The following is a 230,686-nucleotide window of genomic DNA, read 5'->3' as shown; positions in this document are numbered from 1 at the left end:
AACGTCCCGTTCCGGGACTCAGGGTCAGCCTACGTCGGTTAGGCTAGTTCGTTAATTGCAATGTCCAAAAAAAAAGAATTTAAGAAATTTTTGTTTAAAATTTTCGCTGAATGTTTTTATTCAAAGCTTGTGAAAAGAGAAAGACGAAGAATTAAGAAAAGAAAGAATTGAAGAATTTTATTTAGGCTTAGTTTCTTTTAACGTCTTTCTCATTATTATCTTTAATTGATTATTTTCTAACACAGTTCCGTTTTACTTTACTCTGTTTGGGATATTCACGCGAAAATTGATTTAAGAAATTAAGAAGAAGTAATTTTAAGAGAATAGATATAACTTCTTTACTTTCCTATTCGAATTCTTTACTATTCATTGGACACTGCAATTAACAGCGACTTAACGCTTCGCTTCGGCACAAGGCCTCGCTCGGTCTCCGACACATAGGCTTCTGGCACTCCCCTTGCCTACGCAAGTGTCGTGGCCAGTCCCTAACGTCCCGTTCGGGACTCAGGGTCAGCCTACGTCGTTAAGTCTAGTTCGTTATCTGCAATTGCTCATATCCAACTTTTAAATTTCAATCTTTGTTAAATATAAGTTGTAAATGATATGGAAATAAACAAATTATCCGATTTCTTAAAGAGAAAAGAAGGGATAGGAAATCATAACAGAATTTATAGGTTTCTTATTTCAATACTTGGGTCAACACCTTACATTGGAGGAGTGTTCGGAGCAATATCTGCTGCCTGGTCAGAGAGTGAACAAGCTAAATTAAATGCATTATATGAATCCATTTTAAGCATTACCGATGATAGATGCACTGAGTTGGAAAAAACGATAATTGCAATAAATGATAAACAATGGATTGTAGGTTTTATAAAGTTTAACCCTAATAATTTTGTGATTTTAGATTCCTCAAATATATCCTCAATTACCGAGCATGCAGATGAGACATTTACTATCAATTTCCAAAATGAAATAAAAAATCGATTCATATCACAATATTACGGAAATAAAGAAGTAAAATTAAATTGCATTATCGAATCCAATAGACAGATTAAAGTATCGTTAATTCCCCCTTTACCGGACATCATTACATTTACCTTTTTTAATCTAGACTGAATGAATTTTCAAAAATGGAAAAATTAATTACAAAAAAAAGTGATTTTGAAACTTTCGAACTAATAGTCAAAATACTTTTACATAATTTTAAAATAAAATTTACCGAGAAACTCGATGGACTTGATCAAAGCTATTATGATTTCATTTTAAATAATACTAAATATACTTTGCACAGAGAACATTATATTGGAATTTCTATAATTTCAGACAGTAAAAATAATGAATTCGAATTAATGATTAATGAAATTTTTAATCAAATTTCTATATAAGTAAAACTAAACCAATTTTAAATAAAACGCAACTGCAGATAACAGCGGGGAAACGCTGCGCTTCGGCACTTACGGCCTCGCTAGGGCTACGCCACATTCCCTTTCTGGCATTCGCCTTGCTTACGCAAGCTACATGCCAGTCCCTAACGTCCCGATGGGACTCAGGGTCAGGGAACGTCGTCTCCCCTAGTTCGTTATACGAAATGCCAAACAATATGAAAGAACAAGACAAAATTACAATTATCTCAAATCAACTAATTGCTTATAATGAAAAAAACATAGATAGATTTATTTCTTATTGGGATGAAAATGCAAAAGTATACATACATCCAGACAAGTTAATCGCAGATGGAATTAATGAGATAAGAAATAGACATATTAAAAGATTCAAAGAAAAAGATCTTTTTGCAAAATTGATTTCAAGACATGTAGTTGATGATAAAGTTGTAGATATTGAAATCGTATCACGCAATTTTCCAGAAGGTAAGGGTTTCGTTGATGTCCTTGCGATATATGAACTTAAAAACTTTAAAATTATGAATGCTTGGTTTATGATCGGAAAACCAAAAATTGAAAATCTCTAGCAATTACAAAATTAATCAAATTTGATTATTGTATATACTTCTAGTTAAATTCTACTCAAATTCTACAATTTAATAAATAAAAATAGATATGCATTCATTTAAAAAAGAGATTTTATTAGTATTCATTTTCCTCTCTATTATACAAACAATTTATTCAAAAGGGAAAAATCCTTTCTCACTGGATTATAAAAACGATCGAATAAATTATATTATCGATTGTGAAGAGAAAAAGCAATGTTATGAAAGTTGTAATAATATCCAAGACATATCGTTCCTTTTTCAATTTCTTGCAAAAACAAAAGATCCAAACTTAAATAATCAAGTTAGAAATAGTTGTATAAACGATTGTTCTCGTATTTTTTGTTACAAAAATTAAATCTTAATCATTTGGCACTTCGTATAACAGCACCTTACCGCGGCGCTTCGGCACAAGGCCTCGCTTGGCCTACGGCAAATTCCCTTCCTGGCATTCGCCTTGCGTTCGCAAGCTACATGCCAGTCCCTAACGTCCCGCTGGGACTCAGGGTCAGGGAACTTCGGTAAGGCTAGTTCGTTATACGAAATGGCATAATGTATGCCTCAGGACATGGGTAACACTTTTGTAGCAAGACATAGGTAACACTTTCAGGTTTCTAATCCCCTTAGATCACCTTTTTAGGAGGGCTTTAGGGATGCCTTGGAAGGAGTTTAATACCGTGGATTTAATATTTCAATTCGTTCTGGATTCGTTCCAGATAGGCGTCAATTTTACTCAGCTTTGTGCTCAGTATGGTATCTCCACTAAGTGTGGATATAAATGGAAAGAAAGGTTTCTCAGAGAAGGGAAAGATGGACTTCTCGATAAGAAGAAAACACCTAAGAACTCTCCAGCTAAGATCGCTGAAGAAACAATTCTAGAGATCATTAAAATCAAGAACAATAGAAAGTTCTGGGGTCCTAAGAAAATACTAGAACTCTACAAGACTCAATTCCATAATCGCAAGGCTCCTAACAGATCTACAATTGAACGCATTCTCAAGAAAGCGGGACTACAAGACACTAAGAGAAAAAGAAGACCAACGAACGCTGGGCAAAGAATCTCTATGCCGGAGAAAGCTACCAAACCTAACCATGTTTGGACTGTTGACTTCAAAGGTTGGTGGTACACTCCAGAAAGAGAGAAAGTGAATCCTCTCACAGTTCGTGATGATTTCTCCAAATACATTCTCTCTATAAAGACTCTTAAGAAAGGGGACATCGCTTCCGTTAAGGCTGAATTTACTAGGTTATTCTCCATCTACGGATTACCTGATGTCATTCGCTCCGACAATGGTCCCCCTTTTGCTTCTATGCTGTCGCTTTGGGGACTCACTAAACTTTCTGTTTGGTGGCTCTCTCTAGGAATCAAACTTGATCGCATTCAACCTGGAAAACCTTATCAGAATGGCGCTCATGAGCGTATGCATAGGGACATGGCTCGAGAATTACAACATGAGATCGTCGGAAACATCACTCTCTTCCAAAAGCTCTTCGATAACTGGAGAATCGATTTTAACAGAAATAGACCTCACGAAGCTCTAGGAATGATGACTCCTGAACAGATCTACGTGAAGTCTGACAAACCATTCGATACAAATGCTGATTTACTAATCTCATATCCTTATGGGTTCAAGCAAAGGCATGTGAACAACAGAGGTTACATCAATTACAATGGACATCTCATCATGATCGGGAATCCATTTAACGGTTTTAATGTGGGAATCAAAAAAGAAAACGAGTCCGTTTCCATTTGGTTCGGATCCAATAAGTTAGGTCTCATCGATCAAAATTTATTCTTGATCATTTCTGATCCTAACTCATACAAAGTTCATAAACCAAGAAAGTTATCTAAAAAGTGTTACCATTCTCCTGATACCTAACCGTTACCCATGTCTTGAAGTCATACCTAAAAATCACCTTAAATCAGCAAAAAATTAAGGAAATTGATCAAAGAAGGTAAATTCTTAAAGAAATTCAATTTCTCATTTATTGACTTTTTCTTCTGAATTTGGAAAATTAACATATGAAGGTAGAAACCAAAAAGGAATTGATTGAGGAATTAACCAAAATTAAACCAATTCTAAATAATGATTTTGGTGTACTGAAAATCGGCGTCTTTGGGTCTTTTGCTAAAGATACAGTTAATTCGAATAGCGATGTTGATTTACTCGTTGAAATGAAATCTCCTGACTTTGATTCTTTTGTAGGTTTAAAAATATTTTTAGAAAAGCTTTTTGAACGCAATGTTGATCTTGTTCGAAAAAGGAATCAAATTAAACCTTCCTTTCTTAATAGAATTCAAAAAGATATTATAAATGTCTGAAGAAATATACGAAAGGTTCGAATTTATTCTTGAATCGATCGTAATCATTGAAAATAGATTCTTAAAAATTAAATATACGGATGATCTAATTAGTTCCCAAGATGGAATTACTATACTTGATTCAATTGCTATGAGATTACAAGCAATCGGAGATAATATTAAATCCGTTACAAAATTAGATAATAAATTTCTAAATAATTATCCTGACACAGACTGGGAAAAAATTATGAAAATGAGAGACGTGATTTCTCATCATTATGAAGGTCTTGATCACGAAATAATTTATAATATCTGTAAAAACAAAATACCTGAATTAAAACTTACTGTTCAATTAATTCTTGAACAACTCAACGGCGCATAACAGCGACTTACCGCTTCGCTTCGGGACTAGCCCTCGCTCGGACTACGGCAAATTCCCTTTCTGGCATTCGCCTTGCGTCCGCAAACTACGTGCCAGTCCCTAACGTCCCGTTGGGACTCAGGGTCAACCTACGTCGTTAAGACTAATTCGTTATACGCCATAAAAAAATAAAATATGAATCAACTTAATATTTTTATATTTTTCACCTGTATCATCCTAATTCAATGTGTCCCAAATAACCAATCTGCAAGAGATAGATGCAAAGAAGGTACGCAAAACAAATCTGGTAAAGAAGCTGATTTAAACTTTATATGCTCTATAGCTACGATCAATTACAAAAGAGCAGAACAAAATAATGAGACCGCTCTGAAAGATGGAGCTTTATTTAGTTGTTTTCTCGCAATAGAAGATTTGAAAGATTGCGATAAAAAAGCAAATATCAAATTCGGAATTAGCAATTAAAATATACCAATTTAGAACTCTTCTTTTTAAGAAAAAATTAACAATTAGTTCATATTTTTATTAAAGTCTTGTGGTTTTTTTAAACCAGCAAAATCTAAAAAAACCTAGTTTTTTCTAAATGAAACAGAGTTTAATAGAACTTTTTTAAGAATAGAAATTATTGGTTGAATATGGATTATTTTTCCTAAACTGAAAATTCAGAGATTTTTAAATGAATTCGATTACTAGTAACTTACTTGTATTAGCCCACTATAACTATACTGGACTAATTATTATATTCTTCGGTGTACCCATTTCAATAGTTTAATTTTTGCATTTTTAAAATACGAAATCATAAAAATACTTTTTTTTGAAAGAGAAGGTTTAAAATGGAGATCACTCTTATCTTCAATCTTTGAGCTTTTACTTTCAATATACATAATAGATTTTATCACAAATTCAAATTTGAAATCATTATTAATTTTTATTTTCGCATTAATTTTAAATCTACTATTACAATCTCTCATTTTATTTTCAGAAAAATTTAATAGTTCATTGTTATTCAGAAACAAAATCGGACTTTCTATTATTTTTATATTTATTTGCCCAACTATGGTTTTCATAGTTTATAAATATGTCGTTATTTTTCCAATTTAGTCTTTTACACTTTTTACTTCGTATAACAGCACCTTACCGCTTCGCTTCGGGATAAGCCCTCCCTCGGCCTGCGGCAAATTCCCTTTCTGGCATTAGCCTTGCTTACGCAAGCGACATGCCAGTCCCTAACGTCCCGCAGGGACAGGGAACATTATCTCCCCTAAACCTATATGCGAAACTGAAATTAAATAATTGATAGGAAAGAAAAATGAAAAAAAGAATCTTATTGGCCTACTTTTTTGTAGCTTGTGCGAGTTTTCAAAATACTCAGGAAAATAAATTTACAACTGATTTTTTACATCTTTTGAAATCAAATAAGTTGATAATTCAAAATTTAAAACCTGTAAATTATCAACTTAATATGACTTTATATGATGGTCCCTTTAAATTTGATTATGCTCTAATAAATAAATCCAAAGGTACTGAAATAAGATATCATATTAATTCCTTTAAAGATAAAATTGATAAGTATGAAGAATTTTTAAAAAATAATCCTAGTGCATTTATTGTTAAACCAAATGATAATTCATATGCTCAAGATTTTATACTTATTCTTATGAATTTAGCTGGAGAAAATCCGAAAATTAAATCAAACCCTCTACCAGAGAAAATTCAATCAGATGTTTTTAATGCTAATTGGGGAAGCAATAGTTTATTTGAATTTGATCCTAAGCTCAATTTTTCTTATAAGTATTGCAACTTAATCGTTATCCATAAAAATGATACCGCTGATGCTTATATCTATTTTCTCGGAAATGACTTACGTTTGACTCTTGAAGAATCAAGTCAATTTTTTGAGAATTTGAAATTCATCAAATAGTTTCTTTTATAATTCAAGTTCGCCTAACAGTACTTTAACGTTTCGCTTCGGGACTTGCGCCCTTGTTTGGACTGTGACACATAGGTATCACTTTCAAGTCATTCATCCCTTTAGATCACCTTTCAGGAGGCTTCAGGGATGCCTTGGAAGGAGTTTAATACCGTGGATATAAGTGGAAAGGAAGGATTCAGAGGAAAAAAAATGGACCTCAACTTGAAAACTCCAGAACAAGTAAATATGATTGACATGAGTAGCTACAATTGGAGATGGACATCTCATCATGGTCAGAAAACCATTTAACGGGTTTAATGTGGCCATCAAAAATGCAAACAATTCAATTTCCATTGGATCAGGTTCCAATCCGTTAGCCTTCATCGATCAAAATTTATTCTTGATCATTTATGATCTTAGTTCATACAAATAACAGATACCAAAAACCTTAACTAATAAGTGTTACTCATCTCATAATGTCATAATTAATTGCAATGTATAAGGGAAATAAAATGAAAAAAATATCGATATTTTTAATCTTTTTTGTTGGTTGTAACTTCTATCAAAAACGAATGATTGCACCTGCAAAAACAAAGATACCATCTATTTTTAACGAACTTGCACCAGAAACGCAAAAGTTCTATATTCTACCAAATCAACATAATGAGATCACTACTAAAAATGGATCAATCTATCATTTCCCTAAGGACAGTATCGCGTTACCTTCAATCTATAAAGAAGGCGAATATGTTGAAGTAGAAATAAAGGAATACAATACTCCGATTCATTTTTTATCATCAGGATATTCTTTAGAATATATTGAAAAAAATTCACATTTACAATTAGATTCTGCAGGTATGTTTGAAATTCATGCCTATTATAAAAATGCGGAATTAAATCTTAACAAGAATATATATGTAAAATTTACCAATATTAACCCAGGAAAATCATACAATCTCTATAAAGTTATAGATAATGAATGGAAGTATGCTGGATCTAACCAAGAAAGATTCTCTGAATCCTTACCCAACGTCATTCAATATAGAAAATTTGACAATATTGATAAATTTACACTCTGGAATTTTGATCTTCCAGTGGATAATGCTTGTATTAAGATTAACTTAAAATCATTAAAATTTGATGAAAAAAATTCTATATTCTACTCTGTATTCAGCACTTCTAAATTAAGGATTAATTTTAAATGGAGTTACTCAAATTCCATATATGCCAATGTGCCTGTTGACGATACTGTAAACATCATCTTTTGGTTTGAAAACAAAATTGCTATGATTAAAGGCATAAAAACTCCTAAAGATCCATTAGGAAAAAATAATTATGCAAGTGATCAAAATTGTATGAATAATGGAGATTTTAACCTAACTTTCATACCGGAAGATATTTTTAAAGATGAAACTGCTAGGTTTCAATATTTGTATTCAAAATGATCACAATAAAGTAAAAAAAGCTTCCAAGGGAACTCTCACTTTATCTACAAAGTTTCGAAATCATAATTATGAAAATTAATAAACTAAAAACTCTCCTCTAAAGACGTTATCCAATAATTGGTAATGACAAAATATTGATGGAAACGAACCTTTTGAAAAGATAGAATCTCAATACATTTCCTGTCGTATCGAAATCTTATGGCTATAACAAATAATTTACCTATAATTGAATTTTCGACATCAAAATCATTCGAAATTTGGCTTCGCAAAAATCATAAAAGTTCTATTGGAATTTGGATCAAGATTTTCAAAAAAGAATCAGGAAAAAAAACAATTACATATGCAGAAGCACTTGATGTGGCATTATGTTACGGGTGGATCGATAGCCAAAAACAATCGTATGATGAACAATCATGGTTACAAAAATTTTCTCCAAGAACAACAAAGAGTATTTGGTCAAAAATCAATATAGGACATGTGGAAAGGCTAATCAATGAAGGAAAAATGAAACCAGTAGGTTTAGAAGCTGTCGAAAAAGCAAAAGCTGATGGTAGATGGGAAAAAGCATATGATTCTCCAAGCAAAATGTCTGTTCCTGAAGACTTTCTGAAAGAACTTCAAAAGAATAAAAAAGCAACTGAAGTTTACAAAAACCTCAATAAAACAAATTTATACTCAATTGCATTCAAACTACACACAGCAAAAAAAGCTGAGACAAGAGAAAAACGCATAAAGGAAATCATTATAAAACTGGAAAACGGCGAAAAACTACAATAAAATTCCCGACATTGCACTTACCAATCATTAGAAAACTTAATTTAAGAAGTCAATCCTAACATACCTATATATCCAGGTAAATTTTGAATTCGGTTCATCCACTCTCGAACAAATTTATATTCTAATAAACTGACATTACCTTGATGAGCGAGCGCAATATAAGGATAAATTGCTATATCAGCAATAGTAACCTTATTTGTAGCCAACCATTGAAATTCTGATAATCGTTTCTCTAAAACATTCAGAAGAATTGTTGTTACAGACTTGGCTTCTTCCAAATTTATGGGACGTCCTAATATAAAATGTGCACGTAATGCACTTGGACCTCGTGTTACTTCGTTTGCAGCTGTTGATAACCATCCTACAATTTCCGCTGCATCGACAGGATTCTCAGGGAACCAATCGTTTTCTCCATAAGCTTTCGCTAAGTATACTAATATAGCTTGGCTATCTCTTAAAACAATATCATTATCTTTGAATACTGGGACTTGGCCAAAAGGATTCATTTCCAAGAAGGAAGAAGATTTATGTTCTTTTTCGGGACCATTAACAATTCGACTAACATATTCTAAATTCAATAAAGACAACATCAATCTAACTTTGTAACAATTTCCAGACAACGCAAATTCATATAATTCCATCTTAATCTTGATATTAAAGAAAATAAGATACAATTGGCAATAATTTCTTCAATTTTATTGCTAGAATTTAACTAATTTCTATACATTGATTAAATTTAATTTATCAATGTATTATAATTTATTTTAACCCCATTTTTAACTTATTGGATGGAATTATCCTTCTCCTAATCAGGATGCAAATTGAATGATAATCCTTGATTCACATTTTAACTTGAGATTTTTACAATTCTATATTTAAATTAGAATGCAAGAAATGAAGTTTGCATCATGACAAAGAACAAATGAAGATATAATAGTATGATTGAAAATCAGTTCATATCATCAATTTTAATATCATCCGGCGCGGGTCTACCATTTCCAGTTTCCAGTAAATTTTTGAGACTCAAAAGAAACGTAGCCCACTTCATACTACAATGCGCAGTAAACTCAGATTCGTTTTTCCAATCATGATGCCGAAAGTAAAGGATTGTCTTCTCTTCGCCTTTTGTTGCTTTTCCTAAATTCAATTGGAAATCAATATGAGAACCAATCCAATCCATTGGTCCTGAAACACATTCCCAGATAACTTGTTTAGGAGAAATCTCCTGTACTTTCATCTCAATTGCATTCCCGTGACCAAACTCAAAAGTAATCACTTCACCTATAGCGGAAACTCCGTTTGCAAAAATTCCGCCTACATCTTTTGTCCACCAATTAGACAAACCTAACTTTGTGGTCAATGCACTCTTTACCTCATCAATGGAAGCTTTAACTCCGATTTTGTGATAAATTCCCATACAACACTCCTTATTTAAATAATTTTATTATATCTTTATTAAATCTAGTCACGGAACCAAATATCTAAGGCTTCCAGTACATTTGTCCAGCCATGATTATGGTTTTTAATTTCAATATCGCTGATTAATTTTTCATGAACCAAGGTTACTAAAGTTCTTGGCTGATTCGATGTTACATTTATATCATTTGTTTTTTTAGATATATCCTTTAATGTAACAGTAACTAGCGTTACTCTGTTATCTGTTGCATGAGAACACCAAGTAAATACCAATTTGTGTGGCTCTTCAATGGTTATATATTCACCTGTATGTGGGAATATTTTTCCATCTAAACTCATGTTAATTGAAAATTTTCCACCAGGTCTTGGATCGATAAAAACAGATTCAATGCCAATATTTTCTCCTGACAAAAACCAACGTGAAAGATGTTCTGCATTTAACCATGCTTGAAAAATTCGATTTAAATCTGCATTAATTTCTCTTTCGACTTTTATTACTTGGGGGTTCATGTTCTTTCTCCTCTAAGAATGCCTCTAACCTTGCTAATTTATTCGTCCAAAACTCTTGGTGATATAGTATCCAATGACTTGCTTCTGATAATGTTTGGTTTTCAAGTTCCAATCGATAACTTCGCCCGTCTTCTTGTGCACGAACTTTTCGAACCAACTTTGCTTCTGTCAAAACTTCGATGTGTTTTGCGACTCCAGCAAACGACATCGAAATTGGCTCAGCAAGTTCCGAAATACTCAAAGAACCCTTTCTAAGCCTTGCCAACATTTGTCTTCTTGTATGGTCAGCAAGCGCTGCAAATACCCTGTTCAACATCTGTTCTTTTTTCTTATATTCAACCATTTGGTATAACATCTAGTTTGATTTTTTTTAGTCAATTACTAAACCAAATAGTTGAATAAATATTTAATGTGATCTAGCGGGATAATCTTAAGAATAAACCAATTTACAGTTGAAAGAGAACATGGTATATCGGTTCTAGTGGAGTTTGTATGAACTGGGTATTACTGTTTCTTGCGGGTTTATTTGAAGTTCTGTTTGCTTTTTGCTTAGGAAAGGCAAAGGATTCCTTTGGTAATTTGGTTTATTATTGGTATTTAGGTTTTTTTGTTTCACTTTGTATCAGTATGGGTTTACTGATACAAGTTACCAAATCCTTACCAATAGGAACTAGTTACGCAGTTTGGACGGGGATAGGAGCAGTTGGAACCGTCATTGTTGGAATAATTTTCTTCAAAGAACCAATAGAATTTTGGAGGATTTTTTTCCTTGCCACTTTGGTGGTATCTATCATTGGACTTAAGTTTCTTTCTCACTAATCCTGAAATTTACCTACAACAAACAAATTCATTCACATGTTCCCTGATTATTTAGTTAACATACAAAAAGATCTTTTTGATCCATTAGAATTAAAAATTGAAAATCTCGTCATTGAAAAGGAGAGCAAAAATTACAATGCCTGTAGTTTTCTATGTAACAATCAGAAGGTGATTTTTCGGACAGCAAATAATACACCCAAAAAAAATGGACTTTTTGTTACTCTTTGGAAAAGAAGTAAAAATGGACCTATCGAGCCTTATCAATATAAAGACTCTTTTGATCTTACTATCATTGAGACGATTCATAAAGACAATATTGGATATTTTTTATTTAACAAAGAAATTTTAAATGAAAGAGGAATTCTTTTTGGCAAACTAAAAGGGAAACTAGGTTTCAGAGTTTACCCTCGATGGGACAAACCCAATAACAAACAGGGAATATTAACGCAAGAATGGCAATCACCTTTTTTCCTTGCATCAAATGATAAAACTATAGATGATCATTATCTTAAATTTTTATCTGACATTTTTATGAAATAATTTCAGAAAAACATAATTTGAGGCTTACAATTGATTCAGTGCATCATCACTTTTGGTGTTCTCCAAATAACAGAAAGATCACCTTAATCAACATTAGATTTTTTCTTTACCTATCCATTCCAATGGAAAGAAAGGTGGAATGAATCAAATTTTCCGCAAAACATTGTCTACTCGTCACTTTGATTTAGATTGGAATCGACATGTCACGAGTCGAACTTATGAACGGTTCGCTTACGATGCACGATGTGAAGTATTAAGAGAATATGGTTGCCCCATTGAACTAATGTTAAACACAAATATTAGTTATATTCCTGGATCCACAAATGTAAGATTCCTCAACCAACAATTTGTAAATTCAGAAATGACAGTTGAAACAGAAATTTATGGCATGGATGATGGAAATCTTTTATGGAAACAATCCATAGTAGGTTCCAATGGAAAAAAAGCATGTGAAATTGAATCCACATCAACCTTGGTGAAGGATGGAATTATCATCAAAATTCTGGACCTTCCCAAATTAAGTGTCACCCCCTATCAATTTACAATCCATCCCAAACCAATCAATCAAAACATTGTGGAACATGATTATTACATTCCTTACAGTGATATGAATTGTTTTTGGAATTTACCTTCTGATTCCATTTGGAAAATTTTTGAAGAAGGCCGTTTCCTATTTTTTAAAGAAATTGTAGATCTTAATTTAATCAAAGAAACTGACTCTACTACTTTTTTTATGGGCGGTGAAATACAGATCTACAAACCAATAGATCCCGGAACTCATGTGAAAATCTTAAGTTGGATCGAAAGTTTTGAAAAAATCCGGTTTTATTTCAGACAAGATATTTTAGACTCAAAAGGAAGCTTACTTGCAAGTATGAAAGACGAACAGTTGTTTGTCTCTCTTTCAAACTCAAGGCCAAGGCGAGCACCTGCTGCTTTTTTTGACAAAATAGAAAGATTTATTGAATGATTGGTATTTTTTGTTTAAGAAGAGTTTCTTCTTCGTTTGTCAACTCTCGGTAACTTCCAAGAGGAATTGTTGGATCTAACTTTAAATTTCCCATTCTCACTCGTTTTAGATACAAAACTTCTTTACTCAAACTTTGGAACATCCTTCTGATTTGACGATACTTCCCTTCTTTTAACCAAACAGTGACTATATGAGGTTTTGTTTCATCAGTTATCGCCAGCCGAGCAGGCAAAGTTTTGTATCCATCATCTAACACTATTCCAGTTTCAAAACTCAAGATGTCCTCTTTTGTCACTGGTTCTGAAATTTCTGCATAGTATTCTTTCTCAACAAAATGTTTAGGAGAAGTATAATAATGAGCCAAAGTTCCATCTGTTGTAAACAGTAACAGCCCTTCTGTCTCTTTATCCAATCTTCCGACAGGAAACAAATTCATGTTTTGATGCCTTTCACTTAGATAATCCATAACAGTCTTTTCTCGAGGGTCTTCCGTAGCAGTGATACAATCGGGAGCTTTATTCATCATAAAATAATAAAAATCTTTGCGAATCAAAGTTTCGTCATAAAAAACAACTACATCATTGATTGTGATTTTAAAACCGGGGTCCTTAACAACGATTCCATTTACTTTTACGTTCCCTTGGTAAATTTCCTTTTTTACATCGGACCTAGATCCTAATCCAAAATTTCCCAGAACTTTATCCAATCTTTCCTTTGGCATACGAGTAACATCGAAACAAGTGAATTAAAATTCGGAAAGTGGAATTCAATGTTTTCAATGTAATTTCTTAAAAAAAGCTATCGAAACATCCCTCCGAAAACAATCTAACCTGTATGTTGGGTACTTTTTTCCGCATTGTTCAATCATCCAAAATTGCGTTTCGACTCGCTTATCACAGTTCCCCTACCTTAACATTACTCATTACAATTTTGACAATCTTAAATGGATTGTTTCCTTCAAGTTTGGTCTGGATCGGAAAACTAATCATCGATTCCATCTTACCCTCGAAAATTGAATCTGGAAATTGGTATGACCTAGTTTATTCTGAAACTGCAACCTATGTTTACATTGAGGGAATCATTACTGTTATCTATTTTGGAGCTCAAAAATTATACTATCTTTGCACAACCCTACTAAGGATTAAACTGGGCCAAGAGGTCAATGAAAGGATCCTTTCAAAAGCAATCACACTAGAACTTTCACAATTTGAAAATTCTGAAACTTACGATCAGATGACACAAGCAAGATCAGAGGCATCTTCCAAACCTCTATCGATGGTAAATCGATTTTTTACAATCGCACAATCCTCAATCACAATTGTTAGCTTTTTTGGATTACTCGTAAAACTTTCTCCATTAGCTTCGATAATTTTGATCATAGCTGCTATACCCACTTTCATAGCTGAAACTAAGTTCTCAAATCATAATTTCAGACTCTTTCGATGGAAGGCAAAAGAAACTAGAGAACAAGTTTATCTAGAAACATTAATGGCAAGAGAAGATAACGCAAAAGAAATTTTACTCTTTAACTTAGGAAAAGAATTTTTAAATCGATACAAAAATAATTTCCAAAAAATCTATGCTGAAGATAAGAAACTAACGGTTAAAAAAAGTGTTGTCAGTTTTTTCTTAGGATTAATTAGCCAATTGGCATTTTATGGTTCTTACATTTGGATTGTCAGTCTCGCCTTACAAAAACAAATTACTCTAGGTGAAATGACAATGTATTTGGTCATATTTCGCCAAGGACAATCGACTTTTGCAAATGCATTGTCTGCTTTCGGTGGAATTTACGAAGATCATTTGTATATTGATAACCTTATGGAATTTTTAAACTTACCGATACCGAAAAAAATAGGCATCCATAAAAGTACAAATAACAAAACTGGCATCATATTTGACCAAGTATCATTTTTATATCCTGGATCAACCAATGATTCTCTAACAGATATTAGTTTCGAAATTCCAGCAGGTGAAAAATTAGCAATTGTTGGAGAAAATGGATCTGGGAAAACTACATTAATCAAATTGTTGACTCGTTTGTATTCACCTACCAAAGGAAATATTTATTTGGATGGAATCAATCTTGTAGATTGGGAAGAAGAATCATTAAGAGAACGATTTGGTGTTATCTTTCAAAATTTTGTTCAATACCAGTTTAAGGTTGGTGACAATATTGGGATGGGAGATGTAAAACAAATTCAAACAGAATCACAATGGATAAGTGCAGCAAAATTAGGGATGGCTCACGAATTTGTCACTCGTTTGGATTTGGGATACCAAACACGTTTAGGAAAATGGTTCCAAGATGGTAGAGAACTTTCTGGCGGGCAATGGCAAAAGATTGCTTTGTCGAGAGCATTTATGAGATCAAAAGCTGACATTTTAATATTGGATGAACCAACTTCTGCTATTGATGCGGAAGCGGAAATGAAAGTATTCGAACACTTTAGAGAACATACAATGGGGAAAACAGTCATTTTGATTTCTCATCGATTTTCAACGGTAAGAATGGCGGATAAAATTCTAGTTTTAGAACAAGGTAAAAAAACGGAATGGGGAGATCACGAAACCTTACTATCGAAAAAAGGAAAATATGAGAAACTATTTCGATTGCAACAGGCTGGATATCAATAAGATTACAGGTAACTCCGATATTCATTAAAGAACAGAATCTGATTTCAGGATGGCTTAAGGATGGATGACAAATATTCAAATTTGGGTATGAAAAAACTCAAAGAACTGATTGATTCATTTGGTGAAAGATCAAAAGAAATAGGTTCCGTTGCATCCTCCATCCAACAAGTTGCAAAACAAACCAACTTACTGGCATTAAATGCTTCGATTGAAGCAGCTAGAGCCGGTGAACACGGACGTGGTTTTGAAATAGTTGCAAACGAAGTCACAAAATTGTCTTTTCAAACTTCGGAAGCAACTAAAAAAATCTCTGAAATTTTATCTAGAATCAATTTAGAAAACTCAGAGGCCAATGCTGATGTCCAAGAAATGGAAAAACAATCCATCATCGAATATGCAGATCTTTGGACAAACAATATTGCAAAAGAATTAGAATCAAAATTCTATATCATGGCTACCTCATTGTATGGCTTAAAATTTTTAATCCAAAGTTTGGTGCATGCAAATATAGGTATGAAACGAGAACACCTACTACTCATCCTACAAGAATATTTAATTCAAAATGAACAACAGTTAGCTTATGCAATCTGTTGTGAGCCCAATGTCATTGACGAAAAGGATTCTGAATACCAAAACAAAGAAGGCCACGATGCCAAAGGTAGGTTTGTTCCCTATTGCCATCGACACGCTGGCCGAATTTCAATTGAGCCATTACAAGGTTATGATGTTCCAGGTGAAAATGAATGGTATGTCTTACCACGTGATTTAGGTGAAGACGTGATGATGGAACCTTATGACTATCCTATCGAAGGCAAAACTGTCAAGATGACTAGTTTGATGACCAATTTGTTTTTACATTCGAAATTTGCAGGGATTTTAGGAGCAGATTTTTCATTGGAACAACTCCAAAAAGAATTATCTCCCAAAAAGATATTTGGAATGGGAACCACCTCTCTTGTGACGTATGAGGGTAATTTTGCTTCACATCCCGAAATTGATCAATTGGGTTCCAAAGTGGAGGGACTCAATACCGAAGCATTACTTGCCATCCAAAGAGGAGAGTCCTACACACAAATGGACGCAAATCACTTAGTTCGAATTATAAAACCAGTGCGAATTGGCCAAAGTAAACGTTCCTGGAGTATACTTGTCGAATTCAATATTATTTCTGTTTTGAAAAAGTAATTCGTCTAATCTATAATGGATCCAACATTAGAAGAACATCTAGAATCTCAGATTGTCGCATTGTACAAGGAAAAAGAAGAACTGGAATTAGAATTAGGTTCTTCTGACATAGACACAATCATCCATGAATTCCAAAACCTACACAGGGAATTAACTTACCTTTACTCGTTTAAAGAAAATTACAGAAAAGTAGACACAAATCGAATTCAGATTGAATCAATTTCGTCAGCTTACATACCGAATCATCGATTCCATAAAAATTCAAACCAATAGAGACATGTATGGAATTACAATTTATTAAAGAAAAACTTTCGAATCAAAACTTTAAAACATCAGTCTCCGAAAACATAAATGAATGGATGATTGGATTTGAACAAACCGAAGAACATAAAAACAAAATTCATCTTTGGTTTGATTCTCTGATCCATCAATTTTTGGATATATTGAATGATGTTGAAATTAAAGAAGAATTGAGTGTTCTAATTTTCTCTAAATATGTGGAACTCAAATGTTATTGGAAACAACTCAACACTCAAATCCAATACCAAAATTTTAATACTGGAGAAGCTGATCCAAATCTAATCATTAAAGCATCTCTAACAACTTACATTCTTATCGCATTAGAACCACTCATCCATGATGAAGACCTAAACGAAATCCAAGAATTCTTAACCAAACCAATTCGTGAATTGATGATAGAGGAAACTTCCACTGATAATCGTCAAAATATTCATGAAGATTCTCTTTTGAATCTCTTGGAACAACAGTTACAGGCACTCTACTACGATAAAGAAAAATTATTCACTCAATTACAATGTAATAGTACGCTTGAAGTGATTTCACTTGTCCAAAATATGAGAGAGCAGGTAAAAAACCTTCATTCTGAAATGGAAAATTCATGCATTATGGATGGTACAATTCGGTTTACTGGCAATCGAAAGATTAGAATTCAAAAAATCTAATTCCAAAGAGAGTTGCTTACCCCAAAGTTCCTAAAATTCTGGTTTTATGGACATAGATTCTTTAATTCGTGAACTAAAAACACTTTTAGATTCACCAAAAAATCTTGTTACCATACCAGCAGAAAAACGTCTTGAGTTAATGATCCTATGTGGGAAAATTTCAAGACCGGATCGAAATGAAGTTCGAAAACGAAATCGAACTGTTCGTATTGAAAAAAAAGAAAGTTTAAAAACCCAAGAAAAACAAAAGACTGCATTGACAGGCATTAGGAGAGCAAGGGAGTCCGCAGTCTTTAAGGCACCACTACAAATTTCCAATTCAGCTGGATGGTCATGGGATAATGCCACCGAATTATCCCAACCTAAACCTTGTTATATCTGCAAAACTCCCTTTACAAAATTACATTTTTTTTACGACTCAATGTGTCCAAGTTGTGCGGAACTCAATTACTCCAAACGATACCAAACTGCCGATTTAAGAGGAACTGTTGCCGTCATTACTGGTTCGCGATTAAAAATTGGATACCAAGCCACTTTGTTATTATTACGATCAGGTGCTCGAGTCATCGCGACAACTAGATTTCCAAATGATTCAGCGATTCGTTTTTCAAAGGAATCTGATTTTCACTTATGGAAAGACCGATTACAAATCTTTGGTTTAGATTTACGACATACACCAAGTGTGGAAATTTTTTGTAAATTCTTAGAAAACCACCTAGAAAGATTGGATATCCTGATCAATAATGCAGCACAAACAGTAAGAAGACCACCAGGCTTTTATTCCCATTTACTAGAAACAGAAAAAATTTCAATTACCGACTTACCATCCGAGGCACAAAAACTATTAAGTTTTTACCAACACTGTAAAAATGAATTGGATTCTTACCGCTCCGACTCTGAAATGAAAGACACTGCAACTGCGTTAGCCGTTAGCTGGAATCATAAAACTCCAGGTGTTGGGATCCGTTCTTCTGCTGCACTTTCGCAAATCCCATATTCACATGACAATTCACATGAATTGGAATCCGTATTCCCTGAAGGCAAATTAGATGCTGATTTACAACAGGTAGACCTCAGAAAAACAAATAGTTGGCGATTGAAACTTGGAGAAATTAATACTTCTGAAATGTTAGAAGTACAACTTGTAAATGCGGTGGCGCCTTTTGTTCTTTGCAATCGACTGGTGGGTATTATGCGCAAGGATAATACTGGCAAAAAACACATCATCAATGTCTCAGCAATGGAAGGAAAATTCCATCGATTTAAAAAAGAAGACCGTCATCCACATACAAACATGGCGAAAGCTGCGTTGAATATGATGACTCATACCTCAGCAGAAGACTTTGCAAAAGATGGCATTTTTATGAATGCTGTTGATACTGGTTGGGTGACCGATGAAGATCCCATTGAACTTGCAAAACGAAAACAAGACCTTCATGATTTCCAACCTCCGCTAGATATTGTGGATGGGGCAGCAAGAGTCGTTGATCCATTGTTTGACGGAGTCAATTCAGGCAAACATTGGATTGGTAAGTTTTTAAAGGATTATTTCCCTATCGACTGGTGAAATCTAAATCTATTTACTTTGTAATTTTGCATACAATGTTGCAGGTGAGTAACCAAAATATGGTGGAATGACACCTTCTTCATCTTTTAATACTAATGCAATGATTGCATAGTGATGAACAGTGTGAGAAACCAAAAATAATAGTTCCCTCTCAATTGTGGATGTGACAATCGGAGTTGGAGCGTCTGGATTATAGTTTTGTGAAATTAATACTTGCCCAAGTGGCAAATACTTTGTTTCGAAAAAAGTGAATAATTCTTGTAAACGATTGATTGCAAGGATTCGGTCCACTTCAAGCGAAAGGTCACGTTTCCTTTTATCATAATCAATATGACCTATTTGAATTCCTTCTAGGAACATTTGGTAATGTTCTATCACATGGCGTATATGTTCACCGACACTCGATTCAGAATTATTTTGTTTTTGAAGATACAATCGATCAGAAAGGGAAGCAAGTAAAGTAATTCCTTGTTGTAAAAGAATTCCATTATCGTTTCCCCATGATGACATCACGACTAGTTTAGACTGCTTTTGATCAGGGTGGAAAGTGTAATTTCTTTCATCTCGTATTTTTTTCTATTTTTTCTTTGAAGTTTCAAATGGAATCGAAACAAAAATACCCCAGTTTCAAATCCAATGAACTATCGAACCAATCCTTTCCTTCTATTTTCGCAAGATTTTTGCGAATTCTTCATGTTAATCATATTGACTGACTAGTCAGTATCTTTGTTTATGGTATTTAAGACTAATATGGTTTATCTTCTTTTTGGAGTACTTCTCGTAATTTTTGGATCCTTACTGGGTGTCCCGGATGCCCCCTTCCCTCAAGGGGATGAAATCATGCACATTAGATCCATTCGAGAGAGCTTAGAGCTAGGAAGTTACCTTTTACCTTCTCTTTCTGGTTTACCGAATCCTTACAAACCACCACTGCTTTTTTGGATGGGAATGGCCTCAGATTCGTTCTTTGGAGTGGATTATCTTTCTGAACGATTGGTTGCTTTCGCTTTTGGAATTGGTACTATGGTGTTACTGTATCGTTTGGTATTTACCATCAGTAAATCCAGATCAGAAACTTTACTCACCACTCTACTCTTTGGTTTCTCATTTTTATCACTTAAATTTTTTGGACTTCTCATGATGGAAGGACCAATGGTATTCTTTTTACTTTTTTATTTTTATTCATTTTATTTTTACAAACAAACAAAACAAACTTCTTATTTAATCATTGGTAGTTTGGTTACTGGGATTGGTTATTTACTAAAAGGACCGATTATACATGTTTACGTCCTTTTTATACTTCTCAGTTATTTTTATGTAAAACTGATTCGTATTCGAAGTGGGAAAATCACTTTTCAGTGGAACTGGATATACAGAGAAAAATTCGTTCTTTTCTCTTTTGTTTTGACCTTTATTTTACCACTAATCTGGATATCTTTTTTGTATTTTCAAATTCCATCGGGTAAAGATTTACTCCGCTTTTTCTTTATCACTGAAAACATTGGAAAGTTTTATTCCTCAAACCAATCAGGATTACGAATTTGGCTGGGATGGCTTATTTACACAATACCATTTACCATTCCGCTGGTTATGTTAGTTTGGAATTTAATCCGTTCCCCTAAACAAATCAAACACCAAATTTATGTATCAACACTACTTGTTTTTTTCGTAATGGTTACTTGTTTACATCTACTTCCAAACAGAAAAGATCCATACTATGTAACTCCATTTATTAGCTTTTTATTCCTTCTACCGGCGATGCAAAAAATATCATGGCAAACACTTCTTCTGGCTAAGTTAAATCGATACAGTATACTCATTATATATTTTATCTTATTATTACTTTCTATTGTTTTACGATTACATAATTTGTTTATTTTTTCAATATTAGGTGTTCTTATCATCGTCAGTTCACTTTGTTTTTTCCAAAGTATTAAAACCCAATGGAGAGCTATACTCATCACACAAATCTTAGTGATCCCAATTCTTATCTTTTTCCTATTAAAACCACTTTCCGATCCAGATCTACGTGAGGTGGCAAAAGAAGTTGGTGAAAATTCTGTTTGTGTTGTGGCCGAGAATCCATGGACTGCCATGGATGTTCAAAACAAACTCATCAATACAAAGGTCAAATTTGCATTGCCACTTACAATAGAGGAAAATTGTTCCGAATCAAACTATCTGATCAGTTTCATTGATACTAATGTTCCGAATGAATTTCATCGAGTTAACTCTTGGTTCCAATGGAAACAACACCTACAAATGAATGTAAAATCATTTGTATCTTCTCTTTTTAAAATGGAAAAATATAAATTCCAAACGGAAATTAGTTTATGGAAAAAAGGAAATTTGGAATGAAAAAGTACGGAATCCTTCTACTACTCTTATTTTTTGTTTCAATTTGGGATTTTTCCAAAGATAACCTTCCCAAGTTCGGACAAAAAGTTTCAAAAATGGAAGCTCCTCAATGCAAATACATGTGTGAAAAGATTAACAACTGTTTGAGTGAAGATCAAAAAAAACAACAAGATCCAAAATTAGTTCAATTTGCCTGTGAAATTCTCTGTTCAAAACAATACCAATTGTTTAATGGATGTTCCAATTCAATCCTAACTTCCTGTCATGCAGGAGAAGTATGTATAAAAAACTTAACAAAGGGGCTTTTTTAAGAGTATAAAGTTGAATGACCAGTCATGAAAGATAAAACAAGTATAATACTCCCAACTTACAACGAAGCAGGTAATATCAAAAACTGTGTTGAAACCATAACGAAAGTCCTAGAAAAAGAAGGCCTTCCATTTGAAATCATTATAGTTGATGATAATTCACCTGATGGAACCTTTGAAGTTTCCAAAGTTTTAGCAAAATATGATTCACGAGTGAAACCATTTGTTAGGCTCACAGAAAAAGGTTTAAGTTCAGCAGTTACCTTTGGTTACAACCAAGCGGAAGGTGACAAATTTGTTGTTGTTGATGCGGATTTCCAACATGATTACTCCAAAATTCCAGATGTAATTCGACTTTTAAGAGACAATGATATCGTTGTTGCGACAAGAAGGAGTAAGGATGGTGGATATGGAAATTTTCCCATCTTACGGAAGTTAGCAAGTCTTTTTGCTACAAAAATTTCCGAATGGTTATTTCCTGTAAAAATATCAGATCCTATGAGTGGATTTTTTGGAATTCGCAAAACAGTCTACTTAGACACTAAAGATAAATTACACCCAAGAGGATACAAAATCCTATTTGAAATTTTGGGTATCGTAAAAACAGATAAAATCGCAGAAATTGGTTATACATTTGGACTTCGAACTTGGGGCCATTCCAAATTAGATTCAGGTGTGATCTTTTATTTCCTTTGGGATTTGATTTCGATCAAATGGTACCAGTGGAGGCAATCTCATCACCTTTTCCTAGGATCAAAAGGAAGGAATTCCCACATCCATCCCTAAACAAACTTTAGTGTTTGGATCAAAAATGGATGGGAAATGAAAAAAAATTAAAACTGTTTTTTTCGCTTGTACTCTAATGTATTTCAATTGGATTCCGTAGATCTTTCTGTGAGGGACAAAATGGTTTCAGAACTTACAAAAGAAAAAAGTTACCGAATCGAAGTGAGTAGTTTGGATTTGTATTCTGCACAAAGCCTAGAAGAGGAAATGACAAAACTCTTTCAAAATGATTTGAGTGTGATTTATGTTGATTTCTCCAATGTGGAAGAAGTTTCCTCTGCCGTTCTTGGTCTACTTTTATACAAAAAAATGATGTTCCAAAAAAAAGGTGTGAGACTCTTTCTGACAAATGTAAAACCTCAGATTCAAAAAATCTTAAAAATCTTAAACCTGAGTGGCCATTTACTTGTTTGATCTCTTTGCAAATCACAAATCAATGATGATACCAGAATGTTCTGGTAAGAGCATCTTTTTCCCGTCCCATTCCACTCCACCAAAAGCATAGATTTTTTTTCCTTTCAAATCTACACTCAAATCCTTTTGACTTTTACCAAAGTTGAGTAAAACACGAAGTCGTTTTTTCTTAAACCTTCTTTCAAAACTCAATATAGTTGGTTCGTCTGTATGGATGATTTCCAAACTACCAACTCTTAGGACATCTAAATCTTTTCGTAAATGAAACATTGTTTGGTAATGTTTCCACAATGAGTTTGGATCGTTTTTTTGTCCAAATACAGTTTCACTAGCTTGAACGGATTCTATTGGTAACCAAGGTTTACCATTTGTGAACCCAGCATTTTGGGAATCATCCCATAACATGGGAAGCCGGCAATTATCTCGATTGATGTAGATTCCCAAAAGTTTCGTTAAAAACAAAGGGACAAAACGATTCAATTTGGCGATTGGATCTTTCCCAAAAAAGTTGGAGAGTTTTCCTTCTTTTCTACCAATTTCTTCACCATAATAAACAATGGGAACTCCTCTTGCCATAAATTGGAAACAAACAAGAAGTTTTGCTTTGCGTATGTCACCACCTAATCGATCAATGTATCTCCTTTGATCATGATTACCTAATACATAAGTTGGAGTAAAAGGACTTGGGAAAACTTCTTCATTTTTTTGGAGTAGTTTACGAAAAAAATCCGCATCGTACGAAAAGTGAATTAACTCAAATTGAAATACCAAATTGAGACCATCAGTTTTTTCACCTAAAAATGATTTTAATACTTGGTCACTTCCACTCACTTCACCGATGAGGAATGGTTTTTGTTTGTATTTGGAAATGTGTTTCCTTACTTCCTTTGCAAACGAAAATGATTCCGGTAGATTTAGGTTATACTGTTTTTTTTGGAAGAACGCCTCATCATGGTTATCTGGTGTTGGAAAAAATCTGAGACTAAAAGGATTATCCCGAAAACTCTCATCTTTATAAATGGAATTGAAGATATCCAGACGAAACCCATCGACACCTTTTTTTAACCAAAAATCCAGAACGCCAAACATGGTTTTTTTGACTTTTGGATTCCTGTAATTTAAGTCTGGTTGGAAAGATAAAAAATTACTATAATAGTATTCATCTGTTCCTTTATCATAATTCCATCCTGATTTCCCAACCATCGAGATCCAGTTATTCGGTGGTTTTTTAGTCCCCTTTTTCCAAATGTAAAAATCTCGTTTGGGATTCGAAGTGGATGATTTTGATTCTAAAAACCATGGATGTTTATCAGAAGTATGGTTCATCACCATATCCAAAACCACTTTCATTTTACGTTTATGGATTTCGCGAATCAGTTGTTCACAATCGGCCATCGTCCCAAATCTGGGATCAATATTTGTATAATCTGCAATATCATAACCAAAATCTTCGCCAGGACTGACATAAAATGGGGAAAACCAAATGGTTTCCACTCCTAAGGATTGGATCTCGTCCAATCGTCTGAGGATTCCCTTTAAATCGCCAATTCCATCACCATTGGAATCCTGGAAGGACCAAGGGTAAATTTGATAAATTGAAGTTTGTTTCCACCATTCCATTTTGTTTTCCATGACTTTTCTAAAACTGCCTTGTTATTTCAGTTGCCTCTTACCTAAATACCAAATTTCTGTTCTTTATACAAGCAGGTAGCAATGGATAAAGAAAAAATCAAACTTTCCGGTTTTAACAATCTGACAAAAGTTTTGAGTTTTAACCTCTACGATTTTTGCATCACACTCGATGACGAGCAAAAAGGTAGATATGTAACATATATCCACGACAAGTACAATGCGAGTAAAATTACAGAAATCTCCAAAGAGATTGTCAAACGCATTGATGCCAATATCCTCTCTGTTTCCGCACAAGATTACGATCCTGTGGGTGCATCTGCTATGGTTCTTATGAGTGATGTAAAGGGTGGAGGAAATCCAATCCCATCGACACAGGTTAGTATGCATTTGGATAAATCGCATATCACTGTTCACACCTACCCTGATGCAGCTGATCCAGATGGGATCTGTTCTTTCCGAGTGGACATTGACATTTCGACTTGTGGAGAGATCATTCCACTTGACTCTATCAATTTCCTATTTGAAGCATTTGAATGTGATGTAGTTTATATTGACTATGTGGTAAGAGGTTATACTCGACTTGCAGATGGTAAAAAGATCTATAACGATCATCACTTCAATTCGATTTTAGATTTTATCAAACCAGAAATCAAAAGAAATTATACCTATCTTTCAGACATCAACATGCCTCAAGATAACACTTGGCAAACTAAAATGATGATCCGAGAACTTGGACCTGAAAATTATTTGTTAAACCCTGAGGACATCTCTCATCCTGATGTTCCAAACAAAATGAAACTCCTAAGAGAAGAAATGAAAGAAGTGTATCATATGATCCATTAATTGGATTTTTTTACTCTTTGCTAATTTCTTTTTGGATTTGGATCCAATCATTTTCTCCAAGTTTGGGAAGGGCATACACAACTTTCCGATTTGGTGGGATGAGAAAAAATTGAGTTCCATGTTCATCTTTTTGTTTGAGAACGGGGTGTTCCGGCAAATAAGCCCCGAGCCTTCTATAAAACTGAACTTCATCAATTGATTTTGGCCGTAGGGCTTTGATTGCCAAAGAAGTTTGATAATACGCTAAATAATTTTGAATGACTTCTTCCGTTTCTTTAGGATCAGTAACCAAAAAATAAAAAGAAAAGTTTGAGTTTGGGAATCGTAATTGAAATTGCCTGAGATTTTCCAAGGCCATTGGACATTTTTTTCCGCAGCCAACTAACCCAGGATAAATGACGATCCAATTTGATTTTGGTTCCGATTCAAATCGTACTTCACAGATCTCACAAGGAATCTTTCGATATGTACTGGAAAAAAAATGAAGTAAGGAACTAAGTCCGACAAAAAGAAAAATAACAAAGACCCAAAGAAGTCTTTGGATCCATTTTTTAAGTTCCATTTCCTGTTTCAATCATTGCGGAAAGTGTTTCGACTGAATCTTTTAAATTTTCAAAGATCACATTTCCTTTATCGATAAAAGAAATCATTTCCGAACTTGTATTCAAATTGGTTTGTGTTTTCAAATTTAAATCCATAATCGAATCTGAAATTTCAACCATACTGGATGATTGTTCTTTGCTAGAAAGTTGCATTTCCTGTGCAATTTGATCCAGAGTGGTTAATGCATTTTCTTGTTTTTCAAAAGCAGAGAGAGTTCCCGAAATTTTTTCTGTTAACTCACCCATTCCCACTTCCGATGCCAAAATGGATCTCACAAACCCTTGGACCGTTTGGTTGATTTGGTTTGATTGTTTAAAACTAACTTGAATGGCAGATTTAATTTTACCAGAGATCGTTGAAATATTCTTTGTTGCATCCGCTGTAGAATCGGCAAGTTTTGAAATTTCCGATGCTACAACTGCAAATCCTCTTCCCGCATCACCTGCTCTTGCAGCCTCAATAGAAGCATTTAACGAAAGTAAGTTGACCTTCTCAGCAATATCCGAAATCAAATCCAAAATTTCTTCCATTTTTTCAGAATCATCCACTGCCACTTCCATTGATTGGTACAACGTAGAAAATTCTGTTTCCGTTTTTTTGACACTCTCAGCAGATTCTTGTATTTTTGCTCTCATCACTTCCAATGATTTCACAAAACCTTCATTTAAATTGAATAAGTTTCGATTGAGTTCTTCTACTGTTTTTACTTCGTTGATTTGGCGATTGGATCCTTCCAATATCAATTGGCTAGAGGCAGTGGTTTCTTCTGTTGCTGCTGAAATTGCTTCGATGGAGGAAGATTGGTCTTGGAAAGAAGATTCAAACTTTCTGACAGCGGTTGTGATCAAATTTGAATTTTCGATGTAGGATTTTGTTCCTTGCGAAACTTCATCAATTGCTGCGGTAACTCCCGCCATCACCGTTTCTAAATTTGTTTGGGTTTCGATTTGTAACCTAAGGTCTAGAACAGAAAGGTAGGAAAAATAAATGAGAATTCCAGTTTCCATTACAACAAATAGTGCATGTGTGATTACAATTTCTAATCCAGTACCATAACTGTAAACAATCACTTTGGTATTCAAAAATACAACACCGAATTCTTGGAGGTAATTTCCAACTAAGTGGTGTATGGCGATTGTCAATGCGGCAACAAGTAATACACGCCAGTCCTCATAAACAAACAAAACAGCAAGGGCACTGAATACATGAAAATGCATTTCAATGCGACCAAATTGAGCTTGGATGAGCAGAGCACTGAATAACATAAGAGCTGCTCCATTCCATGCCCTTAAGAAAAAACTTCCACGTAAAAATCGATAAAACAAAAACGAAATAGTCGCAATGATGATAGCAGAGATTGTGACAACTAAAGTGGCACCGTAACCAAGAGAAAGTAAAAAAACAAGGGGAATATGAGCGAAAATTGCCCAGACAAAAAACGTATCAACTTTTTTTTGGCGTTCCATTAGAACCGCTGCCAATCTTAAATCCATAGGCTATGAGACGAATGAATGAGAAAAAATACCAGTCAATAAATGTATATAGACTCCTCTTTTTTGATTTTGGTTAATTAATTATATTCTACTTCAGTGAATGTACTGATAGGATCAATGGTTGTAATTGGTATGGATGGATCTTGTTATGAACCACAAACTGAGTCGTAGAATCTTTCAAATTCTTTCATTTTCTATCCATGACCTCCACTTTCTCTCTTGCCGTTCGGAAAATCTCCTGTAAACTTGTGTCTTAGCAGGTACATTTTGGAACCAATTTCAGATTTCGGTGAAACGGAAAGTCCTCTTTCAAACAATGTTTCAGAACCTTCATACTTTATCTCATTACCAAAGAATATAGCGAGTTATTCCCTCACTTCCCAAGCGATTTTAGAAGAGTTACGTGTGCGCCATAGACGACTCGAAATGCATGGAAGTGCAGAAATCACTCCTACCTTATTTCTCACTTTGGATTCTATTCCAGAACTTTTATCCAAACAAGTCCAATTAACCGAATCACACAAAACCAATGTAGCAATCAAAGAAGCGTTAAAAGAATTAGCAGGACTCACAGAACACAATAAAGAACCTGTCGTCTATTTTTATCCATTTATATTACTTGTGGACCAAAAATTAGTGTTTCGATTGAGTATGATCTCTCCACAATCCAAAGAAAAAACAGATGTAGTTCCCTTTCGCAGGTCTTGTTTTAAATATAGCATTGATTTGGTGGATATCTTACTAAAGAATCGATCCAATCGAGATCTCATCTTAGAAGAAGAAAATCCAGGAAGTACATTACTTCGAACTGACCAAAAAGGGAACGTGTACTTTTTCCCAACCAAACTAAGTTTTGAATCGGAGTTGGAAATGATCCTTCGTTCGAGTATGGAACCGTTTGGACCCTTACCAACGAAAGATTTTATTTTAGATGTTGTTACAAGAGGGAAAGAAACTGCCAAATTGGTTGAGATTGTACCGGGATACCATTTTGTATTACCAAATAGTTCGCATCACCCTGAATACGTAAAACATTTAGCAGTACAATTGGATGGGCTCAAACAATTTGCCTTTCCCTACTTAAAACGATTTGCAAAAGAAAACAAATATGAAGGTTACTTAGAAAAACTAATTGAACTCGAACCAAAACTTCCTAAAAAAACAGAAGAACTTTTGAATTCAGCACAAAACTACATCCAAGAATTAAGTTCCTTACTAGGAGATTTTCCATTTGATAAAATCACAAACGAAGAATCAATGCGTGTCAAAAATGGAATCCAAGACAGTATCATCATTTTAAACAAACTTTCTCGTTTTTTAACTGAACAAAAAAAAGAAGATGCTGAAGACGAATTATTTTCGCTCATCCAATTATTAAGTACAAAAATCGAAGAAAACACAAAAAATACACTTACTCTCACCAAACTAAACTTAGTCGCCGAAATCAAAACATTAAATTTAAAATCCGATTCAGAAAAAAAAAGGGCCATCGAAAAAATAGTAAAAACTTTATCTGATACGTATGGTTGTTTGGAAATGAAAGAAGAAGATTACCATGTCCTCTTTGCACTCGACCAAAAGTATCTAACCAAAGTAGAAGAAAACACTTTTCTCTTAGCAAAAACCAGTCCTGAATATCGAAACGAACTTCCCATCCTCGACCAAATCCGAATCATCTTAAAAAACAGATCAGATGTATCCATTGACAAAGCAGATATAGAAGATGTATCCAAAGAAGTAGATACAGAAGAAATTGCGGAAACTCCAAAAGAACCAAGGATTTCATTCTCTGCTTTGCAAGAAAAATTCCATGTCCCAATAGGTGTGTTTAGTTTTTTAACACTGGCCTCCATTGTCACAATCATTTCCCTACTCATTGGAAGTTTAGAATACATAGGTAGTGGATTTTTATTCAGTTTTTTCCTTGGACTGATATTGGGTTATTTGTATAGAAAAGATGGAAAACCAAAACCAAATCTAGAAAAACAAAAAACTGGTGTCCCTAAAGAAAATCGATCACTTACGATTGCTAAGGTGGCAGAAGCTTTTATCTATCCAAAAAAATTCAATAGTATCGCAGAAAAAGTATACGATACAAAACGATTGCGTAACCACATAGAAGAATGTGTGGAAGATATCAAATTGGAACTTTCACCAGCTGACCAAAAAAAAGACACTAACAAAATTGTCGCTGAAATCGAACATGCCATTTTACAAATCTCTGTGGTGATGAAAATTCCAGAAGCCATCCAATTAAAAAACCGGTCCAAGGAACTCATCCTTTCCAAAGCAGACTTTCGTACGATTTTATTTCGCACACAACTTGCAGAATACTATCGTAAAGAAGCCAGTTTGTATAAATCCGACCGCGACCAAATGGATTACATTCAGTTTATCATCCGCGAATTGGAATTTGGCTATAATAAATATTTAAAGTAAAAATTCTGGTCTTATGAAGTTGAATGTTTTTCCCATTTATTATTTGTTCCTAGCAGTTTTGTTTTCCTTTGGTTGTAAAAAGGAAGTGGTGGATGCAAACATTTGGTTTGAAGAACACAAAGAAGACCGAGTCCTCAATCTTTCCAATAAAGAAGTAGGAGTTTTACCAACTTCGATAGGAAACCTAAACAACGTAGAAGAACTCACCCTCCAATACGATTCACTCACTGCATTACCAAAAGAGATTGGAAACTTAAAACAACTGAAGATTCTCAATCTTTTTGGAAACCCACTCACAACTCTTCCGGAAGAACTGGGAAATTTGGAAAACTTGGAAGTATTACTACTTGGCAGAACCGAACTGAAAGAAATCCCCCCAGTCATTTCAAAATTAAAACATCTAAAAACCCTGGCACTAGACGAAACGAAAGTGCAACTAACAGAAGCGGACGTGGAAGTGATCGCAAACCTCCCTTCTTTGGAAATCCTTGACCTAAGCCTCATGAGAGAGTACAAAACTCTCCCTAAAAACTTGGCAAAACTTTCCTTTTTGAAACAACTCATCTTACAAAAAACTCTTTTGGAGAAATCTGATGTTGCACGACTGCGAGACGAGTTACCGAAAGTTCGCGTAAAACTATAAACAATTTGATTATTTTTTCCGTTTTCTCTTTGGCCTAGAGTTCAAACACTGGTCTTACTATGGCCAAACCAGAAACGGAAAATCCTTATTCTAAAACAGTTCTCCTTCCTGAGACCAATTTTCCCATGAAAGCCGACCTGGCAAAACGTGAGCCAGGCCAAATCCAAATTTGGAAAACAGAAAAAGTGTTCCAAAAGATGAGAGAAATTCGAAAAAACAAACCATCCTTTGTTTTGCATGACGGGCCTCCGTATGCGAATGGTAATTTCCATGTTGGCCACTCTCTCAATAAAATTTTAAAAGACATCATTATTAAATCAAAAACCCTTTCTGGTTTCCAAACGGATATGATCCCTGGTTGGGATTGCCATGGACTTCCCATCGAAGTACAGGTGTTAAAGAATCTTGGAAAAGAAGCAAGGAACACAAGCCCAAGTGATCTTCGAAAAAAATGCAGAGAGTATGCAGCCGAGTTTGTTGGCAAACAAGGAGAAGACTTAAATCGTTTCCTTTGTTTTTGGGATGAGGATCACAAATACCTCACCATGGCTCCTGAATTTGAAGCAAGGATTGTGGAAGTCTTTGGTTCTCTATTTGAAAAAGGTTACATCTACAAAGGAAAAAAACCTGTGTATTGGTGTATTGATTTGGCAACGGCCCATGCGGAAGCAGAGATCGAATACCAAAACCATGTCTCTCCTTCCATTTATGTTAAGTTTGCTGTGAAAGGTGAGACCGATACATATTGCCTGATCTGGACAACAACTCCTTGGACACTCCCAGCAAACCTTGCAATTTGTTTTAACGAAGAACTACCCTACTCTCTTTTCCAATCAGACAACCATGGCCGACTCATTCTTGCTGATGGATTAAAAGAAGCAGTGGAACAAAAAACAGGGATCACTCTTACCAAAATCAAATCCCTATCCAATGCCGACTTAAAACAGATTGTATTCCTCCATCCCTTTTTAGAACGAGAATCCATTCCCCTTTTTGGAAACCATGTCACACTCGATGCAGGAACTGGTTGTGTACACACAGCACCAGGACATGGAACAGACGATTATCGTGTGGGAACGGCTGCAGGACTTCCTACCCTTTCCCCAGTAGATGATTACGGCCGTTATACGGACGAGTTCGAAATGATGAAGGGTGTAAAAATTTGGGATGCAAATCCAAAGATTGTAGAACTACTCCGAGAAAAAAATGCCCTTGTCCATTTTTCTGAATTCACTCACTCCTACCCTCATAGTTGGAGGAGTAAAAAACCACTCATCTTCCGTGCCACACCACAATGGTTTTTTTCTATCGACCATAATGGTCTCCGTGAAGAATCACTGAAGGCCATTGACAAAGTGCAGTGGATTCCTGATTGGGGGATCACAAGGATTCGTTCCATGGTGGAATCAAGACCTGACTGGTGTTTGTCGAGACAAAGGAATTGGGGAGTACCAATCCCTTCCTTTACTTGTAAGTCTTGTGGACAGACCCATTTGGATGACAAAACCATCCAACACTTCATCCAAATTGTGAAACAAGAAGGAATCGAAGTTTGGTATGAAAAAGAAGCAAAAGACTTACTTCCACCAGGGACAAAATGTAACAAATGTGGATCAGATGATCTCAAACAAGACAAAGACATCCTAGATGTTTGGTTTGATTCTGGTGTTTCCAGCTTTGCTGTGTTTGGTGATTCCATTGGAAAAGAACCAGCTGATTTGTATTTGGAAGGTTCGGACCAACATAGAGGTTGGTTCCAATCTTCACTTTGGCCATCCATGGCCATCCGTAAAACTCCCCCTTATAAATCCGTTCTTACCCATGGGTATGTGTTGGATGAAAAAGGACATGCTATGTCCAAGTCTCTTGGCAACGTAATCAATCCAACAACCGATATCATCAACCAATACGGTGCTGATATTTTACGACTTTGGGTGAGCACACAAGACTTCAGGGATGATGTGAAAATCGGAAAAGACTCGATCAAAACTGTCTCAGAAGCCTATCGTAAAATCCGTAATACCTTCCGGTATTTACTGGGAAATACAAGTGCCTCAACACTCGAATGGAATCTGAAAAAAGATGACCTAGAAACCATTGACAGGTACTACCTTCACAAACTAGCAAAACTCAATGAAGAAGTGAAAAAACTATATGAAACCTACCAGTTCCACCAAGTGTACCACAAGGTGCTTGTGTTCTGTACGGTAGATTTATCACAAGATTACTTTGAAATCATTCGTGATCGTATGTATTGTGATGCGAAAGAATCCAAAACAAGACGTTCTTCTGAATACACACTCGCAGTGATTTTGGAAGTGCTCTCCAAACTTCTTGCACCTATCCTTTCCTTTACCACCGAAGAAGTTTGGTCTACCTTTGGGAAAAAAGATTCTGTTTTTTATACCGATTTTTCTGACCTAAGCGAATGGGTGGATGAATCCCTTGAAGCAGAATTCAAACCTGTGTTTGCAACAAAGGAAGATGTCCAAAAAGCCTTAGAGGAAGCAAGGAAACTCGGAAAACTGGGTAAGTCCCTTGAAGCAGAAGTTTTACTTTCTACTGGATCTTTAAAAGACTCAAAGTTTACCAAAGACGACCTGAGTTTATTCTTTGTGGTATCGGAAGTAACGTTTGACCAAAAAGAAATCAGTGAAGTATTTTCGGAATGGAAAGGAGAAACGGGAACCATCCAAATTCGAAAACCTCACCACGAAGAGTGTCCAAGATGTTGGCGCCATGTTTCAGAAAAAGAAGGAACTTTGTGCAAACGTTGTGAGGAAGTGGTTTCAAAACTTTCCCCTAAATAAAGTTAGGAGATTGATTTCAGAATACAGAAATTAAGCTCAGCAAAAAAAAAAAACCTGTCTACTCTCATGCGGATGGCAGGTTTTTTATTTGTTTTCCTTTTTTTGTTTCCACCTTCGTAGGAACCTACCCAAAATGATTTCGGATTCCGAAAGGCCAGTGTAAGTAGCAATTCCAAAATACAAAATAACCGCAGGAACCATCGAAAGAGATAAACTCAAACGACTGAGATTGGCATAACTCAGACCAAGTGTGTTGGTTCCCCAATTTTGTAAGTTTGGTTTGATCACCCATTCTGAAAACAAAAGCCAAAAGAAAAGTCCAAAGAGTGCAGGTACCATTTTCAAAATTCGTTTCCCAACAGTCACAAAAGGAATTCGTACTTGGTGTGCTTTTAAATAATACAATAATAGAGATGAGGTCACAATTGCACTTAAGGCTGATGCAAGGGCAATAGCAGAGTGTTTTAAAAAAAACATCAAACTAATACTCACAACCACACTTAAAACAAAAGAAATCAATTGGATACGAAGTGGAGTTTTTGTATCGGAAAATGCATAATAGGAAGAAACAAGTACTTTGTTGATGCTGTAAAATGGGATCGCAAGTGAATAAAACACGAGTGGGAAAAATGCGGTGAGTGTCGCAAGATGGTCCCAACGTCCCCCGTAATAGATAGAATCCAAAACCGTTTCTCCAAGAACCGCCAAACCAATGCTTGCTGGTAGTGTCAAAAAAAATGCAAACGATAATACATCCGCAATTTCTTTAGGAACATTTTCTTCCCTTCCTTCTCTTAAATCTTTGAGTAAAGAAGGAAGGATGGTAGTCGCAAGAGCAACTCCAATGATCCCTGTGGGGAGTTGGACGAGCCTCTGGGAATAATCCAAACTAACAACAGCACCAAGTCCTGGGTTTTGGTTTTGTATGTAGTTGGCAAGAAAGATATCCACAAGGAGTCCAATTTGGTAAAAACTCCCGCCAAGGGCCGCAGGTAACATGAGTTTAAAAATTTTTTTGATGGCTGGGTGTTTGAAATCCAAACGAAAGATGGGACCAAATCCATTTTTGTAAACAAACCATCCTTGCACAAGGAGTTGTAATACCCCACCACAAACAATCCCGTAGGCAAGGTAAAACACTCGGTCCTTAATTTCATGGTAAAAGGGAAACACAAACAGAAATACTGCCAAATAACTAAAGTTAAGGATGATCGGGGATAATGAGGGAACAAAATATTTGTGATGTGAGTTCGAAATCGACATAAAAATCGAAGATAAACTTGCTGTCATGATGAGAAAAAATAGAACTAACGAAAGTTCTACTACCAAATTCCCATATTCGGGTGTACCACCCACAAGAGTGGGCAAAAACTGAGCCGCAAATAGCCAAAAAAAGGCCACAAAAAGTGACAAACAAAGGAATAGAAAACTAAGGACAGTTCCTGCCATCACACGAGCTTCCATCACACCCATTTTTTCGTACTCGGAAAAAATAGGCATAAAGGATTGGCTTAAGGTTCCTTCTGCCAGGAGGTTTCGAAACATATTGGGAAGTCTGTAAGCAACACTAAAGGCAGATGCCACCATTCCTGTTCCAAAACTAACAGCCATAAAGTGGTCACGGATGAGCCCTAAAATTCTTGATAAGAATGTATAAAAAGATAAAGCAAGGGATCGTTTTGTACTCGATTCGTTCCCAGGGACTTTGTTTGTCATACGACCAGATTTTAGATTGGATTTAATTTTTCAAGAAAACGGATAGAACCGTTGGGACTCAACTGGAACTGCGTTTTACAACTTGGACATTCATGTTTACCAAATTTAAATAACCTTAGCCTTGTCCCACACACTTCACATTGGATGATCCTTTCGACAGTCTCCAATTGTTTGGTTTTCGATTGGATGTAATTTGGAATTTTATCCAATTGGGTCGACTCAACTACGGAAGTTCCTGATTTATAATGGGAAAATCGTCTTTCCAATTCGGAACTCAATGATTCTTTGATTTCCAATCGGAGTTGGTTTATTTTTTCTTCGAGTACAACTTCCATGGGAGAAGGAGTGGTTTTTGTTTCAGATGTTTCGTCTTTCAAAGATTCTAAAGTAGAAACAGGTTCTTTCTCTAGGTTCGATTTTCCGTCTTCTCTCGACTTACCTGAAAAATAAAATCGGATTTTGTTAGTTTCTGATTTTGTTTCCTCTCCCAGTTTTTTATGATCGAAAGTTTGTGAATGGGAAGTAGGTTCTTTTGTACTTGGTTCCATTCCAGAAACATCCATCTGCAATAAGAAGGATTCAGCCGCATTATGACTTCGAAAGATAGGAAATTTATCAAAAAGACCTACCAATTTTAATACATCTTCTACTTCCGATTTTAATCCATAAATCGCATACACTGCATTTGATTTCACAATCTGTTTGTGAATTTTGACAAGGGTACTAATTCCATTCGATGTGATGAATTCAAGTGATCCTAATTGGAATAAAAATTTTCGATACCCTTTGTTCAATTGTGATTCGAAGTAACGATAAAAATCATCAGCACTACTTCCGTCTAAACCACCTTTTAATTGAATGGAAAATACTTTGTCTTTTGATTCCATAATTTATCCTAAGAAAATTGCATCTCTAACTGTATTTGTTTCATTTGGCCGATCATTCATTTGGTCAATCACCGGTCCACCAGGCAGTACTTCAACATCGGGTGAAGGAATTGTTGCATTACCTTCTATAGATGGATTTTCTTCCTGCACTTCACTCACGGCTTGGATGGAACTTTCCACTGGTTCTAATGTTTTTTTCTGAACAAAAGGTAAGGTTTCCCCTGATTCTTTTTCAGTTAACTGGTCTTTTGTAAGGACTAAGGAATACACAACAAATGCCCCAGTTAGGAGTAAACTCACAACAAGTGCAATCAGTAAGTAGTTCAATACCATCCATTCCACAAGTTTCCATTGGTTTTGAAATAATAAACCTAAATTCCCACGTTCATACACAAGGATCACAAGTCCCGATACATCCAAAGTACCTGGTTTGTACAATGGTGTTGTCAAACGAACTGTATTTGATTTTGCTAATGGAAGGTAGTTTAAAACCCATTCAAAACCATCTCGAACTTTCGGATCTCGTTTGGAATTGAGAATCGGATTTTCACCGTTTTCTGGCTCAGACCATTCCCATTTTTTCATTCGAATGCCCTTACGAAAGAATGTAGATTTTGCTAACTCTTCATCAGGTTTTCGTTTTCGGAGTTCTTCCAAAGTATAAATTGTATCAGTGGAAACAAGCAATGTGGCATCAGGAGCATACAAACTAATCTTTAAAAAACGAAACTCTTCTGGATCATTTTTTGATTGTTCCACATAACGATGGAACATCTTTTCAATTTCCACATAACCATCGTTATTCAATCTTTGCTCTGCACTTTTTGCGAGTGCAAGGCTTAAGTCCCTTGCTCTGTGGTCAGAAATAAACTGTTCTTGGACAAGTGCATTTTGTAAGGACTCATAAAATGTCCAAACCACCCCACTCAGCGCAAGGGTTTCCGAGAGGATAAAAAAGAGTATAAAGGATAGAAAAAAACGTGAATATTTCATGGATCCCCCTTTTACTTTTCGGCCAAATCCATAAAAAGGACATAAGAAATTCGAGGTTATGGGAGAAGGGAGAGGAAGTGTTTTGAGAATCGGTACACAAATTCTTTTCGTTTTTCGGGATACCCTTCGGAAAGTCCCAAGGCAGATAAAGAAACCATGTCCTCAGACCTCGCCCCACATGGGTTGATGAGAGAAAAGGTAAAGAGGGAATTGATTCCATTTAAGGCAAAACCAAAACTTGTGAAATAAGATTTGGCATAAATCCCTTCTGAGATCAGTTTTTTCTTCGAATCCTTCGTATACAAACCTGGTGACTTTGGATTCTCTTCCACCTCCAAACCCCAAGTATCTTTTACAGCGACCACCAAACTTTCGTTCAAGTTTCTCAAAAAATCTCCTAAACTTAATCCCCTTTTTTTTAAATCAATGTGGAGGTAACCGACAATTTGCCCTGGTTCATGGGCGGTAAAATCCCCACCTCTTGGCAGACTGACAAAGTCCACACCAAGTTCCTTAAGTCTCACCTCCGGTACCAAAAGATTTTCCGCTTTCGCACCTATGCCCCCTGTCAAACATGGACTGTGTTCTAAAAAGAGCATGGATTCTCTTCGATTTTTCCTGGCATTTTCCTGGAAATCCAAGTATCGTTGGTACGGAACAATTGAAGGAAACAGATAGGAAGGTAGTCCTTTTTGATGGAGAAACTTTTGCATGCGATCCTTTGGATCCTCGAAAAATCACCGAATGGAAGAGCCCGCTTGGATTTGGCGAAGCTCCTTTACTATTCGGATGGTGTTCATTTCCAAAAACATGCGGAAATGATCACAAGAGGAGACTATATCCACTTAGAAGACTCACCTTACCCCGTCAAACTGAACGAAGCCCTTTTGTTTTTAAAAGAGAAAGGCCATATCGATGTAGTTCCGAAGATTGAAGGGAACGGTATCCAAGGATTTGCCCTACGTTTTCTCAAACCAATGGAAGGACTCATCCTTTCTAGGGAAGAAAAACGAGTGATGATGAAAGTTGTGGAAGCCTTCCGGGGACGAGTGGTAGACGAAAACCGCCATTATCCCAATTTATATGAAAATTATGTCGTTACCCCCCTATTTGATTCCATTCCGTTTTCAGTCGCAAGGATCAATACGAAAATCCACATCCTTGTACAAAAAAGCCTTTTGAATCTATCGGGCAAAATGTTTAGAGTTTTATTTGAGAGGTCAGAATGATCATCACTGTTTGCAAAGGCAAAATCCATAGAGCCGTCGTTACCGAGGCTGAACTCCACTACGAAGGTAGTCTCACTGTTGACCTAGACTTAATGGAAATGGCCGGTATGAAACCGTATGAACAAGTGAGCGTGGTGAACGTGAATAACGGTGCCAGATTCGAAACCTACCTCATCGTGGGAGAAAGGGGTTCGGGAACCATTTGTTTGAATGGAGCTGCAGCACGGCTTGGGATGAAAGGGGACAAGGTCATCATCATCACTTATGGCCAAGTGGAAGAAAAGGAGCTCCCAAGCGACTACAAACCGAAAGTTGTCTTCGTGGATGAGAACAATCGGCCGAAAAAAGCCTAATTTCCCTAATTTTTCTAGGGCATTTCTTCGATACTAACTGTATAAACCAAATTGGTAGTCGGAACATGAACAAAACAATATTCGCTCTTTCATTCACCCTCCTCACTTGTGCACTTTTTGCCCAAGAATCAGGGAACCAACAAGGGACACAAGTTTCCGCGGCGTCTTCCAAGGACAATAGGGACTTATATCCACTATCCATGTATGATGCAAGGATCCGTTTAAAGAACGTAAGTTTTGTTAGACGACATGCAGACACAGGGAAAGGCGAATTTTTAGATGTCCAAATAGAATTGGAATCAAGAGTTCCAGAAGACAATGAATATTCGATTTTTGTATTAGCTGGTTTTGAAGGGGACCGAGTGAACCAAGATGAAAGAAGACTTGTTCCTTACCCTGCTTGGCGTAAAGCAGACCCTGAAAAAGACGAACGAACATTATACTTCTCTAACATCATGCCAACTCCTTTCACTGCGAAAGAAATTTGGGGTGAAGAAACATATGCAAAGAAAAAAGCAGAAATGGAAAAACGCCATTTTGCTGGTTTTGAAGCAGAAATGCCAGAACCTACATTTACTGAAGTAGTTGATTATCTTTGTAAAAACAATGCGAAGGCACTCCCCTTCACTCTGTTTGGTGAAACTGGACCTTCAAAAGAAAAACAAGTGATTTATAACTACGTGGCCCAAACTGCTGATGAAAAAAAGCGTCAAGTACACGAAACGTTACCAAAACACACGTATACGATTTACAATAACAAATACAAGACAACGATTACAAGCCACCACTACACTCAGTACAGACCAAATTTCCTGAGTTTTAACAAAGTAGCAGTTCTCGTGTTTGATACAAAAAAACCAACAAACAGTTTGTTATTCCGTAAGTTCATTGATATCTCTGATTTAAAAATTACTTACTAAGCAAACATTGTATTCTGTTCCAAATCTCCAAGGCTAAACACGAGTCTTGGAGAGAAAGCCTACCCCACTTTTTATCCAATCATTCTTTTTCCCAAATATCCCACAAGAGACATCGTTTCGGTCGAGAAATTGATGGATCTGAATCTTAAAAAAACAGGATTAGTGGTCTGTGCCTTCTGGGCGGATTGGGGGGAATTGTTCCGATGCACGAACCCTCCACTCGTCCTCAGGGTGGTTTAGGTGCAACCATCCATTGGCAAAGTCCCAACGACCGTCCAAATCCAAAAAATCCCAGAAAATTGCCTGGTTCATGTATTTGTAGGTGTCGAGTAAATCGAGCAGGTCCCTTCGTTTGCGGGGGGTATTGTCCATTCTGTTCCAGTTTCGGCAAACTCTAGTCCAGGTCGACGTTTTTTATGGACAAAACCAGGTCTTTCTGCCGAAAATGAAACAGACATGGCAATCACGAAGGAAAAAAAAGCTGACTTCAATGACAAATTGGTAGATTTCAAAAACTACCTAGAAGAGTTAAAAAAAGAAGCCAATATTTTCAAAGTACAAGCCAAAAAAAGTAAGGACATGGAACCTTATTTTAATATCTCCCTTGCGATCAATTCCATCAAAACCATTAACACCTGTATTGTGATCAATGAACTTTCCACTGCCATCTTAGAGATCAATAATAACAACTACTTAGAGACTGCCAGAAAAGAAATTTATAACTGCATCTCCTACATTGAAAAAACAGTAGGGAATAATGTGGATGGTTCTTTATCCGAAAACAAAGAACAACTTTCGAAAATTGAAAGGTTCACACCAACCCAACGATTGAATCTCATCAAAGGTTTACTGCAAGCGATGAAAAAAACAGTAACAGCCTTCGGTACAAATTCGAAATGGAAATGGTCATGGCCTGATATCAATTTCCGTGTTGCCGCTTGTACGAAGAATTTATTTGATTTTATTGCGTATGAAAAAGAACAAGATTTAGAAAATCCTTATTATTATATCCGTAAGGAACATTTTAATCTCATCATCGAACTTGCCAACCAAGCGGCGCAGGACTATCGTTCCAAATTTGAAATGTCAACACAGGATTCCACAGATTTGAAACATTCTGTGGAAATGTTGGAGATGAACCGTAAAATATTCCAAATTACGGGCGAAACAGAGGATTTGGAAAAAACCAAAACACTCATTGAGTCCTTCCAACAAAAGATCGCCGACCTCGAATCCGACGATAAAAAGAAAAAAAAGAAACAATAATCGACGTTTTTCCCTAGAATATCCAGTCTAGTTTATAGAAAGGTTATACGTTTCAAAAGGAGATTTCGAAATATGGCACTTACAGAAATCAATGACGCCAATTTCAAAGCAGAGACTGCAAATGGCGTGGTTTTAGTAGATTGTTGGGCAGAATGGTGTGGACCATGCAGAATGGTGGCTCCTGTTCTTGACGAACTTTCGCAAGAAATGGCGGATATCAAAATTACAAAACTCAATGTTGATTTCAACCAAAAGACAGCGCAAGAGTTGGGAATCCAATCCATCCCTACCCTTCTACTCTATAAAGATGGAGTTTTAGTAGACAAAGCAATTGGTGCTTTACCAAAACCGCAAATTAAAAAATTTATAGAAAATCACAAGTAGGAAATAAATTATCCCCTAATGGTCAGTTCCGAACCGAATGGTTTTACAGCACTCCCTAGAGGGGGATATTTAGTCGATACATCAGAAGGGTACATCCAATTTGGATCCCCTCCTGAGACAATTAAGGACACCATGGGGCTCGAAAAAAAGACCCCTTTGGTGTTTGTCCTCCCCAACAAGTTCTTCCATGTGGAAAAAGGCATTTCCATTGCCGAACTTGAATTCCCCATTTACTTCAATTTTTTCTTTCGTGGTGGCAAAAAAACCTTCATCATCTGTTCTGCAGAACAAAAAGAACAGCTAACTATTGTTCTTGGGGAATCCCTGATGGGACCACAAGAAGTAAACTTATCTTCCGAATTCATCGATGGTGCTGAAAGTTTTGGTTTCCCTGACATCAAGGCAGAAATGGCTTACTTTCGTAGTTACAAAACGATGGAAGAGGTGGTAGAGTTTGTTTTATTTGATGACTCCCACAAAGCAAAGTTTGGTGGCATCACCATCGAACAACTACCTTCCAACGAATTCCTAGTTGTGGATGGAGAGAAAAAAATCAAAATCCCTGGCGAAGTGGACTTCCATGTCAAATATGATATTGGAAAACGATTGGAAGAACCATTCCAACCACCGCTCATCGGAATCACTTGCCTTGGACCATCACATGGATTTGACCCATCCGACAACACATCCGGTTTTATCATTTGGCTGAATGGACAAGGGATTATGGTGGATCCTCCTGTAAACTCAACTGAGTGGTTACGAGAATCGAATGTAAATCCTAAGTTCATCAACTCCATCATCCTCACCCACTGCCATGCAGACCATGATGCTGGAACCTTCCAAAAAATATTAGAAGAATCCAAAATCACCATTTATGCAACGGCAACCGTGATGGAATCTTTCCTCAAAAAATATTGCAGTCTAACAAAGATTCCACGAAAAGAAATCACAGATTTATTTGATTTTATCCCAGTTGTCATTGGTAGACCAACCATCATCAATGGTGGTGAATTTTATTTTCATTATGCACTGCATTCGATTCCGTCCGTTGGGTTCGAATTTTTTTTCCAAGACCAATCCTTTTATTATACTTCAGACCATTTAAATGATCCCGAAGCCTTCGAAGATATGTACAAAAAAGGTGTCTTACCAGAAACTAGATACCAGTTCCTCAAAGACTTTCCATGGGATCGTAAAATCATTTACCACGAAGCAGGAGTCCCTCCCCTTCACACCAAAATTAGTTATTTGGCATCCCTTCCAGAAGAAGTACAAAAACGAATCACGGTATATCACATTGCCGCAAAAGATATGCCAAAGGGAAACCACCTAACTCTTGCTAAGTTTGGTATTGAAAATACTTTGTATCCGGAAATCACTCCTCCTAAACACCAGGAAGCTTTCCAACTCCTTGAAATCTTATCACAAATTGATATTTTCTCTGGTTTCCCCATCGAAAAGGCAAAAGAGTTCTTACAAATTGTCAAAGAGGAACGATTCCGACGTGGGGAACAAATCATCAAAAAAGGAACCCATGGAGATCGCTTTTTTATCATTGCTTCTGGGAACGTCAGGTTCGAAGGGCTTTCCAGTGACCACTCGGCTGTCAAACGATACGGAACCTACGAATACTTTGGGGAAGCCTCTCTCATCTTAGATACCGTGCGCCAAGCAGATGTGTATGCTGAAACCGACGTGCTTGCCCTCACCATTGAAAAAACACGTTTTTTCCAATTCATCCGTGGATCCAAACTCCACGAAAACCTAATCAAATTGAATAGCATCCGAGAGACCAACACATGGAAAACCCTAACGGAATCCCAAACATTCCGAGGGCTCACCAGTTACCAGGTTACCCAACTCGAACTCATACTGAAACTGGAAACCGTGAAAAAGGAAGCAGTTCTCATTGAAGAAGGCCAAACCTTTCAAAATGCCTACATTGTTCGCTCAGGCACCGTTGTGGTCATGCAAAACCACAAAACGATCAGAGAACTCGGTGCTGGTGATTTTGTAGGAGAAATTTATTCACTCACCAAAGGCCTCCCGTCTCATTTCAGTTTCATCGCTTGGCCAGGGACGGAACTTTACGTTCTTTCCCAAGAAGACGCCATCCAGTACATCAAGAAAAATCCTGGTGTCTACATGAAGCTGAACACTGTTTATAATTGACCTCATTTCGCCATTTCTGTAACATTTCCATATCAAGGAGTCACAAATTTTATGGAGCGTATCCTCCCCTTTACTGAAGAACACCACCAATTCCGCGAGATGGCTCGGAAATTTTTTGAAACAGAAGTAAAACCTCACCACGAAACATGGGAAAAAAACCATATCGTACCCAAAGAAGTATGGAGAAAGGCCGGTGAAAACGGACTTCTCTGCCCCGATGTACCTACAGAATACGGTGGCTCTGGAGCTGACTTTCTGTACAACATCATCATCATCGAAGAATCTTCTCGTGTTGGAAACAGTGGATTTTTTATCTCTTTGCACAATGACGTGATCGCTCCGTACATTTCGACCTATGCAAGTGACGAACAAAAGAAACGTTGGTTGCCAAAATGTGCTTCAGGAGAATCCATCCTTGCAGTTGCGATGACGGAACCTGGTGCAGGATCTGATTTAAAATCCCTTCGTACGAGTGCAGTCGATAAGGGTGATCACTTTGTTGTTAATGGACAAAAAACCTTCATCTCGAACGGTCAATTAGCAGACCTCATCATCACTGCTGTGAAACATGATAACGGAACCATTTCCCTTGTTATGATTGAAGAAGGAATGAAAGGTTTTGAACGCGGTCGTAATTTAGACAAGATCGGACTCAAAGCCCAAGATACTTCTGAATTGTATTTTAATGATGTGATTGTTCCTAAAACAAACCTCATCGGCAAACAAGGACAAGGGTTTCGTTACCTCATGCAAAAACTTGCACAAGAACGTTTAGTTCTTGCAGTTGCAGCAGTGGAAGCAACAAGACTTGTGCAAACCATCACTCTGCAATACATCAAAGAAAGAAAAGCATTCGGTCAAAAGATTGGGTCTTTCCAAAACACAAAATTCAAAATGGCAGAAATGGCAACTGAGTTAGAAATGGCACAAGTATTCTGTGACAAAGTGGTCATGGAACACATGAAAGGTGAAAACACTACTGCTGAAGCTTCTATGTGCAAATGGTATGCAACAGAAATGCAAAAACGCCATACCGATGAATGTTTACAATTCTTTGGAGGATATGGTTATATGATGGAGTATCCAATTGCAAGAGCTTACCTAGATGCAAGGATCCAAACCATTTATGCAGGAACCACTGAAATTATGAAAGAAATCATTGGTAGAAGTTTAGGTCTTTAGTTCCAACAAAGATTTATCAGTTTCAAACTGAAACCAAGCGAATGTCTTTTAGAGAACCCGGTCAAATGACCGGGTTTTTTTGTTTTGTAAAACAGACAATCTCTACAAATTAATCTTTCAATTCTTCCGCACCTACTCCCACCGAATCTTTCCTTAAATCGGATGTGAGTCGCATCGAACAAAAATGAGGTCCACACATCGAACAGAAATGAGCTTTTTTCATTCCATCTTGTGGTAAGGATTCATCATGATACGACCTAGCAAGTTCTGGATCAAGAGAAAGGGCAAACTGGTCTTCCCAACGAAATTCAAAACGAGCCTTGCTAAGTAAATCATCCCTTTCTTTAGCACCAGGGTGGCCTTTGGCAAGATCTGCGGCATGGGCAGCAATTTTATAAGCAATTACCCCATCTTTTACATCTTGTTTATTCGGTAGACCCAAATGTTCTTTTGGAGTCACATAACAAAGCATAGCTGTTCCATACCAAGCAATCATCGCCGCACCGATGGCAGAAGTGATATGGTCATATCCAGGAGCAATGTCAGTCACGAGTGGTCCCAGCGTATAAAATGGTGCTTCCATACAAATCTCTTCCTGTAACCGGACGTTTTCCTGGATGAGGTGCATAGGAACATGGCCTGGTCCTTCCACCATCACTTGGATGTCATCTGCCCAAGCTCTTTTTGTCAGTTCTCCTAAGGTTTTTAATTCCGCAAATTGGGCTGCATCGTTTGCATCATTGATACATCCTGGACGCAAACCATCACCTAACGAATAAGAAACTCCGTATTTCTGCATCACTTTGGAAATGGCATCAAAATGTTCATACAGAAAGTTTTCCTTCTTATGGTGGTTACACCACTTCGCTAAGATGGAACCACCTCTGGATACAATTCCTGTGATACGTTTTTCAGTCAGTTTGACGTAATCGCGCAACACCCCAGCGTGAATGGTAAAATAATCAACACCTTGTTCTGCTTGTTCTTCCAGTGTTTCTAAAAATACATTGATGTTTAAATCTTCTACTTTTCCTTTTACCTTCTCTAAGGTTTGGTACAAAGGTACGGTTCCAATGGGAACAGGAGAATTGCGAATGATCCATTCTCTAGTTTCATGAATGTTTTTGCCTGTAGACAAATCCATCACAGTATCAGCTCCCCAATGTAAAGCCCAACGGAGTTTTTCCACTTCATCTTCAATCGAAGAAAGAATCGCAGAATTTCCTATATTAGCATTAATTTTCACTAAAAACTTTTTCCCGATGATCATGGGTTCGAGCTCTAAATGGCGTTTGTTTGATGGAATAATAGCTCTACCAATTTTTACTTCATTCATCACAAATTCTGGCGACATTCCTTCACGTTTCGCCACGTATAACATCTCTTCTGTGATGATATCTCGTTTTGCATAATAGAGTTGGGAAAAATTTTGATCTCCCCTAGATTCACGAGAACTGATCCAAGATTTGCGTAATTTGGGGATACCTTGTTTATAATCGTATGTTTCTTCATGAATACAAAACATACCTTCTGTGCGGTAACCTTTGTATTCGGTTCCATTCGATAAAGGAATGGTTGTTTCAGGGACTTTGATTTCTTCGATTTGGTTTGGATTCATGAGACTTCCTTGGCCGGAATCTCTGATGTTTGGTTTTTTGAAGAAGAAAAGGTGTGTAACTTTTGTTAATTGATGCTGGACCAATCACCAAACGAATTTGGCTCTTGCAAAATTACGTTCCGTTTCCCTTCGCAAGCATTACCAAGATCAGGTTCAAAAAGGGTATTTCTCAGCCGAATTTTTGGTAAACCAAAAACCTTAGGCACCCCTAACGGTTATCTCTTATCCTATAGGATTCAAATTTTTTGACAACAAAATATTCAATTGTTCTTTACGGTTTCGCAACATTCCCTTTTGTTTTATTTTTTCTTGGTAAATACTTCGCTTTCATTTGGTTGTATTTCACTTTGGACAGAATGTTTTTTTCCCATTCCTTGGGGAATTCTTCCCCAACAAAAAACCGAAACAATCGATAGACAAATGACATTTGTTTCCAGTACACAAGGTTTTTTGCATCTCTGTAAAGATTTTTAAATCTTTGGTTTGTTAAGAAACTTTTTTTAACAATTGGGTATTTTTCAAGTAATGTTTCGAATATAAATAATGTATGATCTCCTTCATAATGGTGTTCGATAATTTTTTCCATCACCATATTTGCTGAGCTGATATCTTTTGATAAAAATACCCAAAAAAAAGTAGAGTTATAATAATATTCACAAAACATTACATCATCTGCATTTTGTAATTCGGAGATCACTCGGTCATTCCCCGTATACATACTTTGATCAATGAGAAGGAACCGACTGATAAAATTATCTCCCATTTTTAACATGGTATATAAAATTTCAAAATGTTGTTTGGCTTCCTTGATTGCTTTTTCTTCAGAAATTTTTTCTGCTTTTGTCGATACAATCTGGTAAATTTTCACATATTCTAGTATAGGAAACATTTCATGAGACAAAGTAGATTGGATGGTTTCTAGATATTCAATTTGAGGGAGGTAGGATTTGTTTCTTAATTCATCAAATTTTGTTCCCACTACCTTTTCTTTCATTTCTAAGAAACCATTCTTTAAATCCGGCTTCAATTCAATGAGCTTAGGAATGATTTTTTCTTCAAAAAAAGAAGAGTATTCTAATTCTTTTTCTATAGCTTCAGTTGTATCATAATAAATCCAACCAAGAGTTGGTAAAAAAAAGTAAATTTCGGAATTGGCAAATCCACCTTCTAAATAGTTTACCAATTCATCAACAAACACATCCTTGGTGGAAAATGGTGTCTCGAATTCGCTTAACATTGTTTTAATAATGGATATGGGAGGAGAATTTAAATTTTCTACTGGAATTTGGTGGAAGTCACTTGTTTCCTTTTTACAATTATCAACTAAAAAATTCTGTATGTTCACAAAAGATCGGGCTGCAATCGCGTTATAAGCAAAAGCATACTTTTCTTCAATCCTATCACCCGAATAAGAAACAACTGCAAGTTCTACTTGGAGTGGTTCGAATAAGTTTGAAAAAGAAGGAATTTCATTTGCTGAAGGTTCTTCCTCTTTACGAACGAAATAAAAAATAGGCATAGCCAAATCGTTATCCAAAAGATTTTGAATGAGTGAGACCATACCTTTCCCATATACCTTCAGTTCATTTTCTTTAATGGTATCGGAATTGAGTTGGAAAGCAAAATAACTCTGATTGAGATCTGGAACACATAACTTACGTAAGGTAGACAATACCTTTGCCGCCTGGTCAGTTAACATCAGTTCACGTTTATGGGAGTCAAACAAACGATCTAAAAAAATGGGTGTGTATATTTTCAGTTGGTCTAAGCGAGAAACTCCCGAAAGCCGGAATAACGTCATAAATCCACCTACAAACTTGAATGGAACAAGCTTATTATCTTAAAGATGGATTCAATTTATATAGAATTATTCTAAATTACAATTGGAATTTTAGAATATAAGTAAAAACGAATTTTCGAATGCTACAAACCAAAGATCTAAATATGTGGGAAATCATTCGAGGGTATGAATTTGTCTTATCCGAACGTTGTTTTTTTTATGCTCAATTCAAAACACGATTTTGCCTAACCATCCGGTTGATGTACACTTGAAGGTCTTGTTTGCCTTTTGGTCCCATGGCAGTAAATTGGACACCGTAAACTCCTGATTCTTTAGATTTTTTGCCAATTTGTTTGATCACACCCTTTGCCAAAAAATCTGCCAAATCTCCAGGAAGTGCGACAAGGATTTCCACTGTTTCATTCATATCCCATTCATCAAAATGGTTAGGGGCCACAATTCCCACCCCACCCATACTAATGTCACTTGCATGTAAAACATCTAATAACGCCGTTCCCATCAAATGGATCTCAACGGGTTCGTTTTCTAGGGGTTTTACGCGGACATATTTCCGTTTTTCTTGGATAGGAGCCATATGTGAAATTTGGCACGGTTTTTCCTCCTTGTAAACTCGGAAATTCTCTGCTTCCCACTTGTTAAGAAAACGTAGACCGAACTCCGATATATGGTAAAATAGGACCCTCATGAGAAATCGTACACTCACAATCCTTCTAATTCTGGGAACAACCTTGTTTTCCCCTAACCGAATGGACGCAGGTGTTACCTGTTCTGGGGATGCCTGTACGATTTTACCAGCCTCCATCCAATCCCAAATCAACAATTTAGACCAAGCCCTAAAATTACAGTACACAGACAAAGTTCTAGCAACGATGTCGGAAGCAGCGGTTGTCTCTAACATCAATTCTTCCATGATGGGACCTGGGCTTGTGAACAGATTCCAAGTAGGACTTGGTGTATCCCTCGCGGGCCAACAAAAAGAAGACATCAACGTAGCGTACCAAAACTTAAGTTTTCAAAAATTACCAAATGTGGGTGCATCACTTGCACCTAACTTTGTTGTTGCGGTCAACTTAGGATGGCTGATGGGTGGTGGACCTTCTGATACAGAACCAGAACTCAAAACCTTTTTACATCGATTTAATTTGTATTTACATGGTTTTAAATTTAACTTTGCCCAAGGTGATGTACAAAAAGCTATCGAAGCACAAAACAAAAATGTAGATTTAGGGGGAGACATCACTTCCGGTGGATTTACCCTTCGTTACCATTTAATTGAAAACTATTCTGACGGAATTGGACTCTTTGAGTTTTCTGGAATCTCCATGGGACTTGGATTACATTACCAAAGGCAAGTCATTGATGTCACTTATAACGACAACAAAACACAATCACTGACGTTAGGTCCCGCTGTTGGTACTTGGGGAGGTTCCACTACCTTCAATTATTCGAGTACAGTCACAAGTGTACCCATAGATATCCGTACAGGATTTCGTTTGTTTTACTTTTTTACTCTATTTGCAGGAGGGGGAACTTCTATGAATTTTGGAAGTTCCACTCTAAACTTGTCACGTTCAGGACCTCTTGTCCTTGCTCTTGATTCCAATGCAATTTCAGCATCCTTGTCTCCAGAGATTGCAGCTCTTATCCCTACCTCTGCACTTGGCCAAACGAAGACAGGAACACTCACCATGAATATCAGCGGAAAGGCACAAACACCTAACACCACTAACTTTCTCATTGCAGGTGTGGAAATCAATGCACTCATCACCAAACTCACTGTCGAAGCTGTCGTCGCACAAAATGTCCAATCTGTTATGGTAGGGGCAAAATTTACCTTCTAAGAGACTCTTTGGCATTCTTTTTGCATCTTACTGATTGATTCCGTTTTAGAACCAGTGCAGGCATTTCCTGACACGGATTGTTTAAGTTCTAAGCAAAATGCAAAAGTTTTAGGAGAGTGTTATGGCACCTGTCATACAAGAAATCAAAAAACCGATCCTCCATATATCCTGTGTACCAAGAAAGGACACAACTCTCCTCAAAATCTCCCTTTCCCAAGATGATTTGGGGATCTTATACCGAGTGACTTCGGTTCTCTTCAACCACCGTTGGGATATTTTGGAAGCCGTAGCGGAGACAGCAAGTGATGGGCATGTGCAAGACTTGTTTGTGATCCGCAGTTGGGATGGTGCTGAGATGACAGAAAGCCTTCTCTCCCAAATTCGTTCTGATTTATATGCTCTTTTTTATGAAGGGAAATCGGTAGCGATGTACCTGCGCGAAAATGCAAAAGAAGAAATCCTTGTACGCAAAATTGGAGACTCAGAAGCATCACTCAAACTCTACAATCCTATTTCTTCTGATTTTACAGTCATGGATTTACGAATGAAAGACACTCCTGGGATTTTATTCCAAATCACAGAAGCATTGTATCATTTGGGAATTGATATCATTAGTTTTACAGCGAATAGTTTTGATGGAAAAATCCGAGATAGTTTTTTACTCCGCACTTCTCTCACAGGAGAGAAGTTAGATGAGAAACTTATGTTTCCCATGTTACGGGCAAAATTAGAATCTTTTCTTTAAGTAGTTCGTTCTTTTTGTTTCCCGAGTAAAATTGTAAATCCGCAGAGGAGAAGTAAGGAAACAAAAAAAGCAAAACTAGGTCCTTTCTGAAAGTATAACAGAGAGAATACAATGGGAGAAACAGCTCTTCCTAGGGATCCAAAACTCCTAAAGAGCCCAAGAGACCTTCCGAGATCTCCTTTTCCACTTTCTAACGAAGCAAACGAAGAAAGCCCTGGGTTCACTAGGGCACTTCCAAATGCTAAAAAGAAAAGGGAGACGAATAACCCCACAAATTCAGATCCAAAAAGTACTAAGAGTGCCATTCCCAATACCACTAAAACACCACCATATAGTGAGATTTTCTTTTCTGAAATTTTACCAGACAAACGTCTCACGACACCACCTTGCACAAGTATGATGATGATTCCAATGTATAAAAACGTAAATCCGATTTGTTTGGGGGAAAACTGAAATGTATCGGAAAGAAAAAAATTCACAACAAATTCAAAACCTGAAAAACTTAACACAAATAAAAGGTTGAGTAAGGAAATCCGAACCAAATTCCTAGATTCGATTTTTTTTAAGGATAAAAATGGATGGATTTCTTTTTCTTGAACCTTTTCTGGTTTGGAAGCAGGCAAAAACAAATACACGAGCACCATCGAAACAAGCGAAACTAAAATGGAAAAAAATGCAGAAGCAGGGAAAATCACAAACGTCCCTTCCTCATACATCGAATCTAAAAACGTCCATTGGGAACTAATACCACCAAGAAGTGGACCCATCACAAAACCAAGTCCGATCCCTGCTCCTAAAAAACCCATTCCTGCAGCTCTCGATTTTTCGTCCGTTTGGTCAGCCATTGCAGCTGATGCGACAGATAAATTTCCTCCCATCATCCCTGTAATGACTCGGCTCACAACAAACATCCAAAACTGGGAAGAAAACAACCATAACACATACCCAATTGTATTTCCAAACGTTGTGAAAAGTAATATAGTACGCCTTCCGGAATGGTCTGACAACCTACCCCAAACAGGTGCTGCCATAAATTGTAAAAAACTATAAATACTTCCTAAAATTCCACCAAACAGAACAAAGGTGTATTTGGTTTCACCACCAAATGATAAAAAATTTGCGAATGAATAAAATGTTCGAAAGAATACATCATCTCCCTTCGATAGAAAAAACTCTAAGGTCTTTGGGAACAGAGGAAACAAAAGGGAAAACCCCATCATATCGGTAAAAACAATTAAAAACAAAATGAATTGTATTTTTTTAGGAGACTGACTCATCAGGGCTACTCTCTGAGAACAAATAAAAAAAGCCACAGAAAACTCTGTGGCTTTTGGTGATTTTCATCAATTTCTTGAAACAATTATTTTGATTTTGCTTTGTCGATGAGAACCTTTAGTTCATCTAACGTTTGTTTCAATTTCTCTTTCACTTGAGGAGGAATTGCAGTGTCAATTTGTTGGTAAATTGATTGGTAGTTTGTTTGTAATTTAGCTACAATTTCATCATAACTTGCGTTAGTTTTTCCAAGTGCACCTTGAGCATCAGCAATGGTTTTGCTTAATAGGTCACGGATTTTTTGAGTTTCCGCTGATTTATCAAGTTCCCCTTTTGATTTTAACTCATTATAGACTTTCTCTAAATCCACAACTGCAGTTTTTAATTTTTCTTCACCAGAACGAAACAATGCGATTCCAGCGTTTACGACATCCATAACCAATTTTTCCATACAACATTCCTATCGAAGGGATACACCCTAGATTTTGGATTCCAAGTCTACGAAGGAAAAACAGGGATTACAATAAAAAAATTCCAACTCTTCCGATTTCTATGAGACATAGTCAAAATTGGACATTGACTTGGTTTTTGGTCCGATTAATGATTCAGTTGATGCCCAGTTTGATTCAGTTAATTCGAATCAACTGTTTTCAATGAGCTTTTTGATTTGGTCGCGGATTTTGGCCGCAGTTTCATAATCTTCAGTTTTCAGAGCATTTTCCAAAGTCTCTTCTAAAATCTGCAGGTTCGATTTGGGTAGGGCCTGGATTTTTTTCTCAGATGAAATGTTTTCCCCTTGGATTTCATCTTCTTTCATGATGATGCCAGTTTCATCTAACACAGATTTTGCGATAAAGATCGGTGCATTGGCACGTAAGGCAAGGGCAATTGAGTCAGAAGGCCTTGCATCCAAAGTGATGATTTCTTCATCTCGGCGCAGTTGGATTTTTGCATAAAACGTACTGTCAACAATCTCTTCGATTGTGATTCTCTGAACAGTGGCACCAAGAGATGTTAACATATACAACATCAAATCATGTGTCATAGGTCGTGGCGGTTTTGTGCCATCAATGACTGTGGTGATAGAATGGGTTTCGAGAGGTCCGATGAAAATCGGAACCACACGTTTGTCTTCCGAATCCTTCGGGCGTAGGAAAACGGCAAAACCAACATTGGTCAGGCTGATATCAGAAATTTTTACTTCATAAAACTCCATACAATATCGTTCCCTTTCCTGTTTTGTGGGCCCAGAAGGGCTCGAACCTTCGACCCGCAGATTATGAGTCTGCTGCTCTAACCAACTGAGCTATAGGCCCCACTGACTTCCAATCTTTCGAGGAAATAAGGAGAGACAAGCACAAAACAAGTGACTGGTCATTAAAGCGAAAGAAAGCGGTTGGATTCAAAAAAATCGGTGAGGTCCTTACGATCGGATTTCCATTGGATCCAAATCCAAAGATAGGGTTTCGCATCCATTCGCACCCAAACTTGGTTACGTAATGCATTTTGGTTTCGAACTTGGCCTGCTTCATACACTTGGAAAGTTTTGCCAAGGATGACTCTCTCATATTGTTTTGGCTCTATGGGTTGATGAAAAACGGACCCAACCCAAAGGTTTTTGTCCGTAATGGGTTCACTCCAAGGTAAAATCCTGACGACCATAAAAAATCCATCTCGTTTGGCAGGATACACTGTGAGTTTTTTTTGGCTCGTGGACTCGATTTTGACAACAACAGGTTCTGGAAATTGAAATGAAAACGATTCCCATAAAAAGTTTTGGTTTGGTTCCACAAGAGTCTGGGAAAGAATCGTATTAGATAAGGCCAATACAAAAAATAAAGGAATCGAAATACCTTTCATCACATGAAACAAACAACAAATGAAACCATCTGGCAAGTCAGAAATTCCGTTTTAGGGATCTATGTACATTTCCCTTATTGTTTCAAAAAATGTGATTATTGTGATTTTTATTCAGAAGGAATTGGCAAAGGACCAGCTAACGACGAATCAACGCTCTTTTCTTCTTATCAAAAAGAAGTTTTAGAACGAATTTCCCATTTTCCAAACCTAAAAAACAAAACGATTGATACTGTTTTTTTCGGAGGTGGGACTCCATCGAAGGCCACAACAAAACTTTGGGAAAACTTCCTCCACTTCCTTCGATCCGAATTTGAGTTTGCCCAAGAAACTGAAATTTCGATCGAAGTAAACCCAGAAGACCTAAGTCCAAACTTACTCGACGAGTATGCAAGGATTGGGATCAACCGCATGAATGTGGGTGTCCAAACACGGAATCCAATTGGTTTGGAATTTTTAGGAAGGCATTACGACAAAGAAAAATACGACTCTCTTCGTAGTACATTAACAAATTCCCCCATCAAACGTGTGGGAATTGATTTGATGTATGGAATTCCAGGTTTACAAGAGTCTGATTTTTTTTCCGACTTAACATATTTTTTAGAGGCGGGTTTACCCCATTTGAGTTTGTATTCGCTCACTTTGGAAAAAGGGACTCAGTATTCACGAGATGTAAAGGATCAGAAAAAAACAGAACCCGAAGAAAGCATCCAATCGGAAATTTTACTCACCTTACCCGAGTTAATGGGAAAAAATGGATACCAATGGTATGAAGTTTCCAATTATGCCAAACCAGGTTTTGAATCCAAACACAACCTTAAGTATTGGACCTATGAACCCTATCTTGGCATTGGACCTGGTGCCCATGGTTTCATCGAAGGTTCTCGGTATGGGAATCCAAGAAATGCGATGTCCTACCAAAAAAAACCGCCAAAAAATCAATACGAAGTGGCAACTCCCAACACAGAACTTGCACTTACCCTTTTTCGGTTGTTTTCGCCCTTTCAATATTTAGAGTTTATTCATACCTATTTAGATGTTCCCACACAAACCAAATACATCCAAACCATTCATAAATGGGAAAAACAAGGGCTCTGTTCCATCGCAAGTGGAGTTTTCCAATGGAAAAAGGAAGCATTACTTTTGTTAGATGATTTAATCATAGAAATTGCCGAATGAAAATTCTCTTTGGGTTTGCAAAATAATCCTAAAAAAAGATTGCCCATAGACCCCTCTCGAAAAATACTGTTCGTATCCCGGGCCTGTAGCTCAGTTGGTTAGAGCACTCGCTTGATAAGCGAGGGGTCACAAGTTCAAGTCTTGTCAGGCCCAAGAAAAGAAACGGGGCGTTAGCTCAGCTGGGAGAGCATCTGATTTGCATTCAGAAGGTCATCGGTTCGATCCCGATACGCTCCAAAAACCCGTTTTCTCTTCCCTTCTCTTTTAAAAATTTCTTGCTATCTCCCCTGATTCCGGTACACCAAGTGTGTCATGTCCGTAAAAGAAATCCTCAAAGACAAAGCCTCCTCCGTTCTTTCCATCGAAGAAGATAGAAATGTATTGGAAGCCACTCAGATGATGGTGGGTGCCAAAGTGGGATCACTCATTGTGACCTTCCAAGGAAAACTTGTTGGTATCTTTACTGAGAGAGACCTAATGCGTGTGGTTGCGAAAGACCATGCCAATTTAGATAAAATCAAATTAAAAGATGTGATGACCACTCAACTCACGGTTGCTGGTCCAGACGAAGATGTGGATGATATTTTAAATAATATGATCACAAAACGTTTCCGCCATATGCCTGTACTTGACGGGGACAAAATTATAGGACTCATTTCCATTGGAGATGCGGTCAAAACCAAACTGAATAAAACACAAGCCGAGATGCATATCCTCAGAGAGTATATGTATGGCCCACATTAAAACAGTCGGTTCTCCGTTAACAAATCAATTGTTTTCTCTAACACAATTTTAAGATTTTTCGTATCTTCTCTGTTATACGCGATTAATTTTTCAAGAGCTTCTTTGTTGTTTGTTTGTTGGTAGGAATACCAAAGGAGAGGTGCTTCCCTTCCATCCATCCCGGCGATGGCTTCGGGTCGCACAAGGCCTAATTGGATTTCTGATTTTTTTAATCCTCCTTTGATCCCAATGGAATGTAAGAGGTTCATCAGATCTAGTTGTGGATTTTTCACACGGAAGTGGAATTCTCTTTCTAAAAAGGGAATATCAAATCGCCTGCCATTATAAGTAACGATGATGTCTTCAGGAAAAATAGAATCAAATAAAAACTCTAAGTCTTTTCCTCGTTCAAAGGTGCGAATGGTTTCGTTTTGAAACAAACTCACAACTGTTGTCACAGAAGATTCCGATATCCCCGTGGTCTCAATGTCTAAAAAACAAAATCGTTCCGGAAAGTTTTGCCATAACCTCCAATACTCAAGGCTTGGAAGTTCATTAGTAAAAAATGTAAAATTAGCTTCTTGAAATTCCATTTCCAATTGTTCTAAACGTTCTTCTAAAATGGAAACTGAGGGTAAAAGTGGATCGTTTGTTGTTTTTTGGAATTGGATAAGAGAAGGCCAATCATACACACCAACACCAAACAATTGTTTTTCTTTTTTTTCTCCAATGCCTGGAAACAGTTGGAGGCTTTGTCTTAAATGAGATCCGTACATGATTTCCACCGTTTCAGTCCTTCTAAAAACACATCTTCCTTAGCACCAAATCCAATCCGAAGGAAACCTTCCATTTCAAAATTGGATCCAGGTAAAACAAATACACCTGTGCGATCAAACAGTTTGTCTGCATAGTCCTCAGATCTGATGCCATTTTGGATTTGTAACCACCCGACAAGACCACCTTCTGGTGGGGAAAAGGATTCCACCTTCGGCAAGTCCCACCAAACAGATGTAAAATGGCTTATATTATTTTTTACACGTGATTGAATCCTTGGGAGGAATGTTTCTTTTTCCTTTAGAAGTCCTAAAGCAATTCGTTCGGAAATCGGGTTTACTGTGTGTGTGAGATAATCCTTAAACGACCTTGCGCGTTTGATAAAGTCTTTGTCTGCGATGAGCCATCCTACCCTAAGCCCTGTTACACCAAAACATTTTGTAAAGGAACCAGTACCATAAAAACTCTGTTTGGGATCCACACCTGTTTTCCCCATTCCCCCACCTTTGGGTAAAAATCGGTAGTGTTCGTCGAATAATACGGTTTTCTTTTTTCTTTGTAAGATAGTAAGGAGTGAGTCCCACTCACTTGTGTCAAACGTCCTACCGGAAGGATTGTGAGGGTGGTTGATCAAATAGAGATCGGCTTCCATGCCCTCCCATGCAGAAGAGGAAAATGCGTTCGTATAAGGAATTGGGAGGATTTTAGCACCTAGCATTTTTGGGATTTCATACAAGGCTTGGAAAGCAGGCCAAACCAGTGCAAGCGAGTCACCTGGTTTCACCAAGAGTTGGAACGCAATGTACAAAGCCTCACCAGTTCCCGTTGTCACAAGCACCTCTTCTGGTGAAACACCTGGATACAAATTCGCGATTGCCTCACGGAGTTCGTATGAGCCTTGGTTTGGTGCATCATACATCGGAATTTGGGAAAGATCTTTCCAACTAAGTCCCGCCAAGGAAAGCATTTCCTCCATCGTATAGTGGGATAGACCACTTTCCCCTAAATTACAAAATGCGGTCAGACGGAATCGTTCCAGTCTATCTTCTATGAAAAATTCTCTTGGTTCCAAAATTGATTTCCAGACAACTTAGCTTCAAAAGATTAGTATGTAAGCTATGTTGAAACCAGAAGACAATATCCTATCTTGGACGAAATCACCTTTTTCTACAGAAATCCAATCCGAAGCCAAAAAGGCATACGAAGATTGGCAAAAAGGAATCACCTCGGAACTCGTCGATTCATATGCACACCCGCTCAGTTTTGGTACGGGAGGGATCCGAGGGAAAATCGGAAATGGAATTGGCAAAATGAACCTCTATACAGTGGGTCGTGCTGCTCTTGGTTTTCTTAGTTACTTACGAGACACAAAAGAAAAACCATCAATTGTCATCGCGTATGATTCCAGAAGGTTATCAAAAGAATTCGCGGAACTTTCAGCAGGCATTGGTGCTACCCTTGGAGTTACCGTTCATTTATTTCCGAAAGTAACACCTACCCCACTATTGTCTTATGCCATTCGTTATTACAAAGCAAGTGGTGGGATTGTCATCACTGCTTCTCATAACCCACCAGAATACAATGGATTCAAAGCCTATCTTTCCGATGGAGGTCAACTTGTCCCACCAGACGATGCCCTCATCATCAAACGAATCGGTGAGATTGAAGATTGGTCATCCATCCCTATGCTTTCCAAAACAGACAAAGTTTATAAAAAATATGTGAAGTCTGTAGGAACTGATTGTTTTAAAAGTTACCTAAAGGATTTAAAAAACGCAAAAATCCAATCCAAAGCTAAACCAAAAACTCGCAACAATTTTAAAATCGTATACTCTCCGTTACACGGGACTGGTGGAGAGTACATGAAAGAGATGTTATCCTATTTCGGATACAAATCTGTATTTTTAGTACCGGAACAAAAAAAACCAGATGGTGAGTTTCCAACTGTCAAATACCCAAACCCGGAAGAAAAGGAAGCTCTCGCCTTATGTGAGTTTCACGCCAAAAAGAAAAAAGCGGAAGTGTTCATTGCTACAGACCCAGACGCTGACAGATTGGGAGTGGGTGTTCGAAAGTCCGATGGGGAATATGAATATCTGAATGGAAACCAAATCGGATCAATTATGGCAGCCTACCTTTGTGAACAAAAAAAAGCAAAGGGCAAAGTATACCACTTAGTGAAAACCATCGTCACAACTGACTTACAAGAAGCCATTGCCAAAAAAAATGGAATCAAAATCAAAAATGTCCTCACTGGATTCAAATACATCGCAGAAGAAATGAAACAAATTGAAACAAAGAAAAACAATTTGTTTCTATTTGGTGGAGAAGAATCTTATGGATACCTTCCCGTACCATTTGTTCGCGACAAAGACTCCCTTTCGAGTGCACTTCTTTTTGTAGAAATCCTTGCAGAAAAAGGAGACCTACTCAGTTACCTGACAGAAATTTATTTGAAGTATGGACTTTACCGCGAAAGTTTGTATTCACTTACCTTGGAAGGGAGTTCTGGACAAACCAAAATCAAAGAATCCATTGAGGCCTTACGAAAAGAAAACCTCATTGGAAAAATGATTGGGGGAAGAAAGGTTGTGGGTGTCTTAGACTATGAAACACAAACTGCTTCCGGCAAAAGTAAATCCTCTGTATTCAAAGGGATGCCAAAATCGAATGTGATCCAAGTAGAACTGGAAGGAAATGCAAAACTTACCATCCGTCCTTCGGGAACAGAACCAAAGGTAAAAGTATATTCTTCTTTTGCTTCCCAGAAAAAACCGAAAAAAACTTCCGAGATCCCATCCCTATGGGAATCACTTGGATCTGAAATTTCCCTCGCTGAAACCGAATTTTTAAAACTAGCAGGCCTATTATGAGTTCCGAAACCAAAACCAAATTTGAAAGTATCAAAACACTTTCTGATAAATACCTTCTCAATACCTACAACAGATACCCAGTTGCCTTTCAATATGGTGTTGGAGAAATGCTCTTTGACCAAGATAACAAAGGTTATATCGACTTTTTAGCTGGAATTGCTGTATCCAATTTAGGTCATGGAGAAGCAGATCTTATTGAAGCCATCCGAAACCAAATGGATAAAATTTTCCATTCTTCTAACTTGTATTATTCAGAAGAACAGGCAAAACTTGCGGAAGTTATCATTGAAAATAGTATCCCTGGAAAAGTGTTTTTATGCAATTCAGGAACTGAGGCAAACGAAGCTGCTTTCAAACTCATGCGTCGCAATGGGGTAAACCAAAACATAGACAAACCAGTCATTTTAGCCCTACAATCTAGTTTTCATGGAAGAACTTTGTCTGCTATGTCCATGACGGGAAATGAATCGGTTCGAAATGGTTTTGGAGAACTCGCAGCTGACATTCATTTTGTGGAAGCCAATAACGAAGATTCTCTCATCCAAGCTTTTGAACAATACGGGGGATCCGTCGCTGGGATCATCATGGAACTCATCATCGGTGAAGGTGGTGTGATCCCACTTTCCCAGTCGTTTGTAAACCTGGCACGTAAACTAACAGAAGAAACCAATTCTCTTCTTGTGTTTGATGAAATCCAAACAGGCATGGGTCGAACAGGAAAGATGTTTTGTTTTGAACATTACGGAATGTATCCAGATGCCTTTACTCTCGCAAAAGCTCTCGGATCAGGATTTCCGATGGGTGCACTCGTTGTATCGAAAGAATATGAATCTGTTTTGGAAAAAGGGATGCACGGGTCTACTTTCGGTGGAAACCACCTAGCATGTGTTGCTGCCTATGAAACATTTAAGATCATCCTATCACGTAATTTGCTCGATCATGTCACAACGATTTCGGAACAAATGTTCCTTCGTTTAAAACAAATGATGGAATCTACGGGTAAAATCAAAGAAGTCCGTGGTCGTGGACTCCATATCGGTGTAGAACTCTTTACAGAATCAAGACCCGTTGTGGAAGAATGTTTAAAACGTGGTCTAGTGGTTAATAGCACTGCAGGAAAAGTCATTCGTATTATCCCTCCGCTCATCTTAAGCATCGAAAAAGCGACAGAAGGGTTGGATATTTTAGAATCAGTTTTAAAGGAAATGAAATGAAAAAAGTAGCAGTACTTGCCGGTGATGGAATCGGCCCAGAAGTTATGGAAGTGGCCCTACAAGTCGTAGGGAAAGCATTGGGAAACAAAGCAAGTGAATTTAGCTTTGAACACGCATTAGTTGGTGGGGCAGCGATTGATGCCACTGGATTTCCACTACCGGAAGAAACTTTAAAACTTTGTGAATCATCCAGTGCTATCTTTTTTGGATCAGTAGGTGGACCAAAATGGGAAGGCCTTCCTCCAGACAGACAACCAGAACGAGGTGCCCTACTTCCCCTTCGCAAACATTTTGATTTGTTCGCCAACCTTCGACCTGCGATCATATACCCAGAGCTAAAAAAAGCAAGTCCCATCCGAGGAGACATCATCGGTGATGGTCTCGACATACTCATCTTACGCGAGTTAACTTCTGGAATCTATTTTGGAAAACCAAAAGGCCGAGAAGGAAGTGGTGCTGAAGAATTTGCTTATGATACCATGCGGTATTCCAGAAGGGAAATTGAACGTATTGCTCGCACCGCATTCGAAGCAGCTAAAAAACGAAATAAAAAAGTAACAAGCATTGATAAAGCAAACGTTCTCACCACTTCCGTATTGTGGAGAGAAGTTGTAGTCGAACTTCATAAAAAAGAATACTCTGATTGTATTTTGGAACACCTCTATGTGGACAACGCAGCTATGCAGCTCATCGTAAAACCAAAACAATTTGATGTAATGTTATGTGAGAATATGTTTGGAGATATCCTTTCTGACGAAGCCTCTATCATCACAGGTTCAATTGGTATGTTACCTTCTGCTTCCTTATCCGAATCTGGGTTTGGACTCTATGAACCATCTGGTGGGTCTGCACCTGATATCGCAGGGAAAGGAATCGCTAATCCGATTGCTCAAATTCTTTCAGGGGCTCTGATGTTACGATATTCTTTCTCCATGGAAAAAGAGGCAGTGGCCATCGAAAATGCCATCCGCACAGTTCTCAAAAAAGGGCTCCGCACCCGAGACATCGCCGAGGAAGGAACAACAGTCCTTGGAACGAAAGAAATTGGTGTTGAAATCGAAAAGGCACTTGGATAAGGTACGTAGAACATCATGCAAGCTGGCATAGGACCGACAGGTAGACCATATCAGATTCTCATTGCTGAGAATTCCAAATTTCAATCGAAACAACTCCAACAGATTTTGGAATCGGAAGGTTTCAAAATCATCGGAATTGCGGAAACGGGAAAAGAACTTCTTAAACTGTATAAGGAAAATCGCCAACAAATTGACCTTGTCACCATTGAAATCTTTTTACCAGAAGTAGATGGTTATGCTGCATTTTGGGATATGAAAGAGATGGGAGTATTACCGAGGATTCTTTTTATCTCGGAAGAAAACACTCCTTCTGTCATCAAAGCACTTTTAGAAAACGGAGCGATGGACTATATTGTAAAACCCATCAAACGGGAAAAAATCTTAGAAAAAATCAAAGAAACTCTGATTAAGATTCCCAAAGTATAAAGTTCAAATTCCGACCCTCTTCTTTGGTCCTATGACTAAAGTAGAGAGGGCTTTGGAATACATCTGTATGTCGATTGACAATTCGGATGTTCTCACCAAAGCGCTGTTCCACTCTCTTTGTAATCGCAAGTCCCACATCCAAAAGAAACTTACCACCACCTCTGGGCATACAAACCTCATTTCCTAATTCAGCAAATAAAACAGCAACATCTTCTCCCACTTCATAATGGTTCCTTTGGATATAAGGCCCTAGTTCGAGAGATAACTCCTCAAATGAATAACCTTCACGGATAAGTTTTTCGATCATTTTCTCAGTAATTCCTAATTGTGTGCCTTTCCAACCTGAATGCAGGACCGATACAAACGGGCGTTGTGTGGAATAGAGGAATACGGGCACACAATCTGCAGTTCGCACCACAAGAACTTGGTTTTTTTGTAAGGAAAAAAGTCCATCCCCTTCTTTCACTTGGTTAACTGATATTTGATTTGTTTCAGAAGGAAACTTTTCAATGTGATCACCATGAACTTGTCCTAAACTATGGATCTGATACAATGGATTGGAATAGGTTTCTGAAAAAACCTCTCTTGTATATGTAAGCCAATCCTTCGCTGATTTTGGAAACTCTTGGTTTCCCTGGATCGGATCTAGAAGTTCCTTTTTCCCGAAAGTGCCATAGGTAATCTTTCCATACGGAAGGAATACAGATTGTTTCATTTTGAATCTTCTTCCCCAAAAAAGACTATTTGTTTCAAATCCAATCCTTCCGATAAAAAACGTTTCGTTAGGTCATCACAGTTCCAATCCTTCCTTTGGCAGAGTGGATTCATTTTGATTGGATCATAATTCCAAATGTAAAACTTAAGTTGCATAGAACGCCATCTATAAGTAATAAAGGGAAGATTTAATTCAGGTAGACGATGATCAAGTAAAAGATCGATTTTACGAAAATTCAAATCCTCATAAGAAAGTTTTGTTTCGTGACCAACCCTCCCCCTAACATCAATTTGTTTTTTCGCAAAAAATTTATCAGTAAGCCCTGACTCTGCTTCAAACGCAAAATTGGGTTTCAAATAATAAATGAAATGAGCCTGTGCTCCAAAAAATGCCACTCGAAAATTCTCTAAAGCACCATCATCATACCCACTCTGATCCATTAAAAGTTGTTCATAAAACATTCGTTCTTCCCCAATTCCATGCCAATCAGGCACACGTTTGCCATCGGATTTTAATGGGTCGGTATAAATCGCAGAAGAAAGGATAAAGAGCAAGGCAAACAAAATCGAATTTTTGGAATAGATTAGATAAAAACGATATTTTTGATTGGACTCAATTTGAGACTCGGTTGTCCAAAACTGGATCCTTTGGAAGGCCAAATATGAGAAAAATGGTAATATCGGAATCCAAAACCGATTCCCCATAAAATCACCACCAACATATAACACATAAAAGATATATAGTAAGAGTGTATAAATAAGGAATCGATTTTCTTTTTTTGTTCGAAAGATATGAAAGATTTGAATACCAGTGATTAAAATTAGAAACGGAAACAATGGATAGGATCTTAAGAAATACAAAAGATAATAGAACCCTTGTGAAAAGTAACTTCCTTTATTCCCTTTGGCATAAAAGGTATTCGGAAAAAAATCTTCGTAATAAAAAAAACGTAACCCACAAAAAAATAAAAACAAAACTCCAAAAACAATAGGTTCTTTAAACTGTTTTTTTCGTATCCAATCCAGTGATGCGAACACCAAAAACAAAGCCCCTTCAGGGCGAATGAGGGCTGCGAGAAAAAAAACGACAAACACTCGTTTGTTTTGTTTTTCCCAAAGTAACAATCCCCAACTTAAAAAAAAGGTAAATACAGAAGTTTCCAAACCCGAACTAGCGAATATGTATAAGTGGAATAAAAATGCCAAATGGACAATGAGGAGTGGGTAAATATTACCAAAGGAAATTTTATTTTCAGCACTAAAAAACAAACACAATATTAGAATATAAAAAAAGATTCCTGTGAATACAGACAACAGTTGTGGTTTAATACCTACAAAATAACCAAGCGATAAATAGAGAGTCCAAAGAAAATTCGTATATCCTTCTACTTTTTCCCCAAGATTAAATACCAACCCATTCCCTTCGAAGAAATTTCTAGCATATACAAAACTAATATAGGCATCATCACAAATCCATCTCCAGTGGTATGCTTGGTAAATCGCATACAAAAACATCAGGGCTGCTAATAGATAATAAGAAATAAAATTACGTTTTAAATCCAACATGGACTAATCCAATTCAAATGATTTGATAAATTCTTCAATGATTAGGATGTGGTCCATCTCAGGAGTAGGATTTTCTAATGAAGGTTCATAAAGATAGTCGTCAAATACATGAAAGTCAAAAATTTTTAATTCAAAATCAGGTAACGTGATGATGATGTTTTCTGCATGGATATCAAATATTAATTTTTCTTCTTCTGCCAAATACTTTGTGACTTCAATCACACGATTAAAATCCACTGCAATTTTTTTGAGTTTTGATTTTGAAATGACTCCAAACCTGTGAGAATCAAAATTTAATTTCCATTTTGGGAAAAGTTTATCCAAAATCGGATTTTGGTCTAATTTTTCATTTCGGATGGTAAACTCTTTTAAATGTTTCCCTGCAAGAAGCGGTTGTTGGTCACATGGTGTGAGAGTAACGTTTGGAATACCAAATGGATTTTTCCTCATTCGTAATCCCATAAAAAAACGAGTGGGTACGACTAAATCAGGAATCAGTGATTTTAATTTCCAATAGTGTAACCGTTCCAATCCTAAACGTTTGAACTTAAAATCGATTTCATCTTTTTTAGAATCTCGAAAAGTCTGTTTTTTTAAAAAATCCCTAAGTTCAATTTCCTCTGGTTTTAAAAATCTAGATAAATCCCTACCCACTTCTTTAAATAGGGAACCAAAAATCACATCGGAAGGTAATTTTGATTTTCCGATTTTGACAACTTGATTCCAGGGAAGTTTATAAACAAATTTATAAGAACCTCGTCCTATATAATCATCTAAGGACAGAGGCATAAAATTATCTAAAAATTCACGATTGTAACGATAGGTCATTCGAAAGACATGCGAGACAGGGAATAACTTCTCGTATAAATTTCGAATAAAACCAGATTTCCGGAGAACTTCATCCACTGGTAAGTCTTCCAGTGGAATGGGTTCTTCATTTTTATTTGGATCAACAAACAGCTCTTTGTCGAGGCCCTTCTCCAACAATTCCAAAAATTGCGGAATTTTCCCCCAACTAGGATATTGATTCCAGAGTTGTGAGATCCGATCACGGATCCCTTTGATTGGACCTTTTTTATCTGCCACTAACTAAGATTACTTCCAACGAACAATGGCTTCGTAATCTAAAAACTTTTCTTTTTTAGATAGGCTTTCAGTCAATTTTTTATCTTTTTCTTCATCATACCACCAGTAATCAGATGAAAAACTCTCATCTCCATATTTACCAAGTGGTAAACTAGGCATTCCATATTTTTGCCAATACAAAAGTCGCGTACTTGGCAAATGCCAAAGTAAAACATATGGATATTCTTTATAAACAATTCGATCAATTTGTTTGAGAATCTCGTTTCGTTTGGATACTGAAAATTCCGTTTTTTGTTTTTCAATCAGTTTGTCCACTTCTGGTAATTTTAGTCCAGGTAAATTGGGTTGCCCTTCTTCATCTGCATACTTTGATAACCATTGAGATTCAGGATCTTTAAAGATCCCGGAGCCCCAAGCAGCCCAAGTCATATCAAAATCATATTTATCAACTCGTTCACTCCAAGCAGCCAAATCCAATGTATCAATCGATGCTCGGATACCCACTTCTTTGGCTTTCTCCAGAAACACTGTAAAATATTTTTCAGTTTTTTTATCTCGATCAAGGATTGAAAACTGGAATGGTTTTCCATCTTTTTCCAAAATCCCTTCCGAATTAGGTTTCCAACCAGCTTCAGCTAATAACTTCCTCGCCTTTTCAATATTAAACTCTGTTGGAATGTTTGGATTTTTTTCACCACCTAGATAAAAATCTGGATAATAACTATTTGTTGGATCATATTCACCATATGCTAGCTTATCGATCATTAATTTTCGATCCACAAGTAAGTTCATCGCTTCTCTCACTCGTTTATCAGCAAATATAGATCTTCGTGAGTTCATTGCCCAACCTTGGAATCCAATTGGTTTTAAATTAAAAATCCTTTGTTTAGCGATCCAATTTTGATCAAAAGCTTCCCCTTTTGCTTCTTCAACCCATACAAATGCAGAATAAACAGGATAAATGTCGATATCACCTTTTTTGAATGCTTGTAACGCGACTGCTTCTTCATTATAAACTTTGTATACAATTTGATCAAAATTGTTTCGACCTTCGTTAAACGGATAAGCCCTTTGCCACCAATCTCCTCTTCTTTCTAATTTGATGTATCGGTTCTTTTTGACTTCAGTTATTTTATATGGACCAGAAACAATAGGAAATTCCATATTTTCTTTATTAAAATCTTTCCCTTCAAAATGATGTTTTGGTAAAATGAAGATGGACGATGCGATATCATTAAAATTATTCCAATGAACTTCTTTTGCCTCAAAAACAACTGTTAGGTCATCGACTTTAACTGGTTTTAAAAAACGTGAAAGAGAAATCCTAAAAACTGCAGTTCCATTTTTGGGATTCATGATTGTATCATAAGTAAAAATGACATCATCTGCTGTAACAGGTTTCCCATCAGACCAACGTGCATTGGGATCCAAATAAAAAGTGAATTTCTTTTTGTCTGAAGATATTTTCCATTCCTTTGCAAGGTGTGGGATGGTTTCCAATGTAAGTGGATGGTAAGCAGTGAGAGGTTCGTATAAACTTGTGAAAATTCTTGCAGTTGTCGTGAACTGGTCTAAATAATAGTTCAATGATTTTGGAAATTGGTGAGAGTAAATCCGTATCCTACCTCCCTTTTTAGCCTTTGGGTCTGCGACAGGATTTTTCAGTTGTAAGGCTTTGGGTATGGAATTTGGATCACCTTCCCAAGGAAGGTCAAGCACACGACTCAGGCTTTCTTTATTGTCCTCTTCTGAACAATTTTGAAAGAAAAGAATTGGTAAAAGACAGGTAAAACCTACCAAAACAAACTTGATTACTTGGGAACGAACCATATGGTATTGAACTAATTTATGAAACATCCCTTCCATCAAATCCATTTGTACGAGATAGGCTCAAGGCTTTTTTGTGGAAAAAAGGGGGAACAACTTCCTGTAATTTTCAATGAATTAGAAAAAAAAACTCCCTTTACTTGGGCAGATGAAATTTGGCTTATGGGAGTTTGGAAAAATAGTCCAAGCTCACAAAGAATCGCTCAAACAATGCCTGAACTAAAACCAGGTTACCATGCTGTCAGATCACAACTGGCAAACACTGATATTTACGGATCTCCCTATTCCATTTATGAATACAACTTGGACCCTCTGATCGGTGGAGAGAAAGACCTAACAGCAATATACGAATGGTTCCAATCCCAAAACAAAAAACTCATTCTCGATTTTGTACCCAACCATATGGCAATTGATTCGCCACTGGTTTCAGAATTTCCTAATTTATTTCTCAAATCATTCCTTATAGAAGAAGATCAAAATAGTTTTTTACACCCAAATGGAAATCGTTACAAACATGGCAAAGATCCATATTTTGATGGATGGACGGACACAATCCAATGGGATTTTTCAAACCCTGAAGTAGAAAACTGCCACATTCAAATCTTAAAAAGGATCGCCAAACATTGTGATGGTGTTAGATGCGATATGGCAATGTTACCTTTACCTGATGTATTTGAAAAAACTCATGGGAAACGATCCGTATACCACTGGGATAAGGTAATTCATTCCGTCAAAAGTGAATTCCCACATTTTCGATTTTATGCAGAAGTGTATTGGGGATTGGATGCTACATTACGTTCACTAGGTTTTGATGCTACATATGATAAATCACTTTATGACGATTTGGCGCATCATCGATTCGAGCAGGTAGCAGAACTTATTTCAAATGAAACTGGACAAATATCAAAACCAAACCTAATTCGTTTTCTGGAAAACCACGACGAAAATAGAGCCAAACATATATTTGGCGAACATTCCAAAACATACTTTAGTTTATTATCTTGTTTACCAGGCATACTACTTCTTTTTGATGGACAAGAAACTGGTTCTCTCAAAAAAATTCCTGTCCAATTGAAAAAAGTAGATGAAGAACCATTTGACAGAGACATTGAAGAATTTTACAAAAGAGCCTTCAGCACATTCTCCAAACGTTCCAATCTGATGGAATACCAAACTGTAAATTATTCGGAAATGAACCAATTGCCTGTTTTTATGAGGTTACTGATCTCAAACAATCAGACAGAACTTTTCCTTTGGAATTACAACCAAGTACCTTGTTCAGGATGGATTCCTTATGAGGAAAAAATACAGTATCAAGAAACAGTAATCAATATTGTTTCGAATCAGATTTACCCACAAGGCAAACCTCAAAAAGAAGGAATGTATTTCAAATTAGAACCTAATGAGATACAGTGGTTTACTTTTTAACCCTTTCGGCAAACACAACACCTTGGATCATTCTCAAATTTTCTAATATTTCTTTTAGTTGGTCTAAGTGATCAACTTCTAACATGAATTTGGCGGTAAGTGTACCATTTGGATGTGAAGAAGCACCTGCCTCCAATATATTAGTTTCCGTACTCGAAATAGACTCCACCATCGATAGATAAATTCCTTGTACGTCTTTGGCACGGACTTCTATTTGAATTGGGATTGGTTCCCCTGGTCCTTCCCAACGAACGGGAATAGTTTTCATCCACTCTAACTGTTTGGTTGCAGTTGTGCAGTCTTTTTTGTGAACGCTAACCCCTCTTCCACGTGTGATAAAACCAATGATTTCATCCCCTGGAATTGGTGTACAACAAGAGGCAACTCGAACTGGTACATCATTCCAACCAGCAACCGATATCCCAAACTCTTTTGATTCTTCTTGGTTTTGGTTCGGTTTTGTCGGTTTTTTAATCTTAACTTTTTTGATTTCTTTGATCGTATTTTCATCAAAGGTTGGATTGGAAGCTTCTAAAACAGAACCAATGGTTTCTTTTTGGGAATCTTCCTGGAGTTTTCGAAAATAGGCACGTAACTTTTGTCTGGCGCCAGAGGTTTTCACAATCCGAAGCCAAATTGGTGATGGTTTCGAATTTTTTTCTGTAATGATTTCTACTTGGTCACCCGACTTCAATTCCGTACGAAGTGTAACCATCCTACCATTCACTTTGCCACCACGCGCGTGTAGGCCTACATCAGTGTGTATACGAAATGCATAGTCCAAAACCGTTGCACCTTTTGGCATTTCGATGATTTCACCTTTTGGTGTGAAAACAAAAACCTCATCTTCATGAAGGTCATATTGGAGTTCTTCCATAAACTCTTTTGAGTCTAAACTTGGATCTTGCCAAGATTTCAATATCTCCAACCATTTCATGCGGAAGGCATTTTCCACACCATTTTGTAAGATAACCGAGGAACGAGAAAGGTTAGTCGATTCTTTGTATGCCCAATGAGCAGCCACTCCGTTTTCAGCTATGGCATTCATCTCTTTTGTACGAATTTGTACTTCCATAGGACGACCATCGGGTCCAAACACAGTTGTATGTAAAGATTGGTATAGGTTTGTTTTGGGAGTGGCAATATAATCTTTGAATCTTCCAGGAATTGGAGTCCATAATGTATGCACGATTCCAAGTACACCATAACAATCTTTGATTTCATTTGCAATGATTCGAACAGCACGAAGATCAAAAATTTCAGAAAAAGATTTTTCCTTGGTTACCATCTTACGATAAATTGAGTAAAAATGTTTGGCCCTTCCGTCTATCCTTGCATCAATATTGATTTCTGCTAATCGTTGTTTTAATATAATTTTAATTTTTTCAATGTATTCATCACGTTCCGATTTTTTAGCCGAAACTCTTTTCTTGATTTCTTGGTATTCTTCTGGATGCAAAGACTGAAAGGCTAAATCTTCCAATTCAAATTTTACCTTATAAACACCGAGCCGTCCCGCAATGGGAGCATACAAAGATAACACTTCTTTGGCGATACGTTTCTGTTTCTCTTCTGGTTGGAATTTTAACGTTCTGACATTATGTGTTTTATCTGCCAGTTTAATTAACATCACACGCACATCTTTTATCGTAGCAAGTAACATCTTTCGAATGTTTTCTGCTGCTTCAGTTTCTTTCGATTGTGATTTAATTTCGGAAATTTTTGTAACACCCTCTACAAGAGCGGCAATGTCCTCACCAAACTCTCTAGCCATATCTTCTTTGGTGTAACTTGTATCCTCTACAACATCATGTAATAATCCTGCAGCGATTGCCCTTTCATCTAGACCTAAGTCATCCAATACAGAAGCAACATTCATTGGATGGATGATATATGGTTCGCCAGAAAGCCTTTTTTGTCCTTCATGCATTTTATTGGCAATGTGATAAGCTTTTTCGATAAGTTGTGCTTTTTCGGAACCGAGTCTTTTTTGGACTGCATCGAATAACTCTTGTTTGTCCTTTATATCTTGATAAAGTCCCATTATTTGATATCCAAACTAATGTCCAAAAATTTCACAGTATGAGTTAAATATCCCATACTCACTCCAATTCCATCAAACTTAGATAAAAATTTTAATTTATCAGGTGTTATGCCACCTGAACATTCGATACGAATCTCTGGAGCTTTTTCTTTTAAGATATAAATTGCTTTTTCGGTATCTCCATCGGAAAAATTATCCAAAAGAAGGATATCTGGCCTGGAATCGATGGCATCTTCTAGTTGGGAGAGCCCATCAATTTCCAATTCAATTTTTTTCCCTGGATTTTTCTGCCTTACCATTTGAACGGCTGATTGAATCGAACCTGCTTTTGTTATGTGGTTATCTTTTAACATTGCCATGTCCGACAAATTGATTCTATGGTTAGCACCGCCACCTGTATACACTGCATATTTTGCTAATTTTCGATAACCAGGTAAAGTTTTTCTAGTATCTAGAATGAGGAGATTTGGAAACTGTTTGGAAACTCGATTGGCATTCGTAGCAATTCCCGAAAGGTATTGGATGAAATTGAGTAAAATTCGTTCCATTTTTAAAATACCAACGAGAGATCCTTTTAACTCACCAATGATTGTCCCTTTGGATAAAGGGGCACCATCTTCCAAAATTTGATTCCATGTTACCTTTGTTTTTGATTTTTGGATTAGGCAAGGAATCACAGAAAGTCCACATAACACACCTTCTTCTTTCGCAAGTAGGATAGCAGTACAAGATTCATCAACAGAAAACAAAGTATCCGTTGTAATGTCTCCCGCAGGCAAATCTTCTTCCAAAGCCAATTCCACCAAGCTTTCAAAGTCTTTTTCTGTGATTGATGTTATGGGAGTTGTATATCCTCTATTCATATTCATCCTATAATTTAGACAAAAAAAAAGCTGTCTTTACGACAGCTTTTTTCACATCACCTAAACAATGTTTATTGTTTAGGAGCTTTTCCGATTTTTCCCGTTTTTGGTGGGATATTGAGTTTTTGTTTTGGATAGATTAGATTTTTGTTACGAATGGATTTACGATTCGCTTCAAAAATACGTGGCCAAAGTTTTGCATCACTATAGATATCTTCACGATCTGCGATTCTCCAGAGGCAATCTGCAGGATTAGATTTTTCTACAGTGTATCGTTTCCAACCACCAGACAATTCTTCTACTTGAGAAGAAGATGCTTTTGTATCTTTTGTTTCAGTGGTTGTTGTCTCAGTTGTTTCTACTGTTTTGCGATCTTTCTTAGCAACGTTATTTTTTCCTTTGAGAGTTTCGATTTGGTCGATTGAAATTTCAGCCAAACGGATTGCTTCTTCGGATTGAGCAATAGAATCCTCAAACTTATCTTGTTCTAATAAGTTCCCAGATGCTTGTAAAGATTCATTGGAAGCTCCAAGGTTTTCTTGTGTGCTTGCATATGATTCTTTTGCATTTGATTTAAGATAGGTTTCAGCATTTAACTCACCAAATCGAACGTTTGCATCTTCAACCACTTCACGTGCTTGTGCATTGCGATTTTTTGCATGGTCTTTAATTGAATCTTGCAATAAGGATGCAGATGCCAATCGAGCAGCTTTGATTTTTTCGTCCGCTGATTTTAATTTACCTGCTTGAATGTCTTCTCTTGCAGAAGCCACTCTCGCTTTTTCTTCATCAATGGCAGGGTTTCCCGCTTTTGAATAAGAAGCTGCTTTGTCGAGTAATGCATCTACTTCGTCTGCAGATTTGACAAGTGCCCCACCTGATTTCTCAAGTGCAACTTTCCTTGCGTCTGAACTGATTTTTGACGCTTCTTGGAATTGGTTATGAGCATCTTCATATTCTTGTAAAGCAACAGTTCTTTTTAATTCTTTTGCAGTTTCGTCTTTATCTTCACGTAAGTAAGAAGCAAGGCTAGCATCAGCTTGTGCTAATTTGGTTTCACCTGCATCTCTTGCACTCACTGCCTTTTTATATTCTTCTGGAGTGTATTCAGAAGCGTAAGCTTCGTCTGCTGCGTCAATGGCAGCAACTGCTTCTTCTCTTGATTTTGCAGCTAACTTCGGTAATGTTTTTTCTAATGCATCATATGCTTTGGAAATTGCATAATCAGCACTCTTTTTGGAGTCCGATGCTTTTTCTTCAGCAGCAAATTCATTTGCAGAAACTAAACTTTTTTTCGCCTCAGTGTATTCTTCTGGTGCATATTCTTCTGCGGAAAGTCTTTCAGCTCTTTCTACTTGAGATTTTGCCAAAGCTAATTCTTTGAGAGGTAGTTCTTGGGAGCAGTTTACAAAACCTGCTGAGAACAATACCAAAGCGGAGAGAAAGACAGATGTCTTTTTCTTTCTTAACATAACAAACTCCTTAATGTTTGGTAGGGGGGTGAAAAAAAGAGAGAAGCGCATATACGCTTCCTCTTTTATTTGAAAGCTGTGACTGCTTCGTCTTCGCTATCGAAAATTTCAAAAAATGAAGTCAACTTTGTGAGTTCAAATACCTTACGGACAGAACCTGCCACGTTGATGATCTTTAATCCACCTTGGTATTTTTTCAGGTTGGACAAACTTGAAATTAAAGCTCCAATTCCGGAAGAGTCGATATAAGATACCTTCTCGAGATTGATGACGATGCAATACTTTTGTTCTTCGATCAATTTGGCAATTACATCCTTGATCTCAGGCGCGTTATAAAGGTCGATTTCCCCGTTAATATCGAGTACTACGATTTTATCTTTTTCCCTTCTGGTGATTTCCATGTGTGTCTAGAGACTCCTCAATGAAGCTACAATCAATGTAGAAATGACGGTACAATTGCATTCAAAAAAAATAGGTACGTCAACCTAATAATTTTAGCTACCAAACAAATTTTTCCAATGGTCATAAAATGGCCTAAAATTGCCTGTTTCTATGGACTTTCGCATCTTTTCCATGAAGCTTTGCATAAAAAATAAGTTATGGTAGGTGGATAAGGAAAACGCTGTTAATTCCTTTACTTTATGTAAATGACGAATGTAACCTAGACTATATGTTTTACATACTTTACATTCACATTCTGGATCAATGGGCATCTCACTCAATCGATGGGATTCATTTCGTAGGTTGATTTTGCCTCTAGATGTAAATACTTGGCCATTTCTTGCATTTCGTGTCGGCAAAACACAATCAAACATATCGATCCCGTTTTTGACTCCTTCTAGGATGTCCACAACAGTTCCAACACCCATCAGGTAATGTGGCCTCTGTTTGTCCAAATAGGGTGCCATACATTCCAAAATGCGAATGTATTCCGGCCTTGGTTCCCCAACACTGAGTCCCCCAATGGCGATCCCAGGGAAAGCTATGTTTTGAAGGGTTTCTAAGCTCCTAAGACGCAAAGATTCGTTCACCCCACCTTGCACAATTGGGAATACATTTTGCCCATTCGGATTCTCCATCCAATACTGATAGGATTCTTTGGCCCATCTATGTGTTCTTTCGAGGGCAAGTTCCAAACGTTTGGTATCACTTCCGTATGGGGCACAGTCGTCGAGTACCATCATGATATCAGAACCAATGGAGCGTTGCACATCAATGACAGAGGCAGGTGTAAATTTATGATAACTCCCATCAATATGGGATTGGAATCGAACACCGTCGTCTTCAAATTTAAAGAGACTCGCAAGACTAAAAACTTGGAACCCGCCAGAGTCAGTGAGTAATGCTTTTTTGTAAGACATGAAATATTTGAGACCTGCGAAGTGGTCCAAAACTTCTTTCCCTGGTTTTAAATACAGATGGTAAGTATTGGCAAGGATGAGTTCATAACCCAGCTCATTTATGTCTTCGGAAGTAAGTGACTTGATACTTCCCCGAGTACCAACCGGCATAAAAATCGGTGTTGGGATTTGAACCCCACCTAAAGTTAATGTACCAGTCCTTGCATAGGAGCCGGTATCATAGACTCCTTCTTTAAATATCGAAGTCACTACTTTTTGTTCTTATGTTCGCAGGTTGCAAAGTTCAAACAATTCCCGAAAATATTCAAACTATGCCCAGTGATGGTAAACCCATTTTCAGAAGCTGCTTTGTTTTGTAATTCTTCAATACGTTCGTCGATGAACTCAACGATTCGACCACATTGCATACAAATGATATGGTCATGGTGTTCGTGGCCAATGATGTGTTCGTAATATTTATAATCTTTGCCGAAGTCATGTTCTTCGAGAAGCCCAGCTTCTACCATAATCGCAAGGATTCGGTAGATGGTAGCCTTTGAAATTCGGTCTTTATTGTCTTTCAGTTCGTCGAGCAAACCTTCCGCTGTAAAGTGGTTATGAGAAGAAAAAATCTTTTGCGCAACTAACAAACGTTGGTTTGTAATTTTTAAACCTTTTTCTTTGAGATATTCTTCAAAGGCGAGCATCTCTTTTTTTGTGTCTTCATTGGAAATAGGATCGTTTTGCAAGGGTTAGATCTCCTAAATAAATAAATTAATTCAATACACCAGAGAGAGAATAATACCAAGCCCTTTCTGCTTCTTCCGCTATCCGAAGGGCCATCACACGTAACAATCGATTTTGAGCTTCCAATTCTGATTCTCTGTACCCAATTTGGGTAGAAAAATGCACTCTTCCCGGAATTTCACTTCGTTCCATGGGAATTTTGACTCCTGTTTCGGCTTCAATAATTTCCACTCGCGTGACCACAAATAATTCAGAGGTGATTTGTTGGTCAGCCAAATCCATGAGATCCCCCACTTTTTGGTAGTGGACAATTTCCGCATACAAGCGGTATTTCGCGAGAGTTTTTTCACGAGTTGTGATGAACCTACCTCTGCGATCAATCTCTTCCATGATCATTTGTGTGAGTCTCGTGTGCATCCCTGGTGAATAGGTATTGTTTCTTACATTTTGAATGTACAAAAGTCTTTTGGAATCAGGTACGGGAACTCCATCGATTTTTGGTGGTCTACCTGGTTCCTTAAATAGAAAAGAACAGCCAGAGACGGTAAGAAAGAGTAAAATGATGACACCTTGTTTCATGGGAATTTGTTCCCTGTCATACTAGGTCTCAAGTCTAGTTTGTCAAGGGAATCGAAACCATAGAGAATTTCCTTTTCCTTAAGGAAAGGCATGACAAAGTATGTGGTAGGTTTCTACTTTTCCCATGCGGCCTAGAGAGATTTTTACGTTTGGACTATCCTTAGTTTTTTTGGCACCCACCTTATTTGCGGAAACAAAAATTCCAGAAATCCCTCATTCAGAAGTTGGATTTCCGTTACCCTATTATTCTCCTGTTTCAGGAACTTTTGCGGAAATCAGAAACCATAACCTACATTTAGGTTCAGACTTTAAATCCTATGGCTTAAACGGCCACAATATCCTAGCCACTTTTGACGGTTATGTGGAAGAAATCAGTTATTCCAAAACAGGTTATGGACTTTCATTAAATTTATACAATCCTAAATACAAAATCAAATCAAAGTATGCCCACTTACACTCCTTTGGCGGAACCTTGTATGAATTAGAACTCTTAAGAAGAGCCTTACTCCTGATGGGAGACCCAACAGGATTCCAACTCAAACTTCCACCAGGAATGTTTGTTACCAAAAAGGGGAATGCCATTGGAAAAACAGGGGAAACAGGATCTGGCCCTCCTCACCTTCATTTAGAATTTAGGTCCGAAAAAGGAAATATCAATCCGCTCTACTTTGCTGAAATCCACCAAAAGGATGTCACTCCCCCCACTATCATATCTATGTTTTTAGAAGGAGACGGATTAGAAAAACCTCTCCTCCTCAATGCAAAAGAAATTGGGAAAGGGAAGTTTGAATTGTATACAGAACAAGGAGATAAATTCACTTCGATCCAACTAACAGGCAAAATTCGAATCCGATTAAGCGGTTATGACAAAATTCGATCTAGAAACAAAAACAATGTGTATGGAATGGATTTATTGGTGAACGGGAAATCCGTTTTCTCACGAAACTTTGATTTTTTGTCCTTTGAAGATAAATCACAAAAACACCAATTTTACGATATAAATCGATCTTCGTTGTCACCACCTGTTTATTTTTATCATATGTATGAACAACCAAAACTCTTCAAAGAGGAAGGTTATTCAATTAATCTTAGTTCGTTTCCGAAAAAAGATAAGGTCCAAGTCCAGGCCTCCTTACGGGATGCTACAGGAAATGTATCTTCTGTATTTTTTGACCTCATCCATGAAGAACAAACACCAGATCTCAGCACAAAACCAATTAGCAAAAAAACAGGAAACAAATACAAATCATTGGATGGTGTTATCTCCATTGATCTAACAAAAGCTGAAATTTCTGGTGAAGGAAGTTTACTCATTACAGAGATACTCGAAAAGGAAATTCCGTTTAAAATTCCCAAAGGACTTCCATTAAAAGGCAAAATTTACCAAGTTGATACCAAACGAATGAGTTGGAAAGGCGAAGGCCAAGGAGAGATGAATTTAGGATTTACTCCTTCTATCAAAGATTCTTTATATTTTTTTGATTCTTCCATCGGTAAATTCCAAGGCATACAACCAAAACGAAAACCCAACGGTTTTAGTTTCAAATTAACAAAAGTTGGTTTTCTTATGGTTCTATCAGACGAAACACCACCTAACGTTTTTCCTATGACATCAATTGCAAGATACATTGAACTACCAGAAGTACGAAACCACTGTCTGGAAGAAAAATACTATGGATTATCGGATTTGGGGAGCGGATTTCGAACCAATGTAGAACTACTGGTAGATGGGCAAAGTTTTCCGTATGAATACGATCCTGATAGGAGTGCCATCAGGGTTTTGATTCCCAAGAGTTTACAAAAAGAAAGGCCTTATCTTCTTTTGGAAGTTAAGGCATCTGATTTTGCCGGAAACAATTCCGAACCGTTTTTGGATCTAATTTCTACAAATGGTTGGAGGGAAGACCTTCAGGCTTCCTGTCCAGTCATTGAGTAACGAGCGATATCCAATACCTCGTATACAGTTTCTGTTGCACCGAAAACAAGAGTCGCTTCGTTGCCAGTGTGTTTACCTAGTAAAGACTTCGCAAGTGGTGATTGGTAAGAAATGATATTCTTTTCAGTATCAGCATCCCATGCACCTAAGATAGAGTAAGTGACAACTTCACCAGTTTGTTTGTTTTTCAAACGAACTGTGGTTCCAATTCCTACTTTTTCTGTTTTCACATCACTTAAATCTAAGATACGAGCACTTTTTAGTTCTGCTTCTAAACGTTTAATTGCTGCTTGGAGTTGTGCTTGTTTTTCCATCGCTGCTTTGTATTCTGCGTTCTCACGTAAGTCCCCTTTTTCTTGGGCCTCACCGATATCACGAGAGTTCTCAGCCATCTCAACATTTACAAGGTGTTCAAATTCAAGTTTTTTTCCATTAAATGCGCGTCTTGTTACAAGAACCACATCGTTCGGAAGGTTTGCTAACGGATCATCATCTGCATCTTCTTCTGAATCATACTCATCCCATACAATGTTTGGTTTGAGTTCATTAATGAGAGCATACAATTGGTCTTTTTCTAAATCAGTCACATAAGGAACTTCTTTGAATAGAGCAAACAATTTACGAACATACTCATCGTCTGCATTGGTTAAGATGTCACGAAGAAGGCTATTGTCTTTTCCGAACAAAATGTCCATTGCTTGGTTTTTGAGTTTGGTTCCCTTGTCCTCAATTTTGGCTAGAGGTTTTAAGATACGGAATACACGAAGAACTAAGTCTTCTTCACTTACCTTTAACCAATCAAATTTCCAAGTATGAGATAAAATCGATTTTGCTACCCAAAGGAAAACTTCAGGGTTCTCTTTTGATTTGTTAGAGACAGTTTCTACAAACAAATTGAGTTCAGCATACTTTTCATCAGCTACCAAGTTTTGGAATACAGATCTGTTAACCTTCACTGGAACTTCGAAAAGTAATCCAATGAGGATATTGATTGCTTCTGGGTGGTGCGCACGAATGAGATCTTTAAACCCTTTTTTGATATCTGTGTTTTCTAAGGACTTAGAAATTTTTAGAGCATCTTCTTTTGTTAAAGTTTGGATGAGGGTTTTTAATTCTGGTTCACGGATTTTATGAGAAAACTCTTCCGTTGGCCAAGCTTTTCCTGCTTCTTCCAAATAAAGGTAAGCAGAAATTTTGCGTATGATATCTCTTGCTGATTCTTCTTCCACATAATGGGAGATAAAAAATTCACCAGCTTCAGCAGCTTCATCAGAATCACGCACTGCTTCCATTGCGATTTCCAATTTTTTATTCACATCATTGCTAGCTTGGAATTTTTGCGTGAGAGTTTCGGAGTGAGTGATCGGTTTTTCATGGTAAACCACTTCATCCTTTTTCTTAGGATTCATTCCGATGTTGGCTTCTTTTTTGAGAACGGTTTTGACTTTTGCCCACCATTTTGACCACTCATCTGCTTTCAAAAAAGTTCCAATGAGTTCATTCTTCATATCAGAAATGAGCATTCGGTTTTCGTAAGAAGTGAGGAGTTGTTTGAGGAATTCAGCCAAGTTCTCTTGGAACATGGTAGTGATGCCTTTTTTATCTTCGTAGTGTTGTACCCAAATATGATCTTTCTTCAATGGTTTGAGAGAAGTGATCGCCATTTGGATCGAAAGTTTGTGGTCTTTCTTTTCTTCAAAATCAACAAAGATAGAATCTCCCGTTTGAGAGATGGATGTAATTTTACCAACACCCCAGTTTCTATGCATTACATAGTTACCAGTATCAAACACAATGTTACGTTCGAAATTAGTGATACAAAGTTTAACAGGCTTACGGTTGTTTCCAAGTTCACTCATCTTGAGGAAGTCTTCAAGCAACGAGTGAGCCGCATATTTTTGTTTGTAAGAACGAATGAGTTCGTTTCTTGCTTTTTGAGAAGCAGGTTCGTGTTCTAAAATTTTCTTTAAGAAGTAAATAACATGATCCCAATCTTCCATTGCCTTAAAAGGCTCAACAATTGGGTAAAGAAGACCAACTAACCGAGTTTTTTCTCTTTGGCCGAGCAGGATCCTTTCAATTTTGTCAAAAAAGGCTACGTCTTCATAATTGTTTTGAACGATGGTAGGCCAAATTTCTTCCATCGGAACGTATTCTTTGTTTTTTGCATACATCTCAACCGCAAGTTTGAGATAAGACATCGCTTTTTGTTTGTCTTCTTCCATAATGGAGAATCCATACTTCTTTGCGATCTCAGGATTTTTGCGGTCTTGTTTTGCTAATTTTTCTAAAACAACTTTGAGTTCTTTATTTTTTTTAAGTTTATCAAGCGCTTCTGCTTTCACTCGGAGAGCAAGCCTATGGTCTCCAAAACGTAAAATAGAATCAGTAATGTATTCAATGATAGTCCATTTTGCATGTGCTTTAAAAGAATCCAAAATGTTCTTCACCAAATTCGCATCACCCATGGAATCTTCCATGAAAGAAATGATCATTAACATGTATTTGGCGGAGATTGATTCAGGGTGTTCTTTGAAATGGTCTTCGATTTTTTGTTTAGCTTCTGCTAAACGATTTTCTGCCTTATATGCATCAATGACATCGTCAAAGATTTTGAATTTAGAAACGGGCACCGTTCCTGCATCAGCACGAACATAAATTTCCTCATTAAATAGAGGTGTTAGTTTGTCGTTATCGGCAATTTTGTTTGATTTGTCTTCGGTAATAGTCTCAGGCATGAAAAGAATCTCCCTCTTCGTATTTCCAATAAAGGGTGTTCATAGTTCCTATAAAGTTGTTACGGTAAATTTAGCGATGAATCCGCGAAAAGAACAGTCCTAGGGTTCATTTTCCAGGTCCGTTCGATTCTGTAAAGCCAAAAAACCCAGCCGATTGGCTGGGTTTTCCTGGTCCAAGTAGATTCCCTTGGAGTGAAAAGGGATCTATTTGTTTTGGGAAGAACCGTTACTTCCCCCACAATCACGCACTTTTGCGCCAGTGGAGATTGCTCCCGATTTTTGGAGCATTTGCTCCAACTTCACTTTGTTTTTACAATCCTCTTCATCAAAGTCTAGGTTTGCTCCATCAAAGTGAACTTCAAATGTATCTGCTAGGACACGAAGTTCATCAAAGAAAAGATACACGGTTTCAGGTCCTGTATTGTGTCTGGAACGAATTTTGAACTGTTTGAAGATCAAGTTTCTCGTTGCAGGAAAAGCATTTGCTTCTTGAGGGATTCCTGGAGGAATAATGATATGGAGTGGTCTCCATCCGACAAAGTCAAGGGATCCGAAAGGGAAAATATGGCTATTGCCATTATAATCCTCTAACCAACCTTCCAAGTCGTATTCATTTCCACGGCCAAGAACCCAAACAGAAATTGCTTTTACATTTCCAGGTGCTTCAATTCCATACACCTTTTCCAATTTCTTTTTGTTGTCTGCGTCAATATATGGACGAGCTCTTGTGATTTCGTATTCAGGTGCACGAGGGGGACGAACTGTTACGATGTTGTTTCCAGGAAAGGTAAATTGGAATTTGACTGCCAATACCTTTGCATTCCCAGCATCTACGTTCTTTACGTCACCTGGTTTTCCTGGCACTAATTTCACTTCTCTCATTACGAGTGGGGACTTCACAGAGTCATTGAGTACGGGTGAATACTTATTGTTTTCATCGTACTTCATGTCTCCCGATCCATCTTTGTTCACACCGTCTTTATCGGTGAAAACTTCCCAACCATATGGTGCGGAAGCGACTGGATTGTCCCAAGATTCAATGGTAATCGCTTTTAGTTCTAAAGCTCCAATATCGTTTCCAACAGGTGTTGCCACTCCATTGGATACTTTGTATTGTGCTTGTGCAAAACCGATGAGTGCAACCGAGCTCAGCGCTATTAAAGTTAGGATTTTGGTATTTTTGTGTTTCATTGTTCCCGTCTCCCCGCTTACCAATTGTCCTTAATTTCAGATCCAGGGTATTTTGCTTCGGATCTGTCTGTTCTCACTTGCAAGTCATCTACATAAAAGTAAAAGTCTCCTGCTACTTCGTGAACATCGGATGTCACAAAAAGTGAAACAAAATGAAGGTTTTTATCCAAAAGAGCAAATCTAGAACTTTGTGGGATGAAACCAGGAACAGTAGCTGTCAACTTTCTCCATCCAAAAAAATCCAAACGACCCAAACGGATATTATGTGTTACGTCTTTATAATCTCTGAATTTAGCAAATAAGGTATGTCTGTATTTTCTTCCAAGAACCCATACAGAAATTTGTCTTACTTTTCCTTTGATGATGTATTCATGCGGAGGGTAAAGTTCCACACGATCCAACCCTTTAGCAGCAAAATGAGTTTTGACTCCTAAAATATGGTTTTTTTCGAGTTTGTCACCGCCATCTTCTGGAACAGTTTTTTCATCGAATACATCTTTGATGAGCCCGCGTTGAACGAGTTTCAAAGTTCTTGTTTCTCCGAGTGGAGTGGTTGCTTTAACTCTCCAATCCTCAGCCTCTTCGAAATCATCTAAAACGATTTTTCTAAGAGGGCTATCCTCATCATTTGCAGTGTTAGCTGTATTTTGTCCGCCAGTATCTGCCTGTGCGTACAACATTCCTATTGAAAGGAAGAGGCCTAACAACAGTTTGGTCATTCCTAATTTCCCCATGAAACTCACTCCTAAAAGGCTCCTAACTCCGGGTCTTTCGTATTCTCATTATCGGCTATCCGGCTTTTAAATTGATGCAAGATTTCGATCATTCGATCGATTCCTTCCGCCGGAAGAAAGATCGAGGATTTTTTGCTATTCGACCATTCCGATACTTTCAGGTAAAATCCAGCCTGGTTTTTCTTCAAATCCACCAAGAAAGTCTTATTTTGTGTTACGATCTTCTCGGTTAGGATTTCGGGGTCCACCATGCATTCCTTCTCCCTGCCTACGGTAATAGTATCGGTTTGCGAAACCCATTCCTTAGCTGTAATAGGAAGAAACTGAGGAATGGAAAAGGTTTTTTCGAATGTGCGCAATAAAAAATACTAATTTAGTATCATTTTGTCTCTAAGACAAGGTTTTACGCAAATCGTTTGCGCAGTTCCCTTGCGTACGCCAAATCGTGCGTTAGTTTTCGCAGCCTTCGGATGTAGTAATGGGTCACTTCTTTGTAAAATTTAAGTTCCATTTCCTTATTTTTGGAAAACATATCATGTAAATCAGCGTAACGAAGTTCGTAGAGTTCGGAATTTTCTTTGGCTTCGACTTTGGCAGACCGTTTTTCATCATCAAAAAATGGTAATTCTCCAAAGTGGTCCCCTTCTCCGAGAGTGATGAGGTTCACATCGTCCCCATGGCTTGTAGAGGTAGAGATTTGTAAAGTTCCATACTTCACAATGTACATAGATTCAGCATCTTCGCCCATGTCGTACAACACATTTCTAGGAGGTAGGTGGACTTCCCGAATCTTTTCAGCGATATGTAATAGTTCATCTTGGTTTAACTTTTGGAAGAGATATATTTTTTTGAGACTCTCTACTTTAGTATTCATTCATTCTCCTAGGATCTTTCTGAACATGGGGGAAACTTCCTGTTTTTGCAAGAGAAAATTAAGTAGAAAGACCCATGATTTTTTCTGGACAAATGAAACGGAATAGTACTAATATTTCCAGTTCTCCTCGTCTACTAGGGGGAAACGCTAGGAAGAAAACAGAATCCTAGATCCAGATAAAGGGAAATTTATGACACCTAAAAAGAAGGTATTACTCGTTGAAGACCATGCTGTGACCCGGGTCGGCGTTAAACATGTCGTGAATGCTTCAAATGATTTTGAAGTGGTTGGCGAAGCGGAACATTCGTCGCAAATTGCGGGCCTACTTTCGGAAACAAAACCGGATTTTGTCTTACTCGACCTTCGTATCCCAGGGGAAAATGTTCTCAATATGGTGAAGGATTGGAAAAAAGATTTACCACAATTAAAAGTGGTCACTCTCACCATGCTCGATGAACAACCCATTGTCCACTCGGCCATTGAGGCTGGGGTAGATGGATACCTTTTAAAAAGTGATGATTTGAGTAGCCTTACCAAAAACCTAAATGAAATTGCATCTGGGAAAACGGTTTATTCCAAAAACCTTAAACTTAGTTTCAATCGCAAACCACAAGATGGAAAGGTGGCCAATAAAAAAGAAAAACAAATCCTAACCCTTCTTGGGCATGGAAAAACCTACCAAGAAATTGGGACGGAAATTGGCCTTTCCAAACGAACTGTGGAATACCATGTAGGGCGCCTCAAAGATCGTTTTAACGCAAAAACTGTTGCCGAACTGATTGGTCGTGCCAAAGAACAAATGTTAATCTAAACTTTCAAAGGTCGAGGAGTCGTTTGACAATCTCGACCAATTTGGCATCAGGAGATGTTTTGGTTAAAAAAGCATCTCCTCCTAGTGCAATTACTTCTGCTTCTAATTTAGTACCTGTATTTGGATCTGTATGGGAACTTGACACAAGTAAGGATCTAATTTCCTCCATCTCTGGATTCGAATACAAATCCCTTAAAAAATCGATCCCTGTTTTTTCAGGCATCGAAAAATCCACGATGATAAGGTCGGGTTTGAGTCGTGAGACCGAATACAAAGCATGATCAGGGTATTCTTCTTCCCAAATGATAATTGGCAGGTCTTTTAAAACCTTTCTGATTTGTTTTCTGTAACCTGGATTGTCATCCAAGATGAGGACAATTTTTTCAAAATTAGGAAGTAGGAGTTCGACTGAAGTTCCTTTCTCTTCTTCTGATTGGACCACCAAATGAGCACCATGGCGATCAGCCACCTCCCTACAAAATGCAAGACCAACCCCTGCTCCCATTTCATCGGCAGTCCCTTTGCGAACAAAAAGGAAACCTTCTTCTAACACATGTTCGGTCCAATACTTTGGCATTCCGATCCCAGTGTCTGTGACTTTTAAACTCCAATGTTTATTGGATTCGGTAAGGGAAACTTCTACCGTTCCTGATTCTTTTGTGAATTTCACTGCATTGGTGAGAAGGTTCCAAATCAAATGTTCGATGAGGTTCGGATCTCCTATCCCGATGGAGGAATCATCCATATGGGTGATGACAGTGATGTTTTTGGGTTTTGCCATTTCTTGGACACGTTCTATGAGTTGGTCTGTGATTTGGCGGAAGTCAAACAGTTGGTAATCTGGAAAAACGGCCGCATTTTGGAACCTTGAGTATTTGATGAGTTCTTCCACCATACTCAGAATATTTTTTAGACCAGTAGATGCTTCACCTAGTACCTGTTTTGCTCTTTCGGGAGAAAGGGAAGGTGGTGATTCGGTGAGTAAATTGACAACGGAAGAAATTCCAAATAGAGGAGAGCGAATGTCGTGAGAAACAATGGAGATAAATTTATCCTTTAATTCACCCGTTTTTTCTGCCTTGTCTTTTTCTTTTTTGAGTTCGAGAGTTTTCCATTCCACTTCTTTGCGTAAATTAAGAGTCAGGTATTCTGCTGTCTCCCAAGTATGTGCGTTTTGTTTGGATATCACAATGGCAAGGCACATACAAAAAATGGCAAATCCAAGATCAGTGACAAGAGGGAGGTCCCATCGTTTGAAAAACACGACTGAATCATATATCGTTGCAGTAAGAATCACCAAAGTACCAAACGTGATGTAAACTCCTATATAACGTGATTCTCGAACTAATATTGAACGAATTGCCGCAACCAACGCTAAAATCAATATGATAGTCATGTATACTTGGCTAAACACAAGGAGTTTTGTGTACACTGCGTACGGAGTCGTAAGAATGATTAGGATTTCCAAAAGAATGGGAACCAGTAAATACCGTTTGAATTTGTTGGGTATAAAATGTAATTGGATTTCGTAAAAGAAAAGTAAGCTAAACATTTGGATCCCACAAAATGCCAAATATTCCAGGCGAATTTGTAACATTTCCAAAAAGTCACTTCCAACAAACCAATCCCTGGATACACGCTCAAACAGAAGGATTCGAATCATCCAAGAGAAACAAAGTAGAGAAAACCAAAGTGTGGACTTATTTTTACTTCGATGGATGTATAAAAACAAATGACTTACAAATAGAATCAAAAAGACACCAAAGAAAAAAGATTTTTTCCTTTCTTTGAACCGAAGGTATAAGATTGTTTTACCCACTTCTCCAAGGATGGGAGAATAATAAGGACCACCACGGGAATACAAATAATTCGAGATTTGTAAATACAATACAGTAGAAGGTGTGGCTCGAAAGGATCTACCAGTTTCCAAATAATAACCTATCGATTCCTCTTTCGTTTTTGCAACTTTACCAGCAGAACCTAACAAAACAAGGCCACGTTCCTGGTTGTGATAGTACATTTTGTACGCAGACGAAGCTTCTCGTAAGTATACCATTAGGTTCATTGGCTCTTTTACTTGTAATTTGAGTCGGTATGTGACAACTCCATGAGCGGGAAGGTTTTGGTTCACCCAATAGCCTGGTACCGCTAAAGTTTTTGGAGTTTTTTGGTCGAGTGCTTTAAACTCGGCTTCTGTTTCTGGCATCTCACCTGGAAAGGCATGCCATTCCCCTGCCAAAGGGAACGGATCCAGTGCCTTTACATCTTCTTCACTGAGGTCCAAAACCCCATTTTGAATGGTTTTGGCAGAAGCAAGAGAAGGAATCCCGCGGTTACAATGGACGAAAGGAATTAAAAGAAAAATTACGAAAAGTAGATCAACTCGTTTGGTTGTGAGAATCCGTTCCACATCCAAAGAGTAAAAAGATTTTGGAAAAACTCAAATCATATTAGGATTACTACGAGAAATTTGTGGCAAAGAAGCAGATTCCCCACGGACATCGATCCCATTTTCCCGTTGTAGAAAACATTGACTTCGGTAGGAAACCAGTCGAACTAGTGGATTTTCGAGGGAACGAATGGCCAAACAATCTGATGCATTTACAAAAAAAATCGAGGAAGGATACCCAAGTGATGGATCCTTGTTCCTTGGTTGTGGGAAATATGATGGGGATACCCTCCCTCTGGCCAAAGTACAAATCCCACTTTCGACTTTAAACCGCCATGGTCTGATCGCTGGTGCAACGGGTACTGGGAAAACAAAAACCTTACAACTTCTGACTGAATCACTTTCGGATGTGGGTGTGCCAGTGGTGCTTATGGACATCAAAGGTGACCTTTCTGGTCTCGGAGCTGAAGGAGAAGAAAACGATAAAGTCAAAGAACGTACAAAACTCTTAGGTGTGGATTGGAAACCGAGTGCTTACCCTGTGGAATTTTTATCCATCTCCAAAGAACCAGGAGTGAGACTAAGAGCAACTGTTGCTGAATTTGGTCCCATTTTACTCTCTCGGATTTTAGAACTCAACGAAACACAAAGTAGTGTTGTCTCGTTAGTGTTTAAATACTGTGACGATTTGGGATTACCAATCCTTGACCTCAAAGATTTTAAAAAAGCCCTACAATACATAAACGACGAAGGGAAAGAAGAATTAGAAAAAGAATATGGAACTGTTTCTTCCCAAAGTGTTTCCATCATTTTACGCAAGTTAATGGATTTGGAAAGCCAAGGTGGAGATGATTTTTTTGGTGAACCGTCTTTCGATGTGGAAGACCTATTAAAAACAGAATCAAAAAAAGGAAAAATTTCGATTGTCCGCCTAACTGACATCCAAACAAAACCCCGACTTTTTTCGACGTTTATGTTATCCCTACTCACTGAAATTTATGCAAACTTTCCAGAAGAAGGAGATTTAGAGAAACCGAAACTAGTTTTATTTATTGATGAGGCACATTTAGTTTTTGATGAAGCTTCGAGTGATCTACTAAAACAACTCGAAACCATGGTACGCCTCATCCGTTCCAAAGGAGTTGGGATTATCTTTTGTACACAATCACCAACCGATTTGCCAAAAGAAATTTTAGGGCAACTTGGACTTAAAGTACAACATGCTCTCCGTGCATTCACAGCAAATGACCGCAAGGCGATCAAAACTGCCGCAGAAAATTATCCCGAAACAGACTTTTATGATACCAAAGAAGTGATCACAGAACTTGGAATTGGTGAAGCTTTTATCACAGCTCTTAGTAAAAAAGGATCGCCCACTCCCCTTGTCCATACGCTTCTTTCTCCTCCCAAATCTCGGATGGGGACTTTAACCCCAAAGGAACTCGAAAAATTGATTGGGGAATCCGATTTAGTCAAAAAATACGCAACCTCTCTCGACCGCGAAAGTGCCCACGAGATCCTCACGAAGAAAATGGAAACCATTGCTTCTGAAACAGAAACGGCGGAAGAAGAAACTGGAGCAAAAAAACCTAAGTCCAAACGTGCCCAGGAAAAGGAAGACCCAAGTTTTGTGGAAACCCTTTCTAAAAACCCTCTCGCCAGAGAAGTCGGAAGGACGGTCGCAAAAGAAGTCACAAGGGGTCTTCTCGGAATGCTCGGGGTCACTCCTAAACGGGGATCCAAACGGAAAAAAACAGGGTTATTTGGGTTCTAATCCTTTTTTAGCACTCTTCACTTGAAAGTGCTTGACCTCTTTCTCCTCTAAACATTCTATGGTACTGGAGTTTAGCACTCTTTTTTGAAAGGTGCTAAACTTAGTATTAATAAGTAGATTGCATACAAGGAGTCACTCATGGCATCAATCAAACCTTTAGGCGACCGAGTAGTCGTAGAGCCAAAGAATGAGTCGGAAGAAAAAATCGGATCCATCATCGTACCAGACACTGCCAAAGAAAAACCACAAGAAGGCAAAGTCATCGCTGTGGGACAAGGCCGTTATGAAGACGGTAAACTCGTTCCTTTAGAAGTAAAGGTAGGAGACACAGTTCTTTACGGAAAGTATTCCGGAACAGAAATCAAACAAGGCGGAAAGGAATTACTCATTATCCGTGAAAGCGACATCCTCGGTGTTGTGACAAACTAAATCTAAAAGGAAACAATCATGGCTAAAACAATAGAATTTGATGAATCAGCACGTAGAAAACTTCTTAGCGGAGTGAACAAACTTGCTAACGCAGTAAAGGTGACTCTTGGACCAAAAGGCCGTAACGTAGTCATCGACAAAAAATTTGGATCTCCTACCATCACAAAAGATGGTGTAACGGTTGCGAAAGAAATCGAATTAGAAGATGCAATCGAAAACATGGGCGCTCAAATGGTGAAGGAAGTTTCTACAAAAACTAACGACATCGCAGGTGACGGAACAACAACTGCAACCATCCTTGCACAAGCCATCATCAATGAAGGTTTGAAAAACGTAACTGCGGGCGCAAACCCAATGGCTCTGAAACATGGGATCGACAAAGCAGTTCTTGCTGCTGTTGAAGAAATCAAAAAACACGCAATTAAAATCAATAGCAAAGCAGAATACGCAAATGTTGCAACCATCTCTGCAAACAATGATCCAGAAATCGGTAACCTCATTGCACAAGCATTTGACAAAGTGGGAAAAGAAGGTGTGATCACTGTTGATGAAGCTAAATCAATAGAAACCACTCTTGATATCGTAGAAGGGATGCAATTTGATCGTGGATACGTGTCTCCATACATGGTGACAGATCCAGAAGCAATGATCGCTACTTTTAACGATCCATTCATCTTAATTTACGACAAAAAAATTGCTTCGATGAAAGACCTTCTCCCTGTGCTTGAAAAAATTGCACAAGCAGGAAGACCACTAGTTATCATCGCTGAAGAAGTAGAAGGTGAAGCTCTTGCAACAATCGTTGTCAACACACTTCGTAAAACCATCCAATGTGTGGCTGTAAAAGCTCCAGGGTTTGGTGATAGAAGAAAAGCAATGCTCGAAGACATCGCTATCCTCACTGGTGGACAAGTGATTTCTGAAGACCTCGGAATGAAACTAGAAAACGCTGATGTGAAGATGTTAGGCCGTGCGAAAAAAGTGGTAGTGGACAAAGAAAACACAACCATCATCGAAGGTGCTGGTGCTTCTAAAGACATCCAAGGCCGAGTGAACCAAATCAAAAAACAAATCGAAGACACAACATCTGATTACGATCGTGAAAAACTCCAAGAACGCCTTGCAAAACTTGCAGGTGGTGTTGCTGTGATCCACGTTGGTGCTGCGACTGAAGTAGAAATGAAAGAGAAAAAAGCTCGTGTAGAAGATGCTCTTTCTGCAACTCGCGCTGCTGTGGAAGAAGGAATTGTTCCTGGTGGTGGACTCACACTACTACGCGCACAAGACGCAGTAAAAGGATTAAAACTTTCTGGCGACGAACAAACTGGTGCGAATATCATCTTACGCGCATTAGAAGAGCCTATTCGTATGATCACTTCCAATGCAGGTCTTGAAGGATCTGTGATTGTGGAACAAGCTCGTGCGAAAAAAGGAAACGAAGGATTTAATGCACTTACTATGGTTTGGGAAGACCTCATCAAAGCTGGTGTTGTTGACCCTGCGAAAGTAGTTCGTTCTGCCCTTCAAAATGCAGCTTCGATTGGTGCGATGATCCTCACCACTGAAGTGACCATTACAGACAAACCTGAGCCGAAAGATGCTGCTGGTGCTGGAATGGGCGGCATGGGAGGAATGGGTGGTATGGGAGGAATGGGCGGCATGATGTAAATCATTTTCCCTATTCTCTTCTGAACAATCTGTTCATTTAAAAAGCCTAAGTGGGATTCTGCTTAGGCTTTTTTTGTATAAAATTTAAATCGAAGGAAATCGATTATATTACAATCCTTTGTACTTTCCTTGCATGATTTGTTGGATTTCTTCTGGTTGAGGAAATGACTTTTCCACATCTGAATTTAATGGAGTGGATAAACTTTTCGTTTCTCCCAAGGTAAGATCGGAACAAGGGCTACCTGGCATAGAAGGCATTTTCTTAATGGCACGAACCCAAGAACAAGCCATTTTTTGATAACCAGCGGAACTTGGATGGACACCATCAAATGAATAATCTGATGAAGACGTAAGTGCATCATACATATCAACAATCACAATTTGATTTGGAAAACCAATTATTGTTTTTGTCAATTGGTTCGAAATCCATTGGTTATATTGTTCAACGATTGGATTCAAAACGGAATAATCTTTACAAGAAGTGCATGTGGAAGCCGGTTTCATGTAACGTATGATTTGTGCCACGTAAATCGTTGTAGAGGGATTTTGTGTTATTAGGTTTTGCATAATGTTTATCAAGCCAACTTTTGCCCTGTCAACAGTCATACCTTGAATAAAATCGTTTGTTCCTGCATGTACTAAAGTGATGTCAGCTATACTCGGTAAGGAGGCAATTGGTGCTAGTTGATCTGTTCGAAACCCTGGATAACCATCATGTGACATGGAATTCGTACTCCATTGACTTGCATTTGATCCACCACATTGATAACCAACTGTTCCAAAAACAAACTGATTTGCAGGTTGTAAGGCAATCACTGTCATCCAATTGCGGTATCCACCTCCCCAAAGTTGTACAGCACAGGGAGAACATGAGTTTTGACCATTATTACCGTAGTTCATACAGATACCTGGAATCCCATAACACTGAACAAATCCGTAACCAAAGGTTATCGAATCACCAAACTGACGAATGATTGGATAATTGGTAGAAGATAGTTTAGAGGGTATAGGTTCAGCCAAAAGGTGGGTTTGCCGAGACAAACCAAATAGGATAAACCCGAATAATAAAAATATTGGGAAGAAGCGAAAAAAGCGGTTTTTCATTATTGCTCCATCAAGTACCTGCATACCATTAAAATAATCGCATACAAAGAATTAGTTTTTGGTATTGTTAGATGATAATTTCTCATTCAGCAAGTATAATTTTTCGATAGAAATAGAAAATCATCGTTCAAATCGTATCTCTTTTTCACCATTTAACAAACTATAATTGATTATTGAGGGGATAAAACTTTTTAATTTCGAAATTTTTCAAAATTTAAAATAATATTTTATATCAAAAGAAATATTAGTGGCCGTAGTGAATCGGTCAAAGGATATTTTCACAAAATCCTCGTTCATTGACGAAAGCAAAAACCTATGGTTCAACAAATGTTTATAATGTTTAAAAAAGCACAATTGGAAAAGGAAACAATGATTTGGATGATAGGGATAGTAACCATAAGCAAACAAATATTAAGTTTCTTTAGGACATCAAAATAGTATCCGTATAGGCGAACGTTAAGATCACAATTGAAATCAAAACATGGAATGGCCTCATCAACTGAATGACGTTCCAACGACTAGACCCATTAATCTTCTCAAAAAATACAAACAACTGATGGAAATTGAAAACAAAGTAAGGATAAAAATGAAGATTCGATTTAGATAGGATCGTTCCTTTCTAATTTTTCTTTCTCCAATTTCTTTTTTAGTGCCTTATTGTATTTGTTTTGTTTTTTCTTACGAAGTTTTTGAATAGAGGATTCGGACTTTGAAGGTTCCAATTCTCTCTCCATTTCCAAACAGAGTAAATCTCTCGCTTTATAACGATTGAGTCCTTGGGTGCGGTATACCGAACACTTTACCTGTTTCCTTGTAGGGATATGAAGTAACACAACAGCAGTTGCTACCTTATTGACGTTTTGCCCCCCTTTCCCACTTGCCTTCACAAACTGTTCTTTCAAATCAGATTCGCGAATCCCAAGTGTCTCCATTCGTTTTTTAAGCGAAACATTCTTTTCTGGGGAAACTGGGAAGGTAAGTGCCATGACAGTGTTACTCTTAGGTTGGAAATTGGAATGGTTTTCGGCCGATGCCTTAGAGATTTGTGAAAGATATCAGTTTAAGACAGTATCCTAAGAAATCAACCCTTCCTGTAAAGAAGGGTTTGGAATCTTTCGGCTGAATCGGAACCTAACGACTGTCTTATGTAGCCGTAGATTCTTCGATTTCTAAAATGCGTTTTCTCAGATCAGAAGCCGTTTCATAATTTTCAATTTGGATCGCATTGAATTTTTGGATGTAAAGGCCAACCAGTTCATCCCCTACCTTTCCTGGTACTGATAGTGCTTTTTTGAAATTATCAATATCGAGGGTTGGATGGTTTGTATGGAAGTAGTCCACAATTCGTTCCATCTTGAGCCTTGTTGCTTCCCTCGCAATTCCAGAAGTATTGCGAAATTCGATGGATAAATTGGCTAAGGTTTCCAATGGTTCACTTACTTGTTCCAGTTGGTCACTGAGATTTGTGGTTTGGGTTTTCTTTTCTTTAGCCTTACAGAATTCTACGTACCGCATCACCATGGAATTAAATTGTTCCATACGTTCTTGGATGTATTGGTTCGCCAAATCTTTGTTTTCTGGCATTTGGAAGTCTGGAAGTTGCACCACATCATACAAATGGATATTGTCCGCGAGGATTTTCATGAGTTCCTCTTTGGAGGGAAGTGCCACTGGTGGAAAGGTCACCACTGGGTAGTTGTCCCCTATTTTTAAGAAACTGACCACCACATTGGAGGCTATGATTTTCCCACCTGGTGCAATCGGATTCTCTCCGAATACATGGCAGTATGCGATTAAATTCCCGGTTGGATTTGGTTTGGAACCGCGTTCAAAATTCATAGTGTATCCTTTAGACTAAGAAATGTGCAGGAAGACACAAGTGATTTTTTAATCTTCCCAATTGGCAATTTGTTCTTCTAAATTCTTTGCAATCTTAAAATACGCCTGCTGTAAAGGAGAGTCTTTTGCGTCAAGTAAGGCAGGTTTCCCAGCTTCTCCCGAACTCATGACATCAAGTGTGAGAGGTACCGCACCAAGTTCCGGAACTCCCACTTGTTTGGAAAGTTTTTCCCCTCCCCCTTTGGAAAAGACATCCGTCACATGGCCACATTTAGGACATGCAAATCCAGACATGTTTTCCACAATCCCAAGGATTGGTACTTTTACTTGTTTGAACATTGCAGCAGCGCGGCCTGCATCTAACACTGCCACTTCTTGTGGTGTGGTGACAATGACAGCTCCATCCAGGTCAATGAGTTGGGCAAGGGATAACTGAACATCCCCAGTGCCAGGTGGTAAATCAATAAAGAGGTAATCTAACTCTCCCCAAACTACATCGTATAAGAACTGTTCAATGGCCTTTCCTAGCATTGGTCCACGCCAAACCACTGGTTGGTCTTCTGTGACAAGGAAGGAAAAGGAAATCAATTTGATTCCATGTTTTTCAATTGGGTAAATTTTATCTTCTTCGGATTTTAATGCCACTCGGCCATTGATTCCAAACATCTTTCCAAGGGATGGACCATAGATGTCTGCATCCATAATCCCCACCTTCTTACCGTTACGTGCTAAGGTGCTTGCTAAGTTTGCAGTGACTGTGGATTTCCCCACTCCCCCTTTTCCAGATCCAACAGCGATGACTTTTTTCACACCGAAGATTCTGTTTCCATCTTCCATCTTTAAGTTTTGATCAACTTCAAACTTGATCTTGACTTTACCAGCACCTTCAATTTTGGAAATTAACTGCCTTGTTTGTGCTTCGAGTCCAATTTGCAATCGGCGGTCAGCATTCGGAGTTTTGATGAGGATTTCAATTCCATCATCAGTGGGAGTGACTTTAGCCACCATTCCGAGACTCACAATGTCTTTTTTGAGTTCGGGGTGTTTCACTTGCATGAGTTGTCGTTGGATGGTTGTTAAATCAATTTTATCATTCGCCATGGTATGTCCTTTAGACGACTCCCTCTGTCTCTTCGTAAAGAATGGGATTTGTCTCTGTAAATTTATTATCTGAATAGATGAAACGACGGTAATGAGTTTGTTTTCCCAGTTCGATCAAATGGAATCCACACTCATGTTTGGAATCGGAAAGCCGTGTACTGGATGCTGAGTTCACAATGGTGAAGGGAGTTTCTTTCCCAGGAAGTTTCACCCAATTGGTATGAGTATGCCCATGTAAGTACAATTCGGGAGGATTGGTTTGTAATCCATCCACCACATCCTTTCGGTTGGACATTCGGTGGGAAGCAGATTCCACTTCTGTTTTGGGATTCCAAAGTGGGTGGTGTCCTACAAGTACATATGGTCCTTCAGAGAGTTTCACTGTTTGTTCGACCACTTCTTTAGCCACATATCCGTTTGCTGTGATCCTAGGAATGGCTAAATTGGAATCCCAACCTACAAATAATTTTCCTGCAATCCGTTTGGTGCGTAAATAATGATTGGGGCTAACTGACTCACCCATCCATTCTGCAAATGCCTTCTCAAATAAAGGATTTGGTCCCATGGCTCTTTTTTGGTAACGGTCATGGTTTCCTGGAATCAAGAACGTTTTGTCCGTTAAGATCGGTTTTAAGATGTCTTTTGCGTTTTGGAATTCACTTGGATGTGAAACGTTTGTTAGGTCACCAGAGATAACAAGTGCATCATATTCTAAACTTTTGATGGTGTCCACCATGGCTGCAATTAGAACTACCGGGTGTTTTGACCTTCTCCTCACATGGTAATTGAGGTATCCGACAATGGCTTTCCCACGAAGTGAAAACAATGAGAGTTTTTTCGGGAAATGTAAATCGGAGATATGAAGGATTTTCATTCGTTAATATCCATGATTCCAAGGATATCTCCTTTTTTCACCACCGATCCTTGTTCCATGATGATTTTTTTCAATGTACCAGAATAAGGGGATTCGACAGGAAATGCGGCTTTATCTGTCACAAGTTCGATCACTTCGTCCCCTTCCTTCACAGATTGGCCTTCTTTGCATAACCAACGGACGAGTTCGATTTTTTCAGTGTCACCTAAATCAGGAGTTTTAAGAAGGAATTCTTTCATATACAAACAAACCTGCTCCCTCGGTCGGAAAACTGGTTTACAAAACCTTGTTTTCCCGTTTTTTATACATAAAAGTTTAGCGAACCTCAATGGCAAACGAGAAAATCAAATACAAAGGCACAGAAATCCTTGAAAACTTAGACCACCTCATCCAAAAGGATTATTTCCATTTTGAATTAAAAGGTCTAACCAAATCGACACGTGATATAGTAAACGAAGTGGTCCAAGGAATTTTAAACCGCGTGGGTGCAAACCCTCTCACCTCTTTTCACCTCTTTAGTGGACTCATGGAAGCCCTGCTCAATGCGGTAAAAGCAAATACAAGATTTGTCATTTTCCAAGATGAACTCTTAAACAAATTGAAAGCCCAAGGCCAAACTCCGGAAGAAGAAGCAGAAGAGTTACTTGATATCATTTTAGAAACGGAACCACTCAGAGATGCAATGCAACGTTACATTGTGCCCGATAAAATCAAAAAAGTGGTTCAAAAAATTCTAACCCTTTCAGACAAAAAGAGAACGAAAAAACACAATCTTAACGAAGACGAAAAAGAATTCCTAACAATTGTTAGAGAAAAGGTCAAAAAGTATGATCTAAAGATTTCGATGAAAATTGAAATCCGTCCCAACTCAGTTTACATTCGGATTCGTAACGATTCACCGATTATGGGAATGGATTTAAATAGGATTCGGAAAAGTAGAGAACGTCATGCAGAACTTGCAAAACAAGGGAATAGTGCCGAATTTTTTCGCCCTGACTTTTTAGATGAAAAAGAAAGTGCCGGTTTTGGAATTGCAATGATTGATGAAGGTTTTTACAACTTGGGACTTGATCCTTTAGAGTGTTTTGATATCCAAACGAGTAAAAAAACCACAACTGTCTATTTGAATTACCCACTCGAAGCACTCCAAAAAATGGAGTTTTAATCCCTATCGAATCCATTCCTTGGATACAATTCGAAGAGAACTACCGAAACTCTGGTGGTCTTCTCTTCGAAGATTGTGTATCAGAACCTGGTTATACAATTTCTGATCATTACTTTGGTCCTATTGAAGAAATTCAACTCAAACTCGATCGAAACCAAAACCTAAAAGGACAAATCCATTCTCTATTCGATCGATTGGATTTAGAAAGAAAAAAAGGAAATTACCCTTGTGGGATCCTCAATTATGAACTAGGGTATCACTTCATAGAAGGATTGGATTTAGAATCTTCTCCCTTAAAAGAAGGAACTCCTCTCCTTCATATCACCATCTTCCAAAACAAAAAAAGATCTAAATATAAAAATCCGGATCCGAAGGTTGATACACCAGTATCCATTTCATATCCAAAACCAAAATGGTCTAAGGAAGAATATACAAACCAATGGAATAAAACTTTGGAGTATCTGAAACTTGGGGAAAGTTATGAATTAAATTTGTGTTTTCCCGTCGAACTTCAGATAAACGGTGATTTGTTTTCATTCTACCAAAACCTCAAAGCAAAACAAAAAACAAAATTTTCAGTATTCTATCCTTACGAAGGGAAAAACAAAACCATTGTTTCCCTCTCGCCTGAACTTTTTTTTGAAGTTCTAGGTGAAACGATTACCACCGAACCCATGAAAGGAACCATTGTTAGAGGGAATACAAAAGAAGATGATCAAAAGAATTTTTCGCACCTCCAAACTTCTGAAAAGGAAAGAGCCGAAAATGTAATGATCACAGATTTGTATCGAAATGATCTAGGAAGAATTGCCAAACAAGGGACTGTCGAAGTGGAAGAACTTTTTTCGATCCGAGGGCTCAGTACTGTTTGGCAAATGGTTTCCAAAGTAACGGCAAAATTGGACAAACCATTTTCTTGGAATACAGTCCTCTCTTCCTTGTTCCCATCAGGATCCGTGATTGGTGCTCCCAAACGGAATTCCTATGAACTTTTACGTTCTTTAGAGGTTGGGAACAGAGGAGTTTATACAGGTGTTTTTTTTACATCAGAGGAAACTAACCATGTTCCTTGGATCCGCGCTAGTGTTACAATTCGTACGTTGGAAACAGAATCGAATGGCGAAACTCATAATGCCATTTATGGAATTGGAAGTGGAGTCACAGTATTATCCTCACCCAAAGAAGAATATGAAGAATGCCTTTCTAAACTGAAGGTACTGACAAGTCCATTACCACCCAGTTTCCAAATCTTAGAGACTTTGAAACTCTCCCACGGAAAAATATTTTTAAAGGAACAACATGGGAATCGATTGGAAAGTACAGCAAAACGGTTTGGATTTTCATTTTCCAAAACAAAGTTGGAAGATACTTTCCATAAGATCGAGACAGAAGTAACAGGAAAGGTGAGGATTCGCCTCTTACTGAATGAAGAAGGTAACTTCCATTGGGAATCAACTCCACTTCCGAAACGTTCCATTCGACCTACGATACGATTGGGTTTTGCTAAATTACCCATCAATTCAGATGATGTATTTTTATACCACAAAACAACAAACCGCAGTGTGTACAACCAACTAACAGAAGTATGCAAAGAATTAGGTATTGATGATTGTATCCTTTATGACAAAGATGGAAGAGTATTGGAAACGACAATCCGTAACCTATTTTACAAAGAAAAGGGAAAGTGGTACACACCATCCTTGGAAACAGGCGGCCTTCCTGGAGTCTTTCGAGAAAAACTTCTCCAAAAAAATTGGGTGAAGGTAAAACCCACAACCAAAGATGACTTACTGAAAGCAGAGGCCATCCTCGTGGGGAATTCCGTCCGAGGATTCGAACGGGTAACGCTCGTTACAAAATAAATCGACTTAGGTCTTTGTCCTCTATGATTCCTTTGAGTTTGTTCGACACATATTCTTCATTGATCACCACATGTTTTTTGTCCTCTGGTAAATCGGGGGCTTCAAAACTTGTGTCTTCCAATAACTTTTCCATGATGGTATTCAGCCTTCTTGCCCCAATGTTTTCGTTTTTTTCATTCATTTGGAAGGCAAGTTTAGCAATTTCAGCAATTCCATCTTGAGTGTATTCAATCTTCACACCTTCTGTGGCAAGAAGGGCTTCGTATTGTTTGGTAAGAGAAGACTTAGGAGTGGTGAGAATTTTGATAAAATCTCCCTCTGTCAGTGTTTCCAATTCCACACGAATCGGAAATCTTCCTTGTAATTCAGGAATTAGGTCTGATGGTTTTGTCATGTGGAAGGCACCAGCGGCAATGAACAAAATATGATCCGTTTTAATGGGACCCAGTTTCGTATTCACAGTTGATCCTTCTACAATTGGTAACAAATCACGTTGTACCCCTTCTCTCGAAACATCCGCTCCTTGGCGCCCTTCTCTTCCTGCAATTTTATCAATCTCATCCAGAAAGATAATGCCCATCTCTTCTACTCGGCGCACTGCCTCGGATTGGATTTTATCTGAATCAATGAGTTTTTCAGCTTCCGATTCGAGTAAAATTTTCTGTGCATCCGAAACTTTCACCTTTCGTTTGCCTGATTTTTTTGGCATCAAATCACCAAGTAGGTTTTGGATTTGGTTGTCCATTTCTTCCATATTCCCAGCACCAAATACCTGCAACATGGGCATCCCTGATTGAGGGGATTGTTTCGGAATATCGATTTCGATTTCTTGTTCGTTTAGAATACCTTTCCTTAACTTGTCACGAAACTTTTCTCTGGATTCTTTATAACTTTCAAATCGTTCTTTTTCTTCAGGGTTTAATTCAGATTCTTTTTTATGGAAGATAGGAGGAAGGATCACATCTAAAATAATTTCTTCTGCTTTTTCAGCGGCTTTGTCTTTCACTCGTTCCCGAAATTCCGCTTTCACTAGGTTTAAAGCACCCATCGCCAAATCTCGTATCATAGATTCCACATCCCGACCCACGTATCCCACTTCCGTATATTTTGTGGCTTCCACTTTTAAAAAGGGAGCACCACATAACTTTGACAGACGACGAGCAATCTCTGTTTTTCCAACACCGGTTGGTCCAATCATGATGATGTTTTTGGGATAAATTTCCTCGCGTAAGGATTCTTCTAATTTACGCCTTCTGGAACGATTGCGAAGGGCCACTGCCACAGCTCGTTTTGCTTTTGTTTGGCCAATGATGTGTTCATCCAAACGTTCTACAATTTGGCGTGGGGTGAGATCCTCTGTTTTGTTTGGATCGTTTGCCACTTCTGCTACAATGGTTTTGAGTGTCATATTATAATTCCTCGATCACTAAATTGTGGTTTGTATAAATACAGATGTCAGCAGTAATCTTCATGGCTCTTGTGATGATTTCTTTTGGATCTAAGTCTGTGTTCTCTACAAGGGCTCTTGCTGCACTGAGGGCAAAATTACCACCAGATCCAATCGCAAGTACACCATCATCTGGTGAGATCACATCCCCTGTTCCTGAAATGAGAAAGGATTCATTGGCATCACAAACAATGAGGAGTGCCTCAAGTCTACGTAACATGCGGTCCATCCTCCATTCTCGTGCAAGTTCCACTGCAGCACGAGAAACAGATCCACCATGTTCAATTAATTTTTTTTCAAAGAGTTCAAAGAGTGTGAAGGCATCGGCAGCACTTCCAGCAAATCCAGCGATCACCTTACCATTGTAAAGGCGACGTACCTTTTTTGCTGTATGTTTCATGACGGTATTTCCCATCGAAACTTGGCCATCACCTCCGACTGCAATTTTTCCATTTTTACGAACAGAGAGGATGGTGGTTGCGTGAATTGTTTCCATACGGATAAAATTCCAAATGGGAAACCGTTGTCGAGAAAAATGGAGGTTACTTTCTTTTGATGAGGACCATCTGGTTTCCAACCTCAAAGGATTGGTCTAAAAAATAATAATCGGTAAGTTCGCGGATCATAAATAACCCAATGCCATGTTCTCTATAATCACTCACGTCGAAACTGCGTAAATCTTTGGGTTCTACTTTTTTTCCATAATCGCGGAGTTTGATTTCCACTCTGTCTTTATCAAATTGGATTTCGATAAAGATGGGTTTGTCTGTGCGACTGGAATAGGCGTGACGAATGATATTGGTGATGGCTTCCCCAATGACCAATTTTAAGTCCATGGAATCAAATAGGGAAAATCCATGTTCTAAACATAAATTGAAAAAATAATTACGAGTATGGGAAACAAAACGAGGATTGGAGGGAATTTGGATACGGACTACTTTTCCGTAGTCCGCATGTTTCGTGGGGTTCGACATTATCCTCTCGGATGGAATTTCTTATGAACTTCCTTCAGAGTTTTATTTGCCATATGTGTATAGATCTGTGTGGTAGAAATATCGATATGACCAAGTAACTCTTGCACTGACTTAAGGTCTGCGTGGTTTTCGAGTAGATGTGTTGCAAACGAGTGGCGCAGAGTGTGTGGAGTGACTTTTTTCTTAATTTTCGTTCGTTTGATGTAGTGGTTGAGAAGTCTCCATACCGACTTACGATTGATATACGAACCTTTTTTAGAAACAAATACAAAGTCACAGGTTCTTTTTTTCAAAATTTCAGTGCGACTTTCTGTGAGGTAACGTTTGAGGATTTCCAAAGACTTTTCACCAAAAGGAACGAGGCGTTGTCTTCCCCCTTTTCCTTCGACAGTGATGGTCATATTTTCCATATCAATATCAGACATTTTTAAATTACATGCTTCTGAAATCCGAAGACCAGAAGAGTAAAGTAATTCAAAGATACATTTGTCACGAAGTTCGTACAAATTGTCCTCTTTGATATTCTTAAACAGTTCCTCAATTTCCGCTTGTGTGAGGTAATCGGGGATGGTTCTTGCAACTTCAGGGGTTTCAATTTTTTCCGTTGGATTCGAATCGAGACGTTTTTCATCTCGTAAGTATTTGTAAAACTGACGGATTGCCACAACTTCTCTTGCGAGCGTTTTTGCAGAGATTTTACGTTCTCTTTCTTCTTCGAGAAAACGCATGATGTCGTTTGCTTTTACTTCTAAAAAGTTGATATGTTCTTTTTCCAAAAAGATGGCGAACTTGTTGAGATCGTATCCGTAGGAATAAATCGAATTATCGCTCAGTCCTTTTTCTACGGACAGGTATTCTTGGAATGTTTGTAAAAGCTGATTTTGAGAAACTGGCAATTTGGAACCCATCTTTACTCTCTTATGTTACTTAAAGAGTCGGACAAAAAGCTTAAAGAGACTTATTATTTTTTTTGCCACAAATGCCTATGTCAGGAAAAAAGGAGATGTGTCTTATCGAATCACTCCCTTTTTTTTACTCATCCTTTCTTTCCTGTTAGTCGTTAATTGCGGCCGAAAAGAACGAACTCTTTTCGAAGAAGGAAAAAAATGGGAATTGGTAGGAGAAAAAACAAAAGCCCTATATTATTACGAGCTTTCGCTCCGGGAAAATCCTGAGTATGATCCTGTCCTCAAACGAATGGGACTTCTCCTTGCTGACAGTGTGGAATCCATTGCCACAGCCATCTTTTATTTGGAAAAATACCACAAACAAAAAAAAGACGACACAGAAGTACAAAGAGAACTCTTCCGCCTCTATCTTACCACAGGGTATGAAAAAGAAGCACTGGAAATTTTAGAGGAAATTCGGTTCCAAGGAAAAAAAGAAACCTTGGAATTTTTTGAAGCTACCTATCTCTGTCTTACGAGAGGGGTCAAACAAAAGGACTACCTCCAGAGTTTAGAAAATAGCCCACTTTCGGGTGACCCGTACTATGCACCTTGGGTGCGGGCGTGTGAAACAAAATAGGCACAAATCGTTTAGACCGAGTCTAAAGAATAACGAACTAGATACAGATTAGGAGAGAATATGAACCACAAAGTTGTCATCATTGGATCAGGACCTGCAGGACACACAGCAGCCATTTACGCGGCGAGAGCCAATTTAAACCCAGTGATGTATGAAGGATTTATGGCAGGTGGTGTTGCCGCAGGTGGACAACTCACAACCACAACAGAAGTGGAAAATTTCCCTGGTTTTCCAGAAGGGATCGATGGAACCAAACTCACCCAACTTTTCCGCGAACAATCGGCAAAATATGGAACCACCATCCACACCCAAACCATCACCAAAGTCGATTTTTCCAAACGCCCTTTTACCATTTGGTCTGATGACGAAGAAATCAAAGCAGAATCCATTATCATTGCGACAGGTGCAACCGCCAAACGTATGTTTGTAAAAGGGGAAGATGTTTTTTGGCAACGTGGGATTTCCGCTTGTGCCGTTTGTGACGGAGCCCTTCCGATTTACCGAAACAAAGCTCTTGCGGTTGTTGGTGGTGGGGACTCCGCAGTGGAAGAAGCAAATCACCTAACCAAATTTGCCTCCAAAGTGTATCTTGTGGTTAGACGTGACCAACTCCGTGCATCCCAAATCATGCAAAAACGTGCCATGGAACACCCAAAAATTGAAATCCTTTGGAACCAAACGGTTGTAGAAGCAAAAGGTGGTGCTGGTGGTCTTACTTCTATCGTACTCGAAAGTACAAAAGATAAATCCCAAAAAGACTTAGAAGTGGGTGGACTCTTTTATGCCATCGGACACGTTCCCAATACTGAAATTTTCAAAGGCCAATTGAATTTAGATGAAACAGGCTATATCATCACAAAACCAGGAACCACACAAACAAATGTAGAGGGGGTGTTTGCTGCAGGTGATGTTCAGGACAAAGTGTACAGACAAGCAATTACCGCTGCAGGTAGTGGTTGTATGGCCGCACTTGAAGCAGAACGCTGGTTAGAAGGTCATTAGACTTTAACCGTTTAGTCCCTTTGGAAGAGAAAACGATTTGGTAATCAAACGCCAAATCGGTTTTTTTGTATATTTCTCCAAACATAAAGACAATTCCGTAAAGAATCACTCAATCGCATTTAAATTTATTCAAAAATTCTTTTCTTGCCAAAGCATTTGGCACATTACGATCATACTTAAAATGTTACTGAATATTCACAAATTATCGCTACGTAAAATATTTGCGTTATTTTTGATTTTGTTTCCTATCTTCGTGTTAAATGTGACTTGCAAATCTCATATTACAAAACCAAGTAATGAAAAATTTTTCGACGAAAATCTACATTTATTTGAAAAACTTACTGATGAAGAAATCAAAAGCATTACCAATAACGTAACAATTAGAACTTTTGATCCCAATTTTCATGGGAATCAAATCGAATTTAATGATTCAAATGGCAAAACCTATCTATGGTATCCTAATAATAAAAAACTAGTTATAGGAAACTATAAAATTAAAAACAACAGTGTACTTTGTTTTATGTATTTTGGAAATGTAAAAAATGAGGCAACAGGAGAAGTTGGAGGAGTTTGGAATTGTACACCTTTAGTATCATATTACATTCGAATTGTGGAAAAAACGAATTCTAATGTATTTCAAATGAATGAGAGTTTAAAAATACCTTTTGTTTTAAATCGATTTCCGGAAGAATCAATCTCCGATTTATTGGAAAAATATAAGTTAACCAAAGAAAATTGATTCGTTTTGAATCTGGAATCAATTAAGGTTTGGAATCATTTATTTTGTTTTTTTTACGCAAAACGAATTGGATCAGTCTGGATACAACACCGTTTCTCGATTTGGGAACACCACCGAATCTCCGCTTGGAGCCACATATTGTTTTTTTCCATTTTCCCATTCCACAATCGTGTAATTGGATCCACGGAATACTATTTGGTTTCCAGGAAATACATTCGCTTCCCATCCATCTCCAAACCAACGGTAATTCCCTTTTTTCCATAAGAAAAAATAAGTTCCCTTGGGTCCTAAAAAATCCCCTTCCCGTTTCCCAGTATAATCTTCCACATTTGCAGTGAAGATTTTGTATAGGTTAGGAAGTTCATCATATGATTTGATATCTTTTGCGGATTCTTTGAGAGTAAAACCTTTCTCTAAAAAGGATAAATATTCATTAGGAAATTGTGGGTTCATGACTGTATACCCAGAAAGTGAAAGTGATTTTGTATCTTTTAAAATCTGAAGTTTGTCTGATTCAAATCGTTTTGTACTCTCTTTCAAAATAGAATCCGCACTTACACCAGTTATCTTTTGTAAGGCGAGAGTGGATTCAAGCCCCAAACAAGTTTCTTTTTGGTAGGAAGTGATCGCTTCTTTTCCATACACATCATGGATGTGTTTCACTAAAATGGCGCCAAAAAGATAAGGAATGTTGTCTTTGTATTTGGCATCTAACAAAGATTTAAAGGATTTGGGAGCCTTATTTTCTCGGATTAATTTTTCTGTTTCCGCATAAACCCAAACACGTTTACGGTCACTCATTCGAGATTCAGTATAAGTTGCCAATCCTTCTTCAAACCAAGGGTCAAGGATTTCTTGGGAAGGTTGGATTCCAGTTTCCGCAATGGTTTTTAAACAAGATACTTGTTCAATGTTTCTAGTCAGTTTTTGGAGAACCATACTAAAATTAACCCGACGCAGTGAGTCGGCATCAAAATTTGCATTGCCCGATCGTTCAGGCATTTGTTCGCCACAACATAAAACAATGGCATCCCTACCCCCAAGTCCCATTTCTGTTTGGTTGGCACCAGGGAGATCAAATCCTACATACTCTTTTGCCGTTTGGTAGTCATCAAAGAGTAAAACAGGAATTTTCCCACGATTTTCAAAACCAAATTCATTTTTTAAAAAAGCAAAAAGAGATTTGGTTTTGACTTCTTCACCAAACACACGTAAATACTCGTTCCACTTGTCAGAACCATAAAAAACAAGATTTCCTACCTCTAACTTTGGTTTGCCGAATTTGGAATCATTGACAAGGAGGTAGTTTTGAAACTCGAGTGGTTTTTGGTAAATGGAATCATATTCTATTCGGTGGGAAATCCAATACTTTGTGATTTTGGTATTGTCTGGGTAATTCCATACCAATGTCGGCGAACATCCATTACATGATGTAGGTGCAGGTGCGAAAACAAATCCAGTCCCAGTTGGAAAATCTAATTTAAAAATCCCTGTAGGCCATTCTGTAAACACACTGCCATCAGCACGTTTCCATTGGTAATGGTTTTTGGCCCATTGGTAGACTTCTCCCCCATCTGGTCCCGAATAATACCCAGGGGCTGCGTCCAAAAAACCCAACTTCAGATCTTCCAGTTTTGGTTCTTGGAGTTTTTCCGATTGGAAAAAACTCGTTGGTGCGGTTTCTCCAAAATCAAAATACAATACATCTGCCCCACTCCCACGTTTTAAAGGAACAGGTTTTCTCTCAGCATCAGAATAAAGGAAAGAACCTAAGAGGAAAGAAATAAGAAAAACAAGATTACGTTTCATAGGGACAAATCTCAATTGCCCCAATTTTGGTCTAAAATGAGACCACTGTCAAGAGCATTCTAAACAGCGTTTTGGTTTCGATAAGCGATGGCGATTTGGCCTGTTCTTGAAATTTCTCGGATCCCAAATGGTTTTAAAACGGCGATGATATTGGTCACCTGACGTGAATTTCCTGAAAACTCAATGAGAAGGGAATCTTCTGTCATTTCTAAAATTTTCACATCAAATCCATTACAAATTGTAAGAGCTTCACTTCGATTACTTTCTGTTATCGAAAAAGAAACAAGAACCAGTTCCCTTTGTACAGAACTTGCATACGCCATATCTTGTACTCTAAGAACATCAGGGAGTTTTAATAATTGGTTTTTCACCTGACCAACAACAAAGTCATCCCCATTCAAAACAATTGTCATAGAGGACACTTCTGGGTTATCGGTTACACCTACTGCAATTGAATCAATGTTATACCCACGTCTTGTGAATAAACCTGAGACATGGCTCATGACACCTGGATGGTTATTGACTAATATACTGAGTGTATGTTTCATTTTTTCAATTTCCCCAAGTCTTTGAATTCGATGAGATCTTGTTGTGATTTACCAGCAGGGATCATAGGGAAAACTTTTTCTTCTGCAGGGATCATCACTTCAATGAGTGCCGAACCACTGTCTTTCAAAAAGAACTCTACCCCTTTATCGATCTCTGATTTTTTTTCAATCCTCATTGCTGGGATATCATAAGCTTCGGCAAGTTTTACAAAGTTAGGATTATAAGACCATTGTGATTCACTAAAACGTTCTTCATAAAAAAGTTCCTGCCATTGGCGAACCATACCAAGAAAGTTATTATTAAAAAGTAAAATCTTAACACCTAACTTGGATTGTGCGATAGTTGCAAGTTCTTGGATACACATTTGGAAGGATCCATCCCCTGTCACACAAATCACTGTTTTGTCTGGGTTACCAAATTTGGCACCGATCGCAGCAGGTAATCCAAATCCCATTGTACCGAGTCCACCAGAAGTTAGCCAAGTATTCGGTTTATCAAAGAGATAATACTGTGCTGCCCACATTTGGTGTTGGCCAACATCGGTAGAAACAATGGCCTCACCTTTTGTTTTTGTGTACACCCTGTTCAAAAAATCTTGGGGTTTGATACTCTCACCACTATTGTCAAAATCGAGTGGGTGATTTTGTTTGAGAGTTTGGATTCTGGAAATCCATTCCGCGCGGTCTCCACCTTTCACAAAAGGAAGGATCTCACGAATGGAATCTTTCAGATCACCATGTAAAATATGATCCACATTAATTCGTTTATTAAACTCAGCTGCATCAATGTCCACATGGGCTCTCACTGCAGTAGGTGCAAAGTCTTGGTATTTGGCAACACGGTCATCAAAACGAGCCCCCAAATTGAGGATATAATCACATTCTAACACGGCTTTGTTGGCATATGCCGTTCCATGCATGCCTAACATCCCAACAGAAAGAGGATGGGTTCCAGGAAATGCTCCCAATCCCATGAGTGTTGTTGTCACTGGTGCATTTGCTTTTTCTGCAAGAGCTTTGATTTCCGCAGAAGCAAAAGAGTTGATTGCACCACCACCTACATAGAGTAACGGGCGTTTGGCTTGGTTCAAAGCATCCGCAAATTCTTGTGGATCCCCTTTTACCTTTGGTCGTTCATAATGATGGGGAGCAATTTTTAAAGCGGAAGCTTTTCGCACGGAAGTTTTCTCTAATTGTACATCTTTTGGAAAATCGAGTAATACTGGGCCTGGTCGACCACCCATTGCGATTTTGATGGCTTCTTCAAAATGACGAGCAAGGTCATCGGCCTTTTTGATCAGTGCATTGTATTTTGTGATGGGGATTGTGATTCCAAAAATATCTGCTTCTTGGAAAGCATCGGTTCCAATGGCATCAGTGGATACCTGACCTGTGATGGCAAGAATCGGGATGGAATCCATTTTGGCATCAGTCAGACCAGTGATCAAGTTGGTTGCTCCAGGTCCAGAAGTTGCGATACAAACACCTAACTTTCCTGTGGAACGAGCATACCCTTCTGCCATATGGATGGCACCTTGTTCATGGCGCACAAGGATGTGTTTGATTTTTTTACTATGATAGAGTTCGTCGTAGAAAGGGAGAATGGCACCACCAGGGTATCCAAAGACAATTTCAACACCCGCTTCTTCCAATAATTCGACCATGAGCCGGCCGCCAGTAATTGCTTCGGTTGTAGATGTCATACGTATCCCCCCTCATTGTCATTTCTGCAAAAAAGAGCCTGGTGTCAATGTTCTCACGTTTTTGAGTCGATTTTTACTGTCTAAAAAGGAATGCTGAAAATTGGACAGAGAAAATGGAAAACGCCGAGATTGAAAAAACACAAGAAGATGAAAAATTCACAAAAATAAAAGCTCTTGCAAAAGAAGCTTATCGTTTTCTCGACCAAGGTCGCTTCAAAGAAGCAAAAGAACGATTAGACATATTACTTGATGAAGATCCTTCCAATACCTATGGGCTTGTTGGTCTTGGCGATTATTATGCCAAAACAAAACAACCAGAACAAGCCATCCAATACTATCGAAAATGTTTGAGTGGTGATACCACAAATAAGTTTTCCCTTATGGGACTTATGAATGCCTACCGAGATCTCAATAGTTTAAAAAGAATCATCGAAGTTGCGGAAGAATTTCACCACATAACAATCACAGATGCAAGTATTTTATCTAGAGTTGCTGATGCCCATAGAAAGTTAAAAAACTTCAAAGAATCAGAAGTGTATTATATGGAAGCTCTTCAAATTAATCCAAACGACCAATATGTGATTGTAGGACTTGGGCATTTGTATTTTGCCTGCCAACGTTATGCGGATGCGATTTTGTGGTGGGAAAAACTTCTCAGTAGCCAACCAAATAATATTAAAATCCTAACAGAAATTGGAAACAGTTACCGTAAGATCAAAGATTTTGATAAAGCAATTCTATATTATGAACGTGCCAAAAATCTAGATCCTAAAAACTTCTTTGCTCTTTATGGTCTTGCCGAGTCTTACCGCGGGAAAAAAGATTTTAAAACCGCAATCACTTATTGGGAAAAAATCCTTGAGTCTGACCCTGAAAACAAACTCATTATCAACCGTTATGCGGACTCTCTCAGAGGTCTTGGCAACTACGACAAAGCTCTCGAATGTTTTAACAAAATTCTCGCGAGTGGAGACGATTATTTTGCACTTCTCGGAAAAGCTGCCGCATTACGACTCATTGGTGATCTAGAAAAAGCGGAAGAAATTTATTTGGGACTGCTTACCAAATCTCCAAATGATCCAAGACCAGCCCTTGAACTTTCAGACCTTTGGGACATTATGGGAAAAAAATCCCAGGCTATCAAACTGCTAGAGGATTTAGCAAAGAAAAATCCATCCAACGAAGCAATTCGCGAACGGATTGAGTATTTAAAGGATTAAGAATACTATCTTTCACTTATTGGTATGAATTTGAGATACATCCATACCAATAAGGCAAACATTCCTGTTACTAAAAAAGTAACACCTGCTCCAAACGTAAACCAAATCCAACCAGCAATCAGACTTGCAAAAAAAGTAGCAAAACTCTGTAACCCAGTGAACATTCCAATGGCAGTCCCTACTTCCTCGGAAGGCACAAGGTTACTAATCCAAGCTTTTCCAATTCCTTCTGTTGCACTTGCAAAAAGACCATATAAAAAAAAGGCACATACAATCCAAACTACAGTTTGGAAGGTTCCCATGATCCAATACACAAGGATGAACATAAAAATTCCGAATAAAAACATTCGTTTGAGTCCGAAACGATCTGCCAATATCCCAAATGGATAGGCAAAAATGGAATACACTAAATTATAAAAAATATAAATCCCAATGACTGTCGTGTCAGTGAGCCCCACTTCTTTGGCTTTCAGGATCAAAAAAACATCGGAACTATTCCATAAAGCAAAAACAAGTAATCCAAAAACTAACTTTCGATAATTGGAGTTTGTCTGTTTCCAATACGAAAGATAGGAAAACAAACTAGTTGTTTTTCCCTTTTGTTTTGTTTGATTTTCCCTCTCTTTTAATAAAAAAGTAAGTCCTATCGAAATGAAACCTGGCACTATCGCCAAATAAAACAAATAGACATATTGATTGGGATAAATTGCCAAAAAGATTAAAGCGATGCTTGGACCAATCACCGCACCAAGTGTATCAAAGGAACGATGGAATCCAAAAATCTGTGCTTTTGAGGAAGATGTGGTCTCTTCTGATAATAAAGCATCCCGAGCTCCAGTGCGAACACCCTTTCCAATCCGATCCATTGTACGGGAAAAAAAGACAAGGTATGGCAATCGACTTATGGCTAACAAGGGTTTGGAGATGGCACTCAGTGCATAACCAAACCTCACAAAAGGAACTCGTTTTCCTTGGATATCAGAGAGATTCCCAAAATACCCTTTACTATAACCAGCGACAAACTCAGCGACCCCTTCCAAAAATCCAATGAAGAGGATCGAATACCCAATGGACTTTAGGTAAATGGGTAAAATTGGGTATAACATTTCGCTTGCGATATCTGTAAAAAGACTCACAAGCGAGAGTATCCAAACTGTTTTGGAAATTGTTTTCAAATTTTTAGAGACCTAACAGCTCATAAGAATGAATCCGTTTGGGAATCACTCTTATGAAACTAGATGGATCAGAATTGACCACTCTCCTTAAGGAGCAATGGTTTTGAGTAAACTTAAGTCCTCTTTTTTGAAGACTTTAATCGTTGTTTTGTCTCCTTCTTTTGGTTTTCCTGTTACGTAAATTTTATCGCCAAAAAATGTGAGTTCTGAATTTTCTTCGACTGGCTCTTCTGTCCGTTTTTCAAACGTTAGGTCTGACTTAAAACGTGATACATGGTATTTGTCTTTTACCTTTTCAATCACATAAATTTTGTCTTCACGATTGATCATAGGTGTTCGCCAAAAAATATCCGCTGACTCACTAGTCTTTTTTACACCTAATTTATCTGGATCAAGTAACACGAGTTTGTGTTTACGAGTTTCTACTTTTTCCCCGTCATAACCGAGTACGAGTACACCTTGGTTTGCAATTTCTTTAAACTCCTTAGAACATATATTATTGTAAGGACTTTTGAATAAAGCATCATCTTTTGCAGGATCGATGGCCCAAAGTTCATTGGAATAGTGACCATCTGTATCATATTTGATAAACTTCATAAAAAGGATTTTGTTGTTCACAACATTATCACTTTGTTCTTCTTTTTTCTTCAGTTCTTCTTTGGTTTGTGCGAGTTCTGTTTTTAATTCTTCAACTTTCGCTTCAACTTTTTGAACCGTGTCATCTTTTTTTGCGCCATCACTTGAAGTAGTGGTTCCTGTTCTTGCTTCTTCTTTTTTAGCAAGTTGTTCTTCTTTTTTGCTTAACTCTTCTTTTTTTGCTTCAACTGCTTGGGATTTCTCGTCAGTTTGTTTTTTCTCTTGTTCGATCTTTTTGACTTCTTCCGTTTTTTTATCAATCTCAGCTCTATTTTTTACAGGATCTTTTTTGAGTTCATTCAGACTTGCAACTGCTTCCGCTTCTTGTTTTTTAAGAGCTTCTTTTTTGTCTTGGAGATCCTTACCTTCTTTGGACACTTCGTCTTTTTTATCTTGCAAAACCTTTTTTTCGTCTTTGATTTTATCGGTTTGCAACTTGTCCATTTTTTTGGCTTCGTCTTCCATCTTTTGTTTGGTGGCAGGATCTTTTTCTTTGTCCTTCACCGTACGATTTACATCTTTTTCCAATTCATCAGTGGTAACATCTTTTCCACTGTCTTTTAAGATATTGCCTTCAATAGGAATGATGATTTGTGTTTTGCCTGGCCAATTTTTATAAACGGTATCAATCCCCAATTTATCAGGCGATGTAACTTCCATCACACCTGCAGTGTATTTTTTTCCAAAAAATTTGGAATCCTTTCTATGAGTTGCGTTGTAGTACAAGATGTACTGTGCTAAGGTCTCAGCATTTCCTACTTTGTATTGAAAAGACTTTTCAATGTAAGAAGCAAGGATCCTCGCAATGGAGTTGATATGATCAAAACTTTGGGATTCAGAGATAATGAGGATATCGGCTCCAAGTTTTCCATCAGCACCAGGCAAAACCCTTTGGATTTTCACCCCATCCACACTTGCCGAATTTTCTTTGGCCAAGGTTTCTGCGAGTTTTTTACCCGTTTCCGTATTTTCTTGGATGATGTCATCCGAAGCCTTACGTAGGGAACGGTTGATGAATTCAATTTTTTTGGAACCCTTGATTTCGGATTCACCGAGAGGGGCTTTGGATTGGGCTGTCAGTGAAAAACCGACAACAATTAGACAGATGATGATGGAACGAGAGATTCTCATTGTTTCCTCACGAAATTAGGTTTCAGATGCCCACAAGATTAACAACCTTTCCGATTCTGCAAAGCAAGTTTTCGAATAAAAATCTATTTACCAGGGGGTGGACATTCAAAATTCTGTGGGAGAATGCCTACGTTTACACACAGAATCTACAATTTTAATGCAGGTCCCGCCATGCTCCCTACCGAGGTCATGGAGGAGGCTCAGTCTGAATTCCTCAATTTTAGAGGAACTGGTATGTCTGTTATGGAAATGAGCCATAGAGAAAAACATTTCCAGAACATTTTAGATGAATCCATTGCTGATTTACGAGAACTCTTAAACCTACCGTCTCGTTATGCGGTCGTTTATTTTCCCGGCGGAGCGACATTACAATTTTCAGCGATTCCTTTTAATTATTTAGAATCAGGTGATTCCGCTGATTTTGCAGTAACTGGCGTTTGGGCAAAAAAAGCCTTCGAAGAAGCCAAAAAATTCTACCCAAATGTAAAATCCATCTTCAATGGCGCAGATTCCAAATACATGGAACTTCCAACCATCACGGATGCTTCTGTCAACGATGGTGCAAAGTATGTTTATATCACATCCAATAATACAATTTATGGAACAAGATACAAATCTTTCCCCAAATTGAAAAAAGCTCCCCTCATTGCTGACATGACAAGTGAGTTACTCAGTCGGAAACTTCCTATCGATGATTTTTCTGTCATCTTTGCAGGTGCTCAAAAAAACATAGGCCCTTCTGGACTCACTGTTGTGATTTATGATAAGGAAAAACTGGGAAAAGTTTCTCATGCAATTCCAAACCTTATGAATTTTGAATTGATGGAAAAAAATGGCTCTCTTTATAACACACCTCCTACCTATTCCATTTACATAGCAGGACTTGTTTACAAATACCTAAAACGGAAAGGTGGACTTTCAGTAATGGAAGAAATCAATGAAAGAAAAGCACAGAAATTGTATGATGCCATCGATGCTTCTTCTTTATTTTATGCTCCCGTACCAGAGGCTTTCCGTTCTGCGATGAATGTTGTATTTCGTAGCCATAATGACAGTTTAGATTCCAAATTTTTATCGCTTGCCGAAGAACAAGGATTTGCTGGCCTCAAAGGATACCGTGAAGTAGGTGGATTTAGAGCAAGTATCTACAATGCAATGCCTGAAGAAGGTGTGGATGCACTTGTATCCTTTATCAAAGAGTTTGAAAGGACAAATGGTTAAATTTGCATTAGGGGTATTTTTTTGCCTCACAACAGGTGTTCTCTATGCACATTCTGTTTGGATCCCTGAAGGAAATTTTGCTTGGGAAGAAGCGAAACAATGTTATGTGACTTTGCAAAAAGAAATTCCACCAAAAGCCATTAGCCCTGACATCCAAAATTTGGATCGAACCAAAATGGCTTTATTTGCAAGAGAATCTGCGGAACTAAGAGTCAATTCTTTGGATTGTATCAAAGATTCGATAACACTTCCCGAAAAAGATTCCAATTTGGGCGAACTGTTAACACCATCACTTCTCTCTGGACTCAAGTGGGAAGAGGCCTATTTCCAATTGGAATGGAGGATCCTTCTTTCTGACAACAGGGCCTACCCACTGACACCAAGTGAGATTCAGGTCGCCAAACAATGGCTAGAGTCTCACAACGAAATCAAACAAGAAATTTTCACACTGACAATTGAATATTTATCAGAAAAAAATCCAAGTTCCAAACGTGAAAGGTATTTGGACCTATTCACTGGTTATTATGGAAGTTTACTCAGAGAAAGAGATAAGTTTCTACTCTCACTTTCGATCGAAAGTTATACATCTTACACCGATGCCCTAAAACAAAGAAAGGAAAAATCCGAATGAAAGAAAAAATTGGAATCGCCTCTGATCATGGAGGATTTGCTCTCAAAGAATTCCTCAGGAAAAGTCTCGAGGAATCGTATGAAATGGTCGATTACGGTACTAAGAGCGAAGAGTCCGTCGACTACCCAACCATTATTGGAGATGCCTGCCGAAAGGTTCTTTCCAACGAAGTCCCAAGGCTCATCGCTCTTTGTGGTACTGGCATTGGAGCATCCATTGCAGCAAACCGCTTCAAAGGCATTCGAGCGGCCCTTTGCCATGATGAGTTTACGGCGGAAATGTCCAAACGCCATAACAATGCCAATGTACTCGTTTTAGGGGGAAGAGTTCTCGGAACAGACTTAGCTCTGAGAATTGTGAAAAAATGGATCGAAACAGATTTCGAAGGTGGCCGGCACCAAAAACGATTGGGTCTTATCGAAGAACAGTCCTAATTTCCCTTTGTTTCCTTTTTGCAGGGACCTCTCTATACTCATGGGAAGTCCCCAAAAAGGAGACCGTCAATCTAAGCCTTTGGAAAAAAATAGGTGTTGTCGAACACAAAGAACCCGGCAAAAAAAACACACTCAAACCAAAAGAAAACACTCCCAAATATGGTGAGTTGTTTTTTGATTTTGAAGGGGAACCAAACGAACCAAACCTTTCAGAATCGGGAACTTCTTTCCCTTCCAAGTCAATTTCTGTTGTTTCCTCTTCATACTTAGAAGATACCAAAACACAATTTTTTGGTAAAAAATCTGCATACTTTTCTGGTAGAAGGAACCAAATCCATCTTTCCGTTTCAGGGAACTCAGTGTTTGGAACCCACCCAGATCCATTTAGCATTTCCATTCCACTCCGTATGGGAGAACAAGGTGCAGGTTCTGTGATCTTGGACCGAACCGTTTATGTGAAAGGGAAAAAATACGGCATCTCACTTGAATTAAACGAAGGTAAACCAACTCTTTTTGTGAACAATCTTTTGCAAAAAACGGAAGGAAGGACAAGTAGTTTTGTTTTAGAATCTTCTGTGAAAATCAAACGTCAAACATGGGAAGTCATTTCTATTTACTTTGATACGCTGAACCATCGTTATGTTTTATACCAAAATGGAATTGAAACTGCGGAATATGAAAACAATTCACCAGATACCATTGGATTTGGTTTTCCTGAAAATGATTCAACACCATTGGTATTAGGAAAATCTTACTATGGAAATTTAGATGGATTTCATATCCACAAAGGGGAACCAGAAACTCGTTATACAAAATTTGAATCTGTAAAGTATGATGATGATACAAAAATTGGTTCGATGGAAGGAAACCTTACAATCTCCCCTATCTTAGAAACAAAGTTTAGTAATTCGATTTTACAACAAATCCAATGGAAAATTGACAAACCACAAGACACAATGATCGAATTGTACTTTCGTGGTTCGAATCAAAAATTCAATGAATCAAGTTCCCTTTCTTGGACAAGGATTCGTTCCTTAACTTCGGATTTACCAAAACATCGTTTTAAATTCTACCAATGGAAAATCTGGTTTCGACCAGATCCGATGGGAAAAACGGTTCCGAACGTTCAATCACTGAGTTTCGATTACACAGAACAATCTCCTCCAGACATTCCAACTCTATTTCGTTTGGACCCAAACAATACAAAAGAAGATCAAGTATGTTTTTTGTGGAACTCCAATCATGAAAAGGAAGTTCAAAATGGTGGTGGTTACATCATCCATTATGGCCTTTTACCCAATCGAATGGTTGGATCCATATTTGTGAAAAAGAACCAGGGGAATGAACTTCGAAAAATTGATGGGAACGATGAAACTAGTAGTTTTCGCAATAAACGATTTTGTGTCGATGAAGATACACTCATCTCAAATATTTATATCCCAGAAGGACAACTGGAATCACCTGAAGATCGAAGTCTGGCTGACCAAGTTGATTTTTCAAAAAAAGAAAAACGAGGGCATTTGTTCCAATCGGGTTTGACTTATTATTTCAGAATTTCAGCTTACAATCGTTACCTGAATGAATGGGATTCCAAAGACCAAAGAAGTGCTCTTTCCCCTCCTATTTCAATTAGTTTCCCGAAGGAAATTACGAATCTTAAGTAAGGGATGAGTTATCGTTTCATCCTTTCCATAATGATAAAAGACATCCATTCCTTCATTTAAGGCAGAGACTTGTTCCAAACCTAGTCCTTCCGAAAGAAGTAACTCCGATCGAATTTCATTCATGGAAATAGGGAAAATTTGATCGGTTAGGTCCTCTAAGTTCCTTAGGATCATCTTCTTTTTTTCAGCACTCACAATGCCAAGAGTGGTAAACACTAAATGAATAGAATATGCCGAAGTAAAAAAACGTGTATTGGAATCGATTGAAGTAAGTAGTAAGTTTTTTAAAGCTTCCTTTTTATCGGAATGGATCAATGGAACTAAAAAACTAGCAGATAAGTATACTTTCAAGACAATATCTCCGTGAGATTCTGCACAGCTTTTCGTCTCAGTAGTTCCGATTTTTGGATGATTTCATTTTTTAAAGCCAAACGAATGAGTTCTCCTTGCGAAATCCCCCTTCGAGTTGCTTCATTTTTAAGTAAAATTTGTTCTTCTTCTGAAAGTAAAATCTGAAAACGTTTATCAATTTTTGCCATTAATCTTCTTCTTCCAATTCCTTTTCGGCTTTTTCAAATTTTCGCCAATACAAACTTGCGTCCTTCCATTGACCAAGTGATTCATAAAGTGATGCAATATTATAATAAGATTCAGTTAATCGATAATCCAGTTTTACTGCTTTCAAAAAGAGTTTGATCGACTTTTCTTTGTTATCCGAGAACCATTCACTAAAAGCCCACAAATAATACCATCTTCCTAAATTTGGATCCCTTGGTCTTACTTTTTCCAAATGTAATACATTTTCTTGGAAAAGTTTTGAGGCTAAATTATAGTTTTTTTGAATGATTTTTGCTTTATTGATTCTATCCTCGGCTGGTTCATCTGGTTTTGGTACTGACAAATCATTCCGATACAATAAGGCCTTTGCATATAATAATTTGAAGTATAATTCGTTTTGGCTTAGTTCAAGGTAACGTTCTAAATAAGGTATGGAGCTGGTTTCTTCATCAACTTTATGCAAACCATAGATTTGTTTTTTTAAGGCAATGGTTTCTTCTTTTTTTTTACTTCCGCCTGCGGAGATAGAAGTAACGAACACTAAACAAACCGATACTAATTTAAAAATATAAATAGTAGTTTTGTCCATCTTCAGGAAATTTCATTGATTTGAGTTCGTGAGAAAACGGTAATTCTTGTAATTTTTGAACAACAGTTAAATATAAATCTTTTGCAGAAACAATCAACATCATATTTGGTGAGGTTTCAATCAATCGATCTTTACTTTCCAAATAAGTTTGGATCATCTCTACAAAATGTTTTTTGCTAAGTTCCCATTCAGGAGATGGATGGTACTCAGGCCAATGGATTCGAAGAACATTTGCTGCTCTTTTTCCACCAAAGGTTGCTTGCATAAAGGATCGAATCATCCATGACAAACTATCTTTTAAAAATTCAGGTTTTCGTTCTTCTTTATCAACGAGTACATGTAAAGCAGGGATTACCTGTTTTAATTTTTCTTGGATCATCCGTTTATGAGAATCCAAAAACTTTCCTCGTTCTTCCTTATTTAATAAAACGAGAAAAATTCCAGGGAATCCAAGTGTTTCCATATGAAAGGCTATGATGGTCTCTGTTTGTAATAAAATTTCCCATGAGAATTTCTTTGAAACAAAACGATCAAGTCTTACATTTTCATCAATCTCCAGGGAAGCAAAACCAGATTCATCAAATGGTAAGTAAGGATCATGGTGTAAAAAAATTAAATTGGATCGCGTATTATAATCAAGACCTGATGAAATTTGATTATGAAAAGAACCGAGTGAATCATTCAAAAACAAATAAGAAAACCGAGGAGAACCTAAACGGGAGATAAAGTTTTTGGTATATCCGACTATGCCATCATAGGAAATTTCATTTTCACGGTAGATTTTATCAAGAAGGCTATACTCAAATCGTTTTTCTTCAGGGATAGAGGTAAAGATATTATCAGGGATGGTGCTCTGTTTTGGTTGTTGTGTTTCCTCACGTTTTGTCACATTGGAAACCAATCGTTCTAATTCTGGATTAAAAATTGTTTCTCTTTTTCGTTGGACCGCATCTAAGATGGCAACACGTTTCCAAGTGGCAGGAGGTAAAATTTTAAAACTCGTTTTTTTCACAGGAATTTGATTCTTTATAATGGGTTCTATTTTTGTTTCAATTCCTTCTTGATTCAATTCAGTTTTTTTTATCAATTCCTTCTCTTCGTGAATCTCCGCATGATGAGGGAGGGATTCCCCTAACATCGGTGTAGTTGACCATCTTCGTTTTAGATTTGCCCAAAACACAAATAAAACCCAAGGACCAATAAAAACGAATCCAAAACTAAGCATGTACGCTGGATAGGAAGCATATCGATACACAGACAATCCAGAAACAATGCCTGGTTTTCCTTTTTCTTTATCTAAGTAATAGGTTTGGAATTTATGGTGTAAAAATCCTACCGATTCCTTTTTGGAATCTGTATGCCTTAGTTTTGAAAGCTGAGTTCCATTCCATAACCTAGGATTGAATATTACCTGTTCTTTACTTTTGTTATCAGATAATTTTATATCAACAAACGGAAAATAAAATTCATCTGTATCTTTTTCTTTTTTAGCATATAATAAATTAGGATTCAGAACAGTCACAAGAACAGTTTTCAAACTATCCTCATTGTTTTGAATGGGAATCATGTAAACTAAATCCATTTCGGATTCAATCAAAATGGATTTTGGATTTTCTTTCATCTTTTGTAATAATAGAAAAATTTCAGATCCAAATCGATTTTGAAGTGTTACATCAACTTGCTCCATTTTCCATTCATAAATTTCAGATATTACAGATTCACTAATCCCAAACCCATTCGTATGATTTAAGTAATTTGATCTAATATTTTTTTCAAGACCAATTAAAGTGTCTTCAAGTTGATTGAACCTGTGTTTGGTCCATGGTTTGTAATAACGATAGTCAGGAAATAATTCCCAACTTTTTTGGTAAAACACTAGGAGAACCAAATAAACAAGTATTGGTATCACTATCCTTTTTTTGAAATGAAAATGTTCGAAATGAACAACCATCCAAACAAAACGTATGTAAAATAAACCAGTAAACGTTACAAGAAAGAGGATAAAACAACCATAACGAATTTCTTCCACTTCCGAATCAGCTTGCCTTAACAAATAAATGGAAAACCGATCTTTTGTTTCCAGAAATAATTTCGAAAATTCACCATCGATTTGCCAAGTGATTTCTTGACCTTCTTTCCCTTGGAACAAACCTAATAATTCGTTACTTTCCCTGTCGCCAGAAAGAATCGATTCATCATTGGTATATAAGATTTTTTGGGTATTCGGTTGGAATACCCAATACAAATATCCATATTCTAAATTCGGATTTTGAACAGACCCATGCGAAAAATTAAACTTTGGGAATACAATGAAAAATTTTCCTGTTGTGACCCGATACACATAATCACCGTTAGATAAAATTTTAATCTTACCTTCCAGTAATCCAGATGGGTCCTGTCTCAATTCTTCCTGAAAAATTTCGTTGGTTTCATTTGTACTATGAATCAAACGTAATGAATCATCATATAATCGTACGTATTCTAAATGTAGGGATTTTTGAATTTGTTGTGTGACTTTACTCGCACGATAAGGTAATTCGGAGTCACGAACAAAAAACTCAATTGTATTCAAATACTCATTGGTTCGATTTTCATCATAACGCAAAAGAGCGGTGATCAAATTCGTTTTCCTTTGGATGGGACGAATCCATTCAAAATAACCGTAAAAAAGGAAGGTTACAAACAACGAAACGGAAATGAGACCAAAAAGAATAGACAGGTTTCCGAAATTTCGTTTCATCATTCTTATTATCGGGTTGTCACTAGGCAAAAACCAATCGGTCTAAGGAAAGGAATGATTTTTTATGTATTTTTGGATGGGGTTGGGATCGCAAACTATGATCCAAAAACCAATCCATTTAGCCGTTTTGCAAAAGGGTTTTTAGCACCCGTTGGTGGGATTTCCAAATTCGACCTAAATCTCCCTGTCAATGCCAATCATATCCATTATGTAAAAACGGATGCCCATATGGGTGTTCCTGGTCTCCCCCAATCAGCCACGGGCCAAACAGCACTCTGGACAGGAATTCCTGGACCCAAAGTTTTAGGTCGCCATGTCAGTGGATTTCCTACCATCACCTTACGAAAAATCATAGCAAAATACTCTCTTATCAAAGTTTTAAATGAACAGGGAATCCTGAGTGATTTTTTAAACTGTTTTTCGCCACCTTACTTAAAACATGTGGAAGAAAAACCTAAACTAGTTTCAGCTTCCACACTTGTCCAACTTGCCAGTGGTAGGCCTCTCAAAAATTTTGAGGACCTTCGTAGTGAAAGAGGACTCTATATGGACCTCACACATGAAATTATGGGAACACTTGGGATAGATATGTTAAAAGAAGGTGATCCCCTATTAGAAAAAAGAGATCCATACCTTCTTGGTACAAAATGTTTCCAAAGATTTTCAAACTACCAACTGACTTTGTATGAATATTTTTTAACAGATAAAGTGGGTCATGCAATGGATTGGGAAAAAGCAGAAAAAGTGATTTTTAATTTAGAGTCATTTTTTAAAGGACTTTTAACGAATCTAAACCCAGACGAAGATCTGTTAATTGTTTCCAGTGATCATGGAAACATGGAAGACTTAAGCCAAAAAAATCATACCGAAAACCCAGCGGCCACCATCCTGTATGGAAAGGATGCTGACCGCTTCGCAGAAAATATACATTCGTTAGCTGATATTGTTCCGGAAATTTATAAAACTTTCGGATTAGAGGAAGCTCTATTCAATACTCACACGAATGAGTTTCTAATGGAAACCAACTAAAATTCTAAATCATTTCCCGAATCAGGTTTCCCTGAATAAGAATTCGGTTTATTTGAATTAGAATCTGACGATACATCAGAATCTTCTAAATCATTGTGGTCAGTAAACTGATCTAGTGATTCTTTTTTCCATGCAATCGCCTTGTCGGTAATCTGGTTTTTAGGGTATTTGTCTACAATGGTTTGGAAAATACCGGCTGCTTTTTCAAACTTACCTTGTCTGAAGTAAATTGTTCCCTTTTTATAAAGTGAAGCTTGGTCTAAAGAATAATCACTATTATTCAATACCTTATTGATATATGTAAGTGATTCAGTTTGTTTTCCTATTGCATCATAAGCAAGTGCAATATAATACAAAGCTTCTTCTTCTTTTTTAGGAGAAGGATTTACAGTTAATGATTTTTGGAACAATTCAATTGATTTCGCATATTGTTTTTTAGTATAATTGTCTTTTGCTTCTTTGAATACTGAGTCTTTATACTCACCCACAACTTTTTCATCCGCGCCAGCAAGTCCATCTTGGGTTTCGATGTATTCATCAAATACATCAAATGATGCCCAATCTTTTCCTAATTTGCGTAAAGTACGCCCCCAACCAATTCTTGATTCCGTATGGTTAGGATCTTCTTGCAAAGATAAAACATAATTTTTACGAGCGGTTTCATACTGCCCAATTTTGTAATAATGGTCAGCAAGTGCCATGAAGGTTTTGGAGCGAAGTTTATTGTCGGAACTAGATTGTAAAACCGATTCCAAATGAGCCTTCCCTTCTGGTTCATTTCCTATCTTTAAAAGCAAATTTCCAAGCGAATAACTCAGTTTATCTCGATCTTCTTGTTTCCAGTTTGAATTTTTTTTGAGATCTTTATAGATGTCCAATGCTGGATAAAAATCCGAATTTTTTTCCAAAGCTCTTGCTTGGTTATATTTTATTTGAAATTCATATTTTTCCAAACCTTGTTTGCCAGCCAATTCAGAGAAGATAACAATCGCCTTCTCTTTGCTATGTGGATTGGTTTGTTTTAGATACTCTTCACCTTCTGCAATTTTTTCTAACACCAGTTGTGACTGGTCTTCTTTTGCAGAGATATTGGTTTGGTAATAGGCAGTGGAGAGTCCAGCTACAATAAATAACAAACCTGCTAAGGATACGATCACTCGACTCATAAATTACCTCTACCCACTTGATTTAGGGTTTGATTCGTCCAAAATTCAACTCTTGATGGAGAATAGGATTTGGTTTCCTTTTTCAAAAAACACTTTAAAGCCTTTTTTGTATCACCAGTTTTTAATGCACTAACACCTAAGAAAAACATTGCTTTTCCTCTTAAGTAAGAACTAGTTTCATATTTTAAATATTCTTCTAAACGATAAACGGCTGTTTCGAATTTCTTTTGGATCACCGTTTCTTTGATGATCCGATTTAATTCTGTTTGTCCTAAATCATATGTGACTGTTGCTTGTGTTTCTTGTTTAAAATCATTAGCAGGTTCAAAGTTTTCTTTAGGTGGAGCCAACTCAGTTGGAGTTACAGCATGTTCATTTTTATAAATTTCAGATTTTTCGGGTTCTTTTTTAGGTTTTGATTCCGCTACAATATCTGGTTCTTCTTTCGGAAGGTTATCCTTAGAAAAATCATATTTAAAATAGGAAACGTTTTCTTTTAGATTATAATCTTCTGGAACGGAACTTGATTTTGCGGTCACACCAAAATACAATTCATCAATTTCTTTTAACTCTTTGATGAAAAAATTAGTTTTAGGATGAACAACAGTCGCAACCTTAACAACTGTTCCTTGGTTAAAAGATGAGGCACCTTGGTTTAAGGGACGAATGGAAGCATACAAAGTATAAATTGTTGTTTCATCAGCAGCTTCTGGACTAAGCCAACTAATCACTGCTCCTTTGCCAACACGTTCATACCCTAATCCTCGCACATGTAGAGCTCCCGTTAAGTTAGGTGTCACTTCATTAGAAGCAACTTCAGGGTTTTCTTTTTTGGGAGTCTCTTCAACGATTACTTCTGCATTTGCTTTTTCAGATTGTTTGATATAAAAAACACGTAATGTCGATTTTTTATCTTCTAATGGAAGTGTTTCTTCACTCCCCACTTGTTTCACAGAAACACCATAATACAAGGTTTGGGACTTACTTAAGTCTTGGTCTAAAAAGGAAGTTGTAGGATGTGTGAGCTCAGTGAGTTTCTCTGCTCTTTGCATGAGTGGAAGACTTGTGAGAGGTGAGTTGGAACGATACACAGTGTAAATTGTCCTACCCGCAGTGGCACCTTGTGGTGGATTCCAATTCAAACGAATGAATCGTTTTTCGATATTAGCTGTGATTCCAGATACACCACCCACCATGGATTGTATATTGGTATCTTGTGGGAACGCAGGGAAATCTGGATTTTGCCCTACAACAGGTGTTCCATTTTCTTCCGCAATGGTTACAGGTATGATCGTATAGTTTTGATTGGCAAATAGTTTGACTTCACGTTTGCGAACATCGGAAACCATCACAATCGCATAATAGTATGTTCCTGGTTTTAAATTATAATCAAAGTATAAACGAGTTGCATTAGGACCAGAGGCTTTGTAACGACCAAGTGAATCGGCAATGTACAGTTTATCTGGGCTATCAATCATCACATTGGATCTAGCGACAATGATTTCGCCTTCTTGTTTGGGTGAATCCCAATCAATGCGAATGGATTTTTTATCTGGCAAAAGACTTGCATGAATTGCTTTTGCAATCGATGGGTAACGACTTTCCTCATATCCGGAGTCTGCCCAAACCGGGAATTGAGAAAGTAGCAGTACAACCGTCCAGAGGTGAATCGAGAACTTCATATTTAGATTTTCGGTGGTTATCTCCCTCGAATTGAATTTTTCGTTTGTACTTTCCACTCTTTTCTAGAAGATTTGTCATTATGTCTGAAACGGAGTACTACCGTTCCCAAACTTACCAAGAGTATTTGCTCTCAAGCCATAGACGAGAGGTTTGTCCTCCAGAGGATGTGTATGCATTTTTTAATTGGAAAGGCCTAACCAATTTGGTTGATTTTGGAAGTGGATTAGGGTTTTATTTTCAGGACTTCCGCAAATGGTTTCCCAATGTTTGGATTTGGGCTGCGGAATGCCAACAAGACATCATCGATCGTATCCTCCGTAGAAAACTCATGGAAGGGATTGAACAACTCACTCCGTTTTATATGGACCAATCTGACCACCCTCTCCTTCCCGAATGGGTTCCAGTTCCAGAAATTATTTTTGCCTCCCTTTCTTTATCCACCTTCCCAAACCCAGGTTTGGCGATGGATGGACTCATCCGTTCCATGAAAGCGGGTGGAAGGTTATTCATCGTGGATTGGTCAAAAACAGAGTCTGGATTTGGACCTAAAATCAATGAAAAAATCTCCATGGATAAGATGAAATTTTTAGCAGAAGAATACAAACTCGAAGTGACAAAATCAGGTAGGATCTCTGAACATTTTTATGGAATGGAAGTTCGTGCCAGTTCTCATTTTATTTATGGTTATTATGATTTAAAAGAAGAAGAAGATGAAGACACTGCTGTCTTTAAAATTTAATCCAATCGATGTTTAGGTAAACAATTCGAATCAATTTTAGATCCAATCAAAGAATCCATTACCTCAAGTTTCTATGTGGAGTTTGGAACAAAAGGAAATCATCACTAGTAAAAACCCCGTTATACAAGTGATTGCTGGTGCTGGCTCTGGCAAAACAGCCACTATGATTGGACTCTTAGAGGAACGGGAAAAAAACCAAACAATCCACCCGGACAAAACACTCATTGTCACATTTACCAAAAAAGCCACAAGAGAATTCAAAGAACGTTGTGAGAAAAAAGGCCTATCTCACTTGTATCATATTTCCACCTTTCATTCGTTTTGTTATCACTCCTTAAAACATTCTCATTTTCAAAAAAATTGGTCCAAATACAAACTCTTACCAGAATCAAAAAAATGGGAAATGACCAAAGAAATATTAGAACCAAATCGTGAACTGATAGGTGGAATTCCATTTTCCATACTCACAAAACAAAATGGGAAGTATTTACGAAACCTATCGATAGAGATTTATGAAAACTACATCACTTCCTTTCGAAACTGGAAACGAGAGAACAATTACTTTGAATTTGATGACTTAATCCAAGATTTTTTAGAATTTTTAAAATCGGAAGAATCTCAAACCCTCAAAAAAAATTGGAAATTCCTCATCATCGATGAATTCCAAGACACAGATGAACAACAATTGGAGATCATCAAACGGATGGAGTTTGAAACCATCACAGTTGTGGGTGATGATTGGCAGGCAATTTATGGATTCCGAGGAGCCACTCCCAAACCATTTTTAGAATTTTCGAATCATTTCCCAAATGTAATCCAATACAAACTACCAACTAACTACCGATCAACGGAAACAATCATTCAAAAAAGTTTATTACCCATCAGACAAAACAAAGACAAAATTCCAAAAAAAACGATTTCCTTTCGAAAGGAAAAAGGATTTTTCCATTTGGAAGTCAAAAAAGAAAACGATCCATTCTTAGAAACAATTTGGAAAAAATACCACTCGATTGATTCGGAGTCTGTTTTACTCACACGTAGTAATTTTCGCAAAGACGAATGGATCCAAGTGGGAGTGCCCAAAAAACAAGTGATGACAATCCATAGTGCAAAAGGTCTAGAATTTAAGACTGTGATTGTGGATTTATGCCAAGGTTGGAGTGAAGATCTAAATACAATCGACTTCGAAGAAGAAAGAAGGATTCTCTATGTTGCTTTGTCTCGGGCAAAAGACAATTTAATTGTTCTTATGAACCATACTTCCGATCCCAAAAGTCTTTGTGACAGGTTGAGTGAAGATTTTTCCCTTTGGAACAAGTGGCGAAATCGTACTTTACGGTGGATAAGACTCTGGTGAAGTGGTTTTACCTTGGGGGATTAGCTCAGTTGGTTAGAGCGCTACCTTGACATGGTAGAGGTCACTGGTTCGAACCCAGTATCTCCCAAGATCATTTTTATTTAGGTTCAATTAGACCTCCTTCCACTTGTTTAATTTTCTTACCACCAAACAAAGTTTCGACTTGCCTTTCCAATCCATTCCTTTCAAATTCGAGAACGATGAAACCAAAGTTCCTGGCTGAAGAATTTTTACTCGCTTTGTACTTTTTTGTATTTACCATACTCTCTGGTATTGTTCTCTTTTATGCTCCTTATGAAGCTGGTGTGAAAATCGCAGGCCTCACGGCTTTTTTCCATGTCAGTTTTGTTGCCATTTGTATTGTATTCCATTGGCACACTCCGTATCGAATTTGGAAATTTTTAGTACCACTTTCCATTTTTATGGTATTTCCAGATTGGTTTTTGTCGGCCGTTTTACAGATATTAGTTTTTCCTGAAGATGGATTTTTCAAAATAGGAACTGTCTCTGGTTATATGGCAGGTCTATGGGTCATACCTCTTTTTATTTGTGTTTATACAGGAATCAAATTAGAAGAAAGATCTGTCTCAATCATCGGTACAGGGATATGGGTGGGGCTTGTCAGTTTATTCATCTTTGGATTGTCTGAAGCGACGATGTGGATTTTTGGATCTTGGTATGCACAGAATGTAAAGATGTGGGGGCATGTTGCTTATTACGTACTGGTTCCCGAGATGATTTTAGGAATTACAACCTATCTTGCGTACCAAGGATTTTCTTATTCCGCTTACCTGTTCCAAATTGCCATTGGTTTTTTAGTGATGGTTCTTTATATCGGAAACTTATCCTTTTTCTACTTACTCATTGAAAAAATTCTTTAATCTAACCTTCAAATTTAGTTTTGTTTTTGGTATCCTTCTCCTTTTGGGAGAGGGATACTTTCGATTCCAACAAAAATCTCCAAACGAAGAACTCCGATATAAAAAAATACATTGCCTGAAAGATTGGTCGGAAATCCGTTTGTGTCCGAATGTAAAGGAAGGGTTCACTCGTCGAGATGGAAAACCATGGGACATCCAAACGAATGAGATGGGAGAAAGGATAACAAATTCGAACTTTCCAGAGACAAATCAAACAGAAGTTTGGTTACTTGGTGATTCAATGGCGATGGGTTATGGATTACCAACTGAAAAAACCATCGCGTTTTTGTTAGAAACTAAATACAAAATCAAAACACGTGTGGTTGCTGTGGATGCGATTGGCACGAATGGTATTTCGAATTTGTATTTGGATACTTTCAATCAAACTAATAACAAACCAAACTTCATCTATTGGGTTTGGAATCCTTCTGATTTTATCGATGACGTAAGGGAAAAAAAAGGAATTCAGAAATACCTATACCCCATCCACTTTTACCTCGTACGAAATTCATCACTCTATGACACATTCCTACCATCTCGTCAAATGAATGTGTATACAAATGGAATTCCGACTCTTTATCCAAAGACTCATCCCACCTATTCGTTTTTAAAAAAATTCATTCATAACAGAATCCAAAACAAAGAACAATGGAAGATTTTATTCTCTTGGGGAATGGCCCCGAATGGAACACCTGATACAAATGATCCGAATTATGATGTTGCAAAAAGATTCTTTGCATCGGAAGGAATGGCTACCATTGACCTACGCGCAGAGACTGAGGTTTTGTTTTCTCAAAAAAAACAAATCTACATCCCAAACGATGGTCACCCAGATGAAGATTTGGCAAAACTGTTTGCAGAGGCCATAGCCAATGACTACAAAAAGTCCCAATAGAAATGCTTGATTCTTAAGTCCCATTCTAAAGTTTAGAGGGATATGATCTTAAACTGGAAACGATGGGGAGCCATTGTCCTATTTTTCCCGTTCGCTTTATTGTCCTTGGAAGGGATCTTTCGCCTTGCCAACCCTCCTGCCTTACGTTATTACCGCGATGTCAAACTTTTGCATGCATACCACCCAGAATATGGTGTCACACTTGCCCCGAATGAAAGCAGATTTGTCCGCCATTATGCTGACCTTTGGCAAGGGCAATTCACAACGAATTCCCTAGGACTACGAGGTCTAGAGGAACCGATCGCAGAAAAACCCAAACTCGTTTGCCTAGGTGATAGTCTTGTGATGGGATTTGGAGTCTCTGACGAAGATACCTTTTGTTCGAAACTCAATGGATATGAAGAAAATGGAACCGAGTACCAAAGTTTAAATTTTGGAGTTGATGCTTACGGATCTCTTGGATCCTACAAACGCCTAAAAGATTTATCTAACAAAATCCCAAATATCAAAAAGGTTCTCTTTTTTATCTCTCCGAATGACTTTACAATGCCTGAGGAATTACGTGCACAAGGGATTTTACCTGACGATGAAAATGATGCCCTACATGAAAATGATCAAGAATGGAAAAATAAATTTCGCATTCAGTTTGAACTCACTCGTGTTTCTTATTTATTACAAGCATTGAAACTTGCTTATGAACAAACAAAAGTAAAATGGGCACAAACCAAATACATCATGAAAGTGGATTCCAATCAAATTATGGAATCCCCTCTTCAGTATTTAAAAGAAGCATTTATAATCCCTGTCAAAAAGGTAACATGTGATAATTCTGATACATTCATTTGCCCCACTCCCATTCCTAATTTACAAATCCAATGTTCAGATACTCCGATCAATACAAATGATCTAGAGCCACTTCCTGAAACCACTACGAGAGCCTATGACCAGATGATTCAGTTTTCGAAAGACAAAGGTTTCGAATTGATTCCAGTTTTATTACCAATGCAAATTGAAGAAGTTTATTGCCGTCAACTTGGCAAATTCAATCGATTAGGAAATTATGCTCTCAGAGCAAAACGGTATTTAGAATCCAAAAGGATCAGAACGTTGGAAATTTTACCATACACCGACAATATGTGCGGCCGTGAATTTACCATACATGGAAAAACAAAAAAAGCTGGCATCCAAGATTATTATATTCCTGGTGATGGCCACCTAACAAAACTCGGAAATCTTTGGGCATCCGAATCCATTCGGTCTGCCTTAAAGGAAAAAAAGTAAAATGCTCTTTAACTCAGTTCATTATTTAATCTTCGCACCAGTAGTAATATTCATTTATTTCCTGATTCCAAAACGATTCCAAGGTTTATGGTTATTCATTGTTAGTTTGTATTTTTATGCAATTTTCAGAATTCCATTTCTCATTTTACTCGTTTTCTCTTTTGTCATCACAAAACTTGCAGTCGATTACATGGAAGAAACCCAATCAAAAAATAAAAAGATTTTTTGGTTAAACGTAGCGGTTTGGAGTAATTTAAGTTTATTATTTGTATTTAAGTATTTAGATTTCTCAATCACGGTATGGAACCAAACCTTTTCCTTTACTCCCTGTGATCCTGAGTTTGTTCAAAAATCGGGAATTTTACTTCCCATGGGGATTAGTTTTTTCACCCTCCAAGCTGTTTCGTATGCGGTAGATGTTTACAAAGGTGTTGTAGAAAGAGCTAAATCCATTTTCCACTTTGGTCTCTTTTTGTCATTTTTCCCACAACTTGTGGCAGGTCCTATCTTACGCGCAAGTGATGTATTACACCAATTTTTAGATTCTAAGGACTTCACAAAAGACAATCTAAAACATGGATTAAAACAACTCTTTTGGGGAATCTTTAAGAAAACATTCATTGCAGACCCTGTATCTTATGTGATCGACCCTATCTATGCAAATCCAACGGAATACAATTGGATTGCGATGTGGATTGCAGCCTTTTTATTCGCAGTTCAAATTTACTGTGATTTTTCAGGTTACTCAGATATTGCAATTGGTACGGCAAGAATTCTTGGCTTTCATATTCCCAAAAACTTTGACCGACCTTTTTTATCGGGCACCCTGAGTGAACTTTGGAGGAGATGGCATATTTCGTTTAGTTCCTGGCTGAGAGATTATGTATATATTACGTTAGGTGGTAACCGTAGAGGTGAAATTTTAGCGTATGTCAATTTATTCATTACGACATTTGTTTCTGGAATTTGGCATGGTGCGGATTGGACTTTTGTATTTTGGGGTACTCTTCACTCCACAATGATGGTGGTTGAAAAATTTGTTTTTAAATTTGAAACTATGCGTAATGCCTGGAACAAAGTCCCTAGATACATCCAGCCTATTTACCCAGTGGGTATTTTTGTACTGTCCTGTTTTTTCTTTCGTGCGAAAGCAACTCCAGAAGTCCCCACAGGAATGGGTATCACCAATATTATGTTAGAACGAGCTTTTACTGGTGCTGTTGGTCAATTCCCTCAGATGAGTCTTAGCTTAGTTGTGTTAGTTGGCTTTTTATTCTTTGTGGATATTATGCAGGATAAGAAAGAAGATCGATTTGCATTTATCACAGATCATTTGTATTTTCTGGTTCCAACTTGTATATTGCTCTATGTGACATCGTTTATCATATACAGCGTAACAGTTTCTAGTCCATTTTTATACTTCCAATTCTAAAAAGAAAAACCGGCTTTCACCGGTTTTTCTTACACAAATTCAGTCTGTAATGATTATGTATCTGAATTAGAACTCCACTTTGGGAGCATTTTCTATCGTCTTTTGGTCTTCGACAGTGAATGTTGCTTTTGCTTCGTATCCAAATGCCTTTGCGGTTAAAACTGCCGGGAATTGACGGATGTAAACATTAAACTCTTTTGTAGCTTTGATGAATCTGTTTCTAGCAACAGTGATCCGATTTTCAGTACCTTCTAGTTGGGCCATCAGATCGGAAAAATGTTGGTCTGATTTTAGCTGTGGATAGTTTTCTTGGATCATAAGGAGTCTAGACAATGCAGAACCGAGTTGTCCTTGTGCTTGGTCGAATTGTTTTAAACTTTCAGGATTGTTGATGAGCTCAGGAGTCGCTTGGATGGATCCAATTTTTGCTCTTGCTTCTGCAATCCCTTTCATGATGTCTTTTTCTTGGTTTGCAAAACCCTTCACTGCTGAAACTAAATTGGGAACTAAATCAGCTCTTCTTTTGTATTGGTTGAGCACTTCTGCCCAAGAAGCCGAAACTTCTTCATCCAACTCTTGGATTCGATTGTAACCACAATTGGTGAATAAAGTTGTCATGAGGGAAAATAGAATGATGGTTCGAAACAGTTTTGTCATGGTCATTGTATACCTAACCTTTAGTCGGTCTGCAACACCAATTTGTCAAAAAAATTAATATCGGAACGGTTTTATTACCTTGTTCCAAACTGATTCTTTTTCTTCCAAATACCTTTCTAGGTCAGAATCTGAATGTTTTCCGTACAGATAGTCAAGCAAATAGGAATCACCAGCAAGAAGTTCAATTGCTGGTCTGTCTGATCGAAACTCATATACACCTTTTAAAAATTCAAATTGTTTTGGAAACAATTCATGCACTTGTTTTAAAAAATACAACGTGAAGTACAAAGAGTGAAACTGTTTGGGTTTTAAAACCATTAATTGGTAACCCTCACAAATGATTCCCGCGTATTTATGAAACGTAGGCAAAAAACGTAAATTACGTAATATAAACCTACCCTTTTGGTGAGATAACATTCGTTTATCCAATTCCAACTTTTCTTTGCCCAATAGATAAGGTGCGCCAAATGTTTCGAATGGTTTTGTTGTGCCTCTTCCTTCCGATAAGTTTGTCCCTTCTAATAAACACATGCCTGGATACACATAACAAGTATTTTGTGTTGGAATATTGGGGGATGGAGGAACCCATTCAAACGATGTAACCTTGTTTGGGTGGAAAACACCAACTGGAACTACTACAACATCAACATTCAAATGGAAAGTTTCATTATAATACGTTAATAATCCACCTGGTGTAAGACCATGCCGATGGAGGACTGATTTGACTCCTACAAACGATTGGTAAGTTTCCTGTAAGGGACTTCCTTCCACTTTTGTACCAATTGGATTGGGGGAATCGATTACTAAAAAAACTGGTGATTTACCAGTTTCTTTTTTTAATTTAGAAAGTTCTTCTAAGATATAATAGGCAGTCGTTAAAAATGTATAATAACGTGAACCAACATCTTTAATATCGATGATCACTACATCTAAATTTTTCAAACTCTCTTTCGGTGGGACTAAACTACTCTCTTCTTTACCATACAAATTTACAATTTGCATGTCTCCAAAAAGATAAGACAACTCATCTCCACTCACTTGGTCTTGTAACTCAGCAAACAAACCGTGTTCGGGTAAAAATATAGTTTTTAAATTGAATATCTCAGAATAGGTTTGGAAATGATACTTTCCGAGATAACCAAAGGCACTTTGGTTCGTTAAAATGCCCGCCTGACAACCACTTAGCTTTTGTATGTTTTTCAGAAACTTCATTTGTTTTTTTGAATTGTTTCTTTTTTCTCGAGTGCTGATTCCCAAATGGAAATTATTTTGGATTCATCTAGTCCAATATCTTCTAAAAATAAATTTCTAAATTCCGTAAGTTGTTTAATGAATTGATCAATTGAGTCGATGAGAAAGGATTGATTCTCTTTAAAAATAGAAACCCACATCTCCGCATTTGAGCCCGCAATCCTCGACATATCACGAAACCCCCCACCTGTAATTGGTTTTGGGATTGAATTCACTTGGTCCATCGTTGTTTGATTTTTACCCGCAACATTCACGAGGATTGTCGAAATCACATGTGGCAAATGGGAAACATATGCCAATGTTTCATCATGGACCTTGGCATCCATTTGTATGGTCCAGGAACCTATCAATTCCCAAAATTGTTTCACAAAATCAAAGCTTGTTTGGCTCGCCAATTTAGGTTTTGTTAAAATACAAAGTTTATCAACATACAAACTTGGCACTGCAGCTTCCGGACCAGTTTGTTCAGATCCACACATTGGATGTGTTGAAATATAATTATGTTCGTTATCACCAAAATGACTATTCACACGATCAACAATAGACTGTTTGGTGGATCCCAAATCGATATAAATCGTTTTTCCCGATTTTGGTAAACGGGGAATGAGTTTTAAAACAGATGCAACAGGTGTACTAAATACAACTAAATCAAAATGATCCCATTCAATCTTTGGATTTTCTTCTAAAGTGAAAACTTGATTTGCTAATTTGTTCGAAAGGATTGTTGTTTTACTTTTTTTAGAACGAACAACTGCACTAATTTCTACATTTGGATATTTTTCTCGAATGGCAAGCGATAAGGATCCACCCATAAGCCCCATTCCATAAATGAGGATACGATCGAGTTTCATGTCGGAAAAGATCCTGCAGTGGGATACGATCCAAGTAGTTTAAAAATTGTACATTGAGATTTTACTGTTTCGAGTAGAGACTTAATTTTTGGATCTTCTTTGTGTCCAAGGAAATCGATGAAAAAATGATACTCCCATAAATTTCGTTTGAGTGGCCTAGATTCAATTTTTGTTAAATTCACGGAAGCATCATGGAAGGTTTTGAGTATTTGAAACAAGGATCCTGTTTGGTTGGGAATGGAAAATACAATCGAAGTTTTATCTTCCTTTGTCACGGGTGACTCTGTTTTCCCAATCACTAAAAACCTTGTAGTATTTCCTGAATAATCTTCAATCCCTTCTGCAATCACGTTCAGTTTGTAAATTTCTCCAGCAATTTTGGATGCTATGGCAAGACCATCTTTTCGTTCTGATACTAATTTTGCTGCCATGGCAGTTGAAGATGTATCCACAACTTCCGCATTGGGTAAGTTAGCTGAAATCCAATTGCGACATTGTTCATTCCCAATTCGGATCCCATAAATTCGTTTCACTGCGGAAAGATCTGTTTCAAAACCTAATAATGAAAAAGAAATCCTTTGGTAAAGTTCCGAATACACAGTGAGATCTGTTTCAAGAAACATATCCAAAGTGGAACTTACTTGTCCTTCTGTTGAATTTTCAACTGGAACAACTCCATAATCTAATTTTTCTTCTTCCACCATTCGGAATACATCGGGAATCGAAGTCTGTGGAACCGCTTCAATGGAAGTGCCAAATTTGGAACGTAATGCAGAATGAGAAAAACTACCTTCAGGTCCTAAAAATCCAATCTTTAACGGGTGTTCTAAGGCAATCGTACCAGACATCATTTCCCGGTAAATGGCTCGTATCACAGAAGCAGGTAAAGGTCCTTTCGAAAGTTGTGTAACTTTTTCATAGACATCTTTTTCACGATCAGGTCGGTAGATTGGACCACCCGATTCTTTTTTCACACGGCCAATCTCTTGTGCAAACCCTGCTCGTTTTTGGATGAGATCAATGATTTGAGTGTCCAGTGAGTCAATACCAGAACGGAGTTTTTTTAATTCTTCTTCTGCATTACTCATTTTGATTCTCTTCTTTTAATTCTTCTGGTAACGAATCCAAATCAAAATCAGGATTCATTTCAGTTTCTTCTGTGACCAAAATAGATTCAGGTGTAAAATCTTCAAATTTGAGTTCCTTGACTTCCACTGGTGTTGGAAGGTCTGTCAATTTACTCAAACCAAAATGTAATAAAAATTCGTTTGTGGTTCCGTATAAAGTGGGTCTACCTGGAACTTCTTTTTGTCCGACAGCTTTCACCAATTTTTTGGACATGAGACTTGCCACCATGGCCCTTGAAGAAACTCCGCGTATTTCATCTAACTCAGTCAAGGTGATTGGTTGTTTGTATGCGATGATGGCAAGCGTGTCGAGAGTTCCCCGTGAGAGAGTTTCCCTTTTTTTATCTTTAAAAATATGAGATAAAATTTCGCTGTATTTTTGGTTTGTAATGAATTGGTAACCACCAGCAATTTCTCTGAGTAAAAAACCACCTTCTCTTTCTTGGTAATCAAGAATCAATTCATCTAACAGTTCTCTTGCTTCTGTTTTTTCAATTCCACAAGACTTAGCCAGTGCAGATAATTTGATTGGATCTGAAGATAAAAAGAGAAGTGCCTCAAGAAGGCCCTTTGTATAGTTTCTTTCTTCCAAATTGATCTAAACCTTGACTATTTTGATTTCTCCGAAAACTGCATGTTGGATCACTTTGCAAACTCGGATTTTAACAACTTCTAATACAGCAAGGAAGGCTGCGACGATTTCTTTTTTTTCTGGTTTGTCATTTTCAAACAAATCCATGAAGTGAATTTCGCCCGTTTTTTCTAGGAGATTTTGCAGGTATGCCATTTTGTCTTCGACCGAATATTGGGATACCCCTTCGTAAATTGGTATTTGTTCTTCGGCTTCATTGGAACTTTCTTGTTCCAAGATAGAATTGAAGGCAGAAATGAGATCAACAAGACTCACATCTAACCAATTTTCGGTTTCATCCAGAACTTGGTTTGTTTCCCGCGTGAACATACCTGCGGTCAATCTGTCCAGTTCTGCTAATCGTTGTCCCGCCATTTGGAATTTTTTGTGTTCCAAAAGTTTGTCCACAAGTTCCTTAGGAAGGGGTGGATCATAGTCTTCTTCTTCAAACCCAGGGTCTGGAAGAAGAGCCTTGGATTTTAAGTATACCAAATGTGATGCCATCACAGCAAACTCGGAAGTGAGCTCAATGGACAAGGATTGACTCGTTCTCAAAAATTGAATGAAATCAGATGTGATACGCGAAAGGGAGACTTCAAAGATATCCACCTTATAACTATCAATCAGAGACCATAAAACCGTCAAAGGTCCTTCAGTCAATCCACCGTCCTGGTTTTGCCACCGGACGATAAACTCCGGGGTTTGGGACATTTATAAACCTAATGCTTTTGCGGCAGCTTGTTGCAATCTTTCTGGTGGGAAAGGTTTCACAACAAAATCCTTTACACCCATTTTGATTGCCTTTGCTAAAAGGTCTTCTTGTCCAAGTGCCGTAACCATAATGATTTTAGCAGAAGCATCAAATTTGATAATCTCTTTTGTTGCTTCAATCCCATCTTTTTCCCGCATGGTAATGTCCATGGTGACTAAGTCCGGTTTGAGATTTTTATACTGCTCAACCGCAATGTTACCATTTTCTGCTTCACCAACGATTTCGTGACCTGCTCCAACTAACGCATCTTTAACGAGCGTTCTCATGAATTTTGCATCATCTACAACCAAAATTCTTGCCATGTTAATTCCCTCTCGACTTTAATAATTCAATCATTTTTGGTACTAATTCATCCACTGGGAGAACAAAATCAATTCCCCCAAGTTCTACAGCCACACGGTTCATTCCATACACAACAGAAGTTGCTTCATTCTGCGCCAAAGTAATACCACCTTTCGCGTGTATGTTGGAAATGGCATGTGAACCATCTTTACCCATACCTGTCATGATCATGGATAATAAATGATCGCCTCCATATGTTTCCACCAAACTATCAAACAATACTTCAATGGAAGGCCTATGTCCATTCACTTGTTCTGAATGGGTAAGCTCTATGAAACGATCTTTTCCTTTTGAAACTACCTTCATTTGGTAGTCACCAGGGGCAATGTAAGCGGTTCCGGCTTGCACCAAATCACCCTGTTCTGCTTCTTTCACATGTATTTTAGACAAAGAATTTAATCTGTCTGCAAAAGCTTTTGTAAATCCTGCTGGCATATGTTGCACAACAAAAATGGGCTTTGCAAAATCAGCTGGAATCCCTGCAAAAACGGTTTGTAACGCTTTTGGTCCCCCCGTGGAGGTTCCAATTCCGATAGCATCTACTTGGATCGGTTTTTGAAAACTTTTATTTAATTGCCGTTCGGTCCGTTCAGGACGGGAAATGGGTTCTGGACTGACGAGTTTGGAATCCGAAAATCCTTTGATTTTGAGCGATAAAACAGCTGCTATGTCCTCTGGCGAAAACTGATTCCCACTAGAAGGTTTTGGGATAAAATCAACTGCACCGAGTTCCAGTGCCTTAAAAGTAGCATCGGCACCATGTTGCGTAAGAACCGACAACATGATCACATGGCTCGGAAGTTTTTTCTTTTTGATTTCAGCGAGAGCCGTTAATCCATCCATGATGGGCATCTCGATGTCCAAAACGATAAAATCTGGTTTTAACTTTTCAGCAAGATCAATACAGTCCATCCCTGTTTTGCCAGTGGCAATCACAGAAACTTCCTCTTTTTTAGTGAGAGCATCACTTAAAATATTCCTCACAAGGAGTGAGTCATCAATGATCACAACGGTCGGTTTTTTGTTCATGATTTATGAATTAACTCAACTAACTCGTCAAAATCAGGTAAAAATACTAAAACACCGATTAGGTTACTACCTTGGTGGTTAAACTCTGTATGCATGGACAAAAATTTAGTTCTTTCTGGTTTTACAATGTCCACTACTTCCATAAAACTACCAGTGATCATTTCAGGAACAGAAGGTAAAATTTCTTTTTTCAATTTGTTGGATAGAGAATTCATAACACTCGAACAAACAATATTGGAAATTTCAGATAATACAGACATCATATCATCTGATAATTTATGATTGCTACCATCTGCATATTTTGCTTCTTCAGAACCAAGAAGTTCTCTCGCAATTTCAGAACCATTTTCTTCCGAAAACATCATGAGTAAATTTCCGTTCAAATCACCAGTCATTCGGATTTTCATTCCAAAAAATTGGTCCATCGAATAACGGAATTCTTTCGCCAAACCATCTCGATCAGTGAGTTTAATTTCCGGAATAAATAACTCGACTTCTTTCCCAACTAACTGAGACAACACAACACCAGCATTCATCATACCTGTGTTGACAATGTTTTCCAATTTTTTTATGTCTTTGGAAGACATGATTTCGTTAATGGCATCTGAATTTAAGGCAGAAACTTGGTTTAGACGTTCCTCTTTTTGTTCAACAAAACCTTTAATGATTTCGGCAGCCTGTTCTCTTTCCGTTAGTTTTACATTTTCTATTTTTGCAACATCAGCAAGCCTATGGATCTCATCTGTTTTATGATCCAATACAAGTGTTGAAGTAATGGATTCATTTGCCGAAGAATGATCTTCGCTGTGTCCATTCACAGTAGTTTCTTTTTTGATTACTTCTGTTGTAATTTTTTGGTTGGTAACAGGTTCTTCGGTAAACACTTCTTCTTTTGGAACAATGATGTGTTTTTCGATTTTATGTTTTTCTTTTTTGATGCGCGATTTGTCTTTTGCCCGTAACTCAATGAGTTTCGCATTATAACGATTTGTGGGGTGGTTTGATTTGAATATGTATTCAGAATCAGACATTTCTAGGGAACGAATTGTGGATGAACGTTTCATCATCTCACCAGATACGAGCTTATCAGTCCAATCTACTTTATCAGCAGCAATCTCAACAAGCCCTGGAATGTCTAAGACCAAAATAATGGTTCCATCTCCCATGATGGTGGCACCAGTTAATCCTTGTACGTCTTGGAAATTTTTCCCAAGTGACTTGATCACTGTTTCATGTTTTCCAATGAGATCATCGACCATAAAACCAAGTTTCCTTGTTTTGTAGTTCACAATCACAACAGGGACTTCCACCATTTCTTGTTTGTCGGCAAGACCCAAAATTCGATTGAGTCGGTAGATCGGAAGGACTTCCCCTCGTAGGTTGATGATCTCATGCCCTTCGAGTGTTGTGATTTGGTCGAGATTTACTTTGATGGTTTCAGATACTTCAGATAAAGGGAACGCATACACTTCTTCTTCCATGATCACAAGGATGGATGGAATGATCGCAAGTGCTTGTGGGAAAGATAAAGTAAAGGAAGATCCTTTTCCTTCTTCCGAATGGATGATGATTTTTCCCTTAAATTCTTCAATGAGTTTGTTCACCACATTCATTCCAACCCCACGGCCAGAGATATCGGAAATTTTATCTGCTGTTGAAAATCCTGGAGCAAAAATAAACTGAAATATATCAGACTCTGATAAGTTTTGGGAATCAGCTTCAGTGACTAACCCTCGTTCGATGGCCTTTTTTAAGATTTTATTTTTATTAAGACCCTTTCCATCATCCCGAATTTCCACAAGGATATTAGATCCACCTTGGTATGCATTCAGTTCGACAGTCCCTTCTTCCGATTTACCTGCCAGTTTTCTTTCTTCTGGCGATTCAATTCCATGATCAACTGAATTTCGGATAAGGTGGATGAGTGGTTCTCCAATCGCATCAATGACTTTTTTATCTAGTTCAGTATTTTCACCACGTAAAACCAAATTTACTTGTTTGCCAGTTTCAAGTGACAAATCACGAATCAGCCTAGTGAAACGATTGAACACAGATCCAATGGGAACCATTCGAATGTTCATGATTCCTGTTTGTAAGTCTTTGGAAATACGATTGATTTGGTCGATTTTACCCTTTAGTTCATTGAATAAAGAATCTTCCCCAAACTGTGCTACCAAATCATCATAGATTTTTTGGAATCCAGAGTTTGTGATCACAAGCTCACCCACATTGTTCATGAGTTGGTCAAGTTTATCTGAAGATACTTTGATGGTTCGCATCACAACCTTTGAATCGGTAACTGCCTTTTCAAAATTGGCAGAACCCTTCACAACCACCTTTTCTTCTACATCATTGGAAACTGGACTTGCTGGATTGTTTACGGTTGGTGTTACATCGACTCGTTTTTCCAGTGCTTCCATTTCCGTTTGAGGGATTTGGAGTTCCATTACCGAAAGGGTATCCACCATATCAATGTTACATTGTGTATAAAGTTCGTCTTTTGAATATTTAGTAACTGTAATAAAAGAAAGTGCGAAACTACCTTGACCATTATCCAACGCTTCTTCGGTTGGATTACAACGGATAACAACACCTGACTGTTTGACTGACTGTAAAATCAGTAGTAATCTTAGGTTTTGCATCGGCGTTTCATTTTTTAAACGCAGGTCAACTGTAAATGCAGTTTGGCCTTCTTCTTCTTTCAGTGCAGTTCTAATTTCAGAAATTTCGTCTTCTGTCAAATTCCCGATAGATGTTTGGTTTCCAACTTGTCCTTGTTTGGTTCCAGAAGTTGAGACTGCCGATTTATTGGAACTTCCACCACCAGAGACTGATACTTCATAATCCTGGAGTTTTTGGATCATGTCAGTGAATGGGGTCTCTACTTTGATACCGTTGGCAACACCTTCTATCACTTGTTTGATTAAATCAAAACATTCAAACAGTAAATTTACAAGTTTAACATTAATTTCCAAACTACCTTCTCTAATTTTTTGGAGAAGGTTTTCCATCGTGTGAGCGAGGTCGGATAAATTGTACAAACCAACAAAGGCTGACGAACTTTTTAAGGAATGAGCTGCACGAAAGATATCATTGATGATTTCGGGATTTTCGTGGTCTTTCTCTAGTTTTACCAAATTGGAATTGAGTTCTTCAATTTGGTCCTCGGACTCTTCCAGGAAAACTTCTGTGTATTCACCTAAAATTCCAGCCAATGTCGTATCCCCTATTCCTTACTTTGTGGTAGAAACAAAATTAACAATTTGTTCCAAATCCAAATTCAAAATCAAATGGTCTTCGTAACGTGATACAGATTCAACCATCTTACTATAGTTTAACGACAAGTCATCAGTTGTATAACTGATAAAATCCTTTTGGATTTTTACAACCTGTTTGACTTCATCCACTAAAACCCCAATTCGTTTTTCCTCTAACATAACCACTACGATACGCGAGATGGGATAAATGTCAGAATCAGTATTATGGAATCTTTTTTTCAAATCAACAATTGGAATGATTTCCCCTCTTAAGTTAATCACTCCTAAAATATAATCTTCTACATTTGGAATACGAGTGATGAGAACAGGTTTTAAAATTTCATGAACCAGTAGCAATCGGATCCCAAAAAATTCCTTTTCGATCGTAAAGGTAAGAAATTGTTCAAGGTCTCCTAAATCAGACTCTTGTTCCATTTTGGTTTTTTCCGCAAGGGATGTGAGGAGTTTTTCTTGGTCCATATGCTTCTTGGAATCGTGTCAGAATCCTACGTGGATTCAATCGAAAAAAGAATGAATCTGAAATTCCGTAATCATTTTTCCGACTTTAACATCGTGTTCTTCTACTTGGAATGGGACGGGAAAAAATTTAGAAAAACTAAACCCTATTGTTTTCTTTTGCACAGATTCTTTGTGTAAAATACGGTCATAATACCCACCACCTCGACCAAGGCGAAATCCATTTTCATGGTAACCAAGACCTGGAACCAGAATCAAATCCGCATCCTCTACGGAAATCTCCTCATCTCCTATCGGTTCAAAGATTCCATATGGACCTTTTTCAAAAGAGAACGGACGAAGGAAACATAATCCCTTGTCTTTCACCACTTTTGGAAAGTACCACTTCGCCGAATGCCTGGATTCAATAAAACTCGTGGGTCTTGGCAAAGGGCATGATTCGATGATGGGCAACACATCCACTTCCCATTGCAGGTCTGGAACATAAGTGATGATTTTGGAGTTTCCTTGTAATAAGGGAAATAGTCTTTTGAGAATCGCTGATTCTAACTCTTCTCGATCAGTAAGTTTTGGGATATTGGTTTTGAGGATCTTCCTTGCGTCTTGTTTGGAAATCGAATTCAAAAATGGTCCCCAATGATTCCCTCTTCCAACAAAGAGATAATTTTTTTCGTTCGTTCTTCCAATTCAGGATTTTCATTCACTTTGGCAGTGACATCCCTCATTTGGAACAACTCGTCGGCTAAATTGAGTGCACAAAGTACGGCAATTTTGGTTTTGGATGCATTGGGTAACACTTTTCCCAATTCCAATAGGCGTGTTTCCACGTAATCAGCAACTTCAGAAATATACCCTGAAGATGCTTCCCCTACGATTGTATACGTTTCACCAAAGATTTGTTTGGTGATTTTATGAGAGTTTTGGGCAGAGTCTGCCATATGGATTATTTAGGATCGTCTTCGATGATGAGAAAATCATCATCATCATCCGCATCAAATACGCTAATGGCTTCATCTTCATCATCGATGATGATATCGTCATCCTCATCAATCTCAACAGTTGGAACTTCGTCGTCAGTTTCCACAACGAGTTCTTCTTTTTCAAAGGATGCAGAGGCAGGAGTTTTTTCCAAAACATCTTCCCCATGGAATTCTGATTCATCTTCATCGAGTAAGATAATCTCATCATCGTCTTCTGTTGTGAGACTTGGTGTAATCGCAGCTGCCACTGGTTCCGCAGATGGAACAGGTGCATCCACAGATTGTGGTGCTTTAGGAGTGGAACTTCCAGTGGTTGGGAGGCCATCTAATCTTCCAAGGAGTTGGTGGACTTTGGATTCGAGTAAACCTTCTCTTTCTTTGAGTTGGTTTAATTCATCCGTCGCGTCTTGGAGTTGAGAACGAAGTGTTTTAAGTTCGCGCTCTTTTTCCTCCATTGCGAGCTTCATTTGGTCATTTTCCGCGCGGAGGGATTCGTTTTCCGTCTCTAGGCGTGCATTTTCTGTTCTTAGGTCCTGGATAAGCTCAAGGGCCTTAACAACTTTACTTTCTAGCTCTTCAATGGTTTCGATTTTTAACATGATAACAATCCGATGGAATAGAATAGACGAGCTATTCCATTCCTATCAAGCACTAATTTACTTAGCGACTTTGGTTTTTTCGACGATGGCGTTGAATACTTCTTTGTGGTTGTAAGCAAGATCAGCCAATGTCTTGCGATCTAAGTTGATGCCTTGTGTTTTGAGGGCGTGGATGAATTTTGAATAAGACATTCCATTTTCTCTAACAGCAGCATTAATTCGCGTAATCCAAAGTTTACGAAATTCGGACTTTTTCTTTCTACGGTCACGGTATGCCCATTGACCAGCTTTCATCACAGCTGATTTTGCTGTTCTGAATAGTTTAGAACGTCCACCTCTAAAACCTTTTGCTTTCGCAAGTAGTTTCTTTCTACGATTCTTATGAATGGTTCCGTTGACTGCGCGTGGCATCGTTTAACCTCCGTAAGGTAGAAGTTTTTCTACACGGTTATAATCGGTTTCATGGATGAGATGCATTCCACGGCTTTGGTGTTTCATCTTAGGAGATTTTTTCTCTAAGATATGTCTTCGGAACGCACAACCACGTTTGATTTTACCAGATTTGGTAAACTTAAAACGTTTGGCTGCTGCCCTATTTGTTTTTAGTTTATACATAGTTTTTTTATCCTTTAGCTTTCTCACTAATTGGGTTCATCACGACAACTATCGTCTTTCCGTCGTGTACCGGCATTTTTTCGGGAGAGGCATGCTCTTTTAGGTCCTCGACAAACCGGTTAACAATATTCATTCCAATTTCAGAGTGAACCATCTCTCTGCCTCGGAATCGAAGTGTCACTTTTACTTTATCACCCTTTTGCAAGAATTCTAAAGCATGACGCTTCTTAATCTCGAAGTCATGGTTATCAATCCGCGGGCGGATTTTGATTTCTTTTACCGTGACTACGTGTTGTTTCTTTTTCGCTTCTTTCGTTTTTTTAAGAAGTTCGAATTTGTATTTTCCAAAATCGATCAGCTTACAGACGTGAACATCCTGGTCACCCGAGACTTCCACCAAATCAAGGTTAGCTTCCTTAGCTCTTCTCAGAGCTTCTTCCAGAGTAACGATATCTGATCCTTCGTCACTGACGAGTCGAATCGATGCTACATTGGTAATTTGTTCGTTAATTCTGATGTGGGCGAATTTATCTTGGTTTGGGTTCCCTCTAGGGTTGGGCCGTTTCTGCATTCAGTCTCCGAAATTTCTTTCAATTTCCAATTTCGGATGAAAAACTAGGCACGCAAGTACATTTCTTTGCAAATGCACATGTTCAGGGGTTAAAGCGTTCCTGAAGGCCCTTCCCACACCACATATTCGATGGAAAGGGATTCTTTTTGGAGGATTTCAGGTAAAATGGGGACAAGGGAAAGGTATTCCCCATGGTTTCCCATTCCCATACAAGATCCTCCATGGCAAATCTGACCGAACTCATCATACAACACATATTGGATGAGGTTGTCATACTTGCGGTCACTCGGAATCGGGTTGGTGGTGGGAACAATTGCTAGGTAATGAAACCCTTGGTTTTCCTTTCGTTCCAATCGGAATCGAAGTTTATTTTCTTTGGTGAGAGGCTCTGTTGCATACAAAAGTTCCCCTTTGCCTGGATTCCATTTTTGGAAACCGTAAGTGCCAACCACATGTTCGGCTCGTTTCCATTCTCGTTTGGATTCTTTTTTGAAAGGTTTCGCTGAAGTGATTGGGATAGGGCTCTCGATTCTGTCATTTGTATCACATCCGGAAATCGTAATCCGTAAGGAGACTCGAGAAATTTCAGAAATAGAAAATGGAAATCGGCTCCATAAACCAGGGACATCAAAACGTTCCCAAGGTTGGACGCAGTGTTCGGATGTTTGGCAAGACAATAAGCGATCGGAAACATCGTAAAAGGCAGCAACTACATACAAAGAAACAGCTTTGTTCCCTAAATTTTGTCCCCCAGTGATGACAATATTTGGGCAATCAAATGAAACATCTTTCCGCATTCCATCCACAAATTGCATATGACTCACCTTCCATCCGAGAGTAACACCATCCGTAATGGGAAGGTTTATCATGGGAATGGCATCGTACGCATCACAGACGTCATACGGTGGGTGGATCGGAAGGTCCAGATAAAGAGTAACTGGCTCTTTCGATGTAGATACAATTTGACTCTTAAGCACTGGTAGGAACACTATGTGCCCACCAGTGTTAGTCAAGAAATTTCTTTAGTTCAATTCCCCTTTGAGAAGAGAGAGGAAACCATCACGAGAAACAGTTTCTGTTTTTTCTTCTCCCATTCTTCTGTAAGAAATATTCCCTGCTTCTTTTTCTTTATCCCCAAGGATGAGCGTATAACTGCACCGTTTCATGATGGAATCCCTAATTTTACTTCCAATTTTTTCATTCCGAACATCGAGTTCGACTCGAAATCCATGCATTACTAAATCTTGATATACTTCTTTCGCATAATCACTATGTGTTTCTGCCACAGTTAAGACACGAATTTGAATCGGATTTAACCAAAGTGGAAATTTTCCTTCAAAGTGTTCGATGAGAATTCCAATAAAACGTTCGAGCGATCCGTAAATGGCTCTATGGATCATGACTGGTGCATGTTTTTTTCCATCAGACGCTGTAAAGTCGAGTTCAAAACGATTTGGCATTGAAAAGTCAATTTGAACAGTTCCACATTGCCATAACCTACCAAGTGAATCTTTGATATTGAACTCGATCTTTGGTCCGTAGAATGCTCCGTCTCCTTCCTTGATCCCGTATTCGATTCCTTTTTTCTTTAGAGCATCATGTAATGCTTGTGTGGCGAGGTTCCAATCTTCATCACTTCCTTGTGATTTTTCGGGTCGAGTTGCAATGAAAGTTTTGAATTCGGTAAACCCAAATTTTTTGTACACGTCAAAGGTAAAATCAATGATGTCTTCGACTTCGGATTCTACTTTTTCCAATGGTGCATAGATATGGGCATCATCTTGTGTGAATGCACGAACACGGAAAAGCCCATGTAGAACTCCTGACATTTCATGCCTATGAACATTCCCGAGTTCCATAAACCGAAGGGGTAATTCCCGATAGGAATGCATGTGGTATTTATAAATCAAACAACATCCAGGACAGTTCATCGGTTTGACGGCAAACTCACTTTCATCGATGTCAGTGAAGTACATGTTTTCTTTAAAATTATCCCAGTGACCTGATTTTTTCCAAAGAGATGAGTTTAAAATGGCAGGAGTTTTGATTTCTTGGTAGCCCCGTCTAAAACACTCTTCTCGAATGTAAGATGCAAGAGTGTTCCAAAGGACAGTACCTTTTGGATGCCAAAACGGAAAGCCAGGAGCTTCGTCTTGGAAACTAAAAAGGTCAAGTTCCTTCCCGAGTTTTCTGTGGTCTCTTTTTTTGGCTTCTTCGATGAGAAAGATATATTCATCTAACTGTTTTTTGGTGGGAAAAGACACTCCATAAATACGAGTGAGCTGTTTGTTTTTGGAATCACCCTTCCAATAAGCGCCCGAAATGGCTGTGAGTTTGAAGGCTTTCAGTTGGCCAGTGCGTGCCACGTGTGGCCCACGGCATAAGTCATACCATTCCCCTTGTCCATATAACGAAACAGAGGCGGCATCAAACCCTTGGATGAGTTCTACTTTATAAGGTTCATTTTCTTTTTTAAATTTTTCAATGGCTTCTTCTTTAGAAAGTTCCCAACGTTTGACGGTAAGGTCTTCCTTGACAATTTTTCCCATCTCCACTTCGATTTTAGGTAGGTCATCCACAGTGATAATGGTTTCACCAAAATCAATGTCGTAAAAGAAAAACCCTGGACCATTCTCGATGACAGGACCCACAGTGAGTCTTGCATGAGGCCATAATCGTTGGACAGCCATCCCTAGTAAGTGGGCAGAGGAATGGTGGAAAACTTCTTTTCCATCTTTGTCATCAAAGGTGAGAAATTTGACACTCGTGTTTTCGGTAGGAACAAAAGATAAATCAACAGTCCGTCCATCGGACAAGACAACGGCAAGAGCTTTCTCTTTTAAGAAAGGCAGTTGGTTTTGGACAAAATCAGAAAATGACTTTCCGGATTCGAGTTCCTTGGAACTTCCATCGGGTAATGTAATCGTAAGTGCTGCCATAAGTGTAATCCCAGTTTTCGCACGCTCATTCTCCCGAAAAGTAAAGTTTTACCAGAGTTTTCCTGTTTCGAGAGATTCTGTTAGTTTCACAAAACTTTCTTCGACTGACTCCTTACGGCCAAAACCACCCTCTCGTTCCAGATCAATAAATCCATGTACGAGAGAACGAATGATCCGAATTCGATGGACCACTTCTTTGTCTAAAGTTTCGAATTGGAATGCAAACATACAGAGTTGTAAAATTCGATCTCCCAGTAATTTGAGTTCCGGATCCGATTCGGTAGAAACGATGACCAGTGGGTACATATGAGGGAATTCTTTGGCAAAACTTCGATAGGATTTTAAAAAGTTTGGAATCCGTTCCTTAGTGGGATCGGTTTTTTTTAAGTTTTCTTCTAGTCTGTCACCTAATAGTTGCAAGGCCCTCTTTTTAATTTCTCCAAATATATCTTCTGTGTCCTTTACATGGTTATAAAGCGAAGGTGTTCGAATGCCAAGTGCCTCTGCAACAGTTGCCAAACGAAATTCGGAAAACCCAACGTTTTGAATGGTTTCCCAAGCTAAATCCAAAATCAAACTACGACTGATTTGGGTTTGGCCTTTTTTGGGTCTTCCGATTTTGTTTTTTATTTTTTTTGCCATAATGATTTTAAATCTGAATAAAAACGATTGGGTTCTTCTACAAAAGGATAATGTCCAACATTTTCATAAAGATAAACCTTTCCACCAATGGTATCCCGTATCCAATTTGTTTCCTCTTCCGGATTTGAGAAATCAGGATCCTTTAATCCCATGATGATGATGTGATTCCCTTTTACATGGACAAGCTCATTTTCACATTCTTCTTTTGGTGCAAATAACATAGAACGAAGTGCGGCCATCCTTCCTTTTTCTTTTAAATTTTCTTTGAGTTTTTCCTTACGTGCTTCCAAATCTTTTGGTGGTTGGATCGGAAAAAGAGATTCATAAAATTTGACCCAGGCACTTGGGCCCCATGGACCACGAAAGGCAATTTGTAATATCGATTTTAATCCCCAAGACATAGGTTCTTTGTCTCTAACAAAAGGTCCTGATAAAACCATTCCCAACACTCGTTGTTTCTCTTTCGACTGGATGTAAACAGCAGATGCCGCTGTCATCGAATTAGCAATGATGTAAACATTTTGCAGATTATTTCTCTGAATGAAGGAGAGAATGTCCATAGCGGTTTCCTTCGGTCCATAGGAAGAAAAACTAACATCTGATTCTCCCATACCTCGCAAATCAAAGGCATATACGTTCCCATCTTTGTTTAATAAATGGACCAAATCCGAATAACTTTCCTTTCGATCACCTATCCCAGGTAATAAGATAAAATTCTGTTTGCCTGATCCAGACTTCGTATAGGCAATTTTTCCTTCTTCTAACGGGAAATAAGAAGTGATCAATTTCTCGCTCTTTTGGAAATCATCTGCCCAAAGGCAGATTGGGAAGAGAATGGGTAATAAAATGGGGAAATAGTGGTAGTGTATTTTCATAAAACTAATATAATTAGTTTATTTAACTAATGCAATTAGTTTTTTATCAGTTTTCCCAATTTTGGTCTTCGATGGTTTAAATTTTGGCCAAAAACAAGAATTCTTACTTGCTCCAGTTCCAAAATTCCCGTATTTTAAATTCATTCGCCTGATACTTGGATTTAAAAATTTGCAGATCATATTTTACGACAAAGAAACCACCCAATTAAAATCTGAAAAAAAAGGGACAACCATCTTAGAAACTGCACTCAAACATGATTATCCGTTGTATCATTTATGTGGTGGGAACGCAAAGTGTACCACTTGTCGCGTTTATGTTTCGGAAGGAATTTCCAACTTAAGCAACCGAAATGAAAGAGAACAATTACTCGCTGACCGCAAAGGTTGGCCAAGTGAAATTCGATTGGCCTGCCAAACCGAAGTGTTTGGAGACATTGGAGTGCGAAGGATCATTCGTGATAATAAAGATTTAAAAACAGTCACAAGTGAGTCGAAGTCTTCGAAAACTGGAGAAGAATGTTTTGCTGTGATTTTGTTTTTGGACATCAAAGGGTTTACGTCTTTTACAGAATCCAATTTAGCGTATGATGTTGTATTTGTATTGAATCGTTTTTTTCATGAAATGAGTGAACCCATTCTCAACAACGGCGGAGAAATTGATAAATTCATTGGTGATGGAATATTAGCGTTTTTTCAAATCCCAAATGAAACTGGCACCAAACAATCCCAAGCGAAAGAGAACCAAAATCTCAAAACAGAAACAATGAAATCTGCCCTTCGTGCTTGTTTGCGAATGTTTGATCAATTACAGAAATTCAATTTAGAAATGAAAGATCGTTTCAATTTTACATTTGATATTCGATTGGGACTACATGCAGGGAATGTCATCTATGGAGATATTGGTCACTCCGAGTTTAAGAGCCAAACTGTTTTGGGTGATGTAGTGAATGTTGCAAGTAGGCTCGAAGCATTAAATAAAAAAACAAACACCCGTTTTTTGGTATCGGATGTCATTTATGATACGATTGGTAAATCATTGTCCATTGATAAAAAAGTAGTCACAAAACTGAGAGGTAAATCGGATGTGATGAAAGCATACTCCGTTATCGGCTTCAAAGAAAAAGATCCCATCCTGTTCGTCCAACAGTACTTTGATCAGATCAATGCTAAATACCCCAGTTGGATTCATATTTATGAAAACAAAATTGAATCTTTTCGAAACCAAAATGTAAATTTGGGAATTTCGAATTCAACTTATGAAGGAGATTTGATTTCTTTACACCAAGTGATAGAATCGATAGTTGATAAACTGGGCAATCCAAAATCCTTAAAAAAAGAAATATCTAAATTGGAAAACTATTACCTCATGTGTTCAATTCCGAGAGAAAACTTCTCCAAACTTGTTCCTGTATTTTTAACTACGTTGAAAGAAACATCTTCTGAGCTCTGGAATCATGAGATTTCTTTAGTTTTAAAAGAAGTTTGGACCGATATCACTATTCAATTATTAGAATCTTAAAATAAACCTTGCAATCCAATGAATTTTGATTCAAATGAAATCAAAATTCATTCATGCTGACAGAACCTAACAAACCATCCATTACTAAACATTTACTTCGATTCATTTCTCAATTGTTTCAATCAAAACAAGGACCTACAGCAATCCGATATAGTGTATTTTTGCTCTTTCTTGTCATAACATTCAATGGATTCAATGTTCTAAATAGTTTTGTAGGTAGAGATTTTATTTCAGCCTTAGAACAAAAAAAATCGCAGTCTTTTTTTCATTATGCTCTGCTGTATGGAATTGTATTTATCATTTCATCAGGTATTGGGGCCATTTATCGATTTATTGAAGAAAGATTGGGAATATTATGGAGAGAGCAGTTAACTTGGAGATTTACGGAATCATATTTAAGTGAAAAAACTTATCATTCCATACTAAACAAAAAAGGAATCGAAAATCCTGACCAAAGGATCACAGATGATGTAAAAGCCTTCACTACCACTACATTGTCTTTTATCTTACTTTTTTTAGGAGGAGTTTTCTCTGCGGTTTCATTTGCAGGTGTACTATGGAGTATCAATCCAATTTTATTTTTTGTTGCTATACTATATGCAATGATCGGAACCATTTCGACAATTCTTTTAGGTAAGGATTTGATTCGAATCAACTACAACCAACTCGATTTAGAAGCAAACTACAGGTCTGATTTACTTCATATCAAACAACATGCAGAGTCCATTGCCCTAACCCATCGTGAATTACGAATGTCTGTTCGTTTAAAATCAAAATTGAAAAAACTAATAACTAACTTCAAAAAATTAATCTCTGTCAATTTACGATTAAGTCTTTTTACCAATAGTTACAATTATTTCATTCAAATCATACCGATGTTACTGATTGCACCAAGTTATATGCGAGGAGAAATTCAATTTGGAGTGATTACACAAGCAGGGCTTGCATTTACTACATTATTGAATGCATTTTCACTAATCGTCACACAATTCCAATCAATTTCTTCCTTTAGTGCTGTTGTAAAACGATTACAATCATTAGATACAGCAATGGAAGAATCAATTAGAACTGTAAAACAGAAAGAACAAGATAATTTTCACTTAAACGAGATCATTTTTGATCAACTTAGTTTGTATGCAATTGACAGATCCAAATTTCTCATCCAAAACCTGAATCTTAAAATGAAGAGAAAGGAACGTTGGCTCATTACGGCTATTGATGAAAACACAAAACTGATTTTTTTTCGAACTCTAGCGGGGTTAAATAAAGAAGACGAAGGACGAATCTTAAAACCTAATCGTGACGAAGTATTATTTTTACCAGAACAACCTTACCTTCCACCGGGACGGTTACGCAATGTCATTGTTCCCGCAATTTTAGGAAGTACAATTCCTGACTCAAAAGTGATGAAAGAATTAAAATACCATGGTTTAGATACACTTGTCAAACGACTAGGTGGATTGTCGGCACTCAAGGAATGGGACGACGAACTGTCATTAGCTGAAAAATTCAAAATAGCAACAATCAGAATCCAATTTGCAAAACCTAAGTTTGTTGTCATTGACAGACCAACTTCCAGTGTCGGAAAATTCGAAGTTTCAAAAGTATTAAAGAATTTCCATTCTCTTGGGATCACTACCATCATATTAGCAAAAGGGGAAGAAACTGCACTTGAATATGATTACCACTTAAACATTGGTCATTTTGGTAAATGGACATTGAATCCAATGAGTCCATTCTTAAAGGAAAATTGATGTATTTACTCCATAACAAATCTGGACTCAAAATTCAAATTTTATCCAATCTTTCGTTCCATTCTATTTTTTTTAAGAACATATTCATAAATTTGTATTTGGGAAATGAATTAGAAACAAGCATTACCAATCTTACAATCGAATATAAAAAAAATTCTCACAGATTTACTTTACCTTTATTTTCACCGCTAGGCTCTCCCATTATCAAAACTTCAGAAAATTCAATTTCCATCCAACGAAACATTGATGGATTAGAAATCATCACAAATCTTCAATTACACCCAACTCTGAGTTGTTGGAGAGTGCACTCAAAAGTAACTAATGTGATTGATGATACTGTGACTATTGGTTTTGTGAATACATGCGATCTTGGTCTTTGTGATCTTTCTTCTGCAAAACTTAATGAAGCCTTTGTTTCGCAATACATCCACCATGAAGTATTGAATACGAAAGAATTTGGTATTTCCATTCTTTCGAGACAGAATGAAACTGTATTCGGAAAAAATCCAGCATGCCTTACTTTTTCAGACCAAACAATCAACTCTTATGCGACAGATGGGAGGGATATTTTTTACCAAGGTAAATTGTTTCAGTTTCCCAACAGAAGGCTCCAAGGAGAACATTCGGTGGTGGGTCTTAGAACAGAACAGCTGGATCTAAAACCGAACCAATCATTTGGTTGCCATTTTTATTCTTTCCTCTTTGAAAACTTGGAAACCATTGAGCAGTCACCTTCTATCTCCGATACAATCGAACTTTGCCAACATGGTTGGGAGGTAAATGATTCTGAATTAGGGAAAGGAAGTGGAACAAACATTAGTTTGTTCCATCATGGAGAAAGTATAGAGGGTGAACATGTATCAAAGAGTCAATTAAAGGAACTATTTCCGAATCCTTGGCGGAACATTGAATTCAGCCAAGAAGGAAGTTTGCTTTCTTTTTTTACCGAACAATCAAAACATGTGACTCTCAAAGAAAAAGAAATCCATTGCTTAAGACCACAAGGACAAATCCTTCGAACTGGTAATGAGTTTGTACCAAGAGAATCATCTCTTACTGCTACTTGTTATTTTAATGGAATCTTTATTTCCCAACTCACACAAGGTCACACGGGCTTAAACCTTTTGTTATCACGCAAATTAGGAGACTTAGGAACGAGTAACTCCAAAGGACTTCGTATTTTTTGTAAGGTAAATTCTGTTTGGAAAAAATTAGGAAATCCATCCTACCAAACATACCTTCCCGATGTTATAGAATGGGTGTATCTTCTCGAGGAAAATACAATTAGAATCCAAGTGAAATCAAACCTTGATGATTCACTTTCAGTATCATTTTTGCATTCGATTGGTTCTCCATTGGAAGTTTTATTTTCCTTTTCCACGGGACTTGACGGTGAAAACGGAGATTTACCAATACCACCTAACATAAACATCGAGAACGAAGTTATAATCATTACTCCCAATCAAAAGAGTTCCCTGTATGAAAGATTGGATGGAAAAGGATTTCGAATTCATTCTGATCAGATATCTCGATTGTTAGTCTCAGACGATCGATTTTTATTTGAATCGGAAAAGTCACTTGGATTGCCTTATCTCACTATCAAAACAGAGATCCATTCCGAACTTAAGTTTCAAATATACGGAGAATTGGATGATGCGATAGAAGCTAAAAAGTCTTATATTCCAAAAAAAGATAATGGGATCGAACACCAATCCCTACTGAATTCAGCAATGACACTCAACAATGTAAAACTTTTAGAGATGATTGATATATTACCTTGGTTCAAACAAAATGCTGAAATTCATTTTTTAAACCCAAGAGGATTGGAACAATTTTCAGGAGGAGGATGGGGAACAAGAGATGTATGCCAAGGGACTTTTGAATTCCTATTATCATCTGGAAATTTTTCAGCCATACGTGAATTACTCATCCATGTATTCAGTGAACAAAATGAAGACGGAGATTGGCCACAATGGTTTATGTTATATGCAAGGGACAAACATATAAGAGCCAATGATTCCCATGGGGACATACTCTATTGGCCTATCATTTGCATTTTAACCTATTTAGAAAGAAGTAATGACAGGTCCTTATTAGATGAATTTACGACAAACCCAACAAGATCTTCAAAACGTAGTATTTTAAACGGAATTGAAATCACATTACTCGAAATCAAAAATCGGTTCATCCAGTATACAATTTTACCTAAATATGGAAATGGTGATTGGAATGATTCGATGCAACCAAAAGTACCATCGTTTCAATGCCAAGCTGTGAGCACATGGACTGCGGAACTACAATCCCTACTCTTTCAAAAACTAATCTGGTATTATGATTGGATCGGAAATGAAACCAAAAAATCAGAATACCAAACCTTATTTCATACTCTAACAAAACAGATCCATTCTGAATGTATGGAAGATCATACCATTGCTGGACTTGTTCAATTTCCCCCAAATGAAAAAAAAGTTTTCTTCTTACATCCAAAAGACAACATAACCAAAATTGAATACAGTATCCTCCCCATGACTTATGGAATTCTTTCTAATGTTTTCACATTGGAGGAAGCAGAATATCATTTAGAAATCATCAAACAACACTTAACTGGACCTGATGGAGTTCGTTTATTCAATAAGCCAGTACTATACCAAAAAGGGAAGTCTACCTTTTTTAAGCGGGCAGAGACAGCCAGTTACTTTGGAAGGGAAATTGGACTCATGTACACACATGCACACCTGCGGTATTGTGAAGCCTTGGCTTATATGGGCAAATCAAATGAATTTTTCACACAATTGAATCTAACAAACCCAATCGGTATCACAAAACGCATACCCCAAAGTCGATTGCGTCAATCTAATTGTTATTACTCGAGTTCGGATGTATGTTTTTTGGATAGAGAAGATGCAGAAAAAAATTACGAAATGTTATGGAAAGGAGATATCCCACTCGAAGGAGGTTGGCGGGTTTATTCCAGTGGTCCAGGAATTTTTTTAAAATTATTTTATGAGTCGCTACTTGGGATCCAATGTTTCCATGATGGTATTATTTTTGATCCGATGATGCTAAGTGATTTCAATGGTCTCCAATTCAACTTTGTACGATTTGATACAAAATTCGAAATCACTTACGAGATTAAGTCAGATGAGGGAAGCATCAACTCCATTCATTACAATGGTGTCAACATTCCTTTGGAACGATTATCAAACCCATATCGCCTAGGTGGATTCAAAGTAAATTTAGGATTGATTCTAAAGAACAAAAAAGAAGGAACAAATACCTTTCTAATACGAATTAAATAAAAAAAACGTATGAGTGAATCTTTCACACCCATACGTTTTCCGATTTATCCTTTTAGTAAGGAATGTTAAATGGCGTTTTTGCCTTTTTCGCCAGTTCTGATTCGAATCACTTCTTCTAATGGAGTGATAAAAATCTTACCGTCACCAATTTTTCCGTCACCACTTTTAGCTGCCTTTAAGATAGCGTCTACAGTTGGTTTTACGAATTCATCATTTACAGCAATTTCCAATCTTACTTTTCGAAGGAGGTTCACTGTATATTCATGGCCACGGAAAACTTCAGTTTTTCCTTTTTGTTGTCCATAACCTTGAACGTCAGATACTGTTAAACGATAGATTTCGTTTTTCGTTAACTCTGCTTTAACTTCTTCCAACTTATGTGGTTGGATGATTGCAATGATCATTTTCATAATGTTTAACTCCTATTTCCTTACCCACGAACTCGGATATTAAAATCTGGGTAAGCTTCTGCTCCGTGTTCCCCAAGATCCAATCCACTCAATTCTTCTTCTTCACTCACTCGGATTCCACCAGCTAGTTTTAACACAAACCAAAGGACAAGAGATACAACAAAAGTGAATCCACCAATTGCCAATATTCCATAAAGTTGAGTTACGATTGAAGGAACTTCTACTCCAGCAGGGGCACCTTCGTAACCAAAGATTGCAACCGCTAAAGTTCCCCAAATACCACAAACTAAGTGAACAGAAGTTGCTCCAACAGGATCATCAATCTTCATTTTATCAAAAAATAACACTGATAATACGACTAACACACCAGAAACTGCACCGATAATTGCAGCAGATGTAGGGCTAACAATCGCACATGGAGCAGTAATACCCACAAGACCCGCAAGTGTTCCGTTTAGAATCATACCAAGGTCTGGTTTTTTTAAGATGATCCAAGCAGTGACGGTTGAAGCTAGTGCACCAAGTGCAGCAGAGATGTTCGTTGTCACAATGACATGAGACATTACACTACCATCACCAACTCCCATCGTTGAACCAGGGTTAAATCCAAACCATCCTAGCCATAGGATTAGAGTTCCTAAAGCAGCAGAAGTCATGTTGTGACCAAGGATTGGTTTGATACGTCCATCTGGTAAGAATTTTCCTTTTCTTGCACCAAGAACAATGGCTCCTGCAAGGGCAGCCCAACCACCTACAGAGTGTACGACGGTGGAACCAGCAAAATCATGGAAACCAAGTCCAGATAACCAACCACCACCCCAAACCCAATGGCCTGTGAAAGGATACATCACGGCAACAAGGATAAAAGAGAATATTAAAAAGGAATGAAACTTAATTCGTTCGGCAACTGCTCCCGATACAATGGTAGCTGCAGTGGCTGCGAAAACGAGTTGGAAGAAAAATTTTGCAAGAAGGGGAACTCCCGTCCAATTCATGGAAGAGTAAACACCTTTGTATTCATCTCCTATGGCAGGAGAGTTATCAAGACCACCTAGGAAAAATAATCCATCTGTTGCATAAAATGGAGTTCCATCACCAAACATGAGTCCCCATCCAATGGCCCAATAAGAGAAAGTTGCCGCTGCAAAAACGATAAAGTTTTTTGCTAAGATGTTCACTGTGTTTTTTGATTGTGCAAAACCTGATTCAACGAGAGCAAAACCAGCATTCATAAAGAACACCAACATACCTGCAACTAATACCCATAATGTGTCTAGTCCTACAGTTAATGTTTGGATTGCTTTTGCGGTTTCTTCTGCTGGGTTCACGACGGTTGCAGCTTCATCTGCAAAAAGGAACATCGGAACTACCAGGAGAAGGAAGGCGATTGATTTGAAATATTGTTTCATATTGCCATGTATCCTTTCCATGTTATTTGCTGAAGAAGGATGCAAGATTGGTACCCGATGAGAAAAATCGATTCAAATTGTCCAAAAAAAATCAAGTGGTGCCTAAAAACCCTCCAATATGCCTTAAAATCCAATCTGACCATTTAGGAGAGGAAACCAATTTCTCTAGAACTCTTACTCAATCTGATATTTTCAAAAACAGAATGATTAAATTATAAGCAATCCGCCTTATGAAATAAGATCTGCCCAAAAAAACCATTACAAGCTGACTCCATTCCCCCTCTAATAGGAGTGAATTCTGAACGTATCCGTATCTGTAACGACAAACCGATTCGTAACCAAAAAACCTATGTCCTCTATTGGATGCAAGCCTACAGACGATTTGATGCCAACCATGCCTTCGAACATGCAGTAAAACTTACTCGTGAGTTGGGTAAAGAACTCATTGTATATGAAGGCCTACGTATGGATTATCCGTGGAATTCAGAACGAATTCACAAATTCATCTTGGAAGGTATGTTTGAGAACCAAACAAGAGCAGACGAACTCGGAATCAACTATTGGCCCTTTGTCGAAACTCCACAAAATTTAGGAAAAGGTTTACTCAAGGAGATATGCGAGAACGCATGTGTGATCGTCACTGATGACTTTCCATGTTTTATCATACCAGAACAAACAGCAAAGTTAGCACAAAAGATAGACTGCCAATTACTTTCGGTAGATGGAAATTCGATCATCCCCTTCTCTCGGTTTCAAAAACCAGCAAGTGCAGCAAGAATCCTTCGTTTATGGATCCATAAAGAATTGAACTCCAATTTTCCGTCTCCCAGTAAACCCATTTGGAAAAATGAAGACCTAACAAATACCAGAGGGAAAACAAAACCAAATCAAAAAATTGGGCTTCCAAAATCCATCGAATCTATCATAAAAACAATTCCTTTCCAAAACCAAGTCTCTCCCGTGAAAGATGTGAAAGGTGGTCGAAAGGAAGCCTTGCGATTGTTAGATGTGTTTATCAAAAAGAAGTTGGATCTGTATCTTACAAAACGATCAGAACCAAATCGACCCGAACAAACTGCAACCAGTGGACTTTCCCCATATTTACACTTTGGTTGGATTGGTCTGGAAGAAATTTTTTATGCAGTGTTAAAACATGGTTCTAATGGAAAATGGAATCCGGAACGATTGAGTCATACAAAACCAGGTGACAGGGAAAATTTTTATTCTCCATCCGTTGCCACCAATCATTTTTTAGATGAACTGGTCACTTGGCGTGACATTGGTTATCTATTTTTCTGGAAAGACAAACCTAACAACATCACACTCAACCATTTGCCAGATTGGGTGAAAGAAAATTTCAAAAAACACAATAAAGATCACAAGGAATACATTTATACATTAGAACAATTTGAATCTGCAAAAACCCATGATGAAATTTGGAATTCTGCACAAACTGAACTGGTCCAAACTGGCAGAATGCACAACTATATGCGTATGTTATGGGGGAAAAAAGTCATTGAATGGTCCAAGACTTATGAAGAAGCATTTACGATCTTAGAACATCTCAATAATAAATATGCTTACGATGGTAGGAATCCAAATTCATACACAGGAATTTTATGGTGTTTTGGACTTTTTGATAGACCATGGTTTCCCGAACGAAATGTATTTGGAAATGTGCGTTTTATGTCTTCCGATTCAACAAAAAAGAAGTTTAAATTGAATTCCTATATGGAGTATATTGGTGAACTGAGTGGAAAATCCAACTCACTCTTCCCATGACAGAGCCGATCCAACCGATATTTGAAGAGAAAACCAATTTAAAAAGTGAATCTGTTTACGATTATTTTGTTATTTTATTCAATGATTCCATCCATGAGTTTTCGTATGTTGAAGACTGTTTGATGAAAATATGTTTCAAAACAAAACGAGATGCCAAAAAAATTGCAATGGAAGCTCATTCGAAAGGTAAAGCCATTTGTTTCCAAGGGAGTATGGAAGAATGTGAAACAGTTGCTGAAAATATGACAAACGCGAATCTCACTGTGAGTTTTGGTGTATGAAAGAGTTAAAAGAAATTTTTTTAGAGGAATTATACAAACAAAAAGATTCAGATAAGGCTAAATTTTTCCCTCGGTTTTTTAAGACAGGACCAGGAGAATATGGCGAAGGTGACCAATTCCTTGGTATTACTGTACCCAAACAAAGATTAGTTGCCAAAAAATATTCAAAAAACCTTAGCTTAGATGATTTACAAACCCTGATTGTTTCTCCTTACCACGAAGTACGTCTCACAACCCTACTCATCCTCATTCAAAAATACCAAACCAAAAAAATAACAGAAATGGAAAAAGATAAAATAGTCAATTTTTATCTAAAAAATACAAAGTACATCAATAACTGGGACTTGGTGGATGTAAGTGCCGATAAAATCATAGGTGATTATTATTTTGATAAAAATAATGTGACAATTCACAAACTTAGGAACTCGAAAGATTTATGGGAAAATCGAATCGCAATACTCAGTACGTTCCATTGGATCAGAAAAGGAAAATTTGAAGAAACACTATCGTTATGTGAACATTTTTTAAATCACAATCACGATCTCATCCATAAAGCAACGGGGTGGATGTTACGCGAAATCGGCAAACGAGACATACAAACTCTTCGAATGTTTCTCAAAAATCATGCAACAAAAATGCCTCGTACGATGCTTCGTTATGCCATCGAAAAACTAACCACTTCTGAAAGGAAAAAGTGGTTAGAACTAAAAAAAGAAAACTAATCTCTAGGAAGTACTTTTGTTACAAAGTAAACCTTTACAGGTTCTGATTTCCCTTTTAAGTTTAACTCTTTAGTATCTTCAAATTCGATGTATTTTTCTCCGCCAGCAGCAAGGAAAGCAGCTTCCGATACGGCGACTTTTCCTGGTATTCCATGACTTTCCAGTCTTGCTGCCGTATTCACTGCATCACCGATGACAGTATAATCCATTCTTTTGACTGATCCAATGTTACCGACAATCGCTTCCCCAAAATTCACACCAATACGTAATCGGAAAGTTCCTGGTTCTAAACCTAATTGTTCATTGATCTCAACCATTTTCTTTTGCATGTCCACTGCACAAGCGATTGCATGATAAGCATCGAGGTCCGTTTGTTTGGGTGCTCCCCAAAATGCCATAATGGCATCTCCAATGAATTTATCTAAAGTAGCTGAATAATGAAATATCAAATCCGATAAGGACTCAAATATTGTATTTAAATGGCTTAAAACGACTCCTGGCGGATTTTTTTCAGCAAATGTTGTAAAACCAACTATATCTGAAAACAAAGTTGCAATGTCTTTCTCTTCGCCACCTAACTTAATATTGTCTGCTACAATCGTTTCCATCACTGCTGGTGAAAAATAGCGGGACAACCTTTCTTTTTCTTCCTTTTGTTTTTCCACCATCTTACGTGAATCAATCATGTTTTTCACAATGGACAATGCAACTGAGATGGTGAAGGCAGCAAATGCATAATCCTTCACAAATGTATGGCTTGGGTACCATTCCCATTGCATTTCCACAAAAATATCATTTAACATGAGCATTATGAATGCAAAAAAACCAAATGATACCGTTCCCATCGAAGGAACTTTTCTCCCGAGGAACAGAATGTAAAACAAAGCTCCTCCGAGAAGAATTGTAAAGAAACTCCAATAAAAAAAGTATTTAGATAAAAAAAGTAAATTGGGAGATAATAGAACTACAATTGCGGATACAATGCCAGCACCATCAATGTATCTGTTTGTCAACTTAATCCAACCACTCCGAACATGAGCAAATCGTACGATAAAATTAAATAAAAAATGGACAAGTGCAATCCAAGTAACATACTCCAATTTTTTAATCCAAAAACCATCACTCAAAATTGAATATATGATTTGGCTCTGGAACAATGTATTCAGTGCCATAAACAAAGAACCTAATGAGAAGTATATGGTTGCATTTTCTTCATTTCGGAATAAAAATTGCCAATATAAATAGAAACATCCAAGTAAAATAGTCAATACGATGACAAATATTTTCTTAAAATCATTCCAATACTCAGCTCGTTCTGAATACTTATAAGAAGATATATAAAATTTATCATGGGATAAACCTGGACTCAACGGGTATTTTGCATACACTCTGACGGCAAGTACGTTCGGTTCATCAATCTTTAATAAATGGAACGGAATTCGATAAAATCTAATTTTATCACTATAAAGAGATTTATCATCTAATTGAACATTGGTATCAGTATCGAGAAGTAATCCAGTACCACCAATGTACTTACCATTCCAATACACTGCATCTGCTTGGCTAATTTGCCCAAGCCTTAAGCTTAAATTTCTTGATTTGAATTTATTTTGGATGTCACTACTCGTGATAATGATCTCAGTCCGATACCAACCATAACCTTTGTATTTCTCCATATAATCAAAAAAACTGGGGAAATACAATTCGCCATCACCATCGGTCACCTTGTCCCAACCGGTTTGAATTTGAAATCCAGATATCCATCCTGTCCGAACCGATTCATCTAAGTTTGGTTGTGCATACGAAAAAACATGTGCTTTGATTTCACCTTCGTCCTCATCCAAATACAAATCATCCTCTGTGTTTTCCGTCACTCGAGGTGAATCACCTGGTTTGAAAGTCCATTTATGAATTTCCTTTCCGAAGGAAGATTCAGATCTTAAATCTAAGATTTGATTTGTGAGTAATACTTGTCCCGAAACTTGCGAAAAGGAAAAAAGAAGAATGAAAGGAAGAACAAATGTGGAAAAGAGTCTTTTCGAAAAAACCATGTCAGAAATCGTATTCAAAAGAAAAGGAACTGGCAAGTAGAAAACATTGGACAAGGTCAAAGTAGAAGGACTCAATTCCGACTTTTCGGGAATCGTTACTGCACCTAACGGAAAAAAGGTGGACATTTTTTTTGTCCATCCAGGTGACGAACTCGTAGTTGAATATGTCAAAAGACGACCACGCCAGAGATCCTTAAAAATCCATGAAATCATACGAAACCACAACTGGGATTTGGTGCAATGCGATGTGTTTGGCAATTGTGGTGGTTGTACAGGCCAACACATACCATACGAAACCCAATTGGACTTAAAATTCCAACCAATCTTACAATTATTCCAAAAAGATTTAGGAATTTCCTTAAAGCCAGTCCCTCAAACAGAAACGTATTCCTACCGCTCGCGGATGGATTTTTCTGTATTTCCAGGTCCAATCATTGGCCAAAGGCAACGTGGGAATTTTAGAAAGGTTGTGCCCATCAAACATTGTTCCATCCAATCAGCTTGGGCGAACCAAGCATTAGCGGATGTACAATCTGTTCTCGACCAAATGCCAGAAGTCATATGGGACAGAAAATCAGAAGTTGGAGGATTAAAATACCTAACCATTCGTAAGGCGCAAAATACCGAGGATGGAATTCTCATTTTTACATTCACTGAAGGTTACGAAGCAAATCCCAAAATGGAATCCTTTCGAAACTTATGCCTTTCCCAATTGTTACAACCTTCACTGCTATTTTGTTACAACCGTCCCAAATCAGAAGTTTCGGCAGTGGGCCGACCTGAAATTTTACGAGGAAAAGATAGTTTTACCGAAATGGTCCTTGGCCATCGATTTGAAGTTCCATTTGATTCTTTTTTCCAACCAAACCCAAATGGATTTTTACCTATTTTAAATTTCATAAAGGAAAGAATGGCGAAGGATCAGTCAACGTTGATTGATTTGTTTTGTGGGAATGGTTTCTTTTCTTTGTTATACGGTGAACATTTCCAACATGTTGATGGTTACGAACTCACAGAATCTTCGATCGTAACTGCTTCTCAATTATTCAAAGAAACCTACCCTACAAAATCTCATTCCTTCCAAGTGGCCAATTTATTTCTTTCTACAGACGGACTCAAAAAACAAGAAAATGCAAGTTTGATTCTAGACCCGCCAAGAGCCGGTGCTGGAAAACTAGTGAACCATTGGATCCGGGACTTCGGACCTGAATTTGTATTCTATGTCTCTTGTAATCCTTATTCACAAAAAGATGATGTGACTTTATTTTTGTCGGCTTATGACTATGTAGATGGAATTTTGATCGATCCTTATCCGCATACACCGCATACGGAATCCGTCCTTTTCTTTCGCAGAAAACACCAATAAAATCCCTTTATCGATTTTCTCTTTCTTCCGAAAATAATAGGGAGGGAACTATGAAACAACGGACTGCGATTTTATTTTTTTGCATCGTCATTTTAGGACAAATCGGATGTGCGAGTGTTATGGTAACAAACTGGGCACCAGATGAATCCAACTTCAAATCGAGACCAGTAAGAGTTCTCCTTGGTTATGCGAGTGATGAAGAAATTTTTAAATCCTCAGGTGAAATCATAGTTAAAGATGCAAACGATCTCACTATTAAAAAAGCATATGATTTTTTATCCTTAAATCCAACAGCGATCAAAGCGCCTATATCCATTCAAAGTAATTCAGAGTGGGTGGATTACAAAGGTGCGAGTTACCGTGGCAGTATTTTACTAAAGCCCATTGATGGAAAAGTTCTCATCATCAATATTGTTCCAGTAGAATTATATTTACTATCGGTTGTACCTTCTGAAGTGAGTGCTTCTTGGCCCAAAGAAGCTTTAAAAGCACAAGCCATTTGTGCGAGAACGTATGTTGTAAAAGAAATGTTAAATCGAAAAAAACAAGAGTATGATGTCGACACATCAACGAATACTCAAGTTTACAAAGGTAAAAACAAAGAACATAAAAATACATCCGAAGCTGTATTTGAAACGGAAGGCCTGATCCTCATTCACAAAGGACAACCTATCCAAAGTTTTTTCCATTCGAATGCTGGCGGTTACACGGAAGATCCAGCAAATGTATGGGGGAATTCTGTTGAATATTTAAAACCAGTTCCATCTGAATATGATAAGGATGGAGATCAATATTCATGGGAAGAAAAATGGAAAACTGATTATGTTAATAACAGCTTACGTGACTTAGGTGTTGGTGATATCCAAGATATCATTGTTGCCAATCGATTTCCAACGTCTCGTGTGAATGAATTAGAAATTATAGGAACATCTGGAACCAAAAGAATCAAAGCTACTGAATTTCGAAAAAAAATCGGTGCGACAAAACTAAAGTCTACTCGGTTTGGAATTCGAAAAGAAGAGTCGGGTGATTTTTATGTGAAAGGATTAGGTTCTGGTCATGGTGTGGGAATGTCTCAATGGGGAAGTTTTGCAATGGCAAAAAGTCAGTTCAACCACAAAGAAATTTTACAACACTATTTCAAAGGAATTGAATTCGCAAGAATCGTTGCCAGATAAAGCTTAGATTTTGGTTTCCATCGTCAGAAGATTTTAAATTCTGACTTTAGGTCCCAAAACTTATGGCAACACTGGAAGAATACTTATCCCAAATTAAAGATCTGACGATTGTTCCGCCAGTCTTACTTTCCGTACTTTCCCTAGACGATGATAATGAACTTTCCTTTGGTGAGTTAGAGAAAAAAGTCCAATCCGACCAAGTCCTTGTCGCAAGGCTTTTAAAATTAGCCAATTCTCCTTTTTTCTCCCGCGGAAATCCTGTTGCCAATATGAAACAGGTCATCACTCGTCTCGGTTTTAAAACCGTTCGCAGTATGGTGGCGATGTCGATGACAGATTCTCTTTTTAGCCAGGGGAATTATAAAAAATTCCGTGATGAAGTTTGGGATCATTCCGTTGCAAAAGGAATTTTTGCTCAAATCCTCTGCGAAGAAAAAAAATTCAAAAAAGAAGCCGAACTTGCCATTACATGTGGACTTATGCAAGATTTGGGTCGTATTGTTTTGAATACAATAGATCGCAAAAAATATGTAGAAGTGTTAACAGAATTCCAAACATCTGATGTAAGTCTCATCACGTTGGAAAAAAAAGCATATGGTGTGGATTCATATGAAATGGGAAGTGCAGCAGCCAAACTTTGGAAAATGCCTTCGATCATCATCTCCTCCATTGAAGATTTAGCAAAACCAATTGCAGAACAAACCTCCCTCGGTCAAATCATTGGTTTTGCAGGTGTGATTGCCAAACTAACATGCCATGGAAAACAAGAACCAGATACAATTCAAAAATTTGAAGAATACCGAAGTGTTTTGGGTTTAGAAATTGAAGATATGAAAGTGTATGTAACAACCAAGGATGAAAAACTGAAAACAAACGAATTGTATCAGTTTTGTAGCACCCTATAAAACCATTAATTTGGTTTTACACTTAATATTCTGTGTAAACCTTCTTTTCCTTTAATTTTTACAGGTTCTAATTCTTCATATCGGTATTTTTTAGAATACTCTTCTGGTAGATGGTTATATAAACCTTCTGATACATAAACATGCATTGGCTTAGCCATGGACTCCAATCGGCTTGCCATGTTCACTGTATCCCCTACTGCTGTATAAGAAAGTTTTTGAAACGAACCCACGTTTCCTACAATCACATTCCCTGACGCCACACCGATTCCAATCTGCGGAGTGAAACCATAAATCTGATTCCATTTGGGTTGCCACAATTCAAATACTTGCAACATTTCTAATGCACAATCGAGAGCGTTTTGTCTATGATCTTCTTGAAAAACCGGTGCTCCAAACAAACACATGATGGAATCGCCTATGTATTTATCGATCATCCCACCATATCCCAAAATCACTTCTGTCATAGCAGTGAAATATTCATTCAAAAAGGAAATCACATGTTCAGGTTTCATTTTTTCAGATAAGGATGTATAACCACGAATATCAGAAAACAATACAGAAACTTCTTGTTCCTTTCCTTTTTGATCTAATGATAATGTATTATTCATTAAACTTTCAACAATGATAGGATCAACGTACATCCCAAATACGTTTTGCATTTTCTTTTTTTCAAACTCTAAGTTTAACTTTTCTTCATATTCTTTCTCAAGTTCTTTTTTAAACTTTTTAACCATCGTATTCAAATCTTGAATCTCTGATTGGTTCATTCCATATAGATCTTGGAAACGTTTCAAACTATCATCCATTTGGATGGATACTACTTTTTTACGATAAATCTCCCGGAACAAATTACGGAATCGATGTTCTAAAATATTTTTCTTTAACCTACGTTTGCTGAAGTATTCATTGATACCTAATTGAAACGCAAGGATTGGCAGTTGTTTTCCTTCGGCCTTGGTAAACACAACCACTGGAAGTTCGGAAGGACCAGCCATATCCATTATTTTTTCTAAGATAGATTCTGAAGATTCCTCTAATTCAGGAAATTGAATTTCAGTGATGAGAAGGTCATATTGAACTTTTTTAATTTCCTCGGCTCCATTCTCAAAAACAGATCGCCACGTCAAATCAATGTATTCACCAAACCACTCCACGAGTAATTGCGAAATGGTATCGTATGATTTTTTCTGTGGTTCTAAAACCAACACTCTGACAATTTCTTCTTTTTCTAATTCCACGCGCCTTATTTTTCACTCTCTAAAAATTTGTGAAGCGCCTCTTGGAATTGGAAGGAAAATCTTCCTAATAACAAACGAAAGGCTTGTAAAATGACATCTGGTCTTGGGGGATCTCCTGAAATAAAAAGGTCTGGTTCTTTTGGTAACTTCCCTTGCGGGAAAAGACCTCCACTGACTGCTTCTGTCCCACAGGCAACCAACGCTTTTGGTTCACTGATAACATCCCATGCAGTTTGCAACGGAGCCGCCATATTTTCGGAGACTGGTCCGGAATATACAATGGCGTCAGCATGTTTGGGACTGGCAACACATCGAATCCCTTCTCTTTCGGAATCAAACACGGAATTGTAAGAGGCATTCAGTTCCGATTCGACTGTATTGTTTCCACCGGCGGCAACTTCTCTGTACAAAAACCCACGGTTTTGTGTTAAGGCGCGGAATCGTTTTTGGTTTTCAGTGAGTGTAAATTTTGCTTGGTTGGATAACTCCAATTTTCCATTTTTGTAGGTTGTATAAAATTCCTCTCGGTGTAAAACGAAAGTGTATATAAATCCCGAATTACGAAGTTTTCCTTCCGGGCAAATTTCTACGCAAAGCCCACATTGCAGGCATTTTCCATAATCCATTGTCAGTAGGTCTCCGCCATTCCTTTGGATCACATTTGTTGGACAAAGGGTTTCACATTCCTTACAGCTTCCACATCCGTTTACCATTTCCTTCGTGGGAATTGGTATGCCTCTTTGATTCGGGTGTACATAGGAAGTTTTCTCGAAATTGAGAACATTTTTTTTAGTGAAAAAATTCTTTAATTCAAATAAAAAACTCATAAGTCAAATCCAACATAACTAAGATTAAATGATTTATTATTTAATGGGAAATCGCTTACTTGTTCTCCTCGAACTGCTAACTCAAGTGCATGCCAGTTTAAAACTGAAGGATCGCGAATATAAGAATTAATTACAAAACCATTTTCATCGATGTTTAGGGCAACTAACAAAGGTCCTCTCCATGCTTCCACTGAAGAATAATAAATTCCAGATTGTAATTTTTTTTCTTTTAGTTCCTTCGGTATTTTATTCTCTTTTGATTTCCAAATCAAATCCCAATCTAGTTCCTCTACTTTTTCCTCCATCCAACGTAACGACTGTTCAATCTCAGCATATCGAAGGTACATCCGAGCCCAAACATCACCATTATAATGATGGTGTTCTTCCTTTATAGGAAGTGGTTTCCAATCGGGGTAATCGGGATGATTGATCCGTAGGTCTTCCACTACTCCTGCCATTCGAGAAACCATTCCAACAAACCCGTTTTTTTGAACATCGGATTCCGAAATAAACCCACAACCTTGCATCCTCTCCTTGAGAGTAGAAATGGAGAGAGCTCTTAGAATCTGAGGACGAATTCTAGATTGATAAACTTTTTTTAATTGGTAAAAAGCTTCTTTAGCCTGTTTGGCGTTAATTCGATGATTGAGTAAGAGTTTACCAGGACGAACTACTGATTTCCCAAACCGGTGCCCTGTCCAAGTTTCCATAAGTCCAAGTGCAGCCCCCCTATCAGTAACACAAACACCATATAACGGGTAATAGCCGATATCTTCCGATATTCCACCTAAATCCCCAATGTGAACGGCAATTCTTTCCAACTCAACGAGCAAAGATCGGAATAAACGAATGTCTTTTGTTACTACAATATTATGAATATCTTCATATATTTTTGAAAATGCTAATGCATAACCAACACTTGTATCACCAGATATCATTTCTGAATATGGCAAAACCTGTTCCATAGATTTACCAACTAAAAAATCTCGTATACTTCGTTTTTGATAACCAAGGCGAATTGTTAGATGACGAATCACTTCACCCTCTACAACAAATCGAAAATGACCTGGTTCGATGATACCTGCGTGAATGGGACCAACAGCATGTGAATAATGATCAATTGAGAAAGGTACAGACAAACCGTGGTAAGCTAAATCGCGTATCACACCCGATTTTTGGTGTAAAGATAAAATTTTCCCTCTCTGGTCGGACAAATAATCCTCTTCCTTTAAATCAGAATAGTCTTCATGTCCCATGTCTTGTCCAAAAGAATGCCTCACCAACCAAATCGGATATTGATCATCCAATAAAAAATCAATTGTACTTTTTTTGGATTTTTCCTCTTCCATAACTATACTTTGATTCTCTTGAATGAATTGAAAATACGAACCGTTAAAATGAGTAATGCCTGTAATTTTCATCATATATAATTCGCCATCAAATAATACATGCCAAAAGCACCAACAGAGATGGTGAATAGCAAACTAATCCAAAAAAAATAAAATCGCAATCGTACTGTTCCTAATACTTCAAAATTAAAATCTCGATTCTGTAGCCTTACCATAGGTAATACTTTATTCAATGAAACAAAAAAGAAAACGGATCCCAAAATCGGGAATATAAATAAGTAAAATTGTTTTTTCATGATTGCAATCTCTATGATTTTCAAATCCAAAACAAAAACCGGAGAAAGAGGAAAAACAAATGCAATCAACAATGCCAATAAATAAACATACAATGCTTTATGGCTTAACGTGGTTCCCTTCAGGATCTGAGATATATTACGTTTCCCAGCATCCATTCTTAATATTCCCATAGATAAAAAGACAAGAAGTTTAACCAAAACAGTTGTAGTGAGTAAAAAGTAAAAAACTTCATCAGATACATCCAACCATAAAAATAGAGTTAACATTCCTGTATGGAAAAGTGCAACTTTAGCCGAAATACGTCGAATATCATCACGAGATACTAACATTAAAGTTGAATATAAAATCGTTAATATACCAATGAATAATAATCCATTGGAAGCATTGATTAAATGTAGATTTAATTCATTTTCCAATTTAATCAAAGGTCGAATTGCAAGAACTACACTAACAGGGACAAATGAAGCGATCAATGAAGAAATTTGGCTAGGGCTTTCTGCATAAGTATCACCAACCCAAAAGTGATTTGGCACCAAACCCAACTTCCCGCTATACCCATAAATCGTTAAGAGTATGCCTGTTTCAATAAGTAGACCAGATTGACCTTCTAACCCTTGTTTAAGGGAAGAAAAATCCAAGTTTTGTAAGGGAGTGGATGCGAAAAGTAGTATCACGATACCTAAAAAGGCTAAACCAAGTGCATAGGAATTAATTAATAAAAATTTCCATCCAACATGGAAGGATCGTTCTGTTCCACTTGAAGAAATTAATAACGCCCCAAATAAAGTTGAAGCTTCAATTAAAATCCATTTTAGTACTATGTTATCAGTAAACCAAGAATAAAACAATACGGTAAAAAAACAAATTTTGAGTAAACTCCACAACCAAATCCTTGTTTGTCCTTTCGTTGGAGCAAAAATTGAAATTAAAAATATAACTACAAAGGTAAAAATTCCGGATACATAAAAAACGATCTCCATCATAACTTTCTTTCCTTTACATGCATATGAGGTGAAAGCTGCAATATTCCTCCAGAAACTATTACTAGTATAGCATCCAAAAAGGATCCAAATTCCAAACCAAACGGTAATCCCTTATCCAAAACCATAGTTAGAACAAAAATCCCATTTTCAAAAACACAAAAACCAGCAATTAAAGCCAACCAATTCCGCCTAACAACAAAACACAATATACCAACATATACTAATAAAATTACATAAATTAATGCGATTTTATGAACTGGTATCGACAATAGAGGGACACCATCCGTAATTTTAACGGCAAGAACCAATCCTAATACCATAAATAAGAGAGTTGCTAAATAACCAAATCGCGGAGTAGTACTCTCATTCATTTTTGATTTATTCGCAGTCCAATTTAGAATCCATGGAGTTAATAGTCCCTTAAAAAGTACAACCAACAAAATTAGTGAAATGGCATGTTGCCAATCACCTTCATGAGTTTGGATCACAGGAAAGATCAACAAAAAACCTTGAAGACTTAAAAACAAAATAATCCGACTTAATCGATTTTCAACTAAGACAACAATACCAGACAAGAGTAATAATAAATAAACAAAATCGTATATCATTGATTTATCCTATGAAAGTTTAACAAGTGTCCCCAAAATCAAAATCGCAATAAAAGCCAATCCCATAAATTCAGGTATCCAGGTCCATTTTCTTCGAACACTATTTGCTTCCCAAAAACCTATCAATATCGCCAAAAAAACTACTGCAGGCAAAATCAAAAATTCCTGATTGATTCCATTCAAGTAGTTTGATTTAAATAGTTTTGAATGTTCTAATGCTAACTTTACCAAAAAAACAAGTAATGCAGAAAGTTTTATAGAACTAGCTAATTCAAAAAATGCCAATTGTCGACCAGACGCTTCCAAAATCATTGCCTCATGAACCATGGTTAACTCTAAGTGAGTACGCGGATCATCAAATGGAGGTTTTGCTAATTCCGCAAGAATAGCAATAAAGGATAACGATAAAAATAGTAATCCGATTAATATACCTTGAGGTGTTTCCGAAATTTCGATATGGGATTGCGCAGCGAGTATCATGAGTATAAAAGTTGGCTCTACCATAACAGACAATAAAATCTCTCTTCCCGAAGCCATACCACCGAAGGAAGTTGCACCTTCCATTGCAAAACCAATATAAGCGAATCGATAAAGTGCTAAAAAAAATGGGATCAGAATAAATGGTGCCCATTCAAAGAGAACAATACTCCATATCATTAAAGATGAATATATGACGATTCTCGGAGCCAATTTGGAGATCGAAGAAAAGTAGTTGTTTACAACAGGAACTTTCAGAAAGGATTTACAAATCTCCAAATAAAATTGGATGAGTCTTGGTCCACGCCTACCTTGCGCATAGGCTCTTACTTTGCGAAAAATACCTGTTAACAAAAATGGAAGGCATACAAATAAAATGACTAAGTAAACAAAATGAATGTAACTCTCCACGATGTTATCCTTTAAAATCGCCGAAAATCAGTAATGAAAAAATAAAAATCAAAAACATAGAAGAAATCGCTAAATATTTACTTATATCTTCCTCTTTAGGCTCATTTGTTGAAGAAACAAATTTTGTACCAAAATTAAATATAAATGTTAGAGAATTGATGATCAAATTATCAACGATTGAATCTCCCATCTTATTCACAAAATACCTTCCCAAAGAATTTTTTAATGGCTTTGAAAAAACAGTCGATGGAACAGATAATTCGTGTCCCGAATAACCACCACCACAATCCCATGTTTTTCGTTTTAAGTCCGCGATATTTACCTGATTCCAACGATCATAAAGATAAAAAACGATTATGATAAAAATAGTAACCATTGATACAAAAGAAATATTCCAAAACCAATCGATCAATTGCTGATCGGCAAATGGTTTTAACATAGGTAACTCTATAAAAAATGGTAATGCCAATGGAAATAGATAAATCATTAAGGCAAGACTCAAAAGAGATATGTATAACCAACGTTTTTGCATATCTCCAAACGGAAGTAAGTTCATATTGTTTCGAGGAATAGACAGAAACATTGTTATATACAATTTAATATGTGTAAATCCACCCAAAACGATACCAAAAAAAATGAATATCATTGAAGGTAATAAAAACACAGAACGACCAATCGGTAGATCTAGTATTCTAGCATTTAAATAAAAGTATGTAGCTTCCGAAACAAAACCTAAGGTCCCAGGTAAAACAGCATAACTAAAAGTTCCTGCTCCTAATAGTAGAGGAGATATGCCAAGTAATCTACCAATACCTTTCAATTCATCACTGTTATTTGAACTGATAAGTCTTGAAACCATTCCTATTGAAAAAAGTTGAAATGTTTTTGAAAAAGAATGATGAAATAAGCTAAGAAAAAACAAAATCCTGAATGAATTGCTTAAATTCATTAAATCGACATCACCAGAAAACTGGAACATCCCAGTTATAATTAAACATAACCATAAAAAATTAAGTGATTCGATCGAACTATATGCCAAGGATATTTTAGGATCTTTGTGAAAGAAACTTGTAATTCCACCAAAAAAAATACCCAAGGCAGCTAAAGGAAATAACACTTGGTAGATGATTGGATCCAACTGATTTGGTAGGACATAACGATAAAATAACAATAAAGGAAATATTTCTAAGACGCCTGCAAAAGATCCGAGAGCATGAGATGGCCCTCCTTCGTTCACCTTAGGTAGCCAAATATGAAAACCGGAAAATCCAGATTTAATTAAAAGTCCGATTAACAATAATATAATGCCAATATTATCACCATCAGGCAACATCACCCAAGCAGATAAAAATAAAGCAGAAATACCTGAAGCCAAAAGTAAAGATCCTAAACTCTCGATTTGTTTTTTCCCATATTCAGTTCCAGAATAAATGAGGATGGTCGAAAATGATGTAATTTCAAGAGCTATCGGCATCATTAATGATTTACCAGATATATAACAAATACCCAAGGCAGACCAAAAAACTGCATAACCAACGGTTACTTTATTTTTTTCCTTGGGTTCATATGATTGAACAAGCATGAACGATGAAAAACCAATGTAGGCTTGGATAAACAGACCAACTAATATAGGGAAGTCGACAGATAGAATATCTTCGTTACTTAGGATCAATATGAGAAGTGGTGATAATGCGGCAATCCCAACAACGAAAGATCTCAAAATTGATATACGTTTATCTTCTAACATAAATTGACCAAAATTTAAATCCTGGATAGAGAATCATTTGATTTTTTAGGAGTTCTTCTAAACTAAATTGGGACGAGTGAAAGTATCGTTTTCCAAATTCTCTTGGAGTAAAAATACATTAGATCGCCAAAAATTGATTAAAAATACCTCTTAGCCAATAGAAGTCATATCAGTTCCATATTCACAAACGAATTTTTGGAATTTTTCACTGACCGAAAAAAAACTTAGAATTCCCTGGCACGATTTTAGAATCATAACAAAATGGAGTCCCTTAGCTTTGAAAACCCAAAAAAGGATCTAAAACCAAATAGGTACTCGCGGTTTCCGATCCAAATGGGGTTTTCATCTGTCTTATATTAGGGATGCGGTTCTAGAATAACAAAACTAAACGATGAAATTGGCAAATCATAGATGAATTATGCAGTTGATGTAAAAAATCTGAAAAAAAGCTACAAGCAAGGTTCACTCACAATTTCTGTGTTACAGAACATCCACCTACAAATTCCTGCGAAACAATTTGTTACACTCATGGGACCATCGGGGAGTGGAAAATCTACCTTATTAAATATCCTTTCAGCTATTGAAACTGCTGATGAAGGAAGTGTTCAAATTTTTGGCCAGGAAATGGTAGGTGTATCGGAAGGTAAGCTAACAGAATACAGGAGGGACCAAATTGGAATCGTTTTCCAGTTCTTTCATTTATTTCCCTATCTCACTGCAGTGGAAAATGTATCAATCCCCCTCCTCCTTTCGGGAAAGAGCAAAAAATACGCTGAGCAAAAATCCAAAGAAATTCTGGATATCGTTGGATTAAACCATCGGTGGAATTTTACACCAAAAGAAATGTCAGGAGGTGAAAAACAAAGAGTATCGATTGCCAGATCGATAGTTCATGAACCAAAGATCATTTTTGGTGATGAGCCCACTGGAAATCTAGATTCAAAATCCTCCGAACAAGTAATAGAATTATTCCAAAAATGTGTCTCTGATTTAGGCATAACAGTTTTTATCGTAACTCACAATGAAGAAATAGGAAAATCAGGAAATTCTAACTATCACATGTTAGATGGATCTTTAATAAAAAAATGATTCATTTATATTTGAATTTCATTTTTGGATATTTAAAAAATAATCCAAGCAAGGTGTTTTTTAATTTAGTTAGCATAACACTTGGAATCGCATTATTTGTCAGTACTCAAATTAACGGCTGGAAAGCTGAAAAAAGTTTAGTAGACCAAACGATTGGTTTCAATTCTCAAAATTTGATAGGGCGATATGTACCCAATGCAACGCAAGGTGAAGTTGATTCAAAAACATTATTTTCCTTAGATTCAAATTTGCCAGAAGCATTCCGTATAGAACCAGAGTTATTCATAAAGGGATACACTAGTCTTACAGACAATCAATCATTAAGCCTTCCTATCATTGGCCGAGACCTAATTTCATTCAATATCAACTTTAAAAACCAAGTTAATAGAGAAAATTTTCCAAAATATTTTATCAGTAATTCATTACTACAAAAAATCAATTCTAAAACCCCGAAAGTTTCCATTCATTTATGTAATCAATTGCTAACGATCAATCTTAATGATATGATTCCAATAGACAGTGATGGATTATTCATTGTTACAGATATTGAACGATTACAGACTATTTGTGAATTAAAAAATACATATACTACAATCAACATATTAATACAAAACGAAGCAAAAATTGAATCCTGGAATTTAGACTTCTCTCATTTACTCAAAAATCAAAATTGGAAATTTGAATCAATCAATGAAATCAAAGACAGAGCTGGCGTTGCTCTCGGTTCATTGAAAATAAATTTAACAATCATCTCTCTAGTTTCTGTCCTTATTTCTTTTTTTATGGTTTCCAATATTTATACAGGGATCTTTTTATCTCGAAAAAAAGAGTTCGGTATTTTACTTTCGATTGGAGGATCTCGTTTAAACAACTTTTTTCTATTTATGACTCTCGCTTTACTCTTGGGATTGATTGGAGGAATCATTGGAACTTTTTTCGGTATTACATTAGCAAATTTTAATTTTTTTCAAACATCAACCACACTTACTGATTCCTCGCAATTAGAATCATACAGAGAATTCCCAAATGTGATTTTAATGTATGGAATATTGTTATCCATTGTTGGCTCAACAGTAAGCGCGTTATTCAACGCATTAAAGGCATACCACATTTTACCAATCGAATTACTGAAAGACAGGGATGAATCACAAACGCACACGAAATTCAACCTACAATTAAAATGGTTTTTCTCATTTTTCCTCATATTTTTAGGAACCGCTATTGGGTGCATAAAGATCCAAAAGCAAATTCTACCAGGCCTAACAGGTGTATCATTTGTAATACTAGGTTTCATTTTGATAAATTACGTATCGATTCCCTTGATAGTGAAAGAGGTAACAAAATTTTCAGAGAAACTCAATTTATCAGCTAGTTTCCTTCTAGCGATGAAAGAAATTGAAATGGAATCTTGGAAAAATGGTTTAACTATTTCGACAATCATGTTAGCAACATCTTTAGTATTTACGTTATCTAGTTTGACATTAAGTTATGAGAGCTCACTAAAAAAATGGATCGAGGAAGAGAACCAATCCGATTTTTCACTAGTCAATGAAAAAAAATTAAATTCTGGTGAACCAGGAGTTTCAATTCACCTACTAAATGAATTAGAAAAAACAAATTTATTTAGTCAGGTAGAACCATTTTTCATAAATTCCAAATTCATTATTAATGGCAAATATTTCACCTTACATGTATTAAACTTCAAAGAAAACGAAAACAAAGAAGAAATTTTTGTTTCTAAAAACTTATGTTACCTTGAAAAGATCTGCAAAGGGAATCTAATAAAAATCAGCACTCCCAACAAAGGTATGATAAACTTAAAAGTGCAAGATGAAAAAGAAAATTTTTTCTCCGAGAGAGGAACTATTATTATGGATTATTCATTATACAAATCATTATTTCCAATCCAAGAATTAAACTCTATTCGATTAAGTTTCTCAGATTTATCCAAGAAAAACGAAGCATTACAAACAATTCAACAAATTGCAAGCGAAAACGAGCTCATTTATTTGGACCAAGAAAAATTAAAAGAACTCTATTTATCAGGAATGAATCGAGTGTTTTCTGTGCTTGATTCGCTAAAACTCACGGCAATTCTTATTTCACTTTTATCCTTAGCCACATCAATTTTTTATTATGTAAAAGAAAAATCTCGAATTCTAGCTGGTTTAAAGGCCATTGGAATGAATTTCTTACAATTATTTTTCTTATTATTTTACCAGACTACATTTCTATTAATTGCTGGAATGACGTCTGGAATATTAAATAGCCTAATACTCTCACCTATTGTCATATTCGGAATTAACCAAAATGCATTTGGATGGGATTTGATATTTACTTTCCCAGTTCACTTTGTAGCAAATCTACCGATCTTAATACTTTTATATGCAACGATAATAACGATTATCCCTTTCTATTTTGTTTACAGAATGAAGATTTCAAATGAGTTGAATTACGAATAATTCTTTACCAAAAATCTACCTTACTTAATTTTAAGACATGGCAGGAAGTATTAAAGTTTGTTTGGATCTTGCAGACATGATTCGAAAAGAGAATTTAGAATCTCGAGAAAAAATCCCAACTTCTGATACTCATTTAAGAATTTGGTCATCTCAACTTGCTCGCACCGAGGAAGATATAAGAAAACTTTTAACTTCACTTCGAGATAGCCACTATATATTTGTAGTATCAATTGTATCACCAGACCCTAATTTGTTTGTTTACGGTGAGGATGCTTACGTATTTGCTGAACCATTCATTCTAAATGAATTAAAGAAACATTCAGAAGAGTCATTGGAAAAACTTTATGAAGCGAGTAATTACAAGCGGAAATCCGCGTTTCAAATCACTCGAGAACTGTTCCCAAAAATAAAAGAATTTAACAACACTCCTTTAGGTCGTTCGATTAACTTATCAGTAATGTTGGAAGAATTCCAAAGGATGTTAACTGCACAAAGTTACGAATATACTGACCAATGGAGAAGAAATAAACTCCAAGAAATATATAAAGACGAAGTATTAATTGCAGAGGAATTAGCAAATAGTGCAAACTTTAGAGAGAATGACCCAACTAAGCGAGCGATAGACCAATTAAAAGACCAGGCACCAAAAGAGAAAATTGATTCAAATTGGGTAAAGGCAAAAGAAAACTTTTCTACTGAGTTTTTACTTAGAGTTCATTTCAGAAAATATGAATTCGATATTGTTAAAAAATTAATTCAAAGCGGAAAGCTAAAAGAAGCAAAAGACATAAAATATGTCAGAGATACAATCCAACTAATGGAAAGCAGAATGGAACAAGACAATCTATTAAAACGATATGCTAACGATATGATTGAACTAAGGCGTTATGCCCAAGCAAAGCTAAATATGATACGCCAAGGAGTTGGTTCAAAACAGTGAGCTTAAATAGCAACCGTATTAACTTTTAAACCAGCCTACTTTATCAAGTTGCGTGTATACTTGAAAGAAAAATACAACTAAACTGATAAAAATCAATCTTCGTTTTAAAGAAAACTTACTATCGATATGATTTTCCTTTTCTGGAGCATAAAGTAAGTAAATGATTAAATTAACATTAAAAAATAAACCAAGAAAATTTGGATTTAGAATTGGAAACTTTACTTTTACTATAGGTATGTAGAGCATCACAAGTACAACCACACTTGGTATGAAATAAATAGGAGTTTTTCGATTCCACAAACTATCTTCCGTTAAATCTTCATCTCTTTTAATTCCGGAAATCTTTTCTAAAATCGAAATCAATTCCTCTCGATTTTTAATATTTACAATTGGATGGATTTTTTCCTTCGTTTCCAAAATAACACGATCATATCCACGGAACTTATCTAATGTGATTTTTTCTAAATCTTTGATTCGAATTGATGCACAATTGCCATTTGAATCAAATTGTTTGAGTAATCCACCGTCTAACTCCACTTTTCCACTCGAAAGAATTTCTATTTGTTTCAAATAATTCCTACGAAGAAACCAAAAGAAAAGAGCCAGAAGTGGAACAAATAAAGTGAAAAACTGAACACGTCCCTCAACTGGAATTTGCAGACTATTATAAGTAACAAAAAGCAGAAATAATACAACGATAGTCCAAGTACGGGTCAGTAATTTTTTCCGAAAATAGGTTACATCATATATAAATGTCTTTTTTTCACTCATTTGAAAAACTCACTCTTTGTAAAAATGGAAGCCATGGAGACATTTTCTTTCTCCAAATTTTCCCTTCCACCTTCCTCTCGATCGAGAATACAAATTCCATTTGTGACGGTTATCCCCGCATCCCTCAAAACTTTAACAGCTTTTAATGTGGAACCACCAGTTGTGATCACATCATCAACAACCAAACAAGATTTCACTTCCTTCCAAAATCCTTCAATTTGTTGTCCTGTTCCATGTCCTTTGGACTCTTTTCTTACAACAAGTGGAAAAATCGTTTTGCCCCTCTTTCCATAAGCCAAAGAAATCGCATATGCTATGGGATCTGCACCAAGAGTTAAGCCTCCAATTGCTTGGAATTCAACATTTAGTTTTGGAATAATTTCATCAATGAAACAGTCTGCTATGATTGCTAATCGTTCAGGATGGAGGGTTACCTCTTTACAATTAAAATAATGTTGAGATTCTAATCCACTGGCGAGGCGAAAGGGTGTTTCAGAAAATCGATACACATAGGACTTCATCCATGAAAATAATTGATCACGATAAGTATGGGACATATTCTAATTATATTCCCTATATCGTGCTGAATACAAAATTTTATCGCTCAAGCCTATGTAGAATTTCACAACTGAGAAAGGAATTATTGGAATAACCATATCAATCCCCAATTCTCGACTTATTTAAGGGTAAGGGACCCACTTCCCTTACCGATTCAGAGACTCCCTTCCCTAACACGAAACCATTTTGTAAACCATTGGAGATTATCCAATTTTAAATTCCTAAGTTTTACATACGAAGTATTTTTACAGTCAATGTAAAATTTCATTGACTGTAATTATATGCATACAATAAATTTACAGTCACTAGATTATATTTCCAACAAAAATTAGAGTAAAACCGAATGGATTTGAATTCTATTTTCGAATTTTCGACCAGACATGACGGCAGTTTTCTTTAATTCCTTCGGTAATGAAGGTTTTTTAGAACCAAAGGGGGCAGACCAGTAACTATGGAAAAGAAGATGTTGAACCGATTGCCTCTGCGAATTCGTAAAAAGCAAAATACCGAAGAAATGATCCTTTTGGTTGCGAAACAATTGTTCCAAAAAAAAGGATTCTCACAGGTTACTGTACCTGAAATTGCAGATGAAGCCGATGTCTCGGTGAAAACAATTTTTAATTACTTTGGTGCAAAGGAAGAATTAGCCTTTCGAGACGAAATTCAATTCTGTGACCAACTCATCCTTAGCCTTTTGTCTCGAAAGGAAAATCAGTCTGTTTTTGATGCATTCCAGGAATTTATTTGGTCTCTCATACAGTCCATCGACCCGGACCAAATCATTGAATCTTTGCCTGGATTTCATCCTTGGATGGATGACCCTGCCTTGGAACAAAGATACCTTCAGTTATGGGAAAATTATGAAAAGCGAATCACTGATGCTTTACAATTGGAATTTGGTTTTGCCGAATTCGATCCAACATTGCGAGTGATTGCCTGCCAAATGGTGTCTGTATTACGTACACTTGGTTCCAAGGATTTTAAAAACTATTTAAAACCAATCCCAATGGCGCTTCGTTACCGAGCTCTGGAAAAATGGACCCTAAGATCCTTCGAATTACTTTCGGGGATCCGGGACCATTTTCAGAAAAATGACTAATTGGCGCGATTCTTGTCTGCCAAAGTTCCTAAAAACAATACGATCTTTTTTGTTTCTTCTTCGGAAAGATTGATTCCTAATTGGTGGTAAGCCATTTTTTGAACAGCTTCTTCAATCGTAGCAATTTTTCCATCATGAAAATAAGGTCCAGTTAGAGTGATATTTCTTAAACTTGGAACTTTAAAAACAAACTTATCTTCGGGTTTTTTGGTAACATTAAATCGTCCCAAATCTTCAGTTTTGTATTCATTTACTAAACCGACTTTTCTGTAAGAATTCCCTCCGAGTAAATTTCCAGAGTGGCAAGATGTACAACCAGCAGCAAGAAAACTCTTAAACCCTTCTTGTTCCGCTTTGCTAATTGCTTTAAAATCCCCTTTTACAAAGTCATCAAATCTAGAAGGAGTTACGAGTGTCCTTTCAAAAGCAGCAATTGCTCCTGCAAGATTATCATAAGAAACTGGATCTTTATCATTAGGAAATGCTTCCGCAAATAACTTTGGGTATTCAGCATCTTCATTGATTCGTTTTATTACGTCTTTTTCGGATGGCATCGCCATTTCCACTGGATTCAAAATAGGACCTTTGGCTTGTGCTTTTAAGTCAGCCGCTCTTCCATCCCAAAATTGGACAAAGTGAAATCCAGCGTTTAACACTGTTGGTGAATTACGATCGCCATTTTTGCCGAATGCACCAGGAGAAGTGGGAAGATTGTCTACACCTGCGGATTTTCCTTCAATATTGTGACAGGAATTACAGGACTGAGATTCATTCATTGAAAGTTTTTTCTCAAAATAGAGTTTTTTACCGAGTGAAATGAGTTTTTCAGAATCATTTTCAGACCCTGGCATTTTTTCGGGTAAAGCACCAATGATTTGTTTCGCCTTTCCTTGGATTTCTTTTGTCTCTTCTGAAGGGCCACAAAAGACCAAAGAAAAGAGTACAGCAGTCATTAGAAAAGGTGTAAGTATTTGTTTAAGCATATCTTTCCTCTATCGGCTATATACCGAGAAATCAATTATATGGGCAAGTGAGATTTATCCTCCTTGTATTGAAAAGGAAAGGAGGAAGTCCACCTTTCCTTGTTAAAACTTGGTAAAATGAAGGCATTTTTCCTCTTTTGTTCCTTTGGGGATGCTAATGGAATCGGCATTCGAAGGCAAATGCATGGCATAGTCGTGCTTTATCGATGAAAACAGCAATGAATGCTAATCCAAGCTCATTGGCACGATTTTTGCATCCAATGTTTGTACAATCGTTAGGGGGCTTATTATGTTAAATACTAGAAGAACAGAAAGAATACCATCGATCGAATGGGATGACCTAGTCTTAAAATTATTTTCTATCAATGAAAAACCAGAGTTTTTGGTCACAAAAATTGGGAACATCTCTGAGCTTGGAGTGAGCAGTTGGATCCAACACGAAATTGGAGTAAAAGAAAAGGATCAAGTAACTGGGGTCATTGAAAGTGATTTAACAAGGTCTAGAATTTCATTCAGAGGAAAAATCGCTTGGATGAAAGAAACTGAAAACGGAATCCAATTTGGGATCAAATTTGCAGAAGAGCTAATTTTACCGAATTTTATCATCGCAAGATCAATGGCGGAATCGGCAGCATAAAAAAACGAATTCTTCGTTCCAATCAGAAGACTTTCCTCTCGATTTAGGAACTATACAATCCGATACTTGTAAGGTAGCTATGTCCCAAGTGAAACATTTGATATCCTGGCAAGATTGGTCTGATGGAGAAATCCAGGAACTCCTAGACTTTGCAGTGTATGTAAAGAAAAATCGGGTGTATTTTTCAGGTCATATGTCTGGACGTTCTCTTGCAATGTTGTTCCAAAAAACTTCCACGAGAACAAGAGTATCTTTCGAAGCTGGAATGACTGAACTTGGTGGTCACGCAATATTCTTAGATTGGATGGCATCCAATTTTTTACTTTCTGACATTGATTTTGAGGGAAGGTATCTTTCGAGTAATGTTGCCATCATTATGGCACGTTTAAAAAAACACGAAGATTTGTTGGTGTTGAAATCGGGATCTACTGTTCCTGTTATCAATGGCTGTTGTAATTTATTTCATCCCTGTCAATCCTTAGCGGATATTCTAACAATTGTAATGGACTCCCCCAATGACTGGAAAAAGAAAAACTTATGTTATATCGGAGTTCATAATAATGTAGCCAATTCACTTGTTGAGATTACCGCCGCATTAGGCATTCATTTGATTCTAGTTACACCCATTGCGTCCAAAGAATCGATTGTTACGGATGCAATTGAAAGAGCAAAGAAAAAAGGCACTGTTTCTTGGGAAATGGATGTAAAAAAAGCAGTATCGAATGCTGATTATGTTTACACAGATACTTGGGTCGATATGGAATTTTTCAATGATCCAAAGTTTCAAAAAGAAAAAGAAGAACGGATTCAAATGATGATGCCTTATCAAGTGAATGCGGAACTTATGAAACACACAAAGGCCAAAGTGATGCACGACATGCCCATTCATGCAGGTTATGAAATTACGAGAGAAATGGTGGAAAGTGATCGTTCGATTATTTTCACTCAGGCTGAAAATAGACTCGATGCACAAAAAGCAATCATCTTAAAACTACTAGAAAATCATAACTAAATCAAACAGCCAAATACATATCAATATCTACGCTAGAAATCTATCGAGACTTGGAATTTACATTCAGTATGAATTTTTAGGGAATGTTAAAATGTTAATTATTTCCCTTATCTTGGGTGTCTGATTCGGTATACTTTTCCCACGGTGGTTCTTTTCTGTTTACCATCCAACCACTGAATCCATCGAGAAAATAAAGAAAGTCGATTTTGTCATCATGATCGAAATCAAATTTTTGTAAGGCCTCATCATAACATTGAAACCAAGTTGTCCTTTCTTTTTCTGAGATGGGAAATACAAAATGACGCATCCTCATCCTTGCAGGACCCCATTTTTCTATATAATAACTTGGACCACCTAACACCTGAATCAAAAAATCAGACTGTTTCTCTTTTGCCAAATCCCAATCTCCCTTGAACATCCAACGGATCTCTGAAGTACGGATCAGATCATAAAAATCGGAAACTAACTTGCGGATATTTGTTTCTCCCCATTTTTCGAAAAGATGTTTCACGTTGGGATTGGTAGGTGGTGGTCCACCAGGAGGAGTGTAAATATCGTTTGGATCCAAATCAATTTCCAGAATTGCGAAAGGGACAGGAAGGGGAAGTCGATTTTCGACCGGAGCCGAAAGGCGGAGCCCGGACTGGCCCGGCCCTTTGGCAAAAAGGGTTCGCCCAGAAAGTTCTGAATGGAGAAAGAATTACTTCCCATGTAATATTACTAGAAGGGTTTCTTGGGACTTAGTGCAGTTCGGATTTTGCCATTAAATCCTGGACGACAGGCAAAATTCACAAAACTTGGTAAAAAAATCCGAAAAAGGTATACTAAATGGCACTGACTCACCCGCAATCAGCTCTCTTTGCAGGAGAAAAACCTTTCCCTATCATCCCTGCTTGTGAACACTTCGCTGGATCTGAAAAACTCATCACAAAGGCTCTCGAGTTACAAAACAAACTTGGCGGACTTTTCGACATCACGATGGACTGTGAAGACGGTGCTCAAACAGGGAAAGAAAAAGAACACGCAGAAATGATTGTTCGCATTCAAAACTCTGAACTCAACAAACATAAAATGAGTGGAGTTCGAATTCATGACTATACCAACGAACATTGGAGAGGTGATATTGATATCATCGTTCCAGGTGCGGGAAACGTAATCGCTTATATCACAATTCCAAAACCAACAAAAGCAAGCCAAGTGAAAGAACAAATCACTTACATCCAAGATGCTTGCAAAAAAGCTGGGATCAAAAGAGAAATTCCAATTCACGTATTAATCGAAACTCACGGTGCATTGAATGATGTATTTGAAATCGCAAGCCTTCCATGGTTACAAGTTTTAGATTTTGGACTTATGGATTTTATCTCTGGTCACCATGGTGCGATTCCTGCTTCATGTATGAAGTCACCAGGTCAGTTTGATCATGAATTGTTAAGACGTGCGAAATCAACTATGGTTGCAGCTGCTCTTATGAATGGAGTGATCCCTGCACACAACGTAACTTTAGATTTAAAAAACACTTACCAAACTTACCAAGATGCAAAACGGGCACATGATGAATTTGGTTTCTTACGTATGTGGTCAATTTATCCAGCACAAATCCAATCGATTTTAGATGCTATGGCACCTAACTTTGCGGAAACTCAAACTGCTTGTGATATTCTGATCAAAGCACAAGATGCTGATTGGGGACCAATCCAACATGATGGTGATCTTCATGACCGAGCAACTTACCGTTATTTCTGGGAACTAGTACAAAGAGCAAAACTCACAGGACAAAAACTTCCAGACGAAGTTGAAAAAAGATTTTTCTCAAAATAGATTTTAAATCTTAAAAGAGATTTTTCTAAAAAAGCCCACTTAATGTGGGCTTTTTTTTTACTTCAATTTGAATTTCTCTACCTGAGTGGATAGGTAAGAAGCTTGTGAGGCAATCTCAGCCGAAACAATGGTTAGTTGGTCAGAGCCTGAGGCAACATCCTGAGTCCCATTGGAAATACTAATAATCGTTTTAGAAATTTCTTCTGTTGCCCGTTTTTGCTCAAACACTGCTTCTTCAATTTGTAAATTTAAGTTTGTCAGTAAATTTGAATTTTGTGCAATGTCTTTTGCATTATTTTCCTGCAAAAGAACAGAATTTAACACTCGTTTTGCGGATGTTTCAAATTCTTTTACTCGGTTATTCAATAGATTTAAAACTTGTGCTGCTTCTGTTACTTTTTGATTGCCATTTTCTACTGCTGAATTCGTAGAAATGACTAAATCGCCAATTTCTTTCACGGATGTTCCAGTTTGTAATGCAAGTTTCCCAATTTCTTCTGCTACCACAGCAAATCCTCGCCCCGCATCCCCTGCCCTAGCCGCTTCTATGGCTGCATTGAGTGCTAATAAATTAGTTTTCTCTGAAATTTCTGTAATGATATCCAATACTTCACTGATTCGTTCTGCTTTTTCGCCAATATCTTCCATAGCTTTTGTAGAATCGTTCATCGCGGTTTCACCAACCACTGCGTGTTCTCTTGATTCCGATGCAAACTTAGCTAAGTATTCCATCTCTTTATTGATGTTTTGTACTTCTTCCCGAAGTGTTAAAACGGACTTATCAATTTCTTTCATCTTAAGTACGGCTTCTTCCATTGATTTACCAACATTATCAGCAGAAGCAGACAATTCTTCTACTGCAGCTGAAGATTCCTCTGCTGCACTTGCCTGAGTTTGAGAAATATCTGATAAATTTTGAGAAGTTGAAGCCATTTGTTTTGATTGGTTACCCAATTTTTCGACTGTTTGTTTAATATCTCCAATGATTGATACCAAACTATTTCTCATCTGATTCATTGAATCTAACAAACTACCTATTTCATCAGTATTGATTTCGTCCGCAGATGTTGATAGATTACCACTTGCAATTTGTGAGGAAAATTGAATTGCTTTGTTTAAGCGGTTACTGATCAAATTTTTAAACACAAAATTTAAGAAAAACAATACAACAAAAAGTATGAGTAAAGAGATTGCCACAGAACTAATGATCACTTTTGTTACTTGTTCGGTGAGAATTGAATCAGGAATACTCACCTGTAATGCCCAAAATTGTGGATCTTTTCCAATGTGAAATGGAGTAAAATAATCTGTGTATCCATCATGTTGGATGGTAAACATTTCTCCTAATTTCAATTTTTCTAAATAAATTTTCAGATGTTCCGGATTCTGGATCTTTTTCCCAAGTTTCTCTTTGTCTTGCCCATACATCACATATGTTCCGTTATCCGAAATGAAGGAAATATATCCCTGACCACGAAAAGGTCGGTTGTCTCCAATTTTTTCCTGCAGAGTTCCAATATCTAAATCAATTCCTGCTGCACCTAAAAATTTTCCCTTAGGATAAATGGGCACAACCAAAGAAATCATTTGGATTTTTTTCCCTCCAGCAAGGTATTCATAGGGACCAAAAACTTTTGCTTTATTTGTCTTTTTTACCTGAAGATAAAAATCACCTGCACCATTTGGATTATCATAATCAACAAGAGGTTCAAAGTTAATTTTTCCATCGGGAGTGTGGTGGAGATAAGGAATGAATCTACCCGTTTTATCATGACCAGGTTTCAAAACAAAGGCCGCATCCCGTCCTTCATAGGCATTCGGTTCGTAACAAAGCCAAATTCCAAAAATATTATCATTCCTTTCTAAAATTTCACGAAGGCTACTCACCATTGATTCCCTAGGAGGTGAAGCATAAAACAATGCAAATCGATAACCACGAATGACTCCCATCATCGCATTCAAATGTTCTTGGATTTGAAAGGACCATTTTTCGGATGTGATTTTTGCATTTTCTTGGATTTCTAAACGAAGGTCAGTGATTGTTCTGTAGATCTGAAACGACGTCAGGATCGTAAATCCCACAAATAAAATTCCAGCAATGAAAAGAGAAACCCTCTGGCGTATACTCATAGGGATCGATCTTATGTGTTTGGAAATTTTTGTAAATTGTTTCGCGTAATTGATTTGGAAATTTCCTGCCTAAATAAACAGCGTTTTCCAATTGAAAGAGGTAAGATACATAATGCACGACCCTCTTTTCAGAGGAATCATGACTTTGATTGTGGGATTATTTTTTGGTTTTTGTTAGCACTTTGAAATTTTTATATTCTACGTATTCAATATCATCCACTTTTAGTTGGAAAACTCCTTTGGTGGAATGCACGATAAAAATATCACCTAACTGAGCCACCACTGCACCCGATAAAACTTCACCATTTGATTTATGGATCGTTTCTAAGACACTGTAATGATTTTGGATGTCTTCTTCGTTTTGAAGGCCCATTTTCTCTGCTTCTGTCGTGATGTTAGTCAACGCTTCGTTACGTTTGCTCTCATGTTCTTTTTCAATGTTTTCCACAATTTCTTGGGTAACGGCTTGGTTTTCTGCTTTGTTTTCCACTTGTTTTTGCACAAGTGAATTATCAATCGCAACAAGGGTCTCTGCTTCCGCTTTTTCTTTTGGAGTCACTGGACTTTCGACTTTTGAGATTCCTTTATATAAATCTGTCAATCCAGCTAACTCATCTTTTGTGATAGAAGAGGCTGCCATTTTTGCGTTGATGATATAAACCATTTCATTTAAGGAAGGATTCACTTCCATGGTTTCACCTGATTCTAAAACAATTTCATTTTCTTCTAAGGTTTTCACCAATTGGTCATAGTTTTCTTTGGATAGTCCATCATTCAGTTCCACTAGTTTTGGACCTGTCTTAAAAGCAACGGCAACTGCCCCTTCGTATACTTTGACTTTTGGAACAGAACCTTTTTCCAATTCAAATGAAAAGATAGTTCCTCTTACCCCCGCCACCATGGTTGGAGATGAGATGGATAAATTTTGATTCGCTTTTAATTTAACAGATTTGACTAAGAGGTTTCCTGCTAAGATATAGAGGTCGGTATTCGGTTGTTTATCACCTGCTAAATCTCGAAATAATACATCGGAATTTTCCTTAATCCGAATGATTTCTCCGCGGTAGGTTTGTAGGTCAACTTTCCCAAGTTTGGATAAAATCCGATCACCAGGTTTTACTACATCGCCTAGGCTTGCATACGTTTCCTTACCTTCCTTCATCAAGACCACTTGGCCTTGCAAGAAGGTAACAACTGCACCTGCAGTTTCATCTTTTGATTCTTTTTGCCCAAACGAAAATTTTTGGCATTGGGAGAAAGTGAGGGTGACGAGGATGATAATAAATAGTTTTTTCATATGAGTTTCCAAATGTGTCAGTATGAGATTCAACAAATCAAAAAAGGCATATTCTCAGAAAAGGTAAAACATTTTTAAAAAAAAGTGGGAGTGAGTGGCTTCATTTTCCCATTTTGCGAAGGAATTTTCGAACAAATTTCGATACAAAAATGATTCTCACCATCAAACAGGGGTTTTTTGTCGATTGGATCCTAGACGAAACAATAATGTGAACTTACAAATCCGAAATTCGTTTCCCAACATCCTTTGCAGAATGAAATAATTTCCGTTTGGCAATGATTTGTGAGGAATAGATACTTGTGTGTCCTGAGATGATGAAGGCAATCTGCGTTACAACCAAATAGAGGATTCCACATTCAAAACCAAATAATTCCATCCCCATAATGGCACAGGCCAAAGGAGTATTGGTTGCACCAGAAAAAACAGAGATAAAACCAACACTCGCAAATAATGCGAGATGCATTGGATCAAATGTTGCAAATAAATTCCCTAAAGTTGCTCCTATGAAAAAAAGCGGAGTTACTTCTCCACCTTTGAATCCAAAACCAATGGTAATTGTAGTTAAGAGGAGTTTCCAAAGAAAGGACTCTTTTGGTAACGATTCTAAAAATGCGTTTTGTATGGTTTTTACACCGAGCCCAAAATAATCCAAACTCAATCCGAAGGTAAAAAAACAAACTAACAGGATTCCACCGATGAGAGGCCGAAAGGGTGGGTATAAAATCCATCTTTTTCCGAAAGAGGAAAATAAATGGAGGAGATGAATGAAACTCTTGGCAACAAAACCAGATACAATCGCCAGTAAGAAGATACTTACAATGGATGTAAAATTCCAATCAAAGGAAACATTTGGAAAGAGTGAATGAGTCACATTCCATGCCAAACACACTTTATGTGATAACCATGCTGTGATGAGTGAAGGCAAAAAAAGTTTCCATCGGTAGGAACCAACCAAAATCACTTCAATGGAAAAAATGGCCGCGGCAACTGGTGTACCAAATACAGCAGAAAAACCAGCACTCATCCCTAAAATGATTAGGCTCTCTTGTTCTTTCCTTGTCATCGGGATGACCCTAACGATTTGGTGGGCAATGGAACCTCCCATTTGGACTGCAGTCCCTTCCCTACCCGCCGATCCACCAAACAAGTGAGTGATGAGAGTTCCCACTAACACAAATGGAGTCATTCGGATGGGAATCACTGAGCTTGGAGAATTGATTTCTTCCAATAATAGATTGTTCCCTTTGTTTGCATTTGATCCGAAGTGGTGGTAAAACCATCCAATGAAAAAACCTGCCAATGGTAAAAAGTATAAAAGTTGGATGTGGTTTTCTCTTACCTCAGAGACAAATTCTAATGCATGTAAAAAGAAAGCCGAAATACTTCCCACTATACTTGCAATTGTTATGATGATTAGGCACCAACGAACCATAAAAGGAATAGATTCTTTGATTCGCCCAAAACGAATGTTATCGATCACCAATGGCACCCACTTGTATTTGTAGAAAGTATTCAGTTACTAGAATTCGTGATCTGGTCATTCTGAAAAAGTGAAAAAATGCAGAGGGAATGATTTTTCAAGGAAAGGAAATATACTCAAAAAGGTAAAAGGTCAAATCAATGGCTTATATGGTCGAGAAATGTTCGGTTTCCCAATCGCTTAGGAAACCAGTGACTTTTAATTTTGGAGAATGGATGATTTTTCCATAGATTCTAATATTTGTTTTTTTTCTTTCATTAAGGTTTCTGCCTTAGCGAGATATTCTTCAAAGGTTGGATACTCCTTTGCTAAGATTGAACCACAATAATGAAAATATATCTTTTTTGATTTTGATAGATGTTGGTATTTTGGCAAACTGGAATAACCCATAAAACCGCTGACAACAAACACATCTAAATCGATATTAAATTTATAAGCAATTTTCATCACTCCCGTTTGGAAAGGTTGGATTTCTTCTGTGAAAGTTCGTTCCCCTTCTGGATATAAAAAAATAGATCTAGTTTTTAAAACTCGAAGAACATCAGTTTTAAAATTTCGAAAATTTGGTTTTTTTTCTGAATAAATAACCGCTTCCACAATAGTTTTATGCATCATGAGCGGAATGATTTTATACCTTTGGATGATATCACCACCTAAATATGAAAGTCGAACATCCTTCGATTTAGTGAGATACGGTAATGATACAATCAAAGGTACTTCTAATGCATTCGTATGGTTACAAATGAGAAAACGATTGTTTCCATTTGGATTCCAATCTCCTTGTGAAAAATCAAGTTTTCGACCAGTTAAAATGAAAAAAGAACGATACCAAAAATATCCTAAATAATTGTTAATTCTGTTAGACCATCGGTCAAGTTTTGTAATCTTAAATAAATAAGAAAATGTCAGACCAACTGGAAATAGGATCACTAAAACAGGAATTGCATAACATAAAACGACAAAAAATTGAAGTTTGCCCATGAATGAATAGAAGTGGAATCCTATAGAAGGTAAACTAATATTCTAAATGATTTCTTAAAAAAAGTAAGAATTTAAATTTTAAGCTCTAATACATACTTTGGAAAATCGATCCGTTCAATTTGAATCTTTCCTTCGATTTGTTCTACAAGCATACCAATCAATTGTAAACCAAATCCAGGAGTGTTCTGAAATGAAATAGAATCAGGGATACCTGTACCATTATCAGAGTATTCCAAAACCAATTGATTCTGTGATTTAAAAATTCTGAGTCGGATTTCAGGCATTGAAGTTTCGGCAAAAGCATGTTTCATAGAATTTGTAATCAGTTCGTTTAAAATGATACCAACAGACGAAAGCAATTTTGCATTTAACTCGATCGTCTCTTGTAGTATATCAAGCTTTACTTCCACATTCTTAGGGAAAATTGAAACGATTTCTGTACATATGGAAGGAAAATAATCCTGAATTGAGACACTATTGTCTGTTTCTGAATGATAGAGTTTATCATACAATACAATCATACTTTTGATTCTACCGGCAGCTTCATAAAGGATTGTTTGGATCGAAAGATTATCTTGTGACTTTGCTTGTAAGGTTAGTAAAGTAAACAAAGAACTCATATTATTTTTTACACGATGGTGTATTTCTTTTAGGATGTTTTCTTTTTCGTGTAACAATCTCTGGATTCTGGATTCTGAAATAGTCCTTACGCTAACGTCTCTCAAAATTACTGTATACAAAGCTTCGCCGTTTACAGATATCTGGGAAATAGAAGCTTCAATTGGAAATTCTTCACCATTGAATCGAAGTCCGCTAATTTGACCCAATGCTCCCATCGCTCTTCTACTAACACCAGTTTTACCAAATTGATCAATATGTTTATCGTGTTGTTTTCGGAAAGTTTCAGGAATGAGTTGGTCTAATGGTTTTCCTATAATCTCTTGCGATTCATAACCAAACATTTTTTCTGCAGCACCATTAAACAAAACAATTTTTTTCGAATTATCGATACTGATGATGGCGTCCATCGCCGAATCGATGATCTGTGTTAATTTTGCTTCTGATTCTAGGATTTGATTGAGTGCTTTTAAACGATCAGAAATATCTCTTGCAACAAATATATAACCAATTGGAAGTTCCGATTCATCATTCAAAAGTACCAAATTAATTTCTATATTTCTGATACTTCCATCTTTGGCTTCTTGGACTGCTTCCCCAATGAAACTTCCTTCTAAATTTACTTTTTCGATCACTTGTTGGTTGGAAAACATACTATACCGTGTTTTAAGGATCTCTATTATATTTTTTCCAAACACTTCTTCAGCTTTCCAAAGGAAAATTTTTTCAGCGGCTTTGTTCCAATAATTAATTTTTTGCGTAAAATCAGTTCCTATCACCGCATCCAATACATTATCCAACATATTTGCTTGTTTGGCGATTTGACTTTGCACATTATATTCGGCAGTGATGTCTCGAAAAACTAAAACAACACCTTTTGTATCACCATTTAAATCTTTAATAGGAGAACCTGAGTCAGATATTTGGAACTCAGATCCATTTTTTGCAATCAAAACTGTATGATTTGCTAAAGCAACAACTGAATTTGTTTTTAAAACAATCTCAACTGGATTTTCAACCTTTTGACGTGTTTTGACATTGATGATATTGAAGACTTCATTGATTTCATGTCCTAATCCATCTTCGTGGCTCCAGCCTGTCAATTTTTCAGCAACTGGATTGATTCTCATCACTTTACCATCCCTATCAGTAGCAATCACTCCGTCACCAATGGAATGTAATACGGTCTCTAAATGTTCTTTTTTACTTTTTGTAAGTTCATTTGCCTCAAAAAGTTTGAAGGCCATTTTAATAGATGCATCTAAAACTGTGAATCCAGAATTTTTCACCACATAACCGTAGGATGTGATACTCTCTGTTTTTTTAACAATTTCCCTTTCGGTATGAGAAGATAAAAAGACAATAGGGATTTCTTTATGATTGAGGATGTGAGTGGCAGTTTCTGTTCCATCCAATCCTTTTCCTAAATCGATGTCCATGAGAATCAAATCAAAAGGATTATCTTCTTCGATCACTAATTGAATTGCATTTTCACCACTTGGGACATGTGTTACCTTGTATCCACCTTGCTCCAACTGGTTTTTTTCATAGAGAGCTAAAATAGCTTCATCTTCTACAAGTAAGATGGATTTGTCTGCTATGACGGTCATCATTCATCCTTTTGTATTCCTCATCCAAAGCGAAAAAAAATACAGAACTCCAAATGATGATCGAATGAATATTAAATTCAATCAATAATTTAGAAATTTTCTAATATACGAATGGAATTAGGTGATCAAGAACTTTGTTATTTTATCCCGATATTTATGACAAAAACTAAAAATTACATTCCCAAAAATCCCCAATACAATCAAACACGCCTAAAACTTTGCTTGGGACAAGTTGGTCCTTCCACAAACATTATACATACCAAAACCAACTCCAGGCAATCCGAACGAATGAAGAGTCATTTTGAAAACCGCAAGGAAAATCAAAACGCACACACCTAACCAGAGAATAATGGAAAGAAATTTTACAAAGTTTCTTTAAAATTTCATTTCGTCGGTAATCCTAACATCGGATTTTAAAGTAGGAACTAGCGCCTATTAGAAAACAAAAATTCAAATTTTTGCTTTGGGAATCTTTCCTTTGCCTATAGCGAATTTCATAACCTAGAAATTTCAAAATGAATGATTAGTATGGATTAAATTCTACTCTAAAGGTAAATATAAAATGGATGTAAGCTCACTAATTTGAGACTACTAAAATCATTGGATGATATTGAATTCTTCTACAGAATCATGTTATATTTGATTGGATTGTTTCATCTAGAAATTTCATACGCATCATATAAAACTTTATGACCAAACTATGAACTTTTTAAAATTAAAATTTCGTAAGAGTGGATTTGTTTTGCGTAAGATTCATCTACGTGATAAAGAGGACGTATTGGGTGGCGGGTCTAGAACCCCACCCAATTCAGGGCGGGGATACTAAATTCACGCGCATTCATTTCTTCGCATGTGGATGTGCATTTCGATACACTTCTTTCAATCGGTCTCTCGAAACACTTAGATACACCTGCGTAGATGACAAAGAAGAATGACCAAGTAACTCTTGTACGGCGCGAATATCGGCACCTGCATTCAATAAATCGGTGGCAAAGGTATGTCTAAATTTGTGAGGTGTAATTGCTTTTTCCATACCCATCACAGACCTACGTTCCGATAAAATATAACGAATTCCACGAGTTGTTAATTTTCCGCCTCTTTGGTTTAAAAAAATTTCATCAGGACCACTATTGCCACGTTCTTCCAAATAATCTTTGAGAGCTTCTCTTGCTTCTGGTCCAATAAAAACAAATCGTTCCTTTCTACGTTTTCCCATCACTTTAAGCGATGTTAACTCTTCATTCAAATCGCTTAACTTCGCATTGACTAATTCGAATACACGAAGACCAGTGCTATACAAAACTTCCACGATGGCTTTGTCCCGTTTCCCAAGGACTTCCTTTTTTTCAGGATCTTCATAATCCAGAATGTCTTCTGTTTCAATTGGTGTAAAATTTTTTGGTAATTTCTTTTTGGTTTTGGGAAAACTCACCTGTAAGATTGGATTAGCTCCAATTTTTTCTTCCCGGAATAAAAATTTATAAAACGTACGTAAGGATGAAAGTTTGCGACTTTGTGTTCGTTTGTCTTGTTTTTTTGAAGATTTTAAGTCAGAGAAATAAGCGCGTACATCCAACACATCCACACTCAATATATCAATTTCTTCTTTTAAACAAAACTCAAAGAAAAATTTTAAATCTCGTAAATAGGCAAATAAGGTATGCTCTGAATAATTTTTTTCAATTTTTAAGTAGGTGCGGTAACTGCGAAATAAATCCGCCATTACTTGGGGAAAATGCTCGGGAATTTGGACTTCGAGGGCTGGCAGGGTCATACAAGAAACCTATCGGCTAAGTTTTCTTTCTCCTTCTCTAAAAAAATACTATACAAGTACTTACATTTTGTTTAGTGTTGAAAACGGAAAAAAAAAGACATAATCCAGAAAAATTCCCCTCTCTTCCTAATTTGTCCTAGGCCTAATGCATAATGGAGTCACTTCGGAAGAGAAAAAGAGTGGAATTCGGAAGGGATGGGTTCATCCTTGAGAGAGTCAGACGGATTTTTTAAAACCAACTGGCCAAGTCCCCTACCTAGTCTTTCGGAACACCGACTTAGGAGAAAGATTGATTCATGAAAAAAGAGAAAGCTGACAAAGCACAAGACAAAGAGACCGACCAAAGAAAACAGGCCATTGATGCGGCCCTAGGCCAAATTGAGAAACAATTTGGAAAAGGATCCATTATGCGTCTCGGTGCCGACACACGTATGGCTGAGATGAATGTGGTTTCCACTGGATCTTTGGACCTCGACATTGCTTTGGGGATCGGCGGTTTTCCATCTGGTCGAATCATTGAAATCTACGGACCAGAATCTTCGGGAAAAACCACTCTTACCTTATCTGCCATTGCGGAAACGCAAAAAAAAGGAGGCATTGCAGCCTTCATCGATGCAGAACACGCACTTGATCCATCTTATGCAAAAAAACTAGGTGTCAACGTAGACGACCTTCTCGTCGCCCAACCAGACAATGGGGAAGAAGCACTTGAAATCTGCGAGTCACTCGTTCGTTCCAATGCAATTGATCTCATCGTCATCGACTCTGTTGCGGCGCTCGTACCAAAGGCGGAGATTGAAGGCGATATGGGTGATTCTCATATGGGTCTGCAAGCTCGACTCATGTCACAAGCACTCCGTAAATTAACAGGAACCATTTCCAAATCCAGTACAACTGTTATCTTTATCAACCAAATCCGTATGAAAATTGGAGTGATGTTTGGAAGTCCGGAGACCACTACTGGTGGAAATGCATTAAAATTCTATGCATCGATCCGACTTGACATTCGTCGCATTGAAACACTCAAAGAAAAAGAAGAACCAGTTGGTAACCGTGTACGAGTGAAGGTGGTCAAAAATAAATGTGCACCTCCATTCCGTCAGGCGGAATTTGACATCATGTATGCAAATGGTATCAATCGTGAAAGTTCACTCATTGACCTGGCAGTTCGCCATGACCTAGTCGCAAAAGCTGGATCTTGGTATTCTTATAATAGTGAAAAAATTGGCCAAGGTAAGGAACAAGTAAGGAACTTCTTTTTAGAAAATCCAGACATTGCATTTAAAATCGAAAACCAAGTGAGAGACCTCAATGGATTGCCATTACTCGACCAAGCGAAGATCCAAACACGCGAAGTGAAGTCAACTGAAAGGGATCCAAAGGAAACGAAAGAAACAAAATCAAAACAACCAGTGAGTTTCTCCACCGAAGGGGACGGAGACATCGCCGTAGGCGAATAAAAATAAACAGGCTTTCTTTTTAGGAACCATTGACCGGTTCGGGGTTTCCCGGGCCGGTTTTTTTTTACCTATTTTCTCTGATGATTCCTTTTGAAAAAAGATATATGAAATTCATAGGAATCAAAATCTATCCACAGTATCTATCCTTCAGATTTCGAGTTTCAAATTTATGAATCCAAAATTATTCTTATGTATTTTATTATTCACTTTGCAATGCCAAGTTGTTAGCAACAAACCAAATGGTACTCAACTAGAATCGAATGAGTTTTCCGAATGGGCGGGTTTATCAAATGATGATCCTGTACATAAAAAGGAAATGGATGCAAGTTGGAATAAATTGATCACTACTAAAGATTTGATCACTGAGTATTTAAAACAAAAAGACTACCATCCTAATGTTAAAACTGTCGTTTATCCATTTAGTGGAATTGATGTATTAAATTTATTTTCGTTTTATCCTCAATGCCAAAACTACATACTCTTCGGATTAGAAGATCCAGGATACCCATCAAAATACAGTGAGTTGTCGGAAAAAGAGAAATCAATTGTCAAGTCAGGGATACGAAATCTGTCCGATCATTTAGCAGGCAGAAATTATTTTACATATCGTAAAATGAAAGAAGAAACGAAGAAAAAAGAGCTAAATGGAGCTTATCCCGTTTTTGTTGCGTTTTTGAAACGAATGGGTAAAGAAATTCTGGATTCTAAAGAAGAAACTATTTTCGGAAAAGGTATCACATACAAAGGGTTTACCTTACTTTTATATGACACCAAACTCAACAAAAAGGAATCACTTACATATTTCAAAATATTCTTAATTGGTAATGAAGGTATTCCTGGCGATGGATTGTATGAATATTTTTCCAATTTAGGTGAGATTGGTGTTTTCACAAAATCAGCTGAGTATCTCTTTCATGGTGAAAAACGAAAATCCTTCCGAGATTTACTTCTTAAAAATGCAACTTTTATTGTACAAGATGAATCTGGTTTTCCAATCCGATTGTTTCCAGAAGAATCTTGGAAACGAAGTATGTTTGGAAGATACGAAAAATCATGGAATTTATCGGGAGCAGTGACCCCAGAAAATCAACCGGAGTTAATCAAACTAAGCAAAGAGACCAATGACCAAATATTACCTTTCCCATTTGGATACGGCTTTTTAGGAACCAAGGACAACAGACAATCTGCTGTCCTTGTATTTGAAAAAAAGTAAAACTACAAAAGGGATTCTAAACTACAGTTGTTGGGTCCCAACAGGTTCTAAAGTTTTCATTCCAATGATTGATCTCTTTCATATCTTCAGGTGTTAAATTAAAATCATACACATCTGCATTTTCTTTGATGCGAATTGGATTTTTTGATTTTGGAATCACAACATTTCCGGATTGTAACGACCAGCGAATCAGAATCTGTGCATTGGATTTATTGTACTTTTTCGCTAACCTCGTGACTCTTTCATCTTCTAATTTTTGTCCATGTGCTAACGGACTATAAGCTTCTAACAAGATCCCATTTTTTTCGCAGTATTCTTTTAACTGTAAGTCTTGTAAAAAGGGATGGTATTCGACTTGGTTCATGGCTGGAACAATTTGGGAATCTTGTAATAATTCTTCCAAATGTGGGATCATAAAATTACTAACCCCGATGGACTTAGCCTTCCCTTCTTTTTGGATTTTCTCCAAAGCTTTCCAAGAATCTTTCCGTTTCCCTGAGACAGGAAAATGGATCAAATACATATCTACATAATCTGTTCCCAGTTTACTTAACGATACATCAATGGCTTTTTGAGCTTCGTCATATCCTTGGTCAGCATTCCATAATTTTGTAACTAAAAATATCTCACTTCGAGGGATACCACTATCTCCAATAGCTTTCCCTACATCTGCTTCGTTTCCATATATAGCAGCTGTATCTATGTGACGATAACCTGATTCCAAAGCGGCCATCACTGCTTCATAACATTCTTTTGGTCTAGACTTCCAAACACCTAAGCCAAGTAAGGGTACGGAAATCGTTTGGTTCGTCGCAATTGTTGAAGTAATTTTTAGTTCAGACATGTGTATGTCTTAGACGAAAAGACCCTACCATAGGTTTTCCATGGTAGGGTTCAAATTTAAAATTTGGATTTATTTTTTGGATCCAACTAACTCTGGGATTGGAGCAAATTGTAAGTCATCACCATTCCAATCTGCTCGGTACTTTCCCTCCGCCAGTGTTCCCGATAAGATTGCCTTCGCCAAAGGTCGATTCACAATTCGATTGAAAACGCTACCCAATGGTCGTGCCCCAAATTTAGGATCAAACCCCTGCTCTCTTAGAATATGTTCTGTACTTTCCGAAAGTTCGACAGAGATTCCTTTCACTTTCAATCTTTCATTCAACAAACGTAGCTGTTTTTCGATCAATTTTTCCATGATGGAAGAATCCAACGAATGATAAGTTAAAATTGCATCCAACCTTCCAAGGACCTCTGGTTTAAAGTCGGCTTCAATATTTTTTGAATTGGTAGTCAGAATCACAATTGTGTTTTTAAAATTGATGGTTCTACCTTTGTTGTCGGTGAGTCTACCTTCATCTAAAATTTGAAGTAATATATCGGAAAAGTCAGGATGTGCTTTTTCTACTTCATCGAATAACACTACAGAGTAAGGTTTTCTTCGAATGGCTTCTGTTAATATTCCACCTTCGTCGTAACCAACATACCCAGCAGGAGCACCAATTAATTTCGCAACAGAGTGTTTTTCTGAGTACTCACTCAAATCTAAACGAACCAAATTGGTTTCTTGGTCAAATAAATACTTCGCAATTGCTTTTGCAGTTTCAGTTTTACCAACACCCGTTGGACCTTTTAACAAAAATGATCCAAGTGGTCTTGTCTCTGAAGAGATACCTGCATAAGAAGTTAACAAAGTATCTGCAATTTCTCGAATGGATTCTTTTTGACCATACACAACTGAATTTAGATCTTCTTCTAAGTGGAGTAAATTCTCTTGTTTGGTTTTTAGAATTTTTTCTACTGGAATCCCAGTTTGCCTAGCAATCACAGCAGCGATATGATTTCGTTCTAAGATCCAACTATTTTGAAATCCACTGAGTTCTTTTTCCAATTCAGGTAAAACTGCGTATTTTAATCGAGAAGCTTCCGTATAATCTGCTCGCTGTTGTGCGGCATCTAAATCAAATTTCACTCGATCTATTTTATTTTTAATCGAAGCGATTTGTTTTAATGAATTTACTTCTTTTTCCCAAACTTGTTTTCCTTCTTGGAATTTTTTCTCTAAAACTTCAATTTCCTTAAGAATATCCTCGTTTTTCTTTTCTACTTGAGCAAAGATTTTTTTTGAGCGGATTTCACTCTCTAGTTCCACGAGTTCTGTTGGCATTGCTTCTGCGGAAAGTTTTAAAGCCGATGCAGCTTCATCCACCAAATCGATCGCTTTGTCTGGCAAAAACTTATCAGTGATGTATTGGTCGGACAAAAGAACTGATGCATAAATAGCTTCGTCAGAAATTTTAATCCCATGATGAATTTCATGTTTATCACGTATTCCCATTAGAATTTCAATGGCATCCTCTTTACTTGGTTCGTTTACAGGCACTGCACGAAATCTTCTTTCTAATGCTTGGTCACCAAGGATGTATTTTTGAAATTCATCACCTGTCGTTGCTCCAATACAATGGAGTTCACCTCTTGCCAAAGCTGGTTTCAGTAAGTTGGCTGCATCCATAGCACCTTCTGTTTTCCCAGCTCCTACCAATTGGTGGATTTCATCGATAAACAAAATTGCTTCACCAGCTTGCCCCTTGATATACCGCAAAAGTGCCGTTAGTTTTTCCTCAAATTCTCCTCTGTATTTTGTTCCAGCCATTAATTGACCCATATCAAGTGAATAAATGGTTTTCCCTTTTAATACATCTGGAACTCTTCCCTTTACAATTTGTTCTGCTAGACCCTCAACGATTGCCGTTTTTCCAACTCCAGCACTTCCAACTAACACCGGATTGTTTTTGGACCTTCTACCCAAAATTTCCATTACTGATCTGATTTCTTTACTTCGGCCAATCACAGGATCCAATTTTCCTTCTTTCGCTAAATCATTGAGATTCACAAGAAAATTTGGTACTTCTTCGTCGGTCTCTTTGATATTCAAATCCTCATAGTTTATCTTTAACTCAGGCAAAATCTGAGGTAAAAATTTCAGAAAATCTGCTTCCTTCAGTTCTTCCCGTCCATTCTCAGCAGCTCTAGACGATGCCATAGTAAACCATTGGGCAAGTTTTGGAGATGTACGAAGTGATTCGAAAGGAATCTCTCCTGATGCCCGCGCTTGTTTCTTTAAAAATTCATCAACTGTAAATTTATATTTCAGTAACGCCTTTCCTGAAACAGAAGTGGGTAAGGTCATAAATCCCCATACTAAGTGGTAAGGAGTGATTTCTGTATTTTGCCTGCGAATTGCTTCTGTCTGTGCAATGTCCAAAGCTCCTTGGACGTTTGAGTCATATTGTTTCATAGTGTTTCCTCACTTTTAGCACTCTAAGTCTTAGACTGCTAATTTTACGTTCTTAATACAAGTTTTTTTTGAAAATGGCTTTTAGTGACGCATTCCTCGTCCAATTCTAGTGAAGTTCGTAGTTAGATTGGTACCAAATCTTTGGGAATCACTGGGACCAGACAAAAAGGAGAAGCGATTTTAGTGCTTTTTTTCAGAAAAACATCTTGGATTGCCTTACTCTTCTTTTGCACACTCCCATTAGTTGCCCTACCTCTCTCCATCGAGGAATCAAACAATTACAGGGACATTGGAAGGTATTTTGAGTTTACGATCCCAAGTAACCCTGAAGCGACTCTAGACGAAATCTTAAAACAGGAAACGGTCTGGAGACCTAATTCTAAAAATGTAATTTCGTTCCCTCGATCCAAAAACCCAGTTTGGATCAAAGTAACATTAATCCATTACGGAAACTTTCCTCACACTTTCTTTTTACATCTATCCAATCCCGTGGTGGACCTATTCGAATTAAATACCGAAATCAATGGTAAGTGGAATACACAGTGGTCAGGTGAACAGGTATTACAAAAGAATAAGCCAATCTATTCCCATTTATCAGCATTCCCGATTACATTATCAGCAAATGAAACAAGGACCATTTATTTAAAGATCCGATCTGACAATCCAATCTTTAGTTTTGCTTCCATTTATAATTCGAGAACCTTTATCGCATATTCCAAAAAACAAGATATATTCTTTGCCGCTTATTTTGGAGCAGGTTTTATGATGTTCCTTTTCAGTCTTTTTTTGGCACATACCCTTCGCTATAAAAAGTTTTTTTATTTTTTCTTTTATCTTGCAACTGTCCTATTCCTAAACACTTACTCAACAGGCTTTATACAATATATAGAATTCGGAAATTCAAATACTTGGAAAAATTATTTATTCCCCATTACTATTTATTTTTCATCAATCTTCGGATTACTTTTTACATTAGAATTCTTAGAAACCAAAAATATATACATAAATTTATATAAAGTCACATCGAGTTACATAATCTTACTATTAATCGTTATCCCAACCCTTTCAGTTTTGGATTTGCGCTTTTTCATGCAACTAACAGTTGTATTCGTTTCAATATCTCTTTTGTTCACTATCACCATTTCAATCATGACACTATCAAAAAGTAAGAGGAAAATAGAAGTAATTTTATTTCTTTTGGCTTTTGGATCATTACTGATTGGGGCATCTTATTATATTTTCACGGTACAAGGTTTTATCAAACCATTTCATTTTGCATCGTATTCATTGCCATTAGGTTCAGCAATGGAAGTATTTTTTCTTTCACTGGCACTCGTTTTAAGAGTATCTGAATATAGAAAGTCAAATGAACAAAAACAAGAAATTGATCTCCAACTTAAGATTGCGCAGAAACTACAAAACGGATTATTACCTAAAAAAAGAACTCATGCTTTAGAATACCCACTTGGTTTTAGATATTTACCAGCAACAGACATTGGAGGCGACTTTGTCGAAATCATTGTAAAAGAAAATGAACTTGGCCTATTTTTGTGTGATGTTTCAGGGCATGGAATTCCTGCAGCAATGATTGCGTCTATGACTAAAGTTTCACTGGAGATTTGGAATGATACACTAGATAAACCAGCATTAGCTGCTGAGAAAATAAGAAAATCTCTCTTAAGTTCTTTATCTGGCCACTTTTTAAGTGCATTTTTTGTTTATATCAATCCAAAAGAAAATACACTCCGCATCGCGAATGCAGGCCATTTACCTCTTCTCCACTTAGACAGAGATGGAAAAATTACTCCATATACAAGTTACGGCAGAGCCATAAATGAATTTATAAAATCGGATATGATTGAAAAAAGTTTCCCTCTACCAAAAGAAGGAACCTTTATATTATTTACAGATGGTGTTATCGAAGCACGGAATATCAATACTGGTGAATTATTTGGTGAAGACCGTTTTTACAATTTAATCCAGACTCTTGCCAAAAAACACCCACAAAACATTTGTGATTTTGTTATCGAAGAAGTTCAGAAATTCCAAAAAACCAAAAGATCTGATGATGATATTACAATTCTAGCTTTGTCTTTGGATACAAAAATCAACTTCGAAGGAATGTGAACAAAATCCTATGTTCCAAGCCAAAAGTGAAGTTGGTTTAATAGATCATTTGGATTAAACGGTTTGGATATGAAGTCATTCATACCAACTGCTTTGATTTGTTCTTTTGTTTCGAGTTGCGCAGATGCAGTTAATGCGATAATCGGAAGTTTTTTCCAACGTGAATCTTTCCTGATTTCCGTCGTCGCGCTATAACCATCCATTTCTGGCATATGTAAATCCATTAAAATTAAATCAATTGGTTGGTTCGAAACTATTTTTAAAACCTCTACTCCATTTGATGCTTCAATGGTTTGTATCCCCCAACGATTCAGAAACCGAATCACAATAGAACGATTGATTTGTATATCATCTGCGACTAATACAATTTTTCCGTTTAATAAATCATTGTTCTTCGCCGAAGCAAATGAGATCAATTCATTTGATTTTCCGACTTTACAAGGAATAGAAAATGTAAACTTTGATCCTTTACCAAGTTCGGATGATAGATATAATTTTCCATCCATCAACTCAACTAATGCTTTAGAAATTGCTAAACCGAGTCCAGAACCACCATATTTGCGAGTTGTATCTTGGTTTGCTTGGGTAAACTTCTCAAAAACAGAATCAAATTTGTTTGATTCAATTCCTATACCTGTATCTTCTACTTCAAATTGTATCTCGACAGTTGTGGAATTTTGAGAAATCACTTTAACTCTTAAACTTACAGAACCCTTAATCGTAAATTTCAAAGCATTTGATAGTAGATTATTCAAAATTTGCAATAATCTCGTAGGATCTGAATGAATGAATTCTGGTAAAGATGGATCGATTTGTTCTTCGAATGTTAAAAGTTTTTCTCTCGCACGCATTGAGAATGAAGTTGTGATTGGTTTCAAAAATTCTCTAAAATTAAAATCAATTTTTTCGATGATCACCAAACGTTCTTCAATTTTATTGAAGTCTAGTATATCGTTAATGAGTGCTAACAATGATTCACTAGTGAATTTTAAATTCTTTAAATTTTCAAATTGTTCTGGTTTCGGATTTTCTTCAAGTAACCATAACGAAATTCCAATAACGGCATTTAATGGAGTCCTTAATTCATGACTCATATTCGATAAAAAATCTGATTTAGCACGATTTGCTTCCTCAGCTTTTATTTTGGCATTGATTAATTCCCTCTCGTAAACAACTGTTTTTGTCACATCTAGTATCACAGAACGGCTTCTGATCATCTTCCCAGCAGAAGAATGGATTGCCGTCGAAGATAAATTAACAAAGATCGAACTACCATCTTTTTTGATAATTTCAAAGATTAAGTTATTGATAAAACCCTGTTTTTTAAATTGTGGGAAATTTGAAGTAAAGATTACTTTACTATCTTCGGCTAAAAGATCAGACCATTTTTTTTTACCAACTAATTCGTCTTCGCTGTAACCAAACCATTCACATTCAGTACGATTTACTTTTAAAAAGTATCCGTCTGGATCTAAACTATGAAATCCAACTGGTGAATTTTGATATAAATCTTCGATCTCTGAAAATCGATCTTCAATCATTTCCTTTTCAACAATTGACTGAAGACTCCTTCTGATGATAAAGATCATCCAAATGATTAAAAAAGAAAGTAGAGAAAATAAACCAGCAGAAACAACCAAAAGACGATCATCCGTTACCTTACGATTGGAGAATTCCAATTCGTCTCTTTGTTTTTTTCGTTTTAAAATCTGATCATGAAGCACTCTAAAGTCAGTCATTTTTCGATTTCCGACCACCAAACTTTGATTTGTAGGCATTCTTGCAGGAAATCCAATTAAGTAACCTTGGAGGTGTTCTATTTTCCCATGACTTATATTAAAAAGTATTTGCAAATCTTTTATATCTACGGCATCACAAAATTCGAGTAAATATTGTTCTAGCGATGGTAGAAGCAATAACGCATTGTGGTAAGGACTTAAAAATATAGGATCCTTAGAGAGCAAATAACCTCTCATTCCCGTTTCCGCATCTTTTAAAGCAGAAGCATAATCATTGAACCTTAGATCCCAATTTTTCCTTTTTTCAATGTGGTCTGTCTTGATACGATTATCATAAATATGATAAAAAAAGAAGATGGAGGAGAGAATCAAAAATGATAAAATGATCCATAGGAAACCAAGATAAAATCGTTCAAATTTTTTTTGGATCAAAAAAGTCATTTGAATCTATTTTCATATTCGAATGAACTATTTTGTCAATAGTTTAAACCATAGCTTTCCAAGCTGGAAAGTACAAATCAAATTGTGTACCTACCCCTACTTTGGAATCAACTAATATAGTTCCTCCCATTTTGGCTAAAATTCCATAAATGATGGAAAGACCAAGTCCAGTTCCTTTCCCACCTTTTGTGCTGAAAAATGGATCAAATATTTTCTCCAATATTTCTTTAGGTATTCCGCTTCCATTATCAATAAAACTCAATTTCCAATATTCTGTGTTTTTTAAAAAGCCAACATGAAACAGTTCTGATTTCTCATATGAAACTTTTGTTAGTGATATAGTGATTTTAGGATTTTGTGAATCTTGCAATGCAAATAACGAGTTTTCATATAAATTAGATAAAATTTGAAAAATTTGAATTGGATCTGCTTCAATAAATGCAGATTCGTTTCCTAAATCAGTAAATAGAGTCACTTTGTTAGCCGAAACAAATTTAACTTCGTTTAACACTTGCAACAGTTGGTCTCGCAAATCTAATTGTTTAGAAGTAACATGTTCGATTTTCGAATAAGTTAATATTTGTTGGATTAAATTTTTAGCACGTTCCAATGATTTGGATATTCCTTCGATTGCCGGCAGTGACCTTTCGATTATCTCATTTGATGATTCTTTCGACCAATCCGCATTCAAATAGGAAATATACGCCATCATAGGTGTTAATAAATTGTTAAAGTCGTGTGCAATTCCACCTGCAAACGTACCCAAAGCTTCCAATTTTTGCGCTTGCGCATAAGCCCTTTCTAATACAATTTTCTCAGTAATATCCTTGGCTTCTAATACTATGTATATTATTTTTCCACTTGCATCATTTAGTGGATAAAAATCACAATCAAAGTATTTTTCACGTCCGTCTCTCAATCGATATGATACAAATACTTCAAACGTTTGATTCTTTAAAGCTAACTTCATACCATAAGTTAATTTTTTGATAGAATCTTCATTCGAATCAGAGAAGATAGAACTAATCAATTCCAATCCTTGAACATCAGATTCATTCCGTTCAAAGGATAAAACTGAATTTCGATTCATACGTATAATGTGACCTTGTAGATCTAATAAAAATATAGCTTGTGATGAATTATTGAAAATCCCTTTGAATAATTGTTCATTGAGTTGGATAGAATTTTCTAAATCAGTTACATCAGATATATCATGAATGGTTCCAAAAATACGAAATCGATTCTCATCAAATCGTTCAGCTTCCAACCATAAATTTACTTTTTTGCGACCGTGTTTCGTATTTAAATGCAATAAAAATTCTTTTGAAGTATTTTCGCTGGTAACTTCTTGCCAAATTGATTCAATTTTTTTCCTTTCATCGAAATCTAATAAATCCCATACTTTATCCATTAAAGGAATTTCATTAAAATCATAACCCAAAATTCGATACAATTCTAATGACCAAAGGGTATTATTTTCAGGAAATATAACTTCAAAATGTCCTAAATGAGAAATCTTTTGTGATCTAGTTAAAATTTCTTCACCATGTACCAACATCTCCCAAGCTTTTTTCTGAGATTGTTTTAACCTAAGCGCTTCTAACTCTCGATTGACGATAAACGGAAGTTTGATAATGGATGATTTTGGAAGGAATTCAGCTGCCCCTAAATTTAAATATTCAGATGCAGCTTCTTCGGGAATGAATTCTGTAACAAGTATGACTGGTAATTCAGGATTTAATTCTTTGATGCGATGAATCACATATTTGCCATCAAAATCTGGTAAATAATAATCCGAGATCACAATATCCCAGGACTTATCTAAAATGGACTTTTCAAATTCAATTTTCCATTCAACCCTTTCAGGCGAGACAACGAATCCAAAATTTTCTAAAACAGATACAATAGCCTTGTAAGAAGCAACTGAATCTTCTACAACTAAGACTTTTATTTTTCTTTGGCTATCCATAATAGAAATTTTTAATTAAACAATCCAAATATGGGCAATTCCATATCACCCAAAATCTCGGCTTTATGTTTATACGCAGTACCTCGCCCTTCTGCTAAAGCAAACTTACCTTTCGAAAAATCATTGGGAGATAAATAAGGAGTATTTGTTTCTAATCGGATTAATTTTTTACCCTTCTCTTTTGCTAAAAGTGTTTTCAAATCCTCAGTTTCGGTTTCAATAATTTGCACAGAAGCATCTAACGCTCGCTTCATCATATTTTTACTAACTGGCCTATTATTATTAACTTGATGGATGACTATTCGATCAATGCTTGGATCTAAAATTAATTCTTTAATAGGTTCGCCATCACCAATACCGCCATCTAAAAACTCTTGTCCTTGGAATTCTTGCACTTCATAAAGGAAGGGAAAAGCAATGGATGCCATTACCGCATCTAATACATTCCCTTCAGTGATTAACTCTCTTTTGTTCTTAGATAAGTTAGAAACAGCAATTCCCAATTTGATAGGCAGATCAGAAAATTTTTTATTTCCCAAGTATGGATATAAGATTTTGCGAGTTGATTTCCCTGTTAAAACTCCACTTGACTGGTTCCATCCTTTTTTTAAGAGGCGACCAAGTAAGGTTAAGGAATTACCTTCCCAAAAATCTTTCTTTTTGAGACCCAATACAACGGATTCAAAATCAACCATCTCTCTTCCAGTGGCATATAGTGCACCAATCATGGCACCTGAACTTGATCCAGTGACGATGGCTGGCTTAAATCCAATTTCTTGCAAACCTCTTACAAAACCTGTGTGAGCAAAAAAACCAAAAAAAGCAGACTTTAAACATAACGCCGAATATTTTTTAGGAAAAATCAGTTCAATCATAAATAAAAATTCAGATACCTTCTTAAACGTTTCGAAACCATTTTGATACGGATACTTTTGTTATATCATAGAACAAAACTCCAATAAAAGCAACCAGTATCGCTGAAGAAAATTGTAGAAAATTGAGTGGAACAAATCGAAACAAACTGTTCATTCCAGGCAAATAGATCGACAGAAGTAAAACTGCGATGGTTCCAATAAATACAATATTGATCATTGAGTTTCGAATTCGCATCCGACTCCACATCGATTCATGTAAAGAACGATTCGCCAATATTAAAAACAGATTCGAAAATACTAAAGTAACAAATGAGGCCGTGCTTACCACTTGGTTGTTCGATTCATGATTTAAAAACATATGAGTAAGCCAATAAGTAGAAACAACTGAAATCAAGGAAAAGGCTCCCTGGATTAATGAAGTAACGAACAGTTCTCTATCCAATAGAGGTTCCGAAGATACTCTTGGTTTCCGTTTCATCAAATCAAATTCGGCATCCTCTTTTTCAAAAACGATCGTACATGTTGGATCGATTACCATTTCCATAAATACAATATGAATAGCAGAAAGTACTACAATAGGCCAGTTCAATAAGATTGGTAAAAATGTGATTCCAACGATTGGGATGTGCACTCCGATTAAATACCCAAGAGCTTTTTTTAGATTATCAAAAATTTGACGACCAATTCGAACTGATTCTAAGATAGAGGAAAAGGAATCATCTAACAAAACAATATCGGCAGCCTCTCTTGCGACATCCGTTCCACGTTCTCCCATTGCAACACCAATGTTTGCAGTTCTTAATGCGGGAGCATCGTTGACTCCGTCTCCTGTCATCGCTACGATTTCACCTTCGGACTTTAGATACCTGACCAATTTCCATTTATCTTCTGGACTTACTCTAGAAAAAACATTACATTCTTTTAATACTTTTTTAAATTCCTGCTCCTCTAAATTGGTAAAATCTTTTCCTGTATATACTAAATCTGAATTCTTTAAACCAATTTGTTTAGCAATATTCTTTGCAGTTTCTGGATAATCTCCTGTGATCATAATCACACGGATTCCAGACTCATAAGCAGTTTTTACAGCACTTGGTACAATTTCTCTAATTGGATCCAAAAAAGAAAGTAATCCGTAAATTTCATACTGAGCTGTGTTTCTTTCTTCCGGAATATTTTTCAAAGGTGTTTTTGATTTTGCGACAGCAAGTACACGATAACCTTCTTTTGCTAATTCATTTGTTTTTTCCGTCCAATTTTTCAAATTTTCCGAATCCAAATTGCATAACTCGAACACTGCTTCAGGAGATCCTTTCGCATAACATGAATATCCGTTTTCTTCTTTTAACACCCGAATCATAGTTAATTGTTCTGGTGTTAATGGAAAATCTTTTATGGACAATAATGATAAATCACCTTTTTGATGAAAAAGATTCATACAATCAGTAATAGCAATATCCATAGGATCAAAACTCGGATGTTTTGAGGCAAAGTATGCAATTTGTAAAATGGATTTCGATAAATCGGATACTTCATTTACTTTCTCTAAATTATCTTCGGAGTCTTTTGTCGTAATTTTTCCAACTTTCATTTTATTCTTTGTAATTGTGCCTGTTTTATCAGAACATAAAACCGTTGCAGCACCCAAAGTTTCTATGATTGATGATCTTCTCACCAATACATTTTGAGTACTCAACCGATAAGCACCCAAAGCAAAAAAGATAGTCATTACTAACGGCAATTCTTCTGGCATTAACCCTATAGCAAGCGTTAAACCAGACAATAATCCTTGTAACCAAAGTGATTTTACAATTCCAAAATAAATAGCAAGTGAAATGCATAATCCAGCAGCAACGAGAAATAAATTTCGAACTAACCTCGCTACTTCAAGTTCAAGAAGCGTTTTTCCAACTGTTTCATCGGCTATCTTTCTTCCTATTTTACCAATTTCAGTATGATTACCAACTGCGTTTACCCTACAAACTCCTTCTCCTGAAACAACAAGTGCTCCACAATATACCGATTGACCCATTCCTTTATTCACGGGGATCGATTCTCCCGTTAATAACGATTCATCACATGAAAACAATCGATCTGATAACAATTCAGCATCAGCGGGAATCCGATCTCCTTCATTCAGAATCAGTAAGTCTCCATACACAACATCTTTCCCTTCGATTCGTATGATTTGACCATCTCGAATAACGTTTGTTCGTGGACTCGCTAATGAACGTAAGGCAGAAATTGCTGTTTCTGTCTTTTTTTCTTGGTAAAATGTGATACAAATAATTCCGATCACGGAACCTAACAACAACAAGGCTTCTCCTCGGTCACCCAAAAGTAAATATACGATACTAATGGAAATGAGAAGCAGAATCATTGGTTCTGTCACCACTCCAAACAACATCCGAAGGAAACCAATTCGTTTGGAGGAACTAATTTCGTTTGCACCATAGACTGAACGGTTCTTTTTTACCATGTCTAGGGAGAGACCCATGTTGATGTATTCGGAGATTTGTTTTGGTATTGATTGCATTTTGATTCGAATTTTGGTTTGAATTTTTAATATTTCAGATTAACATTCTAGAATGTGCGATACATCTCTTGCGACTGAAAAATTTACAAAAACGCAAAAAAGGATCTTTGCGAAAAACTCAGATAGGGAACCAAATGAAGCCCAATCAATTCTCCATATGCCGCGAATGGAGTATCCAAAAGATTCACTCCTAAAAACCACCTTCATTGAAATACCACAAACATCCGTTACTTATGAAGTTTTTTTATCAAAACCGTTCCATATGTGGGGTGCCGAAATGGGTGTGAATGAATTTGGAGTTTGTATTGGAAACGAAGCTGTATTCACAAATCTCAAAATTCAGAAAAAGAATAACGGCTTAACGGGAATGGATTTAATTCGTTTGGCTTTAGAAAGATCAAAAACAGCAAAAGATGCCTTATTTTTGATTACAGAACTTTTAGAAACTTATGGTCAGGACGCCTGTGGTGGATATGAAAATAAGTCTTTTTTCTACCATAATAGTTTCATCATTGCAGACAGAACTGATGGTTATGTCTTAGAAACGGCAGATCGATATTGGGTAGCAAAAAAAATTGATTCGTATTACGCAATTTCGAATGGACTCACAATCGAAACAGATTTTGAGTATTGTTCTACAAATTTAATCGAAAAATTAAAATATAAATCTAAAGAAGATTTTTCTTTTAAAGCTTATTTTAGTGATTCTTTTTACACTTATATGAGCCATTGCCATGAAAGGAGAAATTTACACCAAAAAACAGCAGAACAGTTTCAAAACATTCATTCTACTTACAATTCAAAACTAGCAATCGAAACATTGAAAACACATCTCATCGATACGAATGAATTTGAACCATGTTTTTCATCAATGAAGTCACTTTGTTTACATGCAACAGGTCCAACAACACCTAACCAGACAAACGGAAGTTTGGTTGTTGAATGGGATACCTCTGAAACTAACCAAGACCCATTGCGTATTTTTTACACTGGAACTTCTACTCCATGTTTGAGTTTATTTAAACCTTTCTTTTTTGGAACAAAAAACTTCATCAATGCATCTAGCTTAGATTCAAATGGAAACTATGCTGACACATTATGGTGGTTACATGAATCTATAGCACGTAAATCAAATTTTGATTACCAAGGTGTAAGATCCATTCTTGTTCCAACACTGGTTGGACTACAAGATTCCATTTATTCAATGACAAAAGATCCTCTTTCCATGCAAAAAAAAGAAGAGATCCAATGGAAGTTTTTAAAAGACCATGTTAACATTCTGAAAAAAGTAGATGATGAATTAATTGATGCAAAGATAGGTAAAAGCCGTTGGCAAAATCCAATTTTTCAACTCTATTGGAATAGCCAAAATCGAAAACTAGGATTTCGCACTTCCAATTAACAGAATCAAAATATCATTTACATTAGTACCTGTGGGTCCAGTGGATACTTGGGCATCTATGTCCTTGAGGATAGGATAAGAATTGGAATTGAGTAATTCTTTTTTTGGATTCCAACCTTTCTTCTCCATTTTATGAATGGAGTCGTTTCCAACAATTCCACCCGCAACATCGGTTGGACCATCTGTCCCATCCGTTCCACCAGACAAAAACATCCAATCCCGTTCTGTAGGATGTTCCTTGAGCAATATCGAAACTCGAAGTGACGTTTCCTGGTTTCGTCCACCTATACCATCCCCCAATACAGGACAAACCATTTCACCACCTAACACAATCATTTGACTCATCGGTGAGTCCAACGCTAAAATAAATTCTTTTTCAATGAGAAAGGATGTCTCTTCTGAAGAACCTGACCAAGTATCACTAATCAATTTAGTCTGATATCCTAATTTTATTCCTTCTTCTAAAATTCGTTGGATGGAACGAGTGAGATTACCTAATATAAAATAATTTTTACTTGGATAGGTAGGTCCTGAAGCAATCGAATTTGGATCATCCCCAATTACATCGGAAATGACCAAAGTATACACTTCCAAGTTTTGGTTTAGTTCCTTTAGAAGTTTTCCACCTTTCACTTTCGAATACTTTTTTCTTTCTGAATTGATTTCCTGAATGGATTTCCCACTCTTTAATAATAGATTCTGTATGTTTGTAAGCTCTTCTAATGTCAGTCCATCAATAGGAATTTCGAATAAACTAGACCCTCCACCAGAAAGCAAAACCACGAGTCGATCATCCTTATCTAATTGTTTTAATTGGTCTAAAACTTCGATAGCATACCGAATTGAATTCTCGTCGGGTATGGGATGGGAAGCCTCTCGATAAGTCCAAATTTTGTCCTCTCCCATCTCAGGGAGTCCCAATGGTAAATGATTGTATTTCGTTAAGACATAACCTTTGTTCACCGGAAATAAATCAGAAAATGATTTAGCCATTGTGTAAGCCGCTTTACCCAAGGAAAATACGAATTGTTTCTTTGACTTGTCAGAGAGTTTCTCCACCAATTCGAGGTTTCCATTACTAAATTCCTGGAACAATTCCTTTGGACTTGCTGCTTTTATCCCTTGCTGGAATAAATAAAGGATTTCATCTCGAAGTGATTCCAATAGTTTTATTTCCTAGTTTTTGCATCTAAGAGATCAAAGCTGATTTGATTTCCATTTAGTTTACCAAAACTCAATACATCAGTTGGACACAAAGAAACACATGCCGAACATCTTACACATTGTACACTGTCCATAGGAATCCCACGACTCGCATAACCCATCACATCAATTCCTTGGTGGCAATTTTTTGTGCAGATATTACATGATATACATTTCTTTTTCTCTGAAAAAATGCGAAACTTACTAAATCTCGCATAAATATGCATAAGTGATGCAAGTGGACAAAACATCCTACACCAAACTCGGCCTGAGTATAAAAAATAACATCCAACACCAACTACACCAGCGAGACCAATATCAACAAAAATGTCGTAATACAATTTGATAGAATCGGCAATCATTTCTCCTAATGATAGAATAGGAAACAAGGACTTCCCATACACACTGAAGAGTTTTAGAACTGTAAGCAAAAAAGCTAAGAAGAGAATGTATTGGCCCGAATGTTCCCATCGATACGCCGTTTTGGAATGTGGCATTTTTTGCCTGTATTCATCCCCTAGAGTTTCAGCAAGTCCACCACAGGAACAAATCCAACCACAATAGACACCTTTCCCATAGTGATACACTAATAATGGAATCAAAACAAAACTAAAAGATAAACCATAAACCAACCAAAAATTTGTAATCCCTCCGTCATACAACACACCCATACTGAGAGGCCATGCTAAAATAAATCCATACGCCTTCCAATACGCATCAGAAGGAAAAATTTCGCGTCTGATAAATCCTTCTGGGCCACCCAAGTAGCCAATATCACCTAACTTTGGTAATATCAACTCAGGTAATAAAAATAAAAAGAAGATCTGGATTCCTATTAAAGACAGTGTTTGGTAAACTATATATTGTGTTTTTCGAACAACCATCCTCCTGATTCCAAAAATCAGAATTGTGAGCGAATATAAGAATGTATAATGGAAAGAAGGATATTTGCCAAACAGTTGGAACTGTTGGTAGGTTGCCAAAAAATAAACTGACAAAAAATACAAAAAAGCAAAAAGGAAATAAGTAACTTTAAAAATTTTCCATCCATCAAACTTTTGTTTGTTTTTGGTAATTGAAATAGTAGCATATAAAATCAAACTCAAGATAGAATAAACGGCGAATGTGGATGCCACTGCGGAAAACCAAAATGGACCATAAAAAGAGGCCTTTCCAAAATAAGCAGTAAATGCAAATCCTAGAAGGCTCGAAAATCCCAACCAATCTAAAAAATTCTTTTGGTTTTGTAACTTAACACCAATTTTCTGAAAAAAATGAAGTGGTGGCAAATTACCAATTAAAATATAAACTAAATCTGATTTGATTTTAAGAGCTGATTCTTTTCCTTTCACAAAAACATTTGTTTCGGTAATTTCTGTTAGTGTTGCGTTATATAGGATTTTAATTTTCCCTTGTGATGAAAGTGTTAGGATCTTTTTTACATTTTCAGATTTTGCTTTATTAAATTCATTCCCTCTATGTATGAGTGTAATCTCTTTTGCATACTCAGAACACAGAATGGCCGATTCTAATGCCGTATCACCTCCACCTACAATGACCACTGATTGGTCCTTGGTGTCTTTCGGATCAATCAAACGGTATAAAACATTAGATCCCATTTCTCCTTTAATTCCTAATTTTTTTGGGTCACCAGATTTTCCCATTGCTATCACAATAGCATTCGTTTGGTATTGAGAGCCAGATTCTGTATCCAAAGTATAACCTATTTGGTCTTTATGGATGTGTATGACTCTTTGGTTTGTTTCAATTTGGATTGGATTTTGTTTTAAAAATTGGTTTAAATCTTTTAAAAGACCTTCTTTGGTTGTATCAACAATTTTGATAGCAGAACTTCCAACATAATCACTTGGTTCTGCAAAGATTGGTTTTCCATTGGGGTAACTCTGGATGGTTTGGAAAGGTAAATTAGATTCTAAAACGATATACTTTTTTCCCAAACGTTTTGCTTCTAAAGCACAAGAAACACCTGAAGGACCTGAACCAATGATCACAACATCATAACGATCATTTTTAAAATTTGGAATGTGATTCCAAACTTGTACACCACTTTCTGTAGCCATTTTCAAAAGTGGAACACCCGTTAGATCTCCAATCACAAATACATTCGGTAAATTTGTTTCATAGGAGTCAGATAATTCTGGGTAAACTTCCACTTCACCAGTGGGAGATGAGTTCTTTAACCAATTAAAATAAACTTGTGGCCACATACCATTGTATTGGACATGTGGTTCGAAAAAAAAGAAACCAATTTAAGGTGAGTTGGGAATTCTGATCGTGATTTTTGTCCCATGATTTGTTGAACTTGTCACATTCATAGTACATCCTTGGTTCCTTAACATTTCCGTACAAACTAAAAGGCCAAGTCCCGTTCCTTTTTCACCTTGGGTTCCAAATGTTGTAGGAAACGGTTTCCCTTCTCCAATTTGCCGAATTTGATCCTTTGACATTCCAATTCCCATGTCGACAATACTTAAGTCTACGAAATTTGGTCCTGTCATACTAGTTATGGTAACAGTTCCTTTGGGATGTGAGAATTTAATCGCATTGGAGAATAAATTCCTGATGACTGTGCTAATCATTCTCTCATCACAGTAGACCATTAATGGATCTGAAAGTTGGATCTGCCATTGGATTCCCTTATCCGTTGCTTGTAATTCCAAAATATCTTTTGCATTTTCGGTCACAGCACATAAATTGATGAATTCCAAATTAATGGGAATTTTTTTGGATTCATTCCTCACCCAATCAAGTAAATTTTCCAAGACCAAGTAAGATTGGTTTGTACTTTTTTTTAATTCTTTGAGTGCGATTAGCAATTCCTCGCGATCTGGTAAGGTTTCGTTTAAAAATCCTAAATAGGAATTCATCGTTCCAATCGGACCTTTTAAGTCATGGGCTAAAATGGAAAAAATTCGATCTTTATGTTCGTTGGTTCGTATCATCTCTTGTTGGATACGATTGGTATTTCTTAAGAAATAAAACATGATGAGGGCAACAAAGAATAAACAAGATACAACCGAATTCACACGAAACAATTCTTGGACTTTGGGATCATACAACAACGTGCCTTCTCGGAATTTTCCTGGTGTTCCAAAAAATTCAAACCAAATATAAAATAGATTATTAGTTAAAAAAACGAGAAGGATCCAAAACTTATCTTCGTAAGAGAAAAGTACAAAAGGAGCTAAAGCAAATACCAAAAAATAATAATAAAAACCACCTGAATTTCCAAAACTGATAAAAGAAACAAATACCAATGGAATCGAAATTGTAAAAATTAAGAAAATCCTAGCAAGTGAATACTGTTCCTTAAAATTCAAATATAGAATATAAGAAAATATGCAGATCACTGAAAGATGAATGCAATTCATGATCCAAACATTCGGTGCACCAGCAATTACAAACAAAATGGAATATTGGATATTGGAGAATATTCCTAAAATGGCGATTAAATTGGCCAACTGCACCCTAACCGAAGTTTGAAGGTCCAATTGGTGATTGACTCCTAAGTTGAGTAAATATCGTAACCCAATTTTATGGAAAACCAATTTCATAGGAAATCGATCGTAAAGTAAGTTACATCATCTGACAATCGAAAAGTAAATTTTTTGATTTCCGATTTGATTTTTTCGTTTAGTTCCTTAGGACTTAATACAATTCCTTCTGAAAGTTGAGATCGTAGTCGGGCTTCACCGAACATTTCCTTTGACCGGTTATGGCTTTCCGTGATACCATCCGTATAAAAAAAGAATCGATCTCCAGGTAGTAGTGGGTGTGTAAAAGTTTCTAAAAACACATCTTTTTTCCAACCCATGATAGGTCCACGACCACCTAATGCCTCTAATGTGTTTTCCTTTCGATTTTGGTGGAATGGACTTGGATGTCCCATCACCGAATACTGAAACACTTGGTTTTTCAGATCAAAATGACTTGCCACAGCGGTGATGTAGTTTTTCTCAACGACCGGTAACATCTTTAAATTCAATTCAGTTAAAAATTGAGAGGGATCTTTGATTTTTGGTGCAATTTCCAGAAAATTAACTTTTAGCATCCCTGCAATGAGTGCGGCAGCAATCCCATGCCCTAAAACATCGCATAACAAAAAAGTAAGTGATCCATCATCGTGAATATAGTAATCAAAATAATCCCCACCTATCTTTTCCATAGGCATAAACATAGAGGCAACATTCAGAGTTTGGTATTGAAATTCCATAGGTGGGATTAACTTGGATTGCAGACTTGCTGCCATGACAAGATCATCATGTAAAAGTTTATATTGTTTTTGTAATTCTTGTGTTCGGAGAGTAACAATCATCTCCAAAGATTCATTTAAATTGCGTAACTCTTTTTTGGTTCTCGAACTTTGTAAGGCAATCGCAAGAACTCCAGAAAATAAAAAGGTTAATATTCCATATTGGGTTAAGTATGCATTTTTTCCTGTGATGAAGTCTGTTAATACATCTGCAATTCCAAAAAATGTAGCAAGCAGTGCGCCCAAAGAGACAACAATCGCTTCTGGTGTTTTATTATAATTTCGGGCAAGCAGTTGGACTAAAATAGGTACTTTAATCCCAAGTAAAATATACCAAACATACACAAAATAAAACCGAACATCTGGATTGAGTTCGAATAATTGGATCAACGCCAAAATAGAATCGAATAAAAAGGTAAGGAATGCAATTTTTGTAATCCTTCGTTCAAATAATGTATGAACGAATAACATAATAAAGACGGGAAAGATAAATTGGCAAAAGAAAAGTAACCTTACCAATACTTCTGGATTAATCCCTAAAAAGTGAATTTTGTTTAATGCTGGTAAACGCCAACATACAAAAAAAATGGCAGTTCCAGCAAGATATAATCCAGATTTAGAAGAACGATTTAAGGCATATCCAATTGCTTGTTGTAAAAAAATTCCGAAAAACAAGGCAGCCATGACAATCTGATTTACATCCTCATAAATCATTTTGTCTTTGATCTCATTCTGAGTACCAAACATTGGAGTTGACCTAAATAATCCACAACGGAATTGGGTTTCCCTACATTCAATGTTAACTTCAAGATGATTATCACCTAACAATACAATTGAATTTGGAATTTCATAATAACGTACCTTATGCCAATACGCATAATAATTGGGTGATAAACCACCCGTATTACCAATGAGTTTTCCATTCCAAAAGGTTTGGTCAGCAGAATGGACTCGATCTAAATACACTGATAAGGAAGATTCTGGTAATTTTGTAATGGGAATTGTTAGATGGTATTTCCCCCTCAGAGGAACTTTATATCCTTGTTCGACAAGAGGAACTCCAACCTGAATTTGTTTGGGATTGGATTCACCTTCTAATTGGAATGTCCAACCTGATTCTAATGGGATCATTTCCGCCGAAAGGGAAACACTAAACAAAGATACACACAAAAAGTATTTCATCATGGTACTTGCTTGGAACACCGAGAGGATTGAAATGTGAATCTCGGGAAGTGCAAGGATTTTTTTACGTTTGCCAGATTCATAAATTGAATCCTCACTCACCAAAAAATCATAAAACCAATAGTTCTTTCAAAATAAATCTAACAGATGTTATCCTATCCGTAATTCCAAATCTCCGATCAGTATGACTTCTGATCCCTTTCGGGAAAAGAACGAGTCTCGGAAAGGTACAGTCGTTTTGTAGTAAATTCCACAAGATGGGAACAAATTCCTATAAAAAGAGGCCGACTTTTATATTTAGACTTAGTCTAATTATTGACAAAATTAAGTAGGGAGAGAAATTGCAATGGTAATGGATTTAAGTTACCAAAAAACAAAGGAACTTTTGGAATCTCATGGAATACGTCCCACTTCCCAACGATTGGAAATGGCTCACCTACTCCTTGAGAAACACCAACATTTGTTTGCCGAAGAAGTTTTCCATTTGGTGAATACTCACTTTCCCCATGCATCCCGGGCGACCATTTTTAATAACCTAAAGTTGTTCGCGGAAAAAGGTTTGCTTGGTACGTTAGAACTAAAGTCAGGTGTCACTCATTTTGATTCCAATACAAGTGTCCACCACCATGCGCTCGATGAAACTTCTGGAGAGATTGTAGACATCGAACTCAATGATTCCTTGGAAGAAAAGGTACTCCTAGAATTAAAGGAAAGTTATTTTCAGAAAACTGGAAAGGAATTACAAAACCCAAAACTTGTCATCACCTTAAGAGGGAAATAAATTTCCCCCCCAAGGGGATTCTTGGATTTATTTTTTAATTTTGTCCCTGTATTTGATCGCAATCGCAGATGCATTCCAAATCACTCGATTCCAAACAATTAACAAAATGCTTTTTTGTCTAATTTCAAATCGATAGTTGATGATATCATCTCCACCTTTTTCTCTCGCTTGTTTTAATAAATCACTGTAACCAGTTTCACCTGTTAAAACAACCAAGAACCAAGTGACAAATTCACCTTGGGTTTCAACAGGTCCAATGATTTGGTAGTCATCAGAATTCATAACATACTGAGTCATGTTGGCAGCAAGACCAGGAGTACGTAACTCTGAGTAGACACAATTCCCAAGTAAGGAACCAACTAACAACAATGGCAAAATGCGAATCAGAATCTTTTTCATTTTAGACCCCTTTTTGATGGATTTCTTTTTTTACTGAAATTCAAAAAAGAGTCAATAAAAAAGAGAAGATTTTTCTTTATGAAGAAATAGAATCGTTTTAAATATGAACGATGGATATCCTTCAATTGCAATTTGTGGAATTGGCTCTGTTACTGTTACCATATTACATGCCTTTCACCAAAACAAAGTTCCTTATAAAATCCTTTGCAAAGACCAAAACAGACTTTTTTCCTTAAAAGAAAAACCAATCCAATTTAAAGGTCCAAATGGTGTTACAACTGAAATAATCTTAAAAGACCATTTAACATTGGTTCAAGACAATACCGAAACATTTGACTACATCATCTTGGGTTGCAAAAACCAATTATTAAACGAATACCTTACAATCACGAAAAACCATTTAAATCCAAATGGGAAATGGATCTTAATCCAAAACGGCTTACCAGAAGAACACTTCCCGAATTTTAAAAACAAAATTATTTCTGGTGTTGTTGGATGGAATACACAAGTTTTAGAAAATGGAATCTACTTTCAGTCCAATCCAGGTAGTTTAGTACTAGGTGGTTCGGACCAAACCAAACCAAATTTGATCTGGGAAACACTCCTAAAACCTTGGATCGATGTTGTACTCACCGACCACATTACTGGCTATAGGTGGCATAAACTTGCCATCAATTCCATCATCAATGGACTTGCCGCTTCTAAACAATTGACTTTGGGGCAATTATTTCTAAACCAAAAAGGACGAAACCAAGCAATCACTGTCCTCACAGAAATCAAAGAACTGATGTCCAAGTTGCAGATCAAAGAAGGAGTGGTTCCTGGTTCCTTTCCCATCCAAAAACTTGGGGGAGGAAAAGGATCATTACCACTTTGGATTCGCCATTTGGTACTGATCTTACTGGGTTTAAAGTATTTTAAAATCAGAACCTCAATGGTCCAAGACTTAGATCATAAACGAAAAACAGAAATTGAATTTATCAATGGTGAAGTCGTAAGTGAAGCAAGCAAAATTGAATTATCTGTTCCAATAAATGAAAGAATTGTGAATGAAGTATTGAAGATAGAAAGTGAATTCCCCTCGTAACAGGTTTGGGAATTACTTTCCTAATTTCAAAAGTTCGGAGATTGTGTGATTGGCTTCGACAGGGTGTCTCAGTTTCTGGTCTGTTTGGATGATGTATTGGTTCCGGCGCCCATCCTTACTTTTCTGTAATACCGACGCATCCACTAAATCTTTCACAATGGTTTGCACAGCTCTTTCCGTAATCCCAACTAGCACTGCAACATCCTTCAATCGCATTTCGGGGTCCTTACTCAAACAAATGAGTACGTGAGCGTGGTTTGATAAGAACGTCCATTGTCCTAATTTTTTAGGACTTTCTTTAGGTTTCCGTTTTAAGTCTTTTGTCATTCGATCTTAGAACCTTAATTTTCGATTATGTAGATTCAGACAATTTGAAATCACGAACGGCCCATGCCCAATAAATAAACAAAAATTGAAATGGTAACCTAACGTATAATGCCCAAATCGGAACTCCAAAGTCCTTTCCGTCTAACGCTTCTAATAACATATTGATATTAGCAGGATAAATCGCTAGTAAGAGGAGGATGATTCCATAACATGCCAATTTTCTCATCCGTTCGTATAAAACAAGAAGGCCAAGAGTGATTTCAGAAAGACCACTGGTAACATTGAGTAATTCGTGAAAAGGTAGATAGTCAGGCATCATTTCCAGGTAAAATTCAGGTGAAAAGAAATGGTTAGTGCCTGCGACTATATAAAACAAAGCAAGGGAATACACGAAAAACTTTTTCATCACCGAACTAAATCACAGATTGGAAAAATTGATACAAATTTTAGAAGGGTTAGGCAACAATTTGACCCTCTTTTGATTTGAAGTGGCCCAATTTTTCTTCCAAACGTTTTCTACTTTTAATGGTAATGCGGTTGGGTTCGATCACAAGGTTTGTATCTGCTTTGAATTCATCGATACTTTCCTGTTTTAGTTTGATGATCCCGCACATATTACACAACTCTTCCATCTGGATATAAATCGTATGGGGAGTGGATAAACTTGCGTCTAAATTTCGGCCGAGTCGAATGTCCTGGTCACGGATGGAATTGTACAAATATGCATATAGTCTGGTGACTGGTGTTTTCAAACGTAATATGACCAGTCTTTGGTGGGAAAACCAAATACGACGTGCAATACTCTCAAAAATCTTTTGCAGTAAAGATGGCCCAACTGACTCAAATAAATTCTCTGGAGTCACTCTTAGGATTTTGCTTTTGGTTTCTGTGATCGCTGATGCCATCCTCGGAGCATTGTCAATGAGGGACATTTCACCGAAAATCTCACCAGGCCCTAGGACATCGATAACGTATTCAAATCCACGAACAATTCCAAATAGTTTTACATTCCCTTCTAACACAACGTAGATCTCGTTACTCTTTTCACTTTCCACAAAAAGAACTTCGCCGGCTTCCAAAGTGGACTGCATATTGTCCCAAGGAAATGGTTTGTAGGAAGTGGCAACTGACTTAAATAAGTCGGACGCTTCCTGTACATTGTCTGTGGAATTGTTTTCTTTAGACCATTTGAGAAAAGCTTGCAAAGAATAAGCAGCAAGACTTGGTTTTTGCCAAGAAAGATAAGTCCGTGCATTTTGTACCAAACGTTCGGGATGGTATTCACGATCTGCTGGTTTATTTGCTTTTGATAGATGTTTTTGAAGGGTTCTCAATTCTCTAGAATAAAGGCCTAAAATTTTCATCGCAAGTTCTTTCCGTTCTTTCAAGTAAGAACCGAGGAGGCGGATTGGAATTTGCACCAGTTCTACATCTGTGTCAGCAAATAATGTGACAAGGAACCTATGTTCTGTGAGTGCTGAAACCAATCCAAAACTATCCCCCGCTTCATAATAAGCAAGTTCATGGTCAACAACGATGTGTTCGGAATCTACCGAAACCCGGCCCGATTTAACGATGAAAAAATTCCCAGTATTTACGGAATTTTGGACAACAATGGCTGCCCCTTTCGAGTATGTTACAATTTTGATATCTTCTACGGACACTGAATTAAAAAAAATGATTTATAAAGGTACGAGTCAAACATTTAAATCTCAGAAGTCATCTGCTCCCAGATGAAATCGTACACTTTTATAGCAGAAATATTTTTCTTAGGGAGTGGGATTTCTGCTGCAAAAATAGGGTAAAATTCTGGACTCCTTGGAATTCCACCATGAGAACCTCTTACCAAGTCTGCATCTAATGGAATCACATCCATTAAGTAACGAAACCCAAGTTTTTTCTTGATTAATGTCCAAATCACCTTCCATTTTACAAACTTTTGACTTGGGTTTAAAAAGAGTTCTGCGGGATCATACCCAGGTTTTCGATGGATGTCCACCAAGCGGGCGTAATCTGGAGCCTCTTTGTCATTCATCCAATAATAGTAAGTAAACCAATAACCTTCTTTTGCGACTAAAACAAGATCCCCTGATCTTTCATGGTGAATGTGGTATTTTTTTTGTTCTTTTTTATCCAGAACTAAGTCCACACCTGGTATTTGTTTGGCGATTTTTTTTGTAAGTTGTAAGGATTTTTCATCCTTACAATAAATATGTGAGATTTGGTGGTCAGAAACGGCAAATGCCCGAGATGCACCCGGGTCCAAATGTTCATACCAACGTTCCTTTCTTACTTGTATCAGATTGTTTTCTCTTAAAATTCGATTGATATGAATGGGAGTGTGAACATCACTAATTCCATATTCAGAAAGTAAAATCACTTTGGCATTTTTCTTTTGATAGGATTCCACTAATTCTTTTACAATCTGATCCAGTTCAAATAGTTCCTTTTTTAGTTTGGATACGTTTGAACCAACCTTTTGCAACCCATAATCCAAATGGGGTAAATACACGAATGTCAATGTTGGATCATACTTTTCATCCACATAAAGAGTGGCATCTTTGATCCATTTAGTAGAACGAATGTTTGCATTTGGTCCCCAAAAATGAAATAAAGGGAAAGCTCCGAATTTCTTTTGCAGTTCATCTCTAAGTTCAGGTGGATGGGAATAACAATCAGGTGCTTTAACTCCATCTGCATGGTATTGTGGTCTGGGTGTTACAGAATAATCTGCCGAAGAGTACATATTGTACCACCAAAACATTTTGGAACATGTAAACTTAGGATCTATTTTTTTGGCTTTCTCCCAAATTTTTTCTCCATAAACCAGATGATTGGATTGTTTCCAAAATTTCACTTCGGAATCATTTCGATCATACCATCCATTCCCCACAATCCCATGTTGACTTGGCCATGTACCAGTTAGGTATGTACTCTGTGTGCTTGTTGTGACACCAGGTAACATTGGTTCAATGAGTGTATGGTTTTTAGATGTAAGATATTCTTTTAAAAAGGGAGTGTGTTCCGATATGACAGATTTCGAAACCCCCACGATATTGATGACAACGGTTTTTTTGAATTTTGTTTTTGTTTGTTTCATTTGGATTTAGTTTTTCTTTTCACTCAAAATTGTTTTTACCCAATTGAGTTCTCTTACGATGGATGATTCTAATGTAATTTGTAAAGGTGTAGGAAGGACATTCCAAGTGTAAGTTTCAATTTCCAATACATTTGTAAAAGGTGATTGTTTCTGCATTTTCAACACTGCAATCAATTCTTCTTGGGTAGACAAAAACTCACCATACGAATCCAAAAAGATAGGAACATGGAAATGGATTCTCCATTCTTCACCCATCTCTGCACCATTGAGGATCGCTTCCCCTAAATCTTGATATGAAAGCATCGTTCCATTTTGTTTTACGGCCACTACTTGGTGTAAGTATTTTTTTTCATCAAAGGGTTTTAATAAATTGAGTTTTCCTTCGATCGATCCAGAAAACTCCACCTTTAAAGCGGAACTCACTTGGATCCTACCTACTTTGATTCCAGTTCGTTCTAACTCTGAAAACAAACCATCGTTCATCTCGTGTGTGACTGCTAGGTGGCACACATCCAAACATAATCGAATGTGTTCTTTCGTATTTTGGATGGCAATTCCTTCATCAAATCCAAATTCTTTACTTAAAATTGGTACTGCCATAGGCAAAAGTTCTTTTTCGTACCAATGGACCAAGTTTGCAAAAGTTCCGAGGAAACCATCAGGTTCTGGTTCAATGTCTAAGTGTAGGATTCGTGATTCCTTTTTTTTAATTCGGATCAAGTCGACTAGTGTTTGGATGATGAAATGATTACATTTATTTTTTCTTTTTTCAAAATCTGTTTCATTGGACTCAAAATAGAGATACGAAAGTGGAGGGGTGGAAACACCTCCTTCCTCTCCTTGAGGTAACATTTCATTTAATAATAAAAACAATCGTTTTGTATAATCATACCTTTCTAACGTTGACCAATCGGGATGATAAACTTTCTCTTTCACAACATCAGAATGGAATCCTCCATACGGGAATCCATTGATCGATATCACATACATCGATTCCTGTTTGAGCCAATTTTTCCATTCGAATAGATTTTCTTCTTGGGAAAGGCTTAGCGAAGCTTCATTGGATAAACGAAGGCCTATTCCAAAAGGTTCATTCGGTGAAATTTGTGATTTGATCTTAGGAAGATAGATTTTTAATTCCTGAAAATGGTCTTCCCAAGATTCTCCGATATGGATATTGGAACAATAGGTTAAGTGTCCAAATTTTGTTTTCATCGGAAATTAACCATAATATCAAAAGCAGACATTAAAATAGATTGATCCATGGAATACACTTCTTTCGGTTTTCCGATTCCATCTAACATTAACAATGTGAGTTTACCACCTAGATGTTCTCTAAACTCTTCCAAGGCTATTTCTAAATTTTCTTTTCCTTTCTCTAATAGAATTGGGAAATTCAATGTAAACCCGAGTCCCAATAACAAACGTAAGATACGCAAATATTCTTTTTCTTCTAAATCACCACTCAAAAAAGAATAGATCGAATCGAGTGCAATTCCCACCGCCACTGCTTCACCATGACGAATGGAAAAATTGGAAAGGTATTCTAATTTATGTGCAAACCAATGCCCAAAATCCAAAGGCCTTGAGGAACCAAATTCGAAAGGATCTCCACTCCGAATGTGTTCTATATGCAGTCTTGCACAGTCAAAGACTAACTGTTCCATCACACCGATGTCTCGGTTCACGAGTGATTGAACATTCGATTCAATCCAACGAAAAAAAGTTTCCTCTTTAATCAACGATACCTTTACAGCTTCCGCTATCCCAGAACGCCAATCTCTCTCATCCAAGGAAACAAGAAACGAAGAGTCATTAAAAACGGCAATGGGTGGTGCAAACGTACCTAAGAAGTTTTTTTTCCCAAGGTAATTGATGCTATTTTTGACTCCTACTCCCGAATCATTTTGGGAAAGGACAGTAGTTGGAATCCTTATCAAACGAATGCCTCGATGGGATACCGCTGTTGCAAATCCTACCATATCAAGGAAGGCACCACCACCAATAGCCATTACATAGGAGTGCCTATCTATCCCATACTCACTGATGGCAGAGGAAACCAATTCCCAAAATTCATTTTGGTTTTTTGCATTTTCACCTCCAGGGATGGTCAAAATATTTTTTACTAATTGAACAGATGTTACATTAGTTTCAAAATAGGAATGTATGGAATCCAATAGGTGATTTTGGTGTTCCAGGATTCCATTATCAACAACAACCAAAACTTTCTTTTTTGTTCCTTCTTGTTCTTGGAAATCAAAAAAATTACTTATTACCGAATTTCCTAAAGCGAACAGATGTTTTGCGAAAAATACTTCATATCGATAGGATACTTGAAACTCAGATTGGATACTATTAAATCGATTTGACATTTTATCTGTTATGTGACTGCAAAATACTTTGCGATTAAAAATGACAAAGGTAACATAAAAAGAATGAGAATTGCAATTGGTATCACACCAGAAGCGGCGGCAAAACTGGCGTTCAAAAGGATTAATGTTAATACTCCCATTTTTACTGACTTCCCGATCAAAGTTGGTATTGGATTTTGAATGGCTCGCCAAAGTGTTGGGAATAAAATCAAAGAATGTAGTGTGATAAAAGGAAGTGTGAAAAGGAAGTAGTGATTGTAAAAGGAATAGATGAGTTGTGAACAAAATACACCCAAATACAAAAATCCCGCTATCAAAAATCGAATTTTGCCACCTCCAAAAACTTCATTTTGGCTTATTGATGTAATTGCAGCTATATATAATATTGGCAACACAGATAAACTAACAAGAGTAAATGGAATTGATTTTAGGATTGTCATACCTAATACCAAATTTAGACCTCTGCATATCCCCATAACGATTGGTCCGAATACCAAATGGTATTTTGCAAATCGATTGTAGATGATGACAAATAGTACAATCGAAACTGAAATGATAAAACTGATTTCACTGTAAAGGAAAGAGAAAAGAAGTCCCAGACCAAACAGAGAAATTCCCATATACAATGCATGTTTGGCAGGTACTTTTCCCGATGGGATCGGTCTTTCCGGTCTTTCGATTGAATCGATATTCCGATCAAAATAATCATTGAGGACAACACCACCACCATACAAACAAATACTCGCAAGTATTAATAATCCACCTTCTTTCACCCAAGGAAAAGAAACTATGGCCATACCCGCTAAAATATCTGCGACTGCTGTGACAAGATTTGCTGGTCTTAGTAAGATGAGGTAACTTTTAAAATTCATTTAATCGATATAGAGAGAGTTTTGATTCCATTTGGGAAGTTGTCCACCTCGCAAAACAGAATTGCCATGGAATTTTTCATTTGGATCGGAAGGGGTACTCGATTCAAAATCAGATACTTGGATTTGACCACTTTTGGAAAATGCTTCGATTGCATTTTCATAAGTTACCTTACGGATATCATCATTTGGTATCCCACGGCTTACCATAAGAGCAGCAGTTTTTGGAATGGCAAGTGGATCCGAGATGCCCCAATCCGCGCTTGAATTGATCATAATTCTCTCAGCACCATATTGTTCTACAATTGATACCATTCTTTTGTTTCCCATTTTTGTAAATGGATAGATTGTGAAGGCAGCATAAAAACCTTGGTCTAACACAGACTTAACTGTCTCTTCATTATTATGATCCACAATGACCCAAGAAGGATCTAATCCATGTTCTATGGCGATCGACATACTCCTTTCAGTACCTCTTTTTTTATCTCTATGTGGTGTATGGATTTGCACAGGTAATTTGGCTTCTTTAGCTAATTCTAACTGTAAACGATAGTATTTTTCTTCTAACTCTGTTTGGTCATCAAATCCGATTTCACCAACCCCAACCACTCCTTCTTTATAAATATAAAGTGGTAAAATCTCCATGACTTCTTCCGCCAATCGTTCGTTATTTGCTTCTCTCGAATTAAGACCAATGGTACAATAATGTTTGATTCCAAATTGAGAAGAACGAAACCGTTCCCAACCAACTAAACTACTGTAATAGTCTTTAAAACTTGAGAGACCTGTGCGAGGTTGCCCTACCCAAAAAGCAGGTTCGATGACAGCCACAATTCCAGCTTGTGCCATATTTTGGTAATCATCAGTTGTCCGAGAAACCATATGAATATGAGGGTCAAAAAATTTGAATCCTTGGATTTTATCTTTATATTCATCCCATTGCAAATCCATGTGCGTAGGAGTGTCATTTGTAATGTTTGGATTCTCAAAATGGGAAGGATTTGTTGTTTGATCTGATTGTTTTTCACACATAAAAAATTAATGATTGTTTCCTAATTTAGACCAATCCCATTTCCCATTTTTGATTTCTTCGAGGAATTTTGGATGTTTTGTTCCTAATAATTGGTATGAGTTCAATTCTGATTGTGAACAAATTAAACTAGCTGCAATCACATCTTCCTTTCTTTGTGATTTGAATAAAGTTTCGACTAGGTAGAGTTCTCCTTCTGAAAGATAAGGAACCATTAATTGCCAAACATCAGGAAGGACATCTCTTCCTGCTGACCACCTCTCTTTTACATAACTCACTAAACTCATTGAGAGGTTTTGGTTTTTTCTTTCTGACAATCCATAAATCATTTGGATTGGTTTTTCATTGAAGATTGTTTTTAAAACCAATTGGTTCCAAGCTAACTCAGGAAACTCTCGGTAAGGGAAAGGATTATGCAAAGCAATCGCATCAAAAACAAATCCCATGTTGGATCGAACTGCATCCGTTGCTCTCGGTAACCAAACTTGTGGGTAAGGAAGAATCGGTAAGGAAGAAAACAAGGCAACCAATTCATTTAATTCCGCGGTATCAAACAACGTTTCAATTTTTTCGATCAATTCTACTTTTGGAAGTGTTACTAGAAAACCGAGGAACCAAACACGGCTTAAACGAACCAAATTCCATTGATCCACTTGAAATCCTGGCAGATTTGGAATTAAATTTTGAACTTCTGACTCTTCTTGGATGAGGGTTTTTGAAAGAAACCTTGGTGCTTTGACAAAGGCAGTCATGAGTGAATTCGGATTGTCTTTCGGAATCGAGTCCAACCACTTCAGTTCTGAGTTGGTTGTATGTTTTTTGAGCAAAGGATAAAAATAGGAAGAATAAGACGTTGGCATAAAAAACAACTAAGAGAATGATTTTTGGGAACAAAAGTGGAGTAAACCAAATATTAGTGGTTTTACGATCCTTTCCTCCCTCTGCTTAATTTTCAAACATTAGTATGTCTCTTATCCAGACTAAAAAAATAGTATCCAAAATCTTCAATAAACTGTACAAAAATCATCCTTTAAATTAGGTGTCCTACGCATCTGGAAATTTATGGATAGGAAACAGGTTAGGTCTCATGTTCACTGGCAAAAATCACGGGAGTACCAAATGTACACGCAATTTTATAAACTAATCATTGGACTATTCATCAGTATCACTCTCTTTTTTGGACCAGGAGAAATTGAGGCACAGTTCATTACACCTGTTAAAAAGGAAACACCTGAACCACAGAATCCGCCACCCACTCCGCCACAGGTATCCCCTCTTCAGGAACCAACAAAAGAAACACAAGCTCTGCCTGAAGAACCAGCTGAGTATGTAAGTCCCATGAAAGGAAATCTTTCCGGTGAGTATTTCCGAAGTTTTCAAATCACAAACAAACAAAAAAAAGCCATCCAAGAAAACAAAAGTTTATGGTTTGCAGATCGTTTCCGTGTGGGATTTGGTTTACGTCCCAAAGCAGATTCCTTGTATAATACCGATTTCGATCGTTCTACGGCGGATAACAGAAACACGGTGACAAACCAAACTCAATTTTATTTGGTAGGAGACGTATCACCTAACATTACCTTTAAACTCACCTTCCAAGACGTAAGGTTATGGGGAGGTGAAATTACAACTGGTACTGCGGACCAAAAACTTGGTGTGATTTCAAATGTGGGAACAACAATTGATACAAGTAGACAGAGAGAAGTTGCTTTAAACAATTATACTGGATTTAGAGAAGCATTTTTAGACCTTAAAACCACAAACCAAATGTTTCGTGTGAGAACCGGACGTCAAATTTTAGACTTCGGTGATGGTAGGATCCTTGGTGCACGGAATGATAGTTTGAATGGTAACTCGTTTGATGCTGTAAGAACAACTCTTACCGTCCAAAAACAAACGTTAGATGTGTTTGGAGCCATCGTCAGTTCCGAAAACAATGCAAACAGTATGGTTTCCAATAATTCAACTAGGTTAAACGGCCCTGGGAATGCATCTTATTATGGCGTACATTATGGTGTCAAACCTTGGGAATGGTTGGGTATAGAAGTATATAATTTTACATTATACAAACAAAGATTAAAGGCAACCAATACTACTCCCTATGGATCTGAGATTTATTACCGCGATCCAGACCAATTGAATACTACAGGATTTCGATTAACGAATCGTACAAAAAGTAATTCATTACCAAAAGAAACTGGGATTGATTGGATGGTGGAAGCGGCTTGGCAAACAGGTTTTAATGGAGAAAGAGTATCCCCCGATTGGATCAATCAAAATGGTGCTTTAAAAACCAATAAAACAACGGGTGCCCCTCCTCCTTTTTCTGATCCAGTACGTTATAAGGCAAATATCGTAGCAGCTCAGTTAGGTTATACTCCGGTAAAAGAATTTAGAATTGGTATTCAGTATGTGCAAGCATCTGGTGATCCGAATCGAAATGATGGAAGCGTTGCTACATACAACCCTTTATTTGCCACAAGAAGGATGGCGGGAGGAGCCATTCCTTTTGCAGGAAATGGAAATTCTGGTTTAGTGTTTTGGCAAAATATCAAAGATTATTCCATTCATATCAAATACGAATCACCAACATGGGGAACATTTATCATCAACCCTCACTGGTATTACAAAACAAAATTACAAGATGGTTATTATGAAAACAATAACTATGTGGCAGGAAGTAAGGCAACGGGTGAAACCGCATCAACGGAAGATTTTTATAACACAGAAGCATACAATCCGAATCGCCCAAAACTGGGAAAACATGTTGCTACTGAAATCAATTTGATTTATATCATTACACCATTTGAAAACGTATCCTTTTGGTTTGGAGCAAGTTCACTTTATGCTGGAGACGCGATTCG

209 protein-coding genes, 4 tRNA genes, 1 pseudogene and 1 riboswitch (1 of these 215 running past the window's edge) are annotated in these 230,686 nt (G+C 37.1%); of the genes and pseudogenes, 92 read left to right on the top strand and 122 right to left on the bottom strand.

Features of this window, described 5'->3' with window-relative positions:
• The first annotated feature begins 603 nt into the window (after nt 1-603).
• The 12 genes and pseudogenes from ND855_RS05225 to ND855_RS05175 all read left to right on the top strand — a co-directional run bounded on the left by ND855_RS05225 (nt 604) and on the right by ND855_RS05175 (nt 8,802).
• A complete protein-coding gene (locus ND855_RS05225; protein WP_265357480.1) occupies nt 604-1,116 on the top strand; it encodes a hypothetical protein in 513 nt (170 codons plus the stop codon).
• 14 nt (nt 1,117-1,130) lie between these two features.
• A complete protein-coding gene (locus ND855_RS18825; protein WP_407658701.1) occupies nt 1,131-1,385 on the top strand; it encodes a DUF3630 family protein in 255 nt (84 codons plus the stop codon).
• Between the two features lie 215 nt (nt 1,386-1,600).
• Entirely contained in the window at nt 1,601-1,969 is a 369-nt protein-coding gene (locus ND855_RS05220) for a nuclear transport factor 2 family protein (RefSeq protein WP_265357479.1), read from the top strand.
• Between the two features lie 671 nt (nt 1,970-2,640).
• Nucleotides 2,641-2,925, top strand: a pseudogene (locus tag ND855_RS05215) (leucine zipper domain-containing protein); the annotation flags it as partial.
• 126 nt (nt 2,926-3,051) lie between these two features.
• Complete coding sequence (locus ND855_RS05210) at nt 3,052-3,867, top strand: integrase core domain-containing protein (protein WP_265359345.1); 816 nt, start codon at nt 3,052-3,054, stop codon at nt 3,865-3,867.
• Nucleotides 3,868-4,010: 143 nt separating this feature from the next.
• Complete coding sequence (locus ND855_RS05205; RefSeq protein ID WP_265357478.1) at nt 4,011-4,310, top strand: nucleotidyltransferase family protein; 300 nt, start codon at nt 4,011-4,013, stop codon at nt 4,308-4,310.
• A complete protein-coding gene (locus ND855_RS05200) occupies nt 4,303-4,671 on the top strand; it encodes a HepT-like ribonuclease domain-containing protein (protein ID WP_265357477.1) in 369 nt (122 codons plus the stop codon). Before ND855_RS05205 ends, ND855_RS05200 begins: the two co-directional genes overlap by 8 nt.
• A gap of 174 nt (nt 4,672-4,845) precedes the next feature.
• Entirely contained in the window at nt 4,846-5,133 is a 288-nt protein-coding gene (locus ND855_RS05195; protein ID WP_265357476.1) for a hypothetical protein, read from the top strand.
• An 844-nt stretch (nt 5,134-5,977) separates the two neighbouring features.
• Entirely contained in the window at nt 5,978-6,589 is a 612-nt protein-coding gene (locus ND855_RS05190; protein ID WP_265357475.1) for a lipoprotein, read from the top strand.
• 280 nt (nt 6,590-6,869) lie between these two features.
• Nucleotides 6,870-7,013 (top strand): hypothetical protein, encoded by a 144-nt coding sequence (locus ND855_RS05185; RefSeq protein ID WP_265357474.1) that lies wholly within the window; start codon nt 6,870-6,872, stop codon nt 7,011-7,013.
• A gap of 79 nt (nt 7,014-7,092) precedes the next feature.
• A complete protein-coding gene (locus ND855_RS05180) occupies nt 7,093-8,025 on the top strand; it encodes a hypothetical protein (protein ID WP_265357473.1) in 933 nt (310 codons plus the stop codon).
• A gap of 198 nt (nt 8,026-8,223) precedes the next feature.
• The gene (locus tag ND855_RS05175; protein ID WP_265357472.1) at nt 8,224-8,802 is read left to right on the top strand and encodes a YdeI/OmpD-associated family protein; all 579 of its coding nucleotides are present in this window, start codon (nt 8,224-8,226) and stop codon (nt 8,800-8,802) included.
• A gap of 41 nt (nt 8,803-8,843) precedes the next feature.
• On the opposite strand, the gene ND855_RS05170 is transcribed toward ND855_RS05175, so the two are convergent.
• The 4 genes from ND855_RS05170 to ND855_RS05155 all read right to left on the bottom strand — a co-directional run bounded on the left by ND855_RS05170 (nt 8,844) and on the right by ND855_RS05155 (nt 11,071).
• Nucleotides 8,844-9,443, bottom strand: a complete 600-nt coding sequence (locus ND855_RS05170; RefSeq protein WP_265357471.1) for a glutathione S-transferase family protein — start codon at nt 9,441-9,443, stop codon at nt 8,844-8,846.
• 308 nt (nt 9,444-9,751) lie between these two features.
• Nucleotides 9,752-10,219 carry an SRPBCC family protein gene (locus ND855_RS05165; RefSeq protein WP_265357470.1) on the bottom strand — a complete coding sequence of 156 codons (468 nt, stop codon included), beginning with the start codon at nt 10,217-10,219 and terminating at the stop codon, nt 9,752-9,754.
• 44 nt (nt 10,220-10,263) lie between these two features.
• A complete protein-coding gene (locus ND855_RS05160; RefSeq protein ID WP_265357469.1) occupies nt 10,264-10,728 on the bottom strand; it encodes an SRPBCC family protein in 465 nt (154 codons plus the stop codon).
• Nucleotides 10,691-11,071 carry an ArsR/SmtB family transcription factor gene (locus ND855_RS05155; protein WP_265359344.1) on the bottom strand — a complete coding sequence of 127 codons (381 nt, stop codon included), beginning with the start codon at nt 11,069-11,071 and terminating at the stop codon, nt 10,691-10,693. Before ND855_RS05155 ends, ND855_RS05160 begins: the two co-directional genes overlap by 38 nt.
• 149 nt (nt 11,072-11,220) lie before the next feature.
• Here ND855_RS05155 and ND855_RS05150 point away from each other — a divergent pair, with 149 nt between their 5' ends.
• The 3 genes from ND855_RS05150 to ND855_RS05140 all read left to right on the top strand — a co-directional run bounded on the left by ND855_RS05150 (nt 11,221) and on the right by ND855_RS05140 (nt 13,057).
• The gene (locus tag ND855_RS05150; RefSeq protein ID WP_265357468.1) at nt 11,221-11,547 is read left to right on the top strand and encodes a DMT family transporter; all 327 of its coding nucleotides are present in this window, start codon (nt 11,221-11,223) and stop codon (nt 11,545-11,547) included.
• Nucleotides 11,548-11,583: 36 nt separating this feature from the next.
• On the top strand, nt 11,584-12,087 hold the full coding sequence (locus ND855_RS05145; protein WP_265357467.1) for a MepB family protein: 504 nt from the start codon (nt 11,584-11,586) through the stop codon (nt 12,085-12,087).
• Nucleotides 12,088-12,226: 139 nt separating this feature from the next.
• Nucleotides 12,227-13,057 (top strand): thioesterase family protein, encoded by an 831-nt coding sequence (locus tag ND855_RS05140; protein ID WP_265357466.1) that lies wholly within the window; start codon nt 12,227-12,229, stop codon nt 13,055-13,057.
• Here ND855_RS05140 and ND855_RS05135 read toward each other — a convergent pair.
• Nucleotides 13,047-13,778 (bottom strand): pseudouridine synthase, encoded by a 732-nt coding sequence (locus ND855_RS05135; protein WP_322113526.1) that lies wholly within the window; start codon nt 13,776-13,778, stop codon nt 13,047-13,049. The two genes, ND855_RS05140 and ND855_RS05135, sit on opposite strands and share 11 nt — an antisense overlap.
• 113 nt (nt 13,779-13,891) lie before the next feature.
• On the opposite strand from ND855_RS05135, the gene ND855_RS05130 reads away from it, so the two are divergent.
• Genes ND855_RS05130 through ND855_RS05110 form a run of 5 tightly spaced genes read left to right on the top strand, consistent with a single transcriptional unit; the run spans nt 13,892 to nt 19,408 of the window.
• The gene (locus tag ND855_RS05130; RefSeq protein ID WP_265357464.1) at nt 13,892-15,694 is read left to right on the top strand and encodes an ABC transporter ATP-binding protein; all 1,803 of its coding nucleotides are present in this window, start codon (nt 13,892-13,894) and stop codon (nt 15,692-15,694) included.
• 60 nt (nt 15,695-15,754) lie between these two features.
• Complete coding sequence (locus tag ND855_RS05125) at nt 15,755-16,879, top strand: methyl-accepting chemotaxis protein (protein WP_322113525.1); 1,125 nt, start codon at nt 15,755-15,757, stop codon at nt 16,877-16,879.
• A 15-nt stretch (nt 16,880-16,894) separates the two neighbouring features.
• On the top strand, nt 16,895-17,152 hold the full coding sequence (locus ND855_RS05120) for a hypothetical protein (protein ID WP_265357462.1): 258 nt from the start codon (nt 16,895-16,897) through the stop codon (nt 17,150-17,152).
• Between the two features lie 8 nt (nt 17,153-17,160).
• The gene (locus ND855_RS05115; RefSeq protein WP_265357461.1) at nt 17,161-17,841 is read left to right on the top strand and encodes a hypothetical protein; all 681 of its coding nucleotides are present in this window, start codon (nt 17,161-17,163) and stop codon (nt 17,839-17,841) included.
• A 46-nt stretch (nt 17,842-17,887) separates the two neighbouring features.
• Nucleotides 17,888-19,408, top strand: a complete 1,521-nt coding sequence (locus ND855_RS05110) for an SDR family oxidoreductase (RefSeq protein ID WP_265357460.1) — start codon at nt 17,888-17,890, stop codon at nt 19,406-19,408.
• A gap of 9 nt (nt 19,409-19,417) precedes the next feature.
• Here the strand turns inward: ND855_RS05110 and ND855_RS05105 are convergent, their stop codons facing one another.
• Entirely contained in the window at nt 19,418-19,918 is a 501-nt protein-coding gene (locus ND855_RS05105) for a DinB family protein (RefSeq protein WP_265357459.1), read from the bottom strand.
• 330 nt (nt 19,919-20,248) lie between these two features.
• On the opposite strand from ND855_RS05105, the gene ND855_RS05100 reads away from it, so the two are divergent.
• The 4 genes from ND855_RS05100 to ND855_RS05085 all read left to right on the top strand — a co-directional run bounded on the left by ND855_RS05100 (nt 20,249) and on the right by ND855_RS05085 (nt 23,274).
• The gene (locus ND855_RS05100) at nt 20,249-21,766 is read left to right on the top strand and encodes an ArnT family glycosyltransferase (RefSeq protein ID WP_265357458.1); all 1,518 of its coding nucleotides are present in this window, start codon (nt 20,249-20,251) and stop codon (nt 21,764-21,766) included.
• Nucleotides 21,763-22,077: a hypothetical protein gene (locus tag ND855_RS05095; protein ID WP_265357457.1), complete on the top strand. Its 315-nt coding sequence runs from the start codon at nt 21,763-21,765 to the stop codon at nt 22,075-22,077. Before ND855_RS05100 ends, ND855_RS05095 begins: the two co-directional genes overlap by 4 nt.
• A gap of 24 nt (nt 22,078-22,101) precedes the next feature.
• Nucleotides 22,102-22,860 (top strand): polyprenol monophosphomannose synthase, encoded by a 759-nt coding sequence (locus ND855_RS05090; RefSeq protein ID WP_265357456.1) that lies wholly within the window; start codon nt 22,102-22,104, stop codon nt 22,858-22,860.
• Between the two features lie 120 nt (nt 22,861-22,980).
• The gene (locus tag ND855_RS05085; RefSeq protein WP_265357455.1) at nt 22,981-23,274 is read left to right on the top strand and encodes an STAS domain-containing protein; all 294 of its coding nucleotides are present in this window, start codon (nt 22,981-22,983) and stop codon (nt 23,272-23,274) included.
• A 12-nt stretch (nt 23,275-23,286) separates the two neighbouring features.
• On the opposite strand, the gene ND855_RS05080 is transcribed toward ND855_RS05085, so the two are convergent.
• Nucleotides 23,287-24,906 carry an alpha-glucosidase gene (locus ND855_RS05080; RefSeq protein ID WP_265357454.1) on the bottom strand — a complete coding sequence of 540 codons (1,620 nt, stop codon included), beginning with the start codon at nt 24,904-24,906 and terminating at the stop codon, nt 23,287-23,289.
• An 81-nt stretch (nt 24,907-24,987) separates the two neighbouring features.
• Between ND855_RS05080 and speD the strand changes: the two genes are divergently transcribed.
• The gene (gene speD / locus ND855_RS05075; protein ID WP_265357453.1) at nt 24,988-25,749 is read left to right on the top strand and encodes an adenosylmethionine decarboxylase; all 762 of its coding nucleotides are present in this window, start codon (nt 24,988-24,990) and stop codon (nt 25,747-25,749) included.
• A 10-nt stretch (nt 25,750-25,759) separates the two neighbouring features.
• Here the strand turns inward: speD and ND855_RS05070 are convergent, their stop codons facing one another.
• On the bottom strand, nt 25,760-26,311 hold the full coding sequence (locus tag ND855_RS05070) for an SCO family protein (protein WP_265357452.1): 552 nt from the start codon (nt 26,309-26,311) through the stop codon (nt 25,760-25,762).
• Nucleotides 26,301-27,833, bottom strand: a complete 1,533-nt coding sequence (locus tag ND855_RS05065) for a methyl-accepting chemotaxis protein (RefSeq protein WP_322113524.1) — start codon at nt 27,831-27,833, stop codon at nt 26,301-26,303. Before ND855_RS05065 ends, ND855_RS05070 begins: the two co-directional genes overlap by 11 nt.
• A 279-nt stretch (nt 27,834-28,112) precedes the next feature.
• On the opposite strand from ND855_RS05065, the gene ND855_RS05060 reads away from it, so the two are divergent.
• Genes ND855_RS05060 through ileS form a run of 3 tightly spaced genes read left to right on the top strand, consistent with a single transcriptional unit; the run spans nt 28,113 to nt 33,737 of the window.
• Nucleotides 28,113-30,284 carry a hypothetical protein gene (locus tag ND855_RS05060; protein ID WP_265357450.1) on the top strand — a complete coding sequence of 724 codons (2,172 nt, stop codon included), beginning with the start codon at nt 28,113-28,115 and terminating at the stop codon, nt 30,282-30,284.
• Between the two features lie 13 nt (nt 30,285-30,297).
• Nucleotides 30,298-30,927, top strand: coding sequence for a leucine-rich repeat domain-containing protein (locus ND855_RS05055; protein ID WP_265357449.1), 630 nt, complete (start codon nt 30,298-30,300; stop codon nt 30,925-30,927).
• A gap of 59 nt (nt 30,928-30,986) precedes the next feature.
• The gene (ileS, locus tag ND855_RS05050) at nt 30,987-33,737 is read left to right on the top strand and encodes an isoleucine--tRNA ligase (RefSeq protein ID WP_265357448.1); all 2,751 of its coding nucleotides are present in this window, start codon (nt 30,987-30,989) and stop codon (nt 33,735-33,737) included.
• An 84-nt stretch (nt 33,738-33,821) separates the two neighbouring features.
• On the opposite strand, the gene murJ is transcribed toward ileS, so the two are convergent.
• The 4 genes from murJ to lipB are packed head-to-tail and all read right to left on the bottom strand — an operon-like array spanning nt 33,822 to nt 38,046.
• The gene (gene murJ / locus ND855_RS05045; protein ID WP_265357447.1) at nt 33,822-35,453 is read right to left on the bottom strand and encodes a murein biosynthesis integral membrane protein MurJ; all 1,632 of its coding nucleotides are present in this window, start codon (nt 35,451-35,453) and stop codon (nt 33,822-33,824) included.
• Between the two features lie 11 nt (nt 35,454-35,464).
• A complete protein-coding gene (locus ND855_RS05040; protein ID WP_265357446.1) occupies nt 35,465-36,340 on the bottom strand; it encodes an STAS domain-containing protein in 876 nt (291 codons plus the stop codon).
• 3 nt (nt 36,341-36,343) lie between these two features.
• Complete coding sequence (locus ND855_RS05035; protein WP_265356261.1) at nt 36,344-37,333, bottom strand: LIC_12071 family protein; 990 nt, start codon at nt 37,331-37,333, stop codon at nt 36,344-36,346.
• 56 nt (nt 37,334-37,389) lie between these two features.
• On the bottom strand, nt 37,390-38,046 hold the full coding sequence (gene lipB / locus ND855_RS05030; protein WP_265356262.1) for a lipoyl(octanoyl) transferase LipB: 657 nt from the start codon (nt 38,044-38,046) through the stop codon (nt 37,390-37,392).
• Between lipB and ND855_RS05025 the strand changes: the two genes are divergently transcribed.
• The 3 genes from ND855_RS05025 (at nt 38,029) to ND855_RS05015 (ending at nt 39,835) form a co-directional block, all read left to right on the top strand.
• Nucleotides 38,029-38,562 carry a type II toxin-antitoxin system antitoxin SocA domain-containing protein gene (locus tag ND855_RS05025; RefSeq protein ID WP_265357445.1) on the top strand — a complete coding sequence of 178 codons (534 nt, stop codon included), beginning with the start codon at nt 38,029-38,031 and terminating at the stop codon, nt 38,560-38,562. The two genes, lipB and ND855_RS05025, sit on opposite strands and share 18 nt — an antisense overlap.
• Entirely contained in the window at nt 38,559-38,915 is a 357-nt protein-coding gene (panD, locus tag ND855_RS05020; RefSeq protein ID WP_265357444.1) for an aspartate 1-decarboxylase, read from the top strand. The genes ND855_RS05025 and panD overlap by 4 nt, the downstream gene beginning before the upstream one ends.
• Nucleotides 38,916-38,980: 65 nt before the next feature.
• Complete coding sequence (locus ND855_RS05015; protein WP_265357443.1) at nt 38,981-39,835, top strand: hypothetical protein; 855 nt, start codon at nt 38,981-38,983, stop codon at nt 39,833-39,835.
• Nucleotides 39,836-39,994: 159 nt separating this feature from the next.
• Here the strand turns inward: ND855_RS05015 and ND855_RS05010 are convergent, their stop codons facing one another.
• The gene (locus ND855_RS05010) at nt 39,995-40,207 is read right to left on the bottom strand and encodes a hypothetical protein (RefSeq protein WP_100727515.1); all 213 of its coding nucleotides are present in this window, start codon (nt 40,205-40,207) and stop codon (nt 39,995-39,997) included.
• An 84-nt stretch (nt 40,208-40,291) separates the two neighbouring features.
• On the opposite strand from ND855_RS05010, the gene ND855_RS05005 reads away from it, so the two are divergent.
• Genes ND855_RS05005 through ND855_RS04990 form a run of 4 tightly spaced genes read left to right on the top strand, consistent with a single transcriptional unit; the run spans nt 40,292 to nt 44,839 of the window.
• Nucleotides 40,292-41,101, top strand: coding sequence for a hypothetical protein (locus ND855_RS05005; RefSeq protein ID WP_108958931.1), 810 nt, complete (start codon nt 40,292-40,294; stop codon nt 41,099-41,101).
• Between the two features lie 45 nt (nt 41,102-41,146).
• Nucleotides 41,147-41,485 (top strand): thioredoxin, encoded by a 339-nt coding sequence (trxA, locus tag ND855_RS05000; RefSeq protein ID WP_081431668.1) that lies wholly within the window; start codon nt 41,147-41,149, stop codon nt 41,483-41,485.
• Between the two features lie 18 nt (nt 41,486-41,503).
• Complete coding sequence (locus ND855_RS04995) at nt 41,504-43,657, top strand: cAMP/cGMP-dependent 3',5'-cyclic-AMP/GMP phosphodiesterase (RefSeq protein WP_265356265.1); 2,154 nt, start codon at nt 41,504-41,506, stop codon at nt 43,655-43,657.
• Nucleotides 43,658-43,708: 51 nt separating this feature from the next.
• Complete coding sequence (locus tag ND855_RS04990; RefSeq protein WP_265356266.1) at nt 43,709-44,839, top strand: acyl-CoA dehydrogenase family protein; 1,131 nt, start codon at nt 43,709-43,711, stop codon at nt 44,837-44,839.
• A gap of 109 nt (nt 44,840-44,948) precedes the next feature.
• Here the strand turns inward: ND855_RS04990 and thiC are convergent, their stop codons facing one another.
• The 3 genes from thiC to ND855_RS04975 all read right to left on the bottom strand — a co-directional run bounded on the left by thiC (nt 44,949) and on the right by ND855_RS04975 (nt 48,832).
• A complete protein-coding gene (gene thiC / locus ND855_RS04985; RefSeq protein WP_265357442.1) occupies nt 44,949-46,457 on the bottom strand; it encodes a phosphomethylpyrimidine synthase ThiC in 1,509 nt (502 codons plus the stop codon).
• A 107-nt stretch (nt 46,458-46,564) separates the two neighbouring features.
• Nucleotides 46,565-46,677: riboswitch (TPP riboswitch) on the bottom strand.
• 51 nt (nt 46,678-46,728) lie between these two features.
• Nucleotides 46,729-48,258 carry a hypothetical protein gene (locus ND855_RS04980; protein WP_265357441.1) on the bottom strand — a complete coding sequence of 510 codons (1,530 nt, stop codon included), beginning with the start codon at nt 48,256-48,258 and terminating at the stop codon, nt 46,729-46,731.
• Between the two features lie 202 nt (nt 48,259-48,460).
• Nucleotides 48,461-48,832, bottom strand: a complete 372-nt coding sequence (locus tag ND855_RS04975; protein ID WP_265357440.1) for a PilZ domain-containing protein — start codon at nt 48,830-48,832, stop codon at nt 48,461-48,463.
• A gap of 109 nt (nt 48,833-48,941) precedes the next feature.
• Here ND855_RS04975 and ND855_RS04970 point away from each other — a divergent pair, with 109 nt between their 5' ends.
• Together ND855_RS04970 and ND855_RS04965 are read left to right on the top strand one after the other, a co-directional pair.
• Complete coding sequence (locus ND855_RS04970; RefSeq protein WP_265357439.1) at nt 48,942-50,099, top strand: Lsa36 family surface (lipo)protein; 1,158 nt, start codon at nt 48,942-48,944, stop codon at nt 50,097-50,099.
• A gap of 121 nt (nt 50,100-50,220) precedes the next feature.
• Nucleotides 50,221-50,844: a hypothetical protein gene (locus ND855_RS04965; protein ID WP_265357438.1), complete on the top strand. Its 624-nt coding sequence runs from the start codon at nt 50,221-50,223 to the stop codon at nt 50,842-50,844.
• On the opposite strand, the gene ND855_RS04960 is transcribed toward ND855_RS04965, so the two are convergent.
• The 5 genes from ND855_RS04960 to ND855_RS04940 form a co-directional block, all read right to left on the bottom strand.
• Nucleotides 50,841-52,121 (bottom strand): MFS transporter, encoded by a 1,281-nt coding sequence (locus ND855_RS04960; RefSeq protein WP_265357437.1) that lies wholly within the window; start codon nt 52,119-52,121, stop codon nt 50,841-50,843. The two genes, ND855_RS04965 and ND855_RS04960, sit on opposite strands and share 4 nt — an antisense overlap.
• 83 nt (nt 52,122-52,204) lie before the next feature.
• A complete protein-coding gene (locus tag ND855_RS04955) occupies nt 52,205-52,570 on the bottom strand; it encodes a phasin-related domain-containing protein (RefSeq protein WP_135638114.1) in 366 nt (121 codons plus the stop codon).
• 189 nt (nt 52,571-52,759) lie between these two features.
• Nucleotides 52,760-53,335: a bifunctional nuclease domain-containing protein gene (locus tag ND855_RS04950; RefSeq protein WP_265357436.1), complete on the bottom strand. Its 576-nt coding sequence runs from the start codon at nt 53,333-53,335 to the stop codon at nt 52,760-52,762.
• Nucleotides 53,336-53,361: 26 nt separating this feature from the next.
• Nucleotides 53,362-53,435: transfer RNA gene (locus ND855_RS04945), tRNA-Ile, on the bottom strand.
• Nucleotides 53,436-53,496: 61 nt separating this feature from the next.
• Nucleotides 53,497-54,015, bottom strand: coding sequence for a hypothetical protein (locus tag ND855_RS04940; RefSeq protein ID WP_265357435.1), 519 nt, complete (start codon nt 54,013-54,015; stop codon nt 53,497-53,499).
• Between ND855_RS04940 and hemW the strand changes: the two genes are divergently transcribed.
• The 4 genes from hemW to ND855_RS04920 all read left to right on the top strand — a co-directional run bounded on the left by hemW (nt 53,983) and on the right by ND855_RS04920 (nt 55,899).
• A complete protein-coding gene (gene hemW, locus ND855_RS04935) occupies nt 53,983-55,155 on the top strand; it encodes a radical SAM family heme chaperone HemW (protein ID WP_265357434.1) in 1,173 nt (390 codons plus the stop codon). The two genes, ND855_RS04940 and hemW, sit on opposite strands and share 33 nt — an antisense overlap.
• A gap of 79 nt (nt 55,156-55,234) precedes the next feature.
• A tRNA-Ile gene (locus ND855_RS04930) sits at nt 55,235-55,308 on the top strand.
• An 11-nt stretch (nt 55,309-55,319) separates the two neighbouring features.
• Nucleotides 55,320-55,392: transfer RNA gene (locus ND855_RS04925), tRNA-Ala, on the top strand.
• Between the two features lie 75 nt (nt 55,393-55,467).
• On the top strand, nt 55,468-55,899 hold the full coding sequence (locus ND855_RS04920) for a CBS domain-containing protein (RefSeq protein ID WP_265357433.1): 432 nt from the start codon (nt 55,468-55,470) through the stop codon (nt 55,897-55,899).
• On the opposite strand, the gene ND855_RS04915 is transcribed toward ND855_RS04920, so the two are convergent.
• Nucleotides 55,896-56,654 carry a ribonuclease H-like domain-containing protein gene (locus tag ND855_RS04915; RefSeq protein WP_265357432.1) on the bottom strand — a complete coding sequence of 253 codons (759 nt, stop codon included), beginning with the start codon at nt 56,652-56,654 and terminating at the stop codon, nt 55,896-55,898. The two genes, ND855_RS04920 and ND855_RS04915, sit on opposite strands and share 4 nt — an antisense overlap.
• Nucleotides 56,636-57,724 (bottom strand): pyridoxal phosphate-dependent aminotransferase, encoded by a 1,089-nt coding sequence (locus tag ND855_RS04910; protein ID WP_265357431.1) that lies wholly within the window; start codon nt 57,722-57,724, stop codon nt 56,636-56,638. The genes ND855_RS04915 and ND855_RS04910 overlap by 19 nt, the downstream gene beginning before the upstream one ends.
• A 46-nt stretch (nt 57,725-57,770) precedes the next feature.
• Here ND855_RS04910 and ND855_RS04905 point away from each other — a divergent pair, with 46 nt between their 5' ends.
• Genes ND855_RS04905 through ND855_RS04890 form a run of 4 tightly spaced genes read left to right on the top strand, consistent with a single transcriptional unit; the run spans nt 57,771 to nt 62,241 of the window.
• Complete coding sequence (locus tag ND855_RS04905) at nt 57,771-59,525, top strand: phospho-sugar mutase (RefSeq protein WP_265357430.1); 1,755 nt, start codon at nt 57,771-57,773, stop codon at nt 59,523-59,525.
• Nucleotides 59,522-60,739, top strand: a complete 1,218-nt coding sequence (locus tag ND855_RS04900; RefSeq protein ID WP_265357429.1) for an aspartate aminotransferase family protein — start codon at nt 59,522-59,524, stop codon at nt 60,737-60,739. The genes ND855_RS04905 and ND855_RS04900 overlap by 4 nt, the downstream gene beginning before the upstream one ends.
• Nucleotides 60,736-61,815: a 3-isopropylmalate dehydrogenase gene (gene leuB, locus ND855_RS04895; RefSeq protein WP_265357428.1), complete on the top strand. Its 1,080-nt coding sequence runs from the start codon at nt 60,736-60,738 to the stop codon at nt 61,813-61,815. The genes ND855_RS04900 and leuB overlap by 4 nt, the downstream gene beginning before the upstream one ends.
• Before the next feature lie 15 nt (nt 61,816-61,830).
• On the top strand, nt 61,831-62,241 hold the full coding sequence (locus tag ND855_RS04890) for a response regulator (RefSeq protein WP_100727496.1): 411 nt from the start codon (nt 61,831-61,833) through the stop codon (nt 62,239-62,241).
• Here ND855_RS04890 and ND855_RS04885 read toward each other — a convergent pair.
• Genes ND855_RS04885 through ND855_RS04870 form a run of 4 tightly spaced genes read right to left on the bottom strand, consistent with a single transcriptional unit; the run spans nt 62,222 to nt 67,464 of the window.
• Nucleotides 62,222-62,956: a polyphenol oxidase family protein gene (locus ND855_RS04885; RefSeq protein WP_265357427.1), complete on the bottom strand. Its 735-nt coding sequence runs from the start codon at nt 62,954-62,956 to the stop codon at nt 62,222-62,224. The two genes, ND855_RS04890 and ND855_RS04885, sit on opposite strands and share 20 nt — an antisense overlap.
• Nucleotides 62,953-64,521 carry a hypothetical protein gene (locus tag ND855_RS04880; protein ID WP_265357426.1) on the bottom strand — a complete coding sequence of 523 codons (1,569 nt, stop codon included), beginning with the start codon at nt 64,519-64,521 and terminating at the stop codon, nt 62,953-62,955. The genes ND855_RS04885 and ND855_RS04880 overlap by 4 nt, the downstream gene beginning before the upstream one ends.
• 3 nt (nt 64,522-64,524) lie before the next feature.
• Nucleotides 64,525-65,586 (bottom strand): hypothetical protein, encoded by a 1,062-nt coding sequence (locus tag ND855_RS04875; RefSeq protein ID WP_265359343.1) that lies wholly within the window; start codon nt 65,584-65,586, stop codon nt 64,525-64,527.
• A 30-nt stretch (nt 65,587-65,616) separates the two neighbouring features.
• A complete protein-coding gene (locus ND855_RS04870; protein WP_407658700.1) occupies nt 65,617-67,464 on the bottom strand; it encodes an extracellular solute-binding protein in 1,848 nt (615 codons plus the stop codon).
• On the opposite strand from ND855_RS04870, the gene ND855_RS04865 reads away from it, so the two are divergent.
• Nucleotides 67,456-68,862 carry an alpha-amylase family protein gene (locus tag ND855_RS04865; protein ID WP_265357425.1) on the top strand — a complete coding sequence of 469 codons (1,407 nt, stop codon included), beginning with the start codon at nt 67,456-67,458 and terminating at the stop codon, nt 68,860-68,862. The two genes, ND855_RS04870 and ND855_RS04865, sit on opposite strands and share 9 nt — an antisense overlap.
• Here the strand turns inward: ND855_RS04865 and ND855_RS04860 are convergent.
• The 7 genes from ND855_RS04860 to ND855_RS04830 all read right to left on the bottom strand — a co-directional run bounded on the left by ND855_RS04860 (nt 68,852) and on the right by ND855_RS04830 (nt 75,907).
• Nucleotides 68,852-70,906, bottom strand: coding sequence for a RelA/SpoT family protein (locus ND855_RS04860; protein WP_265357424.1), 2,055 nt, complete (start codon nt 70,904-70,906; stop codon nt 68,852-68,854). The genes ND855_RS04865 and ND855_RS04860 overlap by 11 nt on opposite strands.
• Nucleotides 70,906-71,769 (bottom strand): carboxylating nicotinate-nucleotide diphosphorylase, encoded by an 864-nt coding sequence (gene nadC / locus ND855_RS04855; protein ID WP_265357423.1) that lies wholly within the window; start codon nt 71,767-71,769, stop codon nt 70,906-70,908. The genes ND855_RS04860 and nadC overlap by 1 nt, the downstream gene beginning before the upstream one ends.
• Before the next feature lie 71 nt (nt 71,770-71,840).
• The gene (locus ND855_RS04850; protein ID WP_265357422.1) at nt 71,841-73,241 is read right to left on the bottom strand and encodes a lipoprotein LipL71; all 1,401 of its coding nucleotides are present in this window, start codon (nt 73,239-73,241) and stop codon (nt 71,841-71,843) included.
• A 65-nt stretch (nt 73,242-73,306) separates the two neighbouring features.
• Nucleotides 73,307-73,642, bottom strand: a complete 336-nt coding sequence (locus ND855_RS04845; RefSeq protein WP_002975418.1) for an STAS domain-containing protein — start codon at nt 73,640-73,642, stop codon at nt 73,307-73,309.
• A gap of 93 nt (nt 73,643-73,735) precedes the next feature.
• Entirely contained in the window at nt 73,736-74,851 is a 1,116-nt protein-coding gene (gene tgt / locus ND855_RS04840; protein ID WP_265357421.1) for a tRNA guanosine(34) transglycosylase Tgt, read from the bottom strand.
• Complete coding sequence (locus tag ND855_RS04835; RefSeq protein WP_244242780.1) at nt 74,851-75,288, bottom strand: Fur family transcriptional regulator; 438 nt, start codon at nt 75,286-75,288, stop codon at nt 74,851-74,853. Before ND855_RS04835 ends, tgt begins: the two co-directional genes overlap by 1 nt.
• Nucleotides 75,289-75,355: 67 nt before the next feature.
• Nucleotides 75,356-75,907 carry an LPS assembly lipoprotein LptE gene (locus ND855_RS04830; protein ID WP_265357420.1) on the bottom strand — a complete coding sequence of 184 codons (552 nt, stop codon included), beginning with the start codon at nt 75,905-75,907 and terminating at the stop codon, nt 75,356-75,358.
• A gap of 124 nt (nt 75,908-76,031) precedes the next feature.
• Here ND855_RS04830 and ND855_RS04825 point away from each other — a divergent pair, with 124 nt between their 5' ends.
• A complete protein-coding gene (locus ND855_RS04825; RefSeq protein WP_265357419.1) occupies nt 76,032-77,843 on the top strand; it encodes a M23 family metallopeptidase in 1,812 nt (603 codons plus the stop codon).
• Here ND855_RS04825 and greA read toward each other — a convergent pair.
• The 5 genes from greA to ND855_RS04800 form a co-directional block, all read right to left on the bottom strand.
• The gene (greA, locus tag ND855_RS04820) at nt 77,816-80,581 is read right to left on the bottom strand and encodes a transcription elongation factor GreA (RefSeq protein ID WP_265357418.1); all 2,766 of its coding nucleotides are present in this window, start codon (nt 80,579-80,581) and stop codon (nt 77,816-77,818) included. The two genes, ND855_RS04825 and greA, sit on opposite strands and share 28 nt — an antisense overlap.
• A gap of 204 nt (nt 80,582-80,785) precedes the next feature.
• On the bottom strand, nt 80,786-81,772 hold the full coding sequence (gene flaA1, locus ND855_RS04815; protein WP_265357417.1) for a flagellar filament outer layer protein FlaA1: 987 nt from the start codon (nt 81,770-81,772) through the stop codon (nt 80,786-80,788).
• A gap of 17 nt (nt 81,773-81,789) precedes the next feature.
• Nucleotides 81,790-82,506 carry a flagellar filament outer layer protein FlaA2 gene (gene flaA2 / locus ND855_RS04810; RefSeq protein ID WP_100744622.1) on the bottom strand — a complete coding sequence of 239 codons (717 nt, stop codon included), beginning with the start codon at nt 82,504-82,506 and terminating at the stop codon, nt 81,790-81,792.
• An 11-nt stretch (nt 82,507-82,517) separates the two neighbouring features.
• Entirely contained in the window at nt 82,518-82,754 is a 237-nt protein-coding gene (locus tag ND855_RS04805) for a PurA ssDNA and RNA-binding domain protein (protein WP_015678642.1), read from the bottom strand.
• Between the two features lie 155 nt (nt 82,755-82,909).
• Entirely contained in the window at nt 82,910-83,380 is a 471-nt protein-coding gene (locus ND855_RS04800; protein ID WP_100744621.1) for a cyclic nucleotide-binding domain-containing protein, read from the bottom strand.
• 190 nt (nt 83,381-83,570) lie between these two features.
• On the opposite strand from ND855_RS04800, the gene ND855_RS04795 reads away from it, so the two are divergent.
• Nucleotides 83,571-84,191, top strand: coding sequence for a response regulator transcription factor (locus tag ND855_RS04795; RefSeq protein ID WP_265357416.1), 621 nt, complete (start codon nt 83,571-83,573; stop codon nt 84,189-84,191).
• Between the two features lie 4 nt (nt 84,192-84,195).
• Here the strand turns inward: ND855_RS04795 and ND855_RS04790 are convergent, their stop codons facing one another.
• Nucleotides 84,196-86,592, bottom strand: a complete 2,397-nt coding sequence (locus tag ND855_RS04790) for a hybrid sensor histidine kinase/response regulator (RefSeq protein WP_407658735.1) — start codon at nt 86,590-86,592, stop codon at nt 84,196-84,198.
• Nucleotides 86,593-86,770: 178 nt separating this feature from the next.
• Between ND855_RS04790 and ND855_RS04785 the strand changes: the two genes are divergently transcribed.
• From ND855_RS04785 to groL, 3 genes are all read left to right on the top strand, one after another.
• Nucleotides 86,771-88,354, top strand: a complete 1,584-nt coding sequence (locus ND855_RS04785) for a helicase HerA-like domain-containing protein (protein ID WP_265357414.1) — start codon at nt 86,771-86,773, stop codon at nt 88,352-88,354.
• A 138-nt stretch (nt 88,355-88,492) separates the two neighbouring features.
• Nucleotides 88,493-88,783: a co-chaperone GroES gene (groES, locus tag ND855_RS04780; RefSeq protein ID WP_015678658.1), complete on the top strand. Its 291-nt coding sequence runs from the start codon at nt 88,493-88,495 to the stop codon at nt 88,781-88,783.
• Nucleotides 88,784-88,801: 18 nt separating this feature from the next.
• Nucleotides 88,802-90,451: a chaperonin GroEL gene (gene groL, locus ND855_RS04775; RefSeq protein ID WP_265357413.1), complete on the top strand. Its 1,650-nt coding sequence runs from the start codon at nt 88,802-88,804 to the stop codon at nt 90,449-90,451.
• A gap of 108 nt (nt 90,452-90,559) precedes the next feature.
• Here the strand turns inward: groL and ND855_RS04770 are convergent, their stop codons facing one another.
• From ND855_RS04770 to ND855_RS04745, 6 genes are all read right to left on the bottom strand, one after another.
• Nucleotides 90,560-91,555: a GDSL-type esterase/lipase family protein gene (locus tag ND855_RS04770; RefSeq protein WP_265357412.1), complete on the bottom strand. Its 996-nt coding sequence runs from the start codon at nt 91,553-91,555 to the stop codon at nt 90,560-90,562.
• 599 nt (nt 91,556-92,154) lie between these two features.
• Nucleotides 92,155-92,541, bottom strand: coding sequence for a peptide chain release factor family protein (locus tag ND855_RS04765; protein ID WP_265357411.1), 387 nt, complete (start codon nt 92,539-92,541; stop codon nt 92,155-92,157).
• A 157-nt stretch (nt 92,542-92,698) separates the two neighbouring features.
• Nucleotides 92,699-93,394 carry a hypothetical protein gene (locus ND855_RS04760; protein WP_100727476.1) on the bottom strand — a complete coding sequence of 232 codons (696 nt, stop codon included), beginning with the start codon at nt 93,392-93,394 and terminating at the stop codon, nt 92,699-92,701.
• A gap of 48 nt (nt 93,395-93,442) precedes the next feature.
• Complete coding sequence (locus tag ND855_RS04755; protein ID WP_265357410.1) at nt 93,443-94,495, bottom strand: Mrp/NBP35 family ATP-binding protein; 1,053 nt, start codon at nt 94,493-94,495, stop codon at nt 93,443-93,445.
• Between the two features lie 10 nt (nt 94,496-94,505).
• A complete protein-coding gene (locus tag ND855_RS04750) occupies nt 94,506-95,369 on the bottom strand; it encodes a metallophosphoesterase family protein (RefSeq protein WP_265357409.1) in 864 nt (287 codons plus the stop codon).
• Entirely contained in the window at nt 95,366-95,608 is a 243-nt protein-coding gene (locus ND855_RS04745; protein WP_100727473.1) for a biotin/lipoyl-containing protein, read from the bottom strand. Before ND855_RS04745 ends, ND855_RS04750 begins: the two co-directional genes overlap by 4 nt.
• A gap of 89 nt (nt 95,609-95,697) precedes the next feature.
• Between ND855_RS04745 and ND855_RS04740 the strand changes: the two genes are divergently transcribed.
• Together ND855_RS04740 and ND855_RS04735 are read left to right on the top strand one after the other, a co-directional pair.
• Nucleotides 95,698-96,534, top strand: coding sequence for a hypothetical protein (locus tag ND855_RS04740; RefSeq protein ID WP_265357408.1), 837 nt, complete (start codon nt 95,698-95,700; stop codon nt 96,532-96,534).
• Between the two features lie 194 nt (nt 96,535-96,728).
• Nucleotides 96,729-98,396, top strand: coding sequence for a chorismate-binding protein (locus ND855_RS04735; protein ID WP_322113522.1), 1,668 nt, complete (start codon nt 96,729-96,731; stop codon nt 98,394-98,396).
• Here ND855_RS04735 and hslU read toward each other — a convergent pair.
• From hslU to xerD, 4 genes are read right to left on the bottom strand one after another with little or no spacing between them, the layout of a single operon-like run.
• Complete coding sequence (gene hslU / locus ND855_RS04730) at nt 98,386-99,804, bottom strand: ATP-dependent protease ATPase subunit HslU (protein ID WP_265357407.1); 1,419 nt, start codon at nt 99,802-99,804, stop codon at nt 98,386-98,388. The two genes, ND855_RS04735 and hslU, sit on opposite strands and share 11 nt — an antisense overlap.
• Nucleotide 99,805: 1 nt before the next feature.
• Nucleotides 99,806-100,339 carry an ATP-dependent protease subunit HslV gene (hslV, locus tag ND855_RS04725; RefSeq protein WP_100727469.1) on the bottom strand — a complete coding sequence of 178 codons (534 nt, stop codon included), beginning with the start codon at nt 100,337-100,339 and terminating at the stop codon, nt 99,806-99,808.
• Nucleotides 100,340-100,385: 46 nt separating this feature from the next.
• Nucleotides 100,386-100,817, bottom strand: coding sequence for an ATP-binding protein (locus tag ND855_RS04720; RefSeq protein WP_265357406.1), 432 nt, complete (start codon nt 100,815-100,817; stop codon nt 100,386-100,388).
• On the bottom strand, nt 100,817-101,725 hold the full coding sequence (gene xerD, locus ND855_RS04715; RefSeq protein ID WP_100727467.1) for a site-specific tyrosine recombinase XerD: 909 nt from the start codon (nt 101,723-101,725) through the stop codon (nt 100,817-100,819). The genes ND855_RS04720 and xerD overlap by 1 nt, the downstream gene beginning before the upstream one ends.
• A 97-nt stretch (nt 101,726-101,822) precedes the next feature.
• Between xerD and ND855_RS04710 the strand changes: the two genes are divergently transcribed.
• The 3 genes from ND855_RS04710 (at nt 101,823) to ND855_RS04700 (ending at nt 104,085) form a co-directional block, all read left to right on the top strand.
• Nucleotides 101,823-102,344, top strand: coding sequence for a tetratricopeptide repeat protein (locus ND855_RS04710; RefSeq protein ID WP_265357405.1), 522 nt, complete (start codon nt 101,823-101,825; stop codon nt 102,342-102,344).
• A 60-nt stretch (nt 102,345-102,404) separates the two neighbouring features.
• On the top strand, nt 102,405-103,346 hold the full coding sequence (gene trxB, locus ND855_RS04705) for a thioredoxin-disulfide reductase (RefSeq protein ID WP_108958807.1): 942 nt from the start codon (nt 102,405-102,407) through the stop codon (nt 103,344-103,346).
• Between the two features lie 181 nt (nt 103,347-103,527).
• Nucleotides 103,528-104,085: a hypothetical protein gene (locus ND855_RS04700; protein ID WP_265357404.1), complete on the top strand. Its 558-nt coding sequence runs from the start codon at nt 103,528-103,530 to the stop codon at nt 104,083-104,085.
• Between the two features lie 72 nt (nt 104,086-104,157).
• Here ND855_RS04700 and ND855_RS04695 read toward each other — a convergent pair whose 3' ends face one another.
• From ND855_RS04695 to ilvB, 3 genes are read right to left on the bottom strand one after another with little or no spacing between them, the layout of a single operon-like run.
• The gene (locus ND855_RS04695) at nt 104,158-105,894 is read right to left on the bottom strand and encodes a peptidase MA family protein (protein WP_265357403.1); all 1,737 of its coding nucleotides are present in this window, start codon (nt 105,892-105,894) and stop codon (nt 104,158-104,160) included.
• 59 nt (nt 105,895-105,953) lie between these two features.
• Entirely contained in the window at nt 105,954-106,442 is a 489-nt protein-coding gene (gene ilvN / locus ND855_RS04690; protein ID WP_265357402.1) for an acetolactate synthase small subunit, read from the bottom strand.
• Complete coding sequence (gene ilvB / locus ND855_RS04685) at nt 106,439-108,145, bottom strand: biosynthetic-type acetolactate synthase large subunit (protein WP_265357401.1); 1,707 nt, start codon at nt 108,143-108,145, stop codon at nt 106,439-106,441. The genes ilvN and ilvB overlap by 4 nt, the downstream gene beginning before the upstream one ends.
• Before the next feature lie 113 nt (nt 108,146-108,258).
• Here ilvB and ND855_RS04680 point away from each other — a divergent pair, with 113 nt between their 5' ends.
• Nucleotides 108,259-109,365, top strand: a complete 1,107-nt coding sequence (locus ND855_RS04680; RefSeq protein ID WP_265357400.1) for a tetratricopeptide repeat protein — start codon at nt 108,259-108,261, stop codon at nt 109,363-109,365.
• A 5-nt stretch (nt 109,366-109,370) separates the two neighbouring features.
• On the opposite strand, the gene ND855_RS04675 is transcribed toward ND855_RS04680, so the two are convergent.
• Nucleotides 109,371-110,540 carry an MFS transporter gene (locus tag ND855_RS04675; protein WP_265357399.1) on the bottom strand — a complete coding sequence of 390 codons (1,170 nt, stop codon included), beginning with the start codon at nt 110,538-110,540 and terminating at the stop codon, nt 109,371-109,373.
• An 87-nt stretch (nt 110,541-110,627) separates the two neighbouring features.
• Complete coding sequence (locus ND855_RS04670; RefSeq protein ID WP_265357398.1) at nt 110,628-112,307, bottom strand: P83/100 family protein; 1,680 nt, start codon at nt 112,305-112,307, stop codon at nt 110,628-110,630.
• A gap of 123 nt (nt 112,308-112,430) precedes the next feature.
• On the opposite strand from ND855_RS04670, the gene serC reads away from it, so the two are divergent.
• From serC to ND855_RS04650, 4 genes are read left to right on the top strand one after another with little or no spacing between them, the layout of a single operon-like run.
• Complete coding sequence (gene serC / locus ND855_RS04665; RefSeq protein WP_265357397.1) at nt 112,431-113,528, top strand: 3-phosphoserine/phosphohydroxythreonine transaminase; 1,098 nt, start codon at nt 112,431-112,433, stop codon at nt 113,526-113,528.
• A complete protein-coding gene (locus ND855_RS04660) occupies nt 113,521-114,159 on the top strand; it encodes a hypothetical protein (RefSeq protein ID WP_265357396.1) in 639 nt (212 codons plus the stop codon). Before serC ends, ND855_RS04660 begins: the two co-directional genes overlap by 8 nt.
• Nucleotides 114,156-114,593 (top strand): ribose 5-phosphate isomerase B, encoded by a 438-nt coding sequence (gene rpiB / locus ND855_RS04655; RefSeq protein WP_135742989.1) that lies wholly within the window; start codon nt 114,156-114,158, stop codon nt 114,591-114,593. The genes ND855_RS04660 and rpiB overlap by 4 nt, the downstream gene beginning before the upstream one ends.
• Nucleotides 114,524-116,257, top strand: a complete 1,734-nt coding sequence (locus ND855_RS04650; RefSeq protein ID WP_265357395.1) for a concanavalin A-like lectin/glucanase — start codon at nt 114,524-114,526, stop codon at nt 116,255-116,257. The genes rpiB and ND855_RS04650 overlap by 70 nt, the downstream gene beginning before the upstream one ends.
• On the opposite strand, the gene ND855_RS04645 is transcribed toward ND855_RS04650, so the two are convergent.
• The 4 genes from ND855_RS04645 to ND855_RS04630 are packed head-to-tail and all read right to left on the bottom strand — an operon-like array spanning nt 116,219 to nt 120,147.
• Complete coding sequence (locus ND855_RS04645) at nt 116,219-116,608, bottom strand: hypothetical protein (protein ID WP_265357394.1); 390 nt, start codon at nt 116,606-116,608, stop codon at nt 116,219-116,221. The two genes, ND855_RS04650 and ND855_RS04645, sit on opposite strands and share 39 nt — an antisense overlap.
• Nucleotides 116,605-116,796, bottom strand: coding sequence for a CopG family transcriptional regulator (locus tag ND855_RS04640; RefSeq protein ID WP_265357393.1), 192 nt, complete (start codon nt 116,794-116,796; stop codon nt 116,605-116,607). Before ND855_RS04640 ends, ND855_RS04645 begins: the two co-directional genes overlap by 4 nt.
• On the bottom strand, nt 116,796-117,404 hold the full coding sequence (locus ND855_RS04635; RefSeq protein WP_265357392.1) for a tetratricopeptide repeat protein: 609 nt from the start codon (nt 117,402-117,404) through the stop codon (nt 116,796-116,798). Before ND855_RS04635 ends, ND855_RS04640 begins: the two co-directional genes overlap by 1 nt.
• Complete coding sequence (locus ND855_RS04630) at nt 117,376-120,147, bottom strand: hypothetical protein (protein WP_265357391.1); 2,772 nt, start codon at nt 120,145-120,147, stop codon at nt 117,376-117,378. Before ND855_RS04630 ends, ND855_RS04635 begins: the two co-directional genes overlap by 29 nt.
• Nucleotides 120,148-120,198: 51 nt before the next feature.
• Between ND855_RS04630 and ND855_RS04625 the strand changes: the two genes are divergently transcribed.
• Entirely contained in the window at nt 120,199-121,173 is a 975-nt protein-coding gene (locus tag ND855_RS04625; protein ID WP_265357390.1) for an alkaline phosphatase family protein, read from the top strand.
• Here the strand turns inward: ND855_RS04625 and ND855_RS04620 are convergent.
• Both ND855_RS04620 and ND855_RS04615 read right to left on the bottom strand, forming a co-directional pair.
• Nucleotides 121,170-122,339 (bottom strand): tetratricopeptide repeat protein, encoded by a 1,170-nt coding sequence (locus ND855_RS04620; protein WP_265357389.1) that lies wholly within the window; start codon nt 122,337-122,339, stop codon nt 121,170-121,172. The genes ND855_RS04625 and ND855_RS04620 overlap by 4 nt on opposite strands.
• Nucleotides 122,336-124,021 carry a tetratricopeptide repeat protein gene (locus tag ND855_RS04615; protein ID WP_265357388.1) on the bottom strand — a complete coding sequence of 562 codons (1,686 nt, stop codon included), beginning with the start codon at nt 124,019-124,021 and terminating at the stop codon, nt 122,336-122,338. Before ND855_RS04615 ends, ND855_RS04620 begins: the two co-directional genes overlap by 4 nt.
• 80 nt (nt 124,022-124,101) lie before the next feature.
• On the opposite strand from ND855_RS04615, the gene ND855_RS04610 reads away from it, so the two are divergent.
• The 7 genes from ND855_RS04610 (at nt 124,102) to ND855_RS04580 (ending at nt 130,646) form a co-directional block, all read left to right on the top strand.
• Nucleotides 124,102-124,761, top strand: a complete 660-nt coding sequence (locus ND855_RS04610; RefSeq protein ID WP_265357387.1) for a class I SAM-dependent methyltransferase — start codon at nt 124,102-124,104, stop codon at nt 124,759-124,761.
• 73 nt (nt 124,762-124,834) lie between these two features.
• Complete coding sequence (locus tag ND855_RS04605) at nt 124,835-126,118, top strand: UvrD-helicase domain-containing protein (protein ID WP_265357386.1); 1,284 nt, start codon at nt 124,835-124,837, stop codon at nt 126,116-126,118.
• Between the two features lie 14 nt (nt 126,119-126,132).
• Nucleotides 126,133-126,206 (top strand) — tRNA-Val (locus ND855_RS04600).
• A 112-nt stretch (nt 126,207-126,318) separates the two neighbouring features.
• A complete protein-coding gene (locus ND855_RS04595; RefSeq protein ID WP_265357385.1) occupies nt 126,319-126,999 on the top strand; it encodes a DUF6989 domain-containing protein in 681 nt (226 codons plus the stop codon).
• A complete protein-coding gene (locus ND855_RS04590) occupies nt 126,983-127,933 on the top strand; it encodes an LA_2486 family SGNH/GDSL-type esterase (RefSeq protein ID WP_265357384.1) in 951 nt (316 codons plus the stop codon). Before ND855_RS04595 ends, ND855_RS04590 begins: the two co-directional genes overlap by 17 nt.
• A gap of 42 nt (nt 127,934-127,975) precedes the next feature.
• Nucleotides 127,976-129,214 (top strand): LA_2490 family SGNH/GDSL-type esterase, encoded by a 1,239-nt coding sequence (locus ND855_RS04585; RefSeq protein ID WP_265357383.1) that lies wholly within the window; start codon nt 127,976-127,978, stop codon nt 129,212-129,214.
• A gap of 1 nt (nt 129,215) precedes the next feature.
• Complete coding sequence (locus ND855_RS04580; protein WP_265357382.1) at nt 129,216-130,646, top strand: MBOAT family O-acyltransferase; 1,431 nt, start codon at nt 129,216-129,218, stop codon at nt 130,644-130,646.
• Nucleotides 130,647-130,712: 66 nt separating this feature from the next.
• Here the strand turns inward: ND855_RS04580 and ND855_RS04575 are convergent, their stop codons facing one another.
• The 20 genes from ND855_RS04575 to ND855_RS04480 form a co-directional block, all read right to left on the bottom strand.
• Nucleotides 130,713-131,303 carry a LemA family protein gene (locus tag ND855_RS04575; protein ID WP_100727549.1) on the bottom strand — a complete coding sequence of 197 codons (591 nt, stop codon included), beginning with the start codon at nt 131,301-131,303 and terminating at the stop codon, nt 130,713-130,715.
• 54 nt (nt 131,304-131,357) lie between these two features.
• Nucleotides 131,358-132,515 (bottom strand): DUF1343 domain-containing protein, encoded by a 1,158-nt coding sequence (locus tag ND855_RS04570; protein ID WP_265357381.1) that lies wholly within the window; start codon nt 132,513-132,515, stop codon nt 131,358-131,360.
• Nucleotides 132,512-133,405: a prephenate dehydrogenase gene (locus ND855_RS04565; protein WP_265357380.1), complete on the bottom strand. Its 894-nt coding sequence runs from the start codon at nt 133,403-133,405 to the stop codon at nt 132,512-132,514. The genes ND855_RS04570 and ND855_RS04565 overlap by 4 nt, the downstream gene beginning before the upstream one ends.
• Nucleotides 133,402-134,493, bottom strand: coding sequence for a prephenate dehydratase (gene pheA / locus ND855_RS04560; RefSeq protein WP_265357379.1), 1,092 nt, complete (start codon nt 134,491-134,493; stop codon nt 133,402-133,404). Before pheA ends, ND855_RS04565 begins: the two co-directional genes overlap by 4 nt.
• Nucleotides 134,486-135,124: an SMC-Scp complex subunit ScpB gene (gene scpB, locus ND855_RS04555; protein WP_265357378.1), complete on the bottom strand. Its 639-nt coding sequence runs from the start codon at nt 135,122-135,124 to the stop codon at nt 134,486-134,488. Before scpB ends, pheA begins: the two co-directional genes overlap by 8 nt.
• A gap of 6 nt (nt 135,125-135,130) precedes the next feature.
• On the bottom strand, nt 135,131-135,874 hold the full coding sequence (locus ND855_RS04550; protein ID WP_100727440.1) for a segregation and condensation protein A: 744 nt from the start codon (nt 135,872-135,874) through the stop codon (nt 135,131-135,133).
• Nucleotides 135,875-136,237 carry a response regulator gene (locus tag ND855_RS04545; protein WP_002975323.1) on the bottom strand — a complete coding sequence of 121 codons (363 nt, stop codon included), beginning with the start codon at nt 136,235-136,237 and terminating at the stop codon, nt 135,875-135,877.
• A 1-nt stretch (nt 136,238) separates the two neighbouring features.
• On the bottom strand, nt 136,239-137,306 hold the full coding sequence (locus ND855_RS04540) for a protein-glutamate methylesterase/protein-glutamine glutaminase (RefSeq protein WP_265357377.1): 1,068 nt from the start codon (nt 137,304-137,306) through the stop codon (nt 136,239-136,241).
• Nucleotides 137,303-140,521, bottom strand: coding sequence for a chemotaxis protein CheW (locus ND855_RS04535; RefSeq protein WP_265357376.1), 3,219 nt, complete (start codon nt 140,519-140,521; stop codon nt 137,303-137,305). The genes ND855_RS04540 and ND855_RS04535 overlap by 4 nt, the downstream gene beginning before the upstream one ends.
• Before the next feature lie 18 nt (nt 140,522-140,539).
• A complete protein-coding gene (locus ND855_RS04530) occupies nt 140,540-141,043 on the bottom strand; it encodes a chemotaxis protein CheW (RefSeq protein ID WP_108958833.1) in 504 nt (167 codons plus the stop codon).
• Between the two features lie 36 nt (nt 141,044-141,079).
• On the bottom strand, nt 141,080-141,664 hold the full coding sequence (locus ND855_RS04525; protein ID WP_265357375.1) for a 5-formyltetrahydrofolate cyclo-ligase: 585 nt from the start codon (nt 141,662-141,664) through the stop codon (nt 141,080-141,082).
• Entirely contained in the window at nt 141,661-141,978 is a 318-nt protein-coding gene (locus tag ND855_RS04520) for a cell division protein ZapA (protein ID WP_100727435.1), read from the bottom strand. The genes ND855_RS04525 and ND855_RS04520 overlap by 4 nt, the downstream gene beginning before the upstream one ends.
• A 5-nt stretch (nt 141,979-141,983) precedes the next feature.
• Nucleotides 141,984-142,619, bottom strand: coding sequence for a hypothetical protein (locus ND855_RS04515; RefSeq protein WP_265357374.1), 636 nt, complete (start codon nt 142,617-142,619; stop codon nt 141,984-141,986).
• A 57-nt stretch (nt 142,620-142,676) separates the two neighbouring features.
• Nucleotides 142,677-143,030, bottom strand: coding sequence for a 50S ribosomal protein L20 (gene rplT, locus ND855_RS04510; protein WP_100727433.1), 354 nt, complete (start codon nt 143,028-143,030; stop codon nt 142,677-142,679).
• A gap of 3 nt (nt 143,031-143,033) precedes the next feature.
• Nucleotides 143,034-143,234 (bottom strand): 50S ribosomal protein L35, encoded by a 201-nt coding sequence (gene rpmI, locus ND855_RS04505; protein WP_002988170.1) that lies wholly within the window; start codon nt 143,232-143,234, stop codon nt 143,034-143,036.
• A gap of 7 nt (nt 143,235-143,241) precedes the next feature.
• Nucleotides 143,242-143,805, bottom strand: a complete 564-nt coding sequence (gene infC, locus ND855_RS04500; RefSeq protein WP_004786692.1) for a translation initiation factor IF-3 — start codon at nt 143,803-143,805, stop codon at nt 143,242-143,244.
• An 89-nt stretch (nt 143,806-143,894) separates the two neighbouring features.
• Complete coding sequence (locus ND855_RS04495) at nt 143,895-144,818, bottom strand: hypothetical protein (protein WP_265357373.1); 924 nt, start codon at nt 144,816-144,818, stop codon at nt 143,895-143,897.
• Nucleotides 144,819-144,827: 9 nt separating this feature from the next.
• Nucleotides 144,828-146,744, bottom strand: a complete 1,917-nt coding sequence (thrS, locus tag ND855_RS04490; RefSeq protein WP_265357372.1) for a threonine--tRNA ligase — start codon at nt 146,742-146,744, stop codon at nt 144,828-144,830.
• A gap of 48 nt (nt 146,745-146,792) precedes the next feature.
• Complete coding sequence (locus tag ND855_RS04485; RefSeq protein WP_265357371.1) at nt 146,793-147,386, bottom strand: TetR/AcrR family transcriptional regulator; 594 nt, start codon at nt 147,384-147,386, stop codon at nt 146,793-146,795.
• A complete protein-coding gene (locus ND855_RS04480; RefSeq protein ID WP_265357370.1) occupies nt 147,371-148,261 on the bottom strand; it encodes an alpha/beta fold hydrolase in 891 nt (296 codons plus the stop codon). Before ND855_RS04480 ends, ND855_RS04485 begins: the two co-directional genes overlap by 16 nt.
• A 169-nt stretch (nt 148,262-148,430) precedes the next feature.
• Here ND855_RS04480 and ND855_RS04475 point away from each other — a divergent pair, with 169 nt between their 5' ends.
• Genes ND855_RS04475 through ND855_RS04465 form a run of 3 tightly spaced genes read left to right on the top strand, consistent with a single transcriptional unit; the run spans nt 148,431 to nt 154,833 of the window.
• Nucleotides 148,431-149,780 (top strand): adenylate/guanylate cyclase domain-containing protein, encoded by a 1,350-nt coding sequence (locus tag ND855_RS04475; protein WP_265357369.1) that lies wholly within the window; start codon nt 148,431-148,433, stop codon nt 149,778-149,780.
• Between the two features lie 53 nt (nt 149,781-149,833).
• On the top strand, nt 149,834-151,534 hold the full coding sequence (locus ND855_RS04470; RefSeq protein WP_265357368.1) for an ABC transporter ATP-binding protein/permease: 1,701 nt from the start codon (nt 149,834-149,836) through the stop codon (nt 151,532-151,534).
• Nucleotides 151,492-154,833 (top strand): GH36-type glycosyl hydrolase domain-containing protein, encoded by a 3,342-nt coding sequence (locus ND855_RS04465; RefSeq protein WP_265357367.1) that lies wholly within the window; start codon nt 151,492-151,494, stop codon nt 154,831-154,833. Before ND855_RS04470 ends, ND855_RS04465 begins: the two co-directional genes overlap by 43 nt.
• A gap of 65 nt (nt 154,834-154,898) precedes the next feature.
• Here ND855_RS04465 and ND855_RS04460 read toward each other — a convergent pair whose 3' ends face one another.
• Both ND855_RS04460 and ND855_RS04455 read right to left on the bottom strand, forming a co-directional pair.
• Complete coding sequence (locus ND855_RS04460) at nt 154,899-155,243, bottom strand: P-II family nitrogen regulator (protein ID WP_012389358.1); 345 nt, start codon at nt 155,241-155,243, stop codon at nt 154,899-154,901.
• 20 nt (nt 155,244-155,263) lie between these two features.
• The gene (locus ND855_RS04455) at nt 155,264-156,652 is read right to left on the bottom strand and encodes an ammonium transporter (RefSeq protein WP_265357366.1); all 1,389 of its coding nucleotides are present in this window, start codon (nt 156,650-156,652) and stop codon (nt 155,264-155,266) included.
• A gap of 291 nt (nt 156,653-156,943) precedes the next feature.
• On the opposite strand from ND855_RS04455, the gene ND855_RS04450 reads away from it, so the two are divergent.
• The 3 genes from ND855_RS04450 to ND855_RS04440 are packed head-to-tail and all read left to right on the top strand — an operon-like array spanning nt 156,944 to nt 159,437.
• A complete protein-coding gene (locus ND855_RS04450; RefSeq protein ID WP_407658699.1) occupies nt 156,944-158,434 on the top strand; it encodes a cryptochrome/DNA photolyase family protein in 1,491 nt (496 codons plus the stop codon).
• Nucleotides 158,431-158,715 (top strand): ATP-dependent Clp protease adaptor ClpS, encoded by a 285-nt coding sequence (locus tag ND855_RS04445; RefSeq protein WP_265357365.1) that lies wholly within the window; start codon nt 158,431-158,433, stop codon nt 158,713-158,715. The genes ND855_RS04450 and ND855_RS04445 overlap by 4 nt, the downstream gene beginning before the upstream one ends.
• Complete coding sequence (locus ND855_RS04440; protein ID WP_265357364.1) at nt 158,712-159,437, top strand: DNA alkylation repair protein; 726 nt, start codon at nt 158,712-158,714, stop codon at nt 159,435-159,437. Before ND855_RS04445 ends, ND855_RS04440 begins: the two co-directional genes overlap by 4 nt.
• On the opposite strand, the gene ND855_RS04435 is transcribed toward ND855_RS04440, so the two are convergent.
• Nucleotides 159,434-161,488, bottom strand: a complete 2,055-nt coding sequence (locus tag ND855_RS04435; protein WP_265357363.1) for an adenylate/guanylate cyclase domain-containing protein — start codon at nt 161,486-161,488, stop codon at nt 159,434-159,436. The genes ND855_RS04440 and ND855_RS04435 overlap by 4 nt on opposite strands.
• A 46-nt stretch (nt 161,489-161,534) precedes the next feature.
• Between ND855_RS04435 and ND855_RS04430 the strand changes: the two genes are divergently transcribed.
• The 3 genes from ND855_RS04430 (at nt 161,535) to ND855_RS04420 (ending at nt 164,937) form a co-directional block, all read left to right on the top strand.
• Complete coding sequence (locus tag ND855_RS04430) at nt 161,535-162,854, top strand: class I SAM-dependent RNA methyltransferase (RefSeq protein ID WP_265357362.1); 1,320 nt, start codon at nt 161,535-161,537, stop codon at nt 162,852-162,854.
• Between the two features lie 50 nt (nt 162,855-162,904).
• A complete protein-coding gene (locus ND855_RS04425; RefSeq protein WP_265357361.1) occupies nt 162,905-164,032 on the top strand; it encodes a SpoIID/LytB domain-containing protein in 1,128 nt (375 codons plus the stop codon).
• Nucleotides 164,033-164,094: 62 nt separating this feature from the next.
• Nucleotides 164,095-164,937, top strand: a complete 843-nt coding sequence (locus ND855_RS04420; protein ID WP_265357360.1) for an HDOD domain-containing protein — start codon at nt 164,095-164,097, stop codon at nt 164,935-164,937.
• 5 nt (nt 164,938-164,942) lie between these two features.
• Here the strand turns inward: ND855_RS04420 and ND855_RS04415 are convergent, their stop codons facing one another.
• From ND855_RS04415 to ND855_RS04385, 7 genes are read right to left on the bottom strand one after another with little or no spacing between them, the layout of a single operon-like run.
• Entirely contained in the window at nt 164,943-166,175 is a 1,233-nt protein-coding gene (locus tag ND855_RS04415; protein ID WP_265357359.1) for an adenylate/guanylate cyclase domain-containing response regulator, read from the bottom strand.
• A gap of 5 nt (nt 166,176-166,180) precedes the next feature.
• Entirely contained in the window at nt 166,181-167,002 is an 822-nt protein-coding gene (locus ND855_RS04410) for an NADH-quinone oxidoreductase subunit B family protein (RefSeq protein ID WP_265357358.1), read from the bottom strand.
• Nucleotides 166,999-168,426 carry a hydrogenase large subunit gene (locus tag ND855_RS04405; RefSeq protein WP_265357357.1) on the bottom strand — a complete coding sequence of 476 codons (1,428 nt, stop codon included), beginning with the start codon at nt 168,424-168,426 and terminating at the stop codon, nt 166,999-167,001. Before ND855_RS04405 ends, ND855_RS04410 begins: the two co-directional genes overlap by 4 nt.
• Complete coding sequence (locus ND855_RS04400) at nt 168,423-169,631, bottom strand: proton-conducting transporter transmembrane domain-containing protein (RefSeq protein WP_265357356.1); 1,209 nt, start codon at nt 169,629-169,631, stop codon at nt 168,423-168,425. Before ND855_RS04400 ends, ND855_RS04405 begins: the two co-directional genes overlap by 4 nt.
• Entirely contained in the window at nt 169,628-170,239 is a 612-nt protein-coding gene (locus ND855_RS04395) for a formate hydrogenase (protein ID WP_265357355.1), read from the bottom strand. The genes ND855_RS04400 and ND855_RS04395 overlap by 4 nt, the downstream gene beginning before the upstream one ends.
• Nucleotides 170,240-170,248: 9 nt before the next feature.
• Entirely contained in the window at nt 170,249-171,127 is an 879-nt protein-coding gene (locus ND855_RS04390; protein ID WP_265357354.1) for an NADH-quinone oxidoreductase subunit H, read from the bottom strand.
• Nucleotides 171,128-171,131: 4 nt separating this feature from the next.
• Nucleotides 171,132-172,847 carry a proton-conducting transporter transmembrane domain-containing protein gene (locus tag ND855_RS04385; protein WP_265357353.1) on the bottom strand — a complete coding sequence of 572 codons (1,716 nt, stop codon included), beginning with the start codon at nt 172,845-172,847 and terminating at the stop codon, nt 171,132-171,134.
• Between the two features lie 438 nt (nt 172,848-173,285).
• On the opposite strand from ND855_RS04385, the gene ND855_RS04380 reads away from it, so the two are divergent.
• From ND855_RS04380 to ND855_RS04370, 3 genes are read left to right on the top strand one after another with little or no spacing between them, the layout of a single operon-like run.
• Nucleotides 173,286-173,963 carry an ABC transporter ATP-binding protein gene (locus tag ND855_RS04380; protein WP_265357352.1) on the top strand — a complete coding sequence of 226 codons (678 nt, stop codon included), beginning with the start codon at nt 173,286-173,288 and terminating at the stop codon, nt 173,961-173,963.
• Between the two features lie 11 nt (nt 173,964-173,974).
• Nucleotides 173,975-176,425, top strand: coding sequence for an ABC transporter permease (locus ND855_RS04375; RefSeq protein WP_265357351.1), 2,451 nt, complete (start codon nt 173,975-173,977; stop codon nt 176,423-176,425).
• Between the two features lie 37 nt (nt 176,426-176,462).
• Nucleotides 176,463-177,365, top strand: a complete 903-nt coding sequence (locus ND855_RS04370; protein WP_322113521.1) for a hypothetical protein — start codon at nt 176,463-176,465, stop codon at nt 177,363-177,365.
• A gap of 18 nt (nt 177,366-177,383) precedes the next feature.
• On the opposite strand, the gene ND855_RS04365 is transcribed toward ND855_RS04370, so the two are convergent.
• Together ND855_RS04365 and pyrE are read right to left on the bottom strand one after the other, a co-directional pair.
• Nucleotides 177,384-178,136, bottom strand: a complete 753-nt coding sequence (locus tag ND855_RS04365; protein WP_265357349.1) for a hypothetical protein — start codon at nt 178,134-178,136, stop codon at nt 177,384-177,386.
• Nucleotides 178,133-178,693 carry an orotate phosphoribosyltransferase gene (pyrE, locus tag ND855_RS04360; protein WP_265357348.1) on the bottom strand — a complete coding sequence of 187 codons (561 nt, stop codon included), beginning with the start codon at nt 178,691-178,693 and terminating at the stop codon, nt 178,133-178,135. Before pyrE ends, ND855_RS04365 begins: the two co-directional genes overlap by 4 nt.
• 452 nt (nt 178,694-179,145) lie before the next feature.
• Between pyrE and ND855_RS04355 the strand changes: the two genes are divergently transcribed.
• On the top strand, nt 179,146-179,793 hold the full coding sequence (locus ND855_RS04355) for a TetR/AcrR family transcriptional regulator (RefSeq protein WP_265357347.1): 648 nt from the start codon (nt 179,146-179,148) through the stop codon (nt 179,791-179,793).
• Here ND855_RS04355 and ND855_RS04350 read toward each other — a convergent pair.
• Nucleotides 179,790-180,776 carry a cytochrome-c peroxidase gene (locus tag ND855_RS04350; RefSeq protein ID WP_265357346.1) on the bottom strand — a complete coding sequence of 329 codons (987 nt, stop codon included), beginning with the start codon at nt 180,774-180,776 and terminating at the stop codon, nt 179,790-179,792. The genes ND855_RS04355 and ND855_RS04350 overlap by 4 nt on opposite strands.
• 289 nt (nt 180,777-181,065) lie before the next feature.
• On the opposite strand from ND855_RS04350, the gene ND855_RS04345 reads away from it, so the two are divergent.
• The gene (locus ND855_RS04345; protein WP_265357345.1) at nt 181,066-181,413 is read left to right on the top strand and encodes an LEPBI_I2431 family sigma-54 regulated protein; all 348 of its coding nucleotides are present in this window, start codon (nt 181,066-181,068) and stop codon (nt 181,411-181,413) included.
• A gap of 79 nt (nt 181,414-181,492) precedes the next feature.
• Nucleotides 181,493-182,425, top strand: a complete 933-nt coding sequence (locus tag ND855_RS04340; RefSeq protein ID WP_265357344.1) for an ornithine carbamoyltransferase — start codon at nt 181,493-181,495, stop codon at nt 182,423-182,425.
• Between the two features lie 94 nt (nt 182,426-182,519).
• Here the strand turns inward: ND855_RS04340 and ND855_RS04335 are convergent, their stop codons facing one another.
• The gene (locus ND855_RS04335) at nt 182,520-182,993 is read right to left on the bottom strand and encodes a globin domain-containing protein (protein WP_265357343.1); all 474 of its coding nucleotides are present in this window, start codon (nt 182,991-182,993) and stop codon (nt 182,520-182,522) included.
• 260 nt (nt 182,994-183,253) lie between these two features.
• Here ND855_RS04335 and ND855_RS04330 point away from each other — a divergent pair, with 260 nt between their 5' ends.
• A complete protein-coding gene (locus ND855_RS04330; RefSeq protein ID WP_100727834.1) occupies nt 183,254-184,246 on the top strand; it encodes an HpcH/HpaI aldolase/citrate lyase family protein in 993 nt (330 codons plus the stop codon).
• A 57-nt stretch (nt 184,247-184,303) separates the two neighbouring features.
• Here the strand turns inward: ND855_RS04330 and ND855_RS04325 are convergent, their stop codons facing one another.
• The 6 genes from ND855_RS04325 to xerA all read right to left on the bottom strand — a co-directional run bounded on the left by ND855_RS04325 (nt 184,304) and on the right by xerA (nt 194,136).
• Nucleotides 184,304-186,376: a methyl-accepting chemotaxis protein gene (locus tag ND855_RS04325; protein ID WP_265357342.1), complete on the bottom strand. Its 2,073-nt coding sequence runs from the start codon at nt 186,374-186,376 to the stop codon at nt 184,304-184,306.
• Nucleotides 186,377-186,533: 157 nt separating this feature from the next.
• Nucleotides 186,534-187,673 carry a FecR family protein gene (locus tag ND855_RS04320; RefSeq protein WP_265357341.1) on the bottom strand — a complete coding sequence of 380 codons (1,140 nt, stop codon included), beginning with the start codon at nt 187,671-187,673 and terminating at the stop codon, nt 186,534-186,536.
• Nucleotides 187,674-187,887: 214 nt separating this feature from the next.
• The gene (locus tag ND855_RS04315) at nt 187,888-189,105 is read right to left on the bottom strand and encodes a chloride channel protein (RefSeq protein ID WP_265359339.1); all 1,218 of its coding nucleotides are present in this window, start codon (nt 189,103-189,105) and stop codon (nt 187,888-187,890) included.
• 246 nt (nt 189,106-189,351) lie between these two features.
• Nucleotides 189,352-190,134, bottom strand: a complete 783-nt coding sequence (locus ND855_RS04310) for a 1-acyl-sn-glycerol-3-phosphate acyltransferase (protein ID WP_265357340.1) — start codon at nt 190,132-190,134, stop codon at nt 189,352-189,354.
• Between the two features lie 71 nt (nt 190,135-190,205).
• Nucleotides 190,206-192,362, bottom strand: coding sequence for a PAS domain S-box protein (locus ND855_RS04305; protein WP_265359338.1), 2,157 nt, complete (start codon nt 192,360-192,362; stop codon nt 190,206-190,208).
• An 838-nt stretch (nt 192,363-193,200) separates the two neighbouring features.
• Nucleotides 193,201-194,136 (bottom strand): site-specific tyrosine recombinase/integron integrase, encoded by a 936-nt coding sequence (gene xerA, locus ND855_RS04300; RefSeq protein ID WP_135603501.1) that lies wholly within the window; start codon nt 194,134-194,136, stop codon nt 193,201-193,203.
• 296 nt (nt 194,137-194,432) lie between these two features.
• Here xerA and recA point away from each other — a divergent pair, with 296 nt between their 5' ends.
• Together recA and ND855_RS04290 are read left to right on the top strand one after the other, a co-directional pair.
• Entirely contained in the window at nt 194,433-195,596 is a 1,164-nt protein-coding gene (gene recA / locus ND855_RS04295; protein WP_265357339.1) for a recombinase RecA, read from the top strand.
• Between the two features lie 169 nt (nt 195,597-195,765).
• Nucleotides 195,766-196,809, top strand: a complete 1,044-nt coding sequence (locus ND855_RS04290) for a hypothetical protein (RefSeq protein WP_265357338.1) — start codon at nt 195,766-195,768, stop codon at nt 196,807-196,809.
• 16 nt (nt 196,810-196,825) lie between these two features.
• On the opposite strand, the gene ND855_RS04285 is transcribed toward ND855_RS04290, so the two are convergent.
• Nucleotides 196,826-197,653 carry an aldo/keto reductase gene (locus tag ND855_RS04285; RefSeq protein ID WP_265357337.1) on the bottom strand — a complete coding sequence of 276 codons (828 nt, stop codon included), beginning with the start codon at nt 197,651-197,653 and terminating at the stop codon, nt 196,826-196,828.
• Between the two features lie 69 nt (nt 197,654-197,722).
• On the bottom strand, nt 197,723-200,110 hold the full coding sequence (locus ND855_RS04280; RefSeq protein ID WP_265357336.1) for an ATP-dependent Clp protease ATP-binding subunit: 2,388 nt from the start codon (nt 200,108-200,110) through the stop codon (nt 197,723-197,725).
• Between the two features lie 183 nt (nt 200,111-200,293).
• Between ND855_RS04280 and ND855_RS04275 the strand changes: the two genes are divergently transcribed.
• On the top strand, nt 200,294-202,237 hold the full coding sequence (locus ND855_RS04275; protein WP_265357335.1) for a SpoIIE family protein phosphatase: 1,944 nt from the start codon (nt 200,294-200,296) through the stop codon (nt 202,235-202,237).
• A gap of 8 nt (nt 202,238-202,245) precedes the next feature.
• Here ND855_RS04275 and ND855_RS04270 read toward each other — a convergent pair whose 3' ends face one another.
• The 4 genes from ND855_RS04270 to ND855_RS04255 are packed head-to-tail and all read right to left on the bottom strand — an operon-like array spanning nt 202,246 to nt 209,797.
• The gene (locus ND855_RS04270) at nt 202,246-204,417 is read right to left on the bottom strand and encodes a response regulator (RefSeq protein ID WP_265357334.1); all 2,172 of its coding nucleotides are present in this window, start codon (nt 204,415-204,417) and stop codon (nt 202,246-202,248) included.
• A gap of 43 nt (nt 204,418-204,460) precedes the next feature.
• Complete coding sequence (locus ND855_RS04265) at nt 204,461-206,386, bottom strand: hybrid sensor histidine kinase/response regulator (protein WP_265357333.1); 1,926 nt, start codon at nt 206,384-206,386, stop codon at nt 204,461-204,463.
• A gap of 11 nt (nt 206,387-206,397) precedes the next feature.
• The gene (locus ND855_RS04260) at nt 206,398-207,261 is read right to left on the bottom strand and encodes a patatin-like phospholipase family protein (RefSeq protein WP_265357332.1); all 864 of its coding nucleotides are present in this window, start codon (nt 207,259-207,261) and stop codon (nt 206,398-206,400) included.
• A 22-nt stretch (nt 207,262-207,283) separates the two neighbouring features.
• On the bottom strand, nt 207,284-209,797 hold the full coding sequence (locus tag ND855_RS04255; RefSeq protein ID WP_265357331.1) for a cation-translocating P-type ATPase: 2,514 nt from the start codon (nt 209,795-209,797) through the stop codon (nt 207,284-207,286).
• A 52-nt stretch (nt 209,798-209,849) separates the two neighbouring features.
• On the opposite strand from ND855_RS04255, the gene ND855_RS04250 reads away from it, so the two are divergent.
• Entirely contained in the window at nt 209,850-211,199 is a 1,350-nt protein-coding gene (locus tag ND855_RS04250) for a C69 family dipeptidase (protein ID WP_265357330.1), read from the top strand.
• On the opposite strand, the gene ND855_RS04245 is transcribed toward ND855_RS04250, so the two are convergent.
• The 4 genes from ND855_RS04245 to ND855_RS04230 are packed head-to-tail and all read right to left on the bottom strand — an operon-like array spanning nt 211,176 to nt 217,857.
• Complete coding sequence (locus ND855_RS04245; protein WP_265357329.1) at nt 211,176-212,363, bottom strand: glycerate kinase type-2 family protein; 1,188 nt, start codon at nt 212,361-212,363, stop codon at nt 211,176-211,178. The two genes, ND855_RS04250 and ND855_RS04245, sit on opposite strands and share 24 nt — an antisense overlap.
• Before the next feature lie 5 nt (nt 212,364-212,368).
• Nucleotides 212,369-214,630, bottom strand: coding sequence for an NAD(P)-binding domain-containing protein (locus tag ND855_RS04240; RefSeq protein ID WP_265357328.1), 2,262 nt, complete (start codon nt 214,628-214,630; stop codon nt 212,369-212,371).
• A 42-nt stretch (nt 214,631-214,672) separates the two neighbouring features.
• Nucleotides 214,673-215,977, bottom strand: coding sequence for a sensor histidine kinase (locus tag ND855_RS04235; protein WP_265357327.1), 1,305 nt, complete (start codon nt 215,975-215,977; stop codon nt 214,673-214,675).
• The gene (locus ND855_RS04230; RefSeq protein ID WP_265359337.1) at nt 215,974-217,857 is read right to left on the bottom strand and encodes a PP2C family protein-serine/threonine phosphatase; all 1,884 of its coding nucleotides are present in this window, start codon (nt 217,855-217,857) and stop codon (nt 215,974-215,976) included. Before ND855_RS04230 ends, ND855_RS04235 begins: the two co-directional genes overlap by 4 nt.
• Nucleotides 217,858-218,209: 352 nt before the next feature.
• Between ND855_RS04230 and perRA the strand changes: the two genes are divergently transcribed.
• On the top strand, nt 218,210-218,638 hold the full coding sequence (perRA, locus tag ND855_RS04225; protein WP_265359336.1) for a peroxide-responsive transcriptional repressor PerRA: 429 nt from the start codon (nt 218,210-218,212) through the stop codon (nt 218,636-218,638).
• A gap of 27 nt (nt 218,639-218,665) precedes the next feature.
• On the opposite strand, the gene ND855_RS04220 is transcribed toward perRA, so the two are convergent.
• Complete coding sequence (locus tag ND855_RS04220) at nt 218,666-219,037, bottom strand: LIC11742 family lipoprotein (RefSeq protein ID WP_265357326.1); 372 nt, start codon at nt 219,035-219,037, stop codon at nt 218,666-218,668.
• A 103-nt stretch (nt 219,038-219,140) separates the two neighbouring features.
• Here ND855_RS04220 and ND855_RS04215 point away from each other — a divergent pair, with 103 nt between their 5' ends.
• Nucleotides 219,141-220,124, top strand: a complete 984-nt coding sequence (locus ND855_RS04215) for a ketopantoate reductase family protein (RefSeq protein WP_265357325.1) — start codon at nt 219,141-219,143, stop codon at nt 220,122-220,124.
• Nucleotides 220,125-220,136: 12 nt separating this feature from the next.
• On the opposite strand, the gene ND855_RS04210 is transcribed toward ND855_RS04215, so the two are convergent.
• The 9 genes from ND855_RS04210 to ND855_RS04170 are packed head-to-tail and all read right to left on the bottom strand — an operon-like array spanning nt 220,137 to nt 228,682.
• Nucleotides 220,137-220,451 (bottom strand): ArsR family transcriptional regulator, encoded by a 315-nt coding sequence (locus ND855_RS04210; RefSeq protein WP_108958888.1) that lies wholly within the window; start codon nt 220,449-220,451, stop codon nt 220,137-220,139.
• A 25-nt stretch (nt 220,452-220,476) separates the two neighbouring features.
• Nucleotides 220,477-220,857: a DoxX family protein gene (locus ND855_RS04205; RefSeq protein WP_210409702.1), complete on the bottom strand. Its 381-nt coding sequence runs from the start codon at nt 220,855-220,857 to the stop codon at nt 220,477-220,479.
• A 49-nt stretch (nt 220,858-220,906) separates the two neighbouring features.
• Nucleotides 220,907-222,115: a Crp/Fnr family transcriptional regulator gene (locus ND855_RS04200; protein WP_265357324.1), complete on the bottom strand. Its 1,209-nt coding sequence runs from the start codon at nt 222,113-222,115 to the stop codon at nt 220,907-220,909.
• A 41-nt stretch (nt 222,116-222,156) separates the two neighbouring features.
• On the bottom strand, nt 222,157-223,551 hold the full coding sequence (locus ND855_RS04195) for an alkaline phosphatase family protein (RefSeq protein ID WP_265357323.1): 1,395 nt from the start codon (nt 223,549-223,551) through the stop codon (nt 222,157-222,159).
• Nucleotides 223,552-223,557: 6 nt separating this feature from the next.
• Nucleotides 223,558-224,766, bottom strand: a complete 1,209-nt coding sequence (gene eboE, locus ND855_RS04190; protein ID WP_265357322.1) for a metabolite traffic protein EboE — start codon at nt 224,764-224,766, stop codon at nt 223,558-223,560.
• Nucleotides 224,763-225,923: a 3-dehydroquinate synthase gene (locus tag ND855_RS04185; RefSeq protein ID WP_265357321.1), complete on the bottom strand. Its 1,161-nt coding sequence runs from the start codon at nt 225,921-225,923 to the stop codon at nt 224,763-224,765. Before ND855_RS04185 ends, eboE begins: the two co-directional genes overlap by 4 nt.
• Nucleotides 225,924-225,931: 8 nt before the next feature.
• The gene (gene eboC / locus ND855_RS04180; protein ID WP_265357320.1) at nt 225,932-226,795 is read right to left on the bottom strand and encodes a UbiA-like protein EboC; all 864 of its coding nucleotides are present in this window, start codon (nt 226,793-226,795) and stop codon (nt 225,932-225,934) included.
• The gene (locus ND855_RS04175; RefSeq protein ID WP_265357319.1) at nt 226,796-227,824 is read right to left on the bottom strand and encodes a TatD family hydrolase; all 1,029 of its coding nucleotides are present in this window, start codon (nt 227,822-227,824) and stop codon (nt 226,796-226,798) included.
• Between the two features lie 6 nt (nt 227,825-227,830).
• Entirely contained in the window at nt 227,831-228,682 is an 852-nt protein-coding gene (locus ND855_RS04170; RefSeq protein WP_265357318.1) for an EboA domain-containing protein, read from the bottom strand.
• A 259-nt stretch (nt 228,683-228,941) separates the two neighbouring features.
• Between ND855_RS04170 and ND855_RS04165 the strand changes: the two genes are divergently transcribed.
• Nucleotides 228,942-230,686, top strand: partial view of an alginate export family protein gene (locus ND855_RS04165; RefSeq protein ID WP_265357317.1) — the 5' portion only. 100 nt of this gene lie beyond the right edge of the window; the window shows 1,745 of its 1,845 coding nt (coding positions 1-1,745); its start codon is at nt 228,942-228,944; its stop codon lies off the right edge, out of view.

Origin of the sequence: Leptospira paudalimensis, from assembly GCF_026151345.1 — a bacterium.
Lineage (GTDB): Bacteria > Spirochaetota > Leptospiria > Leptospirales > Leptospiraceae > Leptospira_A > Leptospira_A paudalimensis.
Note: the sequence above shows the minus strand (reverse complement) of the source record. Positions and strands in the feature narration are given on the sequence as shown.

What these genes read in the sequence shown, in the direction of transcription:
- ND855_RS05225 (WP_265357480.1), top strand. Translation starts at nt 604, where the DNA reads ATGGAAATAAACAAATTATCCGATTTCTTAAAGAGAAAAGAAGGGATA.
- ND855_RS18825 (WP_407658701.1), top strand. Translation starts at nt 1,131, where the DNA reads ATGGAAAAATTAATTACAAAAAAAAGTGATTTTGAAACTTTCGAACTA.
- ND855_RS05220 (WP_265357479.1), top strand. Translation starts at nt 1,601, where the DNA reads ATGAAAGAACAAGACAAAATTACAATTATCTCAAATCAACTAATTGCT.
- ND855_RS05210 (WP_265359345.1), top strand. Translation starts at nt 3,052, where the DNA reads ATGCCGGAGAAAGCTACCAAACCTAACCATGTTTGGACTGTTGACTTC.
- ND855_RS05205 (WP_265357478.1), top strand. Translation starts at nt 4,011, where the DNA reads ATGAAGGTAGAAACCAAAAAGGAATTGATTGAGGAATTAACCAAAATT.
- ND855_RS05200 (WP_265357477.1), top strand. Translation starts at nt 4,303, where the DNA reads ATGTCTGAAGAAATATACGAAAGGTTCGAATTTATTCTTGAATCGATC.
- ND855_RS05195 (WP_265357476.1), top strand. Translation starts at nt 4,846, where the DNA reads ATGAATCAACTTAATATTTTTATATTTTTCACCTGTATCATCCTAATT.
- ND855_RS05190 (WP_265357475.1), top strand. Translation starts at nt 5,978, where the DNA reads ATGAAAAAAAGAATCTTATTGGCCTACTTTTTTGTAGCTTGTGCGAGT.
- ND855_RS05185 (WP_265357474.1), top strand. Translation starts at nt 6,870, where the DNA reads ATGGTCAGAAAACCATTTAACGGGTTTAATGTGGCCATCAAAAATGCA.
- ND855_RS05180 (WP_265357473.1), top strand. Translation starts at nt 7,093, where the DNA reads ATGAAAAAAATATCGATATTTTTAATCTTTTTTGTTGGTTGTAACTTC.
- ND855_RS05175 (WP_265357472.1), top strand. Translation starts at nt 8,224, where the DNA reads ATGGCTATAACAAATAATTTACCTATAATTGAATTTTCGACATCAAAA.
- ND855_RS05170 (WP_265357471.1), bottom strand. Translation starts at nt 9,443, where the DNA reads ATGGAATTATATGAATTTGCGTTGTCTGGAAATTGTTACAAAGTTAGA.
- ND855_RS05165 (WP_265357470.1), bottom strand. Translation starts at nt 10,219, where the DNA reads ATGGGAATTTATCACAAAATCGGAGTTAAAGCTTCCATTGATGAGGTA.
- ND855_RS05160 (WP_265357469.1), bottom strand. Translation starts at nt 10,728, where the DNA reads ATGAACCCCCAAGTAATAAAAGTCGAAAGAGAAATTAATGCAGATTTA.
- ND855_RS05155 (WP_265359344.1), bottom strand. Translation starts at nt 11,071, where the DNA reads ATGGTTGAATATAAGAAAAAAGAACAGATGTTGAACAGGGTATTTGCA.
- ND855_RS05150 (WP_265357468.1), top strand. Translation starts at nt 11,221, where the DNA reads ATGAACTGGGTATTACTGTTTCTTGCGGGTTTATTTGAAGTTCTGTTT.
- ND855_RS05145 (WP_265357467.1), top strand. Translation starts at nt 11,584, where the DNA reads ATGTTCCCTGATTATTTAGTTAACATACAAAAAGATCTTTTTGATCCA.
- ND855_RS05140 (WP_265357466.1), top strand. Translation starts at nt 12,227, where the DNA reads ATGAATCAAATTTTCCGCAAAACATTGTCTACTCGTCACTTTGATTTA.
- ND855_RS05135 (WP_322113526.1), bottom strand. Translation starts at nt 13,778, where the DNA reads ATGCCAAAGGAAAGATTGGATAAAGTTCTGGGAAATTTTGGATTAGGA.
- ND855_RS05130 (WP_265357464.1), top strand. Translation starts at nt 13,892, where the DNA reads ATGTTGGGTACTTTTTTCCGCATTGTTCAATCATCCAAAATTGCGTTT.
- ND855_RS05125 (WP_322113525.1), top strand. Translation starts at nt 15,755, where the DNA reads ATGGATGACAAATATTCAAATTTGGGTATGAAAAAACTCAAAGAACTG.
- ND855_RS05120 (WP_265357462.1), top strand. Translation starts at nt 16,895, where the DNA reads ATGGATCCAACATTAGAAGAACATCTAGAATCTCAGATTGTCGCATTG.
- ND855_RS05115 (WP_265357461.1), top strand. Translation starts at nt 17,161, where the DNA reads ATGGAATTACAATTTATTAAAGAAAAACTTTCGAATCAAAACTTTAAA.
- ND855_RS05110 (WP_265357460.1), top strand. Translation starts at nt 17,888, where the DNA reads ATGGACATAGATTCTTTAATTCGTGAACTAAAAACACTTTTAGATTCA.
- ND855_RS05105 (WP_265357459.1), bottom strand. Translation starts at nt 19,918, where the DNA reads ATGTCATCATGGGGAAACGATAATGGAATTCTTTTACAACAAGGAATT.
- ND855_RS05100 (WP_265357458.1), top strand. Translation starts at nt 20,249, where the DNA reads ATGCACATTAGATCCATTCGAGAGAGCTTAGAGCTAGGAAGTTACCTT.
- ND855_RS05095 (WP_265357457.1), top strand. Translation starts at nt 21,763, where the DNA reads ATGAAAAAGTACGGAATCCTTCTACTACTCTTATTTTTTGTTTCAATT.
- ND855_RS05090 (WP_265357456.1), top strand. Translation starts at nt 22,102, where the DNA reads ATGAAAGATAAAACAAGTATAATACTCCCAACTTACAACGAAGCAGGT.
- ND855_RS05085 (WP_265357455.1), top strand. Translation starts at nt 22,981, where the DNA reads ATGGTTTCAGAACTTACAAAAGAAAAAAGTTACCGAATCGAAGTGAGT.
- ND855_RS05080 (WP_265357454.1), bottom strand. Translation starts at nt 24,906, where the DNA reads ATGGAAAACAAAATGGAATGGTGGAAACAAACTTCAATTTATCAAATT.
- speD (WP_265357453.1), top strand. Translation starts at nt 24,988, where the DNA reads ATGGATAAAGAAAAAATCAAACTTTCCGGTTTTAACAATCTGACAAAA.
- ND855_RS05070 (WP_265357452.1), bottom strand. Translation starts at nt 26,311, where the DNA reads ATGGAACTTAAAAAATGGATCCAAAGACTTCTTTGGGTCTTTGTTATT.
- ND855_RS05055 (WP_265357449.1), top strand. Translation starts at nt 30,298, where the DNA reads ATGAAGTTGAATGTTTTTCCCATTTATTATTTGTTCCTAGCAGTTTTG.
- ileS (WP_265357448.1), top strand. Translation starts at nt 30,987, where the DNA reads ATGGCCAAACCAGAAACGGAAAATCCTTATTCTAAAACAGTTCTCCTT.
- murJ (WP_265357447.1), bottom strand. Translation starts at nt 35,453, where the DNA reads ATGACAAACAAAGTCCCTGGGAACGAATCGAGTACAAAACGATCCCTT.
- ND855_RS05040 (WP_265357446.1), bottom strand. Translation starts at nt 36,340, where the DNA reads ATGGAATCAAAAGACAAAGTATTTTCCATTCAATTAAAAGGTGGTTTA.
- ND855_RS05035 (WP_265356261.1), bottom strand. Translation starts at nt 37,333, where the DNA reads ATGAAATATTCACGTTTTTTTCTATCCTTTATACTCTTTTTTATCCTC.
- ND855_RS05025 (WP_265357445.1), top strand. Translation starts at nt 38,029, where the DNA reads ATGGAGAAACTTTTGCATGCGATCCTTTGGATCCTCGAAAAATCACCG.
- lipB (WP_265356262.1), bottom strand. Translation starts at nt 38,046, where the DNA reads ATGCAAAAGTTTCTCCATCAAAAAGGACTACCTTCCTATCTGTTTCCT.
- panD (WP_265357444.1), top strand. Translation starts at nt 38,559, where the DNA reads ATGATCATCACTGTTTGCAAAGGCAAAATCCATAGAGCCGTCGTTACC.
- ND855_RS05015 (WP_265357443.1), top strand. Translation starts at nt 38,981, where the DNA reads ATGAACAAAACAATATTCGCTCTTTCATTCACCCTCCTCACTTGTGCA.
- ND855_RS05010 (WP_100727515.1), bottom strand. Translation starts at nt 40,207, where the DNA reads ATGGACAATACCCCCCGCAAACGAAGGGACCTGCTCGATTTACTCGAC.
- ND855_RS05005 (WP_108958931.1), top strand. Translation starts at nt 40,292, where the DNA reads ATGGCAATCACGAAGGAAAAAAAAGCTGACTTCAATGACAAATTGGTA.
- ND855_RS04995 (WP_265356265.1), top strand. Translation starts at nt 41,504, where the DNA reads ATGGTCAGTTCCGAACCGAATGGTTTTACAGCACTCCCTAGAGGGGGA.
- ND855_RS04990 (WP_265356266.1), top strand. Translation starts at nt 43,709, where the DNA reads ATGGAGCGTATCCTCCCCTTTACTGAAGAACACCACCAATTCCGCGAG.
- thiC (WP_265357442.1), bottom strand. Translation starts at nt 46,457, where the DNA reads ATGAATCCAAACCAAATCGAAGAAATCAAAGTCCCTGAAACAACCATT.
- ND855_RS04980 (WP_265357441.1), bottom strand. Translation starts at nt 48,258, where the DNA reads ATGACGTTATTCCGGCTTTCGGGAGTTTCTCGCTTAGACCAACTGAAA.
- ND855_RS04975 (WP_265357440.1), bottom strand. Translation starts at nt 48,832, where the DNA reads ATGGCTCCTATCCAAGAAAAACGGAAATATGTCCGCGTAAAACCCCTA.
- ND855_RS04970 (WP_265357439.1), top strand. Translation starts at nt 48,942, where the DNA reads ATGAGAAATCGTACACTCACAATCCTTCTAATTCTGGGAACAACCTTG.
- ND855_RS04965 (WP_265357438.1), top strand. Translation starts at nt 50,221, where the DNA reads ATGGCACCTGTCATACAAGAAATCAAAAAACCGATCCTCCATATATCC.
- ND855_RS04960 (WP_265357437.1), bottom strand. Translation starts at nt 52,121, where the DNA reads ATGAGTCAGTCTCCTAAAAAAATACAATTCATTTTGTTTTTAATTGTT.
- ND855_RS04955 (WP_135638114.1), bottom strand. Translation starts at nt 52,570, where the DNA reads ATGGAAAAATTGGTTATGGATGTCGTAAACGCTGGAATCGCATTGTTT.
- ND855_RS04950 (WP_265357436.1), bottom strand. Translation starts at nt 53,335, where the DNA reads ATGGAGTTTTATGAAGTAAAAATTTCTGATATCAGCCTGACCAATGTT.
- hemW (WP_265357434.1), top strand. Translation starts at nt 53,983, where the DNA reads ATGAAACAAACAACAAATGAAACCATCTGGCAAGTCAGAAATTCCGTT.
- ND855_RS04920 (WP_265357433.1), top strand. Translation starts at nt 55,468, where the DNA reads ATGTCCGTAAAAGAAATCCTCAAAGACAAAGCCTCCTCCGTTCTTTCC.
- ND855_RS04915 (WP_265357432.1), bottom strand. Translation starts at nt 56,654, where the DNA reads ATGTACGGATCTCATTTAAGACAAAGCCTCCAACTGTTTCCAGGCATT.
- ND855_RS04905 (WP_265357430.1), top strand. Translation starts at nt 57,771, where the DNA reads ATGTTGAAACCAGAAGACAATATCCTATCTTGGACGAAATCACCTTTT.
- ND855_RS04900 (WP_265357429.1), top strand. Translation starts at nt 59,522, where the DNA reads ATGAGTTCCGAAACCAAAACCAAATTTGAAAGTATCAAAACACTTTCT.
- leuB (WP_265357428.1), top strand. Translation starts at nt 60,736, where the DNA reads ATGAAAAAAGTAGCAGTACTTGCCGGTGATGGAATCGGCCCAGAAGTT.
- ND855_RS04890 (WP_100727496.1), top strand. Translation starts at nt 61,831, where the DNA reads ATGCAAGCTGGCATAGGACCGACAGGTAGACCATATCAGATTCTCATT.
- ND855_RS04885 (WP_265357427.1), bottom strand. Translation starts at nt 62,956, where the DNA reads ATGAAACAATCTGTATTCCTTCCGTATGGAAAGATTACCTATGGCACT.
- ND855_RS04880 (WP_265357426.1), bottom strand. Translation starts at nt 64,521, where the DNA reads ATGTTGGATTTAAAACGTAATTTTATTTCTTATTATCTATTAGCAGCC.
- ND855_RS04865 (WP_265357425.1), top strand. Translation starts at nt 67,456, where the DNA reads ATGAAACATCCCTTCCATCAAATCCATTTGTACGAGATAGGCTCAAGG.
- ND855_RS04870 (WP_407658700.1), bottom strand. Translation starts at nt 67,464, where the DNA reads ATGTTTCATAAATTAGTTCAATACCATATGGTTCGTTCCCAAGTAATC.
- ND855_RS04860 (WP_265357424.1), bottom strand. Translation starts at nt 70,906, where the DNA reads ATGGGACTTTATCAAGATATAAAGGACAAACAAGAGTTATTCGATGCA.
- nadC (WP_265357423.1), bottom strand. Translation starts at nt 71,769, where the DNA reads ATGAATAGAGGATATACAACTCCCATAACATCAATCACAGAAAAAGAC.
- ND855_RS04850 (WP_265357422.1), bottom strand. Translation starts at nt 73,241, where the DNA reads ATGTTAAGAAAGAAAAAGACATCTGTCTTTCTCTCCGCTTTGGTATTG.
- ND855_RS04845 (WP_002975418.1), bottom strand. Translation starts at nt 73,642, where the DNA reads ATGGAAATCACCAGAAGGGAAAAAGATAAAATCGTAGTACTCGATATT.
- ND855_RS04835 (WP_244242780.1), bottom strand. Translation starts at nt 75,288, where the DNA reads ATGCTCGCCTTTGAAGAATATCTCAAAGAAAAAGGTTTAAAAATTACA.
- ND855_RS04830 (WP_265357420.1), bottom strand. Translation starts at nt 75,907, where the DNA reads ATGAAACAAGGTGTCATCATTTTACTCTTTCTTACCGTCTCTGGCTGT.
- ND855_RS04825 (WP_265357419.1), top strand. Translation starts at nt 76,032, where the DNA reads ATGCGGCCTAGAGAGATTTTTACGTTTGGACTATCCTTAGTTTTTTTG.
- greA (WP_265357418.1), bottom strand. Translation starts at nt 80,581, where the DNA reads ATGCCTGAGACTATTACCGAAGACAAATCAAACAAAATTGCCGATAAC.
- flaA1 (WP_265357417.1), bottom strand. Translation starts at nt 81,772, where the DNA reads ATGAAACACAAAAATACCAAAATCCTAACTTTAATAGCGCTGAGCTCG.
- flaA2 (WP_100744622.1), bottom strand. Translation starts at nt 82,506, where the DNA reads ATGGGGAAATTAGGAATGACCAAACTGTTGTTAGGCCTCTTCCTTTCA.
- ND855_RS04800 (WP_100744621.1), bottom strand. Translation starts at nt 83,380, where the DNA reads ATGAATACTAAAGTAGAGAGTCTCAAAAAAATATATCTCTTCCAAAAG.
- ND855_RS04795 (WP_265357416.1), top strand. Translation starts at nt 83,571, where the DNA reads ATGACACCTAAAAAGAAGGTATTACTCGTTGAAGACCATGCTGTGACC.
- ND855_RS04785 (WP_265357414.1), top strand. Translation starts at nt 86,771, where the DNA reads ATGGCCAAACAATCTGATGCATTTACAAAAAAAATCGAGGAAGGATAC.
- groES (WP_015678658.1), top strand. Translation starts at nt 88,493, where the DNA reads ATGGCATCAATCAAACCTTTAGGCGACCGAGTAGTCGTAGAGCCAAAG.
- groL (WP_265357413.1), top strand. Translation starts at nt 88,802, where the DNA reads ATGGCTAAAACAATAGAATTTGATGAATCAGCACGTAGAAAACTTCTT.
- ND855_RS04770 (WP_265357412.1), bottom strand. Translation starts at nt 91,555, where the DNA reads ATGAAAAACCGCTTTTTTCGCTTCTTCCCAATATTTTTATTATTCGGG.
- ND855_RS04765 (WP_265357411.1), bottom strand. Translation starts at nt 92,541, where the DNA reads ATGGCACTTACCTTCCCAGTTTCCCCAGAAAAGAATGTTTCGCTTAAA.
- ND855_RS04760 (WP_100727476.1), bottom strand. Translation starts at nt 93,394, where the DNA reads ATGAATTTTGAACGCGGTTCCAAACCAAATCCAACCGGGAATTTAATC.
- ND855_RS04755 (WP_265357410.1), bottom strand. Translation starts at nt 94,495, where the DNA reads ATGGCGAATGATAAAATTGATTTAACAACCATCCAACGACAACTCATG.
- ND855_RS04750 (WP_265357409.1), bottom strand. Translation starts at nt 95,369, where the DNA reads ATGAAAATCCTTCATATCTCCGATTTACATTTCCCGAAAAAACTCTCA.
- ND855_RS04745 (WP_100727473.1), bottom strand. Translation starts at nt 95,608, where the DNA reads ATGAAAGAATTCCTTCTTAAAACTCCTGATTTAGGTGACACTGAAAAA.
- ND855_RS04740 (WP_265357408.1), top strand. Translation starts at nt 95,698, where the DNA reads ATGGCAAACGAGAAAATCAAATACAAAGGCACAGAAATCCTTGAAAAC.
- hslU (WP_265357407.1), bottom strand. Translation starts at nt 99,804, where the DNA reads ATGACACTCAAAACCATTGTAGCAGAAGTGGCAAACGATCCAAACAAA.
- hslV (WP_100727469.1), bottom strand. Translation starts at nt 100,339, where the DNA reads ATGGAAACAATTCACGCAACCACCATCCTCTCTGTTCGTAAAAATGGA.
- ND855_RS04720 (WP_265357406.1), bottom strand. Translation starts at nt 100,817, where the DNA reads ATGTCGAACCCCACGAAACATGCGGACTACGGAAAAGTAGTCCGTATC.
- xerD (WP_100727467.1), bottom strand. Translation starts at nt 101,725, where the DNA reads ATGGGTTCCAAATTGCCAGTTTCTCAAAATCAGCTTTTACAAACATTC.
- trxB (WP_108958807.1), top strand. Translation starts at nt 102,405, where the DNA reads ATGAACCACAAAGTTGTCATCATTGGATCAGGACCTGCAGGACACACA.
- ND855_RS04700 (WP_265357404.1), top strand. Translation starts at nt 103,528, where the DNA reads ATGTTACTGAATATTCACAAATTATCGCTACGTAAAATATTTGCGTTA.
- ND855_RS04695 (WP_265357403.1), bottom strand. Translation starts at nt 105,894, where the DNA reads ATGAAACGTAATCTTGTTTTTCTTATTTCTTTCCTCTTAGGTTCTTTC.
- ilvN (WP_265357402.1), bottom strand. Translation starts at nt 106,442, where the DNA reads ATGAAACATACACTCAGTATATTAGTCAATAACCATCCAGGTGTCATG.
- ilvB (WP_265357401.1), bottom strand. Translation starts at nt 108,145, where the DNA reads ATGACATCTACAACCGAAGCAATTACTGGCGGCCGGCTCATGGTCGAA.
- ND855_RS04680 (WP_265357400.1), top strand. Translation starts at nt 108,259, where the DNA reads ATGGAAAACGCCGAGATTGAAAAAACACAAGAAGATGAAAAATTCACA.
- ND855_RS04670 (WP_265357398.1), bottom strand. Translation starts at nt 112,307, where the DNA reads ATGAGAATCTCTCGTTCCATCATCATCTGTCTAATTGTTGTCGGTTTT.
- serC (WP_265357397.1), top strand. Translation starts at nt 112,431, where the DNA reads ATGCCTACGTTTACACACAGAATCTACAATTTTAATGCAGGTCCCGCC.
- ND855_RS04660 (WP_265357396.1), top strand. Translation starts at nt 113,521, where the DNA reads ATGGTTAAATTTGCATTAGGGGTATTTTTTTGCCTCACAACAGGTGTT.
- rpiB (WP_135742989.1), top strand. Translation starts at nt 114,156, where the DNA reads ATGAAAGAAAAAATTGGAATCGCCTCTGATCATGGAGGATTTGCTCTC.
- ND855_RS04650 (WP_265357395.1), top strand. Translation starts at nt 114,524, where the DNA reads ATGGATCGAAACAGATTTCGAAGGTGGCCGGCACCAAAAACGATTGGG.
- ND855_RS04640 (WP_265357393.1), bottom strand. Translation starts at nt 116,796, where the DNA reads ATGGCAAAAATTGATAAACGTTTTCAGATTTTACTTTCAGAAGAAGAA.
- ND855_RS04635 (WP_265357392.1), bottom strand. Translation starts at nt 117,404, where the DNA reads ATGGACAAAACTACTATTTATATTTTTAAATTAGTATCGGTTTGTTTA.
- ND855_RS04630 (WP_265357391.1), bottom strand. Translation starts at nt 120,147, where the DNA reads ATGATGAAACGAAATTTCGGAAACCTGTCTATTCTTTTTGGTCTCATT.
- ND855_RS04625 (WP_265357390.1), top strand. Translation starts at nt 120,199, where the DNA reads ATGATTTTTTATGTATTTTTGGATGGGGTTGGGATCGCAAACTATGAT.
- ND855_RS04620 (WP_265357389.1), bottom strand. Translation starts at nt 122,339, where the DNA reads ATGAGTCGAGTGATCGTATCCTTAGCAGGTTTGTTATTTATTGTAGCT.
- ND855_RS04615 (WP_265357388.1), bottom strand. Translation starts at nt 124,021, where the DNA reads ATGAAGTTCTCGATTCACCTCTGGACGGTTGTACTGCTACTTTCTCAA.
- ND855_RS04610 (WP_265357387.1), top strand. Translation starts at nt 124,102, where the DNA reads ATGTCTGAAACGGAGTACTACCGTTCCCAAACTTACCAAGAGTATTTG.
- ND855_RS04605 (WP_265357386.1), top strand. Translation starts at nt 124,835, where the DNA reads ATGTGGAGTTTGGAACAAAAGGAAATCATCACTAGTAAAAACCCCGTT.
- ND855_RS04595 (WP_265357385.1), top strand. Translation starts at nt 126,319, where the DNA reads ATGAAACCAAAGTTCCTGGCTGAAGAATTTTTACTCGCTTTGTACTTT.
- ND855_RS04585 (WP_265357383.1), top strand. Translation starts at nt 127,976, where the DNA reads ATGATCTTAAACTGGAAACGATGGGGAGCCATTGTCCTATTTTTCCCG.
- ND855_RS04580 (WP_265357382.1), top strand. Translation starts at nt 129,216, where the DNA reads ATGCTCTTTAACTCAGTTCATTATTTAATCTTCGCACCAGTAGTAATA.
- ND855_RS04575 (WP_100727549.1), bottom strand. Translation starts at nt 131,303, where the DNA reads ATGACAAAACTGTTTCGAACCATCATTCTATTTTCCCTCATGACAACT.
- ND855_RS04570 (WP_265357381.1), bottom strand. Translation starts at nt 132,515, where the DNA reads ATGAAGTTTCTGAAAAACATACAAAAGCTAAGTGGTTGTCAGGCGGGC.
- ND855_RS04565 (WP_265357380.1), bottom strand. Translation starts at nt 133,405, where the DNA reads ATGAAACTCGATCGTATCCTCATTTATGGAATGGGGCTTATGGGTGGA.
- pheA (WP_265357379.1), bottom strand. Translation starts at nt 134,493, where the DNA reads ATGAGTAATGCAGAAGAAGAATTAAAAAAACTCCGTTCTGGTATTGAC.
- ND855_RS04550 (WP_100727440.1), bottom strand. Translation starts at nt 135,874, where the DNA reads ATGTCCCAAACCCCGGAGTTTATCGTCCGGTGGCAAAACCAGGACGGT.
- ND855_RS04545 (WP_002975323.1), bottom strand. Translation starts at nt 136,237, where the DNA reads ATGGCAAGAATTTTGGTTGTAGATGATGCAAAATTCATGAGAACGCTC.
- ND855_RS04540 (WP_265357377.1), bottom strand. Translation starts at nt 137,306, where the DNA reads ATGAACAAAAAACCGACCGTTGTGATCATTGATGACTCACTCCTTGTG.
- ND855_RS04530 (WP_108958833.1), bottom strand. Translation starts at nt 141,043, where the DNA reads ATGGACCAAGAAAAACTCCTCACATCCCTTGCGGAAAAAACCAAAATG.
- ND855_RS04520 (WP_100727435.1), bottom strand. Translation starts at nt 141,978, where the DNA reads ATGGCAGACTCTGCCCAAAACTCTCATAAAATCACCAAACAAATCTTT.
- ND855_RS04515 (WP_265357374.1), bottom strand. Translation starts at nt 142,619, where the DNA reads ATGTTAAAAATCGAAACCATTGAAGAGCTAGAAAGTAAAGTTGTTAAG.
- rplT (WP_100727433.1), bottom strand. Translation starts at nt 143,030, where the DNA reads ATGCCACGCGCAGTCAACGGAACCATTCATAAGAATCGTAGAAAGAAA.
- rpmI (WP_002988170.1), bottom strand. Translation starts at nt 143,234, where the DNA reads ATGTATAAACTAAAAACAAATAGGGCAGCAGCCAAACGTTTTAAGTTT.
- infC (WP_004786692.1), bottom strand. Translation starts at nt 143,805, where the DNA reads ATGCAGAAACGGCCCAACCCTAGAGGGAACCCAAACCAAGATAAATTC.
- thrS (WP_265357372.1), bottom strand. Translation starts at nt 146,744, where the DNA reads ATGGCAGCACTTACGATTACATTACCCGATGGAAGTTCCAAGGAACTC.
- ND855_RS04485 (WP_265357371.1), bottom strand. Translation starts at nt 147,386, where the DNA reads ATGGCAAAAAAAATAAAAAACAAAATCGGAAGACCCAAAAAAGGCCAA.
- ND855_RS04480 (WP_265357370.1), bottom strand. Translation starts at nt 148,261, where the DNA reads ATGAAAATACACTACCACTATTTCCCCATTTTATTACCCATTCTCTTC.
- ND855_RS04470 (WP_265357368.1), top strand. Translation starts at nt 149,834, where the DNA reads ATGCTGACAGAACCTAACAAACCATCCATTACTAAACATTTACTTCGA.
- ND855_RS04465 (WP_265357367.1), top strand. Translation starts at nt 151,492, where the DNA reads ATGGACATTGAATCCAATGAGTCCATTCTTAAAGGAAAATTGATGTAT.
- ND855_RS04460 (WP_012389358.1), bottom strand. Translation starts at nt 155,243, where the DNA reads ATGAAAATGATCATTGCAATCATCCAACCACATAAGTTGGAAGAAGTT.
- ND855_RS04455 (WP_265357366.1), bottom strand. Translation starts at nt 156,652, where the DNA reads ATGAAACAATATTTCAAATCAATCGCCTTCCTTCTCCTGGTAGTTCCG.
- ND855_RS04445 (WP_265357365.1), top strand. Translation starts at nt 158,431, where the DNA reads ATGACAGAGCCGATCCAACCGATATTTGAAGAGAAAACCAATTTAAAA.
- ND855_RS04440 (WP_265357364.1), top strand. Translation starts at nt 158,712, where the DNA reads ATGAAAGAGTTAAAAGAAATTTTTTTAGAGGAATTATACAAACAAAAA.
- ND855_RS04435 (WP_265357363.1), bottom strand. Translation starts at nt 161,488, where the DNA reads ATGGTTTTTTCGAAAAGACTCTTTTCCACATTTGTTCTTCCTTTCATT.
- ND855_RS04425 (WP_265357361.1), top strand. Translation starts at nt 162,905, where the DNA reads ATGAAACAACGGACTGCGATTTTATTTTTTTGCATCGTCATTTTAGGA.
- ND855_RS04420 (WP_265357360.1), top strand. Translation starts at nt 164,095, where the DNA reads ATGGCAACACTGGAAGAATACTTATCCCAAATTAAAGATCTGACGATT.
- ND855_RS04410 (WP_265357358.1), bottom strand. Translation starts at nt 167,002, where the DNA reads ATGAGTTTTTTATTTGAATTAAAGAATTTTTTCACTAAAAAAAATGTT.
- ND855_RS04405 (WP_265357357.1), bottom strand. Translation starts at nt 168,426, where the DNA reads ATGATGAAAATTACAGGCATTACTCATTTTAACGGTTCGTATTTTCAA.
- ND855_RS04400 (WP_265357356.1), bottom strand. Translation starts at nt 169,631, where the DNA reads ATGATGGAGATCGTTTTTTATGTATCCGGAATTTTTACCTTTGTAGTT.
- ND855_RS04395 (WP_265357355.1), bottom strand. Translation starts at nt 170,239, where the DNA reads ATGATATACGATTTTGTTTATTTATTATTACTCTTGTCTGGTATTGTT.
- ND855_RS04380 (WP_265357352.1), top strand. Translation starts at nt 173,286, where the DNA reads ATGAATTATGCAGTTGATGTAAAAAATCTGAAAAAAAGCTACAAGCAA.
- ND855_RS04370 (WP_322113521.1), top strand. Translation starts at nt 176,463, where the DNA reads ATGGCAGGAAGTATTAAAGTTTGTTTGGATCTTGCAGACATGATTCGA.
- ND855_RS04365 (WP_265357349.1), bottom strand. Translation starts at nt 178,136, where the DNA reads ATGAGTGAAAAAAAGACATTTATATATGATGTAACCTATTTTCGGAAA.
- pyrE (WP_265357348.1), bottom strand. Translation starts at nt 178,693, where the DNA reads ATGTCCCATACTTATCGTGATCAATTATTTTCATGGATGAAGTCCTAT.
- ND855_RS04355 (WP_265357347.1), top strand. Translation starts at nt 179,146, where the DNA reads ATGGAAAAGAAGATGTTGAACCGATTGCCTCTGCGAATTCGTAAAAAG.
- ND855_RS04350 (WP_265357346.1), bottom strand. Translation starts at nt 180,776, where the DNA reads ATGCTTAAACAAATACTTACACCTTTTCTAATGACTGCTGTACTCTTT.
- ND855_RS04345 (WP_265357345.1), top strand. Translation starts at nt 181,066, where the DNA reads ATGTTAAATACTAGAAGAACAGAAAGAATACCATCGATCGAATGGGAT.
- ND855_RS04340 (WP_265357344.1), top strand. Translation starts at nt 181,493, where the DNA reads ATGTCCCAAGTGAAACATTTGATATCCTGGCAAGATTGGTCTGATGGA.
- ND855_RS04330 (WP_100727834.1), top strand. Translation starts at nt 183,254, where the DNA reads ATGGCACTGACTCACCCGCAATCAGCTCTCTTTGCAGGAGAAAAACCT.
- ND855_RS04325 (WP_265357342.1), bottom strand. Translation starts at nt 186,376, where the DNA reads ATGAGTATACGCCAGAGGGTTTCTCTTTTCATTGCTGGAATTTTATTT.
- ND855_RS04320 (WP_265357341.1), bottom strand. Translation starts at nt 187,673, where the DNA reads ATGAAAAAACTATTTATTATCATCCTCGTCACCCTCACTTTCTCCCAA.
- ND855_RS04315 (WP_265359339.1), bottom strand. Translation starts at nt 189,105, where the DNA reads ATGGTTCGTTGGTGCCTAATCATCATAACAATTGCAAGTATAGTGGGA.
- ND855_RS04310 (WP_265357340.1), bottom strand. Translation starts at nt 190,134, where the DNA reads ATGGGCAAACTTCAATTTTTTGTCGTTTTATGTTATGCAATTCCTGTT.
- ND855_RS04305 (WP_265359338.1), bottom strand. Translation starts at nt 192,362, where the DNA reads ATGACCGTCATAGCAGACAAATCCATCTTACTTGTAGAAGATGAAGCT.
- xerA (WP_135603501.1), bottom strand. Translation starts at nt 194,136, where the DNA reads ATGACCCTGCCAGCCCTCGAAGTCCAAATTCCCGAGCATTTTCCCCAA.
- recA (WP_265357339.1), top strand. Translation starts at nt 194,433, where the DNA reads ATGAAAAAAGAGAAAGCTGACAAAGCACAAGACAAAGAGACCGACCAA.
- ND855_RS04290 (WP_265357338.1), top strand. Translation starts at nt 195,766, where the DNA reads ATGAATCCAAAATTATTCTTATGTATTTTATTATTCACTTTGCAATGC.
- ND855_RS04285 (WP_265357337.1), bottom strand. Translation starts at nt 197,653, where the DNA reads ATGTCTGAACTAAAAATTACTTCAACAATTGCGACGAACCAAACGATT.
- ND855_RS04280 (WP_265357336.1), bottom strand. Translation starts at nt 200,110, where the DNA reads ATGAAACAATATGACTCAAACGTCCAAGGAGCTTTGGACATTGCACAG.
- ND855_RS04270 (WP_265357334.1), bottom strand. Translation starts at nt 204,417, where the DNA reads ATGACTTTTTTGATCCAAAAAAAATTTGAACGATTTTATCTTGGTTTC.
- ND855_RS04265 (WP_265357333.1), bottom strand. Translation starts at nt 206,386, where the DNA reads ATGGATAGCCAAAGAAAAATAAAAGTCTTAGTTGTAGAAGATTCAGTT.
- ND855_RS04260 (WP_265357332.1), bottom strand. Translation starts at nt 207,261, where the DNA reads ATGATTGAACTGATTTTTCCTAAAAAATATTCGGCGTTATGTTTAAAG.
- ND855_RS04255 (WP_265357331.1), bottom strand. Translation starts at nt 209,797, where the DNA reads ATGCAATCAATACCAAAACAAATCTCCGAATACATCAACATGGGTCTC.
- ND855_RS04250 (WP_265357330.1), top strand. Translation starts at nt 209,850, where the DNA reads ATGTGCGATACATCTCTTGCGACTGAAAAATTTACAAAAACGCAAAAA.
- ND855_RS04240 (WP_265357328.1), bottom strand. Translation starts at nt 214,630, where the DNA reads ATGTGGCCACAAGTTTATTTTAATTGGTTAAAGAACTCATCTCCCACT.
- ND855_RS04235 (WP_265357327.1), bottom strand. Translation starts at nt 215,977, where the DNA reads ATGAAATTGGTTTTCCATAAAATTGGGTTACGATATTTACTCAACTTA.
- ND855_RS04230 (WP_265359337.1), bottom strand. Translation starts at nt 217,857, where the DNA reads ATGAAATACTTTTTGTGTGTATCTTTGTTTAGTGTTTCCCTTTCGGCG.
- perRA (WP_265359336.1), top strand. Translation starts at nt 218,210, where the DNA reads ATGGATTTAAGTTACCAAAAAACAAAGGAACTTTTGGAATCTCATGGA.
- ND855_RS04220 (WP_265357326.1), bottom strand. Translation starts at nt 219,037, where the DNA reads ATGAAAAAGATTCTGATTCGCATTTTGCCATTGTTGTTAGTTGGTTCC.
- ND855_RS04215 (WP_265357325.1), top strand. Translation starts at nt 219,141, where the DNA reads ATGAACGATGGATATCCTTCAATTGCAATTTGTGGAATTGGCTCTGTT.
- ND855_RS04210 (WP_108958888.1), bottom strand. Translation starts at nt 220,451, where the DNA reads ATGACAAAAGACTTAAAACGGAAACCTAAAGAAAGTCCTAAAAAATTA.
- ND855_RS04205 (WP_210409702.1), bottom strand. Translation starts at nt 220,857, where the DNA reads ATGAAAAAGTTTTTCGTGTATTCCCTTGCTTTGTTTTATATAGTCGCA.
- ND855_RS04195 (WP_265357323.1), bottom strand. Translation starts at nt 223,551, where the DNA reads ATGAAACAAACAAAAACAAAATTCAAAAAAACCGTTGTCATCAATATC.
- eboE (WP_265357322.1), bottom strand. Translation starts at nt 224,766, where the DNA reads ATGAAAACAAAATTTGGACACTTAACCTATTGTTCCAATATCCATATC.
- ND855_RS04185 (WP_265357321.1), bottom strand. Translation starts at nt 225,923, where the DNA reads ATGTCAAATCGATTTAATAGTATCCAATCTGAGTTTCAAGTATCCTAT.
- eboC (WP_265357320.1), bottom strand. Translation starts at nt 226,795, where the DNA reads ATGAATTTTAAAAGTTACCTCATCTTACTAAGACCAGCAAATCTTGTC.
- ND855_RS04175 (WP_265357319.1), bottom strand. Translation starts at nt 227,824, where the DNA reads ATGTGTGAAAAACAATCAGATCAAACAACAAATCCTTCCCATTTTGAG.
- ND855_RS04170 (WP_265357318.1), bottom strand. Translation starts at nt 228,682, where the DNA reads ATGCCAACGTCTTATTCTTCCTATTTTTATCCTTTGCTCAAAAAACAT.